Source organism: Streptomyces sp. NPDC104831 (assembly GCF_055583025.1).
In genome coordinates, this window is the sequence record NZ_JBVJOT010000008.1 from 1 (window position 1) to 187,705 (window position 187,705).

The 187,705-nt window shown below is 72.9% G+C and carries 160 protein-coding genes, 5 tRNA genes and 3 pseudogenes; 45 read left to right on the forward strand and 123 right to left on the reverse strand.

Features of this window, described 5'->3' with window-relative positions:
- Window positions 1–113: 113 nt before the first annotated feature.
- The 3 genes from ACZ63H_RS07780 to thyX all read right to left on the reverse strand — a co-directional run bounded on the left by ACZ63H_RS07780 (window position 114) and on the right by thyX (window position 3,806).
- Window positions 114–1,799, reverse strand: a complete 1,686-nt coding sequence (locus ACZ63H_RS07780; RefSeq protein WP_469862929.1) for a ribonuclease J — start codon at window positions 1,797–1,799, stop codon at window positions 114–116.
- Window positions 1,800–1,958: 159 nt separating this feature from the next.
- Window positions 1,959–2,858, reverse strand: coding sequence for a 4-hydroxy-tetrahydrodipicolinate synthase (gene dapA / locus ACZ63H_RS07785; RefSeq protein WP_469862930.1), 900 nt, complete (start codon window positions 2,856–2,858; stop codon window positions 1,959–1,961).
- 210 nt (window positions 2,859–3,068) lie between these two features.
- Complete coding sequence (gene thyX / locus ACZ63H_RS07790; RefSeq protein ID WP_469862931.1) at window positions 3,069–3,806, reverse strand: FAD-dependent thymidylate synthase; 738 nt, start codon at window positions 3,804–3,806, stop codon at window positions 3,069–3,071.
- A 188-nt stretch (window positions 3,807–3,994) separates the two neighbouring features.
- Between thyX and ACZ63H_RS07795 the strand changes: the two genes are divergently transcribed.
- Window positions 3,995–4,255 (forward strand): hypothetical protein, encoded by a 261-nt coding sequence (locus ACZ63H_RS07795; RefSeq protein WP_469862932.1) that lies wholly within the window; start codon window positions 3,995–3,997, stop codon window positions 4,253–4,255.
- Window positions 4,256–4,358: 103 nt separating this feature from the next.
- Window positions 4,359–4,913 carry a hypothetical protein gene (locus ACZ63H_RS07800; protein WP_469862933.1) on the forward strand — a complete coding sequence of 185 codons (555 nt, stop codon included), beginning with the start codon at window positions 4,359–4,361 and terminating at the stop codon, window positions 4,911–4,913.
- A gap of 133 nt (window positions 4,914–5,046) precedes the next feature.
- On the opposite strand, the gene ACZ63H_RS07805 is transcribed toward ACZ63H_RS07800, so the two are convergent.
- From ACZ63H_RS07805 to rpsO, 5 genes are all read right to left on the reverse strand, one after another.
- Entirely contained in the window at window positions 5,047–5,499 is a 453-nt protein-coding gene (locus ACZ63H_RS07805) for a hypothetical protein (RefSeq protein ID WP_469862934.1), read from the reverse strand.
- Window positions 5,500–5,512: 13 nt separating this feature from the next.
- Window positions 5,513–6,265 carry a 4-hydroxy-tetrahydrodipicolinate reductase gene (dapB, locus tag ACZ63H_RS07810; RefSeq protein ID WP_469862935.1) on the reverse strand — a complete coding sequence of 251 codons (753 nt, stop codon included), beginning with the start codon at window positions 6,263–6,265 and terminating at the stop codon, window positions 5,513–5,515.
- 26 nt (window positions 6,266–6,291) lie between these two features.
- Complete coding sequence (locus tag ACZ63H_RS07815) at window positions 6,292–7,671, reverse strand: M16 family metallopeptidase (protein ID WP_469862936.1); 1,380 nt, start codon at window positions 7,669–7,671, stop codon at window positions 6,292–6,294.
- Complete coding sequence (locus ACZ63H_RS07820) at window positions 7,668–9,887, reverse strand: polyribonucleotide nucleotidyltransferase (protein WP_469862937.1); 2,220 nt, start codon at window positions 9,885–9,887, stop codon at window positions 7,668–7,670. Before ACZ63H_RS07820 ends, ACZ63H_RS07815 begins: the two co-directional genes overlap by 4 nt.
- Before the next feature lie 331 nt (window positions 9,888–10,218).
- On the reverse strand, window positions 10,219–10,506 hold the full coding sequence (gene rpsO / locus ACZ63H_RS07825; RefSeq protein WP_003997419.1) for a 30S ribosomal protein S15: 288 nt from the start codon (window positions 10,504–10,506) through the stop codon (window positions 10,219–10,221).
- Between the two features lie 266 nt (window positions 10,507–10,772).
- Between rpsO and ACZ63H_RS07830 the strand changes: the two genes are divergently transcribed.
- Complete coding sequence (locus ACZ63H_RS07830; RefSeq protein ID WP_469862938.1) at window positions 10,773–11,066, forward strand: DUF397 domain-containing protein; 294 nt, start codon at window positions 10,773–10,775, stop codon at window positions 11,064–11,066.
- 71 nt (window positions 11,067–11,137) lie between these two features.
- Here the strand turns inward: ACZ63H_RS07830 and eccD are convergent, their stop codons facing one another.
- A complete protein-coding gene (gene eccD, locus ACZ63H_RS07835) occupies window positions 11,138–12,640 on the reverse strand; it encodes a type VII secretion integral membrane protein EccD (protein ID WP_469863071.1) in 1,503 nt (500 codons plus the stop codon).
- A 329-nt stretch (window positions 12,641–12,969) separates the two neighbouring features.
- Between eccD and eccCa the strand changes: the two genes are divergently transcribed.
- Window positions 12,970–16,935, forward strand: a complete 3,966-nt coding sequence (gene eccCa / locus ACZ63H_RS07840) for a type VII secretion protein EccCa (protein WP_469862939.1) — start codon at window positions 12,970–12,972, stop codon at window positions 16,933–16,935.
- 224 nt (window positions 16,936–17,159) lie between these two features.
- On the opposite strand, the gene ACZ63H_RS07845 is transcribed toward eccCa, so the two are convergent.
- From ACZ63H_RS07845 to ACZ63H_RS07865, 5 genes are all read right to left on the reverse strand, one after another.
- Window positions 17,160–17,462, reverse strand: a complete 303-nt coding sequence (locus ACZ63H_RS07845; protein ID WP_030619120.1) for a WXG100 family type VII secretion target — start codon at window positions 17,460–17,462, stop codon at window positions 17,160–17,162.
- A gap of 38 nt (window positions 17,463–17,500) precedes the next feature.
- The gene (locus ACZ63H_RS07850) at window positions 17,501–17,842 is read right to left on the reverse strand and encodes a WXG100 family type VII secretion target (RefSeq protein WP_469862940.1); all 342 of its coding nucleotides are present in this window, start codon (window positions 17,840–17,842) and stop codon (window positions 17,501–17,503) included.
- Window positions 17,843–17,961: 119 nt separating this feature from the next.
- Window positions 17,962–19,227, reverse strand: coding sequence for a S8 family serine peptidase (locus ACZ63H_RS07855; RefSeq protein WP_469862941.1), 1,266 nt, complete (start codon window positions 19,225–19,227; stop codon window positions 17,962–17,964).
- 20 nt (window positions 19,228–19,247) lie between these two features.
- Complete coding sequence (locus tag ACZ63H_RS07860) at window positions 19,248–21,074, reverse strand: collagen-like domain-containing protein (RefSeq protein WP_469862942.1); 1,827 nt, start codon at window positions 21,072–21,074, stop codon at window positions 19,248–19,250.
- The gene (locus tag ACZ63H_RS07865) at window positions 21,071–21,490 is read right to left on the reverse strand and encodes a hypothetical protein (protein WP_469862943.1); all 420 of its coding nucleotides are present in this window, start codon (window positions 21,488–21,490) and stop codon (window positions 21,071–21,073) included. The genes ACZ63H_RS07860 and ACZ63H_RS07865 overlap by 4 nt, the downstream gene beginning before the upstream one ends.
- Before the next feature lie 442 nt (window positions 21,491–21,932).
- On the opposite strand from ACZ63H_RS07865, the gene ACZ63H_RS07870 reads away from it, so the two are divergent.
- From ACZ63H_RS07870 to ACZ63H_RS07890, 5 genes are all read left to right on the forward strand, one after another.
- On the forward strand, window positions 21,933–22,454 hold the full coding sequence (locus tag ACZ63H_RS07870) for a hypothetical protein (RefSeq protein ID WP_469862944.1): 522 nt from the start codon (window positions 21,933–21,935) through the stop codon (window positions 22,452–22,454).
- 65 nt (window positions 22,455–22,519) lie between these two features.
- On the forward strand, window positions 22,520–24,820 hold the full coding sequence (locus ACZ63H_RS07875; RefSeq protein WP_469862945.1) for a hypothetical protein: 2,301 nt from the start codon (window positions 22,520–22,522) through the stop codon (window positions 24,818–24,820).
- 53 nt (window positions 24,821–24,873) lie between these two features.
- Window positions 24,874–25,380, forward strand: a complete 507-nt coding sequence (locus ACZ63H_RS07880) for a hypothetical protein (protein ID WP_469862946.1) — start codon at window positions 24,874–24,876, stop codon at window positions 25,378–25,380.
- Entirely contained in the window at window positions 25,377–26,018 is a 642-nt protein-coding gene (locus tag ACZ63H_RS07885) for a hypothetical protein (RefSeq protein ID WP_469862947.1), read from the forward strand. Before ACZ63H_RS07880 ends, ACZ63H_RS07885 begins: the two co-directional genes overlap by 4 nt.
- Before the next feature lie 2 nt (window positions 26,019–26,020).
- A complete protein-coding gene (locus ACZ63H_RS07890) occupies window positions 26,021–26,656 on the forward strand; it encodes a hypothetical protein (protein WP_469862948.1) in 636 nt (211 codons plus the stop codon).
- 43 nt (window positions 26,657–26,699) lie between these two features.
- On the opposite strand, the gene ACZ63H_RS07895 is transcribed toward ACZ63H_RS07890, so the two are convergent.
- The 3 genes from ACZ63H_RS07895 to eccB are packed head-to-tail and all read right to left on the reverse strand — an operon-like array spanning window position 26,700 to window position 30,090.
- The gene (locus ACZ63H_RS07895; protein ID WP_469862949.1) at window positions 26,700–27,308 is read right to left on the reverse strand and encodes a hypothetical protein; all 609 of its coding nucleotides are present in this window, start codon (window positions 27,306–27,308) and stop codon (window positions 26,700–26,702) included.
- Window positions 27,296–28,549, reverse strand: coding sequence for a type VII secretion-associated serine protease mycosin (gene mycP / locus ACZ63H_RS07900; RefSeq protein WP_469862950.1), 1,254 nt, complete (start codon window positions 28,547–28,549; stop codon window positions 27,296–27,298). Before mycP ends, ACZ63H_RS07895 begins: the two co-directional genes overlap by 13 nt.
- 11 nt (window positions 28,550–28,560) lie before the next feature.
- Window positions 28,561–30,090 (reverse strand): type VII secretion protein EccB, encoded by a 1,530-nt coding sequence (eccB, locus tag ACZ63H_RS07905; RefSeq protein ID WP_469862951.1) that lies wholly within the window; start codon window positions 30,088–30,090, stop codon window positions 28,561–28,563.
- Window positions 30,091–30,287: 197 nt separating this feature from the next.
- Here eccB and eccE point away from each other — a divergent pair, with 197 nt between their 5' ends.
- The 3 genes and pseudogenes from eccE to ACZ63H_RS07920 all read left to right on the forward strand — a co-directional run.
- On the forward strand, window positions 30,288–31,625 hold the full coding sequence (gene eccE, locus ACZ63H_RS07910; RefSeq protein WP_469862952.1) for a type VII secretion protein EccE: 1,338 nt from the start codon (window positions 30,288–30,290) through the stop codon (window positions 31,623–31,625).
- Complete coding sequence (locus ACZ63H_RS07915) at window positions 31,622–32,419, forward strand: hypothetical protein (RefSeq protein WP_469862953.1); 798 nt, start codon at window positions 31,622–31,624, stop codon at window positions 32,417–32,419. Before eccE ends, ACZ63H_RS07915 begins: the two co-directional genes overlap by 4 nt.
- Window positions 32,420–32,738: 319 nt before the next feature.
- Window positions 32,739–32,795, forward strand: a pseudogene (locus ACZ63H_RS07920) (hypothetical protein); the annotation flags it as partial.
- 762 nt (window positions 32,796–33,557) lie between these two features.
- On the opposite strand, the gene ACZ63H_RS07925 reads toward ACZ63H_RS07920, so the two are convergent.
- Window positions 33,558–34,784: a pentapeptide repeat-containing protein gene (locus ACZ63H_RS07925; protein WP_469863072.1), complete on the reverse strand. Its 1,227-nt coding sequence runs from the start codon at window positions 34,782–34,784 to the stop codon at window positions 33,558–33,560.
- A 279-nt stretch (window positions 34,785–35,063) separates the two neighbouring features.
- Between ACZ63H_RS07925 and ACZ63H_RS07930 the strand changes: the two are divergent.
- A pseudogene (locus ACZ63H_RS07930) lies at window positions 35,064–36,068 on the forward strand (MinD/ParA family ATP-binding protein); the annotation flags it as partial.
- 86 nt (window positions 36,069–36,154) lie between these two features.
- On the opposite strand, the gene ACZ63H_RS07935 reads toward ACZ63H_RS07930, so the two are convergent.
- The 9 genes from ACZ63H_RS07935 to rimP form a co-directional block, all read right to left on the reverse strand.
- Complete coding sequence (locus ACZ63H_RS07935) at window positions 36,155–37,102, reverse strand: bifunctional riboflavin kinase/FAD synthetase (RefSeq protein ID WP_469862954.1); 948 nt, start codon at window positions 37,100–37,102, stop codon at window positions 36,155–36,157.
- 202 nt (window positions 37,103–37,304) lie between these two features.
- The gene (locus tag ACZ63H_RS07940) at window positions 37,305–40,826 is read right to left on the reverse strand and encodes a trypsin-like peptidase domain-containing protein (RefSeq protein ID WP_469862955.1); all 3,522 of its coding nucleotides are present in this window, start codon (window positions 40,824–40,826) and stop codon (window positions 37,305–37,307) included.
- Between the two features lie 250 nt (window positions 40,827–41,076).
- Window positions 41,077–41,982: a tRNA pseudouridine(55) synthase TruB gene (gene truB / locus ACZ63H_RS07945; RefSeq protein ID WP_469862956.1), complete on the reverse strand. Its 906-nt coding sequence runs from the start codon at window positions 41,980–41,982 to the stop codon at window positions 41,077–41,079.
- A complete protein-coding gene (rbfA, locus tag ACZ63H_RS07950) occupies window positions 41,979–42,437 on the reverse strand; it encodes a 30S ribosome-binding factor RbfA (protein ID WP_469862957.1) in 459 nt (152 codons plus the stop codon). Before rbfA ends, truB begins: the two co-directional genes overlap by 4 nt.
- 52 nt (window positions 42,438–42,489) lie before the next feature.
- Complete coding sequence (locus ACZ63H_RS07955; RefSeq protein ID WP_469862958.1) at window positions 42,490–42,783, reverse strand: DUF503 domain-containing protein; 294 nt, start codon at window positions 42,781–42,783, stop codon at window positions 42,490–42,492.
- Between the two features lie 196 nt (window positions 42,784–42,979).
- Window positions 42,980–46,063, reverse strand: coding sequence for a translation initiation factor IF-2 (infB, locus tag ACZ63H_RS07960; RefSeq protein ID WP_469862959.1), 3,084 nt, complete (start codon window positions 46,061–46,063; stop codon window positions 42,980–42,982).
- A gap of 145 nt (window positions 46,064–46,208) precedes the next feature.
- Window positions 46,209–46,505, reverse strand: a complete 297-nt coding sequence (locus ACZ63H_RS07965; RefSeq protein ID WP_469862960.1) for a YlxR family protein — start codon at window positions 46,503–46,505, stop codon at window positions 46,209–46,211.
- Between the two features lie 160 nt (window positions 46,506–46,665).
- Window positions 46,666–47,652: a transcription termination factor NusA gene (gene nusA, locus ACZ63H_RS07970; RefSeq protein ID WP_469862961.1), complete on the reverse strand. Its 987-nt coding sequence runs from the start codon at window positions 47,650–47,652 to the stop codon at window positions 46,666–46,668.
- 2 nt (window positions 47,653–47,654) lie between these two features.
- Complete coding sequence (gene rimP / locus ACZ63H_RS07975; protein ID WP_469862962.1) at window positions 47,655–48,167, reverse strand: ribosome maturation factor RimP; 513 nt, start codon at window positions 48,165–48,167, stop codon at window positions 47,655–47,657.
- Between the two features lie 206 nt (window positions 48,168–48,373).
- On the opposite strand from rimP, the gene ACZ63H_RS07980 reads away from it, so the two are divergent.
- The 3 genes from ACZ63H_RS07980 to ACZ63H_RS07990 all read left to right on the forward strand — a co-directional run bounded on the left by ACZ63H_RS07980 (window position 48,374) and on the right by ACZ63H_RS07990 (window position 50,927).
- On the forward strand, window positions 48,374–48,877 hold the full coding sequence (locus tag ACZ63H_RS07980; protein ID WP_469862963.1) for a hypothetical protein: 504 nt from the start codon (window positions 48,374–48,376) through the stop codon (window positions 48,875–48,877).
- Window positions 48,874–49,398 carry a ferritin-like domain-containing protein gene (locus ACZ63H_RS07985; protein ID WP_469862964.1) on the forward strand — a complete coding sequence of 175 codons (525 nt, stop codon included), beginning with the start codon at window positions 48,874–48,876 and terminating at the stop codon, window positions 49,396–49,398. Before ACZ63H_RS07980 ends, ACZ63H_RS07985 begins: the two co-directional genes overlap by 4 nt.
- A gap of 629 nt (window positions 49,399–50,027) precedes the next feature.
- On the forward strand, window positions 50,028–50,927 hold the full coding sequence (locus tag ACZ63H_RS07990) for an aminoglycoside phosphotransferase family protein (RefSeq protein WP_469862965.1): 900 nt from the start codon (window positions 50,028–50,030) through the stop codon (window positions 50,925–50,927).
- A 48-nt stretch (window positions 50,928–50,975) separates the two neighbouring features.
- Here the strand turns inward: ACZ63H_RS07990 and ACZ63H_RS07995 are convergent, their stop codons facing one another.
- The 4 genes from ACZ63H_RS07995 to ACZ63H_RS08010 all read right to left on the reverse strand — a co-directional run bounded on the left by ACZ63H_RS07995 (window position 50,976) and on the right by ACZ63H_RS08010 (window position 54,367).
- A complete protein-coding gene (locus ACZ63H_RS07995; RefSeq protein ID WP_469862966.1) occupies window positions 50,976–52,679 on the reverse strand; it encodes a proline--tRNA ligase in 1,704 nt (567 codons plus the stop codon).
- 73 nt (window positions 52,680–52,752) lie between these two features.
- A complete protein-coding gene (locus tag ACZ63H_RS08000) occupies window positions 52,753–53,283 on the reverse strand; it encodes a GNAT family N-acetyltransferase (protein ID WP_469862967.1) in 531 nt (176 codons plus the stop codon).
- A 20-nt stretch (window positions 53,284–53,303) separates the two neighbouring features.
- A complete protein-coding gene (locus ACZ63H_RS08005; RefSeq protein WP_469862968.1) occupies window positions 53,304–54,152 on the reverse strand; it encodes a GNAT family N-acetyltransferase in 849 nt (282 codons plus the stop codon).
- On the reverse strand, window positions 54,152–54,367 hold the full coding sequence (locus ACZ63H_RS08010; protein WP_469862969.1) for a hypothetical protein: 216 nt from the start codon (window positions 54,365–54,367) through the stop codon (window positions 54,152–54,154). The genes ACZ63H_RS08005 and ACZ63H_RS08010 overlap by 1 nt, the downstream gene beginning before the upstream one ends.
- On the opposite strand from ACZ63H_RS08010, the gene ACZ63H_RS08015 reads away from it, so the two are divergent.
- Window positions 54,317–54,694: an ATP-binding protein gene (locus ACZ63H_RS08015; protein ID WP_469862970.1), complete on the forward strand. Its 378-nt coding sequence runs from the start codon at window positions 54,317–54,319 to the stop codon at window positions 54,692–54,694. The two genes, ACZ63H_RS08010 and ACZ63H_RS08015, sit on opposite strands and share 51 nt — an antisense overlap.
- A 33-nt stretch (window positions 54,695–54,727) precedes the next feature.
- Here ACZ63H_RS08015 and ispG read toward each other — a convergent pair whose 3' ends face one another.
- The 3 genes from ispG to dxr form a co-directional block, all read right to left on the reverse strand.
- Complete coding sequence (gene ispG, locus ACZ63H_RS08020) at window positions 54,728–55,885, reverse strand: flavodoxin-dependent (E)-4-hydroxy-3-methylbut-2-enyl-diphosphate synthase (protein ID WP_469862971.1); 1,158 nt, start codon at window positions 55,883–55,885, stop codon at window positions 54,728–54,730.
- Between the two features lie 169 nt (window positions 55,886–56,054).
- Entirely contained in the window at window positions 56,055–57,359 is a 1,305-nt protein-coding gene (locus tag ACZ63H_RS08025; RefSeq protein ID WP_469862972.1) for a M50 family metallopeptidase, read from the reverse strand.
- Window positions 57,356–58,624: a 1-deoxy-D-xylulose-5-phosphate reductoisomerase gene (gene dxr / locus ACZ63H_RS08030; RefSeq protein WP_469862973.1), complete on the reverse strand. Its 1,269-nt coding sequence runs from the start codon at window positions 58,622–58,624 to the stop codon at window positions 57,356–57,358. The genes ACZ63H_RS08025 and dxr overlap by 4 nt, the downstream gene beginning before the upstream one ends.
- Window positions 58,625–58,780: 156 nt before the next feature.
- Between dxr and ACZ63H_RS08035 the strand changes: the two genes are divergently transcribed.
- Window positions 58,781–59,239: a lamin tail domain-containing protein gene (locus tag ACZ63H_RS08035; protein ID WP_469862974.1), complete on the forward strand. Its 459-nt coding sequence runs from the start codon at window positions 58,781–58,783 to the stop codon at window positions 59,237–59,239.
- Here ACZ63H_RS08035 and ACZ63H_RS08040 read toward each other — a convergent pair.
- A complete protein-coding gene (locus ACZ63H_RS08040; RefSeq protein ID WP_469862975.1) occupies window positions 59,236–61,173 on the reverse strand; it encodes an acyl-CoA dehydrogenase family protein in 1,938 nt (645 codons plus the stop codon). The genes ACZ63H_RS08035 and ACZ63H_RS08040 overlap by 4 nt on opposite strands.
- 303 nt (window positions 61,174–61,476) lie before the next feature.
- Here ACZ63H_RS08040 and ACZ63H_RS08045 point away from each other — a divergent pair, with 303 nt between their 5' ends.
- A complete protein-coding gene (locus tag ACZ63H_RS08045; protein WP_469862976.1) occupies window positions 61,477–62,490 on the forward strand; it encodes a LacI family DNA-binding transcriptional regulator in 1,014 nt (337 codons plus the stop codon).
- Between the two features lie 42 nt (window positions 62,491–62,532).
- Here the strand turns inward: ACZ63H_RS08045 and ACZ63H_RS08050 are convergent, their stop codons facing one another.
- The 7 genes from ACZ63H_RS08050 to ACZ63H_RS08080 all read right to left on the reverse strand — a co-directional run bounded on the left by ACZ63H_RS08050 (window position 62,533) and on the right by ACZ63H_RS08080 (window position 71,453).
- Entirely contained in the window at window positions 62,533–63,246 is a 714-nt protein-coding gene (locus tag ACZ63H_RS08050; RefSeq protein ID WP_469862977.1) for a glycoside hydrolase family 12 protein, read from the reverse strand.
- A gap of 28 nt (window positions 63,247–63,274) precedes the next feature.
- Window positions 63,275–65,467, reverse strand: a complete 2,193-nt coding sequence (locus tag ACZ63H_RS08055) for a glycosyl hydrolase family 95 catalytic domain-containing protein (protein WP_469862978.1) — start codon at window positions 65,465–65,467, stop codon at window positions 63,275–63,277.
- Complete coding sequence (locus ACZ63H_RS08060; RefSeq protein WP_469862979.1) at window positions 65,464–67,434, reverse strand: beta-galactosidase; 1,971 nt, start codon at window positions 67,432–67,434, stop codon at window positions 65,464–65,466. The genes ACZ63H_RS08055 and ACZ63H_RS08060 overlap by 4 nt, the downstream gene beginning before the upstream one ends.
- Window positions 67,431–67,634, reverse strand: a complete 204-nt coding sequence (locus tag ACZ63H_RS08065) for a hypothetical protein (RefSeq protein ID WP_469862980.1) — start codon at window positions 67,632–67,634, stop codon at window positions 67,431–67,433. Before ACZ63H_RS08065 ends, ACZ63H_RS08060 begins: the two co-directional genes overlap by 4 nt.
- Before the next feature lie 179 nt (window positions 67,635–67,813).
- Window positions 67,814–68,761 (reverse strand): carbohydrate ABC transporter permease, encoded by a 948-nt coding sequence (locus tag ACZ63H_RS08070; protein ID WP_469862981.1) that lies wholly within the window; start codon window positions 68,759–68,761, stop codon window positions 67,814–67,816.
- The gene (locus ACZ63H_RS08075) at window positions 68,758–69,774 is read right to left on the reverse strand and encodes an ABC transporter permease (protein WP_469862982.1); all 1,017 of its coding nucleotides are present in this window, start codon (window positions 69,772–69,774) and stop codon (window positions 68,758–68,760) included. The genes ACZ63H_RS08070 and ACZ63H_RS08075 overlap by 4 nt, the downstream gene beginning before the upstream one ends.
- A complete protein-coding gene (locus ACZ63H_RS08080) occupies window positions 69,771–71,453 on the reverse strand; it encodes an extracellular solute-binding protein (RefSeq protein WP_469862983.1) in 1,683 nt (560 codons plus the stop codon). Before ACZ63H_RS08080 ends, ACZ63H_RS08075 begins: the two co-directional genes overlap by 4 nt.
- Window positions 71,454–71,789: 336 nt before the next feature.
- On the opposite strand from ACZ63H_RS08080, the gene ACZ63H_RS08085 reads away from it, so the two are divergent.
- Entirely contained in the window at window positions 71,790–74,624 is a 2,835-nt protein-coding gene (locus ACZ63H_RS08085; RefSeq protein WP_469862984.1) for a glycoside hydrolase family 3 C-terminal domain-containing protein, read from the forward strand.
- Window positions 74,625–74,823: 199 nt separating this feature from the next.
- On the opposite strand, the gene ACZ63H_RS08090 is transcribed toward ACZ63H_RS08085, so the two are convergent.
- The 3 genes from ACZ63H_RS08090 to ACZ63H_RS08100 form a co-directional block, all read right to left on the reverse strand.
- A complete protein-coding gene (locus tag ACZ63H_RS08090; protein ID WP_469862985.1) occupies window positions 74,824–76,269 on the reverse strand; it encodes an aldehyde dehydrogenase family protein in 1,446 nt (481 codons plus the stop codon).
- 154 nt (window positions 76,270–76,423) lie between these two features.
- The gene (locus tag ACZ63H_RS08095; protein WP_469862986.1) at window positions 76,424–78,001 is read right to left on the reverse strand and encodes a PucR family transcriptional regulator; all 1,578 of its coding nucleotides are present in this window, start codon (window positions 77,999–78,001) and stop codon (window positions 76,424–76,426) included.
- Window positions 78,002–78,087: 86 nt separating this feature from the next.
- Window positions 78,088–80,229 (reverse strand): ATP-binding protein, encoded by a 2,142-nt coding sequence (locus ACZ63H_RS08100; RefSeq protein ID WP_469862987.1) that lies wholly within the window; start codon window positions 80,227–80,229, stop codon window positions 78,088–78,090.
- A gap of 314 nt (window positions 80,230–80,543) precedes the next feature.
- Between ACZ63H_RS08100 and gabT the strand changes: the two genes are divergently transcribed.
- Complete coding sequence (gabT, locus tag ACZ63H_RS08105; RefSeq protein ID WP_469862988.1) at window positions 80,544–81,878, forward strand: 4-aminobutyrate--2-oxoglutarate transaminase; 1,335 nt, start codon at window positions 80,544–80,546, stop codon at window positions 81,876–81,878.
- Between the two features lie 399 nt (window positions 81,879–82,277).
- Window positions 82,278–82,805 (forward strand): annotated as a pseudogene (locus tag ACZ63H_RS08110) (phosphatase PAP2 family protein); the annotation flags it as partial.
- A 49-nt stretch (window positions 82,806–82,854) separates the two neighbouring features.
- On the opposite strand, the gene ACZ63H_RS08115 reads toward ACZ63H_RS08110, so the two are convergent.
- From ACZ63H_RS08115 to ACZ63H_RS08150, 8 genes are all read right to left on the reverse strand, one after another.
- On the reverse strand, window positions 82,855–84,672 hold the full coding sequence (locus ACZ63H_RS08115) for a chitinase (protein ID WP_469862989.1): 1,818 nt from the start codon (window positions 84,670–84,672) through the stop codon (window positions 82,855–82,857).
- Between the two features lie 86 nt (window positions 84,673–84,758).
- The gene (locus ACZ63H_RS08120; RefSeq protein WP_469862990.1) at window positions 84,759–85,217 is read right to left on the reverse strand and encodes a hypothetical protein; all 459 of its coding nucleotides are present in this window, start codon (window positions 85,215–85,217) and stop codon (window positions 84,759–84,761) included.
- A gap of 111 nt (window positions 85,218–85,328) precedes the next feature.
- On the reverse strand, window positions 85,329–86,759 hold the full coding sequence (locus tag ACZ63H_RS08125) for an NAD(P)/FAD-dependent oxidoreductase (RefSeq protein ID WP_469862991.1): 1,431 nt from the start codon (window positions 86,757–86,759) through the stop codon (window positions 85,329–85,331).
- A 48-nt stretch (window positions 86,760–86,807) separates the two neighbouring features.
- The gene (locus ACZ63H_RS08130) at window positions 86,808–87,608 is read right to left on the reverse strand and encodes an ABC transporter permease (RefSeq protein WP_469862992.1); all 801 of its coding nucleotides are present in this window, start codon (window positions 87,606–87,608) and stop codon (window positions 86,808–86,810) included.
- Complete coding sequence (locus ACZ63H_RS08135) at window positions 87,609–88,538, reverse strand: ABC transporter permease (RefSeq protein ID WP_469862993.1); 930 nt, start codon at window positions 88,536–88,538, stop codon at window positions 87,609–87,611. It lies immediately after the preceding gene.
- Window positions 88,538–89,698, reverse strand: coding sequence for an ABC transporter ATP-binding protein (locus ACZ63H_RS08140; RefSeq protein WP_469862994.1), 1,161 nt, complete (start codon window positions 89,696–89,698; stop codon window positions 88,538–88,540). Before ACZ63H_RS08140 ends, ACZ63H_RS08135 begins: the two co-directional genes overlap by 1 nt.
- A complete protein-coding gene (locus ACZ63H_RS08145) occupies window positions 89,695–90,942 on the reverse strand; it encodes a polyamine ABC transporter substrate-binding protein (RefSeq protein ID WP_469862995.1) in 1,248 nt (415 codons plus the stop codon). Before ACZ63H_RS08145 ends, ACZ63H_RS08140 begins: the two co-directional genes overlap by 4 nt.
- A gap of 53 nt (window positions 90,943–90,995) precedes the next feature.
- The gene (locus tag ACZ63H_RS08150; protein WP_469862996.1) at window positions 90,996–92,531 is read right to left on the reverse strand and encodes a gamma-aminobutyraldehyde dehydrogenase; all 1,536 of its coding nucleotides are present in this window, start codon (window positions 92,529–92,531) and stop codon (window positions 90,996–90,998) included.
- A 208-nt stretch (window positions 92,532–92,739) separates the two neighbouring features.
- Here ACZ63H_RS08150 and ACZ63H_RS08155 point away from each other — a divergent pair, with 208 nt between their 5' ends.
- A complete protein-coding gene (locus ACZ63H_RS08155) occupies window positions 92,740–93,303 on the forward strand; it encodes an NADAR family protein (RefSeq protein WP_469862997.1) in 564 nt (187 codons plus the stop codon).
- Between the two features lie 262 nt (window positions 93,304–93,565).
- Here ACZ63H_RS08155 and ACZ63H_RS08160 read toward each other — a convergent pair whose 3' ends face one another.
- The gene (locus tag ACZ63H_RS08160; RefSeq protein WP_469862998.1) at window positions 93,566–94,648 is read right to left on the reverse strand and encodes a DUF4190 domain-containing protein; all 1,083 of its coding nucleotides are present in this window, start codon (window positions 94,646–94,648) and stop codon (window positions 93,566–93,568) included.
- 18 nt (window positions 94,649–94,666) lie between these two features.
- Here ACZ63H_RS08160 and ACZ63H_RS08165 point away from each other — a divergent pair, with 18 nt between their 5' ends.
- The gene (locus ACZ63H_RS08165; RefSeq protein WP_469863073.1) at window positions 94,667–95,872 is read left to right on the forward strand and encodes an adenosine deaminase; all 1,206 of its coding nucleotides are present in this window, start codon (window positions 94,667–94,669) and stop codon (window positions 95,870–95,872) included.
- A 115-nt stretch (window positions 95,873–95,987) separates the two neighbouring features.
- Window positions 95,988–96,671, forward strand: a complete 684-nt coding sequence (locus tag ACZ63H_RS08170) for a glycerophosphodiester phosphodiesterase (RefSeq protein ID WP_469862999.1) — start codon at window positions 95,988–95,990, stop codon at window positions 96,669–96,671.
- A 75-nt stretch (window positions 96,672–96,746) separates the two neighbouring features.
- Here ACZ63H_RS08170 and ACZ63H_RS08175 read toward each other — a convergent pair whose 3' ends face one another.
- The gene (locus ACZ63H_RS08175; RefSeq protein ID WP_469863000.1) at window positions 96,747–97,391 is read right to left on the reverse strand and encodes a nitroreductase family protein; all 645 of its coding nucleotides are present in this window, start codon (window positions 97,389–97,391) and stop codon (window positions 96,747–96,749) included.
- Between the two features lie 85 nt (window positions 97,392–97,476).
- Here ACZ63H_RS08175 and ACZ63H_RS08180 point away from each other — a divergent pair, with 85 nt between their 5' ends.
- The gene (locus ACZ63H_RS08180) at window positions 97,477–98,157 is read left to right on the forward strand and encodes an IclR family transcriptional regulator (protein ID WP_469863001.1); all 681 of its coding nucleotides are present in this window, start codon (window positions 97,477–97,479) and stop codon (window positions 98,155–98,157) included.
- A 24-nt stretch (window positions 98,158–98,181) separates the two neighbouring features.
- Here the strand turns inward: ACZ63H_RS08180 and ACZ63H_RS08185 are convergent, their stop codons facing one another.
- From ACZ63H_RS08185 to ACZ63H_RS08195, 3 genes are all read right to left on the reverse strand, one after another.
- Complete coding sequence (locus ACZ63H_RS08185) at window positions 98,182–98,655, reverse strand: hypothetical protein (RefSeq protein WP_469863002.1); 474 nt, start codon at window positions 98,653–98,655, stop codon at window positions 98,182–98,184.
- 37 nt (window positions 98,656–98,692) lie between these two features.
- Window positions 98,693–99,886, reverse strand: a complete 1,194-nt coding sequence (locus tag ACZ63H_RS08190) for a polyamine ABC transporter substrate-binding protein (RefSeq protein ID WP_469863003.1) — start codon at window positions 99,884–99,886, stop codon at window positions 98,693–98,695.
- Window positions 99,887–100,049: 163 nt separating this feature from the next.
- The gene (locus tag ACZ63H_RS08195) at window positions 100,050–101,489 is read right to left on the reverse strand and encodes a gamma-aminobutyraldehyde dehydrogenase (RefSeq protein WP_469863004.1); all 1,440 of its coding nucleotides are present in this window, start codon (window positions 101,487–101,489) and stop codon (window positions 100,050–100,052) included.
- 170 nt (window positions 101,490–101,659) lie between these two features.
- Between ACZ63H_RS08195 and ACZ63H_RS08200 the strand changes: the two genes are divergently transcribed.
- The 5 genes from ACZ63H_RS08200 to ACZ63H_RS08220 all read left to right on the forward strand — a co-directional run bounded on the left by ACZ63H_RS08200 (window position 101,660) and on the right by ACZ63H_RS08220 (window position 106,798).
- Window positions 101,660–102,181 (forward strand): Lrp/AsnC family transcriptional regulator, encoded by a 522-nt coding sequence (locus ACZ63H_RS08200; protein ID WP_185149123.1) that lies wholly within the window; start codon window positions 101,660–101,662, stop codon window positions 102,179–102,181.
- A 2-nt stretch (window positions 102,182–102,183) separates the two neighbouring features.
- Window positions 102,184–103,548: an aspartate aminotransferase family protein gene (locus ACZ63H_RS08205; RefSeq protein WP_469863005.1), complete on the forward strand. Its 1,365-nt coding sequence runs from the start codon at window positions 102,184–102,186 to the stop codon at window positions 103,546–103,548.
- 190 nt (window positions 103,549–103,738) lie between these two features.
- Window positions 103,739–104,479 (forward strand): ABC transporter ATP-binding protein, encoded by a 741-nt coding sequence (locus tag ACZ63H_RS08210; RefSeq protein ID WP_469863006.1) that lies wholly within the window; start codon window positions 103,739–103,741, stop codon window positions 104,477–104,479.
- Window positions 104,461–105,819 (forward strand): hypothetical protein, encoded by a 1,359-nt coding sequence (locus ACZ63H_RS08215; protein WP_469863007.1) that lies wholly within the window; start codon window positions 104,461–104,463, stop codon window positions 105,817–105,819. The genes ACZ63H_RS08210 and ACZ63H_RS08215 overlap by 19 nt, the downstream gene beginning before the upstream one ends.
- 268 nt (window positions 105,820–106,087) lie before the next feature.
- Window positions 106,088–106,798: an LAETG motif-containing sortase-dependent surface protein gene (locus tag ACZ63H_RS08220; RefSeq protein ID WP_469863008.1), complete on the forward strand. Its 711-nt coding sequence runs from the start codon at window positions 106,088–106,090 to the stop codon at window positions 106,796–106,798.
- Window positions 106,799–106,852: 54 nt separating this feature from the next.
- Here ACZ63H_RS08220 and ACZ63H_RS08225 read toward each other — a convergent pair whose 3' ends face one another.
- From ACZ63H_RS08225 to rpsB, 10 genes are all read right to left on the reverse strand, one after another.
- Window positions 106,853–107,872, reverse strand: coding sequence for an ABC transporter ATP-binding protein (locus ACZ63H_RS08225; protein WP_469863009.1), 1,020 nt, complete (start codon window positions 107,870–107,872; stop codon window positions 106,853–106,855).
- On the reverse strand, window positions 107,873–109,474 hold the full coding sequence (locus ACZ63H_RS08230) for an ABC transporter permease (protein WP_469863074.1): 1,602 nt from the start codon (window positions 109,472–109,474) through the stop codon (window positions 107,873–107,875).
- A 47-nt stretch (window positions 109,475–109,521) separates the two neighbouring features.
- Complete coding sequence (locus tag ACZ63H_RS08235; RefSeq protein ID WP_469863010.1) at window positions 109,522–110,595, reverse strand: thiamine ABC transporter substrate-binding protein; 1,074 nt, start codon at window positions 110,593–110,595, stop codon at window positions 109,522–109,524.
- A 214-nt stretch (window positions 110,596–110,809) separates the two neighbouring features.
- Window positions 110,810–111,916, reverse strand: coding sequence for a dual-specificity RNA methyltransferase RlmN (gene rlmN, locus ACZ63H_RS08240; RefSeq protein WP_469863011.1), 1,107 nt, complete (start codon window positions 111,914–111,916; stop codon window positions 110,810–110,812).
- A gap of 48 nt (window positions 111,917–111,964) precedes the next feature.
- Entirely contained in the window at window positions 111,965–113,137 is a 1,173-nt protein-coding gene (locus tag ACZ63H_RS08245; protein WP_469863012.1) for a cytochrome P450, read from the reverse strand.
- 559 nt (window positions 113,138–113,696) lie between these two features.
- Window positions 113,697–114,830: a phosphatidate cytidylyltransferase gene (locus ACZ63H_RS08250; RefSeq protein WP_469863013.1), complete on the reverse strand. Its 1,134-nt coding sequence runs from the start codon at window positions 114,828–114,830 to the stop codon at window positions 113,697–113,699.
- Window positions 114,830–115,387 (reverse strand): ribosome recycling factor, encoded by a 558-nt coding sequence (gene frr, locus ACZ63H_RS08255; RefSeq protein ID WP_469863014.1) that lies wholly within the window; start codon window positions 115,385–115,387, stop codon window positions 114,830–114,832. The genes ACZ63H_RS08250 and frr overlap by 1 nt, the downstream gene beginning before the upstream one ends.
- A gap of 175 nt (window positions 115,388–115,562) precedes the next feature.
- Entirely contained in the window at window positions 115,563–116,321 is a 759-nt protein-coding gene (gene pyrH, locus ACZ63H_RS08260) for a UMP kinase (RefSeq protein ID WP_469863015.1), read from the reverse strand.
- 216 nt (window positions 116,322–116,537) lie between these two features.
- Entirely contained in the window at window positions 116,538–117,374 is an 837-nt protein-coding gene (gene tsf / locus ACZ63H_RS08265; protein ID WP_469863016.1) for a translation elongation factor Ts, read from the reverse strand.
- A gap of 165 nt (window positions 117,375–117,539) precedes the next feature.
- Complete coding sequence (gene rpsB, locus ACZ63H_RS08270) at window positions 117,540–118,430, reverse strand: 30S ribosomal protein S2 (RefSeq protein WP_469863017.1); 891 nt, start codon at window positions 118,428–118,430, stop codon at window positions 117,540–117,542.
- Between the two features lie 274 nt (window positions 118,431–118,704).
- Here rpsB and ACZ63H_RS08275 point away from each other — a divergent pair, with 274 nt between their 5' ends.
- Entirely contained in the window at window positions 118,705–119,316 is a 612-nt protein-coding gene (locus ACZ63H_RS08275; RefSeq protein WP_469863018.1) for a peptidoglycan DD-metalloendopeptidase family protein, read from the forward strand.
- On the opposite strand, the gene ACZ63H_RS08280 is transcribed toward ACZ63H_RS08275, so the two are convergent.
- The 17 genes from ACZ63H_RS08280 to ACZ63H_RS08360 form a co-directional block, all read right to left on the reverse strand.
- Window positions 119,270–119,827: a TetR/AcrR family transcriptional regulator gene (locus tag ACZ63H_RS08280; RefSeq protein ID WP_469863075.1), complete on the reverse strand. Its 558-nt coding sequence runs from the start codon at window positions 119,825–119,827 to the stop codon at window positions 119,270–119,272. The two genes, ACZ63H_RS08275 and ACZ63H_RS08280, sit on opposite strands and share 47 nt — an antisense overlap.
- A gap of 64 nt (window positions 119,828–119,891) precedes the next feature.
- Window positions 119,892–120,734: an RNA polymerase sigma factor WhiG gene (gene whiG, locus ACZ63H_RS08285; RefSeq protein ID WP_469863019.1), complete on the reverse strand. Its 843-nt coding sequence runs from the start codon at window positions 120,732–120,734 to the stop codon at window positions 119,892–119,894.
- 338 nt (window positions 120,735–121,072) lie between these two features.
- Window positions 121,073–122,233: a DNA-processing protein DprA gene (dprA, locus tag ACZ63H_RS08290; protein WP_469863020.1), complete on the reverse strand. Its 1,161-nt coding sequence runs from the start codon at window positions 122,231–122,233 to the stop codon at window positions 121,073–121,075.
- Window positions 122,230–123,855, reverse strand: a complete 1,626-nt coding sequence (locus ACZ63H_RS08295; protein WP_469863021.1) for a YifB family Mg chelatase-like AAA ATPase — start codon at window positions 123,853–123,855, stop codon at window positions 122,230–122,232. The genes dprA and ACZ63H_RS08295 overlap by 4 nt, the downstream gene beginning before the upstream one ends.
- Window positions 123,856–124,218: a YraN family protein gene (locus ACZ63H_RS08300; RefSeq protein WP_469863022.1), complete on the reverse strand. Its 363-nt coding sequence runs from the start codon at window positions 124,216–124,218 to the stop codon at window positions 123,856–123,858.
- A 127-nt stretch (window positions 124,219–124,345) separates the two neighbouring features.
- On the reverse strand, window positions 124,346–124,654 hold the full coding sequence (locus tag ACZ63H_RS08305; RefSeq protein WP_014675276.1) for a DUF2469 domain-containing protein: 309 nt from the start codon (window positions 124,652–124,654) through the stop codon (window positions 124,346–124,348).
- A 56-nt stretch (window positions 124,655–124,710) separates the two neighbouring features.
- Entirely contained in the window at window positions 124,711–125,241 is a 531-nt protein-coding gene (locus ACZ63H_RS08310; RefSeq protein WP_469863023.1) for an NUDIX hydrolase, read from the reverse strand.
- Window positions 125,231–126,016, reverse strand: coding sequence for a signal peptidase I (lepB, locus tag ACZ63H_RS08315; RefSeq protein ID WP_469863024.1), 786 nt, complete (start codon window positions 126,014–126,016; stop codon window positions 125,231–125,233). Before lepB (ACZ63H_RS08315) ends, ACZ63H_RS08310 begins: the two co-directional genes overlap by 11 nt.
- Before the next feature lie 123 nt (window positions 126,017–126,139).
- Window positions 126,140–127,168 carry a signal peptidase I gene (lepB, locus tag ACZ63H_RS08320; protein WP_469863025.1) on the reverse strand — a complete coding sequence of 343 codons (1,029 nt, stop codon included), beginning with the start codon at window positions 127,166–127,168 and terminating at the stop codon, window positions 126,140–126,142.
- Window positions 127,056–128,147 carry a signal peptidase I gene (lepB, locus tag ACZ63H_RS08325; RefSeq protein ID WP_469863026.1) on the reverse strand — a complete coding sequence of 364 codons (1,092 nt, stop codon included), beginning with the start codon at window positions 128,145–128,147 and terminating at the stop codon, window positions 127,056–127,058. The genes lepB (ACZ63H_RS08320) and lepB (ACZ63H_RS08325) overlap by 113 nt, the downstream gene beginning before the upstream one ends.
- Window positions 128,140–128,844, reverse strand: a complete 705-nt coding sequence (gene lepB, locus ACZ63H_RS08330; protein WP_469863027.1) for a signal peptidase I — start codon at window positions 128,842–128,844, stop codon at window positions 128,140–128,142. The genes lepB (ACZ63H_RS08325) and lepB (ACZ63H_RS08330) overlap by 8 nt, the downstream gene beginning before the upstream one ends.
- A gap of 45 nt (window positions 128,845–128,889) precedes the next feature.
- Window positions 128,890–129,240, reverse strand: a complete 351-nt coding sequence (gene rplS, locus ACZ63H_RS08335) for a 50S ribosomal protein L19 (RefSeq protein WP_030612790.1) — start codon at window positions 129,238–129,240, stop codon at window positions 128,890–128,892.
- Window positions 129,241–129,376: 136 nt separating this feature from the next.
- Window positions 129,377–130,210 carry a tRNA (guanosine(37)-N1)-methyltransferase TrmD gene (gene trmD, locus ACZ63H_RS08340; RefSeq protein ID WP_469863028.1) on the reverse strand — a complete coding sequence of 278 codons (834 nt, stop codon included), beginning with the start codon at window positions 130,208–130,210 and terminating at the stop codon, window positions 129,377–129,379.
- Entirely contained in the window at window positions 130,207–130,752 is a 546-nt protein-coding gene (gene rimM, locus ACZ63H_RS08345; RefSeq protein ID WP_467939174.1) for a ribosome maturation factor RimM, read from the reverse strand. The genes trmD and rimM overlap by 4 nt, the downstream gene beginning before the upstream one ends.
- 82 nt (window positions 130,753–130,834) lie before the next feature.
- Window positions 130,835–131,074 (reverse strand): RNA-binding protein, encoded by a 240-nt coding sequence (locus ACZ63H_RS08350; protein WP_030612780.1) that lies wholly within the window; start codon window positions 131,072–131,074, stop codon window positions 130,835–130,837.
- 5 nt (window positions 131,075–131,079) lie between these two features.
- The gene (gene rpsP / locus ACZ63H_RS08355) at window positions 131,080–131,499 is read right to left on the reverse strand and encodes a 30S ribosomal protein S16 (RefSeq protein WP_030785131.1); all 420 of its coding nucleotides are present in this window, start codon (window positions 131,497–131,499) and stop codon (window positions 131,080–131,082) included.
- 310 nt (window positions 131,500–131,809) lie between these two features.
- On the reverse strand, window positions 131,810–132,406 hold the full coding sequence (locus tag ACZ63H_RS08360; protein WP_469863029.1) for a hypothetical protein: 597 nt from the start codon (window positions 132,404–132,406) through the stop codon (window positions 131,810–131,812).
- 539 nt (window positions 132,407–132,945) lie between these two features.
- On the opposite strand from ACZ63H_RS08360, the gene ACZ63H_RS08365 reads away from it, so the two are divergent.
- Window positions 132,946–133,788 carry an SAM-dependent methyltransferase gene (locus tag ACZ63H_RS08365; RefSeq protein WP_469863030.1) on the forward strand — a complete coding sequence of 281 codons (843 nt, stop codon included), beginning with the start codon at window positions 132,946–132,948 and terminating at the stop codon, window positions 133,786–133,788.
- Between the two features lie 8 nt (window positions 133,789–133,796).
- Here the strand turns inward: ACZ63H_RS08365 and ftsH are convergent, their stop codons facing one another.
- The 6 genes from ftsH to nsdA all read right to left on the reverse strand — a co-directional run bounded on the left by ftsH (window position 133,797) and on the right by nsdA (window position 143,498).
- Window positions 133,797–135,734: an ATP-dependent zinc metalloprotease FtsH gene (gene ftsH / locus ACZ63H_RS08370; protein WP_469863031.1), complete on the reverse strand. Its 1,938-nt coding sequence runs from the start codon at window positions 135,732–135,734 to the stop codon at window positions 133,797–133,799.
- Window positions 135,735–135,837: 103 nt separating this feature from the next.
- Entirely contained in the window at window positions 135,838–137,388 is a 1,551-nt protein-coding gene (ffh, locus tag ACZ63H_RS08375; RefSeq protein WP_469863032.1) for a signal recognition particle protein, read from the reverse strand.
- Window positions 137,389–137,519: 131 nt separating this feature from the next.
- A complete protein-coding gene (locus tag ACZ63H_RS08380) occupies window positions 137,520–139,976 on the reverse strand; it encodes a [protein-PII] uridylyltransferase (protein ID WP_469863033.1) in 2,457 nt (818 codons plus the stop codon).
- A 31-nt stretch (window positions 139,977–140,007) separates the two neighbouring features.
- Entirely contained in the window at window positions 140,008–140,346 is a 339-nt protein-coding gene (locus tag ACZ63H_RS08385; RefSeq protein WP_469863034.1) for a P-II family nitrogen regulator, read from the reverse strand.
- Complete coding sequence (locus ACZ63H_RS08390) at window positions 140,343–141,680, reverse strand: ammonium transporter (RefSeq protein WP_469863035.1); 1,338 nt, start codon at window positions 141,678–141,680, stop codon at window positions 140,343–140,345. The genes ACZ63H_RS08385 and ACZ63H_RS08390 overlap by 4 nt, the downstream gene beginning before the upstream one ends.
- 339 nt (window positions 141,681–142,019) lie before the next feature.
- Entirely contained in the window at window positions 142,020–143,498 is a 1,479-nt protein-coding gene (nsdA, locus tag ACZ63H_RS08395; RefSeq protein ID WP_469863036.1) for a transcriptional repressor NsdA, read from the reverse strand.
- A gap of 457 nt (window positions 143,499–143,955) precedes the next feature.
- Here nsdA and ACZ63H_RS08400 point away from each other — a divergent pair, with 457 nt between their 5' ends.
- Window positions 143,956–144,612 carry a bifunctional DNA primase/polymerase gene (locus tag ACZ63H_RS08400; protein WP_469863037.1) on the forward strand — a complete coding sequence of 219 codons (657 nt, stop codon included), beginning with the start codon at window positions 143,956–143,958 and terminating at the stop codon, window positions 144,610–144,612.
- 101 nt (window positions 144,613–144,713) lie between these two features.
- Here the strand turns inward: ACZ63H_RS08400 and ftsY are convergent, their stop codons facing one another.
- Window positions 144,714–145,934: a signal recognition particle-docking protein FtsY gene (gene ftsY / locus ACZ63H_RS08405; RefSeq protein ID WP_469863038.1), complete on the reverse strand. Its 1,221-nt coding sequence runs from the start codon at window positions 145,932–145,934 to the stop codon at window positions 144,714–144,716.
- Window positions 145,935–146,104: 170 nt separating this feature from the next.
- Between ftsY and ACZ63H_RS08410 the strand changes: the two genes are divergently transcribed.
- Entirely contained in the window at window positions 146,105–147,556 is a 1,452-nt protein-coding gene (locus tag ACZ63H_RS08410) for a cytosine permease (RefSeq protein ID WP_469863039.1), read from the forward strand.
- Window positions 147,557–148,480: 924 nt separating this feature from the next.
- Here ACZ63H_RS08410 and ACZ63H_RS08415 read toward each other — a convergent pair.
- The 4 genes from ACZ63H_RS08415 to ACZ63H_RS08430 form a co-directional block, all read right to left on the reverse strand.
- Window positions 148,481–149,899 (reverse strand): sugar porter family MFS transporter, encoded by a 1,419-nt coding sequence (locus ACZ63H_RS08415; protein ID WP_469863040.1) that lies wholly within the window; start codon window positions 149,897–149,899, stop codon window positions 148,481–148,483.
- A 250-nt stretch (window positions 149,900–150,149) separates the two neighbouring features.
- Complete coding sequence (locus tag ACZ63H_RS08420; protein ID WP_469863041.1) at window positions 150,150–154,046, reverse strand: AAA family ATPase; 3,897 nt, start codon at window positions 154,044–154,046, stop codon at window positions 150,150–150,152.
- Between the two features lie 247 nt (window positions 154,047–154,293).
- Complete coding sequence (locus tag ACZ63H_RS08425; protein WP_358694744.1) at window positions 154,294–154,497, reverse strand: hypothetical protein; 204 nt, start codon at window positions 154,495–154,497, stop codon at window positions 154,294–154,296.
- A 380-nt stretch (window positions 154,498–154,877) separates the two neighbouring features.
- Window positions 154,878–155,159, reverse strand: a complete 282-nt coding sequence (locus tag ACZ63H_RS08430; RefSeq protein ID WP_469863042.1) for an acylphosphatase — start codon at window positions 155,157–155,159, stop codon at window positions 154,878–154,880.
- Window positions 155,160–155,317: 158 nt separating this feature from the next.
- Here ACZ63H_RS08430 and ACZ63H_RS08435 point away from each other — a divergent pair, with 158 nt between their 5' ends.
- A complete protein-coding gene (locus ACZ63H_RS08435; protein ID WP_469863043.1) occupies window positions 155,318–156,565 on the forward strand; it encodes a CAP domain-containing protein in 1,248 nt (415 codons plus the stop codon).
- 81 nt (window positions 156,566–156,646) lie between these two features.
- On the opposite strand, the gene ACZ63H_RS08440 is transcribed toward ACZ63H_RS08435, so the two are convergent.
- Entirely contained in the window at window positions 156,647–157,231 is a 585-nt protein-coding gene (locus ACZ63H_RS08440) for a flavodoxin family protein (protein WP_469863044.1), read from the reverse strand.
- A gap of 135 nt (window positions 157,232–157,366) precedes the next feature.
- Here ACZ63H_RS08440 and ACZ63H_RS08445 point away from each other — a divergent pair, with 135 nt between their 5' ends.
- Window positions 157,367–157,762, forward strand: coding sequence for a winged helix-turn-helix transcriptional regulator (locus tag ACZ63H_RS08445; protein ID WP_469863045.1), 396 nt, complete (start codon window positions 157,367–157,369; stop codon window positions 157,760–157,762).
- On the opposite strand, the gene mutM is transcribed toward ACZ63H_RS08445, so the two are convergent.
- The 8 genes from mutM to recG all read right to left on the reverse strand — a co-directional run bounded on the left by mutM (window position 157,735) and on the right by recG (window position 165,070).
- Window positions 157,735–158,595, reverse strand: coding sequence for a bifunctional DNA-formamidopyrimidine glycosylase/DNA-(apurinic or apyrimidinic site) lyase (gene mutM / locus ACZ63H_RS08450; RefSeq protein WP_469863046.1), 861 nt, complete (start codon window positions 158,593–158,595; stop codon window positions 157,735–157,737). The genes ACZ63H_RS08445 and mutM overlap by 28 nt on opposite strands.
- 130 nt (window positions 158,596–158,725) lie before the next feature.
- A complete protein-coding gene (gene rnc / locus ACZ63H_RS08455) occupies window positions 158,726–159,547 on the reverse strand; it encodes a ribonuclease III (RefSeq protein WP_469863047.1) in 822 nt (273 codons plus the stop codon).
- A 19-nt stretch (window positions 159,548–159,566) separates the two neighbouring features.
- The gene (gene rpmF / locus ACZ63H_RS08460; protein WP_007493396.1) at window positions 159,567–159,740 is read right to left on the reverse strand and encodes a 50S ribosomal protein L32; all 174 of its coding nucleotides are present in this window, start codon (window positions 159,738–159,740) and stop codon (window positions 159,567–159,569) included.
- 2 nt (window positions 159,741–159,742) lie between these two features.
- Window positions 159,743–160,387, reverse strand: a complete 645-nt coding sequence (locus ACZ63H_RS08465) for a YceD family protein (protein WP_469863048.1) — start codon at window positions 160,385–160,387, stop codon at window positions 159,743–159,745.
- A 130-nt stretch (window positions 160,388–160,517) separates the two neighbouring features.
- Window positions 160,518–161,636 carry a cell division initiation protein gene (locus ACZ63H_RS08470; protein ID WP_469863049.1) on the reverse strand — a complete coding sequence of 373 codons (1,119 nt, stop codon included), beginning with the start codon at window positions 161,634–161,636 and terminating at the stop codon, window positions 160,518–160,520.
- 57 nt (window positions 161,637–161,693) lie between these two features.
- Window positions 161,694–162,173 carry a pantetheine-phosphate adenylyltransferase gene (gene coaD / locus ACZ63H_RS08475; RefSeq protein WP_469863076.1) on the reverse strand — a complete coding sequence of 160 codons (480 nt, stop codon included), beginning with the start codon at window positions 162,171–162,173 and terminating at the stop codon, window positions 161,694–161,696.
- Between the two features lie 26 nt (window positions 162,174–162,199).
- A complete protein-coding gene (gene rsmD / locus ACZ63H_RS08480; protein WP_469863050.1) occupies window positions 162,200–162,787 on the reverse strand; it encodes a 16S rRNA (guanine(966)-N(2))-methyltransferase RsmD in 588 nt (195 codons plus the stop codon).
- 78 nt (window positions 162,788–162,865) lie between these two features.
- A complete protein-coding gene (gene recG, locus ACZ63H_RS08485) occupies window positions 162,866–165,070 on the reverse strand; it encodes an ATP-dependent DNA helicase RecG (RefSeq protein ID WP_469863051.1) in 2,205 nt (734 codons plus the stop codon).
- A gap of 547 nt (window positions 165,071–165,617) precedes the next feature.
- On the opposite strand from recG, the gene ACZ63H_RS08490 reads away from it, so the two are divergent.
- Window positions 165,618–168,788 carry a tetratricopeptide repeat protein gene (locus tag ACZ63H_RS08490; protein WP_469863052.1) on the forward strand — a complete coding sequence of 1,057 codons (3,171 nt, stop codon included), beginning with the start codon at window positions 165,618–165,620 and terminating at the stop codon, window positions 168,786–168,788.
- A gap of 58 nt (window positions 168,789–168,846) precedes the next feature.
- Here ACZ63H_RS08490 and ACZ63H_RS08495 read toward each other — a convergent pair whose 3' ends face one another.
- Window positions 168,847–170,604 (reverse strand): DAK2 domain-containing protein, encoded by a 1,758-nt coding sequence (locus ACZ63H_RS08495; protein WP_469863077.1) that lies wholly within the window; start codon window positions 170,602–170,604, stop codon window positions 168,847–168,849.
- Between the two features lie 259 nt (window positions 170,605–170,863).
- Here ACZ63H_RS08495 and rpmB point away from each other — a divergent pair, with 259 nt between their 5' ends.
- Window positions 170,864–171,049: a 50S ribosomal protein L28 gene (gene rpmB / locus ACZ63H_RS08500; RefSeq protein WP_003993230.1), complete on the forward strand. Its 186-nt coding sequence runs from the start codon at window positions 170,864–170,866 to the stop codon at window positions 171,047–171,049.
- 102 nt (window positions 171,050–171,151) lie between these two features.
- On the opposite strand, the gene thiD is transcribed toward rpmB, so the two are convergent.
- Together thiD and ACZ63H_RS08510 are read right to left on the reverse strand one after the other, a co-directional pair.
- Window positions 171,152–171,952 carry a bifunctional hydroxymethylpyrimidine kinase/phosphomethylpyrimidine kinase gene (gene thiD, locus ACZ63H_RS08505; RefSeq protein ID WP_469863053.1) on the reverse strand — a complete coding sequence of 267 codons (801 nt, stop codon included), beginning with the start codon at window positions 171,950–171,952 and terminating at the stop codon, window positions 171,152–171,154.
- Window positions 171,949–172,914, reverse strand: coding sequence for a thiamine-phosphate kinase (locus ACZ63H_RS08510; protein ID WP_469863054.1), 966 nt, complete (start codon window positions 172,912–172,914; stop codon window positions 171,949–171,951). The genes thiD and ACZ63H_RS08510 overlap by 4 nt, the downstream gene beginning before the upstream one ends.
- A gap of 269 nt (window positions 172,915–173,183) precedes the next feature.
- Here ACZ63H_RS08510 and ACZ63H_RS08515 point away from each other — a divergent pair, with 269 nt between their 5' ends.
- Complete coding sequence (locus ACZ63H_RS08515) at window positions 173,184–173,417, forward strand: Lrp/AsnC family transcriptional regulator (RefSeq protein WP_318201187.1); 234 nt, start codon at window positions 173,184–173,186, stop codon at window positions 173,415–173,417.
- Window positions 173,418–173,437: 20 nt separating this feature from the next.
- Complete coding sequence (locus ACZ63H_RS08520) at window positions 173,438–173,959, forward strand: DUF3515 domain-containing protein (RefSeq protein ID WP_469863055.1); 522 nt, start codon at window positions 173,438–173,440, stop codon at window positions 173,957–173,959.
- A gap of 13 nt (window positions 173,960–173,972) precedes the next feature.
- On the opposite strand, the gene ACZ63H_RS08525 is transcribed toward ACZ63H_RS08520, so the two are convergent.
- From ACZ63H_RS08525 to ACZ63H_RS08535, 3 genes are all read right to left on the reverse strand, one after another.
- Window positions 173,973–175,130, reverse strand: a complete 1,158-nt coding sequence (locus tag ACZ63H_RS08525) for a D-alanine--D-alanine ligase family protein (RefSeq protein WP_469863056.1) — start codon at window positions 175,128–175,130, stop codon at window positions 173,973–173,975.
- 126 nt (window positions 175,131–175,256) lie between these two features.
- A complete protein-coding gene (locus tag ACZ63H_RS08530) occupies window positions 175,257–176,267 on the reverse strand; it encodes an NAD(P)H-dependent glycerol-3-phosphate dehydrogenase (protein ID WP_469863057.1) in 1,011 nt (336 codons plus the stop codon).
- Window positions 176,264–177,052, reverse strand: coding sequence for a lysophospholipid acyltransferase family protein (locus tag ACZ63H_RS08535; protein WP_469863058.1), 789 nt, complete (start codon window positions 177,050–177,052; stop codon window positions 176,264–176,266). Before ACZ63H_RS08535 ends, ACZ63H_RS08530 begins: the two co-directional genes overlap by 4 nt.
- A 153-nt stretch (window positions 177,053–177,205) precedes the next feature.
- Here ACZ63H_RS08535 and cofC point away from each other — a divergent pair, with 153 nt between their 5' ends.
- Window positions 177,206–177,856 carry a 2-phospho-L-lactate guanylyltransferase gene (gene cofC, locus ACZ63H_RS08540; RefSeq protein ID WP_469863059.1) on the forward strand — a complete coding sequence of 217 codons (651 nt, stop codon included), beginning with the start codon at window positions 177,206–177,208 and terminating at the stop codon, window positions 177,854–177,856.
- Between the two features lie 10 nt (window positions 177,857–177,866).
- A complete protein-coding gene (locus ACZ63H_RS08545; RefSeq protein ID WP_467939109.1) occupies window positions 177,867–178,070 on the forward strand; it encodes a hypothetical protein in 204 nt (67 codons plus the stop codon).
- A 71-nt stretch (window positions 178,071–178,141) separates the two neighbouring features.
- Here the strand turns inward: ACZ63H_RS08545 and ACZ63H_RS08550 are convergent, their stop codons facing one another.
- The 4 genes from ACZ63H_RS08550 to leuC form a co-directional block, all read right to left on the reverse strand.
- Window positions 178,142–178,810 carry an HU family DNA-binding protein gene (locus tag ACZ63H_RS08550; RefSeq protein WP_469863060.1) on the reverse strand — a complete coding sequence of 223 codons (669 nt, stop codon included), beginning with the start codon at window positions 178,808–178,810 and terminating at the stop codon, window positions 178,142–178,144.
- Between the two features lie 137 nt (window positions 178,811–178,947).
- Window positions 178,948–179,178 carry an SCO5555 family protein gene (locus ACZ63H_RS08555; RefSeq protein ID WP_469863061.1) on the reverse strand — a complete coding sequence of 77 codons (231 nt, stop codon included), beginning with the start codon at window positions 179,176–179,178 and terminating at the stop codon, window positions 178,948–178,950.
- Between the two features lie 274 nt (window positions 179,179–179,452).
- Entirely contained in the window at window positions 179,453–180,046 is a 594-nt protein-coding gene (gene leuD, locus ACZ63H_RS08560; RefSeq protein WP_469863062.1) for a 3-isopropylmalate dehydratase small subunit, read from the reverse strand.
- A 5-nt stretch (window positions 180,047–180,051) separates the two neighbouring features.
- Complete coding sequence (gene leuC / locus ACZ63H_RS08565) at window positions 180,052–181,476, reverse strand: 3-isopropylmalate dehydratase large subunit (RefSeq protein ID WP_469863063.1); 1,425 nt, start codon at window positions 181,474–181,476, stop codon at window positions 180,052–180,054.
- A 206-nt stretch (window positions 181,477–181,682) separates the two neighbouring features.
- Between leuC and ndgR the strand changes: the two genes are divergently transcribed.
- Window positions 181,683–182,399, forward strand: coding sequence for an IclR family transcriptional regulator NdgR (gene ndgR / locus ACZ63H_RS08570; RefSeq protein WP_014675221.1), 717 nt, complete (start codon window positions 181,683–181,685; stop codon window positions 182,397–182,399).
- A 279-nt stretch (window positions 182,400–182,678) separates the two neighbouring features.
- Here the strand turns inward: ndgR and ACZ63H_RS08575 are convergent, their stop codons facing one another.
- Window positions 182,679–183,176: a DUF4188 domain-containing protein gene (locus ACZ63H_RS08575; protein WP_469863064.1), complete on the reverse strand. Its 498-nt coding sequence runs from the start codon at window positions 183,174–183,176 to the stop codon at window positions 182,679–182,681.
- 80 nt (window positions 183,177–183,256) lie between these two features.
- Between ACZ63H_RS08575 and ACZ63H_RS08580 the strand changes: the two genes are divergently transcribed.
- The gene (locus tag ACZ63H_RS08580; RefSeq protein ID WP_469863065.1) at window positions 183,257–183,901 is read left to right on the forward strand and encodes a MerR family transcriptional regulator; all 645 of its coding nucleotides are present in this window, start codon (window positions 183,257–183,259) and stop codon (window positions 183,899–183,901) included.
- Between the two features lie 59 nt (window positions 183,902–183,960).
- Here ACZ63H_RS08580 and ACZ63H_RS08585 read toward each other — a convergent pair.
- The 7 genes from ACZ63H_RS08585 to ACZ63H_RS08615 form a co-directional block, all read right to left on the reverse strand.
- Window positions 183,961–184,033: transfer RNA gene (locus ACZ63H_RS08585), tRNA-Glu, on the reverse strand.
- A 28-nt stretch (window positions 184,034–184,061) separates the two neighbouring features.
- A tRNA-Gln gene (locus ACZ63H_RS08590) sits at window positions 184,062–184,133 on the reverse strand.
- Window positions 184,134–184,154: 21 nt separating this feature from the next.
- Window positions 184,155–184,227, reverse strand: a tRNA-Glu gene (locus ACZ63H_RS08595).
- A gap of 29 nt (window positions 184,228–184,256) precedes the next feature.
- Window positions 184,257–184,329, reverse strand: a tRNA-Glu gene (locus ACZ63H_RS08600).
- 21 nt (window positions 184,330–184,350) lie between these two features.
- A tRNA-Gln gene (locus ACZ63H_RS08605) sits at window positions 184,351–184,422 on the reverse strand.
- A 91-nt stretch (window positions 184,423–184,513) separates the two neighbouring features.
- The gene (locus ACZ63H_RS08610; protein WP_469863066.1) at window positions 184,514–185,245 is read right to left on the reverse strand and encodes an HAD family hydrolase; all 732 of its coding nucleotides are present in this window, start codon (window positions 185,243–185,245) and stop codon (window positions 184,514–184,516) included.
- A 36-nt stretch (window positions 185,246–185,281) separates the two neighbouring features.
- Entirely contained in the window at window positions 185,282–187,489 is a 2,208-nt protein-coding gene (locus ACZ63H_RS08615; protein WP_469863067.1) for a hypothetical protein, read from the reverse strand.
- Window positions 187,490–187,705: the final 216 nt, after the last annotated feature.

Here is a 187,705-nt window from a genome sequence, read left to right on the forward strand (position 1 = left end):
TTTGGTGTTGGGGGTTTTTTTTCTCCTCGTGCCACCACCCCCCCCCCCCCCCTCCCCCCCCCCCCCCCCCCCCCCCCCCCCCCCCCCCCCCCCAGGTCAGCACCGACGGGGCGTCAGACCTCCACGACCACCGGCAGGATCATCGGCCTGCGGCGATAGGTGTCCGAGACCCACTTGCCGAGGGTCCGGCGGATCAGCTGCTGGAGCTGGTGCGGCTCCACGACGCCGTCCTGGGCGGACCGCTCCAGGGAGTCCGTGATCTTCGGCAGGACGTCGGCGAACGCGGAGTCCTCGATGCCGGAGCCGCGGGCCTGGATGTGCGGGCCTCCGGTGATCTTGCCGGTGGAGGCGTCCATGACGACGAAGACCGAGATGATGCCCTCGTCCCCGAGGATCTTGCGGTCCTTCAGCGCCGGCTCGCCGACACCGCCGACCGACAGGCCGTCGACGTAGACGTATCCGGCCTGGACCTTGCCGGAGATCTTGGCCTTGCCGCCGACCAGGTCGACGACCACGCCGTCCTCGGCGATGACGATCCGGTCGTGCGGCACGCCGGTCAGGGCGCCCAGCTCGGCGTTGGCGCGCAGGTGGCGCCATTCGCCGTGGACCGGCATCAGGTTTCTCGGCCGGCAGATGTTGTAGAAGTACAGCAGCTCGCCCGCGGACGCGTGGCCGGAAACGTGCACCTTGGCGTTGCCCTTGTGGACGACGTTGGCGCCCCAGCGGGTCAGGCCGTTGATCACGCGGTAGACCGCGTTCTCGTTCCCGGGGATCAGCGAGGAGGCGAGGATGACCGTGTCGCCGTCGACGATGCGGATCTGGTGGTCGCGGTTGGCCATGCGGGACAGGGCCGCCATCGGCTCGCCCTGGGAGCCCGTGCAGACCAGGACCACCTCTTCGTCGGGCAGGTCGTCCAGCGCCCGGACGTCCACCACCAGGCCCGCGGGAACCTTCAGGTAGCCGAGGTCACGGGCGATGCCCATGTTGCGGACCATGGAGCGGCCGACGAAGGCGACCCGGCGGCCGTACTCGTGCGCCGCGTCCAGAATCTGCTGGATGCGGTGGACATGGCTCGCGAAGCTCGCCACGATGATCCGCTTGCGGGCGCCGGCGAAGACCTGCCGCAGGACGTTGGAGATGTCGCGCTCGTGCGGGGTGAAGCCCGGGACCTCGGCGTTCGTGGAGTCGGTGAGGAGGAGGTCGATGCCCTCCTCGCTCAGCCGCGCGAAGGCGTGCAGGTCGGTGAGGCGGTTGTCCAGCGGGAGCTGGTCCATCTTGAAGTCGCCGGTGTGCACCACCATGCCGGCGGGGGTGCGGATGGCGACGGCGAGGGCGTCCGGGATGGAGTGGTTGACGGCGATGAACTCGCAGTCGAAGGGACCGATGCGCTCGCGGTCCCCCTCCGCCACCTCCAGGGTGTACGGCCGGATCCGGTGCTCCTGGAGCTTCGCCTCGATCAGGGCGAGCGTGAGCTTGGAGCCGATCAGCGGGATGTCCGGCTTCTCGCGGAGCAGGAAGGGGACGGCGCCGATGTGGTCCTCGTGGCCGTGGGTGAGGACGATGCCCTCGATGTCGTCGAGGCGGTCCCGGATGGACGAGAAGTCCGGGAGGATCAGGTCGATTCCGGGCTGCTCCTCCTCGGGGAAGAGCACTCCGCAGTCGACGATCAGCAGGCGGCCGCCGTACTCGAAGACCGTCATGTTCCGGCCGATCTCGCCGAGACCGCCGAGCGGGGTGACCCGGAGGCCGCCCTCGGGGAGCGGCGGGGGCGGGCCCAGTTCAGGATGCGGATGACTCAAAAGACTCTCCTCAAACACGCGCGCCACGTACCGGTCGGGCACGTGGCGCGCATGACGTTCGTGCAGAAGCAGTTGTGTGTGGGGTGCAGGCACCGGTGGGCCTGCGTCTGCGGTTGTCGATTCAGTTGTGAAGCCCGTGCTGTGGTGCCAAGTCTTTAATCAGAGCTGTACCCCGCCGGCCGCAAGATCGATCTTGAGCTGGGCGATCTCCTCGGCGGAGCACTCGACCATGGGCGAGCGCAGCGGCCCGGCGGGCAGTCCCCGGAGCGCGAGCGCGGCCTTGGTCGTCATGACGCCCTGGGTGCGGAACATGCCGGTGTAGACCGGGAGCAGCTTCTGGTGGATCTCGGTGGCCTTGACGACGTCGCCGGAGACGAACGCGTCCACCAGGACGCGCAGGTCGGGGGTGACGAGGTGGCCGACGACCGAGACGAAGCCGACCGCGCCGACCGAGAGCAGCGGGAGGTTCAGCATGTCGTCGCCGGAGTACCAGGCGAGGCCGGACCGGGCGATGGCCCAGCTCGCGCGGCCCAGGTCGCCCTTGGCGTCCTTGTTGGCGACGATCCGGGGGTGCTCCGCGAGCCGGACCAGGGTCTCGGTGTTGATCGGGACGCCGCTGCGGCCGGGGATGTCGTAGAGCATGACCGGCAGGCCGGTCGCGTCGGCGACCGTCGTGAAGTGCCGGTACAGGCCCTCCTGCGGGGGCTTGTTGTAGTACGGCGTGACCACCAGCAGGCCGTGGGCGCCGGCGCGCTCGGCCTCGCGGGCCAGCTCGACGCTGTGGTGGGTGTCGTTGGTTCCGACGCCGGCGACGACGTGGGCGCGGTCGCCGACGGCCTCCAGGACGGCTCGTACCAGGTCCGATTTCTCCGCGTCGCTGGTGGTCGGGGACTCGCCGGTGGTGCCGTTGACGATCAGGCCGTCGTTGCCTGCGTCCACCAGGTGGGCGGCGAGCCGCTGCGCGCCGTCGAGGTCGAGTGCGCCGTCCGCCGTGAAGGGCGTGACCATGGCGGTGAGGACCCGCCCGAAGGGGGTCTGCGGAGTCGAGGTCGGAGCCATGGGTAACACGCTACTCGGTGCTCGATGCGGGGTCTGCCCGTGGGGTGCCGGGAAAGTCAGGACAAAGGGGGAGCCCGACACTGCCTGCTCGGGGGTTCAAGCAGTGCCGGGTCCGTTGATCAGGCTAGATGAACTTCTCGGAATGCCGCAATACGGACACTTCGCCAGACTGGTCCGTACGCCCGTTCCCGGCGCGGGAACAAGGCTTCGTCACGGGGCCACACGCCCGTTCGCATTGAAGGCGGCGTACGTCAGCGGCATCAGCTTCGCCCACTCCGCCTCCATCTTCTCGCCCACCATCTCGATCTCCCGCTGCGGGAAGGAGGGCACCTTGGCCAGCTCGTGCTGGGTGCGCAGGCCGAGGAAGTGCATCAGGGAGCGCGCGTTGCAGGTGGCGTACATCGAGGAGTAGAGGCCGACGGGGAGCACCGAGCGGGCGACCTCACGGGCGATGCCCTGGGCGAGCATCTCCTGGTAGGTCGCGTAGGCCTGGCGGTACGACTCCTCCATGGCCTGTCCGACCAGGGCGTGCTGCTCCTCGGTGCCCTCCACGAAGACGTACTTGCCCGGCCGGCCCTGCTGGACCAGCTTGCGGCCGGTGTCCGGGACGTAGAAGACCGGCTGGAGCTCGCGGTAGCGGCCGGACTCCTCGTTGTACGACCAGCCGACGCGGTGCCGCATGAACTCGCGGAAGACGAAGATCGGGGCGCTGATGAAGAAGGTCATCGAGTTGTGCTCGAACGGGCTGCCGTGCCGGTCGCGCATCAGGTAGTTGATCAGGCCCTTGGAGCGCTCGGGGTCCTTGTCCAGTTCGTCCAGGGACTGCTCCCCGATGGTCGACACACGGGCGGCGAAGAGCACGTCGGAGTCCGCGGCGCTGTGCTTGACCAGTTCGACGGTGACATCACTGCGCAGGTCGATCTTCAGTTCATCCGGGGTGCGGGTCACGGCTGGACGGGTCCTTCCCACTGCTGCTGGAGGTTCGCGCCCACTGTACGGGGGGACCCGGCCGCGAACGAAAGCGACCTTGCCTGCGATTTTTTCCGGACATGGGGCACCTTTTGTGTCACCCGAACGTCTTTACCGATGAAGCGTGCCCATTCGATCTCCGCACCCCGAAAGGAGCGGCAGCCGCGATGTTCCGCCCCCAGCTACCGCCGGGAGGTACCCCGAGCGAGCCCGTGCCCTTCGCCTTCGTGGCCGAGGCGGACAGGTTCCGCAGCAATGTGACTCCCCCGCCGCGTCCGCGGGCGTCCTTCGGTGAGATGGCCGGGCGCTGGCTGCTGGGCCTCACCCTCGTGGCCGGGCTCGTGGGGGCCCTGATCGCCGGTACGCCGGCGCTCTCCACGCCGTCCGACGCACCGGCTCAGCAGTCCCAGGCGTCCCAGGGGCACTGAGAACGGGCACCCGCTCTTCCGGACGCGCACGGCTGGTGGGCGCACACCCCGACGGATAGCCTCACCTGGCACAGCCCATGCGAGGACCGAGCGAGGACCAGCCGTGCCCCTGCCCTTTCTGACGGCCGACCGCACCTTCGAGACGGCAGCCGGCGGCGCGCTGCCGCACGACGACCCGGACCGCTGGCGGCGCCCCTACCGGCCGGGGCCGTGGCGGGTGGGCATGGCCGCGCTGTGGCTGCTGCTCGCCTCGTTCGTGCTCTTCGGCGCGGTGCTCACCGCGCTGACCGGCTCGGTGTCCACCGCCGCGGCGGTTCTCGCGGCCGGGCTGCTGATCATCGCCTCCGCGCTGCGGCTGCTGCGCATGGGGGTGTGGGTGAGCCGGCGCGGGCTGCGCCGGACCGGCTTCCTGCGGACGCGGACGCTGCCGTGGGAGCGGGTGGTGTCGGTGCGGACGGTGCAGCGGCCGGTGCGGTGGCTGGGGCTGCCGCGCACGGTGCAGGGACAGGCGCTGGCCCTCGTGCGCACGGACCTGCCGCCCGACGACACCCCGCCGCTGCTGACCACGCACACCCTGGACTTCCTGGGCCGGCCGATGGCCTTCGACCGGGCGGCGGACACGGTGGAGGCGTGGGCGGCGGAGTGCGGACGCGGCTGAGCGCGCCGGAGGGGGCGCGGCGGTACGCGGCTCCGGCGTGCGGGCGCGGCCGGCCGGAACGCCCCCGCACGCGCGCGGCGGTCCGGTGGACCGACGCGCGTGCGCGGGCGCGGCAGGGTGCCGCGGGCCCGTGTCAGACCCGTACGGGCTGCCCGTCGTGCAGGGCGATGGCCCGTTGCATCGCCTTGCGGGCCCGGGGCGTGTCGCGGGCGTCGTGGTAGGCGACGGCGAGACGGAACCAGCATCGCCAGTCCCCCGGGGTCGCCTCCGTCTCGGCCTTGCGCCGGGCGAAGACCTCGTCGGCCGAGTCGCGGTCGATCCGGCCGTCGGGCAGGCGCCGCAGTTCGTCGACCGGCAGGCCGCCCTCGGCTTCGAGTTCGGCGGCCAGCTGGTTGGCCTTGCGGACGAACTGGGTGTTCTTCCACAGGAACCACAGGCCGATGACCGGCAGGATCAGCACCGCCACGCCGAAGGTGACGGTGAGGAGCGTGCCGGACTGGATGAGCAGGACGCCGCGGCTGCCGACCAGGACGAAGTAGAAGACCAGGACGGCGGCCGTGACGAGGTAGGTGATCTTCGCGCGCATGACGTCTTCGGGCTCAGCTCAGGTCCAGGAAGTGTTCCAGGCCGAAGGTGAGGCCCGGAGTGGTCACCACCCGGCGGGCGCCGAGCAGGATGCCCGGCATGAAGCTGCTGTGGTGCAGCGAGTCGTGCCGGACGGTCAGGGTCTCGCCCTCGCCGCCGAGCAGGACCTCCTGGTGGGCGAGCAGGCCGCGCAGCCGCACGGCGTGCACGGGGATGCCGTCGACGCTGGCGCCCCGGGCGCCGTCGAGGGCCGTGGCGGTGGCGTCGGGTGCCGGGGCGGTGCCGGCCGCCCGGCGGGCCTCGGCGATGAGCTGGGCGGTGCGCGTGGCGGTGCCGGAGGGGGCGTCCACCTTGTTCGGGTGGTGCAGCTCGACCACCTCGACCGACTCGAAGTAGGGCGCGGCGATCTGCGCGAACCTCATCGTCAGCACGGCGCCGATGGAGAAGTTCGGCGCGATGAGCACGCCGGTCTCCGGGGAGCGGTCGAGCCAGCCCCGCAGCTGCGCGAGGCGTTCGTCGGTCCAGCCGGTGGTGCCGACGACCGCGTGGATGCCGTGGCGCACGCAGAAGTCGAGGTTGCCCATGACCGAGGCCGGGGTGGTCAGCTCGACGGCGACCTGGGCACCGGTCTCGGTCAGGGTCTCCAGCTCGTCGCCCCGGCCGAGGGCGGCGACCAGTTCCATGTCGTCGGCGGCCTCGACCGCCTTGACCGCCTCGGCTCCGATCCGGCCCTTGGCACCGAGGACCGCCACGCGCAGCTTGCTCATGTTCCTGCTTCCTAACCGGTGGTGTTTCAGGCGACCGCGTCGTGCAGCCGGGCGGCCTGCTTGTCCTTGAGCGGGCCGATGACCGAGAGCGACGGGCGCTGTCCCAGGATGTCGCGGGCGACCGAGCGGACCTCGTCCGGGGTGACCGCGGCTATCTTCGCCAGCATGTCGTCGACGGACATCTGCTCGCCCCAGCACAGTTCGCTCTTGCCGATACGGTTCATCAGCGCGCCGGTGTCCTCCAGGCCGAGGACGGTGGAGCCCTTCAGCTGGCCGATGGCGCGGGCGATCTCGTCGTCGGAGAGGCCGTTCTGCGCGACGTGGTCGAGTTCGTCGCGGCAGATGCGCAGCACGTCGTGGACCTGGCTGGGCCGGCAGCCGGCGTAGACGCCGAACAGGCCGCAGTCGGCGAAGCCCGAGGTGTACGAATACACGCTGTAGGCGAGGCCGCGCTTCTCCCGGACCTCCTGGAAGAGGCGGGAGGACATGCCGCCGCCGAGGGCGGTGTTGAGCACGCCCATGGCCCAGCGGCGGTCGTCGGTGCGGGCGAGGCCGGGCATGCCGAGGACGACGTGCGCCTGTTCGGTCTTGCGGCCGAGCAGTTCCACCTTGCCGGCGGTGCGGATCGTACGGCGGCCGTCGCGCGGGGCGATGGGCCGTGCCTCCGGGTTCCTGAGGGCGCCGGCCTTCTCGAAGGCCGCGCGGACCTGGCGGACGACCTTGGCGTGGTCGACGTTGCCGGCGCAGGCGACCACGAGGTGGGTCGGGTCGTAGTGCTTCTTGTAGAAGCGGCGGATCCGGTCGGCGGTGAGGGCGTTGACCGTGTCGACCGTGCCGAGGACCGGGCGGCCGAGGGCGTTGTCGCCGAACATGGTGTGCGCGAACAGGTCGTGCACGCAGTCGCCGGGGTCGTCCTCGGTCATGGCGATCTCTTCGAGGATCGCGCCGCGTTCGACGTCGACGTCCTCTTCGAGGATCAGCGAGCCGGTCAGCATGTCGCAGACCACGTCGATGGCCAGGGGCAGGTCGGTGTCGAGCACGCGTGCGTAGTAGCACGTGTACTCCTTGGCCGTGAACGCGTTCATCTCGCCGCCGACCGCGTCGAGCGCGGCGGAGATGTCGAGCGCGCTGCGGCGGGACGTGCCCTTGAAGAGCAGGTGCTCCAGGTAGTGGGTGGCGCCGTTCAGGGCCCGGGTCTCGTCGCGGGAGCCGACGTGGGCCCAGATGCCGAAGGTCGCGGAGCGGACCGAGGGCAGGGTCTCGGTGACGATGCGCAGGCCGCCCGGGAGGGTGGTCTTGCGGACCGTGCCGATGCCGCCGGTCCCCTTGATGAGGGTTTGGGTACGGGCGACGGCCCGCGCCTCCGAAGAGGGGCGGGCCGTCGCCTTCGAGCTACGGGACGTCACTGCTCGGCGTCGTCCTTCGACTCGTCAGAGCCTTCCTCGCCCTCGATCACGGGGATCAGGGAGAGCTTGCCGCGGGAGTCGATCTCGGCGATCTCGACCTGGACCTTCTGGCCCACGCCGAGGACGTCCTCGACGTTCTCCACGCGCTTGCCGCCGGCGAGCTTGCGGATCTGCGAGATGTGCAGCAGACCGTCCTTGCCGGGCAGCAGGGAGACGAACGCGCCGAAGGTGGTCGTCTTGACGACCGTGCCCAGGTACCGCTCGCCGACCTCGGGCATCGTCGGGTTGGCGATGCCGTTGATCGTGGCGCGGGCGGCCTCCGCCGAGGGACCGTCGGCGGCACCGATGTAGATCGTGCCGTCGTCCTCGATGGTGATCTCGGCGCCCGTGTCCTCCTGGATCTGGTTGATCATCTTGCCCTTGGGGCCGATGACCTCGCCGATCTTGTCGACCGGGATCTTGACGGTGATGATCCGCGGGGCGTGCGGGCTCATCTCGTCGGGCCGGTCGATGGCCTCCATCATCACGTCGAGGATGTGCAGGCGGGCGTCGCGGGCCTGCTTGAGGGCCGCGGCCAGGACGGAGGCCGGGATGCCGTCCAGCTTGGTGTCGAGCTGGAGGGCGGTCACGAACTCCTTGGTGCCGGCGACCTTGAAGTCCATGTCGCCGAAGGCGTCCTCCGCACCGAGGATGTCGGTGAGGGTGACGTAGTGCGTCTCGCCGTCGATCTCCTGGGAGATCAGGCCCATGGCGATACCGGCGACCGGGGCCTTCAGCGGCACACCGGCGTTCAGCAGCGACATGGTGGAGGCGCAGACCGAGCCCATGGACGTCGAGCCGTTGGAGCCGAGGGCCTCGGACACCTGGCGGATCGCGTAGGGGAACTCCTCGCGGGTCGGCAGCACCGGCACGAGGGCGCGCTCGGCGAGGGCGCCGTGGCCGATCTCGCGGCGCTTGGGGGAGCCGACGCGGCCGGTCTCGCCGGTGGAGTACGGCGGGAAGTTGTAGTTGTGCATGTAGCGCTTGCGGGTCACCGGGGAGAGGGTGTCCAGCTGCTGCTCCATGCGGAGCATGTTGAGGGTGGTGACGCCCAGGATCTGGGTCTCGCCACGCTCGAACAGCGCCGAGCCGTGCACGCGCGGGATGGCCTCGACCTCGGCGGCCAGGGTGCGGATGTCGGTGACACCGCGGCCGTCGATGCGCTTCTTCTCCTTGATCACGCGCTCGCGGACCAGCTGCTTGGTGAGCGAGCGGTACGCGGCGGAGATCTCCTTCTCGCGGCCCTCGAACTCGGGCAGCAGCTTCTCGGCGGCCAGCGCCTTGACGCGGTCCAGCTCGGCCTCGCGCTCCTGCTTGCCGGCGATGGTGAGCGCCTGGGCCAGCTCGGGCTTGACCGCGGCGGTCAGGGCCTCGAAGACGTCGTCCTTGTAGTCCAGGAAGATCGGGAACTCGCCGACCGGCTTGGCGGCCTTGGCGGCGAGGTCGGCCTGGGCGCGGCACAGCACCTTGATGAAGGGCTTGGCGGCCTCGAGACCGGCGGCGACGATCTCCTCGGTCGGCGCCTCGGCGCCGCCCTCGACCAGCTTGATGGTCTTCTCGGTGGCCTCGGCCTCGACCATCATGATCGCGACGTCGCCGTCCTCCAGGACACGGCCGGCGACGACCATGTCGAAGACGGCGTCCTCCAGCTCGGTGTGGGTCGGGAAGGCGACCCACTGACCGCGGATCAGCGCGACGCGGACGCCGCCGATCGGGCCGGAGAAGGGCAGGCCGGCCAGCTGCGTGGACGCGGACGCGGCGTTGATCGCCACGACGTCGTACAGGTGGTCGGGGTTGAGGGCCATGACCGTGCAGACGACCTGGATCTCGTTGCGCAGGCCCTTCTTGAAGGACGGGCGCAGCGGGCGGTCGATCAGCCGGCAGGTGAGGATCGCGTCCTCGGAGGGACGGCCCTCGCGGCGGAAGAAGCTGCCGGGGATCTTGCCGGCGGCGTACATCCGCTCCTCGACGTCCACCGTGAGCGGGAAGAAGTCGAGCTGGTCCTTGGGCTGCTTGGAGGCGGTGGTGGCCGACAGCACCATGGTGTCGTCGTCCAGGTACGCCACGGCGGAGCCGGCGGCCTGCTTGGCCAGGCGGCCCGCCTCGAAGCGGATCGTGCGGGTGCCGAAGGGGCCGTTGTCGATGACGGCTTCGGCGTAGTGGGTCTCGTTCTCCACTAGCGTTTTCTCCTCGTCTTCGTCCGGTGCCTGCCCGTGTGGCAGGGGGACGGTGTGTGGAGAGGCGCTCCGTGCGGTGCGGGCCGGTCTTCGATCGAAGCACCCGGGGCTTCCTGCCCGGGGGCCACTACCGAGGACCGGCGGCGACTGGGTGCGCTTCTCCTCGTTCTGTGTCGTACGTGATGCGTTCTGCTACCACACTACAAAGCGTGAGTGACAGTCCGCACGTTTCCGGTGGTACGACCGTGGTCACCGTATGCCCGGCTGAGCCCCGCATACGGCAAAGGGAGCGGTCCCCGATTCGTTTCGGGAACCGCTCCCTCGTGGCGTCTTACTTGGCGCCCGCCGCACCGCGGCGGATGCCGAGGCGGTCGACCAGCGCACGGAAGCGCTGGATGTCCTTCTTCGCCAGGTACTGCAGCAGCCGGCGGCGCTGACCGACCAGGATCAGCAGGCCACGGCGGGAGTGGTGGTCGTGCTTGTGGGTCTTGAGGTGCTCCGTCAGGTCGGAGATCCGACGGGAGAGCAGAGCGACCTGGACCTCGGGGGAGCCGGTGTCACCCTCCTTGGTACCGAACTCGGCGATGATCTGCTTCTTCGTAGCGGCGTCGAGCGACACGCGTACTCCTCATGGTGTGTGAGTGGCCACCGAGTGCCCCCGGTCTGCGTCTCGGGGGAGCTTCCGTTACTCGGGAGGCGGGGATCCGCTGGGCGCGGCCTCCAGAACAGCGAGGGTTCCGGGGGTGCGTACACATACGGCCGTCACTCAGGGTACCAGGCGATGGCGGGGACCTTACGCCCGGTCGGCGAACCCCGCCGGCGGGGTGGCGCGCGCCACTAGGGTGAGCGCCGGGATCGTACTACGTCGGGAAGGGGTCGCCGCGGATGGCGGAAACGGAAGCGGAGATGAAGGCGCGCAAGGAGCGCGAGCGGGACGAGCTGTACGCGCTCGACATCTCGGACGTGGAGTGGCAGTGCGCGCCGGGTACGGAGGAGCACGAGGAGCGGGTCGAGATCGCGCACCTGCCCGGTGGCGCGGTGGCGATGCGGTCCTCGCTCGACCCGGACACCGTGCTGCGCTACACGGAGGCGGAGTGGACCGCGTTCGTGCTCGGGGCGCGCGACGGGGAGTTCGACCTGAAGCCGATGGCGCACAACGGGGGCCTGGACGTGCAGTGAGCTTCGGCCGAGGCCGGTGCGCGAAGGGGCGGTACGCGCGCGTACCGCCCCTTTTCCGGATCGTGTTCCCGTCAGCTCGTCATGGCCCGGGCCTTGGCGTACACGTCGAAGACGGCCAGGGCGAGCGGGATCAGGGTGAGCAGCACGAAGCCCTCGCAGATCTCCAGGAAGCGGCCCCAGAAGGGGGTCATCCCGCCGCGCGGCAGGATCAGGCCGAGGGCCGTCACCAGGGCCGTGGCCGCGGCGATCGCCGCGATGAGCCAGATGGTGCGGATGTCGAGGTCGGTGCGGTCGCCGGCCAGCGCGGCGCGCATGACGTGGTCCGGCGGGTTCAGGGCGAGGCCGAGGCCGAGCAGGACCAGGCAGGTGAGGCCGGCGGCCAGCACGGGGGCGACCTGGGCGGTGTAGCGGAACAGGCCGGCGCGCATCAGCAGGGCGGTGCCGGTGGCGAGGGCGAGCAGCTGGGCCCAGGCGTCGGCGGAGAAGCCGAGCACGGCCGCGGCGCCGACGGCGAGCAGCGCGCAGCCGCCGACCATGCCGACGAGGAGTTCGTGGCCGCGCCGTGCCTGCGCCTCGACGCGCTCGATGTCCACCGGTTCCTGGGCGGCGGGCTCGGTGCCGTAGGCGGGGCGGGGGGCGCCGCCGCCGCTGGGGTTCTCGAAGCCGATCGGCAGCCGGGCGAACCGCATGGACATGCCGGGCAGGAAGGCGAGCCCGCAGACGGCGACCGGCGCGCACAGGGCGGCGGTCTCCCGGGGTGCCCAGCCGGTGAGGGTCGCGATGAAGACGGCGACGAGGGCGACCGCGGAGGCGAACACGAAGGCGACGAAGGGGCCGTCGCCGTGGGGTGAGCACAGGGCGAGGATCAGGGCGGCGACGAGGACGGCCGCGCACGCCAGCAGGAACTGGAGCCTGCCGATGCCCTCGCCGTCGCCGAGCGGCAGCAGTCCGCTGCCGGCGACGCCGATGCCCGGCAGTGCGCCGAGGCCGAGGGCGACGGCCGAGCCGCGGTCGTCGTAGACGCGGGCGCGGACGGCGGAGAGCACGACCAGGAGGATGCCGGTGACGGCGGCGAGGATGCCGGCCAGGCCGTGCATGTCGTGGCGCGGGTCGGCGGTCCAGGCGACGAACGCGAGCAGAGCGGGCAGCACACCGCCGCCGACGAGGCCGGCGGCCCGGGTCAGGTCGCCGCTCCACAGCTTGTGCTGCTTGGTGACGGAGGAGGCCACGGCCTCGGCGACATCGTCGAAGACGGCCGGCGGCAGGGATTCGGCGAACGGGCGCAGGGTGAGCAGTTCGCCGTCGAGGATGCGCTGGGCGGCGAAGGACCGGGCGCTGTCCAGCACGGTGCCGTCGGTGCGGACGAGGTGGTAGCCGACCGGGGCGCCGGCCGCGGGGCTCTGCTGGGACAGCCGGAGGATCTCCGGGTAGAGGTCGGCGACCGGGACGTCGTCGGGCAGGGCCACGTCGATACGGCTGTCCGGCGCGACGATGGTGACCCGGCAGAAGCCGAGTCCGGTGCCGGACGCGGAAGGGGCTCCCGTCCCGGGTCCGCCGGTGGCGGCGGCCGTCATGCTCACCTGCTGCTCCCCCTCAGTGGTGGTGGTGCGTCTGTGTCGTGCTCGGTGGTGGTGCTGCGTCCATGGCGTGAAGGTCCCGTGCCGGTTTGCCCGGTGCGCGGCGACCCGGGTGCCGTACGGCGGGATTCCGGGCTCCCGCCGCCTCGCCCTTGAGGGGTTCGTCCCGGTACATCCAGCCTGCGCGGCGTGTGCTCACGCGAACATCCGGCACCCTACCGCCCACCCGCCCTCCGCGAACTCAGTAGGATCACGCGGCGGCCTGCGCTCGCCGGACACGGGGCGGCGGGCGGAACGCCTGGGTCGGGCAAGGGAATTGGTGAGCGGTGAGCCAGATTGTCGTCAAGCGCCCCCCTAGGGCGCTTCCGTCCGAAGTGCCCACGGAAGAGGTCGTTGTCCAGCCACCGCCCGAATTGCCGCGGGGGCACCAGGAGAGCGTGCTGATGCAGCTCCTGCCCACGCTGGGCATGGGCGGCTCGGTGGTCTTCTTCTTCACGAACGGCCAGCCGTTCATGAAGATCATGGGCATGATCATGATCGCCTCGACGGTGGCGATGTCCATCGCGATGGTGGTCCGCTTCCGTCGCGGCTCGCAGGGCCAGCTGGCCGACATGCGCCGCGACTACCTCAGCTATCTGTCGCAGACCCGCAGGTCCGCCGTGGCCACGGCCCGCAAGCAGCGGGACGCGCAGTACTACCTGCACCCCTCCCCCGAGCAGCTCTGGGCGCTGGTCGCCGAGGGCAGCCGGGTGTGGGAGCGGCGGCCCGGCGACGAGGACTTCGCGCACGTCCGCATCGGGCTGGGCGCGCAGCCGCTGGCGACCCCGCTGATCCCCCCGGAGACGGGGCCGGTCGAGCAGCTGGAGCCGCTGACCGCGGGCGCGATGCAGCGCTTCCTCGCCGCGCACGCCAGCGTCGGCGACCTGCCGATGGCGGTGTCGCTGCGCGCCTTCTACCACGTCACGGTCAGCGGCGAGCCGCAGTCCGTACGGGCCTCGGCCCGCGCCCTGGTCGGCTCGCTGGCCTCGCTGCACTCCCCGCAGGACCTGATCGTCGCGGTGGCCGCGGGCCGGGAGGCGCTGGCGCACTGGGACTGGGCGAAGTGGCTGCCGCACGCGCAGGCGCCCGGCGCGGTGGACGGCGCGGGTTCGCGCCGGCTGATCGGCTCCGACCCGCGCGAGCTGGAGGACCTGCTGGCCGCACGGCTGACCGGCCGGCCGCGCTTCCACCCCGGTGCCGCGCCGCTGCTGGACGAGCCGCACATCGTGCTCGTCCTGGACGACCTGTCCCTGCTGCCGGACTCGGTGCTCGCCAACCCGGAGGGCCTCCAGGGCGTCACGGTCCTGGAGGTGGTGCCGGGCGAGCTGACCACGGCGGGCGGCGACCTGTCCATCGTCGTCCAGCCCGGCCTGCTGCGCCTGGAGTCCGGGCACGGCGAGGTGTACGAGGGCAGCCCCGACGCGCTGTCCTACGAGTCCGCCGAGGCGCTGGCCCGGCAGCTGGCGCCGCTGCGCATGGCCTCCGGCGGTGACGACGACGAGCCGCTGCTCGCCAACCTGGAGTTCACCGACCTGCTGGGCCTCGGCGACGCGGCCTCCGTCGACACCAAGCGGACCTGGCGCCCGCGCGCGCTCGCCGAACGCCTGCGGGTGCCGATCGGTCTCGGCGAGGACGGCCGGCCCGTGATGCTGGACCTGAAGGAGGCCGCGCAGGAGGGCATGGGCCCGCACGGCCTGTGCGTCGGCGCGACCGGTTCCGGCAAGTCCGAGCTGCTGCGCACCCTGGTGCTGGGCCTCGCGGTCACCCACTCCTCGGAGACCCTGAACTTCGTCCTCGCCGACTTCAAGGGCGGCGCGACCTTCGCCGGCATGGCGCAGATGCCGCACGTGGCGGCGGTCATCACCAACCTCGCGGACGACCTGACCCTCGTCGACCGCATGGGCGACTCCATCCGCGGCGAGCTGAACCGCCGCCAGGAGCTGCTGCGCGACGCGGGCAACTACGCCAACATCCACGACTACGAGAAGGCCCGCGCGGCCGGCGCCCCGCTCCAGCCGATCCCGTCCCTGGTCCTCGTGATCGACGAGTTCAGCGAGCTGCTGACCGCCAAGCCGGACTTCATCGAGATGTTCGTGCAGATCGGCCGGATCGGCCGGTCGCTGGGCGTGCACCTGCTGCTGGCCTCGCAGCGCCTGGAGGAGGGCCGGCTGCGCGGCCTGGAGACCTACCTCTCCTACCGGATCGGTCTGCGCACGTTCTCCGCGGCCGAGTCCCGCGCCGCGCTCGGCGTCCCCGACGCCTACGAACTGCCGAACGTCCCCGGCTCCGGCTTCCTGAAGTACGGCACGGACGAGATGGTCCGGTTCAAGGCGGCCTACGTCTCGGGCGTGTACCGCTCCGGGGGCCGGCGGGCGGACCTGTCCGGCGGGCGGCTCCCGGTGGACCGCCGTCCGGTGCTGTTCACGGCCACCGAGGTGCCGGTGCGGTACACCGCGATCCCGCAGCAGCGCACCGAGACCGAGCCCGAGGTGGACGAGGCGCTGGCCGACACCGTGCTCGACGTGATCGTGCGCCGGCTGGAGGCACAGGGCCCGGCGGCCCACCAGGTGTGGCTGCCGCCGCTGGAGAGCCCGCCCGCGCTGGACGCGCTGCTGCCGGGGCTGGCGGCGGTGCAGGGCCGCGGCCTGACCCAGCCGAACTACGAGGGCGCCGGGCGCCTGGTGGTCCCGGTCGGCCTGGTCGACAAGCCGTACGAGCAGCGCCGCGACCGTCTGATGCTCGACTTCTCGGGCGCGGCCGGTCACATGCAGGTCATCGGCGGCCCGCAGTCCGGCAAGTCCACCCTGCTGCGCTCCCTGATCTGCGCCTTCGCGCTCACCCACACCCCGCACGAGGTGCAGTTCTACGGCCTCGACTTCGGTGGCGGCGGCATGGCCGCGGTGGACGGCCTGCCGCATGTCGGCGGGATCGCCTCGCGGCTGGACCCGGAGCGGGTGCGCCGTACGGTCTCCGAGGTGTACGGCGTCCTGACCCGCCGCGAGGAGTACTTCCGTACGGCCGGCATCGCCTCGATCGCCGACTTCCGCGCCCGGCGCGCCCGGGGCGAGATCTCGGTCACCGACCAGCCCTGGGGTGACGTCTTCCTGGTCGTCGACGGCTGGGGGAACTTCCGCACGGACTACGAGGGCCTGGAGCCGGCGGTCCTGGACATCGCCGCGCGCGGCCTCGGCTACGGCATCCACCTCGTCATCACGGCGTCCCGCTCGATGGAGGTCCGCGCGAACCTCAAGGACCACCTGATGAACCGCCTGGAGCTGCGTCTGGGTGACGTCATGGACTCGGAGATCGACCGCAAGGTGGCGGCGAACGTGCCCGCCGGGGTCCCCGGCCGCGGTCTGTCCCCGCAGAAACTGCACTTCATGGCGGCGGTGCCGCGGATCGACGGCCTCACCTCCGACACGGACCTGGCGGAGGCCACGGCCGCGCTGACCACCGAGGTCGGGCGGCACTGGCAGGCGCCGGGCGCCCCCAAGGTACGGCTGCTGCCGCGCCGGCTGGACGCGGCCGAGCTGCCGCCGGGCGACCGGTTCCCGCGGCGGGGCGTCGCGTTCGCGCTGGACGAGGAGAACCTGGAGCCGGTCTTCGTCGACTTCGACCAGGACCCGTTCTTCCTCGTCTTCGGCGAGAGCGAGTCCGGCAAGTCCAACCTGCTGCGGCTGCTGATCCGGCAGCTGTCGCTGCGGTACGGCGGCGACGAGGCGAAGTTCTTCGTGGTCGACAACCGCCGCGCCCTGCTGGACGTCACCCCCGCCTCCCACCTGGCGGAGTACATCCCCATGTCCAGCCAGATGGACCACCACATGGCCGCGCTGGCCGACCTGATGCAGCGCCGCACGCCGACGGCGGACGTCACGCCGCAGCAACTGCGGGACCGCAGCTGGTGGCGGGGGCCGCAGGTGTTCGTCGTCATCGACGACTACGACCTGGTCTCCACCTCCAGCGGCAACCCGCTCAGCGGGCTGACGGAGATGCTGCCGTTCGCCCGCGACGTCGGCGTCCGCTTCATCATCGCCCGCTCCTCGGCGGGCGCGGGCCGGGCCTCGTACGAGCCGTTCATGCAGCGCATGAAGGAACTCGGCGCCCAGGGCCTGATCCTGGCCGGCGACCCGGCCGAGGGCGACATCCTCGGCGGCGTCCGCCACCGCCCGATGCCCCCGGGCCGAGGCGTCTTCGTCTCCCGCAAGCGGGGCAAGCCGTTGGTGCAGACGGGGTTGGTGGAAGTGGAGTACTGAGGGGTCCGGAGTCCGGGGTCCGGAGTCCGGGGTCCGGGGTCCGGGGTCCGGTGTCCGGCGGAGGGGGAGCCGCCTGTGCGGGTGAGGCTTTCCCTCCGGGGGCGTCAACGGTCGCTGGTATGAAGACGTGCACGAGCCTTCCGTTCCGGCATGACAAACGGCATGACAAAGGGTGGGCACCTCCCGTGCGTGCCCACCCTGTTGCCGTGCTGTACCGGTCCGGCTTACATGAAGTAGCTGGCGGCCTTGCGGTCGCCGCCCTGGTAGTCACCGCCGGCCGCGTGCACGACCTTGCCGATCTGGACCAGGGCCTCGTGGATGCCCTGCGCCTCGCGGTCCCAGGCTGCCTGCTGCTCGGTGTACGCGTTGTGGGCCTCGCCCTCCCACATGCTGGCGACGCCGGCGACCTTCTGCTTGATGGCCTCGAGGCCCTCTTCGAGCCGACGCGCGTGGTTGGCCAGCTGGGTGGCGGTCTCGTCGAGGCTGCCGTAGGAAACTTCGAGCTCGCCGCTGTTGTTGACGCCCATGATTGCTCCGTTGCTGAGAAGTGGTGACCTGGCGGGGATCAGTAGCTGGACAGGGCCGAAGTCGAGCCGCCGACGCTGACGTCGATGCTCTGGACCTGCGCGCGGACCTCGTCTTCCGTGCCGTCCTTGATCTTCCGCGTGGTGCTCATGGCCTCGATGAACTTGGCGAGGATGTTGCCGATGCGGACCATGCGCTCGTTGATCTCGGTCTGCTTGGAGTTGAACGCGCCGGCGCCGATGCCCTTCCAGTTGCCCTCGAGGCTGTCGATGAGGGCCTGCAGTTCCTTCAGCTGACCCTTGATGCCCTCGAAACGGTGCAGAAGCTCCTTTTCGAGGACGATGATGTCCTTGTCGCTTACCTTCTGGCGCTGCGTCGCCATTTCCGTGCCTTTCTGTGTGAACTGACCTTGCCGGGCGCTGAGGCGTGTGTCGGGCGTCGGCACTGCCGGCAAGCGGGTCTTCGCCCACTCGGTGAGTGGGGAGGTGTACGGGAGACCGTTCAGGCGTTACGGCGTGCGCGCAGCACGGCGAAACCGGCGCCTCCGATGACCAGTACGGCGGCTACGGCGCCGATGATCACCCAGGTCTGGGTACCACTGCCGGAGTCGGATTCCTTCGCGGCGGCGGAGGTGGGCCCGCTGGCGGAGCCTGCCTCCTTGGTGGGCTTGCCGGACGGGGCCTTGACCGAGGGGCTGGGGGCCGCCGACGACGTGCCGTTCTGGGCGGCAAGAGGATCGACATCGGGCGGACCCGGGTCGATGTTCTTGTTGATGAGTACCCGGCGAGGACGGACGCCGCCGTAACCCAGATACCTGCTCGGCGTGTCCTTCGGCCAGGAACGGGCGGCCGTGTCGACGAGCGACCGCAGGACCTGGTTGGCCGTCCAGTCCGGGTGGGCGGACCAGATCAGGGCGGCGGACGCGGAGGCGATGGCGGAGGCGGGGCTGGTGCCGTCGGTGTCGCAGTACTCGGTGAACGTCCCGTCGCACCAGGACGGGATGTGCAGGCCCGGAGCCGAGAGGTCCACGTAGTTCCCGAATGTGGAGAACTTGGCCACGGTTCCGGTCTTGTCTAGAGCGGATACGCCGATGACACCGGGGTAGTTGGCCGGGTAGGAGGGCAGATTGCCTTTGTCTCCGTCATTACCGATGGAGGCGAAAAGCAATTTCCCCTTCGAAACCGCGTACTTTACAGCGGCATCCGTGCCGTCGGCGGTGTCTCCAGCACCGAAGGACATGTTGATGATTTTCGCGTCACTGTCCGCAGCCGCCCTGATCGCGTCACGTACGGTGGGCGTCTTACCGATTTCATCGCCCACAAGCTCCCCGCCATCAACACGGAAGGGAATGATTTTGGCATCTGGAGCAAGGCCCTTGATACCGCCACCGGCTCCCGTACCCGCGATGATCTCGGCCATTGAGGTGCCGTGCCCTGCCTTGTCATGCGTGACGTGATAGGAGACGGACTTGGGTACCTCCTCCACCAGCACCTGCCCCTTGAGGGAGGGCGTCGCCGGATTGACCCCACTGTCGATCACGGCGACCTTCACCCCCTTGCCCGTGCTGATCTTCCAGATGTCGTCAGCACCCATGAAGTCCAGGTACCACTCCTTGGACTGAACATCGACGGCGGCAGCCTCCGGAGCGAGCGTCGCCGACGTGACGACGAGCGCGCCGAGAGCCGAACACACGGCGGACAGACGCCGCGCGTTGCGCCTCGTCAGGAGGGCCCTCCTCGGGCCGCTACGGCCGGTCCCTGGCTTCATGCCTGTGTGTCCTCGCTCGTTCAGTCACTCGTGTGGGGCGCGTCGCGCCGCTGCTGGGACGGGCGGCGCTGTTCCCTCTCGGCAGTCCCGCGGCTACGACCAGCCCCGCTGTCCGAGCCTTGGCGGCCCCCCACGGCACCGCGGCCGAGCCCCGAAGTGCCGGACTCGGAACCCTTCGCGGAACCACGGGGCGCCCCAATGGCGCCCTCGGGGTTGCTCGCCGAGCGCAGCACCGCCTGGCCCGCACCGGTCTCCGGCTTCGCCGTGGGGGCGCCGACGACGCCTCGCTGACTCAGGGCGCCCTTCTGCTGCGTGGAGGAGGTCGGCTCCTCGGCGCCGACGACCATACCGCGCGGGACCCGGGGACCGGCCGTGGATCCGGGCGTACGGCCCGTGACGGGCTTGCCACCCACGACGCCGTTGCGCGCTGGACCCGCGGGACCGGTTGCACCAGGACGTCCACCAGGGGTCCCGGTCGTCCTCGGCGTACCGCCGGTGACGGGACGGCCTACCGGAGTGCGCCCTGACTGAACAGGGCCGCGTGCGCCCTGCTGGCCCACCGGGGTCGCGCGCCCCGTGGCATGAGCCTGGCCCGTCGGGCCCTGCGGGACCCGGCCGCCCGGTACGGACCGCCCGGTCTGGCCATTCGGTCCCTGCGGCACCCGGCCGGTGGAGACGGTACGCCCCGACTGACCCGCCGGCCCCTGCTGTCCTCGGCCGCTTCCGGTACCCGCAGGGCCGGTACGCCCCTGCGCGGTCACCGGGGGGCGGCCGCTCGGCCCGTAGCCGGGGGTACGGCCGGTCGGCGTGACAGGGGGTGCCATCGGCCCGGTGGGCAGCGGTGGCACCGGGCCGCCGCCGCTGGTCGTCGGCAGAGTCGGCGTCGGAGAGCTGGGCGACGGAGTGGTGGGTGCCTGCGGAGGCAGGGTGGTCGTGGTGTTGATCTCCGTGCCGACGTCGTGGCCGGAGGGCGCACCGGGCTCGTGGACTTCCTTGAGGGGCGGAACGTGGGTGTGCCCGTGGGCCGTTGTCCCGTTCGACGTGGTCGTACCGGCGTAACCTTCACCGGCATCGCCCCGAACCGCGGCAGTAGGGTTCGATGCCGATGACGCCTCGGGTCCCGAACCGTACCTTCGCTTCTGGTCGTCACGCCAACGTGTAGGCACTCCGACGTTCGGAATGGGCTCGATCGGCTCCGGCTCCTTCTCCTTACTGAGGTCCGTCGCCGCGACCTTGTAATACGAGGCGAGCCGGTTCATCTGGTTGATGGCCTCTTGCCGGTTCTTCTCGACCTTCAGCGCGGCCGCGTAGTCCGGGTTGCTGTCGACCTGCTTGGCCTTGGGCAGCTCGGTGGGCAGCTTCTGCTCGGCCGCAGGGCGGGTGTCCCTGGGCGGCATGGAACTGCGGGCCGAGGCGAGCCCCGTGGCCGCTACGGAGATGTGGGTGCCGGCCGCGTCGGCGTATCCCGCGAGGCTGTTGGTGTAGTGGATGAGCTTCTGCGTGTACGCGTGGAAGGCCTCGGCGCCCTCGCCCTCCCAGTCGACCCTGAGGTGCTGCTCAAGGTCCGCTGCGGCCTTGCGGATGGCCTTGCCGGCGTCGAACAGGGACTTGCTGGTCAGCTCCAGGTGCTCGGGATTGGCATGCTCGACCAGGTCGATCATGTCGTTGAGCTTGTGGCCCTCGAAGTTCGTCGACCCGACGAGGTTGACCCGGACACCGCCGAAGAGCGGCATGTGTGCCAGTACGTTCTGCGCGGTCGTTATGGGGGCGACCTGCTGGCCGACCTCCTTGTCGACCTGCTGCGCGGCGGACTTGTATTCGGGTTTCTGCTTCCAGTCGTCGCTCACGTGAGGTCCGTCTTCCCCGTCGACTTGCCTTCCGCCCCCTGCTTGCCGGCGGCAGTGCCCTTCTGCGCTTCGTCCTGGTACTGCGCGTCGAGTTCCGTGCGGATCCGCCAGAACCGACGGTGGACCTCGTCCTCGGTCCCGTCGTAGGTGGCATCCGCCGCGTGCGAGGCGAGCTTCAGGGCCTCGATGTGCATTCCGAGAGTCTTCGAAAGGTGGGTGAGGCGCGAGTGGACCGTCTCGTACGCCGTGTGCAGGTCCCCCGCTTCGTCGAACGGGGCGTTCGTGCCGCCGAACGACGACCGGCTGAGTGTCTGCTGCGCTATCTGGGACGGGCCTCCGTGCCCGCCCTCGTACTCCGTCAGCGCGCCGTCGAGCTTGTCCTTGAACTCCTGCAGCGCATCAATGCCGCGCCTCATGCCCGAGCCGCCACCGTCGCCCACCGCGACCCCTTCCCCGTTTCCCCGTTGGTAGTGCTGGACGGATCGGGCGGGAGCCGGCCGCGCCGTCGATCCATCGCGGACCACTGTAGTCACTGCCTAAATGGTGGCCAACTGAACTCTGCGACAGTTCAGTTGCGATGGTGTCCCGAAGTGACCGGCTCACGGTGCGCCGGATGGCGACAAGACGGTCAATAACGACAGAAGAGCTTCGGTATCTACTCAGAAGCTTCACACGCACGGGCCGGGGGTTACCCCGCACCGGAACCCGGAAACCCTGAAACCGGCCCCTCAGGCGGTACTCTCCGCCGAATTTTCACGCCCGACAGGTCGCACATGGCGGACATGGCGCAAATTTTCCCTGGCGTTGGTTGCTAGGTTGACCCGGCACCGGACTAACCACGGGGGAAGGGGCCCTTCCATGGGATGGGACGAATGGGAGCAGCTCAAGGCGCAGGCTGCCCAGGGACAGTCGGCACATATGCAGCTCAACCACGTCGACGGGGGCGGCGGCACCTACGGCCCCTATGTCCTCCCCAGCAAGACCGGTGACCTCAAGGTCGGCCACAAGGACCTGGAGAAGATCGGCAGCGCCGCCCACCACCTCTACGACCAGTTGTGGGACAAGGCCCGCGTGGCGACCCCGAGCAGCGACTCCGCGGCCGGCGACCTCACCCAGCAGGGCTTCGCCCTCGGCGCCGGCCTCCAGCACGTCTCGAACCGCTGGGAAGAGCAGCTGAAGTCGCTGATGGACGCCTGCGCCCAGATCTCCAACCACATGCAGACCACCAAGGCCGTGCACGCGAACGACGAGCACTACATCCAGCGCCAGATGAGCAGCATCGACGCCTTGGACGACGGCTTCGACGAGCGGGTGGGGGCGCCGGGCGCGAAGAACGACTACGGCGACGACGGCAAGGACAAGGGCAAGAAGAAGGAATAGCGGCGCCGGTTGTCGACGACGCAGACGATCACACCGCCGCCACGCTCTCCCTGGGACGACCACCAATGGACTTCAACGCCCTCTACCACGCCAATTTCAAGCTGCTCGACGACGCCGTCGGCGACTGGTCGACGCTGGTGAACCACCTCGCGGACCTCAAGAAGGACGCCGAAGACGATCTGCACAAGGCCGCCAACGCGGCCGACTGGGCCGGCGTGAACGCCCAGGTCTCCAAGCAGTTCATCGGGAAGACGGCCGGCGAGTTCGGCGACGCCCACACGCAGGCCACCACCATCTACAAGATCCTGCTCGACACCCGGGACGAGCTGAAGACGTTCCACCAGCAGCTGACGGACGCCGTCTCGCGCGGCCAGAAGAAGAACCTCACCGTCACGGACGCGGGCGGCGGCAAGTTCACGGTCATGGGCAACACGCGGCCCGACTGGGGCTCGGACCCGAGCGGCAACAAGAGCGCGACCAACCAGAAGGACGTCGACGACCTCCGCGACGAGATCCAGGGCATCCTCAGCAAGGCCACCGAGAGCGACAACTCGGCCAAGGACGTCCTCATGGCGATCGTCGACCAGGCCCGGATGGGCTTCTCGGACGCCGGCTACAAGGACCGGGACACCGCGGCGGCGGCCGTGAAGGAAGCCGACGAACTGGCGAAGCTGGCCAAGAAGGACATCGACGACCTGTCGGTGGAGGACTTCGACCGGCTCAACGCCGGGTTGAAGAAGTACCACGACGATCCGTTGTTCTCGGAGCGCTTCGCGAAGGACCTCGGGCCGGAGAAGACCCTCTCCTTCTGGGCCGATGTCAGTGACCCCCAGGTGGCGTGGGACGTGAACCACGCACGGCGCGACCAGTTGGGCGAGTTGCAGAAGAACCTCGGGCTCACGCTCGCCACGGCCAGCCAGAGCGACACGGCCGACATGACCGAGTGGAAGCGGCGCATGGTCGACCTCGGCGACCAGGAGGTCGGCGGCAAGCGCGGCGGCCTGCTCGGGTTCCAGGTCATGAGCAACCTCATGCGCGTGGGCGACTACGACGACGACTTCATGAAGCAGTACGGGAAGAGCCTCATGGAGACGGAACGGAAGTTCACGGACGACGGGAAGCACGGGGCCTGGCAGCGGATGGGGTTCAGCCCGTACCTCAACCACATGAAGGGCGACTCCGGTTTCGACCCCTTGTCGGGCTACCTCAAGGGTCTCTCGAACAACCCGGGTGCGGCGACCGACTTCTTCAACGACGACTTCATCCCGAAGGACGGGGACCACAAGCACGCGGTCTCCAACTTCAAGTACCTCTTCGAGGACCGGGACTGGCCGCACGAGAGCAACAGCGACCTGAGCCGCGGCGAGAGCACGGACGGCCGCAACAACCTCGCTTCGGCTCTGGAGGCGGCGGCCACAGGCCATCCCGCGGGCGAACTGCCCACAGAGGACACCCCCGCGCATACTCCGGGACAGGCCAAGCTGTTCGAGGACATCGTGTCCTCGATCTCGGACGACAACGGACGCCTCACGGATCACGGGTACATGTCGGACAGCATCGGTCAGATCGCCTCGGAGTACCTTCCGGACATCGACCGTGCGACCACCGACGTCGACCAGCACCCCGGGAAGAACGACGCGGACGGCCAGGCGGCTTGGGATCGCATTCAGAAGCTCTACCCCGTCCAGGGCACGGAGGCCGAACTCGATCGTCGCGAAGTGACGCGCTTCCTCTTCGCCGTCGGCCAGGACCCGAACGGGTATGCGGCCGTCGAGGTGGGCCAGAAGAATTACATGGGCAAGTTGATGGAATACCACCTGAATCCGGACCTGCCCGAAAGCGCACGTCCACACCAGGATCCGGAACTCACGGTACGTGATATCGCGCGGCACTCCGGCCAGGTTTCCGGGACCCTGGCCATGGGACGGAACGAAGCGGTCGCGGGCCCGGCCGACGCCAAGGACAAGGACTTCGACCACTCGGTCGCCCAGTGGAAGAACCTCCTGTCGGGAACGGTCGGTACCGGTGTCGGTGTCGGTACTTCCTTCATCGCGTCACCGGCAGTCGGCGCCGGCGTCGGCGGCGCGGCCGGAACCGCGACCAGCATGATGCTGGAAGAACTCTTCAAGGACGCCGAGGGCAGCGCCAAGGAAGAGGCCGGCAGCAAGATGGGCGAGAACTGGCAGCTCGGCAACGAGAACAACATGAAGTACACCAGGAAGGCCGCTTACGACGCGGCCAAGGCCTACCACATCGGTAATACCGATGACGTAGCCTCCTGGGCGGAGGACTCCTCCTCCAAGGGGTTCATGGAGGGTGGCAACTACATGCAGCAGGTCGGGCCCGAACTCGTCACGGACATCTGATGCCGATGTCGAACCGACCGAGGAAGGCCGGGCGCACATGGGCTCGCCGTGCCGTGGCCGGCACCGTGGCCGTCGCGGCGTTCGGCTTGGCGTCGGCGTGCTCGGAGCCTGCGGCGAAGAAGGAATACGCCGTACCCAGAGCCCTGTGTGGCGCGTCGGTGGACCCCGGCCTTCTCTCCCCCTTCCTTCCGGCGGGCAAAAAGGTCAAGGTGCTGGAAACGCAGCCGGTTCCCACCAGGAAGATCTGCCGGGTGGACGTGGACGGAACGTGGGCGGTGACGGCCGATCTCCAGTGGTGGGAGGAGGACGTCGACGTGTCGACCGTCGTCACCGCCAACCCGGAGACCGACAAGGCCGCGCAGTCGGCCGACGACGACTTCTTCTACACCGGAACAGGCGCTGTCAAACTGGTCAAGGGCTGCAGGAATCCCGGCCACGCCCGGCATCTTCTGTACACCTCGATCCGGGTCGACGACCCGGACCGCGGCGACCCCTCCGCCATGAAGAAGCTGTCGGCCGCGTTCACCGAAGCCGTCGGGCGGTCCCGTGAATGCGCGTGAGAGACGGCGTCACCGCCATGCGTAACCGATCGTTGCTTTCGCTCATCGGTGGCGTCGTGGGCGTAGTGGCCCTGGGGGGCGGACTGGCCTTCGCGTGTGGCGCTGTCCCGTTCGGAGGAGAGAAGGGGGAGATCACGACCTCCGCCGCGTGCAGGACCTTGGGATCCCCCGCCGACTCGGCTGCCGCGCTGCGGAGGATCCTCCCCGGGAAGACGTCGTACTCGTTCGATGACCAGATCATGCATCGCCGCATCGATGACACGGATCGCACGTATGAGACGTCCTGCTTCGTCAAGGGGGACGGGAAGATGCTTCTCGTGGCGACGGCCCGGATGCAGGGCTACGACAATGCCGGGGAGTGGGTGGACGACGTGCTCGGGAATGCCGCGGTGCCCTCCTCCGTGACGCCGTTCCGGGCCGGGGACAAGGCGGTCGCTTCGGAGAGGATCGCGGCCGTTTACGTCCCGTGCCGTGACAAAGGCCCCCGGGAGCATCTGAGCGTCGTCGTGGAGCTCAGGCAGCGAGGTGGTGCCTCGGGTGCGGAGGTGCGGGATGGGCTGATCGCGCTCGCCCGGAACGCCGCGTCGTTCGCGCACCGGCAGGCCAAGTGCGACGCGCCCGCCAAGGTGACGGGGTGAGCGTGAGCCGGGCCGCCGTGGCGGTCGCGGGTTGTCTCGTGCTGCTGGGCGGGTGTGGGGATGGGAGCCCCGGAGGGGTCTCGTCCCTCGATGCCGGCCGGGCCAAAGCCGTGCTGCCGGACGCCGTGTCCCTGCCGGGGTGGGAGGCCTCCCTGGAGCCGGTCGCCTACTCGCTGAAGAAGGCCAAGGAGATGGGCATCGGCCGGTGCCACGACACAGCCGGGCAGAACTCCTGCGCGCGAGTTCGCTTCTTCGGCGTGGCCGCCTATCACCAGGAGGGGAAGCCGGACATCTCTTTCCTCGTCCAGACGTACCGCGACGAGGACACGGCCCGGGCCGCGTACTGGACCGTCTGGAAGGCGTGGAAGCAGTGGGTGCCGGAAGCAGGCACCGTGTCGGCCGGGAACATCGGCGACCGGCGGAACGCCGTGGCCGGTCTCAGTTCCTCGATGGCCAAGGGATCGAAGGGCTTGCTGGTCCAGGCACGGGTGGGCAGCGTCATCATGCTGTCCATGGCCGAGACCGGCCCCCAGGTCGGCATGACCGACTCCTATCTGAACCGGTTCGCCGACGTCTTCGCGCAGCGGGCCGAGCAGGCGGAGGCGGGCGAGCGGCCGTCGGCGGGGATGCCGGGTTGAGGGGTTTCCCTCTTTCGGGTGGAAGGGGGGTGGGCGTGCCCCGTCAGCACTCGCCCTTCCGCAGGGAGGTTTCGAGGCGGTAGCCCTGGTACGTCAGGGTTCCCTCGCCGCCCGTGATGCCCGGTGGGGTGTAGTCGTCCTCTTTGGAGCGGGTGCGCTCGAGGTGGGTGCAGAAGGCGGTGTCCGTGCCGTCGGCGGTGATGGTGAAGGACGCCTTCGCCTTCGTGTTGGTCTCGGCCGGCTCGACCGTCACCCCGTACTCCGGGGCGTCGCCGCCGCCGTACCGGATGACCTTCTCCTCGATCAGTGACGCGTAGTCGGTGAAGGCCAGGGGCGTGCCCGCGTCGTCGGCCCGGAAGGTGTAGCCGTCCAGGTCGTCGGCTGCCCGGCGGACCGCGCCGGTCAGCTCGCCGTCGCTCCATGAGGCGTCGTCGGAGACGCCGAAGCCCTGGACGGCCAGGTAGACGCCCATGCCCGCCATGCCGAGGAAGAGGACGCGGGCCACGACGAAGGCGGAGTCGGGCAGTTCCGGGGCCGACGGGTTGACGTTCGCGCGCCAGGAGCGGACCCGGTCCGACTTGACGCAGGCCATGGCCACCAGCACCGCGGACAGCACCAGCGACAGGACGTTCAGCTTGTTCAGCGCGTCCACGGCCTGCCTTCCCGCAGGCCGCGGCGCCGGCGGCGGGCGTCGCGGACCGCCACCGCCGCGCCGCCGAGGCCCGCCACCAGGACCGCCACGGCCACGGCGACGTAGGTCGCGACGCGGGCCGTGCGTTCGCGCGGGGTCTCGCCGAGGGTGAGGCGGGCGGGGGTGGGGGCCTCCGCGTGGGTGAGGCCCGCGTCGGGGTGCGGGGACTCGATGGGGTGGTCGTCCTCGGTGAGGGCCCTGACCGGGTCCACCACGCCCCAGCCGACCAGGGGGTCGTGGCCGGCGATGGAGCGTTCGGCGGTCTGCTCGATCTGGGCCACGATCTGCCGGGGCGTCCAGTCCTGGTGCTTGGCCTTGATCAGCGCGGCCACGCCCGCCACGTAGGGCGCGGAGAAGCTCGTGCCGTTGTCGGGGCAGTGCCCGCCCTTGGGGACCGTGGAGATCATGTCGACGCCGGGGGCCGCCACGCCGACGAAGTCGCCGGACTGGGAGAAGGCCGCGCGTTCGTTGTTGCGGTCCGACGCCGCCACCGCGAGGACTCCCCGGTAGGACGCCGGGTACGTCTTCTTCCGGTTGCCGCCGAGGCCGTCGTTGCCGGCCGAGGCGACCACGACGATGTCGGCGGCCAGGGCCTCGTCGACCGCGCGCCGCAGGTCGTCGTCCGGCGGGACGGCGTTGGCCGTGTCCTGGGAGATGTTGATGACGTCGGCCTTGGCCCGGATCGCGTGCCGGATCGCCCGGGCGAGGGTGGCGGCCGTGCCGTTGCCGTCCGCGTCGTTCTGTTTGATCGGGATGATGGTGGCCTCGGGGGCGAGCCCGACGAAGCCCGTGCCCTTCATGGGGCGGGCCGCGATGATGCCCGCGACCCGGGTGCCGTGGCCGACGGTGTCGGTGGTGCCCTTGCTGTTGCCGCGGTCGAGGGGCTGGCCCTCCTTGTCCTTGGTGGGGAGGAAGTTGGCCCCCCGGGACGCGTCGACGGCGTGCGAGAGCTGCGGGTTGGCCGTGTCGACGCCGGTGTCGATGACGGCGACCCTGACGTTCCTGCCCTTGGACTGGGTCCACAGCTCGTCGAGGTTGACGCGCTGCAGCGCCCAGGGCGTGCCGGCGTACTTGTGGTTGGTCTTGTCGAACGTGCACTGGTCGGAAGCGGAGTCCGCGGTGGCCGCGGGCGCCGCCAGCAGGGTGGCGGCGACGGCGGTGGCCGCCGCCAGGGCCGTACGGGCGCGGAACGTGGACGTCATCGTCGTCCCCCTCAGGAACCCTGCGGCTGGCGGGCCGCCGCCGTCGACAGGCGGGGGCCGGTCGGCAGGAACTCCGACCAGGGCGCGGGGATGGGGGCGGGGCTGACGTCCGCGTAGCCGAGGCGGGTCTGCGCCAGCTTGGCCTCCTGCTGGAGCTGCTTGCGCTGCTTGGCGGAGACGCCGATGCCCTTGTCGTCGCCGGCGCTGTCGTCGTTGGACTGCAGGGCGTAGCGCAGGCCGGTGTCGGTGACCAGGAAGACCGGGCCGGCCTTGGTCTCCCGGCCCTGGAACTGGCGGTAGAGCTGGCCGGACCCGGCGGTGACGTAGGCGCTGGAGGAGCCGGTGGGCAGCACCGCCGGGAAGTCGGTGCCGGCCCAGGTGCTCAGGGTGGTGGCGCCGTTGTCGGGGTCGACGTGGTGGAGGACGTTGCAGACGGTGTTGCGGCTGCCGTCGGCCGGGGCCGGGTCGTTGACGGCGCTGGGCTTCTCGGTGGGCCAGGTGTGGTCGGCGGCGAAGGGCGCGCCCCGGGTGATGGCGCCCGCGCTGACCTCCTGGGCGTGCCCGTTCTGGCCGAGCTTCACGAGGTCCGTGCTGGCCAGCAGGAGCTGGGCGACGAAGTCGGAGACGGGGGCGACCCGGCCGGGCAGGACGACGAAGTACTGCTCGTGGCCGTTGACGGGGGCGCGCAGCACCATGCCGACGCGGTTGGCGCCCTCGTCGAGCTGGCCGGGGGCGTTCGCGGCGGCGGCGGGCACGCCGGTGACCGAGGGGAAGCTGATCGGGTCGCCCGGGTGCAGGGTGTCGATCCACGCCTTGCTCACCCGCTGAGGGGTGCGGTCGGCGCCCACGATGGTCTGGAGCAGCAGGCTGTCGTCGGCGGCCACGGGGTAGGCCCGGCCGTGCGCGTCGACCACGTACTGCTTCTTGTCCGGGGTGGCGACGTAGAGGAGTTCGCCGCCGCGCAGCTTCTGCCGGCTGCCGCGGAGCTTGTCCCGGTCCCGGTCGGCGAGCACGAACGCGGCCTTCTGGACGGAGCCGCCGCTGCCGCTCGGGCGCTCGCAGACCGCCCACTCCTTGGCCGCGCCGGCCTCCTTGCCGGAGGGCAGCCGGTCGGGGGCGTAGGGGATGCCGATGGTGACGCCGTGCGGGATCTCGCCGTTGTCGAGGACCGACTCGTCGACGGTGACCACGTCGACGTCGTTCTGGGTGTCGAGGACGAGCTTGGCCGAGGCCATGTTGAGGACCGGGTGGAGCTGCACCTTGTCCTTGGTCTTCAGGACGACGTACCGGGTGGTGGACTTGCTGGCGATGATCACCTTCTGGCCGGGGGCGTCCCAGCCCTGCGGGGCGGTCGGCTTGAACATGCCCCAGGCACCGAAGGCCGCCAGCACCACCACGCCGACGATCGCGCCGGGCAGGATCGCGCGCAGCGGCCGGGGGGCTCCCTCGTCGGAGGCATCCGGTGACGACTGCACGAACGACGCGAGCATGCGGCGCTTCGCGAAGGTGTAGGCGTTGAGTTGGTCCCGCCGAGATGCCATCTGTGCCTGTTTCTCCCCGTGACTCACGCGGAGCGCGCCCGGGGACCACGCTCCCCCGCCCTCCGTTGTCGGACCCGGCCCCTACTATGCCTTCTACGGAGCGGGTCTCGTGGAGCGGGTAGGGTACCTGGGCCCTCAAGGGCCTTGTTCAGTGGCCTGGTTCCAGCGAGTTGTGAGCAAATCGGGGGGATGGAGTGATGGCTTCCGGAACGCGGACGCGAGCGCGCGGCCGGTCGGCGGCACGAGGCCGCGCGGCCGGGTCCGGATCCGCGCCGCGCGGTGCGTCCGCCCGGCGCGGCGGCGACCGCCAGCAGGTCACGCCCGGCCTCAGGCAACGCCCGGGCCAGGCCGGCTCGTTCCGTTTGCAACGGCTCGTGCTGGTGGAGCTGGCGGCGGCCGTGCTGCTCGTCGGCTGGGCGGTCGGCATGGCGGCCCTGGTGCCGGCGGCGGTGCTCGCGCTGGTGCTGGTCCTGCTGGCCTTCGTACGGCGGCGGGGCCGGTCCCTGCCGGAGTGGCTCGCCACCGCGCGGGAGCTGCGGGCACGGCAGAAGCGGGCCGCGGACACCCCGGTACCGCCGGGCACGGAACCCGGACTGGTCCCCGCCGTGGAGTGCGAACCGGCCCTGCGCACGTACTCGTACGGCGCGCGGGACCGGCGGCCGGCCGGCATCGTCGGGGACGGCACGTTCGTCACGGCCGTGCTCCAGGTGGAGGCCGACGCGACCGCGCTGCGCGCCGAGCGCAGCCGCCAGCCGCTGCCGCTGGGGCTGGTCCGGGACGCGCTGGAGGTGGACGGGATCCGCCTGGAGTCCGCGCAGATCGTGCTGCACACGCAGCCGGCGCCCGCGCTGCACCTGCCCCAGCAGTCGGTGGCCGTCGCCAACTACGTCCCGTTGCAGGAGCAGACCGGCGCCCCGGCCGTGCGCATCACCTGGATCGCGCTGAAGCTGGACCCCGAACTGTGCGCGGAGGCCGTGGCCGCGCGCGGCGGCGGGCTGGAGGGCGCGCAGAAGTGCGTCGTACGGGCCGCGGACCATCTGGCGAGCCGGCTGACCGGTGCGGGCTTCCGGGCCCGGGTGCTGGACGAGGAGGAGCTGGTCGCCGCCCTCGCGACCTCGGCCTGCGCCAATCCGCTGGTCACGGCGGAGGCGGGGCGCAGCGAGACCCGGGAGCGGCGCACGGAGGAGTCGGGGCGCAGCTGGCGCTGTGACAACCGGCGGCACACCACGTACTGGGTGCGGCGCTGGCCCCCGCTGGGCGGCGGCCGGGCCGAGTCCCTGCCCCAGTTCGTCGCCCGGGTCACGGCGGTGCCGGCCCTGGCGACCACCTTCAGTCTGACGCTCGCCCCCGGGGAGCGGCAGGAGGTGTCGCTGTGCGGGCACCTGCGGGTGACCGGGCGCAGCGACGACGAACTCGTGGCCGCGCGGCGGGCGTTGGAGGACGCCGCCCGGCAGTCCGGGGCGGGCCTGGCCCGGCTCGACCGCGAGCAGCTGCCCGGCATGCTGGCCACTCTGCCCCTCGGAGGTGCGCGGTGACGACGACTCCGACGACTCCTTCCGGGACGGCTCCGGCGGCCCCCGCGGCGCCGGGGGCACGCGAGCCGTCCGGGCCGCGGCGCGCGGTGGACCGGCTGCGGCGCGGGCTGGGCCTGATCGGGCCCCGGCACGGCCGGCACGGGCTGCCGGTTGGTCAACTGGACGCGCTGGCCCTGCCCATCGGGGACGACGGGGTGGTGGCCGGTGTCGACGCCGAGGGACAGCCGGCCGTGCTCGGCATCAACCGGCCCACGCCCTACGACGTCGTCCTGATCGGCGGCCTGTGGACCGCGCAGGTGCTGGCGCTGCGCTCCGCCGCCACGGGAGCCCGGGTCGCCGTGGAGACCGGCCGGCCGCAGGCCTGGATGCAGATGGTGCACGCGATGGGCGGCGGCCAGAACGGCCTGTCCGTGTACGACGTCGGGCGCGTCCCGCCGCAGGGCGCCTCCGCCGGTACGCCGGTGCTCGTGGTGCGGGACTGCGGTATGCGTCCCCCGCGCGGCCGGGTGGTGTCGGGTCCCTGGCAGTCGGTACTGACGCTGCTGCCGTACCTCAGTCCGGTCGCGCCCCGGCTGCTGCGGCAGGCGCGGCTCGCCGGCATCCAGCGGGTCTCGCCGGACGAGGCGGCCGAACTGGGGCGCACGATGGGGCTGTCGCGGACCGAGGTGGAGTCGCTGCCGGCGCTGCCCGACGGGGTCACCCTGTGGTGCTCCGACCGTGACCGGCAGTACGTGCTGACGCAACCCACGGACGCCGAGATCGGATTGTTGGGCACCCCGCGCCGGATGGACTGAACTGCCCTTCCCCGTCCCTTTTGTCAGGGCGTCCTGGTGGCCTGGTGGGACGGGTGGGGCGCCTCCGGGCGGGCGCCGGGCCGGTGGGCGGACGCGGAGAGGCGGGCGGGCCTGCCGGGGTGCGGCTTCCGGTGATTAGGCTGGGAGCGGGCGCGATGGCAGGACCCGTGGGCCGGGCGTCGGTGTCCCGGGGGGGCCGGCGAGTCGGACCGCCCCGAACGACTACGGACGACTCGGTACGACACGACATGGTCGCCCCGGCACGGCATGAGGGTGCTCGACCACACCAGGAGGAATTGTGAGCAGCGATCGGGACGGGATGCGCGGGGGCTGGGACACACCCGGCGATGACCAGCCCGACGCGGAGGCCGTCGAGACCACCGGCGAGTTCACCATCGACTACGCTCCCCCCGCCTGGTACACGCAGAACGCCTCCGGTACGCAGGGGGGTTCCTCGGGCGCGGGCGGTTTCGCCGACCCGGGCGCCCCGGCCGGCGCCGGGGTGCCGTCGTTCCCGGCGAGCCCGCCGGCCCCGGGTGCCGTGCCGCCGGCGGCCCCCCAGCCGACGGGCACGCCCGAGCAGGGCACTCCGTTCGCTCCGCCGCCGGGGGCTCCGTACACCCCTGGGCAGGGCGCCGCGTATCCGCCGCCCGCTCCCTCGCACGGGGCCACGCCCGCGCAGGGGACACCGTACGCACCGCCCGCCCCGCAGGGGACGCCGTACGCACCGCCCGCCCCGACAGGTGCGCCGTACGCCCCGGCCGCGCAGCCCGCGCCGCCGGCCGGCGGCCCCGTCCCGATGCCCCGGCTGCCCGAGGGCTTCGAACCGCAGCAGCCGCAGCCGGCCGGGCAGGAGGTGCCGGCCGCCCCCGGCGCGGGCGAGTCGGAGACGGACAACGGGGACCTGGAGAGCGGGGCGACCATGCGGTTCTCCGCGGGCGCCCTGAAGCGCGAACTGGCCGAGTTCGCCGAGCGCGCGGCGGCCGAGGTCAAGCAGGCCGGGACCGCGGTCGGTTCGGCAGAGGGCGCCGGGGCCGGTGCCGGGGCCGGGGAGTCCCGGGGCGGCGAGGGCGCCGCGGACGGGGGCGCCGCGGCGGAGGCCGCCGCCACCGACACCTTCGCCGCTGGTGACGGCGCGTCAGAGGCGGCCGAGGACGGCAGGGAGGACGCGGAACCGGCTGCCGCCGAGGGTTCCGTGGCGGAGGACGGCACGGTCGGCGGGCGTGCCGGGGAGACCGCCGAGGAGGACGGCGCCGGAGAGGGCGCCGCCGACCCCGCGCGCTCCGCCGCGCCGGAGCGGCCGGACGCCGTCCCGGCGGACGGGACGGCTCAGGACGGCACGGTGCAGGACGGCACGGCTCAGGACGGCACCGCGCAGGCGGACACGGCTCAGAGCGGCACCGGCCAGGACGGCCCTGCCCAGGAGGCCACGGCTCGGCAGAGCGAGCCCGGCGACAGCACGTCCGAGGACAGCGTTCCGGGTGAGGGCACCCCGGCCGCCGGCGCCCCGCACGACGCCGCCCGGCAGCCCGCCGCGCCGCCCTCCACGGACGTCCCGCAGCCGGGCACTTCGCAGCCCGCCGCCTCGCAGCCCACCGCTCCCCAGCCCGGGGGCTACGGATTCCCCCAGCCCCCCGCGTCCCAGCAGCCCCCCGTTCCCCAGCCCGGTGGCTACGGCTTCCCGCAGCCCCCGGTGGCCCCGCAGCCCGGGGCCGGTGCCCCGTACGGCGCCGTGCCGCCCGCTCCCCCGGCTCCACAGGGTGCCCAGCCCGGCTGGACGCCGCCGCCTCCGCCGCAGGACGGGCTGCCGCCGCTGCCGCCCGCGTACCAGCCCGCCGCCCCCGCGCCCGCCGCCCAGTGGCCGCAGCAGCCCGGACCGATGCCGGGCCGGCAGCCGCAGCCCGCGGACGGGCAGGGTCCGGCCGGTGCGCCCGGCGCGCAGCCGCCGTTCCAGCCGCAGCCCCCGCAGCCCGCGCCCGCCGGGTGGCACCAGCCGCACGACCCGAGCCGGCCGCCCGCCACCCCCCACCAGCCGAACCAGCCCACCGCACCGGCGGCCGGTCCGCAGCCGGGCCCCAACGCGCCCACCCCGCCCGGCGGCTACGGTTTCCCCCAGCCCGGCGTCCCCATCCCCCCGGCGCAGCCCGGCGGTTACGGCTTCCCGCAGCCCCCGGCCCCCCAGCCGGACCAGCCCACCGCACCGGCGGCCGGTCCGCAGCCGGGCCCCAACGCGTCCACCCCGCCCGGCGGTTACGGCTTCCCGCAGCCCCCGCAGGGCGCGGAGTCCGGTCCCGCCGGTCCCGGGGTCCCGCAGGCGCCGGTCGATCCGCGCACCGGGGCCGCGTGGCCGCAGGCCGTGCGGCACGACCAGCGGCAGCCGACCAACCCCGGTGCCGCGCCGCTCGGTTACACCGCCGCCGTGGAGCTGTCCTCGGACCGGCTGCTCAACAACAAGAGGCAGAAGACGAAGAGCGGCCGGCCCACCGCGGCGGGCGGCCGGTTCAAGCTGGGCGGGAAGAAGGAGGAGGCCGAGCGGCAGCGGAAGCTGGAGCTGATCCGCACGCCGGTGCTGTCCTGCTACCGGATCGCGGTCATCAGCCTCAAGGGCGGTGTCGGCAAGACGACCACGACGACCGCGCTCGGCTCCACCCTGGCCACCGAGCGGCAGGACAAGATCCTGGCGATCGACGCCAACCCGGACGCGGGAACGCTCGGGCGCCGGGTGCGCCGGGAGACCGGGGCCACCATCCGCGACCTCGTCCAGGCCATCCCGTACCTGAACTCGTACATGGACATCCGGCGGTTCACCTCCCAGGCGCCCTCCGGTCTGGAGATCATCGCCAACGACGTGGACCCGGCCGTCTCGACCACGTTCAACGACGAGGACTACCGGCGGGCGATCGACGTCCTCGGCCGGCAGTACCCGGTGATCCTGACCGACTCGGGCACCGGCCTGCTGTACAGCGCGATGCGCGGGGTGCTGGACCTCGCCGACCAGCTGATCATCATCTCCACACCGTCCGTGGACGGTGCGAGCAGCGCCAGCACGACGCTGGACTGGCTGTCCGCGCACGGGTACTCCGACCTGGTCTCCCGGTCGCTCACGGTGATCTCCGGGGTCCGCGAGACCGGCAAGATGATCAAGGTCGAGGACATCGTGGCGCACTTCGAGACCCGCACCCGCGGGGTCGTCGTCGTGCCGTTCGACGAGCACCTGGCCGCCGGTGCCGAGGTCGACCTCGACATGATGCGGCCGAAGACGCGCGAGGCGTACTTCAACCTCGCGGCGCTGGTCGCCGAGGACTTCACCCGGCACCAGCAGGCGCACGGACTGTGGACGAGCGACGGCAACCCGCCGCCGGTGGCCGCCCCGCCGATGCCGGGCCAGGCCGCGCCCGACCAGCAGCCCTACGGAGCCGGCCAGGCGTATCCCCAGGCGCCGGGGCAGCCGTACCCGCAGGCGCCGGGCCAGCCGTACCCGCAGGCGCCCGGTCAGCCGTACCCGCAGGCGCCCGGTCAGCCGTACGCCCCGCCGCAGCAGCCGTACCCGGCCCAGCCGGGCGGTTACCCGCAGCCCGGGCAGCCGCAGGGCGGCCCCCGGCCGTACCCGGGCCAGCAGCCGCCGCAGGCGCCGCCCCCGCAGCAGTAGGGACGCACGGAAAAGGGCGGCCGGTGCACCGGGCACCGGCCGCCCTTTCGCGTCGTGCGAGCCGACGGGGAGCGAGCAGGCGGGGACTACCCCTCCGCCGCCACGATCTCCTTGCAGCGCTTGACGTCCTCGGCCATCTGCTCCAGCAGGGCGTCCAGGGAATCGAACTTCGCCTGGCCGCGCACGTAGGCGAGGAAGTCGACGGCGACGTGCTGGCCGTACAGGTCGAGGCCGACGCGGTCGATGGCGTACGCCTCCACCGTGCGCTCGGTGCCGTCGAACTGCGGGTTCGTGCCGACGGAGACGGCGGCCGGCATGGCCTCGCCCTGGGCGTGCAGGAAGCCCGCGTAGACGCCGTCGGCGGGGACGGCGGTGTGCGGGAGCGTCTCGACGTTGGCCGTCGGGAAGCCCAGTTCCCGGCCGCGCTGGGCGCCGCGGACGACGACGCCCTCCACACGGTGCGGGCGGCCCAGGATCTCGCGGGCGCCGGCGACGTCGCCCTCGGCGACCAGGCGGCGGGTCAGCGTGGAGGAGAACGGCTCGCCGCCGCCCGCCGCGCCGGTGACGTACAGGTCGACGACCTCGACCTCGAAGTCGTAGGTCTTGCCCTGCTCGGTGAGGAACCCGACGTTGCCGGCGGCCTTGTGGCCGAAGCGGAAGTTGGGGCCCTCCACGACCGCCTTGGCGTGCAGCTTGTCCACCAGGACCTTCACCACGAAGTCGGCGGGCGACAGCTTGGAGAACTCGGTGGTGAAGGGAAGGATGAGGACCGCGTCGACGCCCAGCTCGGCCATCAGCTCGGCGCGGCGGTGGTGCGGGGCGAGCAGCGGCGGGTGGCTGCCGGGGCGGACCACCTCGCTGGGGTGCGGGTCGAAGGTGACGACGACGGCGGGCACGCCCAGTTCGCGGGCGCGGTCGACGGCGTGCTTGATGATCAGCTGGTGGCCGCGGTGGACGCCGTCGTAGGAACCGATGGTGACGACGCTGCGCCCCCAGTCCTGGGGGATGTCCTCCAAGCCACGCCAGCGCTGCACTGTGACCGCTCCTCGAACCCTTGTCCGTGTCTGTCTTGACCTCGTTGTGCAGGTCTAAGGGTGCCATGCCGGGTGCTCCGCGCCAGCATCGGCATGGGGGCTGTGACGGGGCGCACGTCGGGGGTGCCGCCCCGGCCGGTGCGCGTATGCCCCGTATCCGCCCAGGCCGGTCGGGGTCCGCCCGTGGCCGTCCCGCATTCCCTCAGGCCGGTACGCGCACGCCCGCCGGTTTCTCCAGCACGCGGCGGGTGCCGGGGCCGACCACGGCGGCCCAGTCGTCGGGGGCGCCGGCCAGCCAGCGGGCCAGCCGCGCGGCGAAGCCGGGCACGTGCCGGACGAGGCCGGACAGGGCCCGGTCGCAGCGGGCGGCGCCCTCGGGCGTGCGGGCGAGGAGCAGGCCGGTGCGGTGGAGCAGGTGCCGGGTCTCCTCCTCGTCCGGTCCGCCGCCGGTGTCCTCCCGGGCCGCCGCCGCGTGCAGGACGGCGTCCAGGACGGCCGCATCCGCCTCCCGGTCGAGCAGGAACTCCAGCAGTTCGCGGCGGAGCGGGCGGGAGGCGGGCGTGCCGGTGCCGGCCAGGACGGTGGCGAGGGCAGCCCGGAGGGGTTCCGGTCCGCCGTCGAGCAGGGCGGTGAGGAGGGGCAGCAGCACGGGCCGGGCGGCGGGGCCCCGGTCGAGCAGGCGGTGGACGCGGCGGGCGAGGGGCCCGGCGGTCTCCGGGCGCAGTTCCACCGCCTCCCGGAGCAGTGCGGCGACCGGCCGGGCGAGGGCGGGGGCGGTGGTCCCGGCGAGGGCGCGCAGGGCGGCGTCCGCGCAGCCGCCCGCGTCGCCGGTGCGCAGCCGGGCGCGGAAGGCCTCCAGGACCGGTTCGGGGTGCGTGGCGAGGGCCGGGGCGAGGGCGCCCGGCGGGATCCGCGGGTCGCCCTCGGCGAAGTGGCCGAGGGCCGCGGGCAGATGGCGGTCGCGGGTGCCCGGGTCGTGGACCAGTACGGCGCGGGCGCCGCCGAACAGGGCGTGGTCGGCGGGGCGGGCGAGCACGGCGAGGGCGGCGCGGCGCAGCAGGGCGCGGTCGGCCGCCGTGCGGACGTGCGGGGCGGCGCGCAGTCCGAAGGCGACGGCGGCGGCCCGGCGGGCGGGGCGTTCGTCGTGCGCCCAGCGGTCGGCCGCCCGGCAGAGGGCCGGCGGTTCGTCCTCGGCGAGGGCGGCGAGCAGTTCCCGGGCGCGCGGGTGGGGGCAGTCCGCCAGCGCCTCGGTGAGGTCGTCGGGGGCGTGGTGGCGGTGGGTGTGCAGCAGGGCCTGCGCGGCCGTGGCCACGGTGGCGTGCGGGGTCGCGGGCAGCGGGCGCTCGTCGGTGAACCAGTGGGTGAGCAGGGGTTGTACGACGCCGGGTGCGGCGGCGAGCAGTGCGGCGACGGCGTCCAGGTGGCGGGCGGCCGGTGCGGACGGTGCCGGGTCCGCCGGGAGGAGGCGGCGCAGCAGGTCCAGGCGTTCGGCGTCGGGGACGGGCAGCGCGGTCCAGAAGGCGGGGCCGAACTCGGCCGGGACGGGCCGCCGGCCGTGGTGCCAGGTGACGATCCGGTCGGCGAGCAGGCGCAGCACCGGGGTGTACGGGGTCGCGTCCGGGAGCTGGAGCAGGGTCCGGGCGAGCAGCCGGGCGGCCCACCAGGAGCCGGTGTCGCGGTCCAGGGCGTCGGCCAACTCCTGTAAGCGTGAGGCGAGTCGGTCGGTGCCGTGCCGGCGGGCGAGGAACAGCAGGGACTGGACGACGGGGCCGACGCGGTGGTGCGGCACGGGGGCGGTGCGGGGCTCGACGGGCCGTTCGCCGGGCGGGTGCAGCAGGGCGCGCAGGGCCGCGTCGAGGTCCAGGTGCATGCCGTGCAGCCAGTCGGCCAGGTCCTCGTGGGCGAAGCGGTAGCCGTCGCCGGCCGGGACGAGCAGGCCCTCGGCGAGGACGGCGGAGGCCCAGCCGGCGCCGGCGCCGAGGCCGGCGGGGGCGGGCCCCCACGGGAACAGGGCCTCGAACGACTCCCGGTCCAGCTCGCCCTGCCCGGGGCCGAGGCTGCGCCGGGCCGCCTCGTGCACCTGCCCGGCCACCCGCGCGGCGAGCCGCCGCACGGCCGTACCGCGCAGCCCGCCGGCGGCGGCGAGGCGGACCGCGACGCGCAGGCACACCAGGTCGAGGTAGGCGGCGTAGACGTCGTGCCGGTCCAGGGGCGCGGGCAGCGGGGTGTCGGGGGCGGCGGCCCGGACCTCGGACAGCAGCCGGAGCGTGAGCGGGTGCCGGGTGTCCCGGTCGGCGAGCGCGCCGTCCGGGACGCCGTACCGGGCGCGTGCCCGGCGCCCCTCGTCGGCGGTGAGGTCGCCGAGGGGCAGGCACGGCGGCAGGGCGGTCCCCCGGCCGGCCGCCGGGGCGTGGAGCAGGTCGCCGGGGAACGCCCGCCCCGCGCGCTCCCAGTGTTCCTCCCGGCAGGCCACCACCAGGCGGGCCCCGGCCCGGTGGAGCCAGTCGGCCGTGCCCCGGGCCCACTCGGACAGCCGGTGGGCGAGGTCGGGGGGCATCTCCTCGGGGCCGTCGAGGAGGAGCAGCAGCGGGCGGCCGGCCCGGGCCGCGAGGCGGGCCAGGTGGTCCGGGGTGACGTCGCCCAGGTCCTCGGGGCGGACGGCGCGGGACGCGGCGACGATCCGGGCGGCGCGGGCCAGGGCGCGGCTGGCGGCGTCGGCCACCGAGCCGTCGCCGGCCGCCAGGTCGGCTCCGCGCAGCCACAGCGTCGGCGCGGGTCGCTCGCCCCGGGCGCGGTGGACGGCCAGCACCGCGAGCTGTGTGGTGCGGCCGCTGCCCGGGGCGCCGACCAGGCCGAGCACGGGCCGGTCGCCGTCGGTGAAGGCGGCCAGCTCCCGGGCGGTGCCGGGGCGCTCGATCGGGTCGGCGGCGCCCGGGGGGCCGTCCTGGCCCACCGAGGTCGTGGTCAGCTGGAGGATGCCGGCGAGGTTGAGGTCGGCGCCGTAGGCGGGGACGGTGGCCGCGTTGCGGGCGAGCAGCGCGGCGAGGGCGCCGTCGGCGGGCCGCAGCGGGGCCGCGAGGACCGCCTCGCGGCCCTCGGTGGCGAGGGCGGTGCCGAGGACGCCGACGACCGCGCCGGTGCGGGCGTCGCACACCGGTCCCCCGGCCGCTCCCCCGCCGGGCCGCAGCGCGTCCCGGCCCGCCGTGCCGATGGCCAGCTCCAGCACGTCGTCGAGGAGGTGGGGGCCGTCCCCGGCGGTGTACGCGGCCCGGGTGGCGGCCAGTACCCGTGCCTGCCGCCAGCAGCCGGCGGCGATCCGTACGTAGCTGCCCGCGTCGATCCGCTGCCGTACGGTCAGCGGCAGCGGGTCCGCGCCGAGGCCCTCGGTGCGGATGAGGGCGAGGCCGAGGCGGGGCAGCGGGGTGACCGCGTCGGCGGTGACCGCGCGAGGGCGCTCGCCGGGGGCTTCCAGCAGCAGCCGGGGCCGGCCCTCGACGGTCTCGTGGCTGGTGAGCAGGGTGCCCTCGTGGTCGGCGAGGAAGCCGAGGCCGAGGGGGCGGCCGGCCGGGTCCGCGATCCGTACGAGGGCGGGGTCGGTGCCGGTGGACCGGGCGAGGCCGGGGACGTCGCCGTGCACGGCCGGTACGCCGGGTACCGGCTCGCCGTACCGGTGTTCCACCCGCTCCCGGCACCCGCCTTGGGTGCGCGGGCCCCGTTCCGCCATGGCCGTACCTCCCCGCCCGTCCCCGTGCCCTGCCCCGACCGTAGGCACGCGGGGCAGGCCAGGACAGTTCTCGCGGTGAACGCGCCCCCTTCCGCTCCCCCGGTTCACTCCGAGCGCCCGGCCGGCCGGGTGAATGAACGGGGGCTGGTGGACAGCCCTGGGGACGGGGGAAGAGGGGGGACCGCGGAGCGGCGTCCGGCCCGTGGCCGGCTGTCGCTCCACGGCGGACGGCCGCGGGGGCCGGCCGGGCTCAGCCGAAGACGGCCAGGCTCTTGGCCTTGCCCCGGTGCTCCTCGACGAGCGCGAGGAAGCGGTCCTCCGGACCGAATACGGCCACCGCACCGGCGCCCGCGTACTCCTCGGGCATCTCCAGCCGGACGCCGTTGAGCAGCAGCCGGGCCCGCTTGGCGTCGACCTGCCAGCGCCGGAACGCGGCGTCCGCGGCCTGGGCGATCGGCATCACGGTCAGCTCCTGCTGGAGCTGGTCCAGGGTCCGGGCCTCGTCCAGTCTGTAGGGGCCGACCCGGGTGCGGCGCAGGGCGGTGAGGTGGCCGCCCACGCCGAGACCGGCGCCCAGGTCGCGCGCCAGGGCGCGGATGTAGGTGCCGGAGGAGCAGACCACCGACACCACCAGGTCGAGCACGGGCGTGCCGTCCTCGGCGACCGCGTCCCGGACGTCGTACACGGCGAAGGAGGAGACGGTCACCGGCCGGGCGGGGATGTCGAATTCCTCGCCCTCGCGGGCCCGCTTGTACGACCGGACGCCGTCGATCTTGATGGCGCTGACCTTGGACGGCACCTGCATGATCTCGCCGGTGAGCTTGGCGATGCCGGCGTCGATGCCGTCCCGGGTCACCTTGGAGGCGTCGGTGGACGAGGTGATCTCGCCCTCGGCGTCGTCGGTGAGGGTGGTCTGGCCCAGGCGGATGGTGCCCAGGTACTCCTTCTCGGTGAGCGCGAGGTGCCCGAGGAGCTTGGTGGCGCGCTCGACCCCGAGGACCAGGACGCCGGTGGCCATCGGGTCGAGGGTGCCGGCGTGGCCGACGCGGCGGGTCCTCGCGATCCCGCGCATCTTGGCGACCACGTCGTGCGAAGTGAAGCCCGACGGCTTGTCGACGATGACGAGGCCGTCGGGCGTGGTGTGCTCCTGGGTCATTCGGTGGCGTCGCCGTCCGTGTCGCTGTCGTCGTCCGCCGGCTTGCGGTAGGGGTCGGCACCGGCGGCGTACGTGGCGCCGGTGGCCGCCTCGCGCACCTTCTCGTCGGACTGCCGGGCCTTGTCGAGGAGGTCCTCGATGGTCCGGGCGGTGTCCGGCAGGGCGTCCGCGACGAAGGTCAGGGTCGGCGTGAACTTCACCCCGGCCGCGCGGCCCACCTCGGAGCGCAGGATGCCCTTGGCGCTCTCCAGGCCCGCCGCGGCGGCGCTGCGCTCCTCTTCGTCGCCGTAGACCGTGTAGAAGACGGTCGCCTCCCGCAGGTCACCCGTGACCCGGGTGTCCGTGATGGTGACGTGTGAGCCGAGCCGCGGGTCCTTGATCCCGCGCTGCAGCTTCTGGGCCACCACCTCCCGGATGAGGTCCGCCAGCCTTTTCGCCCGCGCGTTGTCGGCCACTGGTCCGTCTCCCGTTCTTTCTTCTTGCTTGCGTTCTGTGGTCTGGTCGTCGTCAGTCGTCTTCGCCGTGGAAGCGGCGTCGGACCGACAGCAGCTCCACCTCGGGGCGCGCGGCGACCAGCCGTTCGCACCGGTCCAGCACGTCGGTGAGGTGCGCCGCGTCGCCGGAGACCACGGCGAGGCCGATGATCGCCCGCCGATGGAGGTTCATGTGATCCACCTCGGCCGCGCTCACCGCGTACTTCCGCTGGAGCTCGGCGACGATCGGGCGGACGAGGGAGCGCTTCTCCTTCAGCGAGTGGACGTCGCCGAGGAGGAGGTCGAAGGACAGAGTCCCCACGTACATGTCGGTTCCGGTTTACCCGCCGGTACGGGATCGATGGCCTGGAGCCACCGTACCGCGTGCCCGCCGGGGGCTCGACCGGGTTTTCCGGGGGCGGCGCCCCGGGTTCCCGCTCGCCCGCCCGCGCGAACGGGTGGGCGGAAACGGCGCGCTGGCCGACGGGACCGAAATCCCGCCGGCCAGCACGAACCGTCGGCTGTTACGCCCGCGGCTTCTCGCGCATCTCGTACGTCGCGATGACGTCGTCGACCTTGATGTCGTTGAAGTTGCCGAGGTTGATACCGCCCTCGTAGCCTTCGCGGATCTCGGTGACGTCGTCCTTGAAGCGACGCAGGCCCTCGATGTTGAGGTTCTCCGCGACGACCTTGCCGTCGCGGATGAGGCGCGCCTTGGTGTTGCGCTTGACCTCGCCCGACCGGATGAGCACACCGGCGATGTTGCCCAGCTTGGACGACTTGAAGACCTCGCGGATCTCCGCCGTACCGAGCTCGACCTCCTCGTACTCCGGCTTCAGCATGCCCTTCAAGGCCGCCTCGATCTCCTCGATCGCCTGGTAGATGACCGAGTAGTACCGGACGTCCACGCCCTCGCGCTCCGCCATCTGCGCGGCACGGCCGGCCGCACGGACGTTGAAGCCGATCACGATGGCGTCCGAGCCCATCGCCAGGTCGATGTCGGACTCCGTGACCGCACCGACGCCGCGGTGCAGGACGCGGATGTCGACCTCTTCGCCGACGTCCAGCTGGAGCAGGGAGGACTCGAGGGCCTCGACGGAACCAGAGGCGTCACCCTTGATGATCAGGTTCAGCTGCTGGACCTCGCCGGCCTTGAGCACCTTGTCCAGGTCCTCCAGCGACACGCGGCGCGTGCGCTTGGCGAACGCGGCGTTGCGCTCGCGGGCGGCGCGCTTCTCGGCGATCTGACGGGCCGTACGGTCCTCGTCGACCACCAGGAAGTTGTCGCCCGCACCCGGGACGTTGGTCAGGCCGAGGACCTGGACCGGCGTCGACGGGCCGGCCTCGGCGACGTTGTTGCCGTTGTCGTCGAGCATGGCGCGCACCCGGCCGTAGGCGTCGCCCACGACCATCGTGTCGCCGACCCGCAGCGTGCCTCGCTGGACGAGGACCGTCGCCACGGCACCGCGGCCGCGGTCGAGACGGGACTCGATCGAGATGCCCTGCGCGTCCTGGTGCGGGTTGGCCCGCAGGTCGAGCGAGGCGTCGGCCGTGAGGACCACGGCCTCCAGCAGCGAGTCGATGTGCAGACCCTGCTTGGCGGAGATGTCGACGAACATGGTGTCGCCGCCGTACTCCTCGGCCACCAGGCCGTACTCGGTCAGCTGACCGCGCACCTTGGTCGGGTCGGCACCCTCGACGTCGATCTTGTTGACCGCGACCACGATCGGCACGTCGGCCGCCTTGGCGTGGTTGAGCGCCTCGACCGTCTGCGGCATGACGCCGTCGTTGGCCGCGACGACCAGGATCGCGATGTCGGTCGACTTCGCACCACGGGCACGCATGGCGGTGAACGCCTCGTGACCCGGGGTGTCGATGAAGGTGATCTTGCGCTCTTCGCCGTTGACCTCGGTCGCGACCTGGTAGGCACCGATGTGCTGGGTGATGCCGCCGGCCTCGCCCGCGATGACGTTCGTCTTGCGGATCGCGTCGAGCAGTCGGGTCTTACCGTGGTCGACGTGACCCATGACGGTCACCACCGGCGGACGGACGACCAGGTCCTCCTCGGAGCCCTCGTCCTCGCCGAACTCGATGTCGAAGGACTCGAGCAGCTCGCGGTCCTCCTCCTCCGGGCTGACGATCTGAACCGCGTAGTTCATCTCGTCGGCGAGGAGCTGCAGGGTCTCGTCGGAGACGGACTGCGTGGCCGTGACCATCTCGCCGAGGTTCATCATGACCGCGACGAGCGACGCCGGGTTGGCGTTGATCTTCTCCGCGAAGTCGGTGAGCGACGCGCCGCGGGAGAGACGGATGGTCTCGCCGTTGCCGCGCGGCAGCATCACGCCGCCGACGCTCGGGGCCTGCATGGCCTCGTACTCCTGGCGCCTCTGCCGCTTCGACTTGCGGCCACGACGCGCGGGACCACCGGGACGGCCGAAGGCGCCCTGCGTGCCACCGCGGCCACCGGGACCACCGGGACGGCCACCGAAGCCGGGACGGCCACCGCCGCCACCGCCGGGACCACCCGGACGGCCGGCGAAGCCACCGCCGCCGCCACCGGGACCAGCGGGACGGCCGGCGAAGCCGCCACCGCCGCCACCGGGACGGCCGGCGAAGCCGCCGCCACCGGGACGACCGCCGCCGCCACCGGGACGTCCACCGGCACCGGGACCGCGGCCGCCGGGGCCACCGCCGCCCGGACGCGGGCCGGCAGCGGGACGCTGCGGCATCATGCCGGGGTTCGGGCGCGGACCGGCCGGGCCGGGACGCGGGCCGCCCTGCGGGCGGGGCATGCCGGCCGGCGACGGACGCGGACCGCCGGGAGCCTGCGGACGCGGACCGCCGCCCTGGGGGCCGGCCGCCTGGGGGCGCGGGGCGCCGCCGGGACCGCCGGGACCGGGACGCGGACCGCCCTGCGGGCGCGGGGCCTGCGGACGGGCCATGCCGGCGTTGCCGCCGGAGGTGAAGGGGTTGTTGCCCGGGCGCGGACCGGACGGACGGGCACCCGGACGCGGGGCCTGGCCGCCGGGACGCTGACCGCCCTGACCCGGACGGGGCGCCTGGCCCTGGCCGGAGGCCGGACGGGAACCGCCGGGCTTCGGGGCGCCGGGGCGGGAGCCGCCGGGGCGCGGGCCCTGGGCGGCCGGAGCCTGCGGGGCCTGCGGAGCCTGCGCGGCCGGAGCGGCCGGCGGAGCGGTGAACTCCGGGGCGGCCGGGGCCGGACGCGGCGCGGGCTTGGGACCGGGCACCGGGCGCGGACCCGGGGCCGGCGCGGACGCCGCGGGGGCCGACGGGGCGGCCGGCTGCGGGGCGGCGGGCGCCGCCGGAGGCTTGGGAGCCGCCGCCGGCCGCGGGGCCGGGGAAGCCGGACGTGCCGCCTGCGCCGGAGAGGGCGCGGCGGGCTTGGGGGAGGCCTTGCGCGGGGCGGGCTTCGCGGACTTGCCGCTGCCACCGCCCTGGAAGGCGTCGGTCAGCTTGCGTACAACCGGCGCTTCGATGGTCGAAGACGCCGAACGGACGAATTCACCGAGTTCCTGGAGCTTGGCCATGACGACCTTGCTCTCTACACCGAACTCCTTGGCGAGTTCGTATACCCGGACCTTAGCCACTTCGCTCCTTTGAGGTCCGGGTTGAAGCCGGACCGTCGCTAGTTCATGGGCGTACTCATCGCGTACTCATCGAGTGCTCATCGCAATCTCGACCTGCTTTCGACTCGCGAGGTACCAGACCGTACGGGGTTCCGTACGGCACGTCTTACTGCGTTGCCTGCTCGGCAACTGTCGTCCGCTCGACGTATTGACGCAACGCCTTTGTGTCGAGCGCTCCCGGGACGCGCAGTGCCCGCGGGAACGCCCGGCGGCGTACCGCCTGGTCGAGACAGACCAGGGCGGGATGCACATAGGCACCCCGGCCGGGCAGCGTACCGCGAGGATCGGGGACGCATGCGTCCCCGCTCTTCACGATCCGCAGGAGATCGTTCTTGGCCGCCCGCTCCCGGCACCCCACACAGGTGCGTTCAGGGCATGTTCGGGCGTGCGTCCGGCCAGACACGGTTAAGTCTACCTCCCCGTACCGACCTCACTCCTTTGGGGCAAGAATCGAACGGCTGTTGTCGTGATCTCAGCGTCGGGCGGCCGGTATCCATTCCCCGGCCGCGGCTCCGCTCCCCCGGCTCCGGTCCTGCTCCCGGCTCCCCGGGGCCTTCTCCCGGCTAGGCGCCGGCCTGCTCGGTGTCCGGCCGGATGTCGATCCGCCAGCCGGTGAGGCGGGCGGCGAGGCGGGCGTTCTGGCCCTCCTTGCCGATCGCCAGCGACAGCTGGTAGTCCGGCACGGTCACCCGCGCGGAGCGGGCGGCCATGTCCACGACCTCCACCTTGCTCACCCGAGCGGGTGACAGGGCGTTCGCGACCATCTCGGCCGGGTCGTCCGACCAGTCGACGATGTCGATCTTCTCGCCGTTCAGCTCGCCCATCACGTTGCGCACCCGGCCGCCCATGGGGCCGATGCAGGCGCCCTTGGCGTTCAGGCCCGAACGGGTGGACCGTACGGCGATCTTGGTGCGGTGACCGGCCTCACGGGCGATCGCGGCGATCTCCACGGAGCCGTCGGCGATCTCCGGCACCTCCAGGGCGAAGAGCTTCTTCACCAGGTTCGGGTGGGTGCGGGAGAGGGTCACGGACGGGCCGCGGACGCCCTTGGCCACGCGGACGACGTAGGACCGCAGGCGCATGCCGTGCGGATAGGTCTCGCCGGGCACCTGCTCCTGCACCGGCAGGATGGCCTCCAGCTTGCCGATGTCCACGAGCACGTTCTTCGGGTCGCGGCCCTGCTGGACCACGCCGGTGACGATGTCGCCCTCACGGCCGGCGTACTCGCCGAGCGTCGCGTCGTCCTCGGCGTCGCGCAGCCGCTGCAGGATCACCTGCTTGGCGGTGGTGGCGGCGATGCGGCCGAAGCCGGACGGGGTGTCGTCGAACTCGCGGGCCGCCTGGCCCTCCGCGAGGTCCTCGGGGTCCTCCTTCGCCCACACGGTCACATGCCCGGTCTCCCGGTTGAGCTCCACGCGCGCGTGTCGGCGGCTTCCCTCGGTGCGGTGGTAGGCGATGAGGAGGGCCGACTCGATCGCCTCGACCAGCAGGTCGAAGGAGATCTCCTTCTCCCGGACCAAACCCCGCAGGGCGCTCATGTCGATGTCCACGGCTACGCCTCCTCCTCTTCCTTCATGTCCTTCTTGCTGTCCTTGCGGTTGAACTCGACCTGCACGCGCGCCTTGGCGATCTCCGGGAAGCCGAGCCTGCGGCGGGTGGCCTTGCGGCCCTTCACCCCGGGCACCTCCACGTCGATCCCCTCGTCGTCGGCCTCCAGGATCCGGGCGAGCAGCTCGCCGCCCTCCGTGAGCTGGAACTTCACGAGCCGGTCGACGGCGCGCACGAAGTGCCGGTGCTCGGTGAGGAGGCGCTCCGCGCCGGGGGTGCCGACTTCCAGGTCGTACGCGTCCTCGCCCATCGCGTTGGTCTCGTCCAGCTTCGCCGAGAGCGCGCGGCTCACATCGGCGATCCGGTCCAGGTCCGCTCCGGTGTCGGAGTCGACGACGACGCGCAGCACCCGCTTGCGTCCTACGGAGTCCACGGCGATCTCTTCGAGATCCAGCCCATGGGAGGTGACGAGCGGTTCCAGCAGCTCTCGCAGCCTCTCGCTCTGGGTGGTGCTCATCCGGGTGACTCCTCGGCCGCGTGTGCTGTTGTGGGATGGGTCGCGTGTCTGGACAAAGCCTACTGCCTCCGGCGGGGGGTGCTTCGCAGCGGCGGGCGGGTCCGCTGAGCCGGTGACATGCGGCGAGCGGATGCGCGGGTACCGTGATCAACGGCGGGCGCCGTTCCCGCCCGTGTGTTCGTACGAGCCCCCCGAGGACGTCAGCCGTGCCGTACCCCTCGCCGTCGCGCACCCCCTCGGGGCCGCGCAGAAGAACCCTGCTCGCCTCGGCCGCCGGCGTCACCCTGCTGGCGGGCTGTTCGGCCGGAACGGACCCGGCCGGCGACGGACCATCGGCCACCGCGCGGGCCCGCGCGCGTGCGGCGCTCGACAGCCGGGGGCTGCTGGCGCGGTACGACGCCGTGCTCGCCGCGCATCCCGCCCTGGCGGACCGGCTGCGGCCGCTGCGGGCGCAGGTCGCGGCGCACGCGGCGGCGTTCGAGGACGGTGCGCCGCCCACGCCCACGCCGTCGGCGTCGAAGCCCTCGGCCGCGCCCGTGCCCGCCGCGGAGAAGGACGCGGTCGCCGGGCTGGCCGCCGCCGAGCGCGCCCTCGCCGACCGGCGGGCCCGGGACCTGCTGGAGGCGCCGGACGAGGTGGCCCGGCTGCTGGCGTCGGTCGCGGCGGCCGGTGCCGCGCACGCGTACCTGCTGACGGAGGGAGCCCGGTGAGCGAGGAGACGGAGCGGGCCGAGGTGACCGCGCTCCAGGCGGCGCTGGCCGCGGAGCACGCGGCGGTCTACGGCTACGGGGTCGTCGGCGGCCGGATCGGCGAGCGGCGGCGGGCGGAGGCACGGACGGCGTACGACGCCCACCGGGCGCGCCGGGACGCTCTGGTGCGCGCGGTGCGCGACCTGGGCGCCGCTCCGGTCGCGGCGAGCGCCGCGTACGCGCTTCCGTTCCCGGTCGAGGACGGGCCGGCGGCGGTACGGCTGGCCGCGCGGCTGGAGGAGGGGGTGGCCGGCGTGTACGCGGACCTGGTGCGGGCGGCGACCGGGGCGCGGCGGGCCGAGGCGGCCGGGGCGCTCAGGGAGGCGGCGGTGCGGGCGGTGCGCTGGAGCGGGGAGAGCGTAGCCTTCCCTGGGCTCGCCGAGCGGTCCGGCGAACGGACCGACAAGCGGACCGGCGCGGCCGGCACGACCACGTCGCCTTCCGGTTCCGCGACGGCCGCCACGGCCCCGGCGAGGCACTGAGACGCCGCTGCGCGGCTCGTACGCCGTTGCCGGCGGGCCACGCGGACGGACGCGGACGGACGCGGTCGCCCGCCCCGACGGCACGACGACAGGACCGCAGGACGGCAGTACGGCAGGAGGGCGCCGGGGAGGTGCGCGGGACCGCGCGGCCGGCCCCGGCCGAACGGACCGGAAACGGTTCGGGCCGGGACCGGATACCGAACCGGATCGGAATCGGTCCCGAACCGGGCCCGGGCCGGATCAAGGCCGGACTGGATCGGGCCCGGACCAGACTGGAGCAGGCTCGGACCAGACTGGAGCGGGCTCGGACCGGGATAGGCCAGGGTCGGGACCGGATCCGGTCGGATGCCGGGCCGGGAGCGGATCGGATACCGAGCCAGGCCCGGACCAGATCGGGACCGGCCCGGATCAGGGCCGGATCAGGGCCGGACTGGAGCGGGCTCGGACCGGGTCAGGTCAGGATCGGGACGGATCCGGTCGGATGCCGGACCGGGATCGGATCGGGACCGGGCCGGTACAGGGCCGGACCGGGCAAGGCCGGAGACGGACCGGGACGGGATCGGGCTCGGCCCCCTGTGGGCCGGGGCGGTGACCGGACATGGACCCCACACGAAGGGAACGACTCGCGGATGGCTTTGGAACCGCCGCCGCGCCTGGTGCGGGCGCTCGGTGAGACGGCACCGGCCGGGGACGACTGGCTGGCGCGGCTGCCCGCGGCGGCCGAGGAGGCCGCCGCCCGGCGCGGGTTGACCGTCGAACGGGTGCAGGTGCCGGGCGGGCGCAGCAGCCTGGTGATGCTGGTACGGCGGCCGGACGGCACCCCGGCCGTGCTGAAGCTGGTGCCGCCCCGGTCCCGCCCGGAGAGCGAGCGGGCGGCGCTGGCGCACTGGGCCGGGCTGGGCGCCGTACAGCTGCTGGAGGACGGCGCGGGAGACGGGGCGCTGCTGCTGGAGCGGCTGCACCCGGATGTGTCGGTGCGCTCCCTGCCGGAGGCGAAGGCGCTGCTGGAGGCGGCGGGGACGCTGCGCAGGCTGTGGGTGGAGCCGCCGGCGGGGCACGTCTTCGAGACCGTCGCCGAGCGCACCGGGCGGCAGGCGGCGGCCATGCGGGCGAGTGCCGGGACCGATCCGGAGGTGGCGCCGCTCGTGGAGTCGGCGCTCGCCGCCCGGGAGGCGCTGCTGGCCGCGCCGCCCGAGGACCGGCTGCTGCACGGCACGTTCCGGCAGAGCAAGGTGCTCTCGGGCGAGCGGATGCCGTGGCTCGCCGTGGGCCCGGACCCGGTGGTCGGGGACAGCGCCTTCGACCTGGCGCGGCTGGTCCGGGACCGGGTGGAGGACCTGATCGCGCAGTCGTCCGGCCCCGCCACCACCCGGCGCCGGATCAAGCGGCTCGCGGAGTCGCTGGAGGTCGACCAGGACCGGCTGCGCGGCTGGACGCTGTTCAGGGCGGTGGAGTCCGGGGTGCGGGCGCTGCGGGTGGGCCGGCCGGCGGACGCGGAGCTGCTGCTGGAGTTCGCGGGCTGGCTGTAGCGACGACGCCCCCGGGAGACCCGGGGGCGTCGTCGGCGGGCCCGGTGCCTACGCGGTCAGGCGGGCGATCGCTTCCTCGACCGTCAGCTCCTCGCGCTCACCGGTCTTGCGGTCCTTCAGCTCCAGCACGCCTTCGGCGGCGCGGCGGCCGGCCACCAGGATCTGCGGGACGCCGATCAGCTCGGAGTCGGTGAACTTCACGCCCGGGGAGACCCCGGCCCGGTCGTCCACGAGGACGCGGACGCCCGCGGCGGCGAGCTTCCCGGCGACGTCGAGCGCCAGCTCGGTCTGGAGGGCCTTGCCGGCGGCGACCACGTGCACGTCGGCGGGGGCGACCTCCTTGGGCCACACCAGGCCCTTGTCGTCGGCGGTCTGCTCGGCGAGCGCGGCGACGGCGCGGGAGACGCCGATGCCGTAGGAGCCCATGGTGACGCGGACCGGCTTGCCGTTCTGGCCGAGGACGTCCAGCTTGAGGGCGTCGGCGTACTTGCGGCCGAGCTGGAAGATGTGGCCGATCTCGATGGCGCGGTCCAGCTGGAGGCCGGTGCCGCACTTCGGGCAGGGGTCGCCGTCCTGGACCACGACGACGTCCACGTACGCGTCGACCTCGAAGTCACGGCCGGCGACGACGTTCTTCGCGTGCGTGTGCTCCTTGTTGGCGCCGGTGATCCAGGCGGTGCCGGGGGCCACGCGCGGGTCGGCGATGTACTTCACCTTCTCGCCCAGGCCCTGCGGGCCGACGTAGCCGCGGACCAGCTCGGGGTGGGCGGCGAAGTCGGTCTCGGTGACCATCTCGACGGCGGCCGGGGCGAAGTGCGCCTCGACCTTGTCCAGGTCCACCTCGCGGTCGCCGGGCACGCCCACGGCGACGATCTCGCCGTCCACCTTGACCAGCAGGTTCTTCAGCGTGGCGGAGGCCGGGACGCCGAGCGAGGCGGCCAGCGTCTCGATGGTCGGGGTGTCGGGGGTGGGGATCTCCTCCAGCGCGGGCACGGCGGAGCCGTCCACCGGCGCGAGCTGGTAGGTGATCGCCTCGGTGTTGGCGGCGAAGTCGCAGTTCGGGCAGTCCGCGAAGGTGTCCTCGCCGGCCTCGGCCGGGGCGAGGAACTCCTCGGACTTGGAACCGCCCATGGCGCCGGCGGTGGCCGCGCAGATGCGGTAGTCGAGGCCGAGGCGGGCGAAGATCCGCTGGTATGCCTCGCGGTGCAGGGCGTAGGAGGTGCCGAGGCCCTCGTCGTCCAGGTCGAATGAGTAGGAGTCCTTCATCAGGAACTCGCGGCCGCGCAGGATGCCGGCGCGGGGGCGGGCCTCGTCGCGGAACTTGGTCTGGATCTGGTAGAGGATCACCGGCAGGTCCTTGTAGGACGTGCACTGGTCCTTGACCAGGAGGGTGAAGATCTCCTCGTGGGTGGGGCCGAGGAGGTAGTCGCCGCCCTTGCGGTCCTTGAGCCGGAACAGCTCCTGGCCGTACTCGTCCCAGCGGCCGGTCGCCTCGTAGGGCTCGCGGGGCAGCAGGGCGGGCAGGGTGACCTCCTGGGCGCCGATGGCGTCCATCTCCTCGCGGACGACGCGTTCGACGTTCGCGAGGACCTTCTTGCCGAGGGGCAGCCAGCTCCAGATGCCGGCCGCCGTGCGGCGGACGTAGCCGGCGCGGACGAGGAGCTTGTGGCTGAGGACCTCGGCGTCCGCCGGGTCGTCGCGCAGCGTCTTCGCCATCAACTGGGACATGCGCTGGACCGGTGCGTTGGCCATGGTTCTCGTACTCCTGCCGGATAAAGGTGGTGGCATGGAGGTTATCCGGGCCGCCCGTGCCGGTGGAAATCGGTTAGCGCCTGCGCAGCGGCAGCGGGGCGCCCATCACGGCGTAGGGGCGCTGCGCGCTCGGGAAGTGCACCTGGCGGGCGAGGTCGGTGTAGCCGAGGGAGTGGTACAGGCCGCGGGCGGGACTGTCGACGTCGATCGCGGAGAGGATCGAGCGGGGTTCGGCGGCGGTGTCGGTGATGGTGGTGATCAGCTTCCGGCCGATGCCCCGGTTCTGGTGGTCGGGGTGGACGTGCAGCTCGGTGATGACGAAGGAGTCGTCCAGCCAGTGGTCGTTGCCGCCGGCGCGCAGGTAGGGCTCCACGACGGTGGACCACCAGTGGGCGCGGCTGTTGGGCATGCCGTACACGAAGCCGACGAGCCGGCCGCCGGCGGTCGCGCCGTAGGCCCGCGCGCCCTGGTACTGCATGTGGCGCTGGACGATCTGCCGGCGTACGGCGACCTCCTCCGGGCCGAGGCCGAAGGCGACGGCTTGGACAGCCAACGCCTCGTCCACGTGGGCGGTGAGGTCCAGGGGGCCGATCACTGGGTCCATGCGGGGAGCGTACAGGGGTGTCAGAAGAGCACACTCATGAAGGCTCCGGTCTCCCGGAAGCCGACGCGCCGGTACGTCCTTCTCGCCGCGGTGTTGAAGTCGTTGACGTACAGGCTCGCGACGGGGGCGACGTCCGCGAGGGCGTAGCGCAGCACCGCGGCCATGCCGGGGGCCGCCAGGCCCCTGCCCCGGTACTCGGGGGCCACCCACACGCCCTGGATCTGGCAGGCCTGGGGGGTGGCGGCGCCGATCTCCGCCTTGAACACGACCCGGCCCCCCTCGTCGACGCGGGCGAAGGAGCGGCCGGAACCGACGAGTTCGGCGACCCGGGCCTGGTAGAGCAGGCCGCCGTCGCCGGACAGCGGGGAGACGCCGACCTCCTCGGTGAACATCGCCACGCACGCCGGCATGATCGTCTCCATCTCGTCCTTGCGGACGCGGCGGACGTACGGGTCGGGGGCGATGTCGTCGGGCATGCGGTCGGTGACCATCAGCGGCTGGCGGGCGCGGACGTCCCGGGCCGGGCCCCAGTGCGGCTCCAGCAGCCGCCAGAGCTCGGCGGTGGCGTCGGCGGGGCCGACGATGGAGGAGCAGCGGCGACCGGCCCGGCGGGCGCGGTCGGCGAAGGCGCGGACGGCGCGGGGGGTGGCGCAGATGGGGACGAGGTTGGCGCCCGCGTAGCACAGGGACGTGAGCATGCCGTCCTCGTACCAGCCCCACATCTCGCCGCCGAGCCGCCAGGGGTCGAGGCCGGCGACCCGGACCCGGGAGGCCACGAAGGCGTTGGCGACCGGCTCACGATCGAGCACGGCGAGCGCCGCGTCCAGGTCACTCGGTTCCAGGACCCGGGTTGTGGTCTGGGTCAACACTACGGGGCCTCACGGTGGGGTTCTGCTGGTCCCGGCACTGTACCTCCTGGACCTGCGCGGCGCCTCGCCGCGGGAGCGAGATCGACGCACGGACGCCGGGCGGACCCGGCGAACGCGTCCCGGGCCGCCGCCGGCACCGCGAGGGTGGGGGCGGTGGCGGGGTCGTGCTGGGAGTCCCGGACGTAGAAGGCGGTGGGGCGGGCGGCCACCTCCACGCATTCGCCGCCCTCGCCGTCGCCGCTCTCGAACCACGCGGGCTCGGACGGCTCTTCGCCGCCGGGCCGGCGTCGACCGCGGTCCGGCACGGGCACGTGGCCGGGCGGGACTTCGGGCCGCGGCTCACCGCGTCGGACGACGCCCTGCGGCTGGAGGTGTCCGGCACGCGGACCGAGCGGCTGCCCGAGGCGCGGGAGCCGTGTGACGAGTCCGGCCGGGGGCTGATGCCGGTGGAGGCGCTCGCCGGCGAGTGGGGCGTCGCGCCGAGGCAGCCGGGCAGGACCGTGTGGGCCGGGGTACGGCCGAGTCCCGCCACCGGGCGGTGACGGGACTCACGGGAACAAGGGCGGGTACGGGGGTCAGCCCGCGACCGACACCGACGGCTCGCCCGAGGTCACGCCGTCCGCCTCCATCTGCTCGGCCAGCTTCATGGCCTCCTCGATGAGGGTTTCCACGATCTTGGACTCGGGGACGGTCTTGATGACCTCGCCCTTGACGAAGATCTGGCCCTTGCCGTTGCCGGAGGCGACGCCGAGGTCGGCCTCGCGGGCCTCGCCGGGGCCGTTGACGACGCAGCCCATGACGGCGACGCGGAGCGGGACCTCCATGCCGGTCAGGCCGGCCGTGACCTCTTCGGCGAGCTTGTAGACGTCGACCTGGGCGCGGCCGCAGGACGGGCAGGAGACGATCTCCAGGCCGCGCTGGCGCAGGTTCAGGGACTCCAGGATCTGGATGCCGACCTTGATCTCCTCGACCGGCGGGGCCGAGAGGGAGACGCGGATGGTGTCGCCGATGCCCTGCGACAGCAGAGCGCCGAAGGCGACGGCCGACTTGACCGTGCCCTGGAAGGCGGGGCCGGCCTCGGTGACGCCGAGGTGCAGCGGGTAGTCGCACTGCTCGGCGAGCTGGCGGTAGGCCTCGATCATCACGACCGGGTCGTTGTGCTTGACGGAGATCTTGATGTCCCGGAAGTCGTGCTCCTCGAAGAGGGACGCCTCCCACAGGGCCGACTCGACCAGCGCCTCGGGGGTCGCCTTGCCGTACTTCTGGAGCAGGCGCCGGTCCAGGGAGCCGGCGTTGACGCCGATCCGGATCGGGGTGCCGTGGTCCTTGGCGGCGCGCGCGATCTCCTTGACCTTGTCGTCGAACTGCTTGATGTTGCCGGGGTTGACGCGGACCGCGGCGCAGCCGGCCTCGATGGCGGCGAAGACGTACTTGGGCTGGAAGTGGATGTCGGCGATGACCGGGATCTGCGACTTCTTCGCGATCGTGGCGAGGGCGTCGGCGTCGTCCTGGGTGGGACACGCCACACGGACGATCTGGCAGCCGGAGGCGGTCAGCTCGGCGATCTGCTGGAGGGTGGCGCCGATGTCGGACGTGCGGGTGGTGGTCATCGACTGGACCGAGACCGGCGCGTCCCCGCCGACCGCCACGCTTCCGACCTGGATCTGCCGGCTCTTCCGGCGCTCGGCGAGCCTGGTCGGAACGGACGGCATGCCGAGAGAAATCGCAGTCATCTGCTGTGCAACCCCAAGTCGTGGTTCAGGATCCGGTCCCGTATACGGCGGGCTCCAGGGTCCGAGATTACGGCACCGGGCCGGGCGCCACACATCACACCCGTGATCCGGCGCGCTCGCGGGCGGCCCGGAACCGGAGGGGGTTCCGGGCCGCGTGAACACGGGGTGGCTAGGAGATCTTCACCGGGTTGACGAGGTCCGCGATCAGCACCAGGACGGTGAAGCAGACGAAGATCCCGGCCACCACGTACGCCACCGGCATCAGCTTGGCGACGTCGAACGGGCCGGGGTCGGGCCGGCGCAGCACCCGGGCCAGGTTCCTCCTGAGGGCCTCCCACAGGGCGCCCGCGATGTGCCCGCCGTCGAGCGGCAGCAGCGGGAGCATGTTGAACAGGAAGAGGGAGAGGTTGAACATGCCGAGCATCATCACGAACATCGCCACCTGCTGGGAGGCGGGGATGTCCAGGGTGGCGATGTCGCCGGTGATGCGGGCGGCGCCGACGATGCCCACCGGGGAGTCCGGTTCGCGCGGGCCGTCGCCGAAGGCGGCGTCCCACAGGGCGGGGATCTTGCCGGGCAGGTCGGCGAGGGACGCGACGGCGTCGCCGACCCGGTCGGTCATCCAGGCCACGGAGTCGTCGAAGTCCATCGTGACCACGCCGGTGGCGGCGCCGAAGCCGAGGAAGCCGGCCTCGACGTACTTGCCCTGGACGTAGCCGCCGCCGGCGTCCTTCTTGGCGACCAGGTTCGTGGCGATCCTGGCGTGCAGGGTGAGCCGCCTGCCGTCGCGCTCGACCACGATCGGCACGGACTTGCCGGCGCTGTCCCGGATGAGGTCCGAGAGCGTGTCCCAGTCCTTGGTGGGCCTGCCGTCGAAGGAGACGATCTTGTCGCGGGTGCGGAGGCCGGCGGCCTGGGCCGGGGAGGGCTTGTCGGTCTTGGCGCAGGTGTCGCGGTTCTCGCTCTGGGCGATGACGCAGGGCGAGACGGAGGCGACGGTGGTGGTCTGCTGCTGGACGCCGAAGCCCATGAGCACGGTGAAGAACAGGCCGATCGCGAGGACGAGGTTCATGAAGGGGCCGGCGAACATGACGATGACCCGTTTCCACGGTTTGCGCGTGTAGAACATGCGCGTCTCGTCGCCGGGCTTCAGTTCCTCGAAGGACGCCGCTCTGGCGTCCTCGATCATGCCGCGCCAGGGGGAGGTGGAGCGGGCGGCGACCCGGCCCTGGTCGTCGGGCGGGAACATGCCGATCATGCGGATGTAGCCGCCGGCCGGGATGGCCTTGATGCCGTACTCGGTCTCGCCCTTCTTGCGTGACCAGATGGTCGGGCCGAAGCCGACCATGTACTGCGGGACGCGGATGCCGAAGAGCTTGGCCGTGGACAGGTGCCCCAGCTCGTGCCAGGCGATCGAGACGAGCAGGCCCACCGCGAAGACCACTATGCCGAGGATGAACATCAAGGTCGTCATGCACGCGCCTCCGCGGTCGCCGTCGTGGCTGTGAGTTCGCGGGCCCGGGCGCGGGCCCAGGTCTCCGCTTCGAGGACGTCCGACACGGTGAGCGAGGTTCCCGTGACCGGGGTGCCGTGCTCCTCGACCACCCGGGTGACGGTCTCCACGATTCCGTTGAAGGGCAGCGTGCCGTCCAGGAAGGCGGCGACGCACTCCTCGTTGGCCGCATTGAACACCGCCGGGGCCGTGCCCGCGAGCCGCCCCACGTGCCGGGCGAGGTTCACCGAGGGGAAGGCCTCGTTGTCCAGCGGGAAGAATTCCCAGGTGGACGCCTTGCTCCAGTCGAAGGCGGGCGCGGCGTCGGGGACGCGTTCGGGCCAGCCGAGGCCGATGGCGATCGGCCCGCGCATGTCGGGGGGCGTCGCCTGGGCGATCGTGGAACCGTCGGTGAACTCGACCATCGAGTGGACGTACGACTGGGGGTGCACGACCACCTCGATGCGGTCGAAGGGGATGTCGTACAGCAGGTGTGCCTCGATGACCTCCAGCCCCTTGTTGACCAGCGTCGCGGAGTTGACGGTGATCACCGGGCCCATCGCCCAGGTGGGGTGGGCGAGGGCGTCCCGCACGGTGACGCCGGCCAGCTCGGCCCTGGTGCGGCCGCGGAAGGGGCCGCCGGAGGCGGTGACGACGAGCTTGCGGACGTCGGCGCGGGTGCCGGCGGCGAGGGCCTGGAAGAGGGCCGCGTGCTCGGAGTCCACCGGGATGATCTGGCCGGGCTTGGCGAGCGCGGTGACCAGCGGACCGCCGACGATCAGCGACTCCTTGTTCGCGAGCGCGAGGGTGCGGCCCGCCTCCAGGGCGGCCAGGGTCGGGGCGAGGCCGATGGAGCCGGTGATGCCGTTGAGGACGGTGTGGCAGTCGGAGGCGGCGACCTGGGTGGCCGCGTCGGGCCCGGCGAGTATCTCGGGCAGCGGCTCGGTGCCGTACGCGGCGCCGAGCGCCTCGCGCAGCGCGGGTACGACGTCCTCGCGGGCGACCGCCACGGTCCGCACCCGCAGCCGGTGCGCCTGCTCGGCCAGGAGGGCCACCCGGCCGCCGTTCGCGGACAGGGCGGTGACCCGGAAGCGGTCGGGATTGCGCAGCACGAGGTCGATGGCCTGGGTGCCGATGGATCCGGTGGAGCCGAGGATCACCACGTCCTTGGGTCCGTCGCCGGCGGCGGGGTCGTAGACGAGGTGCGGGTCGGCGAGGGGTGCCGGATGGGCGGGACTGTCGGTCATCCTCCCATTGTTGCGGCAAGCGGCGGCGGCCCGGACAGCGCGTCCCCCGGGTGGGTGCGCCGGCCGGGATTCCCCTTGTGAAACCGCCATGAAGATCTTGTGATAAACACTTCGTTCCGCATGACTTCACGGACGACATCCTGGGGGGATATCTCCATGCGCACTGTGCGCCTGCGCGCCGCCCTGCCCGCGCTCGCCGGAGCGGCCCTGCTCACCGGCACCCTGCTCAGCACCCCGGCCGAGGCCGCCGGGGGCGTGAGGATCCACCACGTGTGGTTCGACAGCCCCGGCAAGGACGACCGCTCCAACAAGAGCCTGAACGGCGAATGGGTGCAGCTGAAGAACACCGGCGGGCGGGCCGTCTCGCTCAAGGGCTGGGTGCTGAAGGACGCCTCCAACCACAAGTACGTCTTCCCGAACGTCAAGATCGGCGCCGGGAAGTACCTGAAGGTCCACACCGGCAGCGGCTCGGACACCGGCTCCGACAAGTACCAGGGCCGCCGCGCCTACGTCTGGAACAACGACAAGGACACGGCCACCCTGACCAAGGCGAACGGCGGCAAGGTCGCCTCCTGCTCCTGGACGACCCGGGACCCGAGCGACAAGTACTGCTAACTCCCGTACGGACGGCGGGCGTTCTCGTGTCGCGAGGGTCCGGGGGTCGCGTCGGCGATCCACGGGCCCTCGCCCGACGGGTCGAGGACGCCCTCCTCCAGCCAGGTGTGGGAGCCCGCGAGGACGGCTCCGACCAGCCTCCGGTCCGGGTCGTCGGTGTTGGTCCACAGGCGGGTGAACAGCTCGCCGACGCGAATCCGGGCCTGGCGGCAGAAGGCGTCGGCGAGCTGGTACGCCTCGCGGCCGTGCGGGCCCTCGGCGCGCAGCCGCTCCGCGCGCACGCAGGCCGCGCTCATCGCGAACAGCTCGGCGCCGATGTCCACGATCCGGCCGAGGAAGCCCTGCCTGGACTCCAGCCGGCCCTGCCAGCGGGACATGCCGTAGAAGGTGGAGCGGGCGAGCCTGCGGGCGGTGCGCTCGACGTAGCGCAGGTGTCCGGACAGGTCCGTGCCGTGCCGGAACCCGCCGTACGACCGGGGCAGCTGACCGGGGCCCGCGAGGAGTCTCGGGAGCCATCCGGCGTAGAAGACGCCCGCGTTCGCGCCGGCCCGCGCCTTGTCGGCCAGGGACTTGTCCGGGTCGATCAGGTCGCCCGCGACCGAGAGGTGGGCGTCCACGGCCTCCCGCGCGATCAGCAGGTGCATGATCTCCGTGGAGCCCTCGAAGATGCGGTTGATGCGCAGGTCGCGCAGGATCTGCTCGGCCGGGACCGGGCGTTCGCCGCGCGCCCGCAGGGACTCGGCCGTCTCGTAGCCGCGCCCGCCGCGGATCTGGACCAGTTCGTCGGCCATCCTCCAGGCCATCTCGGAGCCGTAGAGCTTGGCGAGGGCCGCCTCGATGCGGATGTCGCGGCGGTCCTCGTCGGCCATCTGCGAGGAGAGGTCGAGGACGGCCTCCAGGGCGAACGTGGTCGCCGCGATGAACGCGATCTTCGAGCCGACGGCCTCGTGCAGCGCCACCGGCTTGCCCCACTGCTCGCGCTCCGCCGCCCACTCGCGGGCGATCTTCAGACACCACTTGCCGGCGCCCGCGCACATCGCGGGCAGCGACAGCCGGCCGGTGTTGAGCGTGGTGAGCGCGATCTTCAGACCGGCGCCCTCGGGGCCGATCCGGTTCGCCGCCGGGACCCTGACCCGGTGGAAGCGGGTGACGCCGTTCTCGATGCCGCGCAGGCCCATGAAGGCGTTGCGGTGCTCCACGGTGATGCCCTCGGAGGCGGCCTCCACCACGAACGCGGTGATGCCGCCCGGATGCCCCTCGGACTTCGGCACCCGCGCCATGACGACGAGCAGGTCGGCGACCACCCCGTTGGTGGTCCACAGCTTCACCCCGTCGAGGACGTACGCGTCGCCCTCGGGCACGGCCGTGGTGGCGAGGCGGGCCGGGTCGGAGCCCACGTCGGGCTCGGTGAGCAGGAACGCGGAGATGTCGGTGCGGGCGCAGCGGGGCAGGAACGCCTCCTTCTGCTCGCGCGTGCCGAACAGCTTCAGCGGCTGCGGCACCCCGATCGACTGGTGGGCGGAGAGCAGCGCGCCGACGGCGGGGCTCACGGAGCCGACCAGGGCGAGGGCCTTGTTGTAGTACAGCTGGGAGAGGCCGAGACCGCCGTACTCGGGGCCGATCTTCATGCCGAGGGCGCCGAGTTCCCTCAGGCCCGCCACGACCTCGTCGGGGATGCGGGCCTCGCGCTCGATGCGGGCGGGGTCGACCACCGCCTCGCAGAAGGCGCGCAGCTTCGCCAGGAACTCCTCGCCGCGCCGCACGGACTCCTCGTCGGGCAGCGGGTGGGGGTGGATGAGGTCGAGCCGGAAGCGCCCGAGGAACAGCTCCTTGGCGAAGCTGGGCCCCCGCCAGTCCCGCTGCCGGGCGGCCTCCGCCACCCGGCGGGCCTCGCGCTCGGTGACGGTGGTGCGTGGGGTGGTGGTGGCGGACATCGAGGCTCACCTCGCCGCGAAGAGGGACGGCCGGGACCGTTCGGCACCGACCGGTGCCCTTGGATCGTTGGTACCCGAAACGGGCGGCCCCCGCCACCGGGGCGCGGCGGCCCGGCGCTAGCGTGGAGCCCCGGCGGCCGTCGCCCGGCGTGGCGGCGACCACCGCATGGCCGGGAAAACGCTGTCGAAGCGCTTCGACAGCCTATGGACACCCCGGTATCCCTGGAGTTAGGGTCGATCACACCCTCACCCCCCTGTCGGCAATGCGCAGTGTCGAAGCGCTTCACAAAGCTTGGAGAGCGGATGGTCACCCTCGCCGAGGTCGCCCAGCACGCCGGAGTCTCGGCGAGCACGGTGAGCTATGTCCTCAGCGGCAAGCGGTCCATCTCCGCCACCACCCGGCACCGGGTCGAGCAGAGCATCCGGGAACTCGGCTACCACCCGAACGCCGGCGCCCGCGCCCTGGCCGGCAAACGGTCGAACATCATCGCCCTGATGGTTCCGCTGCGCACCGACATGTACGTACCGGTGATGATGGAGATCGCCATCGCGGTGGCCACCACCGCCCGCACGCACGGCTACGACGTCCTGCTGCTCACCGGCGAGGAGGGTCCCGACGCGGTGCGCCGGGTCACCGGCAGCGGGCTGGCCGACGCGATGATCCTGATGGACGTGGAGCTGGAGGACGAACGGCTGCCGCTGCTCAGGGGCACCGGCCAGCCGTCCGTGCTGATCGGCCTGCCCGCCGACGCGGGCGGTCTGACCTGCGTGGACCTGGACTGGAGCGCGACCGGCGCGCTGTGCGTGGAGCATCTGGCCGGCCTCGGGCACCGTGACGTCGCCGTCATCGGCGAGGCCCCGGCGGTCTACGAACGGCACACCGGATTCGCCGAACGCACCCTGGACGGGCTGCGCTCCGGGGCCCGCCGGGCGGGCGTGCGGCTGCTGCACCGGCCGTGCGAGGGCGGGTACGACGCGATGGCCCTCACCCTGGCCCGGATCTTCGACGAGCGTCCGGCGACGACCGGGTTCGTGGTGCAGAACGAGTCGGCGGTGGAGCCGCTGCTCGCGCTGCTGCGCCAGCAGGGCCGGGCCGTCCCGGAGGACGTGTCCGTGGTCGCCGTCTGCCCGGACCAGGTCGCCGTGCAGGCCTCGGTGCGGCTGACCTCGGTGGCCGTCCCCGCCCAGGAGATGGGCCGGCGGGCCGTGGAGCACCTGGTGGCCAAGCTGGACGGGCAAGGCGGCGACGAGGTCGTGCTGCTCGCGCCCGAGCTGACGCGCCGGGCGAGTTCGGGACCGGCCCCGGCCGCGCCCTGACGCCGAGGGGCCGGCCCCGCCGGAGGAGCCGGCCCCGGCCGCTCAGCCGCCGCTGACGGTCAGGTTGTTGGTGGTGAAGTCCAGGCCGCCGGACGAGGACGTGATCTCGTAGCCGAACTGGACGTCGCCGATGGTCTCGTTGCCGAACCAGCCCTTGGTGTCCTTGATCCACTTCAGGATCGGGAGGATGTTCACCGTGCCCGAGGCGGAGTTGGAGGTGCGGATGAAGGAGAAGACCTCGTTGGCGCCGTTGCTGCCCTTGTAGACGGTCCAGGTGTGACCGCCCAGGGTGACGTTGCCCTGCGAGGTGCCGAGGGGGCCGACGGGTCCGGTCTTGTTGACCCAGAGCATGATCTCGTAGTCGTAGTCCGTGTCCCAGATGTCGTACGACGTGTTGTACGCGCCGGACGCCGGGACGGTGACGTTGTAGGCGCTGGTGAGCGAGGTCAGGGAGGTGATCGGCTTGTTGATCACCTTCTTGGCGTTGGGGTAGGACTTGATCCCGCCGGTGTCGGGGTGGTTGGCGCGCACGCCCCAGTTGGTGCCCGAGTTGGCCCAGACGCACTGGCTGCCGGCGCCCGATCCCCAGATGTTGTTGTAGAGGGTGTAGCCGTTCAGCGTGGTGTTGCCCCACTGGTCGCAGGTGTTCCAGACGGCGGCGGAGGCGGGCGCCGAGGCCAGGCCGACGGTGGCGCCGAGGGCGAGTGCGGGGGCGATCAGGGCCTTGGCGACCCTGCCGATGGTGCTCGTTGCCATGGTGTCCCTTCCATGGGTGGGGGGAGGTTCACCGCGTCCTCAGGGTGAGGACGCGGTCTTCCCCGGCGACCAGGTCGAGGGGCTCGGCGCCGGAGGAAGTCCGCAGTTCGACGCGGTGGGTGCGGCCGGGCCGGACGACCGCCCGGGCGCCGTCCGGGCCCCAGGCGAGGTCGACCTCGGCGCCGAACCGGGTGCGCACGCCGCGCAGTTCGCCGCGCGGGCAGCCGTCCGGGACCGCCGGGAGCAGGATCAGGCGGTCCGGGGTGGACTGGACGAGCGTCTCGATGAGCACGCCGGGGAGGGTGTGCGCGGCGTCCGCGTTGTAGACGTCGCGGCCGGGATAGTGGGCGCTCATCAGGGAGGCGTGGAAGAAGTCGCCGTCGAGGACCCGGCGCAGGGCGCGTCCGGCGCGCTCGGGGTCGCGCAGCCGGGCGGCGATCAGGGCGCGGTGGAGATGGCCGTGGGCGGAGTCGTTCTCGGCGCCGCGCAGCCGAAGCGCCCGGTGGGCGGCGGCGGCCAGCCGCGGGGTGTCGTACGGGGTGATCTCCTCCAGGGGCCAGACGCCGTACAGGTGGCTGAGGTGACGATGGTCGTAGCGGTCGTGCAGGCCGGGCCAGGCCCACTCGGCGAGGGCGCCGTCGGCGTTGATCCGGTGCGGGGGCAGCCGGTCGGCCAACGCCCGCCAGCCTTCGCCGCGTTCGGGGTGGTAGCGGGCGGCGGTGCGCAGGGTGTGACGGGCGGCGGAGAGGTCCATGGCCGCGTTGACCGCGCCCCAGCTGCCGTTCGCGGGGCGGTTCTCCGGCGAGTAGGACGGCACGATCGCCAGGTGGCCGTCGGCGTCGGTGCGGGTGAGGAAGTCCTCGTAGAAGAGGGCGGCCTCGGCGAGGGCTGCGGCGGTGCGCGGGTCCCGCGTGCCCTCGGTCTCGTCGTGGTCGACCAGCGGCTTGAGCAGCCAGTCGGCGCCGGCGGTCCACAGGTGCAGCGGGTACTCGCGGCTGAAGTGGTACGCCAGCCCGGACTCGCCGTCGCTGTGCGCGGGCGCGACCGCGCCCCGGGTGCCGAAGACCGCGCGGGCGTTGGCCCGCCAGTCCGGCAGCTGCCGGGCGACCAGGCCGGCCAGCGCCTCGGTGACCTCGGGCAGGGCGGCGGCGGGCGCGGCGGCGGTCTGGAGGTTGAGGTTGGCGTTGGTGGTGAACCCGCCGGACCAGGCGGTGTCCCAGTCGCCGGTCCACAGTCCGGTGAGCCGGGGCGGGTGGTGGCCGCTGCTGGAGAGCAGGTGGTAGCGGCCGGCCGCGAACAGCCGCTCCAGCAGGGCCGGGCCGGGCGGGCGCCGCAGCAGCTCGGAGCCGGGCAGGGCGCGTTCGGCCGGGTCGGCGCCGAGGTCCAGGGTGACCCGCAGGTAGGCGGCGCGGTGCCGGTCCAGGTGGCGGGCGAGCAGGCCGTCGTAGGGGCGTTCGGTGCCGTCGAGCAGGTCCTGCAGGTGCCGGGACTCGGCGCCGACGTCCGCCTCGCCGGTGTGCCGCAGCACCCTGGTGAGCAGGAGGGCGGAGCGGCAGCCGGTGACGCGGACACCGGGCGGGGTGAGTTCCGTCCGGCCGCCGGTGACGGCGACCAGGGTGACGCCGGTGTAGGCGCGGTCGCTGTCCGGGTACCTGACGCGCAGGCTGAGCACGGCGCCCCCGGGAGTGAGCAGCGCGCCGTGCCCGACCCGCAGCCCGGCCGGGGCGCCCGGCAGCCGGTGGTCCAGGGTGAGGTGGAGGTCGCCGGCGGTGACCTCGTGCACGATCACGTCGTCGGCGCGGGAGACGAAGACACGGCTCACGGCGCCGCGGCCGGCCGCCGTGACCTCGCCGCTGGTGAAGTCGACGGCCCGGCGCACCTCCCGTCCGCGGCCCGCCGGCCGGCGCACCCGGACCTGGAAGGCGGGGTGGAAGGGCTGCACCCACTGGAGCGGGCGGCCGTCGGTGAGGGCCTCGGCGGCGGTGAGGTGCCCGGCGAGCAGCCGGTCCTGGACCTTTGGGAGGGCGGCGGCCAGCCGGGGCGGCCGGGCGTGTTCGCCGCCGTTGGGCCGCACCAGGGTGTGCTGGGTGACGATGACCCGCTCATCGACCGGATCACCGGACACGAGGGCTCCGTGGTGGCCGTTGCCGCTCAGGAAGGCGTCCTCCCAGCGCGCGGCCGGGGCCGGCTCCCAGGTGCCGTGGACCGGGGTGGCGCTCATGACCGCAGCACCGCCACACCGTAGCGGCCGAGGGTGACCGCGTCCGTGACGTCCGCGTCGCCGAGCAGGTCGCGGTGGGTGCCCGGGACCGGGACGGTGACCGGTTCCCGCCCGTGGTTCAGCAGGAACAGCAGGTCGCCCCGGCGCACCGCCTCCACCCCCCGCGGCAGCCTGTCCAGCACCGGCCGGACCCCGGCCCCGGCGGCGATGCCGGCCAGCAGGGAGCGCAGCGCCTCCGGTTCGGGCAGCGTGGACAGGTACCAGGCGCGGTCCCGGCGCAGCACGGCGGGCAGCCCGTCGAGTTCCCCGCCCCGGTAGGGCACGGTCTCGGCGGCACCGGGCTCCGGCTCGATCTCCTCCGACCACAGCGTGCCGCGAAAGCCCTCGCACCCGACGGTCTCCCCCTCCTCCAGCGGCCACCACTCGTGCAGGGTGCGGATGCCGAACAGCTCGCGCAGCCGGGCGTCCATGCCGCCGGGGCGGACCCGGTCGTCCTCGTCGACGATCCCGGTGAGGAAGCCGCAGACGAGGGTGCCGCCCGCACCGGCGTACGCGAGGAGGTTGGCGACGGCGGAGTCGGTGAGGAGGTACAGCTGCGGGGCGACGACGAGCCGGTAGCCGGACAGGTCGTCCTCCGGGTGGGCGAAGTCGGTGGTGAGGTGGGCCTCCCACAGGGCGCGGTGCCAGGCGGTGAGCACCTCGGGCAGGCCGACCCGCGTCGACGGGCGCCCCTCGTGGTCCCCGGCCCACCAGGAGTGCCAGTCGTGCAGGATCGCCACGTCGGCGGTGATCCGGGTGCCGGACACCTGGTCCGCGATCCGGGCCAGGTCGGCGCCGAGCCGCTTGACCTCCTGGAACGTGCGGCCTTCGGGGCCCGCGTGGCCGAGCATGCCGGAGTGGAACTTCTCGGCGCCCTGCCGGGACTGGCGCCACTGGAAGTAGCAGACGGCGTCCGCGCCGCGGGCCACGGCCTGGAGGGACCACAGCCGGTTCAGGCCGCGCGGCTTGGGGTGGTTCACCCCGCGCCAGTTGACCGGTCCGGCCGCCTGTTCCATCAGCATCCACGGGCCGCGCGCCTGGGACCGGGTGAGGTCCTGCACCAGCGCGCCGGCCTGCGCGCCCAGCGGGTCGCGCGGGTCGGGGTACAGGTCGACGGAGACGACGTCCTCCTCGCGGGCCCAGCGCCAGCCGTCCTGCCCGGTCCACAGCGGCATGAAGTTGGTGGTCACCGGCAGGTGCGGGGTGTACCGGCGGACGATGTCCCGTTCGGCGGTGCAGCACTCCAGGAGCATGTCGGAGGTGAACCGCCGGAAGTCCAGCACCTGGCCGGGGTTCTTCAGGTAGTGCGGCCGGCGCGGCGGCAGGATGCCGTCCCAGGTGTCGTAGCCCTGGCTCCAGAAGTCGGTGCCCCAGGCCGCGTTGAGGGCGTCCAGGGTGCCGTACCTCTCCCGCAGCCAGCGGCGGAAGGCGGCGGCGGCCTCGTCGCCGTAGTCGAAGGTGCAGTACTCGTTGTTGATGTGCCACAGGGTGAGCGCGGGGTGGCCGCCGTAGCGGGCGGCCAGGTCCTCGGTGATGGCGGCGGCGTACCGGCGGTAGGTGGCGCTGGAGTGCGAGAAGTGCTGCCGCCCGCCCCACCATTCGGTGCGCCCGTCGGCGTCCCGGGGCAGGGTGTCCGGGTGCAGCCGGCCCATCCAGGGCGGCGGGGAGGAGGTGGGCGTGGCGAGGACGACATCGACGCCGTGCTCGTGCAGGAGGTCCATCAGCCGGTCGAGCCAGCCGAACTCCCGCTCCCCCGGCTCGGGTTCGAGCCGGGACCAGGAGAACACCCCGACCGTGACGGAGTTGACCCCGGCCTCTTTCATCAGCCGGACGTCCTCGTGCCAGGTCGCCTCCGGCCACTGCTCGGGGTTGTAGTCGCCGCCGAAGAGGATGCGGCCCCGGGTCGCGTCGGCGAGGGTCGGCTTCACGCGGGCTCCCCGTGCTGGATGCCCCGCCCGCCGGTGGCGAGGTGGAAGAGGAGGCCGGTGACGGATACCGTGCCGCCGATCACCGCGGTGCGCCGGCGGTACGTCAGCCGCCCGGCCCGGGCCGCGTGTACGGGGGCGGGCATGCCTGCCGGTGCGGCGGCGGCCGCCGTTCCTGCGGGGACGGTTCTGCGGGTGGGCATGGGACACCTCGGCTGGGACGTCGTGGTGGGGTGGTCCGGTACGGGGACCGGGGTGGGGGCGGGACGCTTGCCGGGGGGCCGGGGCAGCGCGCGAAGGGCGCGGGGAGGACTGCGCGAGCGACTCCTGCGCAACCGCGGTCGCCGACGCCACCGCACCGCCCCTTCGGCAGGCGCTCCGGCTACCCCTTCACCGCTCCCGTCAGCATCCCCTTGCGGAAATGCTTCTGGACGAACGGGGAGAGAACGGCCACCGGCAGCAGGGCCAGCACCATCACCGCCATCTGGACGGCCAGCGGCGACAGTTGCCCGGTGTTGATCTGGGCCGACAGCCCCACCGGCCGTTCCTGCTTCTGCACCAGCTGGATCATCACGTTCTGCAGCGGCATCTTCTTCTGGTCGGTCAGGTAGATCGACGCGTTGAACCAGGCGCTCCAGTACCCGACCGCGTAGAACAGCGTGATCACCGCCAGCACGGCCCGGGACAGCGGCAGCACGATCCGCCACAGGATCCGCCAGTCCCCCGCCCCGTCGATCCGCGCGCTGTCGACGAGTTCGGGCGAGATGCCCGTGAAGAACCCGCGCAGCACCAGGATGTTGAACACGCTCACCGCGCTCGGCAGGATCAGCGCCAGATAGGTGTCGGTGAGCCCGAGCGCCTGCACCAGCAGGTACGTCGGGATGAGCCCGGCGCCGAAGAACATCGTGGCGAGCAGGGTCATCAGGATCCACCGGTGGCCCAGCGAGTCCCGGCGGGACAGGCCGTACGCGCACAGCACCGACACCGTCATGCTGAACAGCGTGCCGACGAGCGTCACCCCGATGCTGACCAGCGCGGCCCGCTGCACCTGGCCGCCGCCGAGCAGTTCCTGGTAGGCGACGAACGTGATGCCCTTGGGCACCACCACGAGTCCGCCCGTCCGGTCGATGACCTTCTTCGGGGACAGGCTGGTGACGACCACGATCCACAGCGGGAACAGCACGGCGAAGCACGCGATCCCGAGGACCAGTCCCTTCGCGGCGAGCCCGGCCTTCGCCGGCTCCTCCTCCCACACCGGCCGGGGCGGCGCGGCCCACCGGCTCCGCTCGCGCACGCCCTCCGGCACCGGCCGGTCGACCACGGCGCTCACTTCTCGTACACCCCCTGCTCGCCCATCAGGTGGGCCACCTTGTTCGCCACGAGGACGAGGGTCAGTCCGACGACGCCCTTGATCAGGCCGGCCGCCGCCGCGTAGCTGAAGTCCTGGTTGCGGATGCCGTTCCACCACACGTACGTGTCGAGCACCTCGGAGGCGTCCGGGCCGACCGCCTGCCGCTGGAGCAGGAACTGCTCGAAGCCGACGGTGAGGGCGTCGCCGACGCGCAGCACCAGCAGCAGGGCGATCACCGGCCGCAGCGCGGGCAGCGTGATGTGCCACATGCGGCGCCAGCGCCCGGCGCCGTCCATCGCGGCGGCCTCGTACAGGTCGTGGGAGACGGCGGCGAGGGCCGCGAGGAAGACGATGACGCCCCAGCCCGCGTCCTTCCAGACCATCTCGGCGGTCACCAGGTACTTGAAGACCGACGGGTCGGTCATGATGTCGAAGCCCGGGTGGCCGTGTTCGCGCAGGGTCTGCGCGAGGACACCGGCGCCGCCGAAGATCTGCTGGAAGACGGTGACGACCAGCACCCAGGAGAAGAAGTGCGGCAGATACACGACCGCCTGGGCGACCGCGCGGACCCGGGGCCGGAGCACGCTGTTGATCAGCAGGGCCAGCGCGACGGGGAGGGGGAAGAACAGCACCAGCTGGAGGAAGAACAGGACGAACGTGTTCTGCACGGCGTGCCAGAAGCCGGAGTCCTCGAAGACGCGCTGGAACTGCTCGAAGCCGACCCAGGGGCTCTGGAAGACGGCGACGAAGCCGTTGTCGCTGAGGTAGGGGTCGTAGTCCTGGAAGGCGACGACGTTGCCGAGGATCGGCACGTAGTTGAAGAGCAGGAGCAGCAGCACCACGGGCAGGGTCATCAGGATCAGGGTGCGGTCGCGCCGGAACCTGTTCCGCAGACCGGGTCCCCGGGTGCGCTCGCGGCGTCCGGTGGCGCCCCCGGACGCCGCCGGGGTGCGCTCCGCGCCGGCCCTGCTGCGGGGCACGGTGCTGGTCACTTCGCCGATCCGGTGTCGTCGAGCAGCTCGCGGTACCAGTCGCGCAGGTCGTCGCCGCCCCGCTTCCTCCACTCGGAGACCGCCTGCTGCACGTCGCCGATCTTCTTGCGGCCGCGTACGACGTCGTCCTCCAGCTGTTCGAAGTCGTCGGCGAGGTTGGACCAGCGGCCGGGTTCGGTGATCGTCAGGCCGTAGAAGGAGGACTTCCTGGTGAAGGCGCCCATGCGCTGCTGCCACTCGACCATGCCCCGGGTGACCTCGGGGAAGTCGGGGTGGGCGACGTACGCGGCGGGCTTGCCGGTGTAGTCGAAGGCGCCGAGGACCTCGTTGACGCCCTTGGTGGTCTTGGTGGGCACGCCCTTGTCCAGGGTGAAGTCGGTGCCCTCGACGCCGTACTCGGCGAGCAGGCGCTCCTTCGTGCCGTAGGGCGCGGCGCAGAAGTTGGCGATGGCGAGGAAGTCCTTGATCTTCTGCTCGGACGCCTTCTTGTTGACGAAGGTAAAGATGTTGGAGGGCTGGACGGCCCACAGGAGGGGGTCGCCGCCGTCGTGGGTGAAGACGTCCATCGCGGCCATCTCGAAGTCCGGGTTCTGCGCGTGCTGTTCGGAGGTCTTGCCGAACCAGTCGGACAGGTCCTGGTTGTAGACGAGGAGCTTGCCGGCGGTGAAGCGGGTGCCGGCCGGGTTGGCGGTCTTGCCGGCCTTGTCGTCGGGGTGGACCACACCGGCGGCGAACAGCTTGCGGGCCCACTCCAGGGCTTCGAGGTACTCCTCGGTCTCGACGCGGTTGACCAGCTTGCCGTCCTGGAGGTTCCACCACAGCGCCTTGTCGCTGCCGTTGAGGACGCCGAAGGCGTTGAACGCCGTCCACTTCATGTCGGAGCAGGCCCACACCCCGCCCTTGGCGTCGGTGGCCTCCTTCGCCCAGGCCAGGAACTCGTCGGTGGTCCTGGGCGGCTGCCAGCCGTGCTTGTCGAAGACGTCCTTGCGGTAGAAGGGCGCGATGTTGGTGACGTAGGGGGCGGGCAGCGGGACGGCCCGCAGCCGGCCGCCGAAGAGGGAGCGCTGCCAGGCGTCGGTGGGGACGGCGGCGAGGTTGGGGTAGTCCTTGACCCTGTCGCCGGACAGGTACGGGCCGAGGTCGGCGAACTTGGCGTTGACGGCGCTGGGGATCTTGCCCATCAGGTTCCAGCCGGGGACGACCACGACGTCCGGGATGTCGCTGGAGGCGAGGACCGCGCCGAGCTTCTCGTCGTAGGTGTTGCCGTCCTGGTTCTGCCACCTGGTCCGGACGCCGATGGCCTCGTTCATGGCCTTGTAGTACGGGTTGCCGTTGTCCGGCGGGGTGCCCCACAGCGGTGCCATGATCGTCAGCTCGCCGCCGCTGCCGAGCTTCTCCGGCACGGAGGTCTTGAGCCGGTCCGGGGCGATGGCCTTGGTGAAGCCGGCGGCGGAGCCGTTCTTCGCGGGGATGTCGGGGGCGACGACGCTCGATGCCACGTACGCGGGGAGCAGCTTTCGGGCCGCCTTGCCCGAGGTGGTGCCTTCCTTGCGTCCCTCCTGCCCGCCACCGCAGGCGGTGAGCAGCGGCAGTCCGCCGGCCGCCGCCGCGGCGGCGACCGCGGTGGAGGCGAGGAAGCTTCTCCTGCTGGGGGCGGAGGAGGCGGCGTTCGGCGTCATTGCGTCAACCCTTCATGGCGCACCAGGACACCCGGCGGTGGGCCGTCGGCTGCGGTGTCTTCAGTGGTTCGGCTGAGCGGAAGCGCTGTGGTGTGCGGGCAGCAGTCGAAGCGCTTCGATATTGCTGCGAGGTTAAGTGAACACTTGGGGGCGCACAAGGGCCGATTCCAAGTTTCCTCGGATGCCCGGGGCGCCCGGGTCCTGGGGGCACGCCTCGCCGTGTCGCGGGGAAGTGGGCCCCGTTTCCGCCCGGCACCTTGACACGCCGACAGCCGCGCACCGAGCATCGAAGCGCTTCGAAAGCGTCAATCGCTCCATGCGCAAGGGGACCCTCTCGTGACCGTTGACCCGCCGCCCACCCCGCCCTTCCGCGATCCGCGCCTGCCGTTCGCGAAGCGTGTCGACGATCTGCTGGCACGGCTCACCCCGGACGAGAAGATCTCCCTCCTGCACCAGTTCGCGCCCGCCGTGGAGCGCCTCGGCGTGGCCGCCTGGCGTACCGGCCAGGAGGCGCTGCACGGGGTGGCGTGGATGGGCCCGGCCACCGTGTTCCCGCAGGCCGTGGGGCTCGGCGCGACCTGGAACCCGGAGCTGGTCCGGCGCGTCGGCGAGGCGGTCGGCAGGGAGGTCCGCGCGATGCGCGCCCGGGACGACCGCGTCGGGCTGAACGTCTGGGCCCCCACGGTCAACCTGCTGCGCCACCCGCTGTGGGGCCGCAACGAGGAGGGCTACGCGGAGGACCCCGCCCTGACCGGCGCCATCGCCACGGCGTACACCCGGGGCCTGCGCGGCGACCATCCCCTGTACTGGCGTACCGCGCCCGTGCTCAAGCACTGGCTGGCGCACAACAACGAGACGGACCGGGCCACCTCGTCGGCCTCCGTGCGCCCGCGCGTGCTGCACGAGTACGATCTGCGCGCCTTCCGGGAGGCGGTCGAGGCGGGCGCGGTGGCCGGGGTGATGCCGGCCTACAACCTGGTCAACGGCCGCCCCAACCACGTCTCCCCGTACCTGCGCGAGCACCTGCGCACCTGGACCGGGGAGGAACTGCTCGTCTGCTCGGACGCGGGCGCGCCGTCCAACCTGGTCGACGCGGAGCACTACTTCGACACCCACGAGGAGGCCACCGCGGCGGCCCTGCTGGCCGGCGTCGACAGCTTCACCGACCACGGCACCGACGGCTCGACGATCACCGCGCGGGTCAAGGGGGCCGTGGAGCGGGGCCTGCTGACGGAGGCGGACGTCGACGCCGCCGTGCGCCGCCAGCTCTCGGTCCGGTTCCGGCTCGGCGAGTTCGACCCGCGCCACGATCCGCACGCGCACACCGGCGCGTTCGACACCCCGGCGCACCGGGCACTCGCCCAGGAGGCCGCCGAGCAGGCGATCGTGCTGCTGAAGAACGACGGCGACCTGCTGCCGCTGGCCCCGGACACCCGGATCGCGGTCGTCGGCCCGCTCGCCGACGAGTGCAAGCTCGACTGGTACAGCGGCAGCCTCATCCACCGCTCCACCCCGCTGGAGGGCCTGTACGAGCGGTTCGGCGCGCAGCGGGTGGAGTTCGCGGAGGGCGTGGACCGGATCCGGCTGCGGACGGCGTCCGGCGCGTTCCTGTCCGTGCCGGACGCGACGGTGCCGGACCGGGCGCGCGGCGCCGAGGGCGCGCTGGACCCCGCGCTGCTGTCCGGGCGCACCGACCTGCCGCCGCTCACCGCCGACGCGACGGGCAGCGAGTTCGCGCTGACCGACTGGGGCGAGGGGGTGCTGACCCTGCGCGCCCCCGACGGCCGCTACCTCTCGGTCGCCGAGGACGGCTTCGTACGCGCCTCCGCCGACCAGCCCGGCGGCTGGGTCGTGCAGGAGACGTTCCGCCTCGTACCGCACGCCGGTGGTCACCTCCTCGCGCACCTCGGCACGGGTCTTCGGGTACGAGTCGCCGCCGACGGGGTGAAGGTTGCCGAGGAGGGCGACGTCTTCGAGGTGGTGACCGTCGAGCGCGGCGAGGACGCCGTGGCCCGGGTGGCGGCCGGGGCGGACGTCGTCGTGGTGGTGGCGGGCAACGACCCGCACATCAACGGCCGGGAGACCGAGGACCGCACCACCCTGCTGCTGCCGGAGCACCAGCGGCGGCTGCTGGACGCGGCCCGCGCCGCCTGCCCGCGCACGGTGCTGGCGCTGGTGTCGTCGTACCCGTACGCGGTGGACACGGCCCGGCTGCCGGCGGTGCTGTGGACGGCGCACGGCGGGCAGGCGGCGGGCACGGCCCTGGCCCGGGTGCTGGCCGGCGACGTCTGCCCGGCCGGCCGGCTGCCCCAGACCTGGTACGCCGCCGACGCCGACCTGCCCGACCTGCTGGACTACGACGTGATCGGCGGCCGTCAGACCTACCTGTACTTCGAGGGCACCCCGCTCTTCCCCTTCGGCCACGGCCTGTCGTACGCCTCCTTCGCCTACGCCGGCCTGGACGCCCGCGTGACGGACGGCACGGTGCGCGTCGACTGCACGGTCACCCACACCGGGGACCGCACGGCGGACGAGGTCGTCCAGCTCTACGGCCGTGCGGTCGAGGGGTCGGTGCCCCGTCCGCGCCGCGAGCTGCTGGCCCACCGCAGGGTCACCCTCACCCCCGGCGAGACGGCCGCCGTCTCCTTCGAAGTCCCGCTGTCGGCACTGGAGTTCTGGGACGTGCGGCGGGGCGCGTGGCGGCTGGAGGAGGGCCCGTACGAACTGCTGCTGGGCGCGTCCAGCGAGGACGTGCGGCTGCGCACGACCGTGCGCCTCGACGGCGAGCCGCCGGCCCCGCGCGCGGTGCGCGAACACGGCCTGTCCGCCGCGGACTTCGACGAGCAGTCCGGCGCGGCGATCGTGGACCGTACGAAGACGGCGGGCGACGCGGTGACCCCGGCCCACGCCACTGCTGCCGAACTGGTCTACCACGCCTGCGACTTCGGCACCGGCGTGCGGGAGGTGTCGGTGCGGGTGGCGGGCGAGGGCACGGTGGAGGTCTCCCTGGACGGCGGCCCGGTCCTGGCGGCGCTCACGCTGGAGTCCCCCACGGCGGACCCGTACACCTACACCACCCTCTCGGCCGGCCTCGCCGCCGAGGGCGTCCACGACGTCCGCCTCGGGCTGCGCGGCCCCGTCCGGCTCGCGCGCGTCGGCTTCTCCGGTTGAGGGTCCGCAGGAGTCCGGCACCAGGAAGGGGCCCGGCACCGGAAGGCAGCGGTGCCGGGCCCCTTCGGACCGGCGGTCCGGCCCCGGGCCGGCTGAGAACGGTTCCCGTCGACCGGGAACCGGTGCCCGGACACGCGAACGGCCGCAGCCCCCGCACAGTGGGCTGCGGCCGTTCGGTTTCCGACCTGTCCGTGGCAGGTCAGAGCGCGACGCCGGTCAGGACCAGTACGCGCTCGTAGGTGTAGTCCTCCATCGCGTACCGGACGCCTTCGCGGCCGACGCCGGACTGCTTGGCGCCGCCGTACGGCATCTGGTCGGCGCGGTAGGACGGGACGTCGCCGATCACCACACCGCCGACCTCGAGGGCGCGGTGGGCACGGAAGGCGACCTGGAGGTCGTGCGTGAACACGCCCGCCTGGAGGCCGAACTTGGAGTCGTTGACCGCGGCGAACGCCTCCTCCTCGCCGTTCACCTTGCGTACGGTGAGGACGGGGCCGAAGACCTCCTCGCAGGCGATCCTGACGTCCGCCGGCACGTCGGCGAGGACGGTCGGCGCGTAGGAGGCGCCGTCGCGCTTGCCGCCGGTGAGCAGGGCCGCGCCGGCCGCGACCGCCTCGTCCACCCAGGACTCCACGCGCTTGGCGGCGTCCTCGCTGACCAGCGGACCGACATCCGTCTTCGGGTCGGACGGGTCGCCGGTGACCTGGGCCTCGACGGCGGCGACGATGCGCGGCAGCAGCCGGTCGTACACGGACGCGTCGGCGATCACCCGCTGCACCGAGATGCAGGACTGGCCGCCCTGGTAGTTGGAGAAGGTCGCGATGCGGGTCGCGGCCCAGTCCAGGTCGGCGTCGGAGGAGAAGTCGCCGAGGACGACCGCGGCGCCGTTGCCGCCCAGCTCCAGCGTGCAGTGCTTGCGCGGCACCGAGTCCATGATCGCGTAGCCGACCTTGTCGGACCCGGTGAAGGAGATGACCGGCAGACGCTCGTCCCGGACCAGGGCGGGCATGCGGTCGTTCGGGACCGGGAGGATCGACCAGGAGCCGGCCGGCAGCTCGGTCTCGGCGAGCAGGTCACCGAGGATCAGGCCGGACAGCGGGGTGGCCGGGGCCGGCTTCAGGATGATCGGGGCGCCGGCGGCGATCGCCGGGGCGACCTTGTGGGCGCACAGGTTCAGCGGGAAGTTGAACGGCGCGATGCCGAGCACGACACCCTTCGGGAAGCGGCGGGTGAGCGCCAGCCGGCCCTGGCCGCCGGCGTCCGTGTCGAGCCGCTGGGCCTCGCCGCCGTTGAACCGGCGGGCCTCCTCGGCGGCGAACCGGAACACCGAGACCGCGCGGCCGACCTCGCCCCGGGCCCACTTGATCGGCTTGCCGTTCTCGGCGGAGATCAGCTGGGCGATCTCCTCGGTGCGCTCGGCCAGCCGCCTGCTGACGTGGTCGAGGGCGGCGGCGCGCACGTGCGCCGGGGTGGCGGCGAACTCGTCCCGCACGGCGTACGCGGCGGCCACGGCCTCCTCGACCTGCGCCTCGGTCGGCACGCCGACCGAGGCGACGAGCCGGCCGTCCCACGGGGAGGTGACGTCGAAGCTGTCCTCGCCGGTGACCTGGCGGCCGGCGAGCCAGAAGGCATGGGTGGAAGTCATGTACGAGTCCCGGCCCTTCCGCGTTGGGGGTGTGCTTGGCTTGCGTGGTCCACGGTAGGGCGGCGGCGGCCGGGGGTCGTTTGTCCGAGTCGTAGCAGTCGGGGCGGGGGCTGCGCCGGTTTGGCGAGATGGCCGGCCGGGCGGGGCCCCTCGGTCACTCCGCCGCCGTCGCCTTCAGGGCGAGCCACAGCTCCATGCGGACGTCGGGATCGTCCAGGCTGCGGCCGAGGATCTCCTCGACCCGCCGCATCCGGTACCGCAGGGTGTGCCGGTGGACGCCCAGGTCGGCCGCGGCGGCGTCCCACTGCCCGTGCCGGGACAGCCAGGCCCGCAACGAGGCGACGAGGTCGCCCCGCCCGGTGGCGTCGTGCTCGTGCAGCGCCCGCAGCAGCCCGTCGGCGAACGCCTTCACCGCGTCGTCGGCCAGCAGCGGCAGCACCGACCCGGCCGCCAGCTGCTCGTGCTCCACGAACACCCGGCCCCGCCGCCGCGCCACCGACAGCGCCTGTTCGGCCTGCCGGTACGCCGCCGACGCCGCCGTCGGCCCGGTGGGCGCCGAGAGGCCGACGACCAGGTCGGCCTCGTCCGCGCGCCCCTGCTCCGGCCGCGCCCGCTCGGCCTCGCGCGCGGCGGCGTACGCGGTGCACGCGGCGACCGCCGCGCCCTCGTCGGCGGCCAGTACCACCAGCCGCTCCCCCTCGGGCACGACCAGCACGGCCTCGCCGGCCCGGGCCGCGGCGGACTCCACGGTCTCCGCGAGTTCGCCGAGGTGCTCGCCCGCCGGGCCCGTCCCGGACTCGGCGACGGCCATCCGGAACGGGGCGTCCAGCAGCGCGCCGTAGAGGTCGCCGGCGACCGCCCGGGCGTGGTCCGGTTCCCCGGCCAGCAGCATGCGCAGCACCGCCGTGCCCACGCGCTGCTCGGCCGCGTGCAGGGAGCGGGAGCGTTCGGTGGTGAGGGTGAGCAGGGCGATGGCGGAGTGCACGGCGTAGCGCTCGGCGGTGCCGAGGGCGGCGGCGGTGCCCACGGCGAGCGCGGCGCGGGGGCGGCGGCCGGTGCCGAGGCTGTGCAGCTCCACCCGGTCCTCGTGGTCGGGTCCGCCGACCACGGAGGAGGCGGGGGCGGGCCGCTCGCGCAGCCGCTCGACCTCGGCGGTGAGCCGGGCGGCGCGGCGGCCGGCCCAGTCCGGGGCGGCGGCGACGACGGCGCCCGAGGCGTCGTAGAGCGCCGCCCAGCCGTCGACCTGGGCGGCGAGCGCGCCGAGCAGTCCCTCGGGGCCGGCGCCGAGGGCCTGCCTGGTCAGCTCGCGCTGGGCGGCGAAGCCGGCCGTGACGGCGCGGTACTGGTCGGCGGCGATGGCCGCGGAGACGGCCTTGCTGATGGCGAGGAACGGGGTGCGGCGGGGCACCTCCAGCAGCGGCAGGCCCTCCTCGGCGCAGGCGTCGACGAGCGGGCCGGGCGTCTCGTCGTAGTTCACCCCGACGGCGAACCCGAGCCCGACGACGCCGGCGCCGACCAGCCGGCGCACGTACCGCCGCATGGCCTCCGGGTCCTCCGCGTCCAGCTTGAGCGCGGTGATCAGCAGCAGCTCGCCGCCCTCCATGTAGGGGACGGGGTCGGCCAGCTCGCTGACGTGCGCCCAGCGGACGGGCACGTCGAGACGGTCCTCGCCCGCGCGCACGGTGAGTTTGAGCGCGGAGTGCTGGACGAGCGAGGCGAGAGTCGGGGGCATGGGGCCTTCACGGTGAGGGGAGCCGGTGATCTTTTGGCCGAGGTGTATGAACGGCCCACTCCGATTCTGCCTCACCGTACGACCGCTCACCCCCGCAGATCGACCAGCAACGGCGGCGCGTGCTCCCCCTGCACGGTGGTCAACGACAACACCGCGTGCCCCGGCGGCACCCCATGAGCCAACTCGGACGCGGACCACCGCTCCCGCTCCACCTGACGGACGGTGACGGCGCGGGCGGTGGGCGCCTGGCCGGTGATGACCCGCCGCAGCATGTGCACGGCCTTGCCGGCCGGGGTCTCCGCGATGATCTGCCGGTCGGTGACGTCCCGGGTCTCGGTCCACTCCTTGCCCCACACCTCGGCGAAGTCCTGTCCGTCCCAGGGGGTGAGCCCGGACAGCGCCATCCTGCAGCCCGTGGCACCGAGCAGCGGGCCGCGCAGCGGCCGGGGGACGTCGTCCAGCGTGCGCAGGGTGAGCACGGTACCGGCGTTGGCGCTGCGCAGCCGCTGGATGCCGCGCACGGCCTCCGGGGTGACGACCCCGGAGGCGTCGTCGAGCAGCAGGCAGGCGAAGAGCGAGCGGTCCTCCCGTGCCGTCACCGAGGCGGTGAACTGGGCGAGCACCAGCCGGGCCAGGATCCGCGAGGCATCGGCGTGGCCGCGCTGGGGCAGGTCGATGCGGACCCGGACCGGGTGGTCGAGGGCCCGCAGCGAGAACGGCCGACTCTGCCCGGAGGTGTCGAAGAAGGCGGCGAAGGCGGGCCGGTCGAGCAGGGCGATCCGGTCGGCGAGCACGGAGCCGACGTCACCGGGGTGGGCGAGCTGCCGCTCCCGGGCGTCCAGCTCGCGGAGCAGGGATGCGTGTCCGGTGTCGGTCAGTGCCTTGCGCAGCGCGGCCAGCGGTCCGGGCGCCCCGTCGAGCAGCTGCCGCAGCTCCGGCACGGAGGGGAAGCGGTCGTGGACGGCGCGGAAGGGCCCGAGCAGCTGGGCGAGGACGGTGGTGGAACGGCGGCTGTCGCTGCCGGGGTGCGGGTCGGCGAGGTCGCCGACGAGGGCCTCGGCGAGTATGGCGGCGGCCTCGTCGGGGTCGGTGGTACCGCCGTAGAGGTCGAGGTCGTACACGGAGTCGGGGTGGCCGACGCGGACGACGACGTCGTAGGCCTCCGCCGGGCCCAGTCCGGCACCCGCCGCGCCGACCACCACGACCGACGTGCGGCCGGCCAGGGCCTGCAGGCACAGGGACTCGGCGAGCGGTCGCACCAGGGCGCCGGTCTTGCCGGAGCCGGCCGGGCCGACGGCGAGCAGGGAGGTGCCGAGCAGGTCGGGGCCGAGGGCGAGGCCGGCGCCGCGGTAGTGGTAGGGGTTGCGGGGGTCGTCGGCGGTGGTACCGAGGCGGACCTGGCCGGTGAGCAGGTCGTGCCGGGCGTGCCGGGCGGGCAGGTCGCGGGCCCCGGAGGGGTGCGGGCAGGCACCGGCGCCGTCCTTCAGCACGGCGCCGGTGAAGGTGGCGAGGCTGTGCCGGCCGGACCGCACGCCCTGCCAGGCCCGGCTGAGCCGGGCATGGTCCACGTCCCGCATGAGCCCGGCCCTCGCCTCCACGGCAAGCCGCTCCGCAGCCTCGTACGCCCCGGCCTGCCGCAACTGGGGCCACTCGGCGGGGTCCTGGTCGGGGGCGGGCGGGGGCGCCGCCGCGGGTGCGGACGCACCCCAGGTACGCGGTCCGTAACGGCGCCATACCTCACCCCAGCGGCCGAGGCGGCCGACCACCAGCAGGATGGCGAGAGCGATCACGGCGTAGTACGAGTACCAGAGGATCGCGCTGGCGACGCGGTCGTCGCTCTGGCGCCAGGAGTCGGGGGTGAACAGGTCCAGCGGCAGCACCCACCAGGTGCCGAAGTAGCCGTTCCACAGCAGGGACCACACCAGCCAGCCCACCAGGAAGGCGATCAGGGCCCCGCTGAGCAACTGCCGGGTCGGGATCTGCTCGGGCTCCTGCTCGGGACGGGGACTGTGTCCGAAGCGCCAAATGCCGGGCGCCGCCTCCGGGCGGGGAGCCCGCAGCCAGGCCAGGAAGGGGGACGTCTCCGGTTTCGGGGGCACGCCGGGCGGCACGGGCGGCGCCGGCGGCAGCCCCGTCGGCATGGGCGGCACCCCCTCCGGCGGTGCCGTTGGGTGGGGTACCGGTGTCGTGGGGGTTTCGTGTGTGGCCCCCGTGCCGTCGGTGTCCATCGACCCTGCCCCCTGACCAGCCGTTCCGTCCGCCATCGTGTCCCCGTCGCGTCCACTGTCAGCGAGCCAATCTAGCGAGCCAATCTAACGCTCCGGCAAGGGGAGTTCACCGCTTACGCGGCCGAAGCGGGAAAGGGCCGTCCGGGCGGGCTATGTCCACCGCGGACAAGGGAGGGCGCCGACAACGCCCACATGGAGCATGCCCACCCCCCGGAAGCGGTCTTAGCCTGCGAGAAAAGAAGGTATGCGTCCGTAAACGCACCGCCCGGAACCGCCCGGGACCGCCCGGTACGCAAGATCATCAGGGAGCCCCCATGACCGCACTTCCGCAGGAGCGCCGCGTCGTCACCGCCATCCCCGGCCCGAAGTCGCAGGAGCTTCAGGCCCGCCGTACCGCCGTGGTCGCCCAGGGCGTGGGCTCCACGCTGCCGGTCTTCGTCACCCGTGCCGGCGGCGGCGTCATCGAGGACGTGGACGGCAACAGCCTCATCGACTTCGGTTCCGGCATCGCCGTGACCTCCGTCGGCGCCTCCGCCGAGGCCGTGGTGCGCCGCGCGAGCGCCCAGCTCGCCGACTTCACCCACACCTGTTTCATGGTCACCCCCTACGAGGGCTATGTGGCGGTCGCGGAGGCGCTCGCCGAGCTGACCCCGGGCGACCACGCCAAGAAGTCCGCGCTGTTCAACTCCGGCGCCGAGGCCGTCGAGAACGCCGTCAAGATCGCCCGTGCGTACACCAAGCGGCAGGCCGTCGTGGTGTTCGACCACGGTTACCACGGCCGGACCAACCTCACCATGGCGCTGACCGCGAAGAACATGCCGTACAAGCACGGCTTCGGTCCGTTCGCCCCCGAGGTCTACCGCGTGCCGGTGGCGTACGGCTACCGCTGGCCGACCGGCCCGGAGAACGCGGGCCCGGAGGCCGCCAAGCAGGCCATCGAGCAGATCACCAAGCAGGTCGGCCCGGACAACGTCGCCGCGATCATCATCGAGCCGGTGCTCGGCGAGGGCGGCTTCATCGAGCCCGCCAAGGGCTTCCTGCCCGCGATCCGCCAGTTCGCCGCCGACAACGGCATCGTCTTCGTCGCCGACGAGATCCAGTCCGGCTTCTGCCGGACCGGCCAGTGGTTCGCGTGCGAGGACGAGGGCATCGTCCCCGACCTGATCACGACCGCCAAGGGCATCGCCGGCGGCCTGCCGCTCGCCGCCGTGACCGGGCGCGCGGAGATCATGGACGCCGCGCACGCCGGCGGCCTCGGCGGCACCTACGGCGGCAACCCCGTCGCCTGCGCCGGTGCGCTCGGTGCCATCGAGACGATGAAGGAGCAGGACCTCAACGGCAAGGCCAAGCGCATCGAGGAGGTCATGAAGGGCCGCCTCACCGCCATGGCCGAGAAGTTCGACATCATCGGCGACGTGCGCGGGCGCGGCGCGATGATCGCCATCGAGCTGGTCAAGGACCGGACCACCAAGGAGCCGAACCCGGAGGCCACCGCCGCGCTCGCCAAGGCCTGCCACGCCGAGGGCCTGCTGGTCCTGACCTGTGGCACCTACGGCAACGTGCTCCGCTTCCTGCCCCCGCTGGTCATCGGCGAGGACCTGCTGAACGAGGGCCTCGACATCATCGAGCAGGCGTTCGCGGGCGTCTGACCCGCGCGCCGGACCGACGGGTCCGCACCCGTGAACGCGCCTGCGGCAGGCGGTGTGAAGAACGTGTGCGGGGTGGATGACGGGAGGGGAATCCGTCTGCCCAACCGCCCCGGCCTGCCGTAGGTTCTCTCCAGATGAGAGATACACCCCGTCCACGGGGGACCGTGGACGGATCCGGGACGAGGCCTCCCCAGCTTCGATCCGGTCGTGCCCTCGCGCACACCACCGGTGCCTCGCGGCTCCGGGATCTCCTCACCGATCGGACGGCCGCCGCCCCAAACCCCCCGGGGCGCGCGGCGTTCCGGTCCGGACGGCCGCCTCGGAACCATCCCCCCTGTTCCGGGGCGGCCGACCTCCTCCCCCGGCGCTTCCCGTGAGCGGACCTGCGAAGCTGGGCGCATGCTTCTCCTGGTCCTCCCGGTGGTCGTCCTCGCCCTTCTCACCTGGCAGGTCGTCGCCGACGGGCCGCTGCTGCGGCCGGACGCGGAGGCGAGCCGGGCCCTGGTGCATCCGGACGGCTTCTCCCAGTTCCTCTCCGACCTCGGCAACGTCCAGGTCGCCGTCCCGGTGCTGGTCCTCGCCCTGGCCGCCGCCCTGTGGCTCGGCCGGGCCCACGGCGTCCCCCGCTGGTGGCTGGCGCCGCTGACCGCCGCGGTGCTGACGGCGCTGGTCCCGGCGGTCGTCGTACCGCTGAAGGAGTGGACCGACCGGCCGGGGACACCGGCGGTGCCCCCGGCGACGGGCTACTTCCCGTCCGGTCACACGGCGACGGCGGTGGTCGCCTACGGCTCGGCCGCCCTGCTCCTGGTCCCCCGGCTCCGTTCCCCCGCCGCCCGCCGCGCGCTGGCGGCCGGCTGCGGGGTCCTGGTCCTCGGGGTGTCCTACGGCCTGGTCCGCCACGGCTACCACTGGCCGCTGGACGTGGTGGCCGGCTGGTGCGTGGGCGCCGTGCCGCTGGCCGCCCTCGCCCGGGTGGTCAGCCGAAGTACGCGTCGAAGTTCTTCTGGAACTCCCAGTTCGCGTAGCGGTCCCAGTTCACCGACCAGGTCATCAGGCCGCGCAGGGCGGGCCAGGTCCCGTGGGTGGCGTACGAGCCGCAGTTCGTCTTCTTCGTCAGGCAGTCCAGGGTCTTGTTGACCTCGGCCGGGGAGACGTGGCCGTTGCCCGCGTTCGTGGACGCCGGCATGCCGATGGCGACCTGGTCGGGGCGCAGCGGCGGGAAGACGTTGTTCTGGTCGCCGGCGACCGGGAAGCCGGTGAGCAGCATGTCGGTCATGGCGATGTGGAAGTCGGCGCCGCCCATGGAGTGGTACTGGTTGTCCAGGCCCATGATCGGTCCAGAGTTGTAGTCCTGGACGTGCAGCAGGGTCAGGTCGTCGCGCAGGGCGTAGATGACCGGGAGGTAGGCGCCGCAGCGCGGGTCCTGGCCGCCCCACTTGCCGCTGCCGTAGAACTGGTAGCCGTTCTGCACGAAGAACGTCTCCGGGGCCATGGTGAGGACGAACTTGGGTCCGTACTTGGCCTTCAGGGTCTTCAGGGCCGAGATCAGGTTGACGATCACGGGTGTGGTGGGGTTCTTGAAGTCCGTGTCGCCCGTGTTCAGGGACAGCGAGTGGCCCTCGAAGTCGACGTCGAGGCCGTCCAGGCCGTAGGTGTCGATGATGTTCGAGACGGAGGAGACGAAGGCGTCGCGGGCCGCGGTGGTGGTCAGCTGGACCTGGCCGTTCTGGCCGCCGATGGAGATCAGCACCTTCTTGCCGGCCGCCTGCTTGGCCTTGACCGCCGCCTTGAACTCGGCGTCGCTCTCCACGTTCGGGCACTCGGTGACCGGGCAGCGGTTGAAGCGGATGTCGCCGGAGGTGACCGAGGTGGGCTCGCCGAAGGCCAGGTCGATGACGTCCCAGCTGTCGGGGACGTCGGCGAGCCGGGTGTAGCCGGCGCCGTTGGCGAAGCTGGCGTGCAGATAGCCGACGAGGGCGTGCGCGGGCAGGCCGGACGAGCCGCCGCCGTCCCCGCCACCGCCGCCGGGGCTGGTCGTGGCGGTGACGACGGCGGACTTCGCGGACTCGCCGGCCTCGTTCACGGCGGTGACCTGGAAGCCGTACGCCGTGGCGGCGGTGAGTCCGGAGACGGTCGCCGAGGTGCCGGTCACCGTCTGGACCTTGACCCCGTCGCGGTAGACCGCGTAGCTCGTCGCGCCGGTCACCGCCGACCAGGACAGGCCGACGGAGGACGAGGTCACGGTGGTGGTCTTCAGCCCGGACGGGGCGGCGGGCGGCTGGGTGGTGCCGCCGCCGGGGCCGACGAGGGTGATGTCGTCGGCCTGGTAGGTGCCGGTGCCGTACCAGCCGTGGGTGTAGATGGTGACCTTGGTGGTGGCGGCCCCGGTGCGGAAGGTGGTGCTCAGCTTCTGCCAGTCGGGGGCGGACTGGGTCCAGGTGGAGACGTCGGTGGTGCCGGTGCCGCTCGCGCCGAGGTAGGCGTAGGAGCCGCGGACGTATCCGGACAGCGTGTACTGGGCGCCCGGTTGGACGGTCACCGTCTGCGAGCACTGGGCGTTGTCGCCGCCGGCCGGGGTGGCCTGGAGGGCGGACGTGCCGCTGTGCACGGGCGACTTCACCGTCGTGCCGGTGGTGCAGGTCCAGCCGGTCAGGCCGGACTCGAAGCCGCCGTTGACGGCGACGTCCGCGTCGGCCGCACGGGCGGCCGACGAGAGCGCGGTGATGCCGGGCACGGCCAGGCTCACGGCCGTGAGCGCGGCGAGGACGGGTCCGGTGCGTCTGGCGCGTTCCACAAGGACCTCCGGGGTCGGGGGAGTTGGCGGAGCGGGAGCGCACACAATTTGGTCCAGACCAATCCTGCTGTCAAGGTGTCCGGGCGTTACCCGTGCGCGTGACCGCGCCGGGCCCGCTCCGCCGCCGCCTCGTGCAGCGCCAGTTCCAGCAGCGCCGGATCGGTCAGCGTGCCCGAACCGTCCGGCGGTACCAGCCAGCGCACGCCCCGGGCCGTCCGGCCCGGATACGGCACGACGATCCAGGTGCCGGCCCCGGCGGCCCGGATGCCGGTGCCGAGCCAGCGGGCCGCGGTGCCCGCGGGCACGAGGAACCCGATCCGGCTGTCGCCGAAGCCGGCGAGCACCGGGCCGGGCCGGGCCACCATGCGGGTGAGCACGTCCAGGGTCGGATGGCCGAGGTCACCCGGCAGGATCAGGACGTCCCAGGCCCTGCCGGCGGGCAGCAGGGCGACCCCCAGGGGGTTGCGTTCCCACTCCCGGCGGCAGGCCTCGGGGTCCGGTGCGACGGATGCGAGCCATGTCACGGCTGTCTTCGCCCCAGTCATCGAAAAAAGCCTCCCTCTCTCTCGTGGACGCGGGTGCGTCACGAGGTGAGAGGGAGGCCGCCCGCGGGCATTACGCGGGTTCACCCGGCCCGCGGGGTGACGTGCGTCACGTCAGCTGTCGAAGCCCAGCCCCAGCCGGTCCATCGTCCGCAGCCACAGGTTCCGCCGGCCGCCGTGCGCGTCCGCGCGGGCCAGGGACCACTTGGTGAGGGCGATCCCGGTCCAGGCGAACGGCTCCGGCGGGAACGGCAGCGGCTTCCTGCGGACCATCTCAAGTTCGGTCCGCTCGGTGCGCTCCCCGTCCAGCAGGTCCAGCATCACGTCCGCGCCGAACCGGGTGGCGCCGACCCCGAGGCCCGTGTAGCCGGCCGCGTAGGCCACCCGGCCCTGGTGGGCGGTGCCGAAGAACGCGGAGAACCGGGAGCAGGTGTCGATCGCGCCGCCCCAGGCGTGGGTGAAGCGGACGCCCTCCAGCTGCGGGAAGCAGGTGAAGAAGTGGCCGGCCAGCTTGGCGTACGTCTCGGGCCGGTCGTCGTACTCGGCGCGCACCCGGCCGCCGTAGGGGTAGACCGCGTCGTAGCCGCCCCACAGGACGCGGTTGTCGGCGGAGAGCCGGAAGTAGTGGAACTGGTTGGCGCTGTCCCCGAGGCCCTGCCGGCGCCGCCAGCCGACCGAGGCGAGCTGCTCGGCGGTCAGCGGCTCGGTCATCAGGGCGTAGTCGTAGACCGGGACGGTGTACGAGCGCACGCGCCGCACCAGGTTCGGGAAGATGTTGGTGCCGAGCGCGACCTTGCGGGCGCGGACGGCGCCGTACGGGGTGCGTACGGCCATCCCGGCGCCGTAGGTCCTCAGGGTGAGGGCGGGCGTGTGCTCGTACACCCGCACCCCGAGTCCCAGGCAGGCCTGCTTCAGGCCCCAGGCGAGCTTGGCCGGGTGCAGCATGGCCACGCCCCGGCGGTCCCACAGGCCCGCCTGGAAGGTGGGCGAGTTCACCTCGGCGCGCACGGCGTCGGCGTCCAGGAACTCGATGCCGTCGGCGAGGCCCTGCTCCTGGAGTTCCCGGTGCCAGTCCTTCAGCTCCCGGGCCTGGTAGGGCTCGGTGGCCACGTCGATCTCGCCGGTGCGTTCGAAGTCGCAGTCGATGCCGTACCGGGCGATCGCGGCCTCGATCCCGTCGAGGTTGCGCCGGCCCAGTTCCTCCAGCCTGTGGATCTCTCCGGGCCAGCGGGACAGGCCGTTGGGCAGGCCGTGCGTGAGGGAGGCGGCGCAGAAGCCGCCGTTGCGGCCGGAGGCGGCCCAGCCCACCTCGCGGCCTTCCAGCAGGACGACCTCGCGGCCGGGGTCGCGCTCCTTGGCGTTCAGGGCGGTCCACAGCCCGCTGTAGCCGCCGCCGACCACCAGCAGGTCGCAGGTCTCGGCGGTGGTGAGGGCGGGCTCGGCGGCCGGCTTGCCGGGGTCTTCCAGCCAGTACGGGACCGGCTGGGCTTCGGAGAGAGAGGCGATCCAGTTGTCTTTCCCACGGCTCATGGCGCTTGGGGCCATGATTTCAACTCCCTACAGAGGCTTTCCGAAAGGGCCTGGGTGAACGGCCTATGCCTTTTGCTTGTTCCGGCGGTTTCCGGCGGCCATCGCGACCAGGACGAACAGGACGGCGAGGAGGAACATGGCCGTGCCGATCACGTTGATCTGCACGGGCGTTCCGCGCTGCGCCGAGCCCCACACGAACATCGGGAAGGTGACCGTCGAGCCGGCGTTGAAATTGGTGATGATGAAATCGTCGAAGGAGAGCGCGAACGACAGCAGCGCGCCCGCGGCGATTCCGGGTGCCGCGATCGGCAGGGTGACCCGCCAGAAGGTCTGCACGGGACCGGCGTACAGGTCCCGGGCGGCCTCCTCCAGGCGCGGGTCCATCGACATCACGCGCGCCTTGACCGCGGTGACGACGAAGCTCAGGCAGAACATGATGTGGGCGATCAGGATCGTCCAGAAGCCCAGCTCGGCGCCCATGTTGAGGAACAGGGTGAGCAGCGAGGCGGCCATGACCACCTCGGGCATCGCCATCGGCAGGAAGATCAGCGAGTTGACGGCACCGCGCGCGCGGAAGCGGTAGCGGACCAGCGCGAAGGAGATCATCGTGCCGAGGACCGTGGCACCGACCGTCGCCCAGACGGCGATCCGGAGGCTGAGCGACAGCGAGCCGCACATGTCGGCGACCCCGCACGGGTCCTTCCAGGCGTCCGTGGAGAACCGCTGCCATTCGTAGTTGAAGCGCCCCTTCGGTTTGTTGAAGGAGAACACCGTGACGATGACGTTCGGCAGCAGCAGATAGGCGAGCGTCAGCAGTCCCGCGATGACGACGAGCCGGCGCTTGAGCCAGTTGAGGATGGGCATTTAGACCAGGTCCTCCGTCCCCGACCGGCGGATGTAGAAGGTGACCATGGCCAGGATGGCGGCCATGAGGATGAAGGAGAGCGCGGCGGCGGTCGGATAGTCCAGGACGCGCAGGAACTGCGTCTGGATGACATTGCCGATCATGCGGGTGTCGGTGGAGCCGAGGAGTTCGGCGTTGACGTAGTCGCCGGTGGCCGGGATGAAGGTCAGCAGCGTCCCGGAGACCACGCCCGGCATGGACAGCGGGAAGGTGACCTTGCGGAAGGTGGTCCAGGGCCTGGCGTACAGGTCGCCCGCCGCCTCGTGCAGCCGTCCGTCGATCCGCTCCAGCGAGGTGTACAGCGGAAGGATCATGAACGGCAGGAAGTTGTACGTCAGCCCGCACACCACGGCCAGCGGGGTGGCCAGCACCCGGTCGCCGGCCGTCCAGCCGAGCCAGCCGGTGACGTCCAGGACGTGCAGCGTGTTCAGCGCGTGCACGACCGGGCCGCCGTCGGCGAGGATCGTCTTCCAGGCCAGGGTGCGGATCAGGAAGCTGGTGAAGAACGGCGCGATCACCAGGATCATGATCAGGTTGCGCCAGCGGCCGGCGCGGAAGGCGATGAGGTACGCCAGCGGGTAGCCGAGCAGCAGGCACAGCGCGGTCGCGGCGGCGGCGTAGCACACCGAGCGCAGGAACTGCGGCCAGTACGCGGACAGCGCGTCCCAGTAGGTCGCGAAGTGCCAGGTGACCTTGTAGCCCTGCTCCAGGGAGCCCTGCTGCACGGAGGTGGAGGCCTGGTAGATCATCGGCAGCGCGAAGAAGACGACCAGCCACAGCATGCCGGGCAGCAGCAGCCAGTACGGGGTGAGCCGGCCGCGCCGGCGCGGGGGCTTCTCCTCGGGCGGGGCGGGGCTGAGCGGCGGGGGCGCCTCGGTGAGCGTGGACATCAGGCGGCGACCTCTTCCTCGGTGCCCGCGTCGATGGCCTGGGCCGCGTCCAGGGCGAAGGTGTGGGCCGGGCTCCAGTGCAGGACCACGTCGGCGCCGGGCACCAGCCGGCCGTCGCGCTCGACGTTCTGCACGTACACCGACAGGTCCGGGCAGACGGGGCTGTCGACGACGTACTGCGTGGAGACGCCGATGAAGCTGGCGTCGGCGATCTTCCCGGTGAGGCGGTTGCGGCCGGCCGGGATGCTCCCCGCGTCGTCGGCGTGCGTGAGCGAGATCTTCTCCGGGCGGATGCCGACCAGCACCTTGCCGCCGGCCGTCACCGGGGCGGTACACCGGGCGCCGGGCAGCACCAGCTTGCCGCCGCCCGCCTTCAGCACGATGTCGTCGCCGCCGCGGGTGTCGACCTCGGCCTCGATCAGGTTGGAGGTGCCGAGGAAGTTCGCGACGAACGTGGTCCGCGGGTTCTCGTACAGGTCGGCCGGCGCGCCGAGCTGCTCGACCCGGCCGCCGTTCATCACGGCGACCGTGTCGGCCATGGTCATGGCCTCCTCCTGGTCGTGCGTGACGTGGACGAAGGTGATGCCGACCTCGGTCTGGATGCGCTTGAGCTCCAGCTGCATCTGGCGGCGCAGCTTCAGGTCCAGGGCGCCGAGCGGCTCGTCCAGCAGGAGCACCCGGGGGTGGTTGATCAGGGCGCGGGCCACGGCGACCCGCTGCTGCTGGCCGCCGGAGAGCTGGTGCGGCTTCTTGCGCGCCTGCTCGCCCAGCTGGACCAGCTCCAGCATCTCCTCGACCTGCTTCTTCACGCCCTTGATGCCGCGCCGGCGCAGACCGAAGGCGACGTTCTCGAAGATGTCGAGGTGCGGGAAGAGGGCGTAGGACTGGAAGACCGTGTTGACCGGCCGCTTGTACGGTGCCAGGTGGGTGACGTCCTGGTCGCCGAGCCGGATCGTGCCCGTGGTGGGCTCCTCCAGGCCGGCGATCATGCGCAGGGTGGTGGTCTTGCCGCAGCCGGAGGCGCCGAGCAGGGCGAAGAAGGAGCCCTCGGGCACGGTGAGGTCCAGCGGGTGTACGGCGGTGAAGGAGCCGTAGGTCTTGGAGATGCCGGAGAGGCGGACGTCGCCGCTGTTGTCTGGTGTCGTCTTCATCGTCGTCACGCCCCTGTGAGCTTCGCGAACTTTCCTTCGTAGGCCGTCTCTTCCTTCTGGCTCAGGGAGCGGAAGGCATGGGACTTCGCCTGCATGGCCCGGTCGGGGACGATCAGCGGATTGTCCGCCGCGTCCCGGTCGATCTTCGCAAGGTAGGGCTTCACCCCGTCGACCGGTGTCACGTAGTTGATGTACGCGGCGAGCGCGGCGGCTTGCCGCGGCTCGTAGTAGAAGTCGATCAGCCGTTCGGCGTTCGTCTTGTGGCGTGCCTTGTTGGGGACGCACAGGTTGTCGGTCGACGTCACGTAGCCGCTGTCGGGGACGACGAAGTCGATGTGCGGGCTGTCCGCCTTGAGCTGGACGACGTCACCCGCCCAGGCGATGCAGGCGGCGAGGTCGCCCTTGGCCAGGTCGGAGGTGTAGTCGTTGCCGGTGAAGCGGCGGATCTGGCCCTTGTCGACCGCCTTCTGGAGGCGGGCGATCGCCGCGTCGTAGTCGTCGTCGGTGAACCTCGCCGGGTTCTTGCCCATGTCGAGCAGGGTCATGCCCACGCTGTCGCGCATCTCCGACAGGAAGCCGACGCGCCCCTTGAGCCGCGGGTTGTCGAGCAGGTCGGAGACCGAGCGCACCTCGATGCCGTCCAGCGCCTTCTTGTTGAAGGCGACGACGGTGGAGATGCCCTGCCAGGGGTACGAGTACGCCCGCCCGGGGTCCCAGTCCGGGTCGCGGAACTGGGCCGAGAGGTGGGTGTAGGCGTGCGGCAGGTGGGAGGGGTCCAGTTTCTGGACCCAGCCGAGGCGGATCAGCCGGGCGGCCAGCCAGTCGGTGAGGACGATGATGTCCCGGCCGGTGTCCTGGCCCGCGGCGAGCTGCGGCTTGATCTTGCCGAAGAACTCGTTGTTGTCGTTGATGTCCTCGGTGTAGTCGACCGTGATCCCGGTCCGCTCGCGGAAGGTCTCCAGGGTCGGGTGGTGCTTGCCGCTGTCGTCGACGTCGAGGTACTCGGTCCAGTTGGAGAAGTTGACCACCTTCTCCGTGGCCGAGTGGTCCTGGGCGGAGGTGCCGCCCCGGCTCCTGCCCGCCGCCGGGATGCCGCAGGCGGCGAGCGTCCCGAGGCCGCCTGCCGCGAGCGCGCCGCCCGTGGCGGCCCGCAGCAGGGACCGGCGGGTCAGGGCGGCCCGGCCGCCCTTGAAACTGCGCCGCAGGGCGGCCGCTTGGGGCGGGGTCGGGCGGTCGGGCTCGTACTGCTCCATGCGCGTGGTGCCCTTTCGGGAGGGAGCGGCCTGGTCGGCGGCCTGGTCGGTCTCTAGCGGTCCCCGAAGACGGTGCGGTGCCAGTCCTTGGCGGCCACCGCGGTGTTGTCGAACATGACGTGCTTGACCTGCGTGTACTCCTCGAAGGAGTAGGCGGACATGTCCTTGCCGAAGCCCGATGCCTTGTAACCGCCGTGCGGCATCTCGCTGATGATCGGGATGTGGTCGTTGACCCAGACGCAGCCCGCCTTGATCTCGCGGGTGGCCCGGTTGGCGCGGTAGACGTCGCGCGTCCACGCGGAGGCGGCGAGGCCGTAGGGGGTGTCGTTGGCCAGCCGCAGGCCCTCGTCGTCGCCGTCGAAGGGCAGGACGACCAGGACGGGTCCGAAGATCTCCGCCTGGACGATCTCGCTGTCCTGGGCCGCGCCGGCGATCAGGGTGGGCCGGTAGTAGGCGCCGTCCTCCAGCTCGCCCCGGGGTGCCTCACCGCCGGTGACCACGCGCGCGTGGGCGCGGGCCCGGTCCACGAACGCGGCCACCCGGTCGCGCTGGACGTGGGAGACCAGCGGCCCGAGGTCGGTGCCGGGCGCGAACGGGTCGCCGAGCCGGACGGTCTCCATCAGCGCCGCCGTCCGCTCCACGAACGCCTCGTACAGCGGACGCTGCACGTAGGCGCGAGTGGCGGCCGTGCAGTCCTGCCCGCTGTTGATGAGCGAGCCCGCGACGGCGCCGTGCGCGGCGGCCTCCAGGTCGGCGTCGTCGAAGACGACGAAGGGCGCCTTGCCGCCCAGTTCCAGGTGGAGCCGCTTGACGGTGGCGGTGGCGATCCCGGCGACGCGCCTGCCGACGGCGGTGGACCCCGTGAAGGAGGTCATGGCCACGTCCGGGTGCCCGACCAGGTGCTCGCCGGCCTCCTTCCCGGTCCCGGTGACGATGTTGACCACTCCGTCCGGGATGCCCGCGTCCGTGGCCGCCCGCGCGAACATCAGCGAGGTCAGCGGCGTGATCTCGGCGGGCTTGAGCACGATGGTGTTGCCCGCGGCGATCGCCGGGAGGATCTTCCAGGCGGCCATCTGGAGGGGGTAGTTCCAGGGCGCGATGGACCCGACCACCCCGATGGGCTCACGCCGGACGTACGACGTGTGGTCCCCGGAGTACTCGCCGGCGGACTGCCCCTGGAGGTGCCGGGCGGCGCCCGCGAAGAAGGCGGTGTTGTCGACGGTGCCCGGCACGTCGAACTCGCGGGTGAGCTTGAGCGGCTTGCCGCACTGGAGGGACTCGGCGCGGGCGAGGTCCTCGGCGCGCTCGGCGAGCACCCCGGCGAACCGGTGCAGGGCGTCCGAGCGCTCGCCCGGGGTGGCGGCGGCCCAGCCCGGGAACGCCGCGCGCGCGGCGGCGACGGCCGCGTCGACGTCGTCGGGGCCGGCCAGTTCGTAGCGGTACACCTCCCGGCCGGTGGCGGGGTCGACCACGGCGTGGTGGCGGCCCGAGGTGCCCTGGGCCGGCCGGCCGGCGATGAACTGCGCGCCGTCCGCGAACCGGTCCTGTGCGGGGAATCGTTCCGGGGTGGCGGTGCCCGGGTTGTGCATGTCGCTCTCCTCCGCCGTACGCCCCGTTCCGGGGGTTGGTGGCGTAGCTCCAGCTCGATTTGAGTGCCGATCCTGACAGAGCCATAGGGCACCAACAAGTGATTCCGTTGTTGCCTTTTGGTTACGCGACGGAATCTGTCGACCAGGTGTCGAGTCGGGGGCCGAAAGGACGGACGGAGTGTCAGTGGTGCGTGCCAGACTCGCGTGCATGGGAGAGATCGACGGGGTGGAATCGCTGATCAGGGAGGTCCGGGCGGGCCGTCGGCTGAAGTACCTCTGCTTCTGGGGGCACCGGCCGCGGCCGGACGGGCGGATCGGCGCGAGCTGTCTCAGCCAGTGGTGGCCGTCACCGTTCGTAGTGGACGGGGTGGAGTACGCGACGGCCGAGCACTGGATGATGGCCGGCAAGGCGCGGCTGTTCGGCGACGCGGAGGCGGAGCGCCGGGTGCTGGCCGCGGGGCATCCCGCGGCGGCGAAGAAGGCGGGGCGGCTGGTCCGGGGCTTCGACCAGGAGACCTGGGAGCGGGAGCGGTTCCGGATCGTGGTCGAGGGCGGCGTGCACAAGTTCGCGGCCGACGACGGCCTCCGGGACTTCCTGCTGAACACCGGGGACCGGGTGCTGGTGGAGGCGAGCCCCGTGGACCGCGTGTGGGGCATAGGCCTGGCGGCGGACGACGAGGCGGCCGCGGACCCGGAGGGGTGGCAGGGCCTGAACCTGCTGGGCTTCGCCCTGATGGAGACGCGGCAGCGGCTGGCGGGGGCGGGGGCCTGACCGGCCCTGAACGGCTTCGGACGGCGTGGCATGACCGGCCGGGACGGCTCGGGCCGGCCGTGACCGCTCGCGCCGGCCGGGGTGTCGGTCCGGGCCGCCGGTGACCGGATCGCGGCCCGGGAAGTCACCGAGCGGCACCGGGCGGGGGCGGCTTCCGGTGTGGGCGTGCCCGGGGCGGGACCGGCGGGCCCTTGCCGTGCGCCGCACGGCGCGGGGCGCTCGGGACCGATGGGCCGGCAGGTTCAGCCGTACACCGTGATGATCAGCCGTACACCGCGATGATCAGGGCGAACAGGCCCAGCACCAGGACGATGCCGGTCGCCCCGCAGATGAGACCGGCCAGGGCCACCCCGGGGTTCGTGGCCTCGCCGCGCTTCGCCTTCCCCCGGCCGAGCGCGCCGAAGACGACGGCCAGGATGCCCAGCACCAGGGCGAGCGGCCACGCGAGGAAGCCGATCACCGAGATGATGCCCAGCACCAGGGAGGCCGTCCCCATGCCGTTGCTCGGGGCGGGCTGCATGCCGGGCCAGCCGTAGCCGACGGGGTAGGCGGCGTCGGCGTACGGGGCGTGCGGCGGACCGGGGTGGCCGTAGGCGGGCAGGGTGCCCGGGTAGCCGTACGGCACCTGGCCGGGGCCGTCGGGGGCGATGGGCGGCGGGGGCACCTGGCCCGGTCCCGCGGGCGGGGGGAAGGCGTGGGTCTGGGGGGCGGGAGGTGCGTACGGGTGGGGGGTCGCGTAGGAGGCGGGGGGTGCGAAGGGGTTGGGGGCCGCGTTCGGCGCCGGGGCGGGGTACGGGAAGGGGTGCGCCTGGGGCGTCGCCCCGGGGGCCGGCGGAGCGAACGGGTCGGGGGCGGGGCCGGTGCTCCGGGGTGCGAAGGGGTCCGGCGTCGGCGGGGGCGGCGCGAAGGGGTTCGGCTGCGGGACGGGGGCCTGGGGCGCGGACGCGGCGGGGTGCGGCGCGGGGGCCGGCGAGGCGGTGCCGCCGGCGGGGCCGGCCCAGGGGGCGGGCGCGGTGCCGGTGGGATCCGCCGGGGCCGTCGGCGGTGAGGTGAGGGCCCGCTGGTCGTGGACGGGGGCGGGGGCCCAGGGCGCGTCCTGGACCGGCGTCCGGTCCGCGCCCGGTGTCCCGGGCGCCGCTGCCCGGTCCGCCCGGGGTTCCGCAGGCTCCGGTATTCGGTCCGCCGGGGCCGCCGTCGGCTCCGGTATCCGGTCCGCCGGGGACGCCGACGTCCCCTTCTCCAGGGACACCGGGAACGGCGCGGCGTCCTTCGGGCCCGGCGGGGTCGCGGGCCCGGGGGCTGCGGCCCGCTCCCCCGGCGTGGTCTGCGGCGCCTCGTCGGACATGGTGAAGGGACCCCTCTCCTGGACGTCCCGTCATGCTACGGGCCGCTCGGGACACCCCGGCCCGGGGCCTACGATGAACCCGCGCCACCGATCAGCCGATCACCGCGCCCGGGCCGTGCACCGCGGTCCACGGGCGCCGTTCCCGGGGAGGAACCCTTGACCGCCACCTCCGTACCCGCCGCCGGCACCGCCGACCGCGATCTGCGCGCCTTCATCGCGGGGCTGCCCAAGGCCGAACTGCACGTCCACCACGTCGGCTCCGCCTCCCCCCGCATCGTCTCGGAACTGTCCGCGCGCCACCGCGACTCCAAGGTCCCCACCGACCCCGAGGCGCTGGCCGAGTACTTCACCTTCACCGACTTCGCGCACTTCATCGAGGTGTACCTGTCGGTCGTGGACCTCATCCGCACCCCGGAGGACGTCCGGCTGCTCACCTACGAGGTGGCCCGCGACCTGGCCCGGCAGCAGGTGCGGTACGCGGAGCTGACCATCACCCCCTTCTCCTCCACCCGGCGCGGCATCGACGAGCGGGCCTTCATGGACGCGATCGAGGACGCCCGCAAGGCCGCCGAGGCGGAGTTCGGAACCGTGCTGCGCTGGTGCTTCGACATCCCCGGCGAGGCCGGTCTGGAGGCGGCCGAGGAGACCACGCGGCTGGCCACGGAGGACCGGGTCCGCCCGGAGGGCCTGGTGTCGTTCGGGCTCGGCGGGCCGGAGATCGGGGTGCCCCGGCCGCAGTTCAAGCCGTACTTCGACCGGGCCATCGCCGCCGGACTGCGCTCCGTGCCGCACGCCGGGGAGACGACCGGTCCGGAGACGGTGTGGGACGCGCTGCGCGACCTGCGGGCCGAGCGCATCGGGCACGGCACCAGCTCCGCGCGGGACCCGGAGCTGCTGGCGCACCTCGCCGAGCACCGCATCCCGCTGGAGGTGTGCCCGACCTCCAACATCGCCACCCGCGCCGTCCGCACCCTGGAGGAGCACCCGATCAAGGAGTTCACCCGGGCCGGGGTGCTGGTGACGATCAACTCCGACGACCCGCCGATGTTCGGCACCGACCTGAACAACGAGTACGCGGTGGCCGCCCGGCTGCTGGAACTGGACGAGCGAGGCCTCGCCGCGCTCGCGAAGAACGCGGTGGACGCCTCCTTCCTGGACACGGCGGGCAAGGCCCGGATCGCCCGGGAGATCGACGACTACACCACCGCCTGGCTCGCCGGCTGAGCCACCGCGCCCGTCGCGGGGTCCCGCGCCGGGGTCCGGAGCGATCGGTCCGGCACCGGGCCGTCCCGCCGGGCCCCGAGGCCGGAGCCGCTCGCGGCCCGGACACAATGGGCCCATGCAGACCGTGACCGCCGTGGCCCACCGCGGTGACCCCTACCGCTTCCGCGAGAACACCCTCGACTCGCTGCGGTCCGCGCTCGGCCAGGGCGCGGACGCCGTCGAGATCGACGTACGGCTCACCCGGGACGGCGTCCCCGTGCTGCTGCACGACGAGACGCCGCGCCGGCTGTGGGGGGTCGACCGGCCGCTGGCCGCGCTGTCCGCCGAGGAGCTGCGCGGCCTGACGGCCGGCGGGGTGCCGACGCTGGCCCAGGCGCTGGCCGCGACCGGTGACAGCCGGGTGATGGTGGACCTGTGCGGCCCGGTCGGGCGCCGGACGGTCGCCCGGACGCTGGACGTGGTCCGGCAGAGCGGGGCGCGGGACCGCGTCTACTACAGCGCGGGCGCCGAGGCGATGCTCGCCGTCCGGGCCGCCGACCCGGCCGCCGAGATCGCCCTGACCTGGACGACCCTGGCCCCGCCCCGCCCGGCGCTGCTCGCCGCCGTGCGCCCGCGCTGGCTGAACTACCGCTTCTCCCTGGTCGACCGGGACCTGACCGCCCGCGTGCACCGCGACGGCTGTCTGCTGTCCGTGTGGACCCCGGACACCCGCCGCTCCCTCGGCAGGCTGCTGGACCTGGGCGTGGACTCGATCACGACGAACCGGATCGACCTGCTGCACGCCCTGCGCTCCCGCTGACCCCGGCGGACTCCGGCGGCGCCGCGGCCGACGGCGCCGGCGGGGTGCCGAGCACCTCCAGCCGCTCGGACGCATTCAGAAACGGTCCCAGTGCAGCACCCGGTCCCGGGGGATGCGGGGAGCCGGCCGGAAGTCGGTGCCGAGGGTGTGGGCGACGGGGATGAGCGCCGCCTGCATCACGTCGTCGTACGGGATGCCGAGCACCCGGGCCGACTCCCGCTCGTCGACGAGGTTGCCGGTGGTCCAGCAGGTGCCGAGGCCCCGGGCACGCGCGGCGAGCATGAAGCTCCACACGGCCGGCAGGATGGAGCCCCAGGTGCCGGCCTGGCGCAGGACCGGGGCGTGGTCGGTACGGCCTTCCACGCACGGCACGACGAGCGCCGGGACCTCGTGCAGGTGGGCGTACAGGTGCGCGGTGCCGGAGTAGACCCGGTCCATCCGGGCCACGGACGCCCGTCGCACGTCCCGCTCCGGCAACGGCTCGGCGGCACCGGGCGTGGCCACCCCGGCGCGCCACACGTCGGCCAGGGCGGCCCGCCGCGCGGGGTCGGTGACGATGACGAAGTGCCAGCGCTGCCGGTTGCGTCCGGACGGCGCCTGCACGGCGAGGTCCACGCACTCCTCCAGCAGCCGGCGCGACACCGGGCGGGTGAGGTCGAGGCGGTGGCGGACGGCCCGGGTGGTGGACAGCAGCTCGTCGGAAGAGAGGTCGAGAGTCATGCGTTGACCCTGGCGGGCGGGGCCAAACGGCGGCAACGCCCGGCTTTCACTGAGCGAAAACGCGGGCGGGACGGGTGGAGGACGGATGGCCGAGAGCGTCGCGGGGCGGGTCTTCTCCGTACTGGACGCGTTCGCGGACGCGCCGGTCACGCTGCGGCTGACGGAGATCGCCCACCGCACGGGCCTGCCGGTGCCGACCGCGCTGCGCATGGTGCGGGAACTGGTGGCCTGGGGCGGGCTGGAGCGGGGGGCGGACGGCTCCTACCGCCTCGGCACCCGGATCCGGGCGCTCGGTGCCGCCGCCCCCTGCCCGCGCGGCCTGCTGGAGACCGCGCTGCCGGCGCTGCGCATCCTGACCGCGCGCACCGCAGGGCACGCGGACGTGGTGATCCCCGCCGACGGCACGGCCCTGTGCCTGGTCACCGGCGCGCGGCTCCCGCCGCACGCCACGGCCGCGGGCAAGGTCCTGCTGGCCCACGGCCTGCTCCCCGTCCCGGCCGGCGCCGGGCGGCACACCCGGCACACCGTCACCGCCCCCGGGGCGCTCGGCGCCCAGCTCACCCGCGTCCGCGCGACCGGTCTGGCCGAGGCCCACGAGGAACACCGCCTCGGTGAACTCTCCTTCGCGGCCCCGGTGTTCCGGGCCGGCGCGCCCGTGGCGGCGGTGACCCTGACCGCCCCGTCGGCCACCCGCTCCGCCCGCCTCGCCCCGGCCGTCCGGCTGGCGGCGGCGACGGTGGGCCGCGCGCTGGACGAGCGGCGGTGACGGCGGCGAGCCGCTCGCGGGGCGTCAGTCCCAGGCGTTGAAGAGCACCCCGCCCAGCGTGGTGAGGTGGTAGAGGCGGATGTGGCGCCACTCGTCCCGGGTCAGGGCCGAGGTGTCCACGGCACTCAGCGGTGTGGTGAGCCGCTCGCGGTCGAGCACCGTGAAGCCCGCGTCGGCGAAGGCCGGGGCCCAGGCGGGCGGTGCGAGGAACTCCTCGTCGTACCAGTTCCGGCGTTCCGGGGCGAACGCGATCCACGGGTGGTGGGCGTGGCACAGCACGACGGTCTCGCCCGCGCCGTCGAGGACCGAGGCGGTGTGGAAGGAGCGGGGACGGCTCTGTTCCTCCACCTCGCCCACCGTGCCCCCGGCGATCCGGGCGGCCGCGTACAGGGCGGCGCGGAACGTCCGCGGGTCGGTCCGGGGAAGCGGACCGGCGTCCTTCGGGCCGAGGAGGCCCGTCGCCCCGCGCGGCAGCGGGAAACCCTTGTCCATGACCATGGGCTCATCCTGCCCGGTGCCGGCGCGGTCCGGCGGCTCACAGGCCCACTATGCCGTTCCAGCGCCGGGTGAACTCCGGGCGTTCCGTCGTGCCGATGTCCCGGGCGACGGCCAGACGCTCGCGCATGACGGGGTCCGGGAAGATCAGGGGGTTGTCGGCGAGGGCCGCGGTCTCCTTGTCCGCGTCGGCGGCCAGCACCTCCCGGGCGGCCGGGACCGGGCAGACGTAGTTGACCCAGGCGGCGAGCTTCGCGGCGACCTCGGGCTGGTAGTAGTAGTCGATCAGCCGCTCGGCGTTGGCCTTGTGCCGGGCCCGGTCGGGGATCATCAGCGAGTCCGACCACAGCTCGGCTCCCTCCTCGGGGACGACGAAGCGGATGTCGGGGTTGTCCGCCTGGAGCTGGATGACGTCACCGGAGTACGCCTGGCAGGCCAGTACGTCCCCGGTGACCAGGTCCTTGGTGTAGTCGTTGCCGGTGAAGCGGCGGATCTGGCCCCGGTGCACCTCCCGCTCGATCCGGTCGCACATCCGGTGGAAGTCGTCCGTGGTCCAGCGGGTGATGTCGACGCCGTCGCCCTGCATGAGCAGCGCGAACGCCTCGTCCAGGCCGGACAGCAGGGTCACCCGTCCCTTGAGGTCGGGCGCCCAGAGGTCCTTGACGTGCCGGATGTCCCGGCCGAGCGCCCGCCGGTTGTAGGCGATGCCGGTGATCCCGGACTGCCAGGGCACGGTGAACCGGCGGCCCCGGTCGAAGGCGGGCGAGCGCAGCAGCGGGTCCAGGTGGCGCGCGACGTTCGGCTGGTGGGCGCGGTCCATCTCCTGGACCCAGCCCAGCCGGACGTACCGGGCGCACATCCAGTCGCTGATGACGATCAGATCGCGGCCGGTGGGCCGGTGGCTCATCAGCGAGGGGCTGATCTTGCCGAAGAACTCGTCGTTGTCGTTGATCTCCTCGACGTAGTCGACGGAGATCCCGGTGCGCTTCCGGAACCCGTCCAGCGTGGGCCGCCGGCCCGGGTCGTCGTCGTCGGTGTCGATGTACAGCGGCCAGTTGGCCCAGGTCAGCCTCTTGTCCGCCGCGGACTCGTCGGCCGCGGCGCGGTCACCGGGCCTGACGTAGGCGGCGGGCACCCCGCACCCGGCCAGCGCGCCGAGCGCGGCGGCGGTGCCGAGGGCGGCGAGGAGGGAGCGGCGGGACGGCGCGGACGTGCGGGAGGAAGTCTGGGACACCCCGGAAGGATGCCGTTCCGCCGCCGGGAGCGGCAATCGACGCTGCGTCGAGCGCTCGGACGCCTGCCCGACACCTTGTCGATCACCCCGCCGGGGCACGACGCGGGACGGCCCCGGACGGGAAGGTGAGACCCGTCCGGGGCCGTGCCGCCGTTCGCGGTGCCTACGCGTCCAGGGACGTCATCACGTGCTTGATGCGCGTGTAGTCCTCGAAGCCGTAGGCCGACAGGTCCTTGCCGTAGCCGGACTTCTTGAAGCCGCCGTGCGGCATCTCGGCGACCAGCGGGATGTGCGTGTTGATCCACACGCAGCCGAAGTCGAGCTTCTTGGACAGGCGCATCGCGCGGGCGTGGTCCTTGGTCCACACCGAGGACGCGAGGGCGTACTCGACGCCGTTGGCGTACTCGACGGCCTGGTCCTCGTCGGTGAAGGACTGCACGGTGATGACCGGGCCGAAGACCTCGTTCTGGACGATCTCGTCGTCCTGCTTGAGGCCGGAGACGACGGTCGGGGCGTAGAAGTAGCCCTTGTCGCCGACCCGGTGGCCGCCCGCCTCGACCTTGGCGTGGGCCGGCAGGCGCTCGATGAAGCCCGCGACCTGCTTCAGCTGGTTGGGGTTGTTCAGCGGGCCGAAGAGGACGTCCTCGTCGTCCGGCTGCCCGGTCCTGGTCTCGGCCGCGGCCTTGGCCAGCGCGGCGACGAACTCGTCGTGGATCGCCTCGTGGACGAGGACGCGGGTGGCGGCCGTACAGTCCTGGCCGGCGTTGAAGAAGCCCGCCATGGAGATGTCCTCGGCGGCCTTGGCGATGTCGGTGTCCTCGAAGACGACGACCGGGGCCTTGCCGCCCAGCTCCAGGTGGACGCGCTTGACGTCCTTGGAGGCGGACTCGGCGACGGACATGCCGGCGCGCACGGAGCCGGTGATCGACGCCATCGCGGGCACGGGGTGCTCGACCATCATCCGGCCGGTGTCGCGGTCGCCGCAGATGACGTTGAAGACGCCCTCGGGCAGGATCGAGCCGATGATGTCGGCGATCAGCACCGTGGAGGCGGGGGTGGTGTCCGACGGCTTGAGCACGACCGTGTTGCCCGCCGCGATGGCCGGGGCGAACTTCCACACGGCCATCATCATCGGGTAGTTCCACGGCGCGACCTGCGCGCAGACACCGACCGGCTCACGGCGGATGATCGAGGTCATCCCCTCCATGTACTCGCCGGCCGAGCGGCCCTCCAGCATCCGGGCCGCACCCGCGAAGAAGCGGATCTGGTCGACCATCGGCGGGATCTCCTCGGAGCGGGTCAGCCCGACGGGCTTGCCCGTGTTCTCCACCTCGGCCGCGATCAGTTCCTCGGCGCGCTCCTCGAACGCGTCGGCGATCTTCAGGAGGGCCTTCTGCCGCTCGGCGGGGGTGGTGTCGCGCCAGGCGGGGAAGGCGCGGGCGGCGGCTTCCATGGCGGCGTCGACGTCCGCCTGCCCGGACAGCGGCGCGGTCGCGTACGCCTCGCCCGTCGCGGGGTTGACCACCTCGGTGGTCCGTCCGTCGGCGGCGTCCCGGAACTCACCGTCGATGTAGTTGCGCAGACGACGCAGCTCGGTGCTCACTGCCGGCCTCCTGATCTGGTTCTGGCTGTCCACTCGCTGAGACACCCACCCTAATCGCCGCACCCACGTTTTCAACACCCCCACCGGCGCTCGATCTGCGAAATCCGCAAGGTCAAGTCTCCTAAACAACGGATTTCATCGCTGAGAGCTTGCAAAACTGTCGAGACCTGGTGCACAGTGAGGTCGTGGCCAGTCGAAGCGCAGACCAGAGGGACTCGTCCCGCGAGTCCAGGAACGGCAACAGTCCCCAGCTGGACGCCGTCTCCCTCGCCATCATCCAGCAGCTCCAGGAGGACGGCCGCCGGCCGTACGCCGCGATCGGCAAGGCCGTCGGCCTGTCCGAGGCGGCCGTGCGCCAGCGCGTGCAGAAGCTGCTGGACCAGGGCGTGATGCAGATCGTCGCCGTGACGGACCCGCTGACCGTGGGCTTCCGCCGGCAGGCGATGGTCGGGATCAACGTCGAGGGCGATGTCGAGTCGATCGCGGACGCGCTGACCGGCATGTCGGAAGTCGAGTACGTGGTGATGACCGCGGGCTCGTTCGACATCCTCGCCGAGATCGTCTGCGAGGACGACGACCACCTGCTGGACGTCATCAACAAACGCATCCGGGCCCTGCCCGGCGTGCGCTCCACCGAGAGCTTCGTCTATCTGAAGCTCAAGAAGCAGACCTACATGTGGGGAACCCGATAACCGTGAGCACCAAGGACCTCAGCCGCACCGCGTACGACCACCTGTGGATGCACTTCACCCGCATGTCCTCGTACGAGAACTCCCCCGTCCCGACCATCGTCCGGGGTGAGGGCACCTACATCTACGACGACAAGGGCAAGCGCTACCTCGACGGTCTCGCGGGTCTGTTCGTGGTCCAGGCCGGTCACGGCCGCACGGAACTCGCCGAGACCGCCGCCAAGCAGGCGCAGGAGCTGGCCTTCTTCCCGGTGTGGTCCTACGCCCACCCCAAGGCCGTGGAGCTGGCCGAGCGCTTGGCCAACGAAGCCCCGGGCGACCTGAACAAGGTCTTCTTCACCACCGGTGGCGGCGAGGCCGTCGAGACCGCCTGGAAGCTCGCCAAGCAGTACTTCAAGCTCACCGGCAAGCCCACCAAGTACAAGGTCATCTCCCGCGCGGTCGCCTACCACGGCACCCCGCAGGGCGCCCTGTCCATCACCGGCCTGCCGGGCCTGAAGGCCCCCTTCGAGCCGCTGGTGCCGGGCGCGCACAAGGTGCCGAACACCAACATCTACCGCGCGCCGCTCTTCGGTGACGACCCGGTCGCCTTCGGCCGCTGGGCCGCCGACCAGATCGAGCAGCAGATCCTCTTCGAGGGCCCCGACACCGTCGCCGCGGTCTTCCTGGAGCCGGTGCAGAACGCCGGCGGCTGCTTCCCGCCGCCGCCCGGCTACTTCCAGCGCGTGCGCGAGATCTGCGACAAGTACGACGTCCTGCTGGTGTCGGACGAGGTCATCTGCGCCTTCGGCCGCCTCGGCACGACGTTCGCCTGCGACAAGTTCGGCTACGTCCCGGACATGATCACCTGCGCCAAGGGCATGACCTCGGGCTACTCCCCGATCGGCGCCTGCATCATCTCCGACAAGCTCGCCGAGCCGTTCTACAAGGGCGACAACACCTTCCTGCACGGCTACACCTTCGGCGGCCACCCGGTCTCCGCCGCGGTGGGCCTCGCCAACCTCGACCTGTTCGAGCGCGAGGGCCTCAACCAGCACGTGCTGGACAACGAGGGCGCCTTCCTGCAGACCCTGCAGAAGCTGCACGACCTGCCGATCGTCGGCGACGTCCGCGGCAACGGCTTCTTCTACGGCATCGAGCTGGTGAAGGACAAGAACACCAAGGAGTCCTTCAACGAGGAGGAGACCGAGCGCGTCCTGTACGGCTTCCTCTCCAAGGCGCTGTTCGACAACGGCCTGTACTGCCGTGCCGACGACCGCGGCGACCCGGTCGTCCAGCTCGCCCCGCCGCTGATCTCCGCCCAGGAGACCTTCGACGAGATCGAGCAGATCCTGCGGGCCACCCTCACGGAGGCGTGGACCAAGCTCTGATCATCCGACCGGATGACAGCACGCGGCCCCGGCGCCGTCCGTTCGAGTGAGAACGGCGGCCCGGGGCCGCGTGCTGTCCGGGCTCCCGTCCGGACCCTGCCTAGCGTGCCAGTGACCGATCAGCCCAGCCTTCGTTCCCCCACATGGCGGAACAGGCACGGGGAAACGGATCAGAACCGAGGTGTACGCCATGGAGGCCCCACCGGACAACGACGTGCTCTGGGCACGCTCCCTGCACTACACGCACCGCGACGGCTCCCCCGGGCTGGCCGGGGTCTCGATCGGCGTGCGGCAGGGCGAGATCCTCGCCGTCAGCGGACCGCGCGGCAGCGGCAAGACGACCCTGCTGCGCTGTCTGTCCGGCCTGGTGCCGGTGTGCGCCGGCGAGGTCTGGTTCAACAGCTCCCCCGTGCACACCCTCGGCCCGACGGCCCGCGAGCGGCTGCGCCGCGAGCGCTTCGGGTGGATCGACCCCGAACCCGTCCTCGTCCCCGAGCTGAACGTCTGGGAGAACGCCGCGCTCCCGCTGATGCTGCGCGGCACCGCCCGCCGCCGGGCCAAGGTGTGCGCGCTGGAGTGGCTGGAGCGCCTCGACGTCGGCGACCGGGCCCGCTGCCGCCCGCGCGCGCTGCGGCACGCCGAGCGCCAGCGCGTCGCCATCGCCCGCGCGCTGGCCGCCGGGCCGCAGGTGCTGTTCGCCGACGAACCGACGGCACCGCTGCACCGCGCCGACCGCGCCCATGTGCTGCGCACCCTGACCACGGCGGCCCGCTCGCACGGCATCACGGTCGTCCTCGCCACGCACGACCCCGACACCGCCGCCCTCGCCGACCGCACGGTGGCCCTGCTGGACGGGCGCCGGGTGCACACCGTGCACCTGCCGGACGCTCCCGACGTGGAAGGCCGGGCGGCGTGCTCGCTCTCCGCCTGACCCGCGCCGCCCGGCCCGCCGTCCAGCTGCGCCGCCTGCTGGTGGCCGCGGCCTCGGCGGGCACCGGCCTGCTGCTGCTGTCCAGCCTCGCCCACGCGCTGGAGCACCCGGAGGCCGCGGACGCCGCCGCGCTGCGCCTGGCCTGGTGCGCGGTGCCGCTCGCCGCCACGGTGTACCTGGCGCTGGCGGTGGCCCGCACCGACCCCGGCACCCGGCCACGCCCCGGGCTGTCCGCCGCGGGTCTCGGCCCGGCCCGGCTCATGGCGGTCTCCGCGCTGACGACGGCCCTGTCCTGCACCCTGGGCTCGCTGCTGGCCCTGCTGCTCTTCCTGCACCTGCGCGGGGACCTGGCGGGCCTGCCGTTCGACGGGGCGGCGGCCGGTGTCCTCGCGGCGGGCCTGCCCTTCCCGGTGCCGGCGGCCATGACCCTGCTGGCCGTGCTCCCGGTCACCGCGACGGCGGCGGTGGCCGTGGCGCTCCGTCCGCGGGATCCCGGCCCGGCGGCGCCGCGGGCGCGGCGGTTCGGCCGGTTCGGGGCCTTCGGCGGCGCGCCGGGCACGGAGACCTTCGGGGCGTACGGACGCTTCCGGGCGCGGGCCGCCGCCCGGGCACGCGCCGCCGAGCCGCACCCTGCGGGCGGTGCCACCGCCGGGGCGGCGGGGACGGCCCCCGGCGCGCCGTGGGGAGGGGCGGGCGCGGACGGCGAACCGGCGCCGGACGCCGCGACCGGCCCCGAGTCCCCGGCACCACTGCCGGACACCGACGCCCGACCCCCCGCCGGTCTCCCCTGGGGCGTCGCCCTCGTCACCGCCGGGCTGGCCGCGCAGTCCTACGCCGGCCGCTCGGCCCCGGCGCCCGCCCTCGCCGTCCTCCTCGGCTGGCTCCTCATCGCCGCCGGTCTGGTGCTGGCCGGCCCCGGACTCACCCATCTGTGCGGGCGGCTCCTCCAGGCCGGGCGGCCGGGCGTGCTGCGGCTGCTGGCCGGCCGGGGCCTCATGGCGGAGGCCGTCCGGATCGGCCGTCCCCTCGGCGTGGTCTGCGCGGTGGCGTCCGCCGGGTGCGCCCTGGTCGCGCTGTCCGGCGGCCCGGCCCCGGCCTTCGGCCCGCTGTCCGCCCTCGGCGCGCTCGTCGTCGGCGGCTCCACGCTCGCCACCCTGTTCACCGTGGCCGTCGAGGCCCGCCAGCACCGCGCCGCCACCACCGCCGCGCTGCTCCGCCTGGGCGCCCGCCCCGCCCTGCTGCGCGGGGCCGCGGCGCTGCGCGCCGCCGCCCTGCCGGCCCTGTGCGGCCCGCTCGTCCTGGCGATCGCCGCGCTGTCGGCCCTGCCCCTGAGCCGCTGAGACCCTGAACCGCCCGGGCCCTGCACCGCCGAGGCCCCGCACCGCCGGGCTCGGGAGCGCCTCCCGGCGGCGCGCCCAAACATCGGGGCGGTTAATAAGCGGGCAAAGGCAACGGCCGTGCGGGGCCCGCGCGTTGACACTTCTCGCGGGGCGCTTATAGATCTGTGAGCCTCCCGGGGAGCCGGGGTCCGGACACCGCGTTCCGCCGCCCCCGACTCCCCCTCCACCCCCCCCCGCACTTGCTCTCTGTAAAGGACAAACGTTGTCCATGACTCGCCGTAGCGTCCGCCGTTCCGCGAGCGTTCTGGGCGTCGCCACCGGATCGGCGGCCCTGATACTCGGCCCGGCCGGCTCCGCTCTCGCGTGCACCATCGAGGACTTCTCCGCCGCGGCCGGCTGCGACGGCGGCAAGGGTGTCATCGTCGTCACCGACACCGACCCCTCCGCCACCGACGCCACCGTCGGCGTCTTCCTCAAGAGCGCCGGAGGCGTCGAGACGAAGGTCGGCGAGCAGCCGGTCAAGGGATCGGGGCAGGGCGTCCGGGCCGTCTTCCCGGCGGACTGGAAGCCGGGCACGACGTACCGGGTCCATGTCACGGCCGGCCGGCAGGTCGACCAGGACGTCCGGCCCGACCTGGTGACACCGTCCACCCCCTGCGCGCCCGCGACCGGGACCCCGGCCCCGACCGCCGGCACGGCACCGCCGGACTCCCCGGCCCCGGCGCCCACATCGTCCACCACCGCGTCCGCCCCGGCCGAGCCGGCGCCCCCGGCCCCGTCGGCCTCCCCGTCGAGCCCCGCCCCCGCGGGCGTCCCGGCCGACGTGCCCTCGCCGGTGGCCGGCGACTCGGGCCTCGCGGAGACCGGCGCGAACTCCCACACCGCGCTGATCGCCGGCCTCGCGGCGGTCCTGGTCGCGGCCGGCGGGGGCGCGGTCTGGTTCGGCATGCGCCGTCGCGGTCCGGGCCGCGACGGCTGAGCGACGGGACCGAGCGCGGCCCCTCGGCACGGGCACGAGCCCCGGGGCGGACGATCAGTCCAGCACGGCGATCTCGGCCGCGTCGAACTCCACGCCGACCGAGGCGCCGGGTTCGGGCGCGTCGCGCAGCGCGCAGGCCGCCTCCAGCCGCGGCCCGTCGGCCGGCTGGAGGTGGACGGCCACGTGCGAGCCCTTGAAGGTGCGGGCGGTCACCGTGCAGGACAGGCCCTGGCCCGCGGGCACCAGCCGGACCCCGGCCGGGCGGACCAGGACCGAACGGCTGCCCCGCGCCGAGCCGTCGGGGACCGGCAGCTTGCCCCAGGGGCTGTCGGCGACCGTGCCGTCGACGCTCGCCCGGACCACGTTCTCGAAGCCGAGGAAGCGGGCCACGAACGCGTCGGCGGGCTGCTGCCACACCTCGACGGGCGTCCCGGACTGCGCGATCCGTCCGTCCCGCATCACCACCACCCGGTCGGCCAGCGCGAACGCCTCGCCCTGGTCGTGGGTCACGGCGAGCACGGTCGTGCCCAGCCGGCCGAACAGCTCCCGCAGTTCCACCACGAGGCGTTCGCGCAGCGAGCGGTCGAGCTGGCCGAGCGGCTCGTCCAGCATGAGCAGCCGGGGCCGGGGCGCGAGTGCCCGGGCGAGGGCCACGCGCTGCTGCTCGCCGCCGGACAGGGCGGTCACCGCCCGCCGCGCGGCCCCCGGCAGGCCGACCAGGTCGAGCAGCCGGCCCACCTCGGCGTCCCGTTCGCGCCGGGCGACACCGTGCATGCGCAGCCCGAACGCCACGTTGGCGCCGACGTCCCGCTGCGGGAACAGCTGGTGGTCCTGGAACATCAGGCCGACATCACGCTGGTGCGCGGGCACCCCGCGCTGGTCCCGGCCGTCGAGCACCACCCGCCCGGAATCGAGGGGCTGCAACCCTGCGACGGCCCTGAGCAGCGTCGACTTGCCGCTGCCGCTGGGCCCGAGCACGCACACCACCTCGTGCTCGGCGACATCGAGGCCGACCCGGTCGAGGACGGCCCGCCCGCCGAAGCGCACGGTCGCGGCGTCCAGGCTGAGCAGCATCTAGAACTCCCCCGTCCGGTCGGTGCGCAGCCGCTCCAGGACGAGCAGCGCGGCGGCGCACACCACCATCAGAATGGTCGAAAGGGCCATCGCCTGCCCGTAGTTGAGATCGCCGGGGCGGCTGAGCAGCCGGGCCACGGCGACCGGGAGCGTGGGGTTGTCGGGCCGGGCGATGAACACGGTCGCCCCGAACTCGCCGAGCGACACGGCGAACGCGAAGCCGGCCGCGATCAGCAGCGCCCGCCGCACCAGCGGCAGGTCCACCTCCCGCCACACCCGCCAGGGGGAGGCCCCGAGCACGGCGGCGGCCTCCCTGAGGCGCCCGTCCACCGCGCGCAGCACGGGCAGCATGGTCCGTACGACGAAGGGGGCGCCGACCAGCGCCTGGGCGAGCGGCACCAGGATCCAGGACTGGCGCAGGTCCAGCGGCGGCTTGTCGAGCGCGATCAGGAAGCCGAAGCCGACCGTCACCGCGGAGACGCCGAGCGGCAGCATCAGCAGCGCGTCGAAGCCCCGGACCAGCCGTCCGGCGTCCCGGCGGGCCAGCGCCGCGGCGGCGAGGGCACCGATCACGACGGCGATGGCGGTGGCGACGACGGCGTACTGGAGCGAGGTCCACACCGCGTGGACGGGCGCCACCACGAACGTACCGCCGTCGGGGTCGGTCAGCGCCCGGTAGTAGCCGAGGCCGGGCGCGTCCAGGGAGCGGCGCACGAGGACGCCCAGCGGCAGCACCAGCAGCAGGGCGACGGTGGCGAGGACGGCGGTCAGCAGCGCCCACTGTCCGGCCCCGCGCGGCCGGCGCGCGGTCCCGGTGGCGTCGACCAGGCGCAGCGCGGTCTCCCGCCGCCGCACCGTCCAGGCGTGCACGGCGAGGACCGCGCCGACGGCGGCGAACTGGACGAGGGTGAGGACGGCGGCCGTGGTCAGGTCGAAGACCTCGGAGGTCTGCTGGTAGATCTCCACCTCGAGGGTGGAGAAGGCGGGGCCGCCGAGGATCTGGACCACGCCGAAGGAGGTGAAGGTGAACAGGAACACCATCAGGGCGGCGGCCGCCACGGCGGGCCCGAGCGCCGGGAGGGTGACCCGGCGCCAGGCCGTCAGCGGGGAGGCGCCCAGCATGCGCGCGGCCTCCTCCTGCCGGGGGTCGAGCTGGGCCCACAGCCCGCCGACGGTGCGGACGACCACCGCGTAGTTGAAGAAGACATGGGCGAGCAGGATCGCCCACACCGTGGTGTCCAGCCGTACCCCCCACAGCTCGTCCAGCAGGCCGCCCCGCCCGACCAGCGCCAGGAAGGCGCTGCCGACGACGACGGTCGGCAGCACGAACGGCACCGTGACGACGGCCCGCAGCACCTGTCTGCCGGGGAAGTCCAGGCGGGCGAAGACGTACGCGGCGGGCAGAGCGAGCAGCAGGGTGAGCGCGGTGGAGGCGAGCGCCTGCCAGGTGGTGAACCACAGCACGTGCCGGATGTCGGGGCGGGTGACCACGTCCACGATCCGCCCGACCTGCCAGGTGCCGTCCGCCCGCAGCCCGCGCGTGACGATCGCGGCGACGGGCCAGGCGAAGAACAGCGCGAAGAACGCGACGGGCAGGGCCATCAGCCCGAGCCGCGCCGCGCTCCCGCGCCGGCCCCGCGCCCTGGCGGTCACTTCAGTACGAGCGACGTCCACGCGGAGACCCACTGGTCGCGGTTGGCGGCGATCCTGCCGGGGGCCAGGGTCTCGGGGTCCTTGGCGGCCGGACCGTACTCGGTGAAGTCGGCGGGCACGACGGCCCCCTCGACGACCGGGTAGACGAACATGTTCAGCGGCATGTCCTGCTGGAACCGCCGGGTGAGCAGGAAGTCGAGGAACGCCTTGCCGCCCGCGGGGTTCTTCGCGTTGCTCAGCAGCCCGGCGTACTCGGTCTGCCGGAAGCAGGTGCCGTACGCCACCCCGGTCGGGGCGGTCGCGGGCCGCTTCTTGGCGTAGATCACCTCGGCGGGCGGGGAAGAGGCGTACGACACCACCAGCGGCCGGTCGCCGCCGGCCTTCCTGCCCTCGGAGGAGCCGGAGAACTCCTGGTAGTAGGCCTGCTCCCAGCCGTTGACGACCTTGACTCCGTTGGCCCGGAGCTTCTTCCAGTACTCCGGCCAGCCCTTGTCGCCGAACCGCGCGGCGCTGCCGAGCAGGAAGCCGAGGCCGGGCGAGGAGGTGGCCGCGTTCTCCGTGACGAGGAGGTTCTTGTACGCGGGCTTGGCGAGGTCGTCGAAGGACCGCGGCGGGGTCAGCTTGTGCGCGCTGAACCAGGCCTTGTCGTAGTTGACGCAGATGTCGCCGGTGTCGACGGGGGTGACGCGGTGCTCGTCCTGGTCGACGCGGTTCTCCGGCCGGACGGAGTCGGCGCCCTTCGGCTCGTAGGGCTGGAACAGCCCGTTGTCCAGGGCCCGGGAGAGCAGGGTGTTGTCGACACCGAAGAAGACGTCGCCCTGCGGGTTGTCCTTGGTCAGGATCGCCTTGTTGACGGCCTGCCCGGCGTCGCCGTCCTTGAGGACCCTGAGCTTGTACCCGGACCGCTTCTCGAAGTCCTTGACGACGCTCTTGGAGACGCTCCACGAGTCGTGGCTGACGAGGGTGACGGTCTTGGGGTCCGAGGACGACCCGGACCCCGACGCACCGCACGCGGACAGCGTGACCAGGCCGAGCCCCGCCGCCACGGCCACGAGGGTCTTGTTGTGCACTGGATGTCCTCCTGGGGGTTGGCCAGGAAGAGACGCGGCCCTGCCCGGACCGCCGCGCGGGCGGCCCGGGCAGGGCGCAACAGCTTGAGTGATGACCGAACTTCCTACCCAGAATGACCTGGGCGAGGTTCAGAGGGTCTGCGGCCCGGTCGCCGCACTCTCAGCGCTGTGGCGCTCCCCTGTCGGAATATGAAGATATGTGGACGTGGTCAGATTACCGCTCGGTGGCCGCGAGCTGACCGCAGGCTCCGTCGATCTCCTGACCGCGGGTGTCCCGGATGGTCACGGCCACCCCGTGGGCGGCGATGGCCTCCACGAACGCCTTCTCGTCCTCCGGCCGCGACGCGGTCCACTTCGACCCCGGCGTGGGGTTGAGCGGGATGAGGTTGACGTGCACGGGCTTGCCCTTGAGCAGCCGGCCGAGCCGGTCGCCGCGCCAGGCCTGGTCGTTGATGTCCCGGATCAGCGCGTACTCGATGGACAGCCGGCGGCCCGACTTCTCGGTGTACTCGAAACCGGCGTCCAGCACCTCGCGCACCTTCCACCGCGTGTTCACGGGGACGAGGGTGTCGCGCAGCTCGTCGTCGGGAGCGTGCAGGGAGATCGCCAGCCGGCACTTGAAGCCCTCGTCGGCGAACCGGTGGATGGCGGGCACCAGACCGACGGTGGAGACGGTGATCCCGCGCTGCGAGAGGCCGAGCCCGTCCGGCGCGGGGTCGGTGAGCGCCCGGATGGCCCCGACGACCCGGTTGTAGTTGGCGAGCGGCTCGCCCATCCCCATGAAGACGATGTTCGACAGCCGCGCCGGACCGCCCGGCACCTCGCCGTCGCGCAGCGCCCGCATGCCGTCCACGATCTGGTGGACGATCTCCGCGGTGGACAGGTTGCGGTCCAGCCCCGCCTGCCCGGTCGCGCAGAACGGGCAGTTCATCCCGCACCCGGCCTGCGAGCTGATGCACATGGTCACCCGGTCCGGGTAGCGCATCAGCACGGACTCGACCAGCGTCCCGTCGAACAGCCGCCACAGCGTCTTGCGCGTGGTCCCCTCGTCGGTGGACAGATGCCGGACGACGGTCATCAGCTCCGGGAACAGCGCTTCCTGGAGCTTGGCACGCGAACCGGCGGGGATGTCGGTCCACTGCTCCGGGTCGTGCGCGTACCGCGCGAAGTAGTGCTGCGAGAGCTGCTTGGCGCGGAACGGCTTCTCGCCGGTCTCGGCCACCGCGTCCTTGCGCTGGGCGGGCGTGAGGTCGGCGAGATGCCGCGGCGGCTTCTTGGCTCCGCGCGGCGCGACGAAAGTGAGTTCTCCGGGCTTAGGCATGGCCTTACCAGTGTCGCAGATCCAACCGGGTGGCCCCGAAAGCCGCCTTCACCAGGTCACCGGCAGGCTCCTCGGGCCGCGGATCAGGCCCCGGCGCTGGAACTCGACCCGACCGGGAGGGACGGCCAGCCGCAGGCCGGGGAAGCGGGCCAGGACGGAGCCGATCATGACCTCGGCCTCCATGCGGGCCATGACGGCGGCCGGGCAGTGGTGCGGGCCGTGGCCGAAGGCCAGGTGGGCGAGGGGGTCCCGGTCGAAGTCCAGGGCGTCGGGGTCGGGGAACGCCCCGGGATCGCGGTTGGCGGCCAGGTAGGCGTTGTGGACCACGTCACCGGCGCGGATCAGCCGGCCGCCCACCTCGACGTCCTCGGTGGCGATCCGGGGGATGCCGACGCCGTTGCGGTGCGGGACGTAGCGGAACAGTTCCTCCACCGCCCGGGGCAGCAGCTCCGGCTCCCGGCGCAGCCGGTCCAGGTGGCCGGGGTGGGTGAGCAGCGCGTACATCATCGAGCCGCTGTTGTTGCGGACCGCGTGGCCGCCGCTGACCTGGACGGCGATCGCGAGGGACACCGCCTCGTCGTCGGTGATCCCGCCCTCGGCGGCGGCCCGCGCCAGCACCCCGGCCAGGTCCTCGCGGGGCTCCTCGCGGCGGCGCCGGAGCAGTCCGGCGATCCGCTCCCGGGTCTCCCTCGCGGCCTCCCGGGCGCGCTCCCCGGACCCCGCGCCCGCCGACAGCAGGGCCTCCCCGGCCGCGGTCCAGTCCCGCCGGTCCTCCTCGGCCACGCCGAGGAAGTCGCGGAGCACGGCGAGCGGGAAGGGGCCGTGCAGGTGCTCCATGAGGTCGGCCGGGGCACCGGCGCGCGCCATCCCGTCGAGCAGCTCGGCGGCCCGGCGCTCGGCGAGCGGACGCAGCCGACGCATGCTCCGCGCGGTGAACGCCCGGGCGACGACGCGGCGCAGCCGGGTGTGCCGGGGCGGGTCGATGTACTGGAGCCCCGCCGTCCGCGAGGCGACCGGCACCGGGCGCAGGGCGGGCACGTCGCGGCCGGCGACCCGTGCCCGGGAGAAGCGCGGGTCGGAGGTGACGAGGCGGACGTCCTCGTACCGGGTGACCAGCCAGGCCCAGCCCGCGCCGTGGGGCAACCGGATCCGGCTGACCGGCTCCTCGCGCAGCAGTGCGTCCAGGAACGGATCGGGGTCGAGCGCGGGCAGGTCGTCCACGGGCCAGAACCGCACCGGAGGGGAGGGGGCCGGGGAGGCGGCGGTGCCGGCCGGGCACAGGGAGGCGGGACGCGCGGGCGCGCGGGCCGGGGCGGGGCGCCCGGACGGGGGTGCGGGGCGCGCGGGCCCGGACGGGGAAGGGGAGGCCGGGCACGCGGAGACGCGGGCGGGAGACGCCGAGCCGGAGGCCGGACACGCGGAGACGGAGGCCGGGCACGCGGTGGTGCGGGCCGGGCAGGTGGACGTGGAGGCGGGGGCGGGGTCGAGGGGCATCGGGCACACTCCCTGCTGCGGCGCCGGGCGGCGACGCGACCACCGCCCTGGGAGGAGTCTGCCGCGCGCGCCACCGGGCCGCCGATTCCTGCTGCGGCATCCGGGTACGGACCGCCACGCGGCCCCGGCGCGCGATCGTGGCACGGCGCGGACGCGCGGCTGAGACGACGGCGCCCCGCCACGGCACGGACTCGCCGCCACGACGACGGCCCCCGCCCTGCTGTGACACAGGAGGAGGGCCGGGAGGCCGGACCGCTCGACGCAGCCGGTAAAGGACCGCCAGGGGTCACGTGGAGCCGACGAACACCACCAGCAGCAGCCACACCACCGGAGCCGTGGGCAGCAGCGAGTCCAGGCGGTCCATGATGCCGCCGTGGCCGGGGAGCAAGGTGCCCATGTCCTTGATCCCGAGGTCGCGCTTGATCATGGATTCGCCGAGGTCGCCCAGCGTGGCGCTGGCCGCGACCGCCAGGCCCAGCAGCAGGCCCTGCCACCAGGCTCCGCCGTCGATCAGGAAGTGCGTGCACAGCGCGCCCGCCACCATCGCGAACAGCACCGCGCCCAGCAGGCCCTCGCGGGTCTTGCCGGGGCTGATGCGCGGGGCGAGCTTGTGCTTGCCGAAGCGCCAGCCGACCGCGTAGGCCCCGGTGTCGCTGACGACCGTCAGCAGCAGGAAGGTCAGCACCCGCCAGGGACCGTCGTCGGCGGCGAGCATCAGCGCGACGAAGGTGGCGAGGAAGGGTACGTAGAACGCGGCGAAGACTCCGGCCGTGACGTCCCTGAGGTAGCCCTCCGGCCGCTCCGTCATGCGCCATACCAGGGTGGCCAGCGCGGTGAGGGCCATGGCCACCCACGCGCCCTCGGCACCGCGCACGTAGCCGGCGACGACCATGGCCGCGCCGCCCACCGCGAGCGGCACGAGCGGCGCCCTGATCTCCTTGCGCTCCTGGAGCCTGCTGGTCAGCTCCCACAGTCCGACGACGACGGCGACCGCTATCACGCCGACGAACACGGCCTTGACGATGAACAGGGACGCGACGATCACCACACCGAGCCCGACGCCGACCCCTATGGCGGCGCTCAGGTCGCGGCCCGCGCTCTTCTTCTGCGGCGCCGGCGGCGGCTGCGGGGCGTCGGGCATGGGCTCCGGGTTCTGAGTCTCGGCCGGGAGCTCCCGGGCCTGGGACGTCTCGTCTCGGAACAGGGGCCCGCTCGGCCGAGCGGCCCCCCGGTCGTCGTCCTGGTCTCCGCCGTATGCGGGGCCGTCGGGCACGATGGGCATGGGGCGAGTGTGCTGCGCCTCAGGCGCATCGTACGCGGGACCCGCCGGGGCAGCCCCCTGGACAGGTCCACCCGCGGTGGACCCCCAGTAACCGGTCTGCCCCGCCGGTGGCGGTGCTCCCCAGGAAGAGTCGCTCATCAGACTTCGAGCAGCTCCGCTTCCTTGTGCTTCAGGAGCTCGTCCACCTGGGCGACGTACTTCGCCGTCAGGTCGTCGAGGTCCTTCTCCGCACGGCGGCCCTCGTCCTCGCCGATCTCGCCGTCCTTGATCGCCTTGTCGATGGCGTCCTTCGCCTTGCGGCGCACGGAGCGGATCGAGACCTTCGAGTCCTCGGCCTTGCCCTTGGCGACCTTGATGTACTCGCGGCGGCGCTCCTCGGTCAGCTCGGGGAACACCACCCGGATGATGTTGCCGTCGTTGCTGGGGTTGACGCCCAGGTCGGAGTCGCGGATCGCCTGCTCGATGTTGCGCAGCGCGCTCTTGTCGAACGGGGTCACGACCGCCATGCGCGGCTCCGGCACGGAGAACGAGGCCATCTGGTTGATCGGCGTCAGCGCACCGTAGTAGTCGGCCACGATCTTGTTGAACATCGCCGGGTGCGCACGGCCGGTGCGGATCGCGGCGAAGTCCTCCTTGGCGACCACGACGGCCTTCTCCATCTTCTCCTCGGCCTCGAGGAGGGTCTCTTCGATCACCACTTGCTCCTGCGTGTCTTGAGTAAGGCCCGGCTCCGGTTCCTGCGTCGGTCGGCGGCCGGCTGCGTCGCGTCTTCTTCCTGCACGGTTCCCGACCGGCAGGACATTGTCCATCCCCCGGCCGGGGACGGCCCCTGCACGGGGCCGTGCGTCACCGGCCGGGTTTGATCCGGGGTCAGTCCCGGCTGCCCTGGTCACCCACCAGCGTGCCGATCTTCTCACCCTTGACGGCGCGGGCGATATTGCCCTCCGCCAGGAGCTCGAAGACGAGGATCGGGAGGCTGTTGTCACGGCACAGCGTGATGGCGGTGGCGTCGGCGACCTTGAGGTCGCGGGTGATGACCTCGCCGTAGCCGAGCGCGTCGAACTTGACGGCGTCGGGGTTGGTCTTGGGGTCGGAGTCGTAGACCCCGTCCACGCCGTTCTTGCCCATGAGCAGCGCCTCGGCGTCGATCTCCAGGGCGCGCTGGGCGGCGGTGGTGTCGGTGGAGAAGTAGGGCATGCCCATACCGGCGCCGAAGATGACCACGCGGCCCTTCTCCAGGTGGCGCACGGCGCGCAGCGGGATGTACGGCTCGGCGACCTGGCCCATGGTGATGGCGGTCTGCACGCGGGACTGGATGCCCTCCTTCTCCAGGAAGTCCTGGAGGGCGAGGCAGTTCATCACGGTGCCGAGCATGCCCATGTAGTCGGAGCGGGCACGGTCCATGCCGCGCTGCTGGAGTTCGGCACCGCGGAAGAAGTTGCCGCCGCCGATGACGACCGCGATCTGGGCGCCGTCGCGCACGACGGCCGCGATCTCACGGGCGATCTTGTGCACCACGTCCGGGTCGACGCCCAGGCCCCCGCCGCCGGAGAAGGCCTCTCCGGACAGCTTCAGCAGAAACCGGCCGCGTACTTTGCCGTCGTCGCTCTTCTGGGCCTTGGTGGTCATGGGGGATCCCGCCTCTTTCACGTGTTGCACATACGAAGAAGGCCATTGCCGGTGGGGTCGCTTTTCGCTCCCATGCGCGGCAATGGCCTCCTCGTCAGATCTGCTGCCGTCCGCCGCACGCCGGGGTGGGGCGATGGGGACGGACGACTGCGGTCGACCCTATCGGCATTTCCTCTCGGATCCGCCCGGGGGTCGCGCGTCGATCGCGGTACGGACTCAGATGCCGACCTTGATGCGCGAGAAGCGCTTCAGGGTGACACCGGCCTCGTCCAGAACCTTCTGGACCGACTTCTTGTTGTCCAGCGCGTACGGCTGGCCGAGCAGCGTGGCGTCCTTGAAGAAGCCGTTCAGGCGACCCTCGACGATCTTGGCGATCGCGGCCTCGGGCTTGCCCTCGGCGCGGGTGGTCTCCTCGGCGATGCGGCGCTCGGACTCGACGACGTCCGCCGGCACGTCCTCCTTGGCCAGGTACTTCGGCGCGAAGGCGGCGATGTGCTGGGCGACGCCCTTGGCGACCTCGGCGTTGGGCTTGTCCAGCTCGACCAGGACACCGATCTGCGGGGGCAGGTCGGGCATGGTGCGGTGCATGTAGGCGGTGACGTAGCCGTCGGAGAACTGCGCGAAGCGGTCCAGGACGATCTTCTCGCCGAGGTTGGCGTTGGCCTCGTCCACGTACGCCTGGACGGTCTTGCCGGCCTCGATCTCGGAGGCCAGCAGGGCCTCGATGTCGGCCGGGTTCGTCTTGGCGGCGTGCTCGGCGATGGCGTTGGCCACGGCCTGGAACTTCTCGCCCTTGGCGACGAAGTCCGTCTCGCACTTCAGCTCGACCAGGACACCGGAGGAGTTGTCGTCGGCGATGATGGAGACCACGGCGCCGTTCTCGGCGGAGCGGCCCTCGCGCTTGGCGACGCCCTTCTGGCCCTTGATGCGCAGCGCTTCGACAGCCTTCTCGACGTTGCCCTCGGCCTCGTCCAGCGCCTTCTTGCAGTCCATCATGCCGGCGCCGGTGAGCTCACGGAGCTTCTTGACGTCGGCGGCGGTGTAGTTCGCCATGAGTCTGTGAGTCTTTCTCGAAGTCTGTTTTAGATCCGCACGGTCGCGACCCACATGTAGTCGCGGGCCGCGTACGCCGTGCCGACCTACGGGTGAACAGCGGGGGCGGATTTCAACGCGCCGGAAGCGCTACCGCCCCCACTGTCGAACGCTGACGGACCGGCGTCAGGCCTGCTCGCCCTCGGCGGCCGGGGCCTCGGCGGCGGGGGCCTCGGCAGCCGGCGCCTCGGCGGCGGGAGCCTCGGCGGCAGCGGCGTCGGCGGCCGGAGCCTCCTCGCCCTTCTTCTCACCCTCCAGCAGGTCGCGCTCCCACTCGGCGAGCGGCTCGCCCGCAGCCTTCTCGCCCTTGTCACCGGTGGCGACGCCGGAGCGGGCGATGAGGCCCTCGGCGACGGCGTCGGCGATCACGCGGGTGAGCAGGGTGACGGAGCGGATCGCGTCGTCGTTGCCCGGGATCTTGTAGTCGACCTCGTCGGGGTCGCAGTTGGTGTCGAGGATCGCGACGACCGGGATGTTCAGCTTCCGGGCCTCACCAACGGCGATGTGCTCCTTCTTGGTGTCCACGATCCAGACGGCGCTGGGCACCTTCTGCATCTCGCGGATACCGCCGAGGGTCTTCTCCAGCTTGGCCTTCTCGCGGGAGAGGACCAGCAGCTCCTTCTTGGTCAGACCGGAGGCGGCGACGTCCTCGAAGTCGATCTGCTCGAGCTCCTTCAGGCGCTGCAGACGCTTGTAGACGGTCGAGAAGTTGGTGAGCATGCCGCCCAGCCAGCGCTGGTTGACGTAGGGCATGCCGACGCGGGTGGCCTGCTCGGCGATGGCCTCCTGCGCCTGCTTCTTCGTGCCGACGAACATGACCGTGCCGCCGTGGGCCACGGTCTCCTTGACGAACTCGTAGGCGCGGTCGATGTACGACAGCGACTGGAGCAGGTCGATGATGTAGATGCCGTTGCGCTCGGTGAAGATGAAGCGCTTCATCTTCGGGTTCCAGCGACGGGTCTGGTGACCGAAGTGGACGCCGCTCTCCAGCAGCTCCCGCATCGTGACGACGGCCATGGCCGTATCTCCTTGGTGTTCTCGGTTGTGCCGCGTCCGCCGGACGGCGGTCGCGCCTGACGCCCGCGCTGCGCCGTGCCACGAAGGACCGAGGGGCGCTTGGCAGGGACCGTTGCCGGCCGCCGTACCGGGGCGTGCGAAGTCGACCCGGTGACCCGGATCGCCAGAAGAAGTGTACGGGACCGACGGAGCGGCGGGTGACGGCGCTGTCCACAACCGGCGAGTAGTCCACAGGTCCGGGCCGTCGGCGGCGGGGTGCGCGACGGTGGACGGCATGCGCTCTGTGACGTTCTGGACGGGTCTGCCGCTGGTGCTGGCGGCGGCCCTGCTCATCCCCCCGGCCCGGGCGGACGCCCCGCCCCCGGCCCCGCCCGAGGCGCCCGGCCCCGGCGCTGCGGCCCTCGCCCGCGGCTGGCCGGTCGGCGTCCGCCCGCCGGTCCTGCGCGGCTGGCGGCCACCGCCGACGGTCTACGGCCCCGGGCACCGGGGAGTGGACCTGGCGGCCCCGCCCGGCTCACCCGTCCGTGCGGTGGCCCCCGGCCGGGTGCTCTTCGCGGGCCGGGTGGCGGGCAGGGGCGTGGTCTCGCTGGGACTGCGGGGAACGGACCTGCGCACGACGTACGAGCCGGTGCGCGCCTCGGTGCGCGAGGGCGAGGAGGTGGCGGCGGGCGAGGCGGTGGGGACGCTGGAGGCGGGCGCCCACTGCGGGACGGCCTCCTGTGTCCACTGGGGCCTGCTCCGGGGCGGGACCTACCTGGACCCGCTGTCCCTGCTCCCGCCGTGGCTGCTGCGCGCCGGGCCGTCGAGACTGCTGCCCGTCCGGCCCGGCGGGCCCGCGGTCAGCCCGTCACACCCCGCAGGGCCATCGTCACGGCCGCGTCCGTGACCACCGCGGGATCCTCGGCGGCACCCAGCTCGATCCGCCGCACCGCCGCGTCCACCACGCCCTGCACCAGCATCGCCGCCAGCCGGGGCTGCTCGTGCCCCAGCTCCCCCAACGCCTCGACGATCATCGCGACCAGCCCCCCGTGCGCCGCCCGGATCTTCTCCCGCGCCCCGGCGTCCAGTTCGCTCGCGGAGATGGCCACCACCGCCCGGTGCCGCCGGTCGCCGACCAGCGCGAGCTGCCGGCGCACGTACGCCTCGACCTTGCCCTCGGCGGAGCCGGCCCGCTCCATCGCCGCCGCGACCTCGGCCGCCCACACCGGGAAGTCGGCCTCGCACAGCTCCTCGACCACCGCGGCCCGCGACCGGAAGTACTCGTACACGGACGACCGCGCCAGCCCCGTGCGCTCCGCCAGCGCGGGGAAGGTCAGCGCCTCCGTCCCGCCCTCGGACAGCAGGGACCGAGCCGCGTCCAGCAGGGCGGCTCGCTGCATCGACCGGTGTTCGGCCACGGAGGCCGCTCGAATCCTTGGCACGCCGACCACTTTACGGACACGCCCTGCCGACAGGAGGGGCTCAGCGGCCGAAGCCCGCGAGCTTGGCCCGGAGCTGGAGCACGGACTTGGTGTGGATCTGGCTGACCCGGCTTTCGGTGACGCCGAGCACATTGCCGATCTCGGCGAGGGTGAGGCCCTCGTAGTAGTAGAGCGTGACGACGGTCTTCTCCCGCTCGGGCAGGGTGTTGATCGCCCGGGCCAGAAACCGCCGCAGTTCCCGGTCCTCGGCCACCTCCACCGGGTTGTCGGCGGCGGTGTCCTCCAGGGTGTCCATCAGGCTGAGCCGGTCCCCGCCCTCGCCGCCGACGTGCAGCAGCTCCTCCAGGGCCACCACGTTGGCCAGTGACAGCTGGCTGAACACCGCGTGCAGCTCGTCGACCTCCATGCCCAGCTCGACGGCGACCTCCCCCTCCGAGGGCGTCCGCCGCAGCCGCGCCTCCAGGGTGGCGTAGGCGCGCTCGACGTTGCGCGCCTTCTGCCGGACCGAGCGGGGGATCCAGTCCAGCGCCCGCAGCTCGTCGATCATGGCGCCGCGGATCCGGGTGATCGCGTACGTCTCGAACTTGATCTCCCGGTCGATGTCGAACTTCTCGATCGCGTCGATCAGCCCGAACACTCCCGAGGACACGAAGTCGGCCTGCTCCACATTGGGCGGCAGCCCGACACTGACCCGGCCCGCCACGTACTTGACCAGCGGCGAGTAGTGCAGGATCAGCTGCTCCCGCAGCCGGTCGTCCCCCGTCGCCTTGTACGACCGCCACAGCTCGTCGAGCGTCGAGGGTGCGGGCGGTCGGGCGCTGCCACCGTCGCGGGCGGCTGGGGGGATCGCCGCCCGGTCGGACCCGGAGGTGTGCTGGGGCATTCGTCGCCTTGTGCCGTTCTGCCGTGAAGTGCCGTGAGGTAGTCGAAATGAAAGGGAGTGGGAGGGAATGCGGGGAGGTGGGCTCGGTGTGGAGAAGGGGACTGACTGGGTGAGGTGTCGGTCTGGTGTCGGGTTGACGCGGTCTGTGTCGCTCCTTTGTGAGCGTAGCGTGACTATGGAGTCGCGGTGTGCGAACAAGACGGCTCCACTCCTGCGCGGGGGCGCGCGCCGGAAGGGTGACCGCGCACCACGGCTCGCTCTCCGTGACCGGCCGGGAGCGCCAACTCCGGGAAACCCCAAGGGTGTCGGGGGTTCCCCCGGACGGCCGAACACGCCGATCAGCACGGTCGGTCACCGTCCTGGACCGAGGCGACCGCCTGGCGTGTCAACTTCCAGCCATCGCCGTGTCGTTCGACATAGCCAAGTGCTCGGAGTTCGTACAGCCTCGCGATCGCGTCCTCCGGGGTGGTGCGCGCCCCGAGCGCGATCTCCTCTACGGGGGCCGGGCGGTTGCCGGGCAGGGCGGCGAGCACGCCGCGGGTGTGCGGTTCCAGCAGGTCGCGCGGGAGCACCGGACCGCGCCGGACGGGGGCGAGATCACCCATGGCGCCGACGAGTTCGATGATCTCGGTGGCGTCGGTGACCAGGGTGGCCTCGTCGCGCAGCAGGTCGTGCACGCCCGCGGAGAGGGCGCTGGTGACGGGGCCGGGCACGCCCATGGTGAACCGGCCAAGGCGCTGCGCGGCACGCGCGGTGGCCAGCGAGCCGCTGCGGCGGGCGGCCTCCACGACGACGGTGCCCCGGGTGAGGGCGGCGATGACGCGGTTGCGGAGGATGAACCGGCTGGGCGTCGGATGGTCGCCGGGCGGCAGTTCGCCGACGACCAGTCCCTGGTGGGCGATCCGGGCGATCAGGGCGGCGTGGCCGCGGGGGTAGGGCTGGTCGACGCCGCAGGCCAGGACGGCGACGGTGGCGCCGCGGGCGGCGAGGGCGCCCCGGTGGGCGGCGCCGTCGATGCCGTAGGCGCCGCCGGACACCACCACCCAGCCGCGTTCGGCGAGTTGGGCGGCGAGGGTGGCCGCCGCGTGGGTGCCGTACTCGGTGCAGGCGCGGGCGCCCACCACGGCCACCGACCGCAGGGCCCACATGCGCAGGCTGGGCCGGCCGCGCACCCACAGTCCGAGGGGGCGGCCGTCCCCGAGGTCGTCGAGCTGGCGGGGCCACTCGCCGTCACCCGGGCACACGAAGCGCGCCCCGGCGGCCCGGGCGAGCGCGAGATCCCGCTCCGGGTCGGCCCGCCCGGCCCGCGCGACGAGCCCCGCCCACCGGTTGGCGGTCACCCCCGGCAGCGCCTCGTCCCCGCACCGCAGCCGCCGCACCGCTTCCGCCACCCCGAACTCCCGCACCCACCGCCCCGCGACCTCGTCCCCCGGTTCGATCACCCGGCCGAGAAGGACCCGCCCGAGCAGTTCGCCGCCGGGGTCCCGCGCGCCGGTCATGTGAGCGCCCCGATGGTCATCGGCACCCCTCGGGGGACGCCGGTGCGCAGGTGCAGGGCCAGGGCGACGTCGGTCGCGTCCGGCCGGTGGTGTCCGACGAGGTCGGCGACCGTCCAGGCGACGCGCAGCACCCGGTCGATGCCGCGGGCGGTGAGCACGCCGCGCTCCAGGCTGCGTTCGGCCTCGTCCATCGCCCCGGCGGCGGCGTGGTACCGGCTGCGCAGCTCGCGGCCGGGCACTTCGCTGTTGGTGCGCCACGGGGTGCCGGTGAGGCGGGCCGCCGCCCGCTCCCGGGCCTGCCGCACCCGCGCGGCCACGGTCGCCGTGGACTCGCCGCGGGCGCCGGGCGCGGTGAGCTGGGCCCGGGTGACCGGATCGACCTCCACCCGCAGATCCACCCGGTCCAGCAACGGGCCGGACAGCCGGGACTGGTAGCGGCGGATCGCCGACGGCGGGCACTCGCACAGCGAGTCGCGGAGCGAGAAGCGGCCGCAGGGGCAGGGGTTGGCCGCGAGGACCATCAGGAACCTGGCCGGGAAGCGCACCACGCCGGCGCTGCGCGCGATCACGACGTGCCCCGCCTCCAGCGGCTGGCGCAGGGAGTCCAGGGTCTGGCTGTGGAACTCGGGCGCCTCGTCCAGGAAGAGCACGCCGCGGTGGGCCAGGGACACCGCCCCGGGCCTGGCGATGCCGGGGCCGCCGCCCACGAGTGACTGCATCGTGGCCGAGTGGTGGGGCGCGCAGTAGGGGGCGACGTCGATGAGCGGCTTGCCCGGGGGCAGCAGCCCGGCGACCGAGTGCACCGCCGTGACCTCCAGCGACTCCTTCCGGGTGAGCCGGGGCAGGACAGCGGGCAGGCGTTCGGCGAGCATGGTCTTGCCCGCGCCGGGCGGTCCCTCAAGGAACAGGTGGTGCCCGCCCGCGGCGGCCACCTCCACGGCCGTGCGGGCGGCGGTCTGTCCCACCACGTCCGCCAGGTCGTGGTCCTGGTCGTGCTGGGCGGCGCCGACGCTGTGCATGCCGGTCGCCGCGCCCGTGCCGGGCACCCGCAGCCCGGCCAGCAGGGGATCGGGCCGGCCCGCCTCGTCCGGGGCCTCCTCCGGCACCGGCTCCTCGGCCAGCACCGCGATGAGCTGCCGCAGGCTGCGGACCCCGAGCACGGACACCCCGGGGACCAGCGATGCCTCGGCGGCGGCGCACTCGGGCACGACCACCTGTTCGTACCCGGCGTCGGCCGCCGCGAGGACGGCCGGCAGGATGCCTCGCACCGGCCGCACGCGGCCGTCCAGTCCCAGCTCCCCGATCATGACGATGTCGGCGAGGACACGGGGATCGATCCGCTCGGCGGCACCCAGCACCGCGCAGGCGACGGCCAGGTCGAAGCCCGAGCCGGCCTTGGGGACCGAGGCCGGGCTGAGTCCGACGGTGAGCTTCTTCTGCGGCCACTCGGCACCGGAGTTCACCACCGCCGCCCGTACCCGGTCGCGGCTTTCCGTGAGGCTTTTGTCCGGGAGGCCGACCAGGGTGAAGGCCGCCACCCCGGGCTCCAGGTCGGCCTGGACCTCGACGACCACGCCCTCGACGCCGACCAGGGCGACGGAGCAGGTGCGGGCGAACGCCATTCAGGCCACCCCCCGCGCGTGCTCGACCGACGGCGCGCCCCGGCGCGGCAGGAGGACGCCGACGAGGTCGATGCGGACGCCGCCCGGCGGGGCCCCGCCGTGGGCCTGGATCCACTGTTCGGCGAGGGCCCGCAGCCGGGTCGCCTTCCCGGGGGTCACCGCGGCCATCGGGTGCTCGTACGCACCGCCCCTGCGGGTCTTCACCTCGCAGACGACGAGCGCGTCCCCGTCCCGGGCCACGATGTCGATCTCACCGGACCGTCCGCCGCGCCAGTTGCGCGCCAGGATCGTCATGCCGGCCTCGGCGAGCCGCCGGGCCGCCAGGTCCTCGCCGTATCTGCCGATCGCCTCTCGTGCGTTCATGTCGGCACCTCCTTCGGCGCCAACCGTCACGCGTCCCGGCCCCCGCTGTTGATCTTGGGGGACTACTCATCGGTTGTGGAAAACCCCGCCACCCGAACGAGTGACGTCCCCCCGAAGCCGCAGGTCATCAGCCGCCCGGCAGCTCCAGGTCACTCTTGTTCAGCTCCTCGATGTTCACGTCCTTGAACGTGAGGACCCGGACCTGCTTGACGAAGCGAGCCGGCCGGTACATGTCCCACACCCATGCGTCGGCCATGGTCACCTCGAAGAAAACCTCACCCTGGACCGAGTGCACCTGCATCTCGTAGTCGTTGGTGAGATAGAAACGCCGCTCGGTCTCGATCACGTATTTGAACAGACCGACGACGTCTCGGTACTCCCGGTAGAGCTTCAGCTCCATCTCGGTCTCGTACTTTTCGAGGTCCTCGGCGCTCATGGCATGTTCCCCTTCAGCCGTGCGATCCCCCCATTGTGCGCCAGTCCGAAGGGCCCTCAGACGATTTCCGTGTCGAGGGTCAGGGGCCGGGCCGGGGGACCTTCGTCGAGCAGCGTGCGCAGCAACTCGGCGAGTCTGGTCGGATACACCGTCTCATGTGCCCGGGTCAGTTCCCGGCACGTCCACCAGCGCGCTCCGGCGACGCTGCGCCGCTCCAGCTCCGTCAGGGCCGTCGCCGCGGTGGCCGTCTGGCTGGTCCGGGCCAGGTAGTACCACTCGTCCTGGTCCCAGCGGCGGCCCGCGAACGGGAACGAACACCGCCGTCGCCACAGCACGGGGCCCAGTTCGACGTCGGTGATGCCGGTCTCCTCCGCGAGTTCCCGCAGCGCGGCCTCCTCGCGGGTCTCGGCGCCCTCCAGACCGCCGCCGGGCGTGAACCACCAGTCGTCGTCCGGGTCGTCGGGCTCGTGGCCGTGCAGGAGGAGGATGCGGTCCCGGGGGTCGAGGAGCACCACCCGGGCCACCTTCCGCAGGCCGCCCGCGTCCTCGTCCGGCTCCCCCGTCGGCCGTGTCGTCTCAGCGGGCACCGCTCGCCCCCGGGTGGGCCGTGGCCGTGCGGGAGCGGCTCAGGCGGGTCGCGACCGGGCCGTAGGCGCCGCCGCCCAGGACGAGGACCGCGCCGGCCACGATCAGCACCTCCACCGTGCGCAGCGGACCCGGTGTGGAGAGGGCGCCCAGCGTCTCGAAGCCGGTGGGGCGCTCGAGCATGCCCTTCCAGGGCCAGACGACGGCGTCCACGCGGGCCGAGACGGCATCGCGGGCGACCGTGCCGCGCGCCGCGTCGGTGAGGTGGGCGGTGGAGTCCAGGGAGCTGCGGCGTTCGTCGCCGAGGAGGAAGAGCCGGCCCTCGGGAACGGTGACCGTGCCGAAGCCCTTGAGTTCGGCCAGGCTGCCCGCGGGCAGGTACGACTCCTCGATGGGCTTGCCGTTGACGGTCAGCTTGCCGTCGGTGCAGCAGGAGACCGTGTCCCCGCCCACGGCGACCACGCGCTTGACCACCTTGGAGCCGGCGACCCAGCTCTCGTCCTCGAAGACGACCACGTCCCCGCGCCGCACCTCGGCGCCGTCGACCCGCTGGGCCAGCACCCGGTCACCGGCGGCGATGGTGGGGGACATGGAGCCGGTGGGCACGGTGTACGGCCGGTAGACCACCGCCGCCCAGGCGAACCCGCCGAGGAACAGCACCAGCCCCAGCGCCACCGCCAGTCCGGACAGCCGCTGCCCGAGCCGGCCGCCGCCGGCCCGTACCGTGCCGGTGCCGCCGCCCGCCGGGGCCGTACGCGTCATGCTCTCGCCACCCATGAGCCCGCACCCTACCCGGCGGTACCGACCGGGGGCAGCCCCTCCCTCGGGACCGGGACCACCGGAGCCGGCCGGAGGCCACCGGGCCGACCGCAAGCGGCCGGAGGCCACGGGTCCCGGAGGTCACAGGCCGGCGGAGGCGCCGGGTCCGGTCGTCGCCGGGCGCTCCGCGCCGGCCGTCCCGCTCCCGTGGCGCCGACGGCGCCACAGCGCCACCGGCAGCACCGCGGCGACGGCCAGGCCCTGCGGGGCGACCGTCAGCGACGCGGCGGCCGAGGACTTCTCGTCCAGGCCGGGCTGGTCGAAGGTGTCCGGGACCGGCAGGGTGCCCCAGCGGTTGATGGGCCAGGCCTTGACGATGGCGCGGCCGACGACCTCGTCGACGGGGACCATGCCGTGGTTCTTGTCGGACTGGTTGTAGCGGGAGTCACGGGAGTTCTGGCGGTGGTCGCCCATCACCCAGAGGTAGCCCTTGGGCACCTTCACCGTGAACTGGCCGCCCTGGTCGTCCACGCTGCACGGCGTGTTGCCGGGGTAGACGTACGGCTCGTCCAGCGGCTTGCCGTTGACCTTCAGCGGGCCGCTGTTCTTGCACTCGACCGTGTCGCCGCCGACCCCGATCACCCGCTTGATCAGGTCCTTCTCCTCCGCCGAGGGCATCAGGCCGATCCAGCTGAGGACCTTCTGCACCGGATTCGGGGTCGGCGTCGGCTCGCCCGCCAGCCAGTTGTCCGGGTCGTGGAAGACGACGACCTCGCCGCGCTCGGGCTCGGAGCCGAACCACGGGGTGAGCTTGTCCACCAGGACGCGGTCGCCCTGCTGGAGGGTGTTCTGCATCGAGTCGGACGGGATCGAGAACGCCTGCACCAGGAACGTCTTGATCAGCAGCGCCAGGACCAGCGCGATGCCGATCAGGATCGGCAGTTCCTTCCAGAAGGACCGCGGCTTCTTCGGCTGCCGCGCTCCCACGGCCGCGGCCGTGGTCCCGGCGTGCGGTTCCCGCTCGCCCTCCGGCGAGCCCGCGCCGCCGTCCGCCCGGTCATTCCCGGAGTTCACGGCGCCGTCCGGTACGGGAACGTCCGAGGCCCCGGGGTGCCCGCGGTTCTCCTCGCCGTCGTGCCCCGACCGTGCGCCAACCGCCACATCCCCCACGCCAACTCCTCACTCTGTGCCGCTGCCTGCCCCACACACTGCGCAGGCCCACCACTCCCATAACGAGCGGGAGTTCCGCAGGGGTCGGGAGCTGTCTCATTCCGTTCCGGTTCTCGGGGGCAACCCTATGCGACGGCCGGGAAACAGCGGCCGTCCCGGACGCCGAGTCGGTGACGCTTGCGAAGGTTTTAGGTTCCGCCAGGCGCGTCCAGTGGCCGACCGGCCAGCCGATGACCATGGCCCGGCCGACGACCGAGTCCACGGAGACCGTGCCGCCGTAGGGGGTGTCCTGGTGGTAGCGGGAGTCCGCGGAGTTGCCCCGGTGGTCGCCCATGACCCACAGCCGGCCCTCGGGGACGGTGACGTCGAAGGGCATGGCGGACGGCTGGTCCCCCGGATAGAGGTAGTCGCCCTCGGTGAGGGGGACGCCGTTGACGGTGACGCGGCCTTGCGCGTCGCAGCACGCGACGTGGTCGCCGCCGACCCCGATGACCCGTTTGATCAGGTCCTTCTCGTTGTCGGAGGGCAGCAGCCCGATGAAGCTGAGCCCTTCCTTGAGCTGCTTGAGGACCACCGGGTCGTCCTTCTTGGCGGTCTGCTCGCCCTGGAGCCAGCCACCCGGGTCGTGGAAGACGACGACGTCCCCGCGCCCGGGCTCGGCGCCGAACCAGGGGGTGAGCTTGTCGACCAGCACCCGGTCGCCGATCCGGATCGTCTCTTCCATGGATCCGGACGGGATCACGAACGCCTGGACGAGGAAGGTCTTCAGGACGAGCGCGATGAGGACGGCGACGCCGACCAGGAGGGGGACCTCCCGGACGGCCGAGCGCCGGCGCTTGCGCTTGACCTTGCGCTGGAGCCTGCGGCGCTCCGCGCGGGTGCGGCCGCCGCCGGGCGCGGAGGTGCGGCGGGCCCCGGTGGGCAGCAGGTTGCCGGCGGGGCCGGCGGGCACCCCGCGGGGTTTGCCGCGGTTACCCATGGCCGCCCTCCGCCGGGGCGGCGGGCACGTCCGCGTAGGCGGACGGCCGGGTCAGGCGCGTCCAGTGGCGGTACGGCCACAGGATCCAGTCGGCCCGGCCGATGACGTCGCCGACGGGGATCATGCCGCCGCCGGGCGAGCCGAGGTGGTCCCGGGAGTCGCTGGAGTCGCCTCGGTGGTCGCCGAGGACGAACAGCCGGCCCGGGGGGACGACGACGTCGAAGGGCACGTCGGAGGCGCTGTCCCCCGGATAGAGGAACGCGGTCTCGTCGACCGGGCGGCCGTTCACCTCGATCCTCCCCCGCTTGTCGCAGCAGACCACATGGTCTCCCCCCACCCCGACGACCCGCTTGACGTAGTCGGCGTCCCCGAAGTACCCGGTGCCGTCGAACACGATGACGTCACCGCGGCCCGGCCCGGCGCCGAAACGGTACGCGAGCTTGTTCACGAGGACGCGGTCCCCGATCCTCAGTCCCCGCTCCATCGATCCGCTCGGGATCTCGAAGGGCTGCACCACGAAGGCGTTGAGGAGCAGCAGGAACGCCAGGCCGACGAGGACGGTGAGGGTGAGGCGGCCGCCCGGGAGCCGGTCGGCGAGCCGGCCCGCCAACGCGAAACGCGACCGGCCCTCCGCCCCCGGAGGACCGGGGTGGGAGGAGCGGTCGCGTCGCGTCGTCGGCTGTGCTTCGGTGTCCATCGGAGCCAGATGCTATCCGGCCCCGCTGTGACCCCGTCGGAGCACTCAGCTCTCGCGCTTCTCCTTGATCTTCGCGGCCTTGCCGCGCAGCTCACGGAGGTAGTACAGCTTGGCGCGGCGCACGTCACCGCGGGTGACCAGCTCGATCTTCTCGACGATCGGGGTGTGCACCGGGAAGGTGCGCTCGACGCCGACGGAGAACGAGACCTTGCGGACCGTGAAGGTCTCGCGGACACCGGAGCCCTGGCGGCGGATCACGACGCCCTTGAACTGCTGCACACGGGAGCGGTTGCCCTCGATGACGCGGACGTGGACGTTGACGGTGTCACCCGGGCGGAAGGCCGGGATGTCGCTGCGCAGCGACGCGGAGTCGACGGAGTCGAGCAGGTGAGACATCGTGTCTGCTTTCTTCGCTGATGCCACAGGTCATCAACGGAAACTAGGGGTTCCAGGAGGACTGCCGTGCGTATCGGGGCGGGCGTCGTGTCCCCCTGTGGCAGGGGCGCTCGCCCTACGGACGCACAACAGCGGCCTATTCTTCCACGCCCTCGGCGCGGCGCCAAAATCGGCCGTACGGCTCCCCCTCCGGGTCAGGTGCCCAGCCCAGGATGGAGAGCATCTCGCGGTCCTTCTTGTCGAAGGCCCCGGGGTCGCAGCGCTCGATCAGGTCGGGCCGGTTGACGGTCGTACGCCGCAGGGCCTCGTCGCGGCGCCAGCGGGCGATCTTCCCGTGGTGGCCGCTGAGCAGCACCTCGGGGATGTCCCGGCCGCGCCAGACGGGCGGCTTGGTGTAGACGGGGCCTTCGAGAAGGCCGGCCATCGCGCCCGGGGCGAAGGAGTCGTCGCGGTGGGACTCGGCGTTGCCGAGGACGCCGGGCAGCAGCCGGGCGACGGCCTCCGTGACGACCAGGACGGCCGCCTCGCCGCCGGCCAGGACGTAGTCGCCGATGGAGACCTCGTAGACCGGTACCCGGGTGGCGTACTCGTCCACGACGCGCCGGTCGATGCCCTCGTAGCGGGCCGGTGTGAAGATCAGCCAGGGGCGTTCGGACAGCTCGACGGCCAGTTCCTGGGTGAAGGGACGGCCGCTGGGCGTGGGCACGATCAGCGCGGGGGCCTGGGCGCCGGACTCGTAGCCGTCGGCGAGGACGGTGTCGAGGGCCTCGCCCCAGGGGTCGGTCTTCATGACCATGCCGGGGCCGCCGCCGTACGGCGTGTCGTCCACGGTGTTGTGCCGGTCGTACGTCCAGTACCGCAGGTCGTGCACGTGGACGTTCAGCTGCCCCCGCGCGCGTGCCTTGCCGACGAGGGAGACGTTCAGCGGTTCCAGGTACTCGGGGAAGATCGTGACGACGTCGAGCCTCATGCGTCCTCGTCCCGGGAGGAGGCGATCTCGGCGCGGTCGTCGATCAGGCCCGGCGGCGGCGTGATGACCGCCCGCTGCTCCGCCAGGTCGATCTCGGTGACGATCTCCTCCACGAAGGGGATCAGCACCTCGCTGCCGTCCGGGCGCTCCACGATGAACAGGTCCTGCGAGGGCAGGTGGGAGATCTCGGTGATGCGGCCGACCTCCGTGCCGTCCTCGGTGACCACGTCGAGGTCGATCAGCTGGTGGTCGTAGTACTCGTCCTCGTCCTCCGGGAGTTCCTCCGGGTCCACCTCGGCGATCAGCAGGGTGTTGCGCAGGGCCTCGGCCGCGTTGCGGTCCGTGACGCCCTCGAAGCGCAGCAGGAGGCGGCCGCTGTGCACCCGCCCCGTGGCGATGGTCAACGGTCCCGCGGAGGCGGGGTCCGTGGCGAGTACGGCGCCGGGGGCGAGCCTGAGCTCCGGCTCGTCGGTTCGTACCTCGACGGTGACCTCGCCCTTGATGCCATGGGCACGGCCGATCCGTGCGACTACCAGCTGCACCTGTCCAAATCTCCTGTCATACGACTGCGGGCCGGGGACGGCCCAGTGGCCCTCCCCGGCCCGAGCCGGTTGCGATGAAGCGTCAGCGGACGTCGTCCACGTCGACCAGGTCGACGCGGACGCCGCGACCGCCGATGGCGCCCACGACGGTGCGCAGGGCGCGCGCGGTGCGGCCATTGCGGCCGATCACCTTGCCGAGGTCGTCCGGGTGGACCCGGACCTCGAGGACGCGCCCGCGACGCAGGTTGCGCGAGGCGACCTGCACATCGTCAGGGTTGTCGACGATGCCCTTCACGAGGTGCTCAAGCGCCTCTTCGAGCATGCTGCTCAGGCCTCGGTCGACTCGGACTCAGCCGCGGCCTCGTCCTTCTTCTCAGCCTTCTTCTTCTGGGTGATCGCCTCACCCTTGCCCTCGTCGTCACCGCCGAGAGCCTCGAACGACGGACGGGCCGGCTTGGGCTCGGCGACGAGCAGCGGCGCGGGAGCCGGCTCGCCCTTGAACTTCTGCCAGTCGCCGGTCTTCTTCAGAATGGCGAGCACGGGCTCGGTCGGCTGCGCGCCGACACCCAGCCAGTACGCCACACGCTCGGCGTCCACCTCGATGACCGACGGGTTGTAGGTCGGGTGGTACTTGCCGATCTCCTCGATGGCCCGGCCGTCACGGCGGGTACGGGAGTCGGCGACGACGATGCGGTAGTGAGGCGAACGGATCTTGCCCAGACGCTTCAGCTTGATCTTGACTGCCACGGGAGTGGGTTCTCCTGGAATTGACGTGGTTGGGCACGGCGAGACGCCGCGTGGGGTTGCGGTACCCGAGTGCCCGATGGACGCGTCAGCCGGAGGAGAGAGGGGTCCTATGCGACTGTCGAGTACAGCCAGCCATTCTGCCACACCCCGCGGACCGCTTCCGGCCGAGGGTGGGTGAGGTGCGGCACCGGGCACGGGCCGGCGGCACCCGGCGCGGAGGTGAGGCACGTCGGGTGCGCTGCCCGGTGGTGGTGTGAGGTCGCCGCCCGCGGCCCGGCAGCCACGAGATGCCGGTACGCGCGTGCCGCGCCTACGCCGCCCCCATGACCTCCGGGATCCGGAACGGCTTGCCGCAGCCGCCGCAGACGATGGGGGCCTGGGCCAGGACCGACGGGACGACCCGGACGTTGCGCCCGCAGTCGCACACCGCCTTGACCCGGACGCCGCCGCCGGAGGAGCCGTGCCGGGCGGCCGGGCCGCGGAAGGTGCGGGCGGTGTCGGCCGAGGTGGCGGCCATGTGGGCCTTCAGCGCGCGCTGGAGCCGCTCCATGGTCGGGCGGTAGCGCCGCTTCGCCTCGGCGTTGAGCGTGACCAGGGAGAAACCGCTGCTCGGGTGCGGCTCCTCGGGGTGGTCCAGGCCCAGCTCCTCGGCGATCGCGAGGAAACGGCGGTTGTGATAGCGGCCGGCCCGGGAGGTGTCGCGGATGCCCCGGGCGGCGGCGATGCCGTGGACTGCCTCATGGAGCAGTCGTTCGAAGGAGAGTTCGTGTCCGCACGCGGACGACGACTCTCCGATCAGGGACTCTGGTGCGGCTAGGTCCGGCAGCTCGGGGTGGTGCCGCTGAATGTCGGCCCACGCCTGCGCCAGCTCTGCGGCGAGAACAGGTGGTGTCTGTGTCGTGCTCACGTAATGACAACGAGCGGGGGTGCCTCTGTGTTCCTATTCCGGGGCATCCCAAATAATTTGCACGTACCCGTCAGTTGCCGCTGATGCGTCCTGACGAGGGCGGGTGCGCTGATCTGCGGAGAAGCGTCACACCTCCGCACAAGCTGGTGCGTAGTCGGCCCTACGCACCGACGGTGGGCCCGGGGGCGGCACGGGCCGTCGGCCCCTCATGGGGTGGATCCGGCCGCCGGCGGTCCGCCGTCCCGTCCCGGCCGGCGTCCCCGCCCGCGTGACGTTACCGGGTACCGCCGCACCGCCCGCCACCGGCCCGCTCCCGCCGGCCGCGCACCGCCGCCCCGCGCGCGGCCACCGTAGGGCCCCCCAGGTTGCCGGGATGTGAATTCTCGCCACACCCGCGTCCCACGGCCAAGCCGGACCCCAAGACCCCTGGACGGCACAGCGGGCCGGGAGTTACCTGGCATAGGTGGGATGTGCGCTGGCACTCCACGGGGGCCACACCCGGGTACAGCGGCGAACTGTCGGCGGATTGGGGCGCTTCCATGACACCTACGCTCGTGCGGCAGCACGTGGTCCACGCGGACCCGGCACTCCGCGTGGACCCGAGCGCACGCGCGCGTGACTGGTCCGAGATCCAGGAGCGGATGCTCGTACCGCTTTTCGAGGCCGTGTACGACCGGCTCGGCGTGGGTTCCCCCGGCCGGCTGCTGGGCCTGCGCTGCGGGTCCGGGCTCGCCCTGCTGCTGGCGGCCTCCCGGGGCGCCGCGGTCACCGGCGTCGAGACCGACTCCCCGGAACGGCTGGCCCTCGCGCGCGCCCGCCTGCTGCCGGGCACCCCGTCCGGCGGCACGCGGCCGCCTGCGGCACCGGAGCTGCTCGACGCCCTGCCCGCCGACCCGGCCGGCGGGGAGCCGTACACCCTGGTGACCGTCTTCGAGCCGGGCGACGCCGACGGGCTCGCCGAGTCGCTCGCCGGCGCGCTGCCGCTGGCCGCGCGCGGGGCGGCCGTGGTGCTGACCGGCTGGGGGCCGCCCGAGCGCTGCGCCACCACCTCGGTGCTGCGCACGGCCGCCGCGCTGGCCGACCCGCTGCCCGGCGCGCGCGGCTGGCGGCCCGCCCGGCGCGACGACCTGGAGGAGGCCGCCGCCCGGGCCGGACTGCGCCCGGACGGCTCGGGCCGGGTCGCCTGCCCGTTCGGGTACGCCGGCCTCGACAGCGCCGTGCGGGGGCTGCTGTCGACCGGGCTGTTCGACGCGGCGATCGCGGCGACCGACGCCCGGCAGGTCGACAAGGAGCTGACGGAGGCCCTGCACCCCTACCGCCGCCCGGACGGCACGGTGTGGATGCCGAACGTCTTCCGCTACCTCGTCGCCCGGGTTCCCTAGGCCCTGGCCTAGGCTTCGCCCTTGCCGAGGCGGGTGATGCCGGCGATGCGGTAGGCGTCCGCCTCCTCCAGCGTCTCGTTCGCCAGCAGGGCGTGCGCCAGCGCGTCGAGCTGCCCCCGGTGGTCGCGGAGCTTGTGGCACGCCTCCGCGTAGCACTCGTCCACGATCCGCCGCATCTCGGCGTCGATCACGTCGAGGGTCTGCGGGGCGGCGGCGAGTCCGTAGGCCTGCTGGGCGTCGTTCGGCAGCGCGGACAGCCGGCCGACCCGCTCGCTCATGCCCCAGCGCGACACCATGCCCCGGGCGATGCCGGTGACCTGTTCCAGGTCGCTCTCGGACCCCGTGGTGACCACGCCGTAGACCACCTGCTCGGCCGCCATCCCGCCCAGCGCGCCGATGATCCGGCCGCGCAGGTACTCCTCGGTGAACGCGTACTTGTCCGATTCCGGCGTCGACAGGGTGACGCCCAGCGCCCGGCCGCGCGGCACGATCGTGATCTTGCGGACCGGGTCGGCGCCCGGCTGGAGCATGCCCAGCAGCGCGTGCCCGCTCTCGTGGTACGCGGTGCGCCGGCGCTCCTCCTCGGGCATCACCAGCGGGCGCTCCGCCCCGAGCTGCACCTTCTCCAGCGCCTCGGACAGGTCGGCGCGGGTCACCCGCCCCTGCCCCCGCTTGACCGCGAGCAGCGCGGCCTCGTTGGCCAGGTTCGCCAGTTCCGCGCCGGTCATGCCCGGTGTCGTGCGGGCCACCTGCCCGAGGTCGACGTCGTCGGCGAGGGGGATCTCGCGGGTGTGGATCCTCAGGATGGCCTCGCGCCCGCCGCGGTCCGGCGGCGAGACCTGCACCACCCGGTCGAAGCGGCCGGGGCGGGTCAGGGCCGGGTCGAGGATGTCGGCGCGGTTGGTGGCCGCGACCACGATCACGCCCTCCGAACCGGAGAAACCGTCCATCTCGGTGAGGATCTGGTTCAGCGTCTGCTCGCGCTCGTCGTGCCCGCCCATCGACGCGCCGCCGCCGCGCGCCCGCCCGATGGTGTCGATCTCGTCGATGAAGATGATCGACGGCGCCACCTTGCGGGCCTCCGCGAACAGCTCCCGCACCCGGGAGGCGCCCACGCCCACGATCATCTCGATGAACTCGGAGGCCGAGGCCGAGAAGAACGGCACGCCCGCCTCCCCGGCCACCGCCCGCGCCAGCAGCGTCTTGCCGGTGCCGGGCGGCCCGGCGAGCAGCACGCCCCGCGGCATCTTGGCGCCCATCCGGCGGTAGGCGTCGGGGTTCTTCAGGAAGTCGACGACGTCGTTCAGCTCGGCCTCGACCTCGTCGATGCCGGCCACGTCGGCGAACGTGGTGCGCTTCTCCCCCGGCACCAGTTCCACCGGCTTGGGCGGCGCCTTGCGGCCGAGCATCCCGCCGGGGCCGCCGAGCCCCGCGCTCATCCTCCGGGCGACGAACACCCAGACGGCGATCAGCAGCAGCATCGGCGCCAGCGAGATCAGCAGGTTGGCGAGAAAGCTGCGGTGCTGGACGACCGGCTCGGCGGTCACGGTGACCTTGTGCCGGGTCAGGTTCGCCCACAGGTCGTCGTCCGCGAACGACGGCCGTTCGGTGTTGAACTTGGTGTACCCGCCGCCGCCCTCCGGGTTCTTGCGCTCCTTCTTGAGCTGGCCCTGGAGGGAGTCGCCCTTGGCGTAGATCTTGGCGACGTTGCCCCCGTCCACCTGCCTGCTGAACTCGGTGTACGAGATCGTCGGCTCGTTCGCCTGGTCGACGTAGGACAGCACCAGGTTCGCGATCAGGTACACGACCAGCGCGGTGAGGATCAGCCGCCACCAGCCGCCCCGCATCCCGCGCCCGCCGGAGGGCTGCCGCTGCGGCTCCTCCGGGGCGCCCTCGGTGCGCCAGGGCTGGTCCGGCGACTTGCGCGGCGGAGCGGGGTTGCTCATACCGGGACGGTACGACACCCTCCCCGCGCCGGCATGCGCTGGGGGCGCCCTTCCGGTGGAAGGACGCCCCCAGCGGCGTACGGGCCGGGCCCGGTGGACCGGGTCAGCCCATGAACTTCTTGAACTCGTCCGGCAGCTCGAAGTCCTGGTCCTGCTGGCCCGGCAGGCCGAAGGCGCCGCCGCCCTGCGCGGCGGCCTCGCGGCGCTGGGCCGCCTCCAGCTCCTGCTGCTTGCGCTTCATCGGGTTGCCGGAGCGCTGCTTGCCCTTGGCCTTCTTCTGCTGCTTCTTCTGCCGGCCGGGGCCGCCGCCCATGCCCGGGATCCCCGGCATGCCCGGCATGCCGCCGCCCTGGGCCATGCGGGACATCATCTTGCGGGCCTCGAAGAACCGCTCCACCAGGCCCTTGACCGCGCTGACGTCGACGCCGGAGCCCTTGGCGATACGGGCGCGGCGGGAGCCGTTGATGATGGTCGGGTCCTGGCGCTCGGCCGGGGTCATCGACTTGATGATCGCGGCGGTGCGGTCGACGTCCCGCTCGTCCAGGTTGGCGATCTGGTCCTTGATCTGGCCCATGCCCGGGAGCATGCCGAGCAGCTTGCTGATGCTGCCCATCTTCCTGACCTGCTCCATCTGGGACAGGAAGTCGTCCAGGGTGAAGTCCTGGCCCTTCTTGGACGCCAGCTTCGAGGCCATCTTGGCGGCCTCTTCCTGGCTGAAGGTCTTCTCCGCCTGCTCGATCAGGGTGAGCAGGTCGCCCATGTCGAGGATGCGGGAGGCCATCCGGTCCGGGTGGAACGCGTCGAAGTCGTCCAGCTTCTCGCCGTTCGACGCGAACATGATCGGCTTGCCGGTGATGTGCCGGATGGACAGGGCGGCACCGCCGCGGGCGTCGCCGTCGAGCTTGGAGAGCACCACGCCGTCGAAGCCGACGCCGTCGCGGAAGGCCTCGGCGGTGTTGACGGCGTCCTGGCCGATCATCGCGTCGACCACGAACAGGATCTCGTCCGGGGAGACGGCGTCGCGGATGTCGGCGGCCTGCTGCATCATCTCGGCGTCGATGCCGAGGCGGCCGGCGGTGTCCACGATCACGATGTCGTGGACCTTGGACTTCGCGAACTCGATGGAGTCCTTGGCGACCTTCACCGGGTCGCCGACGCCGTTGCCCGGCTCCGGCGCGTACACCGCGACGCCGGCGCGCTCGGCGACGACGCTCAGCTGGTTGACGGCGTTGGGGCGCTGGAGGTCACAGGCGACCAGCAGCGGGGAGTGGCCCTGCTCCTTGAGCCACCTGCCGAGCTTGCCGGCGAGGGTGGTCTTGCCGGCGCCCTGGAGACCGGCCAGCATGATCACGGTGGGCGGCTGCTTGGCGAAGCGGAGCCGCCGGGTCTCGCCGCCCAGGATGTCCACCAGCTCGTCGTTGACGATCTTGATGAACTGCTGCGCCGGGTTGAGGGCCTTGGAGATCTCGACCCCGAGCGCCCTTTCCTTCACGTTCTTGACGAACGCCCGGACGACGGGGAGGGCCACGTCGGCTTCGAGAAGCGCGATGCGGATTTCCCGGGCCGTGGCGTCGATGTCCGCCTCGCTGAGCCTGCCCTTGCCCCGCAGGGACTTGAAGGTGGCTGTGAGGCGGTCGGAGAGAGTATCGAACACGGCGGCGTAGGTCCTCGCGTCGGCGGCTGTCTGAGTCGTCCTCCAGGGTATCTGGCCGCGCAAGCGATTCGCCCCCGCCCGCCCGGGTGGGTGAACCCGCGCCGGCGGGGCCCGCGCCGGCCCGCACGGGGTCACCCCCGCAGGGTCTCCTCCAGCACACCCGCCAGTGACGACGCGTCCCCGGCCGGCAGCGGCGCGCCCGTGCCCGTCGTGACGTAGAAGGCGTCCACCGCGTTGGCCCCCAGCGTCGACACGTGCATGCTCCGGACCCGGACGCCCGCCTTCTCCAGGGCCGTGCCGATGCGGTGCAGCAGGCCGGGGGCGTCCTGGGCGCGGACCTCGATGACCGTGGCGTGGCGGGAGGCGGCCGGGGCCACCGTGACCCGGGGCGGCGGGGCGGTCCAGCCGCGCCGGCGGGGGTAGGCGGCGTCGCGTTCGGCGAGGCGGCCGGCGATGTCCAGGGAGCCGTCCAGGGCGCGCACGAGGTCGGTGCGCAGCCGGGCCGCCTGGGGCAGGGAGCCGTACTCGGCGGCGACCCGCCAGTCGAGGAGAAGGATCGTGCCGTCGTCGTCCACGTCCGCCGGCAGGCGCAGGGCGCGCAGTTCCGCCGTGCGGACGGTGAGGCGGTGCACGGCGAGGACCCCGGCGACGGCCGGCAGGACGCCCGGCTGGTCGGGGACGGCGATGAGCAGTTCGACGCCCAGGGGTTCCGGTCCCCCGGACGGCGGCTCCGCGCCGGGCACGGGCTCGGTCCGGGCGCGCAGGGCGAGGACCGGGCCGCCGGTGCGGAACGCCTCGACGGCGAGCCGCTCCTGCTCGGCGGTGGGCGCGGCGGGCTCGGGTTCGTCGGGGACGGTCCCGGCGAGGACGCCCGCGACGCGCCCGACCAGGTCGGCGACGAGGGAGCCGCGCCAGGAGGACCAGGCGGCCGGGCCGGTGGCCAGGGCGTCCGCCTCGGTGAGGGCGTGCAGCAGTTCCAGGGTGCCCTCGGTGCCGACCGCGGCGGCGACGGAGCGGACGGTGGCGGGGTCGTCCAGGTCGCGGCGGGTGGCGGTCTCGACGAGCAGCAGGTGGTGGCGGACCAGCGTGGCCAGCACGGTGGCGTCGGCGCGGTCGAAGCCGATCCGCGCGGCGACGTCCTTGGCGATGATCTCGCCGGCCACCGAGTGGTCGCCGGGCCAGCCCTTGCCGATGTCGTGCAGCAGGGCGGCGACCAGCAGCAGGTCGGGACGGCCGACCCGGCGGGTGAGGGCGGAGGCGCGGACGGCGGTCTCGATGAGGTGCCGGTCGACCGTCCAGATGTGGACGGCGTTGCGCTGGGGGCGGCAGCGGACCCGTTCCCAGTCGGGAAGCAGGCGGCTGACCAGGCCCTCGGCCTCCAGCGCCTCCCAGACCTCGACGGTCGGGCGGCCGGAGCCGAGGAGGGTGACGAGTTGTTCGCGGGCCTCGGCGGGCCAGGGGGTGGGCAGGGGGCGCGCGGTGGCGGCCATGCGCCGTACGGCGTGCAGGGAGAGCGGCAGGCCGGCCTGCGCGGCGGCGGCCGCGGCGCGCAGCGGGAGGACGGGGTCGCGGTCGGGGCGGGCGGCGCGGGCGAGCACCACCTCGCCGTCCTGTTCCACGACGCCCTCGGCCAGGGGCGAGCGTTCGGTGGCCGGCCGGCCACCGCCGATGAGGGCGCGCAGGCGGGGCCGTACGGCGCGGGAGCGCAGGACGCGTCCCACCTCGCGCCAGGTGACGTCGCCGGCGTACGCGATGACGCGGGCGGATTCGTAGACCTGGCGCAACAGGGTGTCGGCGTCGAGCAGGCCCAGTTCGGCGGCCACCTGGTCCTGTTCCTGGAGGGCGAGCCGGTCGGTGGCGCGGCCGGTGACCAGGTGGAGGGCGTCGCGGACGTCGAGCAGGCGGCGGCGGGCGTCGGCCAGCCCCTCGCGGGGGGCGTCGGCGAGCCAGGAGGCGGCGACGGCGCGCAGCGCGGTGGCGTCGCGCAGGCCGCCGCGGGCCTCCTTGAGGTCGGGTTCGAGCAGGTAGCGCAGTTCGCCCTGGCGGGCGGCGCGCTCGGCGCACAGGTCGCGGAGTTCGGGCAGGCGCCTCGTGGCCTGGTTGCGCCAGTCGGTGAGGACGGCGGTGCGCAGGCCGGCGGTGAGGGTGCTGTCGCCGGCGAGGTGGCGGGCGTCCAGCAGGCCGAGGTGGACCTTCAGGTCCTCGGCGGCGGTGCCGCGGGCCTCGGCGGGGGTGCGGACGGAGTGGTCGAGGGAGAGGCCGAGGTCCCAGACGGGGTACCAGATCCGGTCGGCGAGGGCGGCGACGGCGGCGGGGTCGGAGCCGTCGTGCAGCAGGACGAGGTCGAGGTCGCTGCGCGGGGACAGCTCGCCGCGGCCGTAGCCGCCGACGGCGACGAGGGAGACGCCCTTCGCGGGGCCGGCCGCCCCGGTGAACAGTCCGGCGAGCCAGTCGTCGGTCAGTCCGGCGAGGGCGAAACGGCGCGGCGGCCCGGACCGCGCGTCCTCGGTGAGGAGGCGCAGCCGGGCCGCCGCGTAGCCGCCGGGCCCCGTGTCTTCCGTTCCTGTGTGCGTGTCCGTGCCCGTCACCCGGCGACTCCTCTTCCTGTGTCGGTCCTGCTCAGAGGGCGTCCGGACCGCGCTCGCCGGTGCGGACGCGGACGGCGGTCTCCACCGGCAGGGACCACACCTTGCCGTCCCCGATCTTGCCGGTGCGGGCGGCCTTGACGATGACCTCGATCAGCTGCTCGGCGTCGTCGTCCTCGGCCAGCACCTCGACGCGGACCTTGGGGACGAGGTCGACGGTGTACTCGGCGCCTCGGTAGACCTCGGTGTGGCCGCGCTGCCGGCCGTAGCCGCTGGCCTCGGTGACGGTGAGGCCGTGCACGCCGAAGGCCTGGAGGGCTTCCTTGATCTCGTCGAGCCGATGGGGCTTGACGACTGCGGTGATGAGCCTCATGCGTCCACCTTCCGGGTCTGTGCGGCGGCCGGGGCGCCGGTGGCGGCCGCGGTGACCCCGCCGCCCGCGCCGCTGAAGTCGTATGCGGTCTCGGCGTGCTCGGCCCGGTCGATGCCGGAGACCTCCTCGTCCTCGGTGACCCGCATGCCGAGGGTCTTGTCGAGGAGGAAGGCGAGCACGGCGGAGGCGACCAGGGAGTAGGCGAGGACCGCGAAGACGCCCGCGCACTGCTTCCACAGCTGGTCGAAGCCGTGGTCGCCGTAGAAGACGCCGGTGGCGGTGGACTGGCCCTTGCCGGTGGCGAAGAAGCCGACGAGCAGGGAGCCGAGGATGCCGCCGACCATGTGGACGCCGACGACGTCGAGGGAGTCGTCGTAGCCGAACCTGAACTTCAGGCCGACGGCCGCGGCGCAGGCGACGCCGGCGATCGCGCCGACGGCGATCGCGCCGAGCGGGGAGACCGCGCCGCCGGAGGGGGTGATGGCGACCAGGCCGGCTACCGCGCCGGAGGCGGCGCCGAGGGTGGTGCAGGCGCCGTGCCGGATCTTCTCGTAGGCGAGCCAGGCCAGCATCGCGGCGGCGGTGGCGACCTGGGTGTTGACGAACATCAGCGCGCCGACGCCGTCGTCGTTGCCGAGCCAGGAGCCGGCGTTGAAGCCGAACCAGCCGAACCAGAGCAGCCCGGCGCCGAGCATGACCAGCGGGAGGCTGTGCGGGCGCATCGGGTCCCGCTTGAAGCCGACGCGCTTGCCGATGACGAGGATGACGCCGAGTGCCGCCGCGCCGGCGTTGATGTGGACCGCCGTGCCGCCCGCGAAGTCGATCACGCCGAGCTTGAAGGCCCAGCCGTCGGAGGCCCACACCCAGTGGGCGACGGGGATGTAGACGAGGGTGGCCCACAGGGCGACGAAGAGGGCCCAGGCGGAGAACTTCACCCGGTCGGCGAGGGCGCCGCTGATCAGGGCGGGGGTGAGGATCGCGAACATCAGCTGGAAGACCATGAAGACGAGGACCGGGATGGTGTAGCCGTCCCAGAGCTCGGTGAGGCCTATGTCGCCGAGGCCGATCCAGTCGGCGTTGTAGCCGAGGAGGCCGTTGCCGTTGCCGAAGGCGAGGGAGAAGCCGTAGAGCACCCACAGGATGGTGACGATCCCGAGGCTGATGAAGCTCATCATCAGCATGTTCAGGGTGCTCTTGACGCGGACCATGCCTCCGTAGAAGAAGGCCAGGGCCGGGGTCATGAGCATCACCAGGGCGGAACAGATGAGCATGAAGCCTGTGTTGGCGGACGACAGTCTGGGTGCGTCCGCCGCAAGCATGATGGCTGGTGCCATCGGCGTCTCCTCGTCGATTGGTACGGCCCCGTGCGGGCGGTGCCTGGCGGTCCGGTCGGGTGAGGGGTGGGCCGGTAGTGCGCCACGAGACTCGCGCAGCGCGGTTTCGGTTCGAGCCCCCCGTTGTTTCGCCGGGGTGACGAAGGTGCCGTGTGTGTTACGCGTCCATGAAGTGGGAGTTGCCGGGCCGCGCCGCTCGTTATCGTGGCGCGACCTCGCGCGGGCTGTCCCCGTGGGGGAACGGACCGGCCGCGGCGGTCCTCTCGATGACCTGGCATGGGGGAGCCGAGTCGGGCAGTTCGGGAGGACCGGCCGCGGCCGGGGCGGGGGGTGCCGGGATCACCCGGCCTCGGCGGCCTCCGGCAGGTCGGCGGCGAGCTTCTCGGAGAGGTCGACGACGGCGGCCAGGTCGCCGTAATCGCGTACGGCCGTGCCGACCGTCTTGCGGATCCGGGTGTTCACCCGTTCGGAGCGGACCTTCTTGGCGACGTCCAGGGCCTGCGCCGCGTACCGCGTGCCGCGCTCGGGTTCGCGCTGGAGCAGGTGCACGGAGGCCATGCCGATGAGGTTGAGCGCGTACGACCGCTGGTGCTCGGAGTCGTCCGCGAACAGTTCCACGGCCCGCCGCATGAGCGGTTCGGCGAGGGAGGCGTAGCTGGGGCTGCGGCCGGCGTTGTAGGCGAGGTCGCGGAAGGAGTGGGAGTTCTCCGCGTACAGCTCGGCCTCGGAGAAGAAGCGGATCCAGTCGGGGTCCGGCTCGTCCCAGTCGCCGGCCTCGGCGAAGGTGTCCTCGGCCATGCGGACGGCGCGTTTGGTCTTCGCCGGCTGGCCCATGTTGGCGTAGGCGCGGGCCTCCATCGCATACAGCATGGCCTGGGTGCGCGGGCTCGCGCAGTCACGGCTGCCGTACTGGGCGAGGTGGATCAGTTCCAGCGCGTCGTCGGGCCGCCCGAGGTGGATCATCTGGCGGCTCATGCTGGAGAGGATGTAGGAGCCGAGCGGCTTGTCGCCGGCCTCCTTGGCGGCGTGCAGGGCGAGCACGAAGTACTTCTGCGCGGTGGGCTGGAGGCCGACGTCGTACGACATCCAGCCGGCCAGTTCGGCCAGCTCGGCGGCGATCTGGAAGAGCTTGCGGGTGGTGGCCTCGGGCTGCGGCTCCTGGAGCAGGTCGGTGACCTCGTGCAGCTGGCCGACGACCGCCTTGCGGCGCAGTCCGCCGCCGCACTGGGCGTCCCACTTGCGGAACATGCGGGTGGTGGACTCCAGCAGTTCCAGCTCGGGGCGGGAGAGCCGGCCGGGCCGGGGGGGGTCGGGCGCGGGGGCGGGCCGGGCGGGGGCCGGGGAGCCGGGGGTGGGCACGAGCCAGCGCTGCATGGGCTCGATGAGGGAGGGGCCGGCGGACAGGGCGAGGGAGGTGCCGAGGAAGCCGCGCCGGGCGAGCATCAGGTCGCTGCGGGAGAACTCGCCGAGCAGGGCGACCGTCTGCGGGCCGGTCCAGGGCAGGTCGACTCCGGAGGCGGCGGGCGACTGCCGGGCGGCGCGCAGGCCGAGGTCCTCGATGGAGACCACGCAGCCGAAGCGTTCGGAGAACAGCTCGGACAGGATGCGCGGGATCGGTTCGCGCGGGTTCTCCCCGTCGAGCCAGCGGCGCACCCGGGAGGTGTCGGTCGAGATGTGGTTGGCGCCCAATTGGCGTGCCCTGCGGTTCACCTGCCGGGCCAGCTCGCCCTTGGACCAGCCGCTGCGCACGAACCACGAGCCGAGCAGTTCGTTGGGGCGCTTTTCAGCGCTCGTACCGCTACCGCCGTTGCCGCCCACTGGGATGCCCCCATTCCTGAGACCACTTGTCACCTAGTGCGCCAAGCCTTATCAGAATGCCGGTAAATAACGCCTCCCGTCCGGCACTTCTCACCCTTCGAACGAGCTGGCGACTTGCCTCCGGCATACTCACCGGATGCATGCGCCCCCCTGAACTCGCGCACTCAGAGTAATCTGGCGATCAACCTTCAGTCACGGGCGTCACGGAAACGCCACCATTCGCCACCCCTTCGAATGGACACACGAATGGCTCCGCGCGATTGACTGGCGGGGGTGGGCGGAGACCCGGCGGAGTGGTGCACCCAGGGGCGCACATATCCCGTTGTGCCACCTGGCGCGCTCCAAGGCGCCGCATTGACCGCGTGACCGCGCGGGAAGGCGGAGCCGTAGCGTTACGTTCCGCTTCCGCTTCGCTCCGTGTCGTAACCACCGGCGCGCAGGACCCGTTGGAGGGGGCATGGGCTTCACGATCGGCGGCATCCGCGAGATCCGCTCCGGCACGCGGCGGCGCGGGCGCCTGGCGGAGTGCACCGCCGTCGCCGAGTTCACCGGACTGTGGGGCTGGGACGTGGTGCCGGGGGCGCGGGCCGCCGGGGGCACCTGTTCGTGCGGGCACTCCGACTGCCCGGCGCCGGGCGCGCATCCGCTGGAGTTCGCGTCCCCGATTCCCGCCGGGGCCACGCTGGACGAGGTCGGCAAGGCCTGGTCCGAGTTCCCCGGGGCCGCCGTGATGCTGCCGGTCGGCCACGCGTTCGACGTCATCGAGGTGTCGGAACCGGTCGGCCGCCGTGCGCTGGTCCGGCTGGAGCGGATGGGCCTGCCCCTGGGGCCGGTCGCCGCCGGCCCGGACGGCCGCGCCCACTTCTTCGTCGCCCCCGGTGCCGCCGCCGATCTGCCCCGGCTGCTGTACCGGATGGGCTGGGACGATCCGGCCGCGCTGGACCTGCGCGGCCTCGGCCCCGGCACCCACATCACCGCCCCGCCCTCCGACCGGGGCGGCCTGGGCCCGGCGCGCTGGCTGCGCCCGCCCGCCCTGGACTCGGCGACGCGGCCGCCGGCGGCCCGGCTGCTGCTGGGGACGCTGGCGTACGTGGCGCACCGGTCGCGGCCGTAGGGCGACCGGGAAAGGAGCGGCGCCCGCCCCCGGTCACAGCTCGGGGACGGGCGCTCGCTCCCGCCCTGCCCGGCCCGGGAGCGTTCCCGGGCCGAGGACGCTCAGTCGCCGATCAGCGCGTCGACGAACGCCTCCGGCTCGAACGGCGCGAGGTCGTCCGCGCCCTCGCCGAGCCCGATCAGCTTGACCGGCACGCCCAGCTCGCGCTGGACCGCGACCACGATGCCGCCCTTCGCCGTGCCGTCCAGCTTGGTCAGCACGATGCCGGTGATGTCCACGACCTCGGCGAACACCCGGGCCTGCACCAGGCCGTTCTGCCCGGTGGTGGCGTCCAGGACGAGCAGCACCTCGTCCAGCGGCGCGTGCTTCTCCACCACGCGCTTGACCTTGCCCAGCTCGTCCATCAGGCCGGTCTTGGTGTGCAGGCGTCCCGCGGTGTCGATCAGCACCACGTCGACGCCCATCTCCTTGCCCTCCTTCACCGCGTCGAAGGCGACGGAGGCCGGGTCGCCGGCCTCGGGGCCGCGCACGGTGTGGGCGCCGACGCGCTCGCCCCAGGTCTGGAGCTGGTCGGCGGCGGCGGCCCGGAAGGTGTCGGCGGCACCGAGCACGACGGTGCGGCCGTCGGCGACCAGCACCCGGGCGAGCTTGCCGGTGGTGGTGGTCTTGCCGGTGCCGTTGACGCCGACGACCATCACGATGCCGGGCTTGCGGCCCTCGGGCTCGGTCTTCACGGTGCGGTCGACATCGGTGCCGACCAGGGTGAGGAGTTCCTCTCGGAGCAGGCCGCGCAGTTCCTCGGGGGTGCGGGTGCCGAGCACCCTGACGCGTTCGCGCAGCCGCTCGACCAGTTCCTGGGTGGGCAGCACGCCGACGTCGGCGGTGAGCAGCGTGTCCTCGATCTCCTCCCAGGTGTCCTCGTCCAGGTGCTCGCGGGAGAGCAGCGTGAGCAGGCCCTTGCCCAGGGCGTTCTGCGAGCGGGACAGGCGGGCGCGCAGCCGGACCAGGCGGCCCGCGGTGGGCTCCGGGATCTCCAGCTCGGGTACTTCGACAGCGGGGCCGGCGGGGCCGGCGGGGGGCTCCTCGACGACGACCGGCGCGGGGCCGCCCGGGAGATCCACCTCCTCGATCGTCCGGCGCGGTTCGTCGCGCGGCGTCTCGGCCTCTTCGCCGACATGCGGCTCGGCCGGGGGCGCGGTGATGTCGGGCGCCTTCGGGGGCGGCGGGGGCAGCGGCTTCCGGCGCCGGCTGCCCACGATCAGCCCGCCGAGCGCGCCGAGCACGACCACGGCGATGACTACAGCAAGGATGACGGTTTCCATAACCCGACCAGTATCGGCCATGGGGTCCGCGAGAACCCTGTTTGTGACTTCCTCCGAGAGACAAAGGCCACTTAAGGCGAGGACTCGGAGCAAAGTACGATGGTGGCACCTCTATCCACGCGCGTAGAGTCCCCCACGTCCCCCTTCCCCCCATGTCAGGCACCTCTTTCATGAGCACATCCGTCGAGACCGAGGGCGCTCTCGAAACCCGCGGCATCGAGCAGGTCCCCGATCACGAACGCACCGCGCGGACCCGGGAGCTGTTCCCGACATGGGTCGGCGCCAACATCAGCGTGCTGCTGCTGACCATGGGCGCGAGCCTGGTCGTGGCCTACCACCTGAACATCTGGCAGGCCCTGGTCGTGGCGGTGGCCGCGCCGGTCGTGTCGTACGGCCTGGTCGGTCTGATCGGCATCGCCGGCAAGCGGGGCGGCGCGCCCGGCATGGCGCTGTCGCGCGCGGTCTTCGGGCAGCGCGGCAACCTGCTGCCCGGTTCGCTGATCTGGGTCGCGCGCTGGGGCTGGGAGACGATCAACGCGGTGACCGGCGCGTACGCGGTGCTCACCATCCTGGACATCCTGTTCGGCATCAAGGCGAACAGCGTGCTGGACATGGTGACGCTGCTGGTGTTCGTCGTCGCGACCTTCGCCATCTCCGGGCTCGGCATCAACGCCGTGCAGAAGTGCAACAAGTACGCGACGTACCTCTTCGGTGTCTTCTCGGTGCTGGTCCTCGGCTATCTGGTGGCGGACACGGACTGGTCGAAGGTGGCGCACCAGGGCGCCGGTTCCACGGCCTCGGTGATCACCGGCGTCGGCATGATCGCGGCCGGCGGGGTCAGCTGGATCCCGTCCGCGCCGGACTTCACCCGCTACCTGCCGCGCACGGCGTCCTCGAAGGCGATCGTGGGCACGGCGGTGGGCGGTGCCGGTGTCGTCGTGCTGCCGATGGTGCTGATGGGCGCGGTGATGGCGGTCTCCACCCCGGACCTGGCCTCGGCGAGCGACCCGGTGTCCTTCCTGGGCGAGATCCTGCCGACGTGGATCGCGGTGCCGTACCTGTTCATCGCCCTGATCGGCATGCTGCTGATCAACTCGATGTCGATGTACTCGGCGGGCTTCACCGCGCAGACCCTCGGCTTCAAGGTGCCCCGGCACTGGGCGGTGTCGGTGAACGCGGTGATCTCGCTGGTGTTCGGCGGGGTGCTGATGCTGGTGGCGACCAGCTTCATGGGCTCCTTCATCGCCTTCCTGTCGCTGCTGGCGGTCGCGTTCTCCGCGTGGGTCGGCGTGTTCGGCGCGGACATGTTCCGCCGCACGGAGTACGACGGCCGGGCCATGGCCGACACCACCCGCGCCAGCGCCTACTGGTACAAGGGCGGCTTCTCCCCCGCGGCCGTGGCCGCCTGGGCGATCGGCCTGGTCTCGGGGCTGATGTTCACCACCTCCGACTGGTTCACCGGCCCGCTGGCGACGAACAACGTGGTCGGCGAGTACGGCCTCGGCTGGGTCGCCACGATCGTGATCTCCGGTGCGCTGTACCTGGCGCTGCCGAAGCCGGCCACGGTCGCGCCGCAGGCGGCCGACGAGGTCGCCGGGCAGCCCGCGGCCAGCGGCGTCTGACCCCGGCCGGCTTCCCGGCCACCTGACGTATCGTCAGACCATGTCCCCCTCCCCCGAGCGTTACCGGAGGGGGACTTTCGTATGCCCGTCACGATCGTGCGTGGCGACCGCGTCGCACGCAGACCGGGGAGCACCGCGGCGCGGCAAACAACCGGCTGCGGTCGCCGTTCACCCTCGCGGGCACGGCGATGCCCCCGCCTGGCCGGGAGCGGCTATCGGCTATCGGCTATCGGCTATCGGCCCGGGGAGTACGCGGTGTCCCGCGTGGACCCGCGGCGGCGCGGCCGGTTCCGGGACGAGCTGCCGCGGACGCTGCTCACGGCGGCACCGGCGAGGGGTTCGGGCACCGGGCCGCGGAGTACGGCTCCCCCCGCCCGCGCACCCGGCCGCACCCTGCCGCCCGCCGGCGGCTCGGCCGGCGCCGCCGTGCGCCGGGCCGCCCGGTCCGGCCCGCCGTTCTTCCCCGGCGCGCACCCGCCCGAGCCGATGGCGTACTGCGAGGAGCGGATCGCCGAGGTCCCGGACCGGGCGTGGGCCGCGCAGGGCGGGCAGCTGCCACGCGAGGCCCGGACGTACGCCTCCCGGCAGCCGGGCGGGATCCGCTCGGCGGTGCGGTCGGCGGCGGAGCCGCACGCGGAGGGCGTACCGGATCCTCGTCCCGGAGCGGTGCGCGGTTACCGGGCCCGGACGGCCTGGCGCCGCGTCCACCGGCGGGCGGGAGGCCGGGCGGAGGAGGGCGCGCGGCCCGGGGCCGCTCGCGGGGCGGGTGGTTGCGGCCCCGGCGGACCGAGCCGGGCCCGGACACACGACACCGCCGCCCCCGGTCCGGGCGGTGGGCCGGGACGGGGGGCGGCGGACGGTTCGAGGAGAGGGGCAGCGGGGACTTGGCCCTTCTCCCCGAGTTCGGGGGCCTCGGGGCGAGGCTCAGCCCATCTCCTCCAGGGACTTGCCCTTCGTCTCCTTGACGAACTTCAGGACGAACGGGATGGAGAGCGCGGCGAAGATGGTGTAGATCACGTAGGTGCCGGAGAGGTTCCAGTCGGCCAGCGACGGGAAGCTCGCGGTGATGGCCCAGTTGGCGATCCACTGCGCGGAGGCGGCGACACCGAGGGCGGCGGCGCGGATCTTGTTCGGGAACATCTCGCCGAGGAAGACCCAGACCACCACGCCCCAGGACAGGGCGAAGAAGAGGACGAACAGGTGGGCGGCGATCAGGGCGACCCAGCCCTGGGTGCTCGGCAGCTTGCCGTCGACCAGGTGGTAGCTGAACGCCCAGGCCTCCAGCGCCAGGCCGACGACCATGCCGACCGAGCCGATGAGGGCGAGCGGCTTGCGGCCGACGCGGTCCACGAAGATCATCGCGATCACGGTGCCGACGATGTTGATGATCGAGGTGGTGAAGGAGTAGAAGAACGAGTCCGACGGGTCGACGCCGACCGACTGCCACAGCGTCGAGGAGTAGTAGAACGCGACGTTGATGCCGACGAACTGCTGGAAGACCGACAGGCCGATACCGACCCAGACGATCGGCTTGAAGAAGAAGGAGCCGCCGAGCAGGTCCTTGAAGGACGACTTGTGCTCGCTCTTCATCGCGTGCTCGATCTCGGCGACGCGGGCGTTCAGGTCGACGTCCTTGCCCTCGACCTCCGCGAGGATCTCACGGGCGCGCTCGCGCTTGCCGACGGAGATCAGGAAGCGGGGGGACTCGGGGATCGCGAAGGACAGCATGCCGTAGAGGACGGCCGGGACGACCATCACGCCGAGCATGACCTGCCAGGCCTCCAGGCCCATCAGCTTGCCGCGCTGGTCGCCGCCGGCGGCGTTGAGCAGGCCCCAGTTGACCAGCTGGGAGACGGCGATGCCGACGACGATCGCGGCCTGCTGGAAGGAGCCGAGCCGGCCGCGGTAGGCGGGCGGGGCGACCTCGGCGATGTAGGCGGGGCCGATCACGGAGGCCATGCCGATGGCGAAGCCGCCGATGATCCGCCAGAAGGCGAGGTCCCACAGCGCGAAGGGCAGCGCGGAGCCGACGGCGCTGACGGTGAAGAGGGCGGCGGCGATCTGCATGCAGCGGATGCGGCCGATGCGGTCGGCTATGCGGCCGGCGGTGGCGGCGCCGATGGCGCAGCCGATCAGCGCGATCGCGATGACCTGGGCGAGGGCGGCGGAACCGATGTCGTAGCGGTCCCGGATGGCCTCGACGGCGCCGTTGATCACGGAGCTGTCGTAGCCGAAGAGGAAGCCGCCCATGGCGGCAGCCGCCGCGATGAAGATGACGTGCCCGAGATGTTCGGGGTGAGCCGATCTGGCTCCTGACTGAGGTGCCTGCGCTGTGCTGGTCACGGTGTAACTCCTCGGGCCACGGCAACGCTGCCGGGTGGGGGCGAGCCCTTCCAGGTCTCCAGTGGCGCACACGCGGGGGCCACTTACACCTGAAGGTAAAAGCAACGTTGCAGAGACTATGCCTTCAAGTTTCGAAGTCAATACTTCAACGACTGTGAGTTTTCAGATATGCCCGACGATCTTGCGTTCAAGAACTGAACGCCAGGGCGGTTGATCTGCCACGGATGCCGCTAGTGGATCTTGAAAAGGGCTAGCGCAGCCGCTGGGAGATGACCTTCGAGACGCCGTCACCCTGCATGGAGACGCCGTAGAGCGCGTCGGCTACCTCCATCGTGCGCTTCTGGTGCGTGATCACGATCAGCTGCGAACTCTCCTGGAGCTCCCGCATGATCCCGATCAGCCGCTGGAGGTTGGTGTCGTCCAGCGCCGCCTCGACCTCGTCCATGACGTAGAACGGGCTCGGCCGGGCCTTGAAGATCGACACCAGCAGCGCCACCGCGGTCAGCGAGCGCTCGCCGCCCGAGAGCAGGGAGAGCCGCTTGACCTTCTTGCCCGGCGGCCGTGCCTCCACGTCCACGCCCGTGGTGAGCATGTTGTCGGGGTCGGTCAGCACCAGACGGCCCTCGCCGCCGGGGAACAGCCGACCGAAGACGCCCTCGAACTCGCGGGCGGTGTCCCGGTACGCCTCGGTGAAGACCTGCTCGACGCGCTCGTCGACCTCCTTCACCACCTGGAGCAGGTCGGCGCGGGTCTTCTTCAGGTCCTCCAGCTGCTCGCCGAGGAACTGGTGCCGCTCCTCCAGCGCGGCGAACTCCTCCAGCGCGAGCGGGTTGACCTTGCCCAGCTGCTGGTACGCCCGCTCTGCCGCCCTGAGCCGCTTCTCCTGCTCGGCGCGGTCGAAGGGGCGGGGCCGGTTGCGCGGGTGCCCGGGGTCCTCGGGCAGCCGCTCGCCGTCGGCGGGGGGCGAGGGCGGCACCGGTTGGTGCGGCCCGTACTCGGCCACCAGCCCCTCCGGTTCGACACCCAGTTCCTCCAGCGCCCTGGTCTCCAGCTGCTCGATGCGCAGCCGCTTCTCCGCTCCTATTACCTCGCCTCGGTGTACTGAATCCTTCAACTTGTCAAGTTCGGCCTTGAGTTCGCGGCCGGCCGTGCGGGCGGCGGCGAGTTCGCCCTCGCCCCGGGTCTTGGCGGCCTCGGCGGCGGCCCGCTCCCGCTCGGCGCGCGCGAGGGACACCTCCACGTGTGCGAGCAGCTGCCGGGCGCCGGAGGCGACGGCGCCGGCCACGGCCGCCTCGTGGCGCAGCCGGGCCCGGCGCCGCTCGGCACGCGCGCGTGCCTCGCGTTCGGCGCGGGCGGCCCGGTCGAGCGCGTCGGCGCGTCCGGCCAGGCCCTTGACCCGTTCCTCGTGCGTACGGACCTGGAGGCGGGCCTCCATCTCGGTCTGCCGGGCGTTGGCGCCGTCGGCGGCGAGCCGGTCCCGGACGGAGGTGTCCGGTTCCTCCTCCACCGGCGCCTGCGCGGCCACGGCGAGCCGCTCGGCCAGTTCCTCGGCCTCCTGCACGGCCCTGTCCAGCGCCTCCTGTGCGCGGGCCGCCGCCGCGGCCGACCGCTCGGCCTCGCCCGCCGCGCCGCGGGCCTGGCCGGCCAGGCGGCCGAGCCGCTGGGCGACGTCCGACTTCTCCCGGTCGGCGGCGCGGCGCCGCTCGCCGAGTTCCTCCACGACGGCCGCGGCCCGGGTACGGCGCTCGGCCGCGGTGCGCTGTGCCTCGGCCAGCTGCCGGCAGCGGACCTCCAGCTCGGCCAGTTCGGCCGCGGCCTCGTCCACGGATGCCTGCACCTCCAGCAGGCTGGGGGCGCCCGCGGAGCCGCCGTGCGCGATGTGCGCGCCGAGGAGGTCGCCCTCGGCGGTGACGGCGATCAGGTCGGGGCGGGCGTGGATCAGCGTGTCGGCGTCGGCGAGGGTGTCCACGACCACGACGCCGCGCAGGAGGCGGCGGACGGCGGGCATGAGGTCGGCGGGGCCGCGGACGAGGGTGGCGGCGAAGAGGAGGCCGGCGGCGGGCCGGGTGTCCGCGAGCGCGGTGTGACCGGACGCGTCGTCCCGGGGGGCCGGGCCCGCGCCGCCGGGCACGGCGGGCGCGGTGTGACCGGACGCGTCGCCCCGGGAGCCCGGGCCCGCGCCGCCGGGCACGGCGGGCGCGGTGTGACCGGGAGCGTCGCCCCGGGAGGCCGGACCCGCGCCGCCGGGCACGGCGGGCGCGGTGTGACCGGGAGCGTCGCCCCGGGAGGCCGGGCCCGCGCCGCCGGGCACGGCGGGCGCGGTGTGACCGGGGGCGTCGCCCCGGGGGGCCGGGCCCGCGCCGCCCGGGGCGGGGGTGTCGCGGTTGGCCGCGTCGTTCCCCGCGTCCCGTCGGGGCGCTTCCTCGGGGGCTCCCGTCAGGAGGAGGGTGGCCCGGCCGGCGTCTTGTTTGCGGAGGAGGGTGAGGGCCTCGGCCGCCGCCGCGGGGGTGGTGACGGCGAGGGCGTCGGCCGCCGTGCCGAACGCGGCGGCCAGGGGGACCTCGTAGCCCGGGGTGATCCTGAGGAGTTCCGCGGCCGGTCCGAGGATGCCGGTGAGGCGGTCCCGGGCGCCGAGCAGGGTGCCGGTGCCGTCCTTGCGGCGCAGGCCCAGCGCCAGCGCCTCGTGGCGGGCCCGGGTCGCCGCCCGGCCGCGCTCGGCGGCGGTGAGGGCGTCGCGGGCCGCGTTCAGCGCGGCCTCCGCGTCGGCCAGCTCCCGCTTCGCGGCCTCGTGCCGCCCGGCCAGGTCGGCGTCGCCCGCGTCCAGGCCGTCGACCTCCGCGCGCAGGACCTCGTACTCCTCCTGCGCGCCCGCCGCCCGCTCCAGTGCCTCGTCGCGGGCCGTGGTCAGCCGGTCGACCTCGGCCTGGGCGGAGGCGACGCGCGAGCGGGCCGCGCCCACCTGCCCGGACAGCCGGGCCAGCCCCTCGCGGCGATCGGCGATGGCACGGGCGGCGTCCTTCAGCCGGCGTTCCTCCAGGGCGAGCCGCTGCTCCAGCCCGGCGCGGTGGTCGACCGTGTCGTCCAGTGCCCGCCGGGCCGCCTCCAGGGCCGCCTCCAGCTCGGCCTCCTGCTCACGGACGCGGGCGGCCTCGCGCTCCAGGTCCTCGGGGTCCCGGCCGCGCCGCTCCTCGGGGGGCGCGGAGGTGGCGCTCTTGACCCGGGCGTCGGCCAGGGAGATCGTGCCGCGGACGCGTTCGGCGAGCTGGGACAGCTCGTACCAGGTCTGCTGGGCGCGCTGGAGGCGCGGGGTGAGCCGGCGCACCTCCTCTTCCAGCAGGGCCTCGCGGTGCAGGGCCTGCCCCAGCTCCCGCTCGGCGCCCTCCTTGCGTTCCTTCAGCGCCGCCTCGTCGGCGATCTCGGCGCGGAGGGCCTCGCGCAGCCGTACGAGGTCGTCGGCGAGCAGCCGCAGCCGGGCGTCGCGCAGGTCGGCCTGGATGACGGCGGCCCGGCGTGCCACGGCCGCCTGCCGGCCCAGGGGCTTGAGCTGGCGGCGCAGTTCGTCGGTGAGGTCCTGCACGCGCGCGAGGTTCGCCCGCATCGCGTCCAGCTTGCGGAGCGCCTTCTCCTTGCGCTTGCGGTGCTTGAGGACGCCGGCCGCCTCCTCGATGAAGGCGCGGCGGCCCATGGGGTCGGCGTGCAGGACGGAGTCCAGCTGCCCCTGGCCGACGATGACGTGCATCTCGCGGCCGATGCCGGAGTCGGAGAGGAGTTCCTGGATGTCCAGCAGGCGGCAGGTGTCGCCGTTGATCTGGTACTCGCTGCCGCCGTTGCGGAACATCGTCCGCGTGAGGGTGACCTCGGCGTACTCGATGGGCAGGGCCCCGTCGGAGTTGTCGATGGTCAGGGACACCTCGGCGCGGCCGAGCGGCGGGCGGCCGGTGGTGCCGGCGAAGATGACGTCCTCCATCTTGCCGCCGCGCAGCGACTTGGCGCCCTGTTCGCCCATGACCCAGCTGAGCGCGTCCACGACGTTGGACTTGCCCGAGCCGTTCGGGCCGACGACGCACGTGATCCCCGGTTCGAAGCGGAGGGTGGTCGCGGAGGCGAACGACTTGAACCCGCGGAGGGTCAGGGCCTTGAGGTGCACGCCCCTGGACTCTACCCGCCACGGCTCCCGGCCCGGTCCACGAACCCGCGCCACGCGCGGTTTCGCCGATGACCACGCAGGGCACACCAGTTGTTAAAGAAGGTGAAAGGATGCGGGGGGAAAGAACGAAGGGACGCCGAAGCGTCCCTTGCAACTCTGACGACTGGATCGCAGTCGCCGGATCAACTGAGCGGTTGATACGGGCAACCCGATCGTTGCGCCTGCTGTTGTGGAGCTGATGCAGCGATCAGGTGAGCGCAGGCTCCGCCTGGTGTGCGTCGATGCTCTCCATGATCCTCTCCTGAGAGGCGGCAGCCGCCAGCGCGTCGTTCTCGGCCTGGATCCTTACGAGCTCGGACTCCAGGTCCTGCACACGCTGCTGCAGCCGTCGCATCTCGGCGAGGAGTCGAGGGTCGGAGCCGCCGACGTAACCGAGAAGCGCCTTTGCCATGATGGATGGTCCTCCACAATGAGTGACCGACCGATGCGGTTGGGTCGTGAGGGATTCGCACCCGCGGTGCTTGGCACATCCGGGTGTTGCTCTGCTGTTGTTCCATGCCAAACAGCTAAGGTGCGCGGGGCTTTCAGCGTCTCACCAAAAAGTTTGACGGTCAACACGATCACGCCCTGTATTGGGGGGCGAACCGGGTGCACGGCCGGGAACACGGCGGTGCTGCGACTCCTCCGGGGCCCTCAGGGCGTGGCGACCAGCAGTACCTGCGGAGCCTGCCATGCCACGCCCGTCTTGGCAACCACCAGGGCGTTTCCGCTTCCGGCGGGCGCCCGGACCGGCTCGTCGCGGGCCGGCCCGGGGGGTGCGGGGGATCCGGATCAGCGGATGGCGAAGCCGTCGTAGCCGCCGCGCGGTGTGTCCCAGATCTCTGTCACACCGTCCACGCGGCCGGGCGTGTCGCTGCCCTGGAGCCATTCCAGCAGCCCTTCGCAGCCCTCGCGCGGCCCCTCGGCGACCACCTGGACCCGGCCGTCGGCCAAATTGAGAGCAAAACCACTCAGCCCGCCGATCTCCAGTGCCCTGGCCCGCGTGAACCAGCGGAATCCCACGCCCTGCACGTGTCCACGCACCCAGGCGACCAGTCGTACGTCCTCGCTCATGGGTGCAACCTAACCGGCCGGGGCCGGCCGGGACACGTCGCACCCCGGCGGCATCGGGTACCGTCCGGACCCGGTGATTCGTGGCCGAAACCACTCGGACGAGTGGATCGGGTCGGCCGTGCGCACGAGGAACGCGGACGAGGAAGAGGGCAAGGATCATGGGACGCCACCGACGCTCCGCCGCCGGAAGCGACGACCCCCGGCGCCCGCCCGCGCACTCCCCCGCCGGGGAACGCCCGATACCCGGGGACATCGGGCCGTATCCGGACCCGGACGCCTACGCCGAGGCCACCGCGAAGGCGCGGGCCTATCTGTTCGCGACGGACCAGGACCCGGCGCCGGACGCCGGGAACGGTTCCGGGCACGACGGCGGATCGGGGGCGGTCCGCGGCGGGCGGCGGTGGCTCAAGGCCGTGCGGCCGGTGCGTGCCGCCCTGCTCGGGGTGTCCGTCGCCGTCGTCCTCGGCACGGTCGCGGTGACCACGGGCGCGGTGCCGGGGCTGGAGCACTACCGGCTCGGCGGCGGTACGCACGCCACCGGCGGGGAGCGGACGGGCTCCGTGGCCTCGCCCGGCAACACGGCGAGCGAGCAGGGCGGCACCTCGGGCGGCGCCGGCGCCGCTCCCCGGGCGGGTTCCGGCGGGGGCGGCGGCGAGCGGACCGACCGGACGCCGAGCGCGTCGGCCACCACGTCCCCCTCCGGTTCCGCCTCCGCCTCGAAGCCGCCGTCCGCCACGCCGTCCCCCTCGCGGACGGCCGCCGGGAAGCGGGCGCCGGAGAGCGGTCCGGCCAGGACGCCGGCGACCGGGCGGGCCGAGCCCGCCAAGCCGTCCGAGCCCGCCAAGCCCTCCAAGCCGTCCAAGTCGCCCGGGCCGGCCGCGCCGTCCGCGTCCGCCACCCCGGCCGAGCCCGCGCCCGAGCCGAAGCCCACCAAGGCGACGCCCACCGAGCCGAAGGCCACCGCGTCCCGTACGGCCGCCCCCGCCACCGGAGCCCCGGCCCCCTCCCCCACGGCCACCGCGGCGCGGGAGGCCGCCGTGGAGGCGGAGGTGCTGAAGCTGGTCAACGACGAGCGGGCGAAGGCCGGTCTCGGCGCGCTCGCGGCGAACTCCGCGCTGACCGGGCTGGCCGAGGCGTTCAGCGACGACATGGCCGCGCGGGGCTTCTTCGCCCACACCGACCCGGACGGCCGAACGCCGTGGGACCGGGCGGCGCGGGCCGGGGTCGACGGTCTCGGCGGGGAGAACATCGGCCGTGGCCAGGCGGACGCGGCGGCCGTGCTGGCGGCCTGGATGAACAGCCCCGAGCACCGCGCCAACATCCTGGACCCCGCCTTCACGACCTTCGGCGCGGGCGTCCGCCTCGGCCCGGGCGGCCCTTGGTGGACGCTGGAGTTCGGGTACTGAGACGCCCGGCGGACGGGGGCGGGTATTCGTCCGGCGACGGGGGACGGCCGCTCGGGCCGTCGGCCGGTGTCCCGGCCGGGCCTACGCCGCCGCGCGTCCCAGGGCGAAGACCCTCGCCGTGCGCGCCACCCGGCGGCCCAGGTGCTCGGCGGTGGCGCTGTCGGCCTTGTGGACGCCCTCGGGGCCCTGGTCGTTGTCGGACTGGGCCGCGGCGCCCGAGAAGAAGCCGAGGCGGTTGAGGTCGTTCTCGGAGGCGGTGCTGCTGTTCCAGCCGGGGAGCAGACCGAGGCTGATCCAGTGCATGCCGTGCTGGGCGGCGAGCGTCTGGAAGAACTGCAGGGTGTGCAGCTTGTCGCCGCTCTTGGACGCGGAGTTGGTGAAGCCGGCCGCCAGCTTGTCCTGCCAGTCCCGGCCGGCCCAGCGCCGGGAGGTGGCCTCGGCGAAGACGTGGAAGGCGCCGGACGCGGTGCCCATGTAGGTGGGCGAGCCGAAGACGATCGCGTCGGAGCGGTCCAGCACCTCCCACTGGTCGTCGGTGATCTCGTCCACCTTGATCAGGTGCACCTCGGCACCCGCGTCGGCGGCACCGGCGCGGACGGCCTCGGCGAGCACGGCGGTGTGGCCGAAGCCGGAGTGGTAGGCGATGGACACCACGGGCGTGGTCATGGGGACTCCTAGGAAAGGACAGCGGAATACGGCGCGGCCCGAGGAAGAGCGGTCGGTCGCGATAACCAAAGGAAAGCACTAACTAACAGTTAGTGCAACCTAGTGGTAAGCGCTGCGTGGGCGTACCCTTGGGGTATGACGGCGACCACCCAGGACCACGACGACCTCGCGTACAACGTCTTCGCCAAGGCCTGCCCGTCGCGCGGCACGCTGGAGCACGTCACGGGCCGCTGGGGCGGGCTGACGCTCGGCGCGCTGTACGAAGGGTCACTGCGCTTCAACGAGCTGCGCCGCCGTGTCGACGGGGTGAGCGAGAAGATGCTCTCCCAGACCCTGCACGCGCTGGAGCGCGACGGCCTGGTGCACCGCGAGGCACAGCCGACGAACCCGCCGCGCGTGGACTACGAACTGACACCGCTGGGCCGCCGGGTCGCCGAACGGCTGCTGGCGCTCATGCACTGCGTGGAGGGCGCGATGGACGACGTCCTCGCGGCCCGCGCGCGCTACGACGAGACGCGCGGCGCCCTCTGACACCTCGGGCAGAAGTAGCTGGACCGGTTCATCCAGGGACGGCGCCGCATGGGGGTGCCGCACCGCTTGCACGGCAGCCCCTCACGGCCGTACGCGTCCAGGGACCGGTCGAAGTAGCCTGACTCGCCGTTGACGTTGACGTACAGGCTGTCGAAGCTGGTGCCGCCGACGGCGAGGGCCGCGTTCATCACGTCGCGGACGTGGCCGAGGAGTTCCGCCGTGACGGGACGGGTGAAGTTCGCCGTCGGGCGTTCGTAGTGGACGCGGGCGCGCCACAGGGCCTCGTCCGCGTAGATGTTGCCGACGCCGCTGATCAGCGACTGGTCCAGCAGGGCCCGCTTGATGGTGGTCCGCTTGCGGCGCAGCGACCGGTGGAAGGCGTCGTCGTCGAAGAGCGGGTCCAGCGGGTCGCGGGCGATGTGCGCGATGACGTCGGGCAGGCCGGCCGGGGTGTTGTCGTGCAGGGACAGCCCGCCGAAGGTGCGCTGGTCGACGAAGCGGAGCTGCGTGCCGAGCGAGTCGGCGAACCGGACGCGGATGCGCAGGTGCTTCTCGTCCGGCGCCTCATGGGGCTGGACCAGCAGCTGGCCGCTCATGCCGAGGTGGGCCAGGACGGACTGGTCGGTCTCCTCCAGCGGCAGCCACAGGTACTTGCCGCGCCGGCGGGGCGTGCCGATGTGGCGGCCCTTGAGCCGGTGCGCGAAGTCGTCGGGCCCGGCGAGGTGCCGGCGCACGGCACGCGGGTGCAGCACCTCGGTCTCGGCGACGGTCCGGTGGGCGACCCAGCGCTCCAGACCCCGCCGGACGACCTCGACCTCGGGCAACTCGGGCATCGGACCCCCGTGGGAACCGTACGGACCGGTGGATGGGACGAGCGCCCGTGCCGGCGTGGACGGCCGGACGGGCGCTCGGGTGCTGCTGCTTGACCGGCACGAGCCGACGAACTCGGCGCGTGCCGCTCGGTCAGGCGGTGGCGGAGGAGGCGTCGCCGCGGTCGAGGGCCTCGTCGGCCGTCTCACGGACGGGCTCCTCGGCCGGCTTGGCGCGCTCGTCCGCCGCGGCCCGGATGGACCGCCAGGCGGACTCGGCGGCCTGCTGCTCCGCCTCCTTCTTGCTGCGGCCGGTGCCGGTGCCGTACGAGACGCCTCCGACGCGGGCGGCAGCAGTGAAGGTCTTCTCGTGGTCGGGGCCGGTCTCCGTGACCAGGTACTCGGGCACGCCGAGCCCCTCGATCGCGGTCAGCTCCTGGAGGGAGGTCTTCCAGTCCAGGCCGGCTCCGAGGTTGGAGGACTTCTCGATCAGCGGGTCGAACAGGCGGTGCACCAGTTCGGAGGCCGCGTCGAGGCCCTGGTCGAGATAGACCGCGCCGATCACCGCTTCTAGGGTGTCGGCGAGGATGGACGCCTTGTCCCGGCCGCCCGTGCCCTCTTCACCCCGGCCGAGCCGGATGAAGGCGCCGAGGTCGAGGCCGCGGCCGACCTCCGCCAGCGCACGCGAGTTGACCACCGCGGCCCGCAACTTGGCCAGCTGGCCTTCGGGCAGGTCGGGGTGGGTGCGGTACAGCGTGTCCGTGACGACGAGGCCGAGCACGGAGTCCCCGAGGAACTCCAGCCGCTCGTTCGTCGGCAGACCGCCGTTCTCGTACGCGTAGGAACGGTGGGTCAGCGCTCGCACCAGAAGGGCGGACTCGACCTGGTAGCCGAGCCGCCCTTCCAGAAGCGTGTGGGACGAGGCCTGCGGACTACCCCCGCGCTGGCGGGGACTAGCTGCTTTCGCGTCAGTCATCGGGCCTCTCACCAGCCACTCAGACTTCGAGGACCTGGCGCTTGTTGTAGGTGCCGCAAGACGGGCACGCGATGTGCTGCAGCTTGGGCTCGTGGCAGCGCTCGCACGCAACCAGGGTGGGGACCGCAGCCTTCCACTGCGACCGGCGGTGGCGCGTGTTGCTGCGCGACATCTTCCGCTTCGGAACAGCCACGGCTACTTCTCCTGCTTCTCGTCGACGCCCGCTTCGGCGCCGCTCATCTCGTCCTTCTCGCCGTCCGTCATGGTGTCGGCGAGTCCCTGCAATGCCGCCCAACGGATGTCGACGGCGTCATGGTGGTGGTCCGGGTCGTCCGCGAGCCGCGCTCCGCATTCGGAACACAGGCCCGGGCAGTCGTCCTGGCACACCGGCTGCATCGGCAGTGCGAGCACCACCGCATCGCGCAGCACAGGTTCGAGGTCGATCAGACCGTCCTCGATGAAGAGCCTGTCCTCGTCGTCCTCGGCGTCGGCGCCCGGTTCCGCGATCACACGGCCCCGGTCGTCGGCGTCAGGGTACGAGAACATCTCCTGGAAGTCCGCTTCGAGCTCCAGCCCGACCGGCTCCAGACACCTTACGCACTCCCCCTCGGCCGTTGCACGGGCGGTGCCTGTGACAAGCACCCCTTCCATGACCGACTCGAGACGGAGGTCGAGTTCCAACGGGCTGCCTTCCGGCACTCCGATGACTCCCGGGATGCCGAGATCCCGGGGAGCGTCGATCTCGCGGGTCAGGCGCTGCAGCGCGCCAGGACGCCGGCCCAGCTCGTGCGTGTCGATCACGAGGGGGTTGCGGTGGTCGAGGCGGGCGTTGGAAGCCATTCCTGCTTTCGATCTGCGAACTCGAAGGGACGCCGCCCGACGGTGTACCCGGGCAGCGGTGATCGCGGGCATGCGCGACCGAACAGCCAGGATACTGGACCTTTCGCTCAGCGCCCAATCCGGTGCCCGGCTACAGCCCCCGGCCTTGTTCGTACGCCCGCAGCTGCTCCGCGCTGATCATGCCGGTGTCGAAGAGGCTGGTCTCGTCCAGGGCGTAGCCCTGCGGGGGCTGGGGCCGGTCCTGCGGCTGGTGCGGGGGGTCCTGGGGCGGCTGGGACCGGTGGGCCTGGTGGGGATCGTAGGCGGGCTGCCCGGTGCCGTAGCCCTGGTGGCCGTAGGGGTCCGCCTGCCCGTAGCCGTACGGGTCCTGGCCCGGCGGGTACGCCGGCTGCTCCGGGAAGCCCGTATAGGGGTCCGGCTGCCGGGGGGCGGGTTCCGCCGGAGCGTAGCCGGAGGCCGGGGCATAGGCGGGCTGCGGCTCGTACGCGGGCCGCGCCGGCTCGGGCCGCCGCCGGTCGGCGCGGTCGCTGTCCGCGAGGGCCGCGAGGTCGGCGAGGTAGTCGGCGTCGCTGGAGTGCTGGAAGGTCGTGGTGTCGTCGGCCAGCGCGCCGAGGTCGTCGGTGGCGATCCGGCCGTGCAGCTTCTGCCGGCCGCGGCCGACGGCCTCCAGCGTCTTGGCGAGGACCGCCTCGAAGGCGCCGAGCTTGGCGTCCACGTAGGCGTCGGCGTCCCGGCGCAGGGTCTCCGGGTCGTGGCTGCGCTCGGGGGCGTCCTCGTCCGCGTAGCCCTGCTCGTCCAGGCCGGGGCCGGTGCCGAGGAGCTTCTCGCGGCCCCGGCCGACCGAGCCGAGGGTCTTGGTGAGGACGACCTCGAAGTTGGCGAGCTTGGAGTCGACGTAGTCGTCGGCCTCGGCGCGGATCTCCTCGGCCTCCTTGCGGGCCTCGGCCAGGATCCGGTCGGCCTCGGCCTGGGAGCGGCGGGCGACCTCGGTGCCGGAGACCAGCGAGCCGCGCTCGGCGTGCGCGCTCTCGATGATCCGCTCGGCCTCCCGCCGGGCCTCCTCGACCATCTGCTCACGGTCGCCGATCAGTTCCCGCGCCTGGGCGAGGGAGCCGGGCAGCGCCTGGCGCACCTCTTCGAGCATCGCGAGCAGCTCGGCGCGGTTGACCACGCACGACGCCGACATGGGCATGGACCGGGCGCCGGAGACCGTGGAGACGATCTCGTCGAGCTTCTTCTGCACGTCCACCTGTGCTCGCCACTCTCTACAGCCGGGTTGGAGACGGACGGGACGACTGTAGTCCCATCAGTCCCCGGCGAGGCGCGTGTTCAGCGCCTGGAGCACCCGCGACGGCACCAGGTGCGAGACGTCCCCGCCCCAGGCCGCGACCTCCTTGACGAGGGAGGAGGACAGGAAGCTGTAGGTGGGGTTGGTGGGCACGAACAGCGTCTCGACGCCGGTGAGGCCGTTGTTCATCTGGGCCATCTGGAGTTCGTAGTCGAAGTCGCTGACGGCGCGCAGGCCCTTGACGATGGCGGGGATGTCGCGCTGCTTGCAGAAGTCCACGAGGAGGCCGTGGAAGGCCTCGACGCGGACGTTGGCGTACTCGGAGGTGACCTCGCGGATCAGCTCGATCCGCTCGTCGATCTCGAACAGGCCCTTCTTGGACTTGTTGATCATCACCGCGACGTAGACCTCGTCGTACAGACGGGAGGCTCGGGCGATGATGTCGAGATGTCCGTTGGTGATCGGGTCGAACGACCCGGGACAGACGGCGCGGCGCACTTGTGATCCCTCGCTCTCCGGTCCGGTCATCGTGCGTCTTCGCACGTAGAGGCGGCGCGACCGTACCAAAACGTTCCCTCGCCGTAGCGACGGGACCGGATCGCCTCGAAGCCGTCCGGCCAGTGGAATTCGCCGCCTCTGGTGCTGCGCTCCACGGTGACGAGCGCTTGCTCGGCGAGCCAGCCCTCCGAGTGGAGTGTGAGCAGGATCTCGCGAAGATCGCGATCCGTGACGGCGTACGGGGGGTCGAGGAAGACCAGGTCGTAGGGCTCGGCGGGGGGTTCGGCGCGGACGATGTGTTCCGCTTTGCCCGCGCGGACCTCGGCGCCGGGCAGGCCCAGGTTCCGGACGTTCTCGCGGACGACGCGGGCCGCGCGGGCGTCGGCCTCGACCAGGAGGGTGTGCCCGGCGCCCCGGGACAGGGCCTCCAGGCCCACGGCGCCCGAGCCGGCGTAGAGGTCGAGGACCCGTTCGCCGTCCAGGGGGCCGCCGAGGAGGGACTGCCAGGTGGAGAAGAGTCCCTCGCGTGCGCGGTCCGAGGTGGGGCGGGTGCCGGTGCCGGGGGGTACCGCAAGGCGCCGTCCGCCGGCGGCACCGGCGATCACGCGGGTCATGAGGGGTCCTTCTTCGTGGGCGGGTTCACGGTTCATTGTGGCCGGTCGCGCGGTGCCTCGCGCCCCTGGGGGGACACTTCACCCCTTTTCCAGGTACTGCTCCCGCTCGTCGTCCAGCAGGGCGTCCAGGGCCGTGCGCAGGCCCGGCAGGCGCTCCAGTTCCGGGTCGGCCGCCACGACCGCCGCCGCCTCCGCCCTCGCCTCCGCGATGACCTCCTCGTCCTCGATGACGGCGAGGACCCGCAGGCTGGAGCGGGCACCGGACTGGGCCTGGCCCAGGACGTCGCCCTCGCGGCGCTGTTCGAGGTCGATGCGGGACAGCTCGAAGCCGTCGAGGGTGGAGGCGACCGCGTTGAGCCGCTGGCGGGCCGGGCTCGCCTCGGGCATCTCGGTGACCAGGAGGCACAGCCCGGGGGCGGAGCCGCGGCCGACCCGGCCGCGCAGCTGGTGGAGCTGGGAGACGCCGAAGCGGTCGGCGTCCATGATGACCATGGCCGTGGCGTTCGGGACGTTGACGCCGACCTCGATGACGGTGGTGGCGACCAGCACGTCGGTCTCGCCGGCCGCGAAGCGGCGCATCACGGCGTCCTTGTCGTCGGGGTGCATCCTGCCGTGCAGCACCTCCACCCCGAGCCCCTTGAGGGGGCCGCGGCCCAGCTGGTCGGCCACGTCGAGCACGGCCAGCGGGGGGCGCTTGTCCGCGTCGCCCTCGGCGGGCTTCCTGCCGGCCTTCTTCGGGTCGTCCTCCTCGTCGCCGATGCGCGGACAGACCACGTACGCCTGGTGGCCGGCCTCGACCTCCTCGCGGACCCGTTCCCAGGCGCGGGCCAGGAAGTGGGGCTTGTCGGCGGCCGGGACGACATGGCTGGCGATCGGGGAGCGGCCCGCCGGGAGCTGGTCCAGCACCGAGGTCTCCAGGTCGCCGAAGACCGTCATGGCGACCGTGCGCGGGATGGGGGTGGCCGTCATGACGAGCAGGTGCGGGGGCTGCTTGCCCTTGCTCCGCAGGGCGTCGCGCTGCTCCACGCCGAAGCGGTGCTGTTCGTCGACCACCACCAGGCCGAGGTCGTGGAACCGGACCTTGTCCTCGATCAGGGCGTGGGTGCCGATGACGATGCCGGCCTCGCCGGTGGCCAGGTCGAGCAGGGCCTGACGGCGGGCCGCCGTGCCCATCGAGCCGGTGAGCAGCACCACCTTGGTGGCGTGCTCGGCGCCGCCGAGGACCCCGCCCTCGGCCAGCTCCCCCATCATCTCGGTGATGGAGCGGTGGTGCTGCTGGGCGAGCACCTCGGTGGGCGCCAGCATGGCCGCCTGACCGCCCGCGTCGACCACGGCGAGCATGGCGCGCAGGGCCACCATGGTCTTCCCCGAACCGACCTCGCCCTGGAGCAGGCGGTGCATCGGGTGGGGGGTGGCGAGGTCGTCGAAGATCTCGCGGGAGACCTTCTGCTGGCCCTCGGTGAGGGTGAAGGGCAGGCGGTCGTCGAAGGCCGCGAGCAGGCCGTCCGGACCGGGGACGCGGGGCACGGCGGGCAGGTGGGTCTCGGCGTGCCGGCGGCGGGCCAGGGCGACCTGGAGGACGAACGCCTCGTCCCACTTCAGGCGGGCGCGGGCGTCGGCGACGTCGGCCTTGGTGTGCGGCCGGTGGATCTTGAGCAGGGCCTCGGGGAGCGGGAGCAGGCCGCGGCCGGCGCGCAGCGACTCCGGGAGCGGGTCGAGGGCCTCCTGGGCGCTGGGCAGCACCGTCTGGACCGCCTTGCCGATCTTCCAGGACTCCAGCTTGGCGGTCGCGGGATACAGGGGGATCAGGGCGCCGGCCCAGGACTCCACGGCCTCCTCGCCGTCGCCCCGCAGCAACTCGTAGGCCGGGTGGGCGAGCTGGAGGCGGCGGTTGAAGACGGAGACCTTGCCGGCGAACATCGCGCGGGTGCCCGGCAGCAGTTCCTTGTGGGGTTTGTGCACGCCGGCGCCGAAGAAGACGAGCTGGAGGCGCCCGCTGCCGTCCGTGATCGTGACCTCCAGGCGCTGGCCCTTGCCCCGGGGGGCCTTGGCCGAGGCGAAGGTGTGCAGACGGGCGTCGGCGACCTGGGCGACCACCGTGACGTGCTCGTCCATGGGGAGGTCGGCGAGGTGGGTGAGCTGGCCGCGCTCCTCGTATCTGCGCGGGTAGTGGTGCAGCAGGTCGCCGACGGTGTGCAGGCCGAGGTGCTCGGCCATCACCTTCGCGGTGGCGGGGCCGAGCACCTTCTTGAGCGGTTCTTGCAGTGCGGGCACGCCACCCATTGCACACCACGGCACCGACAATGCCCGCAGAGCACGCCCCGCGCCGCCCGGACGGGGTGCCGTAAACATCAGGGAAACTCCTGGTCAGACGCGCTGATCCGGCCCTAGGATGGCGCGTTCCGGCCATCCTTCGCGGTCACCGCCCCGCCGGTGCCGCCCGACCCCGCGCCGCACGCACGCCCTCCTGCGGCGCAGTGACGATGGACTCCCAGACCCCACAGGCATCCCAGGCCCCCCACCGACCCCCACCACCCCACAGGTCCCAGGTCGATCCGCGCCGGACCCGCTCGACCGCGGAGCGCGCCGACGGTCCGGGGGCGGGCATCCTGGAGTCACCGCGCGGCGGCGCCCCGCGTCGGCCGCCGGACCGGCTCGGTCCGCCGGTGCGGCGCACCGGTTCGCCCGGCGCCCCGGAGCCGATCGGCACCGGGACCGCGGCGCGGTACGGGCCCGCGCGGCGCCCGTGGCGGCCGGCCGGGCCGGCACTGCCCGACCGGGCGTTCATCGGGCTGCTCGCACGGGCGCCCCACGGGGAGGGGGACGGACGATGAGTGAGATCACGGACATCGACGCGCTGCGCCAGGCGCTGGCGGAGAACGCCGGGCTGCCGGAGGGACCGGCCCGCAACGCGCGCGCCGCGGAGCTGCTCGCGGAGGCGGAGCGGCTGGACGTCCCGCTCGCCGTGATCGAGGCGCTCGGGCACCAGCTGAAGGTCTGCCACCACAGCTCCGAGAAGGACGGGATGTTCGTCCCGTTCGCGCGGCTGCTGCGCATGTGGGACGAACGGCCCGAGGACTTCGACGAGGACGAGACCCACTCGCTGCACTGGGCCTTCAAGTGGATGTCGGCGGGCATGCTGGACCAGCCGCACATCGCGCTGGACTCGATCGAGAAGTGGCTCGGCGAGATGGAGCGCCGCCACCGGCTCGCCGGGTATTCCGAACGGGCCGTGCGGGCCGCCGAGTTCGAGGTGGCCGCGCACATCGGGGACCTCCCGCGCGCGCGTCGGGCGTACGCCGCGTGGCTGGCCGCCGGCCGGGACGCGATGGCCGACTGCCCCGCCTGCGAGCTGCGCCGGCAGGGCGGCTGGCAGGTGCGGTGCGGCCGGGACGCGGAGGCGCTCGGGCTGTGGCGGCCGGTGCTGGAGGGCGAGTTCGCCTGCGCGCACGAGCCGCACACCGTGCTGGCGTCCTCGCTGGCCCCGCTGCTGCGCCTCGGCCGGGTGGAGGAGGCCCGCGCACATCACCTGCGGGGCTTCCGGCTGGTGCGCCCGATGGAGAGCATGCGCAGCGCGTACGCCGACCACGTGGAGTTCTGCGCGCTGACCGGGAACGAGGCGCGCGGCCTGGAGCTGCTGGCCGGGCGGCCGGCGTACTTCACCGACACCGGGCACCCGCGCAGCGGGCTCGACTTCCTGGCCGTGGTGGCGCTGCTGATGGACCGGCTCACCGAACGGGGGCTGGGCGGGCAGCGGGTGCCGGGGCCGGCCGGGCGGACCTGGACGGCGCGGGAACTCGCCGCGCACGCGCGCGGGGCGGCGACGGAACTGGCCGCTCGGTTCGACCGCCGCAACGGCACGTCCGCCGTCGGCGACCGGGTCCGGGCGCGGATGGACCAGCGGCCGCTGGTGGAGCGGCTGCCGCTGGGCGTGCGGGCGGCCCGGCTCGCCGTGGCGCCGCCGGCCGCGCCCCCCGCGCCGCGGGCCCCGGGAGAGCCCGGGCTGCCCGCGCTGCTCGCCGAGGCGCGGCGGCAGTCGCGGACCCTGCGGCCGCACGCGCTCCAGGCGTGGGCGGCGGTGGCGCGGGCCGCCCGGGACACCGAACTGGAGCCGCGCGACCGCGCGGAGATCGCCGACCACGAGGCGATGGGCCGGGGCGTCGAGGGCATCCCCCTGTTCGCCCGCGCGGCCCGGCTGTACGCGGAGGCGGGCGACCCCGGGGAGGCACTGGCGGCACGCGCGCGGGCAGCGTACGTACGCGCCCTGTCGGGCGAGGTCGAGCCGGCCCTGGCCACGGTCACCCCGCTGTACGACGAGGTGCTGGCGCTGTACGCCGACGAGGGCACGGGAGTGCGCCAGACGGCATCGGTGGCGATGAGCCGGGCCCGCGTCCTGATGCGCCGGGTCCACGCGGCGGCCGAGGCGGAGGCGGGCGGTGCGGATCCGGGGGCCGGGGGCGTCGCCGACGGGCCGGGCGCGGCTGCCGGGGACCTCGGCGCGGACGCCTGGCCGGCCGACGCGGGCGCGGGGGCCGGCGGAACCGGTGGCGGGTCCTGCGCGGAGGCCGGGGAGACCGGTGACGGGTTCCCCGCCCAGGCCGAGGGCGGCGCGGCGACCGGCACGGCCGCGGCGCGAGGGGGTGCCGGTGCCCGGCACCCCGCCGTGGATCTCCCCCGTGCCGTCGCCGACGCCGAGGCGGCCATACGGGAGGTGCTGGCGCTCGTCGAGGGGCGTGCCGGGGGCGAGGTGCGGCTCGCGGCCCGGGCCGCCGAGGCGCGGGGCATGCTCGCCGAGCTGGCCGGGCTCACCGGGAACGCGCGGCGGGCGGCGGAGCTGTTCCGGCGCGCCGCCGACGGGTACGTGTCCGCCGGGGTGCCGTGGTTCGCGGTGGAGTACGAGGTCCAGGTCGCCGCCCTCGCCCACCAGGCCGGTGACCTCACCGGGGCCGAGCGCGCGCTGCGGGCGGCGCTGGAGCACGGCGGGCCGTACGTGGAGCCGGTCGGGCGGGCCCAGCTGCACCTCCAGCTCGCCGAGGTGCTCGGTGCGCTGGACGCGCCCGGCGAGGCGTGCGAGCACGCGCTGGAGGCCGCGCACTGGGCCGACGAGGCGGGCGAGGGCGGCTCCCTGGGCGCCTGGGCACGGCAGCAGCTGGGCGGGTTCCTGCTGCGCCGGGGCCGCAACGAGGAGGCCGCCGAGGTGCTCCGGTCCGCGCTGGCCGACCTGCGCCCGGACACGCACGGCGACGAGGCGGTGGTCCGGGCCCACTGGTGGCTCGGGGACTGCCTGGGCGAGCTGGGCGAGCACCGGGCCGCCGCCGAGGAACGGCTGAAGGCCGCGGAACTGGCCCGGCACTGGCCCGATCAGCAGGACCACGCCACGCTCGCGCACCTCGCCGCGGAGTCGCTGGGCAACGCCGGTCTGACGGCGGAGGCGGACCGGGCCTACACGCGCGCGGGCGAGCTGTGGCGCGCGCTCGGCAACGCCCCGTTCCTGGTCCGCGCGCTGCGCGCCCGCGCCTGGCTGGCGCTGGGCGGGGAGTCCGGAGCCGCGCGGGCCCGGGCGCTGATGACGGAGGCGGTGCGGGAGTGCGAGCGGGCGCTGTCCGCCGTCCGGGGCCCGGACCGGGCGGAGCTGGCCGCGGAACTCGGCGGTACGCACCGCCAGTTCGCCGAGCTGCTGGCCCGCTCGGCGTCCGAGGAGGCCGAGGACGCCGCGATCCGGGCCGCGTTCGAGGCGGCGCTCGGGCAGATGGGCCGGGCCGTCGCGGTGTTCACCACGCTCGGCGAGGCCGGGCTGCACGGCCGTACCGGCGCGGAACTGGGCGCGGGCTGGCTGGAGGCCGACCTCGGCCGTCCACTGCGGGCACAGGCACGCGCGCGTGCGGTGCTCGCGGTCTACGCGGGCGCCGACGAGGCGGACGAGACGGTACGGGCCCGGCGGGAGGAGGCGGCCCAGATGCTCCAGGCGACCCAGGACGGAACGCCCCCGGAGCGGGCCTGAGCCACCGGCGGCTCGCCCCCTGCCGACGGCCGCCGGCCCCCGCGCCGGCGGGCGTCGCTCACTCGACCCCGATCAGCAGCAGTGCCCCTTGCCGGCCGCCGTGGTAGACCACCGTGTCGACGGCCAGGTAGGACTCCCGCACGCGGGTCTCCAGGTGGGCGGCGACGGTGTCGGGGGCCTCGTCGCCGACGACGAGGGTGACCAGTTCGCCGCCGGACTGGAGCATGCGGTCCAGGACGGTGCGGGCGGTCGCGGTGACGTCCGTGCCGATCACCGCGACATCGCCGTCGATCAGGCCGAGCACGTCCCCGGCCTGGCAGATGCCGGCCGTCGTCCAGGACTGGCGCTCGGCGACGACGACCTCGGCGTACCGGGTGGCGCCCGCCGCCGAGGTCATCTGGACGACGTCCTCGTCGAACCGGCGCCGGGGCTCGTGCACGGCGAGCGCGGCGATGCCCTGGACGGCCGAGCGGGTCGGGATCAGGGCCACCCGGACGCCCTCGGCGCGGGCCTGCTCCGCCGCGGCGGCGGCCGTGTGGCGCAGCTCGGCGTCGTTGGGCAGCAGGACGACCTCGCGGGCGTGGGCCCGCCGTACCGCCTGCACCAGCTCCCCGCTGGCGGGCGGCTCCCCGGGGCGCGCGAGGACGGTGGTCGCACCGGCCTCGCCGTACAGCCCGGCCAGCCCCTCGCCGGGTACGACGGCGACGACCGCGCGCTGGGCGGGCGCGCGGGACGGGCGGGCGCGGCCGGGGGGCGCCCCGCCGTGCCCGAAGTGCGTGATCCGGATGCGGTAGGGGCGGCCGGCCTCCACCCCGGCCTCCACGGCGGCGCCGGCGTCGTCGACGTGCACGTGGACGTTCCACAGTCCGTCGCCGCCGACCACGACCAGGCAGTCCCCGAGGGCGTCGAGCCGCGCGCGCAACCGGGTCACCGCCGCGTCGTCGGCCTCCAGCAGGTAGATCACCTCGAAGGCGGGCCCGTCGGCACCGGCCCGGTCGCCGTCGGGAGCCGGGTCGGCGTCGAAGGCGTCCGCGGCGGGGCCGGCGTCACGGGCCCCCGCGGGCGCGTTGCCCGGCGCGCATCCCGGCATCTCCCGCACCGCCTCCCCCGTGACCGCCTCGACCAGTGCCCCGAGCACCGCCACCAGGCCCCGGCCGCCCGCGTCGACCACCCCGGCCCGCCGCAGCACGCCCAGCTGGTCCGGGGTCGCCGCCAGGGCCGTCCGCGCGCCCTCGTAGGCGGCCCGGGCGACGGTCCGGCAGTCGCCCCCGGCCTCCTCGGCGGCGTCGGCGGCGGCCGAGGCGACCGTCAGCACCGTGCCTTCGACGGGGTGCGCCACGGCCTGCCGGGCGGAGTCGGCGGCCCGGCGCAGGGCGCGCCGCAGTCCCGGGCCGTCGGCGCGGAAGACGGAGGAGGAAGGGGCGGTGGAGGAGGCAGGGGGGGTGGAGGCGGCGGGGGACGCGGAGGACGTCTCCCCCGCCTCGGCGAGCACCTGGGCCATGCCCCGCAGCAGCTGCGCGAGGATCGTCCCGGAGTTGCCCCGGGCCCCGATCAGCGCGCCGTGGGCCATCGCCCGGACCGCGTCGGCGAGGGAGGGCTCCGCGCAGCCGGTCTCGTACCCGGCGAACACCGCCTCCACGGCCGTGGCCGCCGACTCCACGGTCAGGTACAGGTTGGTCCCGGTGTCGCCGTCGGGCACCGGGTAGACATTGATCGCGTCGATCTCCTCGCGGGCGCCGCCCAGGGCCCGCAGTGCCAGGGAGCACCAGGTGCGCACCGCGAGAGCATCGAGGAATGTCTGCGGCACCTGCGCCACCTGCGCCTCCCTGACCCGGTCGTACGTGGGACGCAGCGTAGACCCCGGCCCGCTGCCTTCCGGAAGCGGGCCGGGAGCGGGGGTCTGATCAGCCATGGTAGTTTCGTTGTACTGGCGCAGCCGTTGTATGCTGCTCCGGTTGCCCGATCCCGATCGGGCCATTCCCCCTGGCAGCGCCACTCAGATCACAGGTCCTAGGATCTCGATCCCGGCATGCCGGGATCAACCGTAAGTGCATCTGAAGTCTTTGGAGTGACCCGTGGCTGCCAACTGCGACGTCTGCGGCAAGGGGCCGGGCTTCGGCAACAACATCTCGCACTCGCACCGCCGTACGTCCCGCCGCTGGAACCCGAACATCCAGCGTGTGCGTACCGTGGTCGGCGGGACGCCGAAGCGCGTGAACGCTTGCACCTCGTGCATCAAGGCCGGCAAGGTCTCGCGCTGACGCTCAGCTGAGCGCGCGGCCACTGTCCGGTTCGCTGCACTGAGCCGGTCCACCGAGAGGTGGACCGGCTTTTTGCCGTACCCCGCCGCCCCCGCGGCCCCGTCACCTGTGGGATGCGTCCCTCCTGAGCGCCCAGCCGTGGTCCACCGGCCCGATCCCGGCGCCGAGGGCGAACCCGGCGGCTATCGCCCCGGTGACGTACTCCTTGGCCGCCGTGACCGCCTCCGGCACGGACTGCCCGAGGGCCAGCCCGCAGGCGATCGCGGAGGCGAGGGTGCAGCCGGTGCCGTGGGTGTGCCGGTTGTCGTGGCGGGGCGCGCGCAGCAGGTACTCCTCCGAGCCGTCGGTGAGCAGGTCCACGGCGTCCCCGGACAGGTGGCCGCCCTTGATCAGCACCCAGCGCGGCCCGTACGCCAGCACGGCCGCCGCGGCCCGGCGCAGATCCGCCTCGGACTCCACCCGCACCCCGGTGAGCTGCGCCACTTCGTCCAGGTTGGGGGTGGCGACGGTCGCCGCGGGCAGCAGCTCGGTGCGGACGGCGTCCAGCGCGGAGGCGGCCAGCAGCGGATCGCCGTGCTTGGAGACGCCCACCGGGTCCACCACGGCCGGCGCGTCGGTGCCGGAGATCAATTCGGCGACCGTCCCGACCAGTTCCGCCGAGGCCAGCATGCCGGTCTTCACGGCCTGGACGCCGATGTCGTCCACGACGCTGCGGTACTGGGCCCGGACCGCCGCCGCGGGCAGCTCCCAGGCGCCCTGGACGCCGAGGGAGTTCTGCGCGGTCACCGCGGTGAGCACGCTCATGCCGTGCACGCCGTGCGCCAGCATCGTCTTGAGGTCGGCCTGTATCCCGGCCCCGCCGCCGGAGTCGGAGCCCGCCACCGTGAGCACCCTGGTGATCATGACTCGATGTCCCCGAAGTGGTCCCAGCCGCCCTTGCTGGTCCACGGCGCCCCGTCGACCGTCACCTGGGGCAGCGCGGAGGGATTGAGGACCTCGCCGATGACCTTCCAGCGGGCCGGCAGCTTGGTGTCGGACGGGAAGGTGGCCACGATCGCGTGGTCCTCCCCCCCGGTCAGCACCCACTGCAGCGGGTCCACGCCGACGGCCTGGCCGATGTCGTGCATCTGCGTGGGGATGTCGATGGCGCCGGAGCGGATGTCGATGCGGACCTTGCTGGCCTCGGCGATGTGCCCGAGGTCGGCGATCAGGCCGTCGCTCACGTCGCACATCGCGGTGGCGCCGAGCGAGGCGGCGGCCGGCCCGGCGTGGTACGGCGGCTCGGGGCGCCGGTGGGCCTCCACGAAGGCGCGCGGCGAACGGAAGCCGCGGACGAGCACCGCGTACCCGGCCGCGGACCAGCCCAGCCAGCCGGTGACGGCCACCAGGTCGCCGGGCTGCGCGCCGGCGCGGGTGACGGGTTCGTGGTTGCGCAGGTCGCCGAGCGCGGTGATCGACACCATGATCGTGTCGCCGCGTACGACGTCCCCGCCGACCACGGAGGCGCCGGCGACCTGGCACTCGTCGCGCAGGCCGTCCATCAGCTCGGTGGGCCAGGTGACCGGCAGCTCCGCCGGGACGACCAGGCCGAGCAGCAGCGCGGTCGGCACGGCGCCCATCGCGGCGATGTCGGCGAGGTTCTGCGCGGCGGCCTTGCGGCCCACGTCGTAGGCGGTGGACCAGTCGCGGCGGAAGTGCCGGCCCTCCAGCAGGATGTCGGTGCTCGCCACGACCCGGCGGTCGGGCGCGGCGACCACGGCGGCGTCGTCGCCGGGGCCGACCCGGACCGCCGCGGTGGTGGTGAGACGGGAGGTGAGCTCCCTGATGAGCCCGAACTCCCCGAGCTCACCAACAGTGCCCTTCATGTCCCTTGGCTCCCCTTCTCTCCCAAGCCGTGCCCGGTCGCGCGTCTTCAGTGTCCCCGATACGGTCGAGGTGTCCGTCGTCGCGGTCGCCCCGGCCGCCGACGCGGTCGTGGTGACCGTTCGTACGGTCCGGGTGACCGTCACCGTCCGTCGTGCCCGTGCCCTGCCGCGCAAGCCCGCGTCCCGGAGGTCTCCCCGCGAAGCGCGGCGACGCGATACCGTGGCGTTCCTTTTCCCCACATGATCCTCGTGGCCGCCCTGGAGGTTCCGTGGTACAGGCGTACATCCTGATCCAGACGGAGGTCGGCAAGGCGTCGACCGTCGCCGAGACGATCAGCAAGCTCCCTGGAGTGATCCAGGCCGAGGACGTGACGGGTCCCTATGACGTGATCGTGCGCGCCCAGTCCGAGACGGTCGACGAACTCGGCCGCATGGTGGTCGCGAAGGTCCAGCAGGTGGACGGCATCACGCGCACCCTGACCTGTCCGGTCGTGCATCTGTAGCCCCCGTCTACGCTTGGCCGGTGAACATCTTCCGTCACCGGCCTCTCGGCCTGCTCCTACCGGCCCTGCTCGTCGCGGCCGCGGGCTGCTCCGCGGCGGACGGCAGCGACACCGTGGCGGTGCCCACCCCCGACGCGCGGACCGCCCCGCTCTGCCGGGACCTGGACAAGGCGCTGCCACGGAAGGTGGACGGACAGCCCCGCCGGGACCCCGAGCCCCCGTCCGCCTACACGGCGGCGTGGGGAAGCCCGGCGATCATACTGCGCTGCGGCATCGTCCGGCCGCCCAAGATGGTCGATCCGAAGGTGGCCGTCGGCGAGGACCCGGACGCGGTCGGCGGCGGGGTGAACGGTGTCGAGTGGCTGATGGAGAAGCGGGACGGCGGAAGCTGGCGGTTCACCACGGCCGAGCGCCGCGCGTACGTGCAGGTGACCCTGCCGAAGGAGCTCTCCGGGCCGGACGACAGCGCGCAGGTGCTGATGGACCTGGCGGCGGCCGTGAAGAAGGCGATCCCGGAGGGGATCGCCTCCATGCGGCACTGACCCGGACGCGGGCTCAGCGCAGCCCGGTCGAGCGGCTCAGCGCGGCCCGCACCAGGCGGTCGACCAGCTCCGGGTAGCTCACGCCCGTCGCCTGCCACATCTGCGGGTACATCGAGATCGGCGTGAAGCCGGGCATGGTGTTGATCTCGTTGATGACGAACTCGCCGTCCTCGGTGAGGAAGAAGTCCGCGCGGACCAGCCCCTCGCAGGAGGCCGCCTCGAACGCCTCGACCGCGAGCCGCCGCACCTCGGCGGTCTGCTCCCCGGTGAGCGGGGCCGGGACGATGCCGGGCGTGGAGTCGATGTACTTGGCCTCGAAGTCGTAGTACGCGTGGGCGTCCGGCGGCGGGATCTCGGCCGGGACGGAGGCGCGCGGGCCGTCCTCGAACTCCAGGACGCCGCACTCGATCTCGCGGCCCCGGACGGCGGCCTCGACCAGGATCTTCGGGTCGTGCCGCTGCGCCTCGGCGACGGCCTCGTCCAGCCCGGCGAGGTCGTCGACCTTGGTGATGCCGATGGACGAGCCCGCGCGCGCGGGCTTCACGAACAGCGGCCAGCCGTGCTCGCCGGCGAAGTCGACGATCTTCTTGCGGGCGGCGGAGGCGTCCTGCTCCCACTCACGGGGCCGGATCACCACGTACGGGCCGACCTTGAGCCCGAAGGAGGTGAACACCCGCTTCATGTACTCCTTGTCCTGGCCGACGGCCGAGGCGAGCACGCCCGAGCCGACGTAGGGCACCCCGGACAGCTCCAGCAGACCTTGGAGCGTGCCGTCCTCGCCGTAGGGGCCGTGCAGCACCGGGAAGACCACGTCGACCTCGCCGAGCGCCTTGGGCACGGAGCCGGGCTCGCTGTAGACGACCTCCCGGTTGCCCGGGTCGACGGGGAGCACCACGCCGCCCTCGTGCGCCTCCGCGAGGTCGTCGACCTCGGGGGTGCGGCGGTCGGTGATGGCCATCCGCTCCGGCTCGTCGGCGGTGAGCACCCAACGGCCCTCCCGCGTGATGCCGATCGGCAGGACGTCGTACTTCGTCCGGTCGATGGCCGTGAGGACCGCGCCGGCGGTGACCATGGAGATCCCGTGTTCGGAGCTGCGCCCGCCGAACACGACGGCCACGCGCGGCTTGCGCGCCGGCCGGTCGGGGCTCTGGGGAAGGTTCTCGGTGCTCATATCGGGTCGAGCGTACCTGTAGGTAGTCGGCAAGTCAGCGCGCGCTCCCGGGCCGTCGCTCAGCGTCGCACGGATGGTCGCGGAGCGTCGCGGACGGCCCGGCGGGGGGCTCGCGCGGGGCCGGTTTCAGCGGCGTTCGGGCTTGGCGCTGCGCGCCATCAGCTCCTTGAGCGCGGCGACCGGCGACTTGCCCTCGTGCACGATCTCGACGACCGTCTCGGTGATGGGCATGTCGACGCCGTGCCGGCGGGCCAGATCCAGCACGGACTCGCAGGACTTGACGCCCTCGGCGGTCTGCCTGGTGACGGCGATGGTCTCCTGGAGGGTCATGCCCTTGCCGAGGTTGGTGCCGAAGGTGTGGTTGCGGGACAGCGGCGAGGAGCAGGTGGCCACCAGGTCGCCGAGGCCCGCGAGTCCGGAGAAGGTCAGCGGGTCGGCGCCCATCGCGAGGCCGAGCCGGGTGGTCTCGGCGAGGCCGCGGGTGATGAGCGAGCCCTTGGCGTTGTCGCCGAGTCCCATGCCGTCGGCGATGCCGACCGCGAGCCCGATGACGTTCTTGACCGCGCCGGCCAGTTCGCAGCCGACCACGTCGGTGTTGGTGTACGGCCGGAAGTACGGCGTGTGGCAGGCGGCCTGGAGCCGCAGGGCGACCCGCTCGTCGGTGCACGCCACGACGGCCAGGGCGGGCATGCGGGCGGCGATCTCCCGGGCCAGGTTGGGCCCGGTGACGACCGCGATCCGCTCGGCGCCGACCTTGGCCACGTCGTCGACGACCTCGCTCATCCGCATGGTGGAGCCGAGTTCGACGCCCTTCATCAGGGAGACGAGGACGGTGTCCGGCGCCAGCAGCGGGGACCACGCGGCGAGGTTCTCGCGCAGGGTCTGGGAGGGGATCGCGAGCACGGTGAAGTCCGCGCCGGTGAGCGCCTCGGCCGCGTCGGCGGTGGCCCGCAGGTTCCGCGGCAGCTCCACGCCGGGCAGGTAGTCGGGGTTGGTCCGGGTGGAGTTGACCGCCTCGGCCAGCTGCGGCCGGCGGGCCCACAGGGTCACGTCGCAGCCGGCGTCGGCGAGCACCATGCCGAAGGCGGTGCCCCACGAACCGGTGCCCATGACGGCCGCCCGCACAGGCTTGCTCACTTGCTCTGCCCTTCCGTCTGCCTGTCCCGCGCCTGTGCCTGTGCCTGCGCCTGCGCCTGGGTGCGGCGCCGCTGCTCGATCCGCTCGCGGCGCGGGTCGTACGGCGTCTCGGGCGCCTTCTCGCCGCGGATCTCCTCCAGCAGCCGGGTGATGGCCGCCATGATGACCTCGGTGGCCTCCTTCAGCACGTCCGGGGTCATCTCCTTGCCGTAGAAACGGGAGAGGTCCACGGGCGGGCCCGCCAGCACGCGGTGGGTCTTGCGCGGGAAGAGGTTCGGCTTCTTGGCGTAGGGCGGCAGCAGTTCGTTGGCGCCCCACTGGGCGACCGGGACGACCGGGCACCTGGTCTGCAGGGCGACCCGGGCGGCGCCGGTCTTGCCGGTCATGGGCCAGCCGTCCGGGTCGCGGGTGAGGGTGCCCTCGGGGTAGAAGGCGACGCACTCGCCGCGCTCGACGGCGTCGATGGCGGCCCGGAAGGCGCTGAGCGCGTCCGTGGACTCGCGGTAGACGGGGATCTGTCCGGTACCGCGCATCGCGGCGCCGACCAATCCCTTCTTGAAAAGGCCGCTCTTCGCCAGGAATCGCGGAACCCGTCCGGTGTTGTACTGATAGTGCGCGTATGCGAAGGGGTCCACGTGGGAATTGTGGTTCACCACGGTGATAAATCCGCCCTCGGCCGGAATGTGCTCCATTCCACGCCAGTCCCGCTTGATCAGAACCACCAGCGGCGGTTTGCAGATCACCGCGGCGAAGCGGTACCAGAAGCCGATTCTGCGGCGGGGCACAAGGACACCTTCCTCTAGGACTGCCACCCCGGCGGGGGCCGCACAAGTGTGGCCCCGGGCCGCCGGTCTGTCGAGAACACCGTACGCCCCGCTTCCCGTCGCCCCTCGGAGCCCGGGTGACAATGAACGGGACGAGAGAGGGACGGTACGCCGGTGCAGTGGACCTTGGTCATCCCGCTGAAGCCCCTGGCCCTGGCCAAGAGCAGGCTCGCGGACACCGCCGGCGACGGGGTGCGCCCGGGGCTGGTGCTGGCGTTCGCGCAGGACACGGTGGGTGCGGCACTGGCCTGTGCCGGGGTGTCGGATGTGGCGGTCGTCACGGACGACGAGCTGGCCGGCCGGGAGCTTGCGGCACTGGGCGCGCGGATCGTCCCGGACGTCCCCGGCGGCGGCCTGAACGCCGCGCTGGCCCATGGCGCGGCCGTCGTACGGGAAAACCGTCCCGGCGCCGCGGTCGCGGCCCTGAACGCGGATCTGCCGGCCCTGCGCCCCGCGGAACTGTCCCGGGTGCTGTCCGCCGCCGCGGAATTCCCCCGGGCTTTCCTGGCGGACGCGGCCGAAGTGGGCACGACTTTGCTGGCGGCGGCCGGCGGCCACGCATTGCGCCCGGCGTTCGGCGTGGATTCCCGCGCGCGCCACCGGGCCTCCGGCGCGACGGAACTCGCGCTGGCGGACGTCGATTCGGTACGGCAGGACGTGGACACCGGCGAGGACCTGCGCACGGCACTGGCCCTCGGGGTCGGCCGGCACACGGCGGCGGCCTCGGCGGGGCTGCTGATCCCGGGTTCCCGGGGCTCCCACTAGGCTGGCGGCCATGCAGGCCACCGCGTACACGTACGACGAGGAAACCCGCAGCGGCCAGGTGCTCCTCGACGACGGCACCCCCGTGCCCTTCGACGCCGCCGCGTTCGACGCCGGCGGCCTGTTGCTGCTGCGCCCCGGGCAGCGGGTGCGGATCGAGACGGAGGGCGAGGGGGACGCCGTGCGGATCACCCTCGTCACCCTGCAGACGCTGTAACCGCCCCCGCACACGCCGCGGGCCGGGCTCCCCAGGGGAGTCCGGCCCGGCGCGTGAGTGCCCTGGCGGCCTTACGACGTCGCCTTGCGGGCGGTCGTCTTCTTGGCGGTGGTCTTGCGGGCCGTCGACTTCTTGGCCGGGGCCTTCTTCGCGGTGACCTTCTTCGCCGGGGCCTTCTTCGCGGGCGCCTTCTTGGCGGTGGTCTTCTTCGCCGTGGCGGTCTTGGCGGTCGCCGTGGTCTTCGTGGCGGGGGCCTTCTTCGCCGTCGTCTTCTTCGCGGCGGCGGCGGTCGTCGTCTTCTTCGCCGGCGTCGTCTTCTTCGCCGTGGCCTTCTTCGCGGCGGCCGTCGTCGTCTTCTTGGCGGCGGCCTTCTTGCCGGCGGCCTTGGCGATGGTGGGCGGCGGGCCGGACAGGCTGCCCTTGGGCGCCTTCTTGACGGCGACCTCGCCGCCGCGCGGCAGCTTCTTGGAGCCGCTCACCAGGTCCTTGAAGCCCTGACCGGCGCGGAAGCGCGGCACGGAGGTCTTCTTGACCCGAACCCGCTCGCCGGTCTGAGGGTTGCGGGCGTAACGGGCGGGGCGGTCCACCTTCTCGAAGGACCCGAAACCGGTGACCGAGACCCGCTCGCCCGCGACGACCGCGCGGACGATGGCGTCCAGGACATGATCGACGGCATCGGCGGCCTGCTGGCGGCCGCCCAACTTGTCGGCAATCGCTTCTACGAGCTGCGCCTTGTTCACGTCTTCCCCTTCGGAGACATCGCCAGAACGAAAGTGTTCAAGCTTTTTCGCACGTTAGGCAGATATATACCGCAAATCAAACACGAAACGGGCTTATCACCCTTGTGCCGCAACGGACTCGGCCGCCCCGGACGGTTTCAACGGTCCTCTTCGGGCATCCGGCCCGCGTCGAGGTCCGCTGTGAACCGATCGAGCCGCCTTGCCGCGTCGGCGAGGTCGTGCTTGGCCGCGGCCGTAATGACCAGCAGCTTCCGGGTCAGCGCCACCCGTACGCCCTCCGGGACTTGCAGTGCGCGCACTCTTGCGTGCGCTTCCTTCAGCTGGTTCGCGACGGCCGAATAGAGCTGGAGTTGGCCGTCGTGTCCCATGCACAGATTGTGCCATCTGGGGCGAGTTGTCGCCTGCGCAGGGGGGCAACTAGCGCCCCAAATGGCTTTCCAGGCACTTGCGGTGGGGCCCGGCACAGCACTCACGTACCCACACAACCGCCCTCGTAAAACGGGAAGTTGAGCGTTTTCGCAGGGTGGCGCGGGTCCGTCCGGGGGCAGACATGGCCGTACCCCCGATCGTGGCGATCGGGGGTACGGAGGGGAGGTTGGGGTGGCCGAAACCCGACCCTTGCGGGGCTCGGCCCGCGCCGGATCAGACCGGGAGCGTCCGCGGCTTGTAGGCGGGGCGCCCGGCCTCGTAGGCGGCGATGTCGGACTCGTTCCGGAGCGTGATGGAGATGTCGTCCAGGCCGTTCAGCAGCCGCCAGCGGGAGTTCTCGTCCAGCTCGAAGGAGGCGGCGATGCCCTCGGCGCGCACCTCACGCGCCTTGAGGTCCACGGTGATCTCGGCGGTGGGGTCCGCTTCCGTCAGCTCCCACAGCGCGTCCACGACCTTCTGGTCGAGGACCACCGTGAGCAGTCCGTTCTTCAGCGAGTTGCCGCGGAAGATGTCGGCGAAGCGGGAGGAGATCACGGTCTTGAAGCCGTAGTTCTGCAGTGCCCAGACGGCGTGCTCGCGCGAGGAGCCGGTGCCGAAGTCGGGGCCCGCGACCAGGACCGTGGCGCCCTGCCGCTCGGGACGGTTCAGCACGAACTCCGGGTCCTTGCGCCAGGCCTCGAACAGACCGTCCTCGAAGCCGTCGCGGGTGACCTTCTTGAGCCAGTGGGCGGGGATGATCTGGTCGGTGTCGACGTTGCCGCGGCGCAGCGGGACGGCCCGGCCGGTGTGGGTGGTGAAGGCTTCCATGGTTCTCAGACTCCAGCGGGCGCGGAAACGTCGGTCAGATCGGCCGGGGAGGCCAGGTGGCCCAGGACGGCGGTGGCCGCCGCGACCTGCGGCGACACCAGGTGCGTACGGCCGCCCTTGCCCTGCCGTCCCTCGAAGTTGCGGTTGGAGGTGGAGGCGGAGCGCTCGCCCGGGGCCAGCTGGTCGGGGTTCATGCCGAGGCACATCGAGCAGCCCGCGTGCCGCCATTCGGCGCCGGCCTCCTTGAAGACCACGTCCAGGCCCTCGGAGACGGCCTGCAGACCCACCCGCGCGGAGCCGGGGACGACCAGCATCCGTACGCCGTCGGCGACTTTGCGGCCGCGCAGGATGCCGGCGGCGGCGCGCAGGTCCTCGATGCGGCCGTTGGTGCACGAGCCTACGAAGACGGTGTCCACACCGATGGAGCGCAGCGGCTGTCCGGCCGCCAACCCCATGTACTCCAGGGCCTTTTCGGCGGCCAGGCGCTCCGAAGCGTCTTCGTACGAAGCCGGGTCGGGGACGGACGCCGAAAGCGGCGCGCCCTGGCCGGGGTTGGTGCCCCAGGTGACGAACGGCGACAGCTCGGTGGCGTCGATGACGACCTCGGCGTCGAAGACGGCGTCGTCGTCGGTGCGCAGCGTCTTCCAGTACGCGACGGCCGCGTCCCAGTCGGCGCCCTCGGGGGCGTGCGGGCGGCCCTTCAGGTACGCGAAGGTGGTCTCGTCGGGGGCGATCATGCCCGCGCGGGCACCGGCCTCGATCGACATGTTGCAGATGGTCATCCGGGCCTCCATCGAGAGCTTCTCGATGGCGGGGCCCCGGTACTCCAGGACGTAGCCCTGGCCGCCGCCGGTGCCGATCCGCGCGATGATCGCGAGGATCAGGTCCTTGGCGGTGACGCCGTCGGGCAGCTCGCCGTCGACGGTGATGGCCATGGTCTTCGGGCGGGCCATGGGCAGCGTCTGGGTGGCCAGCACGTGCTCCACCTGCGAGGTGCCGATGCCGAACGCCAGCGCGCCGAAGGCACCGTGCGTGGAGGTGTGCGAGTCGCCGCAGACGACCGTGGTGCCGGGCTGGGTCAGGCCCAGCTGCGGGCCGACGACGTGCACGACGCCCTGCTCGACGTCGCCGAGCGGGTGCAGCCGCACGCCGAACTCGGCGCAGTTCGCGCGCAGGGTCTCCAGCTGGGCGCGGGAGACCGGGTCGGCGATCGGCTTGTCGATGTCGAGGGTCGGGGTGTTGTGGTCCTCGGTCGCGATGGTGAGGTCGAGGCGGCGGACCTTCCGGCCGCTCTTGCGCAGACCGTCGAAGGCCTGGGGGCTGGTCACCTCGTGCAGCAGGTGCAGATCGATGTAGAGGAGGTCGGGCTCGCCCTCGGCGCGCCGGACGACGTGGTCGTCCCAGACCTTCTCCGCGAGTGTCCTACCCATCGCTTTCCCTCCGGCCGGCAAGCGTCCACCGACCCAACTAGAGATCTTGAGGGGCGGTGGCTGCCCTTCGGGGGCCCCTGGACGTCGTGATTCCGGGCGTCCACCGCCAGGCCCGTTGGTCATCGGGCCGTCGTGTGGTTCCAGGGTGGCGCGTTCCACGGAAAATTGAACTTGCGTTTCACAGAGTGAGACGTGAGTATCGTTGCATGGACAACAGTAGCGGCGTCGGCGTTCTGGACAAGGCGGCCCTCGTCCTGAGCGCTCTGGAGTCCGGTCCGGCCACCCTCGCGGGTCTGGTCGGCGCCACCGGACTGGCACGACCCACGGCCCACCGCCTGGCCGTGGCCCTGGAACACCACCGCATGGTGGCACGCGACATGCAGGGCCGGTTCATCCTCGGCCCGCGCCTCGCCGAACTCGCGGCGGCGGCGGGCGAGGACCGCCTGCTGGCGACGGCGGGCCCCGTGCTCACCCACCTCCGTGATGTCACCGGCGAGAGCGCGCAGCTCTACCGGCGCCAGGGTGACATGCGGATCTGCGTGGCCGCGGCGGAACGTCTCTCCGGCCTGCGCGACACCGTCCCGGTCGGCTCCACGCTCACCATGAAGGCGGGTTCCTCGGCGCAGATCCTGCTGGCCTGGGAGGAGCCCGAGCGGCTGCACCGGGGCCTGCAGGGGGCCCGCTTCACGGCGACGGCCCTGTCGGGCGTGCGGCGGCGCGGCTGGGCCCAGTCCATCGGCGAGCGGGAGCCGGGCGTCGCGTCCGTCTCCGCGCCCGTGCGCGGCCCCTCCAACCGCGTGGTGGCCGCGGTGTCCGTCTCCGGCCCCATCGAGCGCCTGACCCGCCACCCGGGCCGCATGCACGCCCAGGCGGTCATCGACGCGGCGGGCCGCCTCTCGGAGGCCCTGCGCCGCTCGGGCTGACGGCGGGAACCAGAGCGCCCCGCCCCCGGGAAGGACCCGCCCCAACGCCGCGGCAGGCCCTTCCCGGGGGCGGGGCGCCTCTTCACTTCAGGGGGGCGCGGCCCCCTTCGCCACACGGAGCGCGGCCTCCTGCCTCCCGGCCTTCAAGGCGACCGCTTCGCCGCAAGGAGAGGCCGGCCCGCTTTCCGGGCGGGGCAGCCGGGCCGGGGGCGCGGGGCGGTGCCGATCCGCGGCTGCGCCGCGTGGACGCGAACCGCCCCGGCGCCGCCCCCACGGCGCTCAGGCGCCTCCCGCCCCGCCCGACCGGTGGGCGAACCGGTCCCTGGCGTAGCGGCCCCGCTTCTCCAGCGGCACCTGGCCGTGCGCCGCCGCGAGGCCGAACGCCGGCATGTCGCCGTAGACCGCCTCGTACGACCCCTCCGGCACGACGTACGTCTCGTGCCAGATCCCCACCTGCCCGCGCAGCCTCCCCGCCCGCTCCAGGCGGTTCAGCCGGGCCCACGCCTTGTGGTGGAACGCGTCCGGCGCGGTCGCGTAGGCGTACAGCTTCTCCTTCGACTCCCAGTACTGCACGACGTAGTACGTCCGCGGCGACGCCGTCAGCAGGATCCTGGTCAGCAGGCCGCGCCCGGGGTCCTTCTCCAGTTCCCGGAGCATGCGGAACATCCCCAGCATCACGGGCAGCCACAGCCGCACGGCCCGGAAGCGGTTGACGCGCATGCCGATCAGCAGGACGACGACCTCGCCCCGCGCGTCGGCGGTGGTACGGGACACCATGACTTCCCCCTCGTCGGTGAGCAGCACTATCCGACAACCGATGCTTGGATAGTGCCGTTATCCAAGAAGGAGCGCAAGGGATGCGGCTTGCCGAGCTGAGCAGACGCAGCGGTGTGTCCACCGCGACGATCAAGTACTACCTGCGCGAGGGCCTGTTGCCGCCCGGCCGCCAGGTCAACACGACGACCGCGGAGTACGACGAGGAGCACCTGCGCCGGCTGCGGCTGGTGCGCGCGATGATCCAGGTGGGCCGGCTGCCGGTGGCGACGGTCCGCGAGGTGCTGGGGCACGTGGACGACGACTCGCTGGGCCGCTCCATCCGCCTGGGCGCGGCCCTGTGGGCGCTGCCGCAGGTGCCGGAGCCGGACGAGGAGGACGAGTACGTACGGGCCGCGCACCGGGAAGTCGCCGCGCTCCTGGACCGGCTCGGCTGGCGGAACGCCGAGCAGCTCGCCCCCCTCTCCCCCGCGTACCGCTCGCTGGTGGTGGGGGTGGCCGCGTTCCGCCGGCTCGGCTACGACTGGGGGGCGGAACAGCTCGCGCCGTACGCCGAGTTGATGCACCGGACGGCCGCCCTGGACCTGGACAACCTGGAGACGCGGCCGTCGGAGGCGGAGCGGATCGAGTTCGCGGTCCTCGGAGCGATCCTCAACGAGCCGCTGCTCCAGGCACTGCACCGGCTGGCCCAGGAGGAGGAGTCGGCGCGGCGGTACGGCTTCGAGTGAGCCGGCGGCCGGGGGATACGGCGAAGGCCCCCCACCGAAGTGGAGGGCCTTCCCAGATGTACCCCCGACCGGATTCGAACCGGCGCTACCGCCTTGAGAGGGCGGCGTGCTAGGCCGCTACACAACGGGGGCGTGGATCTTACGTTTCCGCAGATCCGAGCTGGTCTACCTGGACTCGAACCAAGACTAACTGAACCAGAATCAGTCGTGCTGCCAATTACACCATAGACCAATGATGGTTTAGACCAGTCAGTACCCCCGACCGGATTCGAACCGGCGCTACCGCCTTGAGAGGGCGGCGTGCTAGGCCGCTACACAACGGGGGCCCTAGCGATCCCGACAAGATCGAGATCAGTACCCCCGACCGGATTCGAACCGGCGCTACTGCCTTGAGAGGGCAGCGTGCTAGGCCGCTACACAACGGGGGCTTTGCAGATAAGCTCTGCGAGCTGGCCTACCTGGACTCGAACCAAGACTAACTGAACCAGAATCAGTCGTGCTGCCAATTACACCATAGGCCACTGGAACTCAAGCCCCTGCGGGGGATCTCGTTCTAGCTTGCTCCTCGGGGTTTCGGCCTTTCGGCCCGTTCCCCTCGGCGCAGGAAGAACATTACCCGAAGGTGGACCGGGCTCCAAAACGGGTATCGGCGCCCAGGACCGCCGGGAGTTCGGCGAGCGAGCCGATCCGGCGGGCGGCGCACGGCTCCGCACCGGCCGTGTGCGCGCCGTGACGGTCGATCCACACCGACAGCAGGCCCGCCTCGGCCGCGCCGCGCCCGTCGATCTCGGGGTGGTCGCCGACGTACGCGACCTGCCGCGGGGGGAGGTCCAGGGCGGCGCAGGCGGCGTGGAAGGCGGCGGCCTCGGGCTTGGAGACGCCCAGCTCGGCCGCGCACAGGATGGCCTCGAAGCGCCCGTGCACGCCCAGCACCCGCAGCTTGCGGTCCTGCACGGTGAGGCTGGAGTTGGAGAGCACCGCGTGCCGGTATCGGCCGGCGAGGGCGTCGAGGACGGGCAGCACGTCCGGGAAGAGGGCCCAGACGGCCTCGTAGTGGCCGATGTACCGCTCGAACCAGGTGTCGGCCTCGGCGTCGGTCAGCCCGGTGCCCAGGAAGGTGCGCACCCGGTCGCGGCGCTGCCCCTCGAAGGTCGTCTCCCCCGCCGCGAAGCGCCCCCAGTGCAGGTGGGTCGCCTCCCGCCAGCGGACGAGGGCCTCCTCGGCGCTGCCGTACGCGTCGAGGAGGCCCTCGGCGGCCAGATGGGCCCGCATGCCGGCGCGGTCCGCGCTCGTGTAGTCGAAGAGGGTGTCGTCGACGTCCCAGACCACGGCTCGGATGCTCATGGGCCGACCGTAACCCGGCGGCGGGCGGGCCGGGGGTCAGTTCACGGAGGTCGTCCCGGTCAGGGTCAGGCCGGGCCCCTGGCCGTCGCGCGGCGTGGCGGTCAGCTTCCAGGTGTAGGTGCCGGTGACCCGGCGGCCGTCGCTCCACAGGCCGTCCCAGGAGGCGCGGACGGCGGCGTCGGCGGAGGCGCCGGTGAGGGTGCGGGCGACCGTGCCGCTCGCGGTGCTCAGGGTCAGCGTCCAGGTGGCGGGCTTGCTGAGCTGCCACACCGGCTGCCAGGGCTCGGCGGTCGTCGGGCCGGGGGCGGCGTCCGTCTGCGCCTCCAGCTGGGCCAGCGGCGAGGTGGGCACGCCCGCTGTGACCAGTGCCACCTGGCGCTGTGCCGTGAGGTAGGCGACACCGCCGCCGAAGCGGTCCACGGTCCAGCGGCCGGTGTTGCCTCCGGTGTCCTGGTCCGTCGCGGGCAGGACGGCCACGGTGCGGGTGGTCGCCGTGCCGGTGTGGAAGTCGGTCAGCAGCAGCTCGTGCGTGGTGCGGTCCTCCCGCACCAGGTAGCCGTCGGCGAGGCGGGCCTGGCCGGCCGGGACGGTGATCGCGCGGCCGGCGGCACGGTCGTAGACGCCCGCCGGGCCGCTCGCCCCGCAGGTCCAGTACAGCCAGGCGTCGACCGCCTGCAGCTCGCTGGGGGTGCAGGGGGCGCCGGTGTCGACGGTGGCGACGTTCTTCTTGCTCTTGAGGTCGTAGGCGACCACGGTGCCCTGGGTGCCGCCGGGGGTCCACAGCCGCTGGCCCCAGATCGCGGCCGCGGTGCGGGTGCGGCTGAGGACGATCTCCCCGTCGGCGCCGCGGCGGAAGTCGGCGACCTTCTGCACGCCCGCGCCGCCGCCGTTGTAGAGGACGTAGCGGCCGGTGCCGGTGCCGATGCGGCCCTTGGAGTCGCCGGTGGCGGCGGTGGCGTAGGAGGTGTTGCCGATGCCCACGGCAACGGACTCCACTCCGGAGGCGCGGTCGGTGGACAGGTAGGCGAACCGGCCGTCGCCGAGCGCCTCCAGCTGCGGGCAGGCCGCGTCGCCGCCGAGGCACGGCGAGACGTCCACGACGTTCGCGCGCAGCGCTTGCGGGCCGAGCGGCCGGCCGGCCGGGTCGAGCGGCATGGCGTGCACCTGGTCGAAGCCGCCGACGGAGGTGGTGTTGCCGCGCATCAGCAGGTTGCCGCCGGACAGCATCAGGCCGTCGATGAGGGCCTGCCGCGGAGGCACGGTCCGCACCTCGGTGGCGGTGACCCCGCCGTCGGCCGTGGCGGTGACCCGGTGGATGTGCCAGTCGGTGCTCAGCGGTCCGGCCGTGGCGAGGGCGCCGCCGTCGGGCGTGGGGGCGATGGCGCCGTGGGAGTCGGTGAGGACCGTGCGCCGCTCGCCGGTGGCGAGGGACAGGGCCCGCAGCTCGGGGTGCTGGCCGGCGGGCAGGAACGCGGCGTTGCCGCTGAGGAGGGCGTCGCCGACGACGGCGAGCGCGTCGCCGAAGTACGAGACGGTGGCGGGCGCGGTGCCGGGCGCCGCGTCGGCGCGGACGGCCCGGTCGCCCGCGACCAGCCAGCGGTCGTTGAAGGTCACGGTGGTGGAGCCCGGCACGGACACGCCGAAGGTGCCGTCCGCCAGGTCGACGAGGGCGGTGCGCACGGCACCGTCGAGGCGGTAGACGACGGCGATCCGGCGGACGGAGCCGCTGGTGACGACCGTGCCGGTGAGTTCGGCGCCGGACGGCAGGCCGGTGACCGGCAGGTCGCGGGTGGTGCCGTCGGAGGCGGCGCGCAGGACGTGCAGGGCGCCCGCGGTGTCCCGGGTGACGACGCTCCAGCCGACGGCGGCCTGGTAGGTCTGGCCCTCGGGGAGGACGACCGTCGCCGTGGCACCGGTGGACCGGTGCTGCTGGGAGACCGTGCCGGTGCCCTGGGTGGTGACGACGTCGGCGCCGGTGGCGAGGTCGTCCGGGCCGGCGTGTGCGGGCGGGGTGACGCCGTCGTAGTCCACCCACACGGGCTGTGCCGAGGTCTGCTCGGGCAGCCGGTAGCGGAACCCGGACTCGCCCGCCCACAGGTACTGCACCTCGGCCGGGCGCGTCATGCTCAGCTGCGTGACGGCCACGGGTGTGTCGGCGGCGTGCGCCGGCGGGCCCGCGGCGGCGACGGACAGGGCCACCGCCCCGCCGAGTGCCAGGGCGGCGATTCTTCGCGTACGGGTCACATTCCCCTCCCCCGGGAACACTGGGAACACGGGGCTCCCGTGTCCGCGATCATTCAACTGCCCGCGGGGGGACGGAGGTTCGACGGAAGGGTGAATTCCGGGCGACGAAGAGGCGGGGGGGGGGGGGGGGGGGGGGGCGGCCCCCCCCGGGGGGCTCCGCCCTTTAGCTTGGCCCGGGGGCGGTCAGAGAGCGGGAAAAAGGCGTGGGGGGGAAAA

What these genes read in the sequence shown, in the direction of transcription:
- dapA (WP_469862930.1), bottom strand. Translation starts at nt 2,858, where the DNA reads ATGGCTCCGACCTCGACTCCGCAGACCCCCTTCGGGCGGGTCCTCACC.
- ACZ63H_RS07795 (WP_469862932.1), top strand. Translation starts at nt 3,995, where the DNA reads ATGTTCCGCCCCCAGCTACCGCCGGGAGGTACCCCGAGCGAGCCCGTG.
- ACZ63H_RS07805 (WP_469862934.1), bottom strand. Translation starts at nt 5,499, where the DNA reads ATGCGCGCGAAGATCACCTACCTCGTCACGGCCGCCGTCCTGGTCTTC.
- dapB (WP_469862935.1), bottom strand. Translation starts at nt 6,265, where the DNA reads ATGAGCAAGCTGCGCGTGGCGGTCCTCGGTGCCAAGGGCCGGATCGGA.
- ACZ63H_RS07830 (WP_469862938.1), top strand. Translation starts at nt 10,773, where the DNA reads ATGGCGGAAACGGAAGCGGAGATGAAGGCGCGCAAGGAGCGCGAGCGG.
- eccD (WP_469863071.1), bottom strand. Translation starts at nt 12,640, where the DNA reads ATGACGGCCGCCGCCACCGGCGGACCCGGGACGGGAGCCCCTTCCGCG.
- ACZ63H_RS07845 (WP_030619120.1), bottom strand. Translation starts at nt 17,462, where the DNA reads ATGGGCGTCAACAACAGCGGCGAGCTCGAAGTTTCCTACGGCAGCCTC.
- ACZ63H_RS07850 (WP_469862940.1), bottom strand. Translation starts at nt 17,842, where the DNA reads ATGGCGACGCAGCGCCAGAAGGTAAGCGACAAGGACATCATCGTCCTC.
- ACZ63H_RS07855 (WP_469862941.1), bottom strand. Translation starts at nt 19,227, where the DNA reads ATGAAGCCAGGGACCGGCCGTAGCGGCCCGAGGAGGGCCCTCCTGACG.
- ACZ63H_RS07865 (WP_469862943.1), bottom strand. Translation starts at nt 21,490, where the DNA reads ATGAGGCGCGGCATTGATGCGCTGCAGGAGTTCAAGGACAAGCTCGAC.
- ACZ63H_RS07870 (WP_469862944.1), top strand. Translation starts at nt 21,933, where the DNA reads ATGGGATGGGACGAATGGGAGCAGCTCAAGGCGCAGGCTGCCCAGGGA.
- ACZ63H_RS07875 (WP_469862945.1), top strand. Translation starts at nt 22,520, where the DNA reads ATGGACTTCAACGCCCTCTACCACGCCAATTTCAAGCTGCTCGACGAC.
- mycP (WP_469862950.1), bottom strand. Translation starts at nt 28,549, where the DNA reads ATGACGTCCACGTTCCGCGCCCGTACGGCCCTGGCGGCGGCCACCGCC.
- eccB (WP_469862951.1), bottom strand. Translation starts at nt 30,090, where the DNA reads ATGGCATCTCGGCGGGACCAACTCAACGCCTACACCTTCGCGAAGCGC.
- eccE (WP_469862952.1), top strand. Translation starts at nt 30,288, where the DNA reads ATGGCTTCCGGAACGCGGACGCGAGCGCGCGGCCGGTCGGCGGCACGA.
- ACZ63H_RS07940 (WP_469862955.1), bottom strand. Translation starts at nt 40,826, where the DNA reads ATGGCGGAACGGGGCCCGCGCACCCAAGGCGGGTGCCGGGAGCGGGTG.
- truB (WP_469862956.1), bottom strand. Translation starts at nt 41,982, where the DNA reads ATGACCCAGGAGCACACCACGCCCGACGGCCTCGTCATCGTCGACAAG.
- ACZ63H_RS07955 (WP_469862958.1), bottom strand. Translation starts at nt 42,783, where the DNA reads ATGTACGTGGGGACTCTGTCCTTCGACCTCCTCCTCGGCGACGTCCAC.
- rimP (WP_469862962.1), bottom strand. Translation starts at nt 48,167, where the DNA reads ATGAGCACCACCCAGAGCGAGAGGCTGCGAGAGCTGCTGGAACCGCTC.
- ACZ63H_RS07990 (WP_469862965.1), top strand. Translation starts at nt 50,028, where the DNA reads ATGGCTTTGGAACCGCCGCCGCGCCTGGTGCGGGCGCTCGGTGAGACG.
- ACZ63H_RS07995 (WP_469862966.1), bottom strand. Translation starts at nt 52,679, where the DNA reads ATGGCCAACGCACCGGTCCAGCGCATGTCCCAGTTGATGGCGAAGACG.
- ACZ63H_RS08000 (WP_469862967.1), bottom strand. Translation starts at nt 53,283, where the DNA reads ATGGACCCAGTGATCGGCCCCCTGGACCTCACCGCCCACGTGGACGAG.
- ispG (WP_469862971.1), bottom strand. Translation starts at nt 55,885, where the DNA reads ATGACTGCGATTTCTCTCGGCATGCCGTCCGTTCCGACCAGGCTCGCC.
- ACZ63H_RS08025 (WP_469862972.1), bottom strand. Translation starts at nt 57,359, where the DNA reads ATGACGACCTTGATGTTCATCCTCGGCATAGTGGTCTTCGCGGTGGGC.
- dxr (WP_469862973.1), bottom strand. Translation starts at nt 58,624, where the DNA reads ATGACCGACAGTCCCGCCCATCCGGCACCCCTCGCCGACCCGCACCTC.
- ACZ63H_RS08035 (WP_469862974.1), top strand. Translation starts at nt 58,781, where the DNA reads ATGCGCACTGTGCGCCTGCGCGCCGCCCTGCCCGCGCTCGCCGGAGCG.
- ACZ63H_RS08040 (WP_469862975.1), bottom strand. Translation starts at nt 61,173, where the DNA reads ATGTCCGCCACCACCACCCCACGCACCACCGTCACCGAGCGCGAGGCC.
- ACZ63H_RS08045 (WP_469862976.1), top strand. Translation starts at nt 61,477, where the DNA reads ATGGTCACCCTCGCCGAGGTCGCCCAGCACGCCGGAGTCTCGGCGAGC.
- ACZ63H_RS08050 (WP_469862977.1), bottom strand. Translation starts at nt 63,246, where the DNA reads ATGGCAACGAGCACCATCGGCAGGGTCGCCAAGGCCCTGATCGCCCCC.
- ACZ63H_RS08055 (WP_469862978.1), bottom strand. Translation starts at nt 65,467, where the DNA reads ATGAGCGCCACCCCGGTCCACGGCACCTGGGAGCCGGCCCCGGCCGCG.
- ACZ63H_RS08065 (WP_469862980.1), bottom strand. Translation starts at nt 67,634, where the DNA reads ATGCCCACCCGCAGAACCGTCCCCGCAGGAACGGCGGCCGCCGCCGCA.
- ACZ63H_RS08080 (WP_469862983.1), bottom strand. Translation starts at nt 71,453, where the DNA reads ATGACGCCGAACGCCGCCTCCTCCGCCCCCAGCAGGAGAAGCTTCCTC.
- ACZ63H_RS08090 (WP_469862985.1), bottom strand. Translation starts at nt 76,269, where the DNA reads ATGACTTCCACCCATGCCTTCTGGCTCGCCGGCCGCCAGGTCACCGGC.
- ACZ63H_RS08095 (WP_469862986.1), bottom strand. Translation starts at nt 78,001, where the DNA reads ATGCCCCCGACTCTCGCCTCGCTCGTCCAGCACTCCGCGCTCAAACTC.
- ACZ63H_RS08100 (WP_469862987.1), bottom strand. Translation starts at nt 80,229, where the DNA reads ATGGACACCGACGGCACGGGGGCCACACACGAAACCCCCACGACACCG.
- gabT (WP_469862988.1), top strand. Translation starts at nt 80,544, where the DNA reads ATGACCGCACTTCCGCAGGAGCGCCGCGTCGTCACCGCCATCCCCGGC.
- ACZ63H_RS08120 (WP_469862990.1), bottom strand. Translation starts at nt 85,217, where the DNA reads ATGACTGGGGCGAAGACAGCCGTGACATGGCTCGCATCCGTCGCACCG.
- ACZ63H_RS08125 (WP_469862991.1), bottom strand. Translation starts at nt 86,759, where the DNA reads ATGGCCCCAAGCGCCATGAGCCGTGGGAAAGACAACTGGATCGCCTCT.
- ACZ63H_RS08130 (WP_469862992.1), bottom strand. Translation starts at nt 87,608, where the DNA reads ATGCCCATCCTCAACTGGCTCAAGCGCCGGCTCGTCGTCATCGCGGGA.
- ACZ63H_RS08135 (WP_469862993.1), bottom strand. Translation starts at nt 88,538, where the DNA reads ATGTCCACGCTCACCGAGGCGCCCCCGCCGCTCAGCCCCGCCCCGCCC.
- ACZ63H_RS08145 (WP_469862995.1), bottom strand. Translation starts at nt 90,942, where the DNA reads ATGGAGCAGTACGAGCCCGACCGCCCGACCCCGCCCCAAGCGGCCGCC.
- ACZ63H_RS08150 (WP_469862996.1), bottom strand. Translation starts at nt 92,531, where the DNA reads ATGCACAACCCGGGCACCGCCACCCCGGAACGATTCCCCGCACAGGAC.
- ACZ63H_RS08155 (WP_469862997.1), top strand. Translation starts at nt 92,740, where the DNA reads ATGGGAGAGATCGACGGGGTGGAATCGCTGATCAGGGAGGTCCGGGCG.
- ACZ63H_RS08160 (WP_469862998.1), bottom strand. Translation starts at nt 94,648, where the DNA reads ATGTCCGACGAGGCGCCGCAGACCACGCCGGGGGAGCGGGCCGCAGCC.
- ACZ63H_RS08170 (WP_469862999.1), top strand. Translation starts at nt 95,988, where the DNA reads ATGCAGACCGTGACCGCCGTGGCCCACCGCGGTGACCCCTACCGCTTC.
- ACZ63H_RS08175 (WP_469863000.1), bottom strand. Translation starts at nt 97,391, where the DNA reads ATGACTCTCGACCTCTCTTCCGACGAGCTGCTGTCCACCACCCGGGCC.
- ACZ63H_RS08180 (WP_469863001.1), top strand. Translation starts at nt 97,477, where the DNA reads ATGGCCGAGAGCGTCGCGGGGCGGGTCTTCTCCGTACTGGACGCGTTC.
- ACZ63H_RS08185 (WP_469863002.1), bottom strand. Translation starts at nt 98,655, where the DNA reads ATGGTCATGGACAAGGGTTTCCCGCTGCCGCGCGGGGCGACGGGCCTC.
- ACZ63H_RS08210 (WP_469863006.1), top strand. Translation starts at nt 103,739, where the DNA reads ATGGAGGCCCCACCGGACAACGACGTGCTCTGGGCACGCTCCCTGCAC.
- ACZ63H_RS08220 (WP_469863008.1), top strand. Translation starts at nt 106,088, where the DNA reads ATGACTCGCCGTAGCGTCCGCCGTTCCGCGAGCGTTCTGGGCGTCGCC.
- ACZ63H_RS08225 (WP_469863009.1), bottom strand. Translation starts at nt 107,872, where the DNA reads ATGCTGCTCAGCCTGGACGCCGCGACCGTGCGCTTCGGCGGGCGGGCC.
- ACZ63H_RS08230 (WP_469863074.1), bottom strand. Translation starts at nt 109,474, where the DNA reads ATGGCCCTGCCCGTCGCGTTCTTCGCGCTGTTCTTCGCCTGGCCCGTC.
- rlmN (WP_469863011.1), bottom strand. Translation starts at nt 111,916, where the DNA reads ATGCCTAAGCCCGGAGAACTCACTTTCGTCGCGCCGCGCGGAGCCAAG.
- ACZ63H_RS08250 (WP_469863013.1), bottom strand. Translation starts at nt 114,830, where the DNA reads ATGAGCGACTCTTCCTGGGGAGCACCGCCACCGGCGGGGCAGACCGGT.
- pyrH (WP_469863015.1), bottom strand. Translation starts at nt 116,321, where the DNA reads ATGACCACCAAGGCCCAGAAGAGCGACGACGGCAAAGTACGCGGCCGG.
- tsf (WP_469863016.1), bottom strand. Translation starts at nt 117,374, where the DNA reads ATGGCGAACTACACCGCCGCCGACGTCAAGAAGCTCCGTGAGCTCACC.
- rpsB (WP_469863017.1), bottom strand. Translation starts at nt 118,430, where the DNA reads ATGGCCGTCGTCACGATGCGGGAGCTGCTGGAGAGCGGCGTCCACTTC.
- ACZ63H_RS08275 (WP_469863018.1), top strand. Translation starts at nt 118,705, where the DNA reads ATGCGCTCTGTGACGTTCTGGACGGGTCTGCCGCTGGTGCTGGCGGCG.
- whiG (WP_469863019.1), bottom strand. Translation starts at nt 120,734, where the DNA reads ATGCCCCAGCACACCTCCGGGTCCGACCGGGCGGCGATCCCCCCAGCC.
- dprA (WP_469863020.1), bottom strand. Translation starts at nt 122,233, where the DNA reads ATGACCGGCGCGCGGGACCCCGGCGGCGAACTGCTCGGGCGGGTCCTT.
- ACZ63H_RS08295 (WP_469863021.1), bottom strand. Translation starts at nt 123,855, where the DNA reads ATGGCGTTCGCCCGCACCTGCTCCGTCGCCCTGGTCGGCGTCGAGGGC.
- ACZ63H_RS08300 (WP_469863022.1), bottom strand. Translation starts at nt 124,218, where the DNA reads ATGAACGCACGAGAGGCGATCGGCAGATACGGCGAGGACCTGGCGGCC.
- ACZ63H_RS08305 (WP_014675276.1), bottom strand. Translation starts at nt 124,654, where the DNA reads ATGAGCGCCGAGGACCTCGAAAAGTACGAGACCGAGATGGAGCTGAAG.
- lepB (WP_469863024.1), bottom strand. Translation starts at nt 126,016, where the DNA reads ATGGGTGGCGAGAGCATGACGCGTACGGCCCCGGCGGGCGGCGGCACC.
- lepB (WP_469863026.1), bottom strand. Translation starts at nt 128,147, where the DNA reads ATGGGTAACCGCGGCAAACCCCGCGGGGTGCCCGCCGGCCCCGCCGGC.
- lepB (WP_469863027.1), bottom strand. Translation starts at nt 128,844, where the DNA reads ATGGACACCGAAGCACAGCCGACGACGCGACGCGACCGCTCCTCCCAC.
- rplS (WP_030612790.1), bottom strand. Translation starts at nt 129,240, where the DNA reads ATGTCTCACCTGCTCGACTCCGTCGACTCCGCGTCGCTGCGCAGCGAC.
- trmD (WP_469863028.1), bottom strand. Translation starts at nt 130,210, where the DNA reads ATGAGGCTCGACGTCGTCACGATCTTCCCCGAGTACCTGGAACCGCTG.
- ACZ63H_RS08350 (WP_030612780.1), bottom strand. Translation starts at nt 131,074, where the DNA reads ATGCTCGAAGAGGCGCTTGAGCACCTCGTGAAGGGCATCGTCGACAAC.
- ACZ63H_RS08365 (WP_469863030.1), top strand. Translation starts at nt 132,946, where the DNA reads ATGACACCTACGCTCGTGCGGCAGCACGTGGTCCACGCGGACCCGGCA.
- ftsH (WP_469863031.1), bottom strand. Translation starts at nt 135,734, where the DNA reads ATGAGCAACCCCGCTCCGCCGCGCAAGTCGCCGGACCAGCCCTGGCGC.
- ACZ63H_RS08385 (WP_469863034.1), bottom strand. Translation starts at nt 140,346, where the DNA reads ATGAGGCTCATCACCGCAGTCGTCAAGCCCCATCGGCTCGACGAGATC.
- ACZ63H_RS08390 (WP_469863035.1), bottom strand. Translation starts at nt 141,680, where the DNA reads ATGGCACCAGCCATCATGCTTGCGGCGGACGCACCCAGACTGTCGTCC.
- ACZ63H_RS08400 (WP_469863037.1), top strand. Translation starts at nt 143,956, where the DNA reads ATGGGCTTCACGATCGGCGGCATCCGCGAGATCCGCTCCGGCACGCGG.
- ftsY (WP_469863038.1), bottom strand. Translation starts at nt 145,934, where the DNA reads ATGGAAACCGTCATCCTTGCTGTAGTCATCGCCGTGGTCGTGCTCGGC.
- ACZ63H_RS08410 (WP_469863039.1), top strand. Translation starts at nt 146,105, where the DNA reads ATGAGCACATCCGTCGAGACCGAGGGCGCTCTCGAAACCCGCGGCATC.
- ACZ63H_RS08425 (WP_358694744.1), bottom strand. Translation starts at nt 154,497, where the DNA reads ATGGCAAAGGCGCTTCTCGGTTACGTCGGCGGCTCCGACCCTCGACTC.
- ACZ63H_RS08430 (WP_469863042.1), bottom strand. Translation starts at nt 155,159, where the DNA reads ATGAGCGAGGACGTACGACTGGTCGCCTGGGTGCGTGGACACGTGCAG.
- ACZ63H_RS08435 (WP_469863043.1), top strand. Translation starts at nt 155,318, where the DNA reads ATGGGACGCCACCGACGCTCCGCCGCCGGAAGCGACGACCCCCGGCGC.
- ACZ63H_RS08440 (WP_469863044.1), bottom strand. Translation starts at nt 157,231, where the DNA reads ATGACCACGCCCGTGGTGTCCATCGCCTACCACTCCGGCTTCGGCCAC.
- ACZ63H_RS08445 (WP_469863045.1), top strand. Translation starts at nt 157,367, where the DNA reads ATGACGGCGACCACCCAGGACCACGACGACCTCGCGTACAACGTCTTC.
- mutM (WP_469863046.1), bottom strand. Translation starts at nt 158,595, where the DNA reads ATGCCCGAGTTGCCCGAGGTCGAGGTCGTCCGGCGGGGTCTGGAGCGC.
- rnc (WP_469863047.1), bottom strand. Translation starts at nt 159,547, where the DNA reads ATGACTGACGCGAAAGCAGCTAGTCCCCGCCAGCGCGGGGGTAGTCCG.
- ACZ63H_RS08465 (WP_469863048.1), bottom strand. Translation starts at nt 160,387, where the DNA reads ATGGCTTCCAACGCCCGCCTCGACCACCGCAACCCCCTCGTGATCGAC.
- rsmD (WP_469863050.1), bottom strand. Translation starts at nt 162,787, where the DNA reads ATGACCCGCGTGATCGCCGGTGCCGCCGGCGGACGGCGCCTTGCGGTA.
- recG (WP_469863051.1), bottom strand. Translation starts at nt 165,070, where the DNA reads ATGGGTGGCGTGCCCGCACTGCAAGAACCGCTCAAGAAGGTGCTCGGC.
- ACZ63H_RS08490 (WP_469863052.1), top strand. Translation starts at nt 165,618, where the DNA reads ATGAGTGAGATCACGGACATCGACGCGCTGCGCCAGGCGCTGGCGGAG.
- thiD (WP_469863053.1), bottom strand. Translation starts at nt 171,952, where the DNA reads ATGATCACCAGGGTGCTCACGGTGGCGGGCTCCGACTCCGGCGGCGGG.
- ACZ63H_RS08510 (WP_469863054.1), bottom strand. Translation starts at nt 172,914, where the DNA reads ATGAAGGGCACTGTTGGTGAGCTCGGGGAGTTCGGGCTCATCAGGGAG.
- ACZ63H_RS08525 (WP_469863056.1), bottom strand. Translation starts at nt 175,130, where the DNA reads ATGAGCACCGAGAACCTTCCCCAGAGCCCCGACCGGCCGGCGCGCAAG.
- ACZ63H_RS08545 (WP_467939109.1), top strand. Translation starts at nt 177,867, where the DNA reads ATGCAGGCCACCGCGTACACGTACGACGAGGAAACCCGCAGCGGCCAG.
- ACZ63H_RS08555 (WP_469863061.1), bottom strand. Translation starts at nt 179,178, where the DNA reads ATGGGACACGACGGCCAACTCCAGCTCTATTCGGCCGTCGCGAACCAG.
- leuD (WP_469863062.1), bottom strand. Translation starts at nt 180,046, where the DNA reads ATGGAAGCCTTCACCACCCACACCGGCCGGGCCGTCCCGCTGCGCCGC.
- leuC (WP_469863063.1), bottom strand. Translation starts at nt 181,476, where the DNA reads ATGGGTAGGACACTCGCGGAGAAGGTCTGGGACGACCACGTCGTCCGG.
- ndgR (WP_014675221.1), top strand. Translation starts at nt 181,683, where the DNA reads ATGGACAACAGTAGCGGCGTCGGCGTTCTGGACAAGGCGGCCCTCGTC.
- ACZ63H_RS08575 (WP_469863064.1), bottom strand. Translation starts at nt 183,176, where the DNA reads ATGGTGTCCCGTACCACCGCCGACGCGCGGGGCGAGGTCGTCGTCCTG.
- ACZ63H_RS08580 (WP_469863065.1), top strand. Translation starts at nt 183,257, where the DNA reads ATGCGGCTTGCCGAGCTGAGCAGACGCAGCGGTGTGTCCACCGCGACG.
- ACZ63H_RS08610 (WP_469863066.1), bottom strand. Translation starts at nt 185,245, where the DNA reads ATGAGCATCCGAGCCGTGGTCTGGGACGTCGACGACACCCTCTTCGAC.